The organism is Kosakonia sp. PSU_27 (assembly GCF_039409795.1).
Taxonomy (GTDB): Bacteria; Pseudomonadota; Gammaproteobacteria; order Enterobacterales; family Enterobacteriaceae; genus Kosakonia.
In genome coordinates this window covers 1-230,686 of the sequence record NZ_JBCIVK010000005.1, presented here as the reverse complement: position 1 = coordinate 230,686, position 230,686 = coordinate 1, and the positions used below count along the sequence as shown (strand labels likewise).

The window sequence follows — 230,686 nt, the reverse complement described above, 5'->3', positions numbered from 1 at the left end:
AGGTCGATCAGGAACGTTTAAAACTGGCGGCGGCGTTAAAGCTCGCTATCGCCAGTAACCTGCTGCATTTGCACTATCAACCGCAAATATGGCTGAAGAATGGCGAGCTTTATGGGGTTGAGGCGCTGGCGCGCTGGACAGATCCGGTTCTTGGCGATATTCCCCCCGGAAAATTTATCGCCCTGGCCGAGGAGACCGGTGAGATTGAAGCCATTGGTCGCTGGACACTCCATGAAGCTTGCCGCCAGATGGCGGAGTGGCGCAGCAACGGTATTCACGTGCCGGTGGTGTCGGTAAATCTTTCACCCATTAACTTCTATAACAGTAGCCTGCCGCACTATATCAACTATCTGTTGCGCCAGTACCGGATCCCGGCCAGCAGCCTGACCATTGAGATCACCGAAGGGGTGATGATGGATAAGCGCCCGGAAACGATGGAAGTGATTTGCGCGGTACGCGAGCTGGGCGTTGGCCTGTCGATGGATGATTTCGGCACCGGTTTCTCCTGTCTGTCACGCCTGGCGCACCTGCCTATGACCGAGCTGAAAATCGATCAAAGTTTTATGCGCGATCTCAGCGAAGGCAGCAAAATGAAAGCCATTGCCACCACGGTGGTGAAAATCGGCCAAAGCCTGCACCAGACGGTGGTAGCCGAAGGGGTGGAGACCGAACAGCAGCGTAATCAGCTACGGGATTTGCAGTGCGATATCGCTCAAGGATATCTCTATTCCCGGGCGTTAAATGCCTCGGCGTTGGCAGGGTGGTTACAAAGCCGACATGCAGCGCAATAATAAAAGAAGTGAGTTTGCAAGGTAGCAGCAGTGGCCCAGGCCCGCAAGGAGTGCGAGCCGGAATATATCCCCCGTTATCGGGGGATTATTTTATTGTTTTAATAGCCATCTCGCCGATTCAGCTAAAAAACTTCAATACCAGCAGAAATAAGCAAAAGAATAACATTCCCCACGACATCTGGCGGTGCGCCTGGTGCGCCGGGTTGACGCTGGTGGTTTTATTTTTGCGGTTATCACTATTCATTGTTTTTATAACCCTGAACTAATAACAAATCCGCGCCAGGCCTTGCGGCGCGGCGGGCGTGATGAGTAAAGCGTTGTGGCTGTACCGCCAAAGTAAATGCGGTAACGTTATTTTTATTTTATAGATAGCATTAATTAATTCGTCTTTATATATCGCTATTATCTTGCGTGATAAATATCGATGGCGATAATCGGTGAAGAGAAAATATATTAACCGGAAAATTTAAAAAATCCAGGAGTAATTTTCCTTAAGGTAAATTAATTGCTTTAAATAGATACGATCTATAATTTCTTATTGTAATTAAGGTGACGATAAATAAATCGCAGGTTCTGGCCACGTTGCCGAGAGATAAAAAAATAAGCCGCATGAAAAAGTCTGACGAAATCGTGTACAGTGTGGCTATTATTACTTCTGGTGATTGAAAACAGGGTAAGCAGGCGCAAAACCGACATCTCCGAAGCAGAGATGTTGCAGAAAAAAACGCCCAAAGTAAGTATGAATCTTATTCACTTTCATTGGGTTAAGGCGCAGCTTAGCAAAACAGATAGATATATTTTTGTGGTGAATATTTCTTGCCTTCACCACGCTGACCAGGCAAGTTGTTGCGCGCATAGCGGGCCATGCGGAACAGAAACCATGAATAATGACAAAAAACGGCTGGATCACCGGGAAGAAGATGCCAAACATCTCTTCGAATTGCTGCACAACAATTCTGACTGGGTGTGGGAAGTCGACGCGCAGGGACGTTATACGTGGTCTTCCGACGTCGTAACGGAATTGCTCGGCGTACCGCCTGACCAGGTGATTGGCAAAACCCCTTTTGATTTTATGCCGCCGGGCGAAGCGGAACGCGTGGCGGGCGCGTTTGGTGCCATTGTGGCGGAGAAGCGCGCGTTTTCTGGCCTGGTCAACCGCAATCAACGCGCCGATGGCAGCATTGTGGTGCTGGAAACCAGCGGCATCCCGCTGTTTGATGAGCAGGGTGAGCTGCGCGGTTATCGCGGTATCGATCGCAATATCTCCAACCTCGGTGAACGGGTGCTGCAACTGGAGACCATTTACGAAACCACGCCGGTGGCGCTGTGTATGATTGACCGCCACGGGCGTCTGGTGATGTCCAACAAGGCGATGGCGAAATTGCTGGGTGAGGCGCTGGAAACAGAGGATCACTTTCAGCGTTTGATGCCTGATTACTGGCCCTTTTTCCTGACGGATTTCGCGCTGGCGGATAAGGGCGAGGCGTTGCCGTCACGCGAGTTGGGCTGGCGCGATCGCTGTTACGATATTCAGGCGGTACCGGTACATGACGCCATGGATATGGTGGTGGGGCTGTCGGTCACGTGGGTCGATATCACCGAACGTCGCCAGGCAGAGCACAAGCTCGCCAGCGCGAATAAAGTGTTACAACAGTACGCGCAACACGATCATCTGACCGGGTTGTTTAACCGGCGCTATATGGATGAGTGTCTGCTGAGCGAGATTTCCCGCGCTTTGCAGGAGGATTTCCCGCTGTCGGTCTGTCTGGCGGATATCGACTATTTCAAAAACTATAACGATACCCAGGGGCATCAGGCCGGGGACGATTGCCTGCGCCTGGTTGCCCGCACGCTCACCTCGTCACCCTTGCGCAGCGGCGATAACGTCAGCCGTTACGGTGGCGAAGAGTTTCTGATTATCCTGCCGGGAACCAACCTGATGCAGGCGATGAATGTCGCCGAAGATGTGCGCAGCAATATCAACGCGCTTAGCGTACCGCACGCGGCCAGCCCGACCGGTTTTTTGACCATCAGTATCGGCGTGGCGACACTGCAAACGGGGCAAGTGCATTTTGAAGATAAACCGTTGCATATGATTGCCAGCGGTCTTATTCACCGGGCCGATACGGCGCTGTATGCCGCGAAAAAACAGGGCCGCAACCAGGTAGTATCGGCGTGGGACAACCCGTTAACATCGCAGGGAGCCTGATGGCTCCCCGATTTATGTGCTTACGCCAGCGCGTTTTTCCAGTCAGCAATCAGATCCTGTTCATCTTCGATGCCCACCGACAGGCGGATCAACTGCGGTGTGATGCCGTTTGCCAGGCGCTGTTCAAGCGGAATTGACGCGTGAGTCATGCTAAACGGCTGGCTGACCAGGCTCTCGACACCGCCGAGGCTTTCCGCCAGCGTAAACAGTTTTAACTTATTGATAATCTCTGTCGCCCGCGCGTCATCACCTTTGATGACCACCGAAATCATGCCGCCCGGCAGCGCCATCTGTTTGCGCGCCAGCTGATACTGCGGGTGCGATTCCAGCCACGGGAACCACACTTTCTCCACCTGCGGCTGTTGTTCCAGCCAGCGGGCGAGCGCCAGCGCGTTGCTGCTGTGGCGCTCCACGCGCAGGGAAAGCGTACGAATGCCGCGCAAGGTGAGGAAACTACTGAACGGATCGAGCACCCCGCCGACGGCATTTTGCAGATAACCGAGTTTTTCGGCCAGCGCCGGGTTATCGCCGACCACGGCCAAACCGGCCACCACATCCGAGTGCCCGTTCAGGTATTTCGTGGCCGAATGCACCACGATATCAAACCCTAACTCCAGCGGGCGATGGATAACCGGCGATGCGAAGGTGTTATCCGCCACGCTGAGAATATTGTGACGTTTGGCGATGGCGGCAATCGCCGCCAGATCCGCCAGCTTCAGTAACGGGTTGGTTGGCGTTTCCACCCAGATCATCCGTGTGTCGGGGCGAATGGCAGCTTCGAGGCCTGCGAGATCGTCCGGTTTTACCCAGCTCACCTGTAATCCGGCGCTGCGGCGGCGTACATTTTCAATCAGGCGATAGGTGCCGCCGTACACATCATCAATCGCCACCAGATGGCTGTCTTTATCCAGCAGTTCCAGCACCGTGGAGATGCTGGCGAGGCCCGAAGCAAACGCGTAACCGCGCGTGCCGCCTTCCAGTTCGGCAATCGCCGTTTCCAGCGCGTGGCGCGTCGGGTTGCCGCTGCGCGAATATTCGTAGCCGGTGTGTTGGCCCGGCGCAGGCTGTGCGAAAGTGGAGGTGGCGTAAATCGGCGGCATCACCGCGCCGTGTTGGTCGTTGAATGCGCCGCTGTGGACGCTCTGCGTTGCCAGTGTTTTCATTTTATTTCCCTTATTGTTCAAGACGGTTGCGCCAGGTGGTCAGCACATCGCTGCGGGTTATCAGGCCAACAAAGTGGCCGTTGTCGGCGATCACCGCGACCAGGCCGCGATCAAAAATGGCGTACAGCGCGCTTTCCGGCGCGTGTTTATCGAGGATTTCCACGTTGCGGGTCATCGCCGCTTTTACCGGCAACGCGAAACGCGCACTGTCACCGCGCACGTGGCTTATCAGATCCCATTCGTCAACAATCCCCACCACCTGACCGTTTTCCAGCACCGGCAGTTGCGAGATATCGTACAGACGCATGCGCGCCAGCACGGCGGCGAGGCTATCCTCTGGCGCAGCGGTGACGGTGGCCCCTTCGTCGTGGCGCAGGGCGATAAAATCCGTGAGATCGCCGTTAGAAGGGCGCGTGAGCAACCCTTGCTGGCGCATCCAGTCATCGTTAAACATCTTCGACAGATATTTGTTGCCGCTATCGCAGGCGAACGTCACCACGCGTTTCGGCGCGGTTTGCGCCTGGCAGTAACGCAGGGCGGCGCTGAGCAGCGTCCCGGTGGACGATCCCGCCAGGATGCCTTCCTGTTGCAGCAGTTCTCTGGCGGTGGCGAAGGCTTCGCGATCGGTAATACGAAAGGCTTTGCGCACACCGTCAATGTGCGCCAGCGGTGGAATAAAATCTTCGCCAATGCCTTCAACCAGCCAGGAACCTGGCGTGCTGTAACGACCATGTTCCACCTGATCGGCGAGGATCGAGCCGGCCGGATCGGCCAGCACAAATTCGGTGTGCGGCGAGTGTTTAGCAAACCAGGCTTGCAGTCCGCCAAGCGTGCCGCCGGAACCCACGCCAACGACGATGGTATCGATTTTGCCGTCCAGTTGTTCAAAGAGTTCCGGCGCGGTTGTCGACGCGTGCGCCAGCGGGTTGGCGTCGTTATTGAACTGGTCGATGTAAAACGCGCCCGGCGTCTCTTGCGCCAGGCGGCGCGCGTAATCCTGATAGTAAGCCGGATGGCCTTTGTTCACGTCTGAGCGGGTGAGCACCACTTTCGCGCCCAGTGCGCGCAGGTGGAAAATCTTCTCGCGGCTCATTTTGTCCGGCACCACCAGCACCAGTGAATAACCCTTTTGCGCAGCGATCAGCGCCAGTCCCAGTCCGGTGTTACCGGCGGTGGCTTCAATAATCGTCCCGCCGGGTGCGAGCAAACCGAGGCGTTCGGCTTCGTTAATCATCGACAGCGCGACCCGGTCTTTAATCGAACCGCCAGGGTTCTGGTTTTCCAGCTTGAGAAATAATTCGCATGGCCCGCTCGGCAGTTTATGTAACTGCAACAGCGGTGTTTGACCGATCAATTCGGTTACAGAATGGAAGACTGACATTGTAGATTCACCCGTTAACATTCGTGATGAGCGGATGATAGGTCTGTCATTTTGCCTGTTTAAATAACCTTTATTCGGCGTTTAGAGCGATTGGAAATATAAACCGCTGTTTAGCCATCAGGACGGCGAGCCATACAGTCGTCCGGATGGATTGATTGCCAGAAAAGCGGGTTTTAGCGCTGATTTCAGGCACTTTTCCTCTTCTCTCCATCGCAGTTATGCAATTTCCGGCAATGCAATGCGAAATAAAGTCTTATCGTCGAAACCCCTGTTCCATCGCTGTTAGCGTGTTTAGTTATAAGTAATGTCTATTTGGTTATTTGAATTATCACTGCGGCTGATTATTATCTTCTGGACATCCATACTGCTAAACCGCCAAACGGAAACACCAACGAATGATCGTCCTCAGGAATATCTCCAAGATTTTCGACCAGGGAAAGGCATCGATTACCGCCGTCGACAGCGTCAATCTGACGGTTGAGCAGGGGCAGATTTACGGCATTATTGGCTACAGCGGCGCCGGGAAAAGTACGCTGATTCGCTTGCTGAACGGTCTGGAAAAACCCACCTCCGGCAGCGTTGTGATTAATGGTCAGGACATTGCCGCCGCGCGCGGGGAAACGTTGCGCCAGGCGCGGCTGAAGATCAGCATGGTCTTTCAGCACTTCAATTTATTGTGGTCGCGCACGGTGAGCGAAAACATTGCGTTTTCGATGCAAATTGCCGGTGCGCCAAAAGCGCAGATTAATGCCCGCGTGGCGGAACTGATTGAGCTGGTGGGGCTGAAAGGGCGCGAAAAGGCTTACCCGTCGCAGCTTAGCGGCGGGCAGAAACAGCGTGTTGGCATTGCCCGCGCGCTGGCGAATAACCCGGATGTGCTGCTGTGCGATGAAGCCACCTCGGCGCTGGATCCGCAAACCACCGATCAGATCCTCGATTTGCTGCTCGATATTAACCGCCGTTTCAAACTGACCATTGTGTTGATCACCCATGAAATGCATGTGGTGCGCAAGATTTGCGACCGCGTGGCGGTGATGGAGAACGGCAAAGTGGTGGAAGAGGGCGATGTGCTGAGCGTCTTTACCCATCCGCAGCAGCCGATCACCAAACAGTTTGTGCGCCAGGTGAGCCAGTATAAAGAAGAAGAGGCGTTCAACCCGGAGCTGAACAGCGATCTGGACGGTACGGTGATCAAGCTGACCTTTACCGGCCACAGCACGCACCAGCCGATCGTCGGCGAACTGACGCTGCGCTATGGTCTGCCGTTTAACATTTTGCACGGCAAGATGTCGCAAACCGCGCACGGCGTATTTGGACAATTATGGGTGAACGTGAAGGCGACCCCGGAACAACTGAACAATATCCTTGCAGACCTGAGCAAGACGGATATTGAAAGCGAGGTCGTGACGCATGGCTGAATCCCTCTTTCCGCACCTGAAATGGGCGCAACTCTGGGCGGCGACGCAAGAGACACTGTATATGACAGCGCTGTCGGGCGCGGCGACTTTTGTACTGGGGATCGTGCTCGGTCTGGCGCTGTTTCTCACCGCGCGCGGCGGCCTGTTCCAGAATCGCACGTTGTACAGCGTGATTTCGATTGTGGTGAACGTCTTCCGTTCTATTCCGTTCATCATTTTGATTGTGCTGCTGATCCCGTTTACCAAAACCCTCGTTGGCACCATTCTTGGCGCGAACGCCGCGCTGCCTGCGCTAATCGTTGGTGCCGCGCCGTTTTATGCGCGCCTGGTCGAGATTGCGCTGCGCGAAGTGGATAAAGGGGTGATTGAGGCGACGCGTTCGATGGGCGCGCGGTTGAGCACACTGTTATTTCGGGTGTTACTGCCCGAGTCATCTCCAGCGCTGGTGTCCGGGATTACCGTGACGCTGATTGCGCTGGTGAGCTACAGCGCCATGGCCGGAGTTATCGGCGCTGGCGGGTTGGGCAATCTTGCTTATCTGGAAGGATTCCAGCGGAACCATAACGACGTCACGCTGGTGGCGACGGTGACCATTCTTATCATCGTCTTCATCATCCAGTTCTGCGGCGACGTGATTACTTCTCTGTTAGATAAACGATAATTATTGGAAACCAACATCATGAAAAAAACACTGACACTGATTGCCGCAGCCACCCTCAGCGTGCTGAGCTTCTCCTCCTGGGCCGATACGCTGACCGTTGGCGCGTCAAACGTGCCGCACGCCGAAATCCTTGAGCAGGCGAAACCGATTCTGGCAAAACAGGGGATTGATCTGGAAATTAAACCGTTCCAGGATTACATCCTGCCGAACACGGCGCTGGCCAGCCGTGAACTGGATGCCAACTACTTCCAGCACATTCCGTACCTGAATAGCGTTATCAAAGATCACGCGGGCGACAAAACCTATGATTTTGTCAGCGCAGGCGCTATCCATATTGAGCCGATTGGCATTTACTCCAAAAAATACAAATCGCTGAAAGATCTGCCGCAGGGCGGCAAAATCATCATGCGTGATGCGGTGTCTGAAGAGGGGCGCATTCTCTCTATTTTCGAAAAAGAGGGCGTCATCAAGCTGAAACCGGGCATCGACAAAGTGACGGCGCGTATTGATGACATCGTTGATAACCCGAAAAAACTGCAGTTCCTGCCGAACGTCGAAGCAGCGCTGCTGCCGCAGATGTACAACAATGATGAAGGCGATGCGGTGGTGATCAACGCCAACTATGCGATTGATGCCGGTCTGGATCCAGTTCACGATCCGATCGCGGTGGAAAGCGGTGAAAACAACCCGTATGCCAATATCATCACCGTACACCGTGGCGACGAGAAGAAAAAAGATATCGTGGCGCTGGTGAACGTGCTGCACTCCAAAGAGATTCAGGACTGGATCCGCACCAAATATAAAGGCGCGGTGATCCCGGTTAACAACTGATTTTCCCCTTCTGCGCGGCCTTGCTGGCCGCGCAACTTGCCGCTGCTTTCCCGCCTCTGACTTTCGCTGTGACTAATCTCACCAATTTTAAACAATTGAGTTAATACTTGTTAACAATGCACTACTATTGCCGGGTTGAACAACTGCGGGGGTAGAGATGAAAGATGTCGTGATAGTCGGCGCGGTTCGCACGCCTATCGGCTGTTTTCAGGGCGCATTGTCACGCCTCTCTGCCGTTGAGTTGGGCAGCCAGGTGGTGCGCGCATTGATTGAGCGTAGCGGCGTGCAGCCACAAGATATCGACGAAGTGATTTTAGGCCAGGTGCTGACAGCAGGCGCCGGGCAAAACCCTGCGCGGCAGTCGGCGATCAAAGGCGGCCTGCCGAATACGGTTTCGGCAATCACCATTAATGACGTCTGCGGCTCCGGGCTGAAAGCCCTGCACCTGGCCTCTCAGGCGATCCAGTGCGGTGAAGCCGATGTGGTGATCGCCGGTGGGCAGGAGAATATGAGCCGTGCGCCGCATGTACTGACCGATAGCCGCACCGGCGCGCAGCTCGGCAACAGCCAGCTTATTGATAGCCTGGTGCATGACGGGTTGTGGGACGCCTTCAACGATTATCATATGGGCGTAACGGCGGAAAACCTGGCGCGTGAATATGGCATCAGCCGTGAACGCCAGGATGAATGGGCGTTAAGCTCGCAGCATAAAGCGCGTGTCGCTATCGATTCCGGGCGTTTTCGCGATGAAATTGTGCCGGTAAGTGCGTTGGATGCAGCAGGCCAGACGCAGATTATCGATACTGATGAACAACCGCGTACCGACCCCAGCGCGGAAGCGCTGGCGAAACTCGCCCCCGCTTTTGAACAAAGCGGCTCCGTCACCGCCGGTAACGCCTCGCCGATCAATGACGGTGCGGCGGCGGTGCTGGTAATGAGCGAAGCAAAAGCGCAGGAACTGAATTTACCGGTGCTGGCGCGCATCCGCGCGTTTGCCAGTGTCGGCGTCGACCCGGCGTTAATGGGCATTGCGCCGGTTTATGCCATGCGCCGCTGCCTTGAGCGCGCGGGCTGGCAGCTCGATGATGTCGATCTGATTGAAGCGAACGAAGCCTATGCGGCGCAGGCGCTGTCGGTCGGTAAAATCCTTGAATGGGATGAGAAGCGGGTGAATGTCAATGGCGGGGCGATAGCGCTGGGCCACCCGATTGGCGCTTCCGGCTGTCGTATTCTGGTTTCGCTGGTGCATGAAATGCAAAAACGACAGGCCCGTAAAGGACTGGCAACCTTATGCATCGGCGGTGGCCAGGGCGTGGCGCTGGCAATCGAACGCGATTAATCTGACTTTAAGTTAAATAAAACCTTCCCGCTGGAAGGTTTTATTATTTTTGGCACCCATTACCGCTCGCGTTTCAATTTAATTAAAACTTCCACCTTTCCAACCAATAATTTTCCTGGCTTATTCAAAATCACTTCTTCAGCGCTGATTATTAATATCGTACCCTGCGTGACCATTATGTCTGCAAGCGATAAGCGTGCTTATTATTAATGATTTTGTTTTGTAGGTATCTGTTTTATTTTATGTTTTTAATTTGTATTTGAATTTGTAAGTTAACAGTTAATAGAAAATCGGTGTGATCTTTATCATATTAATTCGCCGTTTTCGGGAAAATATATTGATATTCATCACGCCGTTATACATAGTTCCGTTCCATACAAATATTTACGATCGCGATCACTAAAATAAAGTTACCAAAAAAATAAAATGAAATTCCATAAAAATGGAACATAATTTTAATTATTGAGGTAATCTCATGTTTAAGAAAACTCTGGCTCTTGCTTCACTCCTTGGCGCTTCCTTTGCTTCACAAGCCGTCACCGTGGATTTACGTCATGAATACATCGACAGCGGTTCCAACGCCGATCGCGTAGCGGTTTCTCACCGTTTCGATAATGGCTTAGGTTTCGGTGTTGAAGCGAAATGGAAATCTGGCGGCGATGACGCCGACAAACCGTTAACGGAAATCGTGGGTAACGGCCACGAAGAGTCCATTAACTGGCGCTGGGCTGCGACGCAGAATTTTGCGTTAACACCGGGCTTTAATATCGAAAGTAAAGATACCAACTCCATCTATAAACCGTATCTTCATGTGCAATACAGCTTTGATAACGGCGTCTATATTGCCGGTCGTTATCGCTACGAATACACACGTAACCCGGATTCCAATACCGTTGATAACAAGGTCAACAAATTTGATACCTGGGTCGGCTGGGCGATGGGCGACTACCGTATTGAGCTGAACTATGTTTACGCGAAGAGCACCGAAGATGTTATTCGTGAAAACAACAAAACCTATTCCAACGAATATAACGCCAAGGTGGCGTACAAACTGGATAAAAACTGGTCCCCGTATGTGGAAGTGGGCAACGTGGGTGTGAAAAGCACCGACGAACGCCAGACCCGTTTCCGCCTCGGTGTAGCTTACTCTTTCTGATTGTCTGAACTACCTGTGTTACCCTCACAAAAACCCCGGAGCCATTGGCCGGGGTTTTTTATATTTATGTCCGCCATATTCACCGCAATCATTTACTTCAGTTAGCTCCCGGGAACTCGCTGCGTTGCCGCCTTCCTGTGACTCAAATGATTCAGGGCAGACCTGAGCAAATGCAAAAAGCACTCTCCAAAAGTCCAAAGAAAGTAACGAACCTGTAGCGAAAAGTAAGGCAGCCAGCACACCAGTGGCTGAAAGTATGACGGGCAAGAACGGCACAAAAAAAAGCCCCCCAGGAGGAGGGCAAGGCCAGTTACAGAAACACTAACTCAAAGTTTATGCTTGCAACATTACGCGTTGCTCAGGAAGTTTCGCGATATAAAGCGCCGGTTTACCGTCTTTATCGGAACTAAACAGAATCGCACTGTCGTCCGGTGTGAACGACGGATGCGGATGCGTTACCTGGCGGCTGTTGGCAACCGTTGCCCAGGAGGTATCGTGGCGCGCCACGCGGAAATAGGCTTTTTTCGCCACGTCGAAAACATACAAATACGGATCGTTATCAATGGTGTAACCACTGGTATCTTTCACATCCACCGGCGTGCCGGAACCATCGCCGACCAGTAATGTGCCGTCGAAGTTGCTCATCAGATGTGAACACGCAGGCATCGGCATCACCGCGTCGTTCACGCCGGTATCCGGGTTGAAGCTGTAAATCATGCGCCCCTGTTTGCCTTTCAGGTAAGAGACGTACACCAGCGCGGAACCGTTCGGCACCCAGAATTCGTGGGTACAGCTTTCGCCTTCGGCGTGATCTTTGACTTTGCGCACATGGCTGCCGTCTTCATTGACCAGCCACATCCGCGCATCCACCAGATCGTGCGGGCCTTCGTGGCAAAACGCCACGGTGTTGTCGTCGAATGGGCGATAGATCGGGTGCCCCAGCCAGTTTTTCTCTTCATGGATCACGCTGCTTTCGCCGCTTTGCAGATCCACGCGCAGCAGACGGCAGTGCGGGCCTTTATGAAAGAAATCATGGAACAATTTCCAGTCATTGAGCGGCGTCCAGTCGCTGGCGGCGATCTCAATGCCAACCAGTTTGCTGCAATCGCTGTTTGCCACCCAAGTGCCGTAGCCGACCCACTCGTCCGGTACGCGATAAATTTCGCGCTCGGCGAGCGTCTGTAAATTCACTTCACGCAGCGTGCGATCGTTTTTCACATAATATAAGGCACTGTCATCCGGCGAGAGGAAACCGCCAAAGGTGTTATCGCCCGCGCCTTCCGTTAACTGCACGGCTTCGGCTTTCGCGATATCCAGCAGGTAATAATTCCAGTGGCCATCAAATTCACCGGCAAACAACAGATGGCTGCCATCATTGAAAAAACACTTCTGATAGAAGTAGTTCCGGTGACAGGTCACTTCCGGTGGTGTTAAGCGGGTGACTTCCGCGCCGGTATCCGGATCGCGGCTGATTGCGTAATTGAGTTTTACCCGCATGCCTTTCGCCATATTTCACTCCTTTAGATGGTCCGGTGGGAAAGTTGCGCCCCCAATGATGACCACAGATGATTACAAGTTTAAAAATAGAGTGTTAATTTATCAAAACAACGTTTCAATATGTGTGATTGCTGACGCACTTTATAAGAAAACAACGTCTGCGAGCCGGATAAATGCGAGGTGAAAAAGCGTTTGTGCTAGCGGGCTTTGATTTTACACACAAAAATTACTGATTAGCCGTCAAAACTCAAAGACGATCTTAACTTATTGTTTGCTATGATTTATTTAAATTTACTCTCATAGCCTAACCGGTAATGACGCACTGTCAACGCCAAACAATCGTGATCGGACTTACAGATTTAATAATAAGTCGCAGAAAAATTGAAACGTTGTTTTATTCAAGATTGAAAACATGTTTTAGCCGGGATAAGATGCGCCTAATGAAGAAACGGAACACTGTTTCTGCGTTTCGTTGAGTGACGTTTCGGTCAAAATTTACTTCGGAGGTTATTGTGGAAGTCAGACAAAGCATCCACAGTGCGCATGCGAAAACGCTGGATACCCAGGGCCTGCGCAATGAGTTTTTAGTCGAAAAAATATTCGCTGATGACGAATACACCATGGTTTACAGCCATATCGACCGCATTATTGTCGGCGGTATTAAACCGGTGAATAAAACCGTTTCTGTCGGTAGCGAAGTGGGTAAACAGCTTGGCGTGAGCTATTTCCTTGAGCGCCGCGAACTGGGCGTGATTAATATCGGCGGTCCGGGCACCATCACCGTTGATGGTCAGTGTTATGAAATTGATCATCGCGATGCGTTATATGTCGGAAAAGGCGCCAGAGAGGTGGTTTTTGCCAGCATAGATAGCGCGAAACCGGCCAAGTTTTACTACAACTGCGCACCCGCACACACCACCTTCCCAACGAAAAAAGTGACGCCAGCCGATGTCGCACCAGTGACGCTTGGCGATCCGCTGACCAGTAACCGTCGCACCATCAACAAATATTTCGTGCCTGACGTGCTGGAAACCTGCCAGTTAAGCATGGGGCTGACCGAGCTTGCGCCGGGCAACCTGTGGAACACTATGCCGTGCCATACCCATGAGCGCCGCATGGAAGTGTACTTCTATTTCAATATGGAAGAAGACGCCTGCGTATTCCATATGATGGGGCAGCCGCAGGAAACGCGTCACATTGTGATGCATAACGAGCAGGCGGTCATTTCTCCCAGCTGGTCAATCCATTCAGGCGTGGGTACGCGTGCGTATACCTTCATCTGGGGGATGGTGGGTGAGAACCAGGTCTTTGATGACATGGATCACGTCGCTGTAAAAGATCTGCGCTAATAGCGGGCAGCATAAAACCATGCCTGTCCAACACAGGCGCTGATAGATTAAGGAATAAACATGATTCTGGATGCATTTTCTCTTCAAGGTAAGGTTGCGGTAGTCAGCGGTTGCGACACCGGTCTGGGCCAGGGTATGGCGCTGGGCCTGGCGGAAGCGGGCTGCGATATCGTCGGTATCAATATTGTTGAACCAACAGAAACCATCGAGCGCGTGGCCGCGCTGGGCCGTCGTTTTCTTAGCCTGACCGCCGATCTGCGTCAGATCGACGGCATTCCGGCGCTGCTGGAGCGCGCGGTTGCCGAGTTTGGCAAAATCGACATTCTGGTAAACAACGCCGGTTTGATCCGCCGCGAAGACGCGATCAACTTCAGCGAGAAAGACTGGGACGACGTGATGAACCTGAACATCAAGAGCGTATTCTTTATGTCCCAGGCGGCGGCAAAACACTTCATCGCGCAGGGTAACGGCGGCAAGATCATCAACATCGCGTCGATGCTCTCTTTCCAGGGCGGCATCCGCGTACCGTCTTACACCGCGTCAAAAAGCGGCGTCATGGGCGTGACGCGTCTGCTGGCGAACGAGTGGGCGAAACACAACATCAACGTTAACGCTATCGCGCCGGGTTATATGGCGACCAACAACACTCAGCAACTGCGTGCCGACGAGCAGCGTAGCGCCGAGATCCTCGATCGCATCCCGGCGGGCCGCTGGGGGCTGCCGAGCGATCTGATGGGGCCAGTTGTGTTCCTGGCATCAAAAGCGTCTGACTACATCAACGGCTACACCATTGCGGTGGACGGCGGCTGGCTGGCACGTTAATTCGCCTGGCATTAGCTGCATAAAAAACCTGCCTGCGGGCAGGTTTTTTTATCTCTGCGTATTAATTGTCCATATCTGATGAATAGAAAAATCCATATCCTTTTATCTTAATTCGCAGGCTATTGATTAAAAATCGTTAAAAATAAATAATTTAAAATTAGTTTAGTGCTTAAACTATATTTTCAAAATTGTAAACTCCATCACAAAACACCATGCCACAGCGCATTTATCCATATCTTCGCGTTTTCAGCACTGACGCTTTGACCCGTCGCTGACTTACTTTCATAGGACGTCTTATTCTGTGTAGGCAGGAAAAAATGACTTCTATCAGTAATGATTCCGTAGCTTTACCGCGCGCCTTGCGTGATACCCGGCGTATGAATCTGTTTGTCTCGGTGTCGGCAGCGGTCGCCGGGCTGTTGTTTGGTCTCGATATTGGGGTGATTTCCGGCGCGCTGCCGTTTATCACCGACCATTTCACCTTATCCAGCCCTTTGCAGGAGTGGGTGGTGAGCAGCATGATGCTGGGCGCGGCGCTGGGTGCGCTGTTTAACGGCAGGCTCTCTTTCCGCCTTGGGCGCAAATACAGTTTAATGGCGGGCGCGGTGTTGTTTGTCGCCGGCTCGCTCGGTTCCGCGTTTGCCGCCAGTGTGGAAGTGCTGCTGCTTTCCCGCGTGCTGCTCGGCATTGCGGTCGGCATTGCGTCTTACACCGCGCCGCTGTACCTCTCTGAAATGGCCAGCGAAAACGTGCGTGGCAAGATGATAAGCATGTACCAGTTAATGGTCACGCTGGGCATTGTGCTGGCGTTCCTGTCGGATACCGCGTTTAGCTACAGTGGCAACTGGAGGGCAATGCTCGGCGTGCTGGCGCTGCCAGCGGTGTTGCTGATTATTCTGGTGGTGTTCCTGCCTAATAGCCCGCGCTGGCTGGCGCAAAAAGGGCGGCATATTGAAGCGGAAGAGGTGCTGCGTATGCTGCGCGATACCTCGGAAAAAGCGCGCGAAGAACTTAATGAAATCCGCGAAAGCCTGAAACTGAAACAGGGCGGTTTCCAGTTGTTTAAAGCTAACCGCAACGTGCGCCGCGCCGTTTTCCTCGGCATGTTATTGCAGGCGATGCAGCAGTTCACCGGCATGAATATCATCATGTATTACGCGCCGCGCATCTTCAAAATGGCCGGGTTTACTACTACGGAACAGCAGATGATCGCCACGCTGGTGGTGGGGCTGACCTTTATGTTTGCCACCTTTATCGCGGTGTTTACCGTAGATAAAGCCGGGCGCAAACCGGCGCTGAAAATTGGTTTCAGCGTGATGGCAATTGGCACCTTGATCCTGGGCTACTGCCTGATGCAGTTTGATAACGGCACTGCGTCGAGCGGGTTATCCTGGCTTTCCGTTGGTATGACGATGATCTGTATTGCCGGGTATGCAATGAGCGCCGCGCCGGTAGTGTGGATCTTGTGTTCTGAGATCCAGCCGCTGAAATGTCGCGATTTCGGTATCACCTGCTCGACCACCACTAACTGGGTGTCGAACATGATTATCGGCGCGACTTTCCTGACCTTATTGGACGCGATTGGCGCGGCGGGCACCTTCTGGCTCTATACCGCGCTGAATCTTGCATTTGTCGGTATCACTTTCTGGCTGATCCCGGAAACCAAAAACGTCACGCTGGAACATATCGAGCGCCGTCTGATGTCGGGTGAAAAACTGCGTAATATCGGCGTGTAACAACATCCCTCTCCCTGGCGGGAGAGGGCAAAATTACACCCGCGCCAGGTAGAGCGCGGGCATGCCTTCGGCATCGGAGGTGTAGAGTACCCACTGGTTATCTGGCGAGAAAGACGGATGCGGGTGAGTGACCTGGCGGTCGCCATCCAGCACTTTCCAGCTACTGTTATGCTGGCAAATCGCTTTCTGTTCGCCGCTTTTGATATCAAATACCCAGATAAACGGATCGTTAAGGTGGATATCCCCGGTGTGATGCGGCGCGCCGTCGCCAACCACCAGGCTGCCGTCTTGATTACTCATCAGGTGCGAACAGGGCGGGATCGCCATCAACTGCTGGTTTTCCAGCGTGTTCGGATCCGCGCTGTAGAGATACCGGCGCGGATCGTTTTCCTGGTGCGCTACGTAATAGAGCGCGGAGCCGTCCGGCACCCAGAATTCATGGGTAAAACTTTCTCCTGGCTTGTGCTGGCGCACTTTGCGCACATTGCTGCCATCTTCGTTAATCAGCCACATACGTGCATCAATCACATCGCGCGGGCCTTCGTTGCAAAACGCCACGGTGTTATCGTCAAACGGGCGATAGATCGGGTGGCCAAGCCAGCGTTTTTCCTGCAACAGGGTCTCACGTTTACCGCTTTGCAGATCAATGCGGATCAAGCGGCACTCCGGATGAGTGAAGTAAAAATCGCGGAATTTCTGCCAGTCGGTAAGCGGCCGCCAGTCACTTTTCTTGATTTCGATACCAACCAGTTTTGTGCAACCGGAGTTGGCGACCCAGGTGCCGTAAGCCACCCATTCATCGTCGACTTCGTAGACGATATGCTCTTCGAGCGTCTGCAAATCCACGCGGCGCAGTTCGCGGGTATTTTTCACATACCACAGCGCGCTGTCATCGGCGGATAAAAAGCCGCCGAAGGTATTATCGCCCGCGCCTTCGGTGAGTTGTGTCGCTTCGCGGTTAGCGAGATCCAGTAAGTAGTAATTCCAGTGGCCTTCAAACGCGCCGCCGAAAATCAGTTTCTCGCCGTCGCGGGTAAAGCATTTTTGATAGAAGTAGTTACGGTGACAAATAATATGCGGCGGCGTCAGCCGGATAACTTCATGCCCGGTTTTGTCGTCTTTCTGGCTGCGGAAGGTGAGAGAGACTATTTTCCCCTTTGCCATTACCTGCTCCTTAGATAAAAAAATACCCTGCCGCGAACGGGCAGGGTATGTCATTGCGGTAAAACCTTAGCGCATGGCGCGTTTCAGAATACGTTCAGCCTGACGCTGGAAGTCGGCTGCGGTTTCTTCAACGGATTTCTGGCCATAGTCGATGTACTGAATTGCGGTACCGAACTGGGCAACAATCTGCGGATCGTCAAAGTAAGGCGATACCGAGAGTTTGGTCGGCAGAGACTGTGCCAGACGCAGACCCGCAACCGCCGGATCGGCCTCTTTGATCGCGCCATTGGCGGTCAGCGTTTGCACCGCGGCTTTGCTCAGCGGCACACCGCGCTCCAGACCCAGCGTTTCCGCGCCTTCTTTGCTGTTCAGCAGGAAGTTAATCACCTGGGCCGCCTCTTTCGGATGCTTGGTGGATTTACCGATCGACAGCATTTGCGCCGGTTTGAAGAACAGGCCCGCGTCTTTCGCGCCCGGCAGCATCGGATAGTCACCCAGCACCAGTTTGGCTGGCGGCTTCAGGTTGTCGGAGTATTTGGTGATGGTGGAGTTCCACATGTAAGTACCGGCCCATTCACCTTCGATCCACGGCTTCATTTCATACATGTTGCTCTTACCGAATGACGCGTAGTACTTAGCGTCCGGCATCACGTGGCTATCGACCAGTTTTTTATACATCTGGAAGAATTCGACCCACTGCTCGCTGGTGTAGCTGAATTTCTTCGCTTTTTCATCCACGGCAGGAATGTTGTATTTCTGCACCATGTAGGAGTTCAGCAGCGCCAGCGTATCCTGGTGCTCCAGCACTACCGGGTAGTACTGTTTGCCGAGCTTGCTTTCAAAGGTTTTGCCCGCGGCTAACAGCTCATCCCAGGTTTTCGGGAAGGCGACGCCCGCTTTTTTCCACTGCTCGTCGTTGAAGTAGAACACGCGCGCGGTGACGGAGATTGGAATGCCGTTCAGCTTGCCGTCAACGGTGGTGGACTGCAGCTCTTTAGCGTCGAACTGGCTTAAATCAATAATGTCTTTTACCTGGTTCAGGTCGTAAAAACCGTCGCCATTTTTGGAGAAAATCGGCAGCCAGTTCCAGTTGGTCTGCATCACGTCCGGCTCGGTGCCGCCTGCGATTTGCGTGGTCAGACGGGAGAGGTGGCCGTCCCAACCGGTGTATTCGGATTTAACGGTAATGTCCGGATGCTGTTTATGAAACTCTTCCAGCGCTTTTAAGGTGACCTGATGACGACCGTTGCCCCCCCACCAGGACATACGCAGATCAACATTATCAGCGGCGGTTGCGGGTACAGCGCACATGCCCAGAGTTGCGGAGATGATGGCGCCGGTAAGCACTTTTTTCATTTTTATACTCCAACGTTTAGTTAAATTTCATTCTTCAGGCTGCCCCTTTGTGGCTGCGTTGATGTCTGCCGGCGACTTACTTGCGTAAGCGCCGGGAGACAATGACTTGCCGCGCCGGGGCATCGCGAATGATTTCGTCGTTATAAGGAAATGTTCTGTTCTGTTTTCGCGTCAAAAATATGACACTTATTCATATCAAACTTAAAGTACACCTTCCGGTGAAGCCCCTTTGCAATCATTGGCTTAGCTTCATCAGAAGGGATTCGGGCGGTCAGTTCGTAGTCGCCAACTTTCAGGTAAACAAAGAACTCGTGACCCATGTTTTCGACGCGTACCAGCTCACCGGAGCCGCAATCGTCGCTGTAAGGCTCATCTGAAACGGAGACAAACTCCGGGCGCACACCAAAGAACACCTCTTTGTCGGCGTAATCGGCGACTTTCTCCTGCTGATAAGCGTTCAGCGCCAGCGTTTCATGACCAACGGTGATGTGCAGTTGGTCGGCTTTTTTCACGATTTTCGCCGGTTTGATGTTCATTTCCGGCGCGCCGATAAAGCCCGCCACGAACATATTTTTCGGGAAGTGGTAGAGGTTATCCGGGGTATCCACCTGCATGATATGGCCGAGTTTCATCACGCAGATACGGTCGCCCATGGTCATTGCTTCAGTCTGATCGTGCGTGACGTAAACGGTGGTCGCCGGTTTACCGGATTTCTTTAACTGCTTGTGCAGGTCGGAAATACGGATACGCATTGAGGCGCGCAGCTTGGCGTCCAGGTTCGACAGCGGTTCGTCAAACAGGAACACATCCGGCTTTTTCACAATCGCGCGGCCAACCGCCACGCGCTGCGCCTGACCACCAGAAAGCTGGCGCGGCAGGCGGTCCATCAACTCTTCCAGTTCGAGGATCTTCGCCGCTTCATCAACCTGTTTGTTGATCTCCTCTTTCGGCATTTTGCTGAGCTTGAGGCCGAACGCGAGGTTTTCACGCACCGTCATGTGCGGGTAGAGCGCGTAGTTCTGGAACACCATCGCGATACCGCGTGATTTTGGCGCGAGGTTGTTGACGATCTTCTCGCCGATGCGCACTTCGCCGCCGCTGATGGTCTCCAGACCTGCCAGCATACGCAGCGTGGTGGATTTGGCGCAGCCGCTTGGGCCGACAATCACCATAAATTCGCCATCGGCAATTTTCAGGTCGATACCATGTACCGCTTTGAAGCCGTTGGAGTAAACCTTTTCCAGTTTGTTGAAAATAACTTCAGCCATGATACTTCCCTCTTAACCTTTAATTCCGCTGCTGGTCACGCCCTGTACGAAGTAGCGCTGTGCCAGGAAGAAGACAATGATGGACGGCAGAATGGAGATACTCGCCATTGCCAGAATTTCGTTCCACGGCGCACCTTCGGTGACGTCGATGGACATTTTCAGCGCCAGTGCGATCGGGTATTTATCCACGCTGTAGACATAAATCAGCGGCCCGATAAAGTCGTTCATTGACCACATGAACTGGAACAGTGCCACGGAGATAATCGCCGGTTTCAGGATTGGCACTACCACGTACCACAGCACCTGCCAGGAGTTACAGCCGTCGATTTGTGCCGCTTCTTCCATGTCGCGCGGTACGCCGCGTAAAAACTGAATCAACATAAAGACGAAGAAACCGTGTGTCGCAAACGCCGTTGGCAGATACAGCGGCATGTAGCTGTTGAGCATGCCCATTTCACGGAACATCAGGTATTGAGGGATCAGCAGCACGGTGCTTGGCAGCAGCATGGTGGCGATAAGCGTACCGAACCAGAAGTTCTTCCATGGGATCTCAAAGCGGGCAAAGCCGTAAGCCACAATGGTGGAAGAGATAATGGTCAGGATCACTTTCGGGATCACATACTTAAAGGTATTCAGCATGTAATGACCGAAGGTGTATTCGGTGCCGGTTTTCCAGCCGTTAATAAAGCCGTCCCAGGTGGCGTGGGTGGGCCACAGTCCCAGCGTGGTGAAGATCTCGTGGTTCGGTTTGAACGACGCCGAGAACATCCACGCCAGCGGGTAGAGCATTAACAGGCCGACAAAAAGCAGGATCGTATAGCGGATCCATGCGCTGATTTTCTCGCGGCGCAGCGTGCGCGCCACTTCACGTTCGGCTTCTTTCATGCCCGGCGTGAGATGTTGGATATCAGCCATTTTTGCCTCCCTTATCGGCAGAGTAGAACACCCAGTATTTCGAAGACTTAAAGGCGATGGAGGCAAAGACTGCCACCACCAGGAACAGCACCCAGGCCAGCGCCGCGCCGTAGCCCATGTCGAAATACTTGAAGGCGGTGTCGTAGATGTAGAGCGAGAACAGATAGGTGTAATAGGTCGGGCCGCCACCGGTAATGACATACGGGCCGGTAAATTCCTGGAACGCCTGGGTGGTCTGCATGATGAAGTTGAAGAAAATAACCGGCGTAATCAGCGGCACGGTGACTTTCATAAACATCTGCCATTTGCTGGCGCCATCGATCATTGCTGCTTCGTACTGGGATTGCGGTACGTTCTGCAGCGCAGCAAGGAAGATGACCATCGCGGAGCCGAACTGCCAGACGCGCAGCAAGGTGACGGACATCAGCGCCAGCGACGGTTCGCCAAGCCAGTTAATCGGATCCAGACCAAACACGCCGATAAAGCTGTTCAGCAGGCCATCGATGGCGAACAGTGCGCGCCACAGTACGGCGATCGCCACAGAGCTACCGAGAATGGACGGAATGTAGTAAGCCGTGCGGAAAAAACCGATGCCGCGAAGTTTAAAGTTGAGCACAAAGGCAATCCCCAGCGCGAAGGCGAGCTTCAGCGGGATTGTCAAAAATACATACGCAAAGGTGACGCCCATTGATTTCCAGAAGAGCGTGTCTTCGGTAAACATGTAGCGATAATTCTCAATGCCGTTAAATACCGGCGGGCTCATCAGGTCATACTCAGTAAAACTGAGAAAGAACGATGAGATGAATGGGAAAGCCGTAAAGACTATCAACCCAATAACGTAGGGCGATATCCAGGCCAATCCCAGTAGTCTGTTTTCATTCATACATACCTACCTGGCGAACAATGTGTAATACGGATTCGGAGATTAACTTTTTTCCCCCGCCGCATGGGCGTCCGGGGATTAAAACAGGCTCTGCGCGTGCGCTTGATCACAATAATCAATTGAATCAATACGTTTTGAAACTTTAACCACCGGAAATTACTCACGATATTCCGGGTTTTAAAATCCTGCGAACTTGCGTTCTTGGTTTGTGAAACGTCGTTTTAAAATATTTTATTGTGTTTTGAATTGGCGTCATTCGATTAATTCGTGAAATGTGATCGAAGTCGAAGCGATGTTTCAATAAAGTGAGGTGGGTGTCATTTTTGCCGAAAAATAGCGGGTTTAAAGCCAATAAGCGTAAAGATTTAAGTAACAGCCTAAGGTATTAAAAATTGCGAAATGAAATCATTGGAAATTAAAACGATTATCCGGCGAACTATTTTTATTGGCCGGGAAATAAAAACGCCCCCCTAATTATGGGAGGCGTTAACTATTTTAGGGCGCGATCAACGTTTTAAAAAATCTTCACGTACCGGTGTAAAGGTATCGAGCAGCGTTCCGGCTTTTAAACACACACATCCGTGCATAATGTGCGGTTCCTTATAAAGTGTATCGCCTGCGGTGACGATATGTTTCTCATCACCAATGGTAAATTCGAACTCGCCGGATAAAACGTACGTAAGTTGTTCATGAGGATGGTTGTGCATTGGGCCGATGGCGCCTTGTTCGAACATAACTTCGATCGCCATCATTTTGCCGTTATGGGCAAGAATACGGCGGCTGACGCCGTTGCCCAGGTCTTCAAGCTGAGTGTCTTTATGGAAGATAAACATCGGAGTGTCCTGTAGTAGGTATCGTTAGTGATTACGACAGAGTAAATGATGAAACGTTGTTTCAAAATAACTTATCTCAGCGTTCTATAAAAATAAACGCGAGGCCAGAGAAGTTGAAAGTCGATCACAACTTTGATTGACTGAGCGCTAAACCAGACGGAGACAAGCGATGAAAACGATAGGACTGCTGGGCGGTATGAGCTGGGAATCGACCATTCCTTATTACCGCCTGATTAATGAGGGCGTGAAAGCTCGTCTCGGCGGCTTGCACTCCGCCAGCTTGCTTCTGCACAGCCTGGATTTCCATGAAATTGAGACCTGCCAGGCGACAGCGCAGTGGCACAAAGCCGGTGAGATCTTAGCCCAGGCGGCGGCGGGTCTGGAGCAGGCGGGCGCGCAGGCGATTGTGCTGTGTACCAACACCATGCACAAAGTCGCCGGTCAAATTGAAGAGCGCTGCCATATTCCGTTCCTGCATATTGCCGACGCCACCGGACGGGCGATTCAAAACGCCGGCATGCGCAATGTCGCGCTGCTGGGTACGCGCTACACCATGGAGCAGGATTTTTACCGTGGCCGCCTGGAAAAACAGTTTGCCATCGAAACCTCTGTGCCGGGCCCGGAAGATCGCGAGCGCATCAACGACATCATCTTTAGTGAGCTCTGTCTGGGAACGTTCACCGATGAGTCTCGCTACTATTTTGTTAATCTAATCAAGAAATTGGCTGGCGAAGGCGCGGAAGGGGTGATTTTCGGTTGCACCGAGATCGGCCTGCTGCTGCCGGAAACACATTGCCCGATTAAGGTGTTTGATACGGCGGCGCTGCATGCCGCCGATGCGGTGGATTTTATGCTCTCTTAACATTCGCCCAGCATGGCAGCCAGCGGCCCGCTAACCAGCGGCATGGCTGCCTGCAAATGGGCGGTAAACGCCTCGACCAGCGCGGAAGCGGGGCGGTGCAGTGGACGGATCAGGCTCACCGTAAACGGCACATCAATACTGAAACGACGCACGGCGACACCGCTGGCCGCGTAATCCAGTGCGGTCAGCGGGTTTACCACAGAAATGCCCACCCCGGCGCGTACCATCGCGCACACTGAGGCGGCGCTGTGCGTTTCCAGTACCATCCGCCGCTTCACCTGATGTTCATTAAACAGCGCGTCCAGCAACTGTCGGTAGCTGTCGGAGCGCGACAAACTGATGTAATTCTCGCCCTGAAAGTCTGCCGGTGTTAACACGGTTTTGCGCGCCAGCGGGTGATCCTGTGGCATGACGCAGACTTCATTACAGGTGAGCAGCGGCGTGCGCTCGGTGCCCGCCGGGGTGCTGAGCGTTTCGGTTAAGCCCAGATCGTGGCGCTGCGCCGACAGCCACTCCTCCAGCAATGGCGACTCCTGCGGCACGATATTCAGGCTGACATCCGGATAGCGCGCCAGAAACGGTTGCAGCAGCAGCGGTAAAAAAGACTGCGAAAATACCGGCAGGCAGGCGATGGAAAGCTCGCCCTGGCGGAACTCACGCAGGCTTTCGGCGGCGCTGACAATCCGGTCCAGCCCGTACCAGGAGCGCTGCACCTCTTCGAATAACCGCAAGCCTTGCACCGTGGGTTGTAAACGCCCGCGCGTGCGCTCGAACAGTTTCAGCCCCAGCACTTTTTCAAAGCGCGCCAGCTCGCGGCTTACCGTCGGTTGCGAGGTATGCAGCAGTGCGGCGGCCTCCGTCAGATTGCCGGTGGTCATTACAGCGTGAAAGATTTCGATATGGCGCAGATTGACAGCAGGCATCGGCAGATCCAGTTTCAGCAGGTTATCCATATCATTTTTGCATAGAGTCGCGATAAAACGATATTTTTTATTCTCTTCGCACTGTGGCGTAATCAGTAAAAATTTTGTTGCCCGGAGTCACCATGCCACGCTCATTACACCAGACTGAAACCGACCTTAACGCCGCTAACCTGCTGCGCTTACCTGCTGAATTTGGCTGCCCGGTATGGGTTTATGACGCGCAAATCATTCGCGCGCAAATCGCCAAGCTGCGCGCCTTCGACGTGGTGCGCTTTGCGCAAAAAGCCTGCTCGAATATTCATATTCTGCGTCTGATGCGCGAGCAGGGCGTGAAAGTAGATTCCGTTTCGCTCGGTGAGATCGAACGTGCGCTGGCAGCGGGTTACGATCCGCAAACGCACCCGGACGATATCGTTTTTACCGCCGATGTGCTGGACGAGGCGACCATCGCGCGGGTAAGCGAACTGGGTATCGCAGTGAACGCCGGTTCGGTGGATATGCTGGAACAGCTTGGCGCGGTCTCGCCGGGTCATCGCGTCTGGTTACGCGTTAACCCTGGTTTTGGTCATGGCCACAGCCAGAAAACCAACACTGGCGGCGAAAACAGCAAGCATGGCATCTGGTACAGCGATCTGGCCGATGCGCTGGCGGTAATGCAGCGCTACCAGTTGAAACTGGCGGGCATTCATATGCATATCGGTTCCGGCGTGGATTATGGCCATCTTGAGCAGGTGTGCGGGGCGATGGTGCGCCAGGTGGTCGATTTCGGCCAGGATCTGCATGCTATTTCCGCGGGCGGTGGTCTTTCGATCCCCTATCACGAAGGGGAAGAGCCGGTGGATACCGCGCATTATTACGGGCTGTGGAACGCGGCGCGCGAGCAAATCGCCAAACATCTGGGGCATGCGGTGAAACTGGAGATCGAACCGGGGCGCTTCCTGGTGGCGGAATCTGGCGTGCTGGTTTCACAAGTGCGTAGCGTGAAAAACATGGGCAGTCGCCACTTTGTGCTGATCGACGCCGGTTTTAACGATCTGATGCGCCCGGCAATGTACGGCAGCTACCACCACATTACGGCGCTGGCCGCCGACGGCCGCGATCTTCGCCATACGCCATTGATTGATACCGTGGTTGCCGGCCCGCTGTGCGAATCCGGGGATGTCTTTACCCAGCAGGAGGGCGGGAAAGTGGAAACCCGCGCGCTGCCGGAAGTGAAAGCCGGGGATTATCTGGTGCTGCATGACACCGGCGCGTATGGCGCATCGATGTCATCAAACTACAATAGCCGCCCGCTGCTGCCGGAAGTGTTGTTCGATAACGGCGTCGCGCGGTTGATTCGCCGCCGCCAGACCATCGAAGAACTGATCGGTCTGGAGCAGTTCTAAGCCTTGCTGCCCGGTCCCGCCGCTACCGACTCACGCAAGACCAGTGTGCCGGTAAACGGTGGGATCGCGGCGATCTGTTCGTTGTTCACCAGTTTGATCGCCTGATCAATCGCGGTGGTGATCATGTTGTCGATCGGCAAATAGACCGTCGACAGGCCCGGCTCCAGCCAGCGGGCGCTTGGTGCGTCATCAAAGCCGAACAGCGAAATATCCTGCGGAATACGCAAACCCGCCTGCCAGATGGCCTTTGAGGCACCCAGCGCCATATCGTCGTTACAGGCGAACAGGGCGCTGAATTTCACCCCGTCCTGCAACATCTGCTGGCACAGCTCATACCCGCGCGTCATGGTCGAGTCGCCGTACTTCACTCTGTGCGGATCCCAGGGAATGCCGTGTTTTTCCAGCGCCTTGCGATAGCCCATCAGCCGCGCTTTACCGGTTGGTGTATGGATCGGCGCGGTAATACAGGCAATATCCCGGTGGTGTTGTGTGATCAGGTAATCCACCGCCTGGAACGCCGCGTCCTGCTGCTCGAAGAACACGCATTTGTCATGCGCCTGAAACAGCTCGCGGTTGATGACAATCAGCGGCATTGGCGTGGCGTCAATGAGCGTTAAGATCGCTTTTTCGCTCATAAACCGGGTGTAAAGAATAATGGCGTCGCAACGCCTGTCCGCCAGCATCTGCACCGCCAGCTCTTCCCGTTCGGGCGTATCGTGACCGTCGGTGACAATCAGCTGTTTGCCGTGTAATTCCGCCTGACGCGACGCCTGCTGCAATAAGCGGCCGAAATAGAAACCGTCAAAACTGGACACCACCAGGCCAATGCTGTTGCTGGTGCGGTTTGCCAGCGAGCGGGCAAGAAAGTTGGGGCGATAATCCAGCTCCTCCATCGCCTTAAAAACCTGATTGCGGGTGCTCTCTTTGACCTGACCCGTACCATTCAACACGCGGGAAACCGTTGCTTTCGAAACGCCCGCGCGCAGTGAGACATCCAGCATTGTGACCATGACGAGTTCTCGTTTCGCGTAATGAAACGCAGTTTACCACACTCATTTCACGGGTTAAGGCCAGCGGTAACGGTTTGCGCTAAGTGTCGGAAATCCCTGCGAAGCGCAAGGTGGTATGCCAATGTTGTCATCCGTCTCGTTTTGGAATACCAGTAAGCGGGTTGCGAGTCTCGTCACAGAACTTTCCGCCACGCATCGCTATTTTTGGTATGCCAAATGGGACTGTGCTGTATCCCTGCATCGATAAAAAAGCCCCTTTACTGAGGTGTTAACTCATGGCCCTACAAGAAAAGCTCATCGATTCTCTGGGTAGTTTTGCGACAAAGTTCAACAGCTATCGCTATATCATGGCGATCAAAGCCTCGTTCATTACCCTGATGCCGGTGATCATCGTCGGCGCATTCTCCGTCCTGATCTCCAACATGGTGCTGGATCCGAAAAACGGCCTCGCCAGCTTCCAGTCACTCTCATTCCTTGCCGCGCTAAAGCCGATCACCAGCGCGATTAACTACGCCACGCTCAACTTTCTCAACATTGGCGCGGTGTTCTTAATCGGTATTGAACTGGGGCGTATCAACGGCATTAAGACGCTGTTTCCTGGTTTGCTGGCGGTAATCTGCTTTATCTGCGTCACACCAACCACCGTGGAAATGCTGGTAGACGGGCAAATGCACGTAGTGAAAGACGTGCTGCTGCGCCAGTTCTCCGATACCCGTAGCCTGTTCCTCGGCATGTTTATCGCTATTTTGTCGGTGGAAATTTACTGCTGGCTGGAGAACCGCGACGGGCTGAAGATCAAAATGCCGGACACCGTGCCGCCTAACGTTTCCGCGTCGTTTTCCGCGCTGATCCCTGCGATCATCACCACCACCGTGATTGCCACCTTCGGTTTTGTTTTCCACCAGGTGACCGGCATGTACCTGTATGACGCCGTTTACCAGGTAGTGCAGCAGCCGCTGGAGCGCGTGGTACAAAGCCTGCCGGGCATTTTATTGCTGATGTTTGTGGCGCAACTGTTCTGGGTTATTGGTATTCACGGCAACCAGATGATTAAGCCTATCCGCGAACCGCTGCTGCTGGGCGCGATCACCGTCAATATGAGCGCCTTTGAGCAGGGCAAAGAGGTGCCGAACATCATCACCATGCCGTTCTGGGATGTTTATATGAGTATCGGCGGCTCGGGTTTAACCATCGGTCTGCTGATCGCGGTGATGATCGCTACCAAACGCAAAGAGATGAAAGAGATCGCCAAACTCTCTATCGGGCCGGGGGTATTTAATATTAACGAGCCGGTGATTTTCGGTATGCCGATCATGCTCAACCCGATCCTCGCGATCCCGTTCATCATCACTCCGCTGGTGACCGGCTCGATCGGTTATTTCGCCACGGTGACCGGTTTTGCCGGCAAAGCGGTGGTGATGGTGCCGTGGACGACGCCGCCGTTGATCAACGCCTGGCTGTCGACTGCCGGTTCAATGGGCGCGGTAGTGACGCAGCTTATCTGCATTATTACCTCCGTCATTATCTATCTGCCGTTTGTGAAAATTGCTTCTCGCCGCGCCGAACAAGCGCAACTGCAAGCCGAAGCGACGAACAACGCCTGAGGATGTAATGAGCACGAAAACAATAGCGATACCGCCGTCGTTTATTCTGGGCGCGGCGGCCTCAGCCTGGCAAACCGAAGGCTGGACAGACAAGCGGGAGGGCCAGGATTCCTGGCCCGATCTCTGGTACAAAAACGATCGTCACGTCTGGCACGACGGCTACGGTCCGGCGGTGGCGACCAACTTTTACCAGCGCTTTCGTGAAGATGTGCAACTGATGAAACAGGCGGGGCTAACCCACTATCGCACCTCGATCAACTGGTCGCGCTTTCTCACCGATTATGAAAACGGCGTGGTCGATGAACGCTATGCCGCCTATTACGACGAACTGTTTGACGAGATGCAGCGCCACGGCATTGTGCCGATGATCTGCCTGGAACATTACGAACTGCCGGGTTATTTGCTGGAAACTTACGGCGGCTGGGCGTCAAAAAAAGTGGTTGAGCTGTACCTGTTGTATGTCGAAAAAGTGTTTGAGCGCTTTCATCAAAAAGTGACCCGCTGGTTCACCTTCAACGAGCCAATTGTGGTGCAAACCCGTGTCTACCTTGACGCGCTGCGCTGGCCTTATGAGCAGAACACCGGTACCTGGATGCAGTGGAATCACCACAAAAACCTGGCCACCGCGAAAGTGGTGAAACTGTTTCGTGAGAAGGGTTATCAGGGCACTGTGGGCTGTATTCTCAACCCGGAAGTCACCTATCCGCGCTCGCGCGCGCCGCACGATGTGCTGGCCGCCGAACGCTACGATCTTTTTTATAACCGTGTTTTTCTTGATCCGATGGTGAAAGGTCACTATCCACCGGAGCTGTTCCCGTTGCTGGAAAAACACCAGGTCGCGTGGGATTACAGCGAGGAAGAGCTGGCGATCATCCGCGATAACACTGTGGATGAGCTGGGCATTAACCTTTACTACCCGCATCGGGTAAAAGCGCCTTCCCGTGCCTGGCACCCGGAGACACCTTTCCACCCGGCGTACTACTACGAGCCGTTTGAGTTGCCGGGCAGAAAAATGAACAAATCTCGCGGCTGGGAGATCCTGCCGGAGATCATTTATGACATGGCGATGCGCATCAAAAACGACTACGGCAACATTCCGTGGTTTGTTGCCGAAAGCGGCATGGGCATTGAGAACGAAGGGCAGTTTCGCAACGCGGCGGGCACCATTGAGGATGATTACCGCATTGATTTTATTGCCGCGCATTTATACCAGACGCTGCGCGCCAGAGAAGCGGGCGCGAACTGCCAGGGTTACATGTTGTGGGCGTTTACCGATAACGTCTCGCCAATGAACGCGTTTAAAAACCGCTATGGCCTGATTGAGATTGACCTGCAAAACAACCGCGACCGCAGGCCGAAAAAGTCTGCCGGCTGGTTTCGCAAGCTGCGCGACGAACGCCAGCTTACCCTGACTATTGATGACGAATGGAAATAAGGAGCCACCATGAAACGTATTGTGTTGTGCTGCTCCGCCGGGATGTCCACATCGCTGGTGGTGACCAAAATGGAAAAAGCGGCGGCCGAGCGCGGTCTTGAGCTGAAGATCTACGCCATTGCCGAGCAATCCCTGCGTGACGAGCTGCAAAGTTATGCCACCGAGATAACCGCCGTGCTGCTGGGGCCGCAGGTGCGCTTTAAACTGGCGGAAAATAAAAAGTTAACTGACGAGTACGGCATTCCGATTGATGTGATCGATTCGGTGGCTTATGGCACCTTAAACGGCGCGAAAGTTCTCGATCAGGCGCTGGCTTTGGTAAGATAGCGCTGACAGGCCGGGGCGCCCGGCCTGCGCGATAACTCAGACTTGCAGGTGATATTGTGGAGAAGGCCGTCGTCCCGCCGGAAAAAAAACAGTACCAGGAGATTGGCGAAGATTTACGCGAGCAGATAATCCAGGGGCATTACCCCGTGGGTTCCCGCCTGCCGCCGGAGCGCAATATCGCCGAAAAATATGGCGTTAGCCGCACCATCGTGCGTGAAGCGCTGTTGATGCTTGAACTGCAAGGCACGGTGGATATTCGCCAGGGCTCCGGCGTCTATGTGATGCGTATTCCGCAGGAGCACGAGAACGAAGAGGAGCGCTTTCTGAGTAGCGATGTTGGCCCCTTTGAGATCTTACAGGCGCGCCAGCTGCTGGAGAGCAATATCGCTGCCTTTGCCGCCAAAATGGCGACGCGCGCGGATATCGATAATCTTCGGCGCATCCTTGAGCAAGAACAGCGCGCCATTGCGATGAACGACACCTCGCAGGACAACAGCAAAATGTTCCACCTGGTACTGGCGGGCGCATCGCAAAACCAGATGCTGCTGGCGACGGTGGAGAGTATCTGGCACCACATGGACAGCAGCCCGCTGTGGCAACAATTCAACGTGCATATTGCCAGCCGGCCCTATCGCCTGAAATGGTTAGGCGACCGGCAGACGCTGCTGGCGGCGCTGCGTCGCCGCGATGTGATGGGTGCCTGGCAGGCGATGTGGCAGCATCTGGAAAATGTCAAAAAGAGCCTGCTGGAGCTTTCCGACGAGGATGCGCCTGATTTTGACGGCTACCTGTTTGAATCAGTGCCGATTTTTCAGGGAAAGATCGTATGAAAATTATTCCCCTTTACGACGCGCCACACTTTGCAGAGCAGGTTGTGGACTGGTTATGGCGTGAGTTTGGCGACTCGCTGCCGCGTGATTTCTTCGCCTCTATTATCACGCACAGCCAGACGCCCGGGCAGTTGCCGCTGACGTTTGTTCTGGTTGATAGGGAGCAACTGCTGGGCACCGTTGGGCTGTGGCGCTGCGATTTAATCAGCCGCCAGGATCTGTTCCCGTGGCTGGCGGCGCTGTATGTGAAAGAGAGCGCTCGTGGGCAGGGGTTGGCCGGGCAATTACAGCGCCATGTTATCGAGCAGGCGAAAGCGATGGGTTTTCAGGAGCTGCATCTTTATTCGGCGTGTCGCGATTTTTATGAGCGTTTTGGCTGGCACTACATTGGCGACGGTCTCGACTATCCGGACAAGACCGTGCACCTCTATCGCTACTCTTGCGGCGCAATCACCGAATGACGACGCACCAGCGTTGGGTTAAACAGGTGCGTGATTTCCGGCAGCGGGCGGTTTTCCGCCAGCGCCAGCGCCAGCTCGGCGGCCTGTGTTGCCATGGTGACAATCGGGTAGCGCACGGTGGTTAAGCGCGGGCGGACATAGCGCGACACCAGCACATCATCGAAACCAATCAGGGAAATCTCACGTGGCACCTCAATGCCGTTGTCATTCAGCACGCCCATAGCACCTGCGGCCATCGAATCGTTATAACAGGCGACGGCGGTAAAGTTACGCCCGCGACCGAGCAGCTCGGTCATCGCCTGTTCGCCGCCGCTCTCATCCGGCTCGGCAAACGTCACCAGCCGGTCGTTGCAGGGCAAACCGTTCTCTTTCAGCGCATCGTAATAGCCCTGCAAGCGATCTTCCGCATCAGAGATTGCGTGGTTGGAGCAGAGGTAACCAATTTTCGTGTGGCCTTGCTGGATCAAATGGCGCGTAGCCAGCCAGGCACCATAACGGTCATCCAGCGCCACACAGCGTTGTTCAAACCCCGGCAAAATGCGGTTGATTAACACCATGCCCGGCATCTGTTTCATCAGCGAGGCGAGTTCATCGTCAGGAAGGGTTTTGGCGTGAACGACCAGCGCTGCGCAACGGTGGCGAATCAGTTGCTCAATGGCTTTGCGCTCTTTTTCTTCGTTATGGTAGCCGTTGCCAATCAGCAGGAAATTCCCGGTAGCCGAGGCGACTTGCTCGACAGCCTTTACCATCGCGCCGAAGAAGGGATCGGACACGTCGCCCACCACCAGACCTACGGTTTCGGTGGACTGCTGCGCCAGCGCGCGGGCATTGGCATTCGGGTGATAATTGAGCGCATCCATTGCGCTTTGCACCGCCAGGCGCGAGGACTCGCTCGCTTTTGGCGAGTCGTTAATCACGCGGGAAACCGTTGCGACCGAAACTCCTGCCAGCCGCGCGACATCTTTGATAGTCGCCATTACGCACCTTCCTTTGGGTAAGCGTTTACACGCTGCATAGTGTTACGGAAAAGAGATGTGTAATCAAGGAAGCTACCCGGCAGGTGTCTGCAAACGTGAGCTGACGCGAAGGAAATCAGTGAAACCGTTACACGCGGGAAATTGCAAAGTAATTCAGGCACAACCTTTAGTTACACTTTGCGAAGGGCTGTTTCGATTGTCCGCTGGTGGCAGATATCCCCCCGTGACAGAGTAGAACTCCCAGAGGTATTGATAGGTGAACGCGGCCCCCAGGGTTGCACACTCGAATTACACCAACCTGCGCAGATGCGCAGGTTTTTTTTTACCTTAAGTCTGTAACAGTAATCGCTAATGGACACACCTCGTTTCACTTCGGCTCACTCTCTTGCTTTTTCCCGCTGGTGAGGCGCGGTGCCGCACGCGACAATCAAGGTCCCAGAGGTATTGATTGGTGATTTATTCGGTACGCTTTTCGTACTCATTTCTTGCACCAACCTGCGCGGACGCGCAGGTTTTTTTTCGCCCGCGTTTTAACCCGCCGCACTTCTCATGTAATCTGCCACAATTTGATAACGTCCTTAATTTACTGGCAAAAGGAGTTGAAATGCTACTGGGCTTTTTCCGCGGCCTGTTCCGTGTGTTGTTTCGCGTACAACTGACCGGCAACACGCAGGCGCTGCACGGCGAACGTGTGCTTATTACCCCTAACCATGTCTCTTTTATTGATGGCATTTTGCTGGCGTTATTTCTGCCAGTACGCCCGGTTTTCGCGGTCTACACCTCCATCAGCACCCAGTGGTACATGCGCTGGATAAGCTCGATTATTGATTTTGTCCCGCTGGACCCGACCAAGCCGATGTCGATTAAACACCTGGTTCGGCTGGTGGAACAGGGGCGTCCGGTGGTGATTTTCCCGGAAGGGCGCATTTCGGTTTCCGGATCATTGATGAAAATTTACGACGGTGCGGGGTTTGTGGCGGCAAAATCGGGCGCGACGGTGGTTCCACTGCGTATCGATGGCGCGGAGCTAACCTACTTCAGCCGCCTGAAAGGGCTGGTAAAACAGCGCCTGTTCCCGCGCATTACCTTGCATATTCTGCCGCCAACAAATCTGCCGATGCCGGATGCGCCGCGTGCGCGTGACCGTCGCAAGCTGGCGGGCGAAATGCTGCATCAAATCATGATGGAAGCGCGCATGGCCGTGCGTCCGCGCGAAACCCTGTTCGAAGCGTTGCTTTCTGCGCAGTATCGCTATGGCGCCAATAAGCACTGTGTTGAAGACATCAATTTCACCCCGGATAGCTACCGCAAGCTGCTGACTAAATCGCTGTTTGTTGCCCGTATTCTGGATAAATACAGCGCGCCGGGCGAGAAAATCGGCCTGATGCTGCCAAACGCCGGGATCAGCGCGGCGGTGATTTTCGGCGCGATTGCGCGTGCGCGCATCCCGGCGATGATGAACTACACCGCCGGTGTCAAAGGGTTGAGTAGTGCGATTACGGCGGCGCAGATCAAAACCATCTTCACATCCCGTACGTTTATTGATAAAGGCAAGCTGTGGCACCTGCCGGAGCAGCTCACCCAGGTGCGCTGGGTGTACCTGGAAGATCTGAAAGGCGATGTCACCTGGGAAGACAAACTGTGGATTTTCCGCCATCTGCTGACGCCATTAAAAGCGCAGCTGCCGCAAAAACCGGAAGACCCGGCGCTGATCCTCTTCACCTCCGGTTCTGAGGGCAATCCGAAGGGGGTGGTGCATAGCCATAAAAGCCTGCTGGCGAACGTTGAGCAGATCAAAACCATCGCGGATTTCACCGCCAACGACCGCTTTATGTCGGCGCTGCCGCTGTTCCACTCGTTTGGCTTAACGGTGGGGTTACTCACTCCGTTATTCACCGGCGCGGAGGTGTTTCTTTACCCGAGCCCGCTGCACTACCGCATTGTTCCTGAACTGGTGTATGACCGTAACTGCACCGTGCTGTTTGGCACCTCGACGTTCCTTGGTAACTATGCACGTTTCGCCAACCCGTATGATTTCTTCCGCTTGCGCTATGTGGTTGCCGGTGCTGAAAAATTGCAGGACAGTACCCGTCAGTTGTGGCAGGACAAATTCGGCCTGCGCATTCTCGAAGGTTACGGCGTGACCGAGTGCGCGCCAGTGGTTTCCATCAACGTACCGATGGCGGCAAAACCCGGCACTGTCGGGCGGATCTTACCGGGGATGGATGCGCGTTTAATGGCGGTACCGGGCATTGAAGACGGCGGTCGTCTGCAATTAAAAGGGCCCAACGTGATGACCGGCTATCTGCGGGTGGAAAACCCTGGCGTGCTGGAAGCGCCAGCCGCGGAAAATATCAATGGCGACATGGAAGCGGGCTGGTATGACACCGGCGATATCGTGCGTTTTGATGAGCAGGGCTTTGTGCAGATTCAGGGGCGGGCGAAGCGTTTTGCCAAAATCGCCGGGGAGATGATCTCGCTGGAGATCGTCGAACAACTGGCGCTGGCGGTGTCGCCGGAGAAACTGCACGCCACGGTGGTCAAGAGCGATGCCAGCAAAGGCGAGGCGCTGGTGATGTTCACCACCGACAGCGAACTGACGCGCGATAAGCTGCAACAGCAGGCGCGGGCGCAGGGCGTGCCGGAGCTTGCCGTACCGCGCGATATTCGCTTCCTGAAACAACTGCCGGTGCTGGGCAGCGGCAAACCTGATTTTGTGACCCTGAAAAGCATGATTGAAGAGGCGGAATCGACACATGCATGAGTCAGTAAGCACTAACTCCTCGCTGTGGTCGCGCGGGATGATGGCGGTGATTGCCGCGCAATTTCTCTCGGCGTTTGGCGACAACGCGCTGCTGTTCGCCACGCTGGCGCTGCTGAAAGCGGAGTTTTATCCCGACTGGAGCCAGCCGATTTTGCAGATGGTGTTTGTGGGCGCTTACATTCTTTTCGCGCCCTTTGTCGGGCAGGTCGCCGACAGCTTCGCCAAGGGGCGGGTGATGATGTTTGCCAACGGCCTGAAACTGATTGGCGCGGCGAGTATTTGCGTCGGCATCAATCCCTTTGTTGGCTATTTGCTGGTAGGTGTGGGCGCGGCAGCCTATTCCCCGGCGAAGTACGGCATCCTTGGCGAAATCACGACCGGCGATAAGCTGGTGAAAGCGAATGGTCTGATGGAGTCGTCGACCATTGCTGCCATTTTACTCGGCTCAATGGCTGGCGGTGTGCTGGCCGACTGGCATGTGCTGGCGGCGCTTGCTGTTTGTGCGCTGGTGTATGCCGGAGCGGTGATCGCCAATCTGCTGATCCCGAAGTTGCCTGCTGCGCGTTCGGGGCAATCCTGGCGCTTTACACCGATGACATCCAGCTTCTTCAACGCCTGTAAAAGCCTGTGGCGCAACGGTGAAACGCGCTTCTCACTGGTCGGCACCAGCCTGTTCTGGGGCGCAGGCGTGACGCTGCGTTTCCTGTTGGTGCTGTGGGTGCCGGTGGCGCTCGGGATCACCGATAACGCGACACCAACGTATCTTAACGCGATGGTCGCCGTGGGGATTGTTGCCGGTGCCGGGCTGGCGGCGAAGCTGGTGACGCTGGAAACCGTGGCGCGATGTATGCCTGCCGGCATTCTCATTGGCGTGGCGGTGGTGCTGTTTTCCTTGCAACACGCGTTACTGCCAGCCTACGGCGTACTGATGTTGATCGGCATGTTGGGCGGTTTCTTTGTGGTGCCGCTGAATGCGCTGTTGCAAGCCATTGGCAAAGAATCCGTTGGCGCGGGTAACGCGATTGCGGTGCAGAACCTCGGCGAAAACATGGCCATGCTGCTGATGCTCGGTCTGTACTCGCTGGCGGTGAAAGCGGGTGTGCCGGTAATTGGCACCGGCGTTGGCTTTGGCGTGATTTTCGCGCTGGCGATTGCGGCGCTGTGGATCTGGCAGCGCCGCCGTTAACCGTTAACCGTTACGGTGCCGGGTAGGTGTAAACCTGATGCACCGCTTCGATCTCAGCCAGCACCTCTGCGCTGAGATCGAGATGCAAACTTTCCACGTTGGTTTTCAGTTGCTCCATCGTCGTCGCGCCCAGCAGGGTGCTGGCGACGAAGGGCTGACGCCGCACGAAAGCCAGCGCCATTTGCGCCGGATCCAGATTGTGGCGCTTCGCAATATCCACATACGCCGCGACTGCTTTTTGCGCCTGCTCACCGCTGTAACGCGTAAAGCGGCTAAACAGTGTGTTGCGCGCGCCAGCGGGTTTCGCTCCGTTGAGATATTTGCCGGTTAGCGTCCCAAACGCCAGGCAGGAGTATGCGAGCAGCTCGACGCCTTCATACTGGCTCACTTCCGCCAGACCCACTTCAAAGCTGCGGTTTAACAGGCTGTACGGGTTCTGAATTGTCACGATGCGTGGCAATTCATGCTTCTCGGCCAGTTGCAGATAACGCATCACGCCAAACGCCGTTTCGTTGGATACGCCGATATAGCGGATTTTCCCGGCGCGCTGGCACTCGGTCAGCGCCTCCAGTGTTTCCAGTAGCGTCACGACCGGCGCGCTATCAACCCAGCTGTAACCCAGCTTGCCAAAGCAGTTGGTCGGGCGCTGCGGCCAGTGTACCTGGTAAAGATCGAGATAATCGGTTTGCAGGCGCTTTAAGCTATCGTCCAGTGCCACGCGGATGTTTTTGCGATCCAGCGCCTGGTTCGGGCGAATACCGCTGTCGTTGTTACGGCTTGGGCCGCTGACTTTGGAGGCGATAACCAGTTTTTCACGGTTGCCGCGTTTCGCCAGCCAGTTGCCGACATAGGTTTCCGTCAAACCCTGCGTTTCCGGACGTGGCGGAACAGGGTACATCTCTGCAACGTCAATCAGGTTGATGCCTTGGCTGACGGCGTAATCGAGCTGTGCATGGGCGTCGGCTTCGCTGTTTTGTTCACCAAACGTCATAGTGCCCAGCCCCAGGGTGCTTATTTCAAGCGAACTGTGGGGGATACGGTGATACTGCATAGCCGGCTTCCTTAAAAGTACAACGTCAGTTGACCTGACAAAGGAATATAAACATGGCAGAGGGGAGGAAAAAGGGAAAGAGAAAAATCAAATAAAGGCCAGCAGGTGACTGACCTTTATAGCAATTTCTTAGCGTTCAATAATCTGGGATACGTCATCGCGGTTAATCTGCATCTTATTGCCCTGCTGATCGCGGTAGCTGACCAGCCCGGTATCATCGTCAATTTCCGGTTTACCGTCCGTCAGGATCATCCTGCCGTCTTTTGTCGCCATCACGTAATCACTGCTGCATCCGGAAACGGCGAAAGCCAACCCCACTGCGGAAATAATCACTGCCCATTTCTTCATCATTCTGATCCTCTGGTGGCATGCGTCTGACAACAAGTTTAGTAATAACTTGCTGTCTGGAGACGAAAAAGCAGGATAATCTGAAAAAAGTTGTTAAAGGCAGATCAAAGATAAAAAACGCTTCCCCGGTTGAGGAAGCGTTTTGTTTACAGCGGATTCTTCTTATTTCGCATCAGGTTGAGCGTTTCAACCGCAATGGAGAAGAACATGGCGAAGTAGATGTAACCTTTCGGCACATGAATGGAGACGCTTTCCAGAATCAGCGTAAAGCCAACGAGGATCAAAAACGACAGCGCCAGCATTTTGACCGACGGGTGGCGGTCAACAAACTCGCCAATCGGACGCGCGGCAAACATCATCACGCCAACGGCGATAACCACTGCCGCCATCATAATAAACAGATGATCGGACAGCCCCACCGCGGTGATCACCGAGTCGAGACTGAAGATAATATCCAGCAGCATAATCTGCACAATCGCGCCAAAGAACGAATGCACATTGGTCTTCAATCCTTCCTCTTCGCCTTCGATCGATTCGTGGATCTCTTTACTCGCTTTCCAGATAAGGAACAGACCGCCGAGGAACAAGATCAAATCGCGGGCCGAAACGCTGTGATCAAACACGCTGAACAGCGGGTGTGTCAGTCTTGTCACCCAGGCAATGGATGCCAGCAGTAACAGCCGCATGATCATTGCCGCAGCCAGACCTAACCGACGAGCGTGATTACGCTGCGCGGTAGGCAGTTTCGCGACCACCAGCGAGAGGAAAATAATATTGTCGATCCCTAAAACGATCTCCAGCAGCGTCAGCGTACCGAGCGCGAGCCAGGCGTTGGGATCGGTTATCCATGCAAATAGCATCTCTATAAAGTCCTGCCAAAAAAAGAAGCGCTAATTATAAGCGTCGCTGTGGAGTAGGCAAAAAATTAATAGGGTGAGAGCAAAAAATGGCGCGCCAGCAGTGCGCCGGTGAAGTTCTTTTTCAGGTAAAAACCGCGCGGCAGCGTGAGAATGGTTTCGCCATGTTCGCCAATGGCTTCGGTTAGCGCTTTACTGTTGGCCGCCTTCGGGCGCAGTTGCAGCACTTCGCCGTGACGGGCGGTAATGCGGGTGACCTGGCCTAACACAATCAAATCCATCAACTCTTCCCAATCGAGCCGTAACTGCTGTTCTTCTTCTGCATTGGGACTCCAGAGCAACGGCGAACCGACGCGGCGATCCGCGACCGGGATCTCGCGTGAACCTTCAATCGGAATCCATAAGACGCGCTTGAGCTTATGCCGCACATGGCTGGTTTCCCACACGACGCCGCTGTTGCCGGTAAGAGGGGCCACGCAAACAAACGTGGTCTCCAGCGGGCGTCCCTGGTTATCCACCGGTATGGTTTTTAGCTCAACGCCCAGCGCGGCAAAATCCTGCTCGGGCTTACTGCCTGCGCTGGCGCCGAGCCACAGCTCCAGCAGAACCCCCGTCCAGCCTTTATCACGCTTTAAATCGCGCGGAACGGGCAAGCCTGCCAGCGTGGCCAGTTCGCCGAGCGTGTAGCCCGCCAGGCGCTGCGCCTGGGCCAGCAATTGCGCTTCTGATTCAGGCGGTGAAGTGAAAGGAGCCAACGCGAACATGTTAAAAACCTTTTGTCTAAAAAATAACCGCTAGTTTTGCACCGTAGCCAGGCAGTGTACCTTTTTCTGTCCTTCGTGAGCAACTGGATGATTTATAAAGGAATTTAACGAGGGTTTTGATGAGTTGCGCAACTGTGCGCCGGGTTTTCCAAATCTGGTCACTGACAATAAACAGGATCTTACACCATGTTATCCACAGAAAAGTGGGATAACTGGGGAAAAGTGCCACTACTGTTTCGATTTACAGCCTTGACGTGCGATGAAAATCGAAATTCTGCACAAAATGTGCCTAACTTATTGGCATAATCTGTGGATAAATTCGGCTCTGTTCGATCTTTCATCAGCGCCAGGATCCTTAAGGTGATGATCGTCACATTATGGGGCTGTTATCGGTTGAAAAGCTATTTAACTGCATGAATTGCTGTATGTTATTTCTTTGGTGTAAAACGGGGCTATTCAGACTGTTCCGGGTTTTCCCTGGGTAATTCCATACTTTTTCACAACTCTATCCACAGAAAAGGTGAATAAAAACCGTCGTCAGCATCGCTTTCTGTTTATAACTTTGATGATTACTGTGAGTTATTCAAATGTTATTCGTTCGTATCCCTGTCATAGAGTGGTTTACCGTTTTCCGGGAGTGTGAAACAATCGCTTTATTCAGACTTTTTTTGAGGTAGTCCGGTGATTGATGACGATGGCTACCGCCCAAATGTGGGAATCGTAATCTGTAATCGACAAGGTCAGGTCATGTGGGCCAGACGCTTTGGACAGCACTCATGGCAGTTCCCCCAAGGGGGTATTAACCCTGGCGAGTCCCCGGAACAAGCAATGTACCGGGAACTGTTCGAGGAAGTGGGCTTAAGTCGTAAAGATGTTCGTATCCTTGCTTCTACGCGTAACTGGTTGCGTTACAAGTTACCGAAACGTTTGGTGCGTTGGGACACAAAGCCGGTTTGTATCGGCCAGAAACAAAAATGGTTTCTTTTGCAGTTGATAGGTAACGACAGTGAGATCAACATGCAGACCAGTAGTACGCCCGAATTTGATGGCTGGCGTTGGGTGAGCTACTGGTATCCTGTTCGCCAGGTAGTGTCGTTTAAACGCGATGTCTACCGGCGGGTGATGAAAGAGTTTGCAAGCGCGGTGATGTCGCTTCAGGAAACGCCTCCGAAGCCGCAAAGCGCGCCTGCCTGGCGACGTAAACGAGGTTAAGCCACCCATATTATGCTCACCCGACTGCGAGAAATAGTTGAGAAAGTCGCCAGCGCGCCACGCCTTAATGAAGCGCTGGAAATATTGGTTACCGACGTTTGTCTGGCGATGGAAACCGAAGTGTGCTCGGTCTATCTCGCAGATCACGACCGGCGTTGTTATTACCTGATGGCGACGCGCGGTTTAAAAAAGCCGCGTGGTCGCACCGTCACGCTCGCATTCGATCAAGGGATTGTCGGTCTGGTAGGCAGGCTGGCGGAACCCATCAACCTGGCGGATGCACAAAAACACCCCAGTTTTAAATATATTCCCGCTGTAAAAGAAGAGCGCTTTCGCGCTTTTCTTGGCGTACCTATTATTCAGCGCCGCCAGTTGCTTGGTGTGCTGGTGGTACAACAGCGTGAGCTACGCCAGTACGATGAAAGCGAAGAGTCCTTTCTGGTTACGCTCGCCACCCAGATGGCGGCCATTCTCTCCCAGTCACAATTAAACGCGCTGTTTGGCCAGTATCGGCAGACGCGAATTCGCGCCTTACCGGCAGCACCTGGTGTTGCTATCGCTGAAGGTTGGGTTGACGAAACGCTGCCGTTAATGGAGCAGGTTTATCCGGCTTCGACGCTTGATACCTCGCTTGAGCGCGAAAGGCTCACGGCGGCTCTGGAAGAGGCCGCCAACGAATTTCGCCGTTACAGCAAACGTTTCGCCGCCGGGGCGCAAAAAGAGACGGCGGCAATTTTCGATCTCTATTCGCACCTGCTTTCCGACGCGCGCCTGCGCCGTGATCTGTTTGAGGAAGTCGACAGGGGCGTGGTGGCGGAATGGGCGGTTAAAACCGTTATTGAGCGTTTTGCCGAACAGTTCGCTGCGCTCAGCGATGGCTACCTGAAAGAGCGTTCAGGGGATTTGCGCACGCTGGGCCAGCGTTTGTTATTCCACCTCGATGACTCTATTTCGGGGCCAAACAGCTGGCCGGAGCGCTTTATCCTGGTTGCCGAGGAACTCTCCGCCACCACACTTGCAGAGCTGCCGCACGACAGGCTGGCGGGCGTGGTGGTGCGCGATGGCGCGTCAAACTCGCATGCGGCAATTATGGTGCGTGCGCTTGGCATCCCGACGGTAATGGGGGCAGATATCCAGCCCGCCGTGCTGCAACGTCGCATGTTGGTGGTGGACGGTTATCGCGGTGAGTTGTTGGTGGATCCTGAACCGGTGCTGTTGCAGGAATACCAGCGCCTTATCAGTGAAGAGAATGAACTCAGCCGCCTTGCCGAAGATGATGTGAACCTGGCCGCGCAGCTTAAAAGCGGCGAGCGGGTGAAGGTGATGCTGAACGCGGGTTTAAGCCCGGAACATGAAGAGAAACTGGGCAGCCGCATTGACGGTATTGGGCTTTATCGCACCGAAATCCCGTTTATGTTGCAAAGTGGTTTCCCGTCCGAAGAGGAACAGGTGGCGCAATACCAGGGCATGTTGCAGATGTTTAACGACAAGCCCGTGACGCTGCGTACGCTGGATGTCGGCGCGGATAAGCAACTGCCCTATATGCCCATCAGCGAAGAGAACCCCTGCCTTGGCTGGCGCGGTATTCGGATTACCCTCGACCAGCCGGAAATCTTCCTGGTGCAGGTGCGCGCCATGCTGCGCGCCAATGCGGCTACCGGGAATCTCAGCATTCTGTTGCCGATGATCACCAGCATCGACGAAATCGATGAAGCGCGCAGACTGATTGAACGCGCCGGTCGTGAAGTCGAAGAGATGATTGGTTACGCCATTCCTAAACCGCGTATCGGGGTGATGCTGGAAGTGCCGTCAATGGTGTTTATGTTGTCGCACCTGGCGAACCGCGTCGATTTTATCTCGGTTGGTACCAACGACCTGACGCAATACATCCTGGCCGTCGATCGTAACAATACCCGTGTAGCAAATATGTACGACAGCTTGCACCCGGCGGTGCTGCGGGCGCTGGCGATGATTGCCAGTGAAGCAGAACGCTTAGGCATTGATATCCGTTTGTGCGGCGAAATGGCCGGTGATCCGATGTGCGTCGCCGTGCTTATTGGTCTGGGATACCGCCATCTTTCCATGAACGGACGCTCAGTAGCGCGCATTAAATATTTGCTGCGGCGCATTGACTGTGAAGAGGCGCAAACGCTGGCGAGACGTACGCTGGATGCGCAACTGGCAACAGAAGTGCGTCATCAAATTGCCGCATTTATGGAACGCCGTGGGCTGGGCGGCCTGATTCGCGGCGGAATTTAGCTGGCTCAGGGATATACATAACTTTTACAACTTCGCCGCCACCCGCTCGCGGTGCCTTATGCTATGATTCGCAGCTTTGGAGCGGCCAGCAATTGCGGTCGCGTAGGTGAACCGCTGTCCACTTTCGGCGGAATAACAACAAGTTGTGGTGACAGATGAACAGTGGCTATCTGCATTTTCCGGACTTTGATCCGGTGATTTTTTCCATTGGACCGGTTTCTCTCCACTGGTACGGATTAATGTACCTGGTGGGCTTCGTTTTTGCGATGTGGCTGGCAACGCGCCGGGCGAATCGTCCGGGCAGTGGCTGGACAAAAAACGAAGTTGAAAACCTGCTTTACGCGGGCTTTCTCGGTGTTTTCCTCGGCGGCCGTCTCGGCTATGTGCTGTTCTACAACTTCCCGGTTTTCCTGGACGATCCGCTTTATCTGTTCCGCGTATGGGACGGGGGCATGTCTTTCCACGGCGGTTTGATTGGCGTGATTGTGGTGATGATTATCTTCGCCAGACGCACCAAACGCAGCTTCTTCCAGGTTTCTGATTTTATTGCGCCGCTGATCCCGTTTGGCCTTGGCGCAGGGCGCCTGGGTAACTTTATCAACGGTGAGCTGTGGGGACGTGTTGATCCGTCATTCCCCTATACCATGCTGTTCCCTGGCTCACGCGCGGAAGATATGGCGTTGCTGCCTTCACATCCGGAGTGGCAATCGCTTTTTGATACTTACGGCATGTTGCCGCGCCATATGTCTCAGCTTTACGAGCTGGCGCTGGAAGGCATTGTGCTGTTTATCATCCTTAACTTGTTTATTCGCAAACCTCGCCCGACGGGCGCGGTCTCCGGCTTGTTCCTGATTGGCTACGGCGCGTTCCGTATCATCGTTGAGTTCTTCCGCCAGCCCGACGCGCAGTTTACCGGCGAGTGGGTGCAATACATCAGCATGGGGCAGATCCTCTCCATTCCGATGATCGTTGCAGGCGCAATCATGATGATTTGGGCGTACCGCCATCGTTCGCCGCAACACGTTTCCTGAGGAACCATGAAACAGTATTTAGAATTGATGCAAAAGGTGCTGAATGAAGGCACCCCGAAAAACGACCGCACCGGGACAGGCACGCTGTCTATTTTTGGCCATCAGATGCGTTTTAATCTGCAGGACGGCTTTCCGCTGGTGACCACCAAGCGCTGCCATTTGCGTTCAATTATTCATGAGCTGCTGTGGTTCCTGCAGGGCGACACCAATATTGTCTATCTGCGCGAAAACAAAGTCACCATCTGGGACGAATGGGCCGACGAAGAGGGCAATCTTGGCCCGGTTTACGGCAAACAGTGGCGCGCGTGGCCTACGCCTGACGGCCGCCATATCGACCAGATCACAACAGTGATTAACCAGCTGAAAAACGACCCGGATTCACGCCGCATTATTGTCTCCGCGTGGAACGTGGGTGAGCTGGACAAAATGGCGCTGGCCCCTTGCCACGCGTTCTTCCAGTTCTACGTGGCGGACGGCAAGCTCTCCTGCCAGCTCTACCAACGCTCCTGCGACGTGTTCCTTGGTCTGCCATTCAACATCGCCAGCTATGCGCTGCTGGTGCATATGATGGCTCAGCAGTGCGATCTGCAACCGGGCGATTTTGTCTGGACCGGTGGCGACACCCACCTTTACATCAATCACCTGGAACAAACGCGTCTGCAATTAAGCCGTGAACCGCGCGCGCTGCCGAAACTGGTTATCAAACGTAAGCCTGAGTCGCTTTTTGACTACCGTTTCGAAGACTTCGAAATCGAAGGTTACGATCCGCATCCGGCCATCAAAGCGCCTGTCGCTATCTGACTTCTACCAACATGTCATAACCGGTGCGGCAACGTACCGGTTTTTTTTACCCGATAATCGTTTCTTCGGCCCTGCTTCCACCCCGCCTGCAACTCACTGCAACATAGTGCATTTCTTTCGTGCTGCCTCGTAACCTCTCTGTTTGTACCTCGACCTAAATGCGTAGTGAGGACACACTGCCGCCATGAAAAAAGAAGATGGCTTCACCCTGATTGAAACCCTCGTTGCAATGGTGCTGATAGTTATCCTGAGCGGAGCGGGAATCTCTGGCTGGCAGAGTTGGCAGGCGCAGCAGCGGTTGTGGCAAACCGCGTTGCAGGTGCGGCATTTGCTTGAGCGTCTGCGCGATGATGCCAACTGGCACAACCGTTCACAGCTGGTATATGGCATTCGTGACGGCGAACACTGGTGCCTGGTGAATTCGCCGTCGCAAAACTGCGCTGCACAGAATGCTTTCTCACTGCAGCCTCGCTGGCCTGACGTCACGCTGGTTGATGTGACACCTTCGCTGGGGTTCTTTGGGCTGCGCAACACTGCCTGGCCCGGCAGTATTCGGCTACGTAGCAGTGCAGGGGAGTGGCGGGTAGTGGTATCAGCATGGGGGCGGATCAGAATGTGTCAGCCATCAGCGGAGAATCTATGTTAGACAGGCAAAAAGGGTTTTCACTGTTGGAAACCGTGCTGGCGATGGCAATTGGCAGCGTGCTGTTACTGGAGTCTGCCCGTTTTTTACCGGCGCTACAGCTGGCGGTAACGCAGCACACCCGTATCCAGACGGTGGAAGACGATCTCTGGCTGCAACTGCGCGGCATCGCAAAACATCTCCAGCGAGCGGGATATTGCAATGGTAGCTGTAGCGGCCAGCCGCTGGTTATCAATAGCACTGGCGACTGTGTTATTGCTCAGTGGGACGCCAACAGCAATGGACGCTGGGAGTCATCGGGAAGCAGCGAACCGGAACAAACCGGCTTTCGGCTGCAAAGTGGTGCGCTGGAAATCATGCGCGGAGCCACATCCTGCAGTGGCCGGGGCTGGGAAAAAATCACCGATCCTGCCCAAATGAGTATTGAGCGTTTTCATGTCGCTCAGCATCAGAGACCGGGGTTTGCACCACAGCTTGCGATCACGCTCTCGGCTCGTGTTCCGGGCAATGCCGGGCAACCCTTTACCGCTGATTTAAGCGTGATCGGGTACAACTTATGAACCGGCAACGAGGGATGTCGTCACTGGCGCTGGTTTTGCTGTTATTGCTGTTGGGGAGCCTGATGTTGCACGGCTTAAACCTGCAATTGAGCAGCCATATCTGGCGCGTGAACAATGAAAATCAGGGGATACGTAATGCTGCGGAAATTGCTTCAGCCATGGAGTGGGCGCGTCATCAAACCTGGCCTGCCCAGCCCGCGCTACAGTGCCAGCAAAGCGCCGGGCAAAATGTTCGAAGCTGCTTACGCATTTTCACCGATGGGGCCGCGCTGCTGATTGTCGCAAATGCTGAAGCTGCGCTGTGGCATCTGGGGCGCGTGGAGGGGGCGCAGGTACGTTTTTTGCCCCATGGCTGGAGTGATTTTTGTCCACTAAAAGAGGAAGCGCTATGCCGGTCGCCGTAAACAAACAACGGGGTTTTAGCCTTACCGAAGTTCTGCTGGCTATGGTGTTAATGGTGATGGTTGTTACCGCGCTTGGCGGTTATCATCGTGCGCTGGCCTCGGGGTTTGTATCCACCAGCCAGTGGCGACAGCTATGGCGCTACGCCTGGGAACAGGCGCAACCAGAAGTATCATCGTTACCGCCAGGCTGGCAGGTTCAGCGGGGGCAGACAACCACCGGGGGATGTGTCAGCATCAACGTTACCGTTAGTTCGCCAGCGGGCAGGCAGGGGCAAATGACGCGATTATTTTGCCCGAACAGTCAGTAGTCAGGAGCGCTTATGTTAAGGGTCTACCACTCCAATCGTCTGGATGTGCTGGAAGCATTGATGGAGTTTATTGTTGAGCATAACAGGCTCGACGATCCCTTTGAGCCAGAAGTGGTGCTGGTGCAGAGCACCGGCATGGCGCAATGGCTGCAAATGACGCTCGCGCAGAAGTTTAGTATTGCCGCCAATATTACCTTCCCGCTACCTGCGAGTTTTATCTGGGAAATGTTCGTCACCGTACTGGACGGCATTCCGAAAGAGAGCGCATTTAACAAACAGAGTATGAGCTGGAAGCTGATGTCGCTATTGCCCGACATGCTGGAGCAAGATGCGTTCACCATGCTGCGCCATTATCTGAATGACGACGATGACAAGCGTAAACTCTTCCAGCTCTCTTCACGCGTGGCGGATCTCTACGATCAATATCTGGTTTACCGCCCGGAATGGCTAACACGATGGGAAGCGGGTGAACAGATCGACGGGCTGGATGAAGCGCAGCGCTGGCAAGCACCGCTATGGCGTGCATTGGTGGAACATACCGCGGCGCTGGGGCAGCCACACTGGCATCGTGCCAACCTCTACCAGCGTTTTATCGATAAGCTTGAATCGGCTGAGCAGCGGCCCGCCGGTTTGCCTTCGCGCGTCTTTATTTGTGGGATTTCCGCGCTGCCGCCCATTTATTTGCAAGCGCTTCAGGCGCTGGGTAAGCATATTGATGTCCATCTTTTGTTTACGAATCCCTGCCGTTACTACTGGGGCGACATTAAAGATCCGGCGTTTCTGGCGAAACTGATCACCCGTAATCGTCGGCATCACCGGGAAAACCGACAGTTTCCGCTGTTCCGTGATACGCAAAATGCCGAAGGTCTGTTCAATGCCGATGGCGAGCAGGATGTTGGTAACCCTTTGCTGGCTTCATGGGGCAAGCTGGGACGGGACAACATTTTCCTGCTGGCGGGCATGGAGCGCTATGAAGAGCTGGATGCTTTCGTCGACATTACGCCCGGCTCGCTGCTGCAAAATCTGAAGTACGACATCCTGGAACTGCAAAATGGTGCGGTGGCGGGCGTAACGGCAGAAGAGTTTTCCCGCAGTGATAAAAAACGTCTGCTTGATCCCAACGATCGCAGCGTAACGGTGCATATCTGCCACAGCCCGCAGCGAGAAGTAGAGATCCTGCATGACCGGCTGCTTACGATGCTGGAAGAGGATCCTGAACTGACGCCTCGCGATATCGTGGTCATGGTCGCCGATATCGACAGCTACAGCCCGTATATTCAGGCGGTTTTCGGGAGCGCCACTGGTGAGCGTTATCTTCCCTATGCTATTTCCGACCGCCGCGCGCGGCAGGCTCATCCGGCGCTGCAGGCCTTTCTCAGTTTGCTCTCCCTGCCGGACAGCCGCTTTGTGAGTGAAGATGTGCTGGCGCTGCTGGATGTTCCGGTGCTGGCGGCGCGTTTCAACATCAATGAAGAGGGGCTGCGTTACCTGCGTTTATGGGTCAATGAGTCCGGCATTCGCTGGGGAATGGACGACGACAACGTTCGCGAGCTTGAATTACCCCCGACCGGGCAGCACACCTGGCAATTTGGCCTGACGCGAATGCTGCTCGGTTATGCGATGGAAAGCCGCCAGGGTGAGTGGCAGTCGATTTTACCGTATGACGAATCCAGCGGGCTTATCGCCGAGTTAGTTGGCCACCTGGCGGAGCTGTTGATGCAGCTTAATATCTGGCGTCGCGGCTTGTCTGAGGCGCGACCGCTGGAAGAGTGGCTCCCGGTTTGCCGCGACATGCTTAATGACTTTTTCATGCCAGACCAGGATACAGAAGCCGCGCTGGCGCTGATTGAACAGCAGTGGCAGGACATTATCGCGCAGGGTATTGGTGCAAATTACCACGACGCGATCCCGCTTTCGCTACTGCGTGACGAGCTGGCTCAGCGCCTCGATCAGGAACGTATCAGTCAGCGTTTCCTCGCAGGGCCTGTGAATATCTGCACCCTGATGCCGATGCGCTCTATTCCGTTTAAAGTGGTCTGCTTGCTGGGCATGAACGATGGTGTCTACCCGCGCGCACTGCCTCCGCTGGGGTTTGACCTGATGAGCCAGAAACCGCAGCGAGGCGACCGCAGCCGTCGGGATGATGACCGCTACTTGTTCCTCGAAGCGCTTAACTCAGCGCAACAGCAGCTCTATATCAGCTATATCGGCCGGTCTATCCAGGATAACAAAGAGCGTTTTCCCTCGGTGTTGGTACAGGAACTGGTGGATTACATTGGGCAGAGCCACTACTTGCCAGGCGATGCCTTGCTTAATTGCGATGAAAGCGAGCAGCGGGTAAAGGCACATATTACGCATCTGCATACGCGTATGCCGTTTGATCCGGCAAACTATACGGCTGATGAGTGGCAAAGTTATGTCCGCGACTGGCTACCTGCCGCGAGTTCGCAGGGGCAGGCGCATGCCGAGTTTATTCAATCGCTGGATGACGTGCCGCTTGAAACGCTCACATTTGATCAGCTCCAGCGTTTTTGGGCGCATCCGGTGCGCGCTTTTTTCCAGATGCGCCTGCGCGTTAATTTCCGCCCGGAAGAGAGTGAAATCCCGGATGCAGAGCCGTTTATCCTTGATGGCCTCAGCCGTTACCAACTCAATCAGGAGATATTAAATACGCTGGTTGAAGAGCAAGACGCAGAGAAGCTGTTTCGCCGCTACCGCGCGGCTGGCGTACTGCCTTATGGGGCGTTTGGCGAAATCATCTGGGAAACCCAATGTCAGGAGATGCAGGAGCTGGCTGACCGCGTTATTGAATATCGCCAGCCTTCTGACAGCCTTGAAATTGACTTACATTGTGCAGGCGTTCATCTCACCGGATGGCTGCCGCGTGTGCAGCCAGACGGGCTATTGCGCTGGCGTCCGGCCTTGTTGAGCGTTTCGCAAGGCCTGCAACTTTGGCTGGAACATCTTGTCTATTGTGCCAGCGGTGGCACCGGCACCAGCCGCTTGTTCGTGCGCAAAGAGGGTAAATGGTGTTTTCCCCCGCTACCCGCTGATAAGGCGCGGGAATATCTGGCAACGCTGATTGAAGGTTATCGGGAAGGCATGGTTAAACCGCTCCTGCTATTGCCGGAAAGCGGCGGCGCATGGATAAAAGTCTGTTATGACGCGGCAAATGATGCCATGTTAAAGGACGAAGAGACGTTACAAAAAGCGCAGAGTAAATTCCTGCAGGCGTACGAAGGCAACATGGTGGTGCGCGGTGAAGGCGATGATGTCTGGTATCAGCGCCTGTGGCGAACCCTTGAACCTGAGTACTACGCTGAAATTACCAAACAAGCGCAGCGTTTTCTGTTACCGCTTTATCGACACAACCAGTCCGATTGATTGTATAAAAATTGCGCGAAATGGTTGCATCCATTATCATGCGCGACGGTCACGGACTGATATAACAAGAGTGCTGGCTCAGCCAGCACAGGTTTACCCGGCTTTCTCCATTCTCCCTGGGCGAGCCGGAAAAGTTAATGATGAGGTTCGTGAATGCCCCGCAGCACCTGGTTCAAAGCTTTCGTCCTGTTTTTTGCCCTCTGGGCTTCATTCAGTCAGGCAGACAACGGTTGGCAACCTGTTCAGGAAACTATCCGTAAGAGCGACAAAGATACCCGGCAATATCAGGCGATACGCCTTGATAACGGCATGGTTGTGTTGCTGGTGTCCGACGCGCAGGCGGTAAAATCGCTCTCCGCGCTGGTGGTGCCGGTCGGCTCGCTTGAAGATCCGGATGCGCATCCCGGCCTTGCTCACTATCTTGAGCACATGACACTGATGGGTTCCAAAAAATACCCTCAGCCCGATAGCCTGGCCGAATTCCTGAAACTGCATGGCGGCAGCCACAATGCCAGCACCGCGCCTTATCGCACCGCTTATTATCTGGAAGTGGAGAACAATGCGCTGGAAGGGGCTGTTGATCGCTTAGCCGATGCCATTGCCGCCCCCATGCTGGATAAAAAATATGGTGAACGTGAGCGCAACGCGGTCAACGCCGAGCTGACAATGGCCCGCACGCGTGACGGTATGCGTATGGCGCAGGTCAGCGCGGAAACCATCAATCCGGCGCACCCCGGCGCGCGCTTCTCCGGCGGTAATCTCGAAACCCTCAGCGATAAGCCGGGCAGCCCTGTTCATGCCGCGCTGCTGGCATTTCGCGATAAATACTATTCGGCCAACCTGATGAAAGCGGTGATCTACAGTAACCGCCCATTAGCGGATCTGGCGAAAATTGCTGTCGAAACGTATGGCCGTGTGCCGAATAAGAATATCGACAAGCCGGACATCACGGTTCCCGTGGTGACCGATGCGCAGAAAGGCATCATTATCCATTATGTCCCGGCGGTGCCGCGTAAAGTGCTGCGTGTGGAATTTCGTATCGATAACAATACCGCCGCTTTTCGCAGTAAAACGGACGAGCTTATAACCTACTTAATTGGTAACCGCAGCCCGGGCACGCTCTCGGACTGGCTGCAAAGTCAGGGGTTGGTAGAAGGTATTCGCGGTGATTCCGATCCGGTAGTGAACGGCAACAGTGGCGTGCTCGCCATCTCTGCAACGTTGACCGATAAAGGCCAGGCCAATCGTGATGAAGTCGTGGCTGCTATTTTCAGCTATCTGCAACTGCTGCGCGAAAAAGGCGTTGATAAACGCTATTTCGACGAGCTGGCACATATTCTCGATCTCGATTTCCGCTATCCCTCTATTACCCGCGATATGGATTACGTCGAGTGGCTGGCGGATACCATGATCCGCGTACCTGTCGCCCATACGCTGGATTCGGTGAACATTGCCGATCGGTTCGATGCCAAAGCGGTACAGGCGCGTCTTGATGAGATGACGCCGCAAAATGCGCGTATCTGGTACATCAGCCCGGATGAACCACACAATAAAACGGCCTATTTTGTTGAAGCGCCTTACCAGGTGAATAAAATCACGCCGGAAACCTATGCCGACTGGCAGACGCGCCGGAGCCGTATTGCGCTGAAATTCCCGGAGTTAAATCCCTATATTCCCGATGACTTCTCGCTGATAAAACCGGCGAAGCAGTACGAACACCCTGAATTGATTGTCGATGAGCCGACGCTGCGCGTGGTGTATATGCCAAGCCAGTATTTCGCCAATGAGCCCAAAGCGGATGTCAGCGTGGTGCTGCGTAACCCGCAGGCGATGGATAGCGCAAAAAACCAGGTGATATTTGCCCTTAATGATTATCTGGCGGGGCTGGCACTCGATCAGCTCAGCAATCAGGCGGCGGTCGGTGGCATCAGTTTTTCCACCAACGCCAATAACGGGTTGATGCTCAACGCCAACGGTTATACCCAGCGTTTGCCGCAGCTTTTCCAGGCACTGCTGGCGGGTTATTTCAGCTATACGCCGACGGAAGAACAGCTTGCCCAGGCCAAATCCTGGTATGCGCAGATGATGGATTCTGCCGAAAAAGGTAAAGCGTTCGATCAGGCAATTATGCCGATCCAGATGTTGTCACAGGTGCCTTATTTCCAGCGTGAAGAGCGTCGCGCACTGCTGCCGTCTATTACCTTGCAGGATATTTTGCACTACCGCGATGCGCTGAAAGATAATGCGCGTCCGGAATTCCTGGTGGTGGGTAACCTGAGCGAACAGCAGACGAAAGACCTCGCTCATGACGTGCAAAAACAGCTTGGCGCTAACGGTACGGTGTGGTGCCGAAACCAGAACGTCGTGGTGGACAAGCAGCAGAATGTGAGCTTTGAAAAAGCGGGCAACAGTACGGACTCCGCACTCGCGGCGGTGTTCGTACCTACCGGTTTTGATGAGTTCAGCAGTTCGGCATACAGCGCGATGTTAGGGCAAATCGTGCAGCCGTGGTTCTATAACCAACTGCGTACAGAAGAACAACTGGGTTATGCCGTGTTCGCCTTCCCTATGAGCGTAGGTCGCCAGTGGGGTATGGGGTTCTTGTTGCAAAGCAATGATAAGCAGCCAGCCTATCTCTGGGAGCGCTACAAGGCTTTCTTCCCCACCGCAGAAGCGAAATTACGGGCAATGAAGCCGGAAGAGTTTGCGCAGCTTCAGCAGGGCGTCATCGCGCAACTTACGCAAGCGCCGCAAACGTTAGGTGAAGAAGCTTCCAAACTCAGCAAAGATTTTGATCGTGGCAATATGCGCTTCGATTCGCGTGATAAAGTAGTCGCTCAGATAAAACTGCTGACGCCGCAAAAACTTGCCGATTTCTTCCATCAGGCGGTGGTAGAGCCGCAAGGTATGGCGATCCTGTCGCAGATCTCCGGTAGCCAGAGCGGTAAAGCAGATTATGCCCGCCCGCAAGGCTGGAAGGTCTGGGATAGCACCAGCGCGTTGCAGCAAACCTTACCGAAGATGACCGAGAAAGATGAGAGAAACGACCGCTGAGACCCTTGATCCCCTGCGCTTGCCGCTCACCGGCGAGCGCCTGATTGAAGCCTCGGCGGGTACCGGTAAAACCTTTACCATTGCCGCGCTCTATTTGCGGCTGCTATTAGGGTTAGGCAGCAGCGCCGCCTACCCGCGCCCACTCAGCGTTGAAGAACTACTGGTGGTGACTTTCACCGAGGCCGCGACAGAAGAGCTGCGCGGCCGCATTCGCAGTAACATCCATGAGTTGCGCATTGCTTGCCTGCGCGAAACGAGCGATAACCCGCTGTACGCACGCCTGCTGGACGAGATTGCCGATAAGCAACAGGCGGCGCAGTGGCTGCTGCTGGCAGAGCGGCAAATGGACGAAGCGGCAATCTTTACGATCCACGGTTTTTGCCAGCGCATGCTGAGCCTCAATGCCTTCGAATCCGGCATGCTGTTTGAACTGCAACTGCTGGAAGATGAGTCGCTGCTGCGTTACCAGGCCTGTGCGGATTTCTGGCGTCGTCACTGCTACCCGCTAGCGCGTGAAATTGCTGAAGTTATCCATGCTTCGTGGAAAGGACCGCAGGATCTGCTGAAAGCGATCGATCGTTATCTGCAAGGGGAAGCGCCGCAAATTAAAACGCCGCCCGCAGCAGACGAAACGCTGGCCTCGCGCCATCAGCAAATTATTGCGCAGATTGGTGAGGTGAAGCGTCAGTGGAGCGCTTGCGTCAATGAAATCGAGCCACTGCTCGAAAACTCCGGTATTGACCGACGTAAATTTAACCGTGGCAACCAGGCGAAATGGATCGAGAAAATCTCCACCTGGGCGCAGGAAGAGACCCGCAGTTACCTGTTGCCGGACGCGCTGGAAAAATTCACTCAGTCCTTTCTTACTGAACGCACAAAACCTGACGGCGTTGTGCCAGAACACCCGCTTTTCGTCGCCATTGAAAACTTGCTGGCGCAGTCATTGACGCTTAACGATCTGGTGCTGACCAGCGCGATGCGTGAGATTCGTGAAACGGTGGCAAAAGAGAAACGTCGGCGCGGCGAACTGGGCTTTGATGACATGCTCAGCCGCCTTGATGATGCCCTGCGAAGCCCGAGCGGCGAAGCGTTGGCCGCGGCAATCCGCACCCGTTTCCCGGTTGCGATGATCGATGAGTTTCAGGATACCGACCCGCAGCAGTACCGTATTTTTAGCCGCATCTGGTTGAAACAGCCGGATTGCGGTTTATTGCTGATTGGCGATCCAAAGCAGGCCATTTACGCATTTCGCGGCGCGGATATTTTCACGTATATGAAAGCGCGCGATGAAGTGAGTGCCCGCTATACGCTGGATACCAACTGGCGCTCGTCGCCTGGCATGATTGCCAGCGTCAACCAGCTCTTCAGCCGGATGGACGACGCTTTCATGTTCCGTCAGATCCCGTTCCAGCCGGTAAAACCCGCCGCCAAAAACGCAGGTTTACGTTTTGCGTATCAGGGGGAAACACAGCCAGCGATGAAGCTGTGGCTGATGGAGGGCGACGGCGTAAGCGTCGGGGATTATCAGGGATTTATGGCGCAGTTATGCGCAGCGCAAATCCGCGACTGGCTGAGCGCCGGGCTGCGGGGCGAAGCGCTGCTGTATGAAGGGGAAAACGCGCGGCCGGTAAAAGCCTCGGATATTACCGTGCTGGTGCGCAGCCGCCATGAAGCCTCACTTATTCGCGATGCGCTGACGTTACTGAATATTCCGTCTGTGTATCTTTCCAACCGCGACAGCGTTTTTGAAACACCTGAAGCGCAGGAGTTGCTGTGGCTATTGCAGGCGGTGCTGGCGCCGGAGCGCGAAAGTACGCTGCGCAGTGCGCTGGCGACCTCCTTGCTGGGGCTTACTGCGCTGGATATTGATGCGCTCAACCAGAATGAGCTGGCGTGGGATGAGATTGTTGAAGAGTTTTCTGGCTATCGCGAGCTGTGGCAAAAACGCGGTGTGATGGCGATGTTGCGCAGACTGATGAGTGCGCGACAAGTGGCGGAAAACTTGCTGGCGACCCCCGGCGGTGAACGACGGCTGACGGATATCCTGCACATCAGCGAGTTGTTGCAGGAGGCGGGGACGCAACTGGAAAGTGAACACGCACTTACCCGCTGGCTGGCGCAGCGTATTGCCGAGCCGAACGCTAATGCATCAAGCGAGCAATTGCGGCTGGAGAGCGATAAACACCTCGTGCAGATTGTCACCATCCACAAATCGAAAGGGCTGGAGTATCCGCTGGTCTGGCTGCCGTTTATCGCCAATTTCCGCATTCAGGATCAGGGCTTTTACCACGATCGTGACTCCTTTGCCGCCGTGCTCGATCTCAGCCATGCCGAAGAGAGTGTCGCGCTGGCGGAAGCAGAGCGTCTGGCCGAAGACCTGCGTTTGCTGTACGTGGCGTTGACGCGTTCTGTCTGGCATTGCAGCCTGGGGGTTGCCCCGCTGTTTCGTCGCCGTGGCGAAAAAGCCGGAGCCAGTGATTTTCACCAGAGCGCGCTGGGGCGGCTTTTGCAGAAAGGCGAAGCGCTGGATGCCGCCGCGTTGCGTAACGTTTTGCAGCAACTGTGCAATGACGATATTGCCCTTTGCATTCCTTCTCTGCCGGACGCCGGGCGCTGGCAGCTACCGCAAACGGAACCACCGACGCTGAGCGTGCGTGAAATCACGCGGCGCATCAGCGATGACTGGCGTGTCACCAGCTATTCCGGATTGCAGCAGCGTGCTCATGGCATCGCTCAGGATCTGCTGCCGCGTCTGGATATTGACGCAGCCGGAGAGCGAGAAGCGTTGCAGGAGCCGGTATTAACGCCGCATCAGTTTCCGCGCGGCGCGGCACCGGGGACATTTTTGCACAGCTTGTTTGAGGATCTGGATTTTACGCAGCCGATAGCTGACACCTGGGTTGCAGAGAAACTACTGGCGGGCGGTTACGAAGCACACTGGCAGCCGGTGCTAAGCCGCTGGCTGGAAACCGTGCTGCATGTGCCGCTGGCGCAAACAGGCATCTCGCTGAGCCAGCTGACGAACAAAGAAAAACAGGTGGAGATGGAGTTTTACCTGCCGATTAGCGCCACGCTGAGCGCGGAGGCGCTGGATGAACTTATCCGGCGTTATGATCCGCTCTCGGCTGGCTGCCCGCCGCTCGATTTCCGCGATGTGCGCGGCATGTTGAAAGGCTTTATCGACCTGGTGTTTCGCCACAACGGGCGCTATTACCTGCTGGATTACAAATCCAACTGGCTGGGCGAGAGCGCAGAAGCCTATACGCAAGCAGCCATGGCGGCGGCGATGCAGTCGCACCGTTATGACTTGCAGTACCAGCTTTACAGCCTGGCATTGCACCGCTTTTTGCGTCATCGCATTACAGGGTATGACTACGAACGCCATTTCGGCGGCGTGATTTATCTGTTCCTGCGTGGCGTGGATGCGCAAAACCCACAACAGGGGATTTTCACTATCCGGCCTGATGTTGAATTAATTACACAAATGGACGACCTGTTCGCAGGCGTTGCGCCGGAGGTTGCGCCATGAGTATGCAAAGTTTGCTACAGGAAGCGGTGGAGCAGAAGTTGCTGCGTGCGCTGGATGTGCAGTTTGCGCTGACGGTCGCCACGGAACAGGAACCCGCCGTGATGCTGGCTGCAGCGCTGCTCAGCCATGATACTGGTGAAGGGCACGTATGCCTGCCGCTCGCGCGTCTTACGCCTGAGACATACGGTAACGACTCACCGCTGTTTAGCGAGTTATTCGCCCTCGCGGGCAACCCGGATGACTGGCGTAACGTCTTGCTGCGTTCGCCCGCAGTGAGCGAATGTGAAGCCGCGACGCCGATGATCCTCACCGATTCTCGCCTCTACCTGAACCGCATGTGGTGTCATGAGCGGCGGGTTGCCGCGTTTTTTGCCGCACAAGCGCCACTGCAGGATGTTGATGAAACGCGAATGGAGCAGACGCTGGAGACGCTATTTCCCTCCTCGTCGGAAACTGAAATCAACTGGCAAAAAGTGGCCGCTGCCGTGGCGCTTACGCGGCGGATTTCGGTGATTTCCGGTGGTCCAGGAACCGGCAAAACCACAACCGTGGCGAAACTGCTTGCCGCGCTGGTGCAGATGGTGGACGGCGACAAGTGCCGAATTTGCCTTGCCGCGCCAACCGGTAAAGCTGCCGCGCGCCTGACCGAATCGCTGGGCAGTGCGCTACGCCAGTTGCAACTGGATGCCCGACAAAAAGCGATGTTGCCGGATGAAGCCAGCACGCTGCACCGGTTGCTTGGCGCGCAGCCCGGCAGCCAGCGCATGCGTCACCATGCGGGTAACCCGTTGCATCTGGATGTGCTGGTCGTCGATGAAGCATCAATGATCGACTTACCCATGATGTCCCGCTTGATTGATGCGCTGCCTTCACGCGCCCGGGTCATTTTCCTCGGCGATCGCGATCAACTGGCCTCGGTGGAGGCCGGCGCGGTGCTGGGCGATATCTGCGCGTGGGTCAATGCCGGGTATAGCGCTGAACGCGCAGCGCAATTGTCGCGTCTGACGGGCGCTCAGGTTCCCGAAGGTATCGCCGAGGCAGGCAGCTTGCGCGATAGTCTCTGTTTGCTGCAAAAAAGCTACCGCTTTGGCAGTGATTCCGGGATTGGCCAGCTCGCCGCCGCCGTCAACCGGGGCGATAAACGCGCGATGCAAGCGGTATTCAGCCAGGGCTTTGCGGACATTGAGCGTAAACCCCTGAACAGCGCGGAAGAGTATCAGGGCATGATTGACGATGCGCTGGCGGGTTACGCGCGCTTTCTCTCATTGGTGCGAAGCCACGCCGGGCCGAAAGAGGTGATTGCCGCCTTTGGCGAATATCAGCTGCTCTGCGCCTTGCGTGAAGGGCCGTTTGGCGTCAGCGGGCTGAATGAGCGGCTTGAACTGGCGCTGGTTCGTCAGCACCAGATTACCCGGCTGGCGCATTCGCGCTGGTATCACGGGCGACCGGTAATGATTTCGCGTAACGATTCGGCGCTGGGGTTGTTTAACGGCGATATCGGCATCGCGCTGGATCAAGGGCAGGGGATCCGCGTCTGGTTCCCGATGCCGGACGGTGAAATCAAACCGGTATTGCCAAGCCGTTTGCCGGAGCATGACACCGCGTGGGCGATGACGGTGCATAAATCGCAGGGGTCGGAGTTTGATCATGCCGCGCTGATCCTTCCGGGGCAGATTGCACCGGTGGTGACGCGTGAACTGGTTTATACCGCGATTACTCGCGCCCGTAATCGCTTGTCGGTGTATGCCGACGAACGCGTGCTGGGGCAGGCGATCGCGACGCGCACTGAACGGCGCAGCGGGCTGGATTCACTCTTTCGTTCCTGGATGTAAAAAGCCCCCGCAGAAGGCGGGGGCGAAAGCTCAGGTGAGATCGGCCATCAGCACTTTTGACCGGCGCTGGTAGTTGTACATCTCTTTTTTGGTTTCCGGCAGGGAATCAATATCCACTGGCGTGAAACCGCGCTCCTGGAACCAGTGAATGCTGCGGGTGGTCAGCACAAACAGTTTGCTCAACCCCATTTGCTTCGCCTGAGCGGCAATGCGCTCCAGCAGCACTTCGCCGCGCGATGAGCTGCGGTAATCGGGATGAACCGCGACACAGGCCATCTCCCCAATTTTCTCTTCCGGGAAAGGGTAAAGCGCCGCACAGGCGATGGTCAGGTTATCGCGCTCGATGATCGTGAACTTGTCGATCTCCATCTCCAGTTGTTCGCGCGAGCGGCGTACCAGGATCCCTTGCTGTTCCAGCGGGCGGATAAGTTCCAGGATCCCGCCGATATCGTTGATAGTGGCGCGGCGGATCTGCTCGGCGCTTTCCATCACAATTTGCGTACCGATACCGTCGCGTGAGAAGAGTTCCTGCAACAGCGCGCCGTCTTCCTGGTAGCTGATTAAATGGCTGCGGCGCACACCGCTGCGGCAGGCTTTGACCGCGCCACGCAGGAAACGTACGGTGCCGGAGTGGTAATCGCCACGTGCTTCCAGCGTCTCGACGCGCGCCTGCGCTTCATTTGGGAACAGCTCAGAAACAATTTCGCCTTCATCATTCATCACACCTTGCGACGAACAAAATCCGATCATCTTTTCCGCTTTCAGTTTGATCGCAAGCTGAGTGGCAATCTCTTCCGAGGTCAGATTAAAACTTTCGCCAGTGACCGAAACTGCCACCGGCCCCATCAGCACAATCGCGCCGCTGGCAAGCTGGCGGTTAATCGCCTCTTCATCAATACGACGAATACGGCCGCTGTGGCAGTAGTCGACACCATCATCCACGCCCAGAGGCTGAGAGATAATAAAATTGCCGCTAACGACATTAATATGCGCGCCTTGGAGCGGCGTATTGTTGAGGCTCATCGACAAACGTGCGGTGATATCCAGTTGCAACAACCCGGCGGCTTGCTTAACCAGCTCAAGGGTTTTCGCGTCGGTAACGCGGGTATGTTTGTGGTAAATCGGCTCATGGTTGTGTTCGGCGAGATTCGCGTCGATCTGCGGACGCGCGCCGTAGACCACCACCAGCCGGATACCCAGGCTATGAAGCAGGCCGATGTCATTGACAATACTGGAAAAGTTTTCATGCTCAATGGCTTCACCGCCGAGCATAATGACAAATGTCTTGCCACGGTGGGCATTAATATAGGGAACGGAGTGGCGAAATCCCTGCACCAGTTCGGTTCTACGCTCTTTTACCACGGCCTGTCCTCAATGCATGATTATTCGTAAATTGTGTATTTTTATTCTTTTCTGCCGCCGCGTGCAAGTGCAAATTTTGCTGTCGTATAACAAATGTTCCTCGCCGCAGCCCGCGGGCAGACATATGTTTACCCTTTAATAGATGACAGTTTATGCATCATTCGTTAAAGTTTTCCGTCAATTTTGACGAATATTATTACGTAGATAAAAATTGCTCGGGAGAAGCATGTCGGGAAGTCAATCAGCGCTGAGCCGCCGCAGATTTTTAAAAGGCGCGGGGGCCATGTGGTTATTAAGCGTGAGCCAAATTGGTTTGGCCGCAGTCAGCCAGGTGGTGGCGGTTCGCGTCTGGCCAGCGTCAAGCTATACGCGCGTGACGGTGGAATCGAACCATGTCGTCAAATATAAGCAGTTCGCGTTGAGTAATCCCGACCGGCTGGTGGTGGATCTTGAAGGTGTGCATCTGAACTCCGTGTTAAAAGGCATGGGCGCGCAGATCCGTGGCGACGATCCTTATATCAAATCCGCGCGGGTAGGGCAGTTCGATCCGCAGACCGTGCGCATGGTGTTTGAGCTGAAACAGGACGTGAAGCCGCAGCTGTTCGCGCTGGCGCCGGTGGCCGGTTTTAAAGAACGTCTGGTGATGGATCTCTACCCGGCCAATGCGAAAGATGTGCAGGACCCGCTGCTGGCGCTGCTTGAAGAGTACAACAAAGGCGATCTTGAGCAGCAGGTGCCGCCCGCAGAGAGCGGCCCGAAGCCGGGGAAAGCCGGGCGTGACAGGCCAATTGTGATCATGCTCGATCCTGGTCACGGCGGTGAAGATCCGGGGGCGATGGGGAAATATCGCACCCGGGAAAAAGATGTGGTGCTGCAAATCGCGCGTCGGCTGCATGCGCTGATCGAGAAAGAGAGCAATATGAAAGCCTATATGACGCGCAACGAGGATGTGTTTATTCCGTTGAAAGTGCGCGTAGCCAAGGCGCAGAAACAGCGCGCTGACCTGTTTGTGTCGATTCACGCTGATGCTTTCAGCAGCCGCCAGCCGAGCGGTTCTTCTGTCTTTGCGCTGTCGACCAAAGGGGCGACCAGTACCGCCGCGAAATATCTGGCGGAAACGCAGAACGCGTCCGACTTAATCGGTGGGGTGAGCAAGAGCGGCGATCGCTATCTGGATCACACCATGTTCGATATGGTGCAGTCGTTAACCATTAACGACAGCCTGAAGTTTGGCAAAGCGGTGCTCAATAAACTTGGCAATATTAATAACCTGCATAAAAACCAGGTTGAACAGGCCGGCTTCGCGGTGCTGAAAGCGCCGGACATTCCGTCAATTCTGGTGGAGACCGCGTTTATCAGTAACGTGGAAGAGGAGCGTAAGCTGAAGACGGCGAAATTCCAGCAGGAAGTGGCAGAGTCGATTCTGGCAGGGATTAAAGCCTACTTCGCGGATGGCGCGACGCTGGCGAGAAGGGGATAACAGAGTGGCGCTGAACAGCGCCATTTTTTTTGCGAACCACAGAAACAAAAAAACACCCGTTAAGGTGTTTATTGTGTTGGTTGCGGGGGCCGGATTTGAACCGACGACCTTCGGGTTATGAGCCCGACGAGCTACCAGGCTGCTCCACCCCGCGTCCGTCTTGTTTACACTTCCGTCATGTAAACTTTTTTCTTCACATTTTAATTGGTTGCGGGGGCCGGATTTGAACCGACGACCTTCGGGTTATGAGCCCGACGAGCTACCAGGCTGCTCCACCCCGCGTCCGTGGATGCGCACTATACTCTGCAAACGTTTTGATGCAACCTTTTTTTTGCCTGGATCGCATAATTGGCGGGATTATGTGTAAAAACAACACAATCCGTTTATTTTTTGCACTAAATTAGCGTCGGGTAGTGATAGCGCATTTCATTAGCGGGTGGGGTTTGTTATCTTCACCCCGCTCCGGGTTAATCAGAAGATGAGAGATAATGAAAGGACGTTGGGTTAAGTTCGCACTCACAGGCGCAATGGTGGCAATTCTCGCGGCCTGCTCTTCAAAACCGACCGATCGCGGTCAACAGTATAAAGACGGAAAATTTTCCCAGCCTTTTTCCCTGGTCAATCAACCTGACGCCGTAGGGGCGCCAATCAACGCCGGAGATTTCTCCGAACAGGTTAATCAAATTCGCAGCGCCTCGCCGCGCCTCTACGGCAGCCAGAGCGGCGTCTATAACGCTATTCAGTCGTGGCTGATGTCCGGCGGCGATACGCGTAATTTGCGCCAGTTTGGCCTCGACGCCTGGCAAATGGAAGGCACGGATAACTATGGCAACGTGCAATTCACCGGTTACTACACGCCAGTTGTGCAGGCGCGCCATACCCGCCAGGGCGAGTTCCAGTACCCCATCTACCGTATGCCGCCTAAACGCGGTCGCTTGCCATCCCGCGCGGAAATCTACGCCGGTGCGCTCAGTGACAGTTATGTGCTGGCCTACAGCAACTCGCTGATGGACAACTTCATTATGGATGTGCAGGGCAGCGGCTATATCGATTTTGGCGACGGCAGCCCGCTTAACTTCTTCAGCTATGCCGGGAAAAACGGCCACGCTTACCGCAGCATCGGCAAAGTGCTGATCGATCGTGGTGAAGTGAAGCGCGAAGATATGTCGATGCAGGCGATTCGCGAATGGGGCGAAAAACACAGTGAAGCGGAAGTTCGCGCGTTGCTGGAAGAGAACGCCTCGTTCGTCTTCTTTAAACCGCAATCCTGGGCACCGGTAAAAGGTGCCAGCGCGGTGCCGTTGATTGGCCGTGCGTCTGTCGCTTCCGACCGGTCGATTATTCCGCCGGGCACGACGCTGCTGGCGGAAGTGCCGCAGCTTGATAACAACGGCAAGTTCAACGGTAAATATGAGCTGCGCCTGATGGTGGCGCTTGATGTTGGTGGCGCAATCAAAGGCCAGCACTTCGATATTTATCAGGGCATTGGCCCGGATGCGGGTCATCGCGCCGGATGGTACAACCATTATGGCCGCGTCTGGGTGTTGAAAACCGCCCCGGAACCGGCGCTGGCGGCGGCGTGTTCAGCGGCTGAGTGTGCTACACTCGCACCCTCTTCCGGCTCCGGAAGAGGGTCTTTCGTTTCATCTTGAGGTTTGTTTATGTCAGCAGTAATCAGTGACGCCTGGCGCCAGCGCTTTGGCGGCACCGCGCGGTTGTATGGTGAAAAAGCGCTGCAGTGGTTTGCCGACGCGCATATCTGCGTGGTGGGCATTGGCGGTGTCGGCTCGTGGGCGGCAGAAGCGCTGGCGCGCACCGGTATTGGTGCGATCACGCTGATTGATATGGATGATGTCTGCGTGACGAACACCAACCGGCAAATCCACGCGCTGCGTGAAAATGTGGGGCTGGCGAAAGCCGAGGTGATGGCGGAGCGTATTCGCCAGATAAACCCGGAGTGCCTGGTGACGGTGGTTGATGATTTTGTCACTGCCGATAACGTCGCACAGTTAATGAACCGTGATTACAGCTATGTGATTGATGCGATTGATAGCGTGCGCCCAAAAGCGGCGCTCATTGCTTACTGCCGACGCAATAAGATCCCGCTGGTAACGACCGGTGGCGCAGGTGGGCAGATCGATCCGACCCAGATCCAGGTGAGCGATCTGGCGAAAACCATTCAGGATCCGCTGGCGGCGAAACTGCGCGAGCGCTTAAAAAGCGATTTTGGCGTAGTCAAGAACAGCAAAGGCAAGCTGGGCGTGGATTGCGTGTTTTCCACCGAAGCGCTGGTTTACCCGCAGGCGGATGGCTCGGTGTGTGCGATGAAAAGCACGGCGGAAGGGCCAAAACGCATGGATTGCGCCGCCGGTTTCGGTGCGGCGACCATGGTGACCGCGACGTTTGGCTTTATCGCGGTCTCCCATGCTCTGAAAAAACTGATGGCGAAGGCGGAACGTCAGGCCAGCGCCTGACGGGCTGCTTCCTGCACGGCGGCGGCCAGCGCCGCCAGCCCCTGGCTACGTGACGCGCTAAGCTGGGCGCGTAAGCCCAGCTCATCAAACAGCGCCAGCGGATCGTTTTCCACCAGCGTTTGCGGGGTTTTGCCTTCTACGGCGGTAAGCAGGACTGCCAGCAACCCGCGTACGATGCGGCCTTCACTGTCGCCAAAAAAGTGCATTTTTCCGTCCACGCCGAGCGTGGAACCCAGCCAGACACGATTTTCACAGCCGGGAATTTCCCGCGCCTGCGCTTTTAATTCGTCCGTCGCCGCAGGCAGTTGTTTGCCGAGCAGGATCAACTGGCGGTACTTCTCTTCCCACTGGTTAAGTGCGCTAAATGTCTGGCACAGCGTCTCTTCGGTTATCACCGTGCCGAACGGATGTCCGGCAAAAGCTGGGCTGGTCATGCATCCCCCAGAATGTCGAGTGCGCGATCAACAGCGACTATCAGCGCATCAACATCGTGTTGCGTATTGTATGGGGCAAATGAAGCGCGCAGCGTACCACTGACCCCCAGTGCCGCTAGCAATGGTTGCGCGCAGTGTTGCCCGGCGCGCAGCGCGATACCGTAACCGGCAAGGAGCGTCACCATATCGCTGTGGTGAATGCCGTCGAAATCGAAAGCCAACAGGCTGGAATCCTGGCAGCGGAAAGAACGGAAACCCGGACGCTGCGCCAGTTGCTCCTCCGCAAGCGTGGCTAACCCACGGCTGTAGCTCTCCGCCTGGACAATATCCATCGTGTCCAGCCACTCAAGCGCGGCGCTTAAACCAATCACCCCTGCGACGTTAGGCGTCCCGGCTTCCAGCTTGTACGGCACCGGTTGCGTGGTGAAGCCATCAAACGTCACTTCGGTAATCATCTTGCCGCCGCCGAGCCACGGTGTCATTTCATTGAGCAGTTCCGCTTTGCCGTACAGCGCACCGATGCCATTTGGTCCATACAGCTTGTGGCCAGAGAAGGCGTAAAAATCGATATCCAGACGCTGAACGTTCGCCGGGAAATGCACCACGCCTTGTGCGCCGTCAACCACCACGATCATGCCTGCCGCATGCGCCAGGGTAATGGCGCGTTCCAGATCCGGGCAGCCACCGGTGACGTTGGACATCTGTCCGAGCGCCAGAATCCGGCTACGTGGAGTAATTAATTGTGGTAACTGCGCGATATCCGGTAAGTGGTCGGCCCCCAGCGGTAATTTCACCACTTTTGCGCCGGTCTGCTGCGCGACCATCAGCCACGGCACCAGGTTCGCGTGGTGTTCCGCTTCACTGACGAGGATTTCATCCCCGGCTTGCAGACGCGGGCGGGCGTAGCATTGCGCGACCATATTAATGGCTTCTGTGGTGCCGCGCGTCCAGACGATATTTTTCCCGGAGGGCGCGTTAAGGAGGGCGGCAACCTGTTCGCGCGCCGCTTCATAACGGGCGGTGAGCTGTTGCGCCTGCGCGAACTGGCTGCGATGCACGTTGCCAGCGCTCAGGCTGTAGAACTGTTGCGTGGCGTCAATCACGGCTTGCGGCTTCAGGGCGGTAGCGGCGCTGTCGAGATAGACGCCCGCATCGGCAAGCGCCGGAAACTGCGCGCGAAAGTGCGCTGGGTTAAATGCGTTCATGCGATTCCTCATCTAATTACTCAGATCGTCGCGCAATTTTTCGGTCGTAGCAAGGCAGTTGATAACCATCGGAATTGTCTGTTTGTCCTGGCAGAGTCCGGTAAGCAGGTTATGCTGAATAGTGTTAGTTAATCGTTCGAGACTCTTCCGTGAAGAGTATTTCACAGCATTAATTGCCAGAAGGAGAAGAAGATGAAAAAGGCTGCCGCAATTATTTCTGCATGTGCTTTTGCTTTTGCCCTGAGCGCTTGTTCCAGCCCGAACTATGCATTACACACCAACGATGGTCGTACGATTATTTCGGAAGGTAAACCGAAAACCGACGATCAGACCGGCATGATCTCTTATAAAGACGCCAACGGTAATGAGCAACAGATCAACCGTACCGACGTTAAAGAGATGGTCGCGCTGGATAAATAACCCTGATTTCAGGTAAAAAAAAGCACCGCAATCTTGCGGTGCTACATTAATCACTATGGACAGACAGGGTAAATGTACAGGAAGTGAAAAAGGGGTAGCGTCGCTACCGGGGTCTGAATAGCAGACCAAATTGCAAACACAACAACACAACATCACAACCGTAAGCCAAAAGCCCTTCAGAACACACATTCCAAAAAAAGCTTCTCGTTCCGGCTCAGGAAGTGCCGCCACTATAGGTATTTGCTGGTAGAAGCTCAACGGACAATTTATAATGGCTCAGATAAAAAAAACTAATAGGTTAAACACTGTTTCCTGTTTGTTAAATTGCCTTTACATCTAAGCCTGATAACCATGTCCAAGCGATTACCACCACTAAATGCATTACGTGTTTTTGATGCCGCTGCCCGCCATCTGAGTTTTACGCGCGCCGCCGATGAGCTTTTTGTGACGCAGGCCGCAGTAAGCCACCAAATCAAGTCTCTCGAGGATTTTCTCGGGCTGAAACTGTTCCGTCGACGCAACCGTTCGCTGCTGCTTACCGAGGAAGGCCAGAGTTATTTTCAGGATATCAAAGAGATATTTTCCCAGCTCAATGAGGCCACGCGAAAACTACAAGCACGCAGTGCAAAAGGCGCGCTCACTGTTAGTTTATTGCCCAGTTTTGCCATTCAATGGTTGGTGCCGAGGCTCTCTAGCTTTAACTCAGCTTATCCGGGAATCGACGTGCGCATCCAGGCGGTTGACCGCGAAGAGGACAAACTGGCGGACGATGTCGACGTGGCGATTTTTTACGGTCGCGGCAACTGGCCTGGGCTGCGTGTTGAAAAATTGTACGCAGAATACTTGCTACCCGTCTGCTCGCCATTATTACTCACTGGCGATAAAGCATTGAAAAAGCCTGAAGATCTGGCGCATCACACCTTGCTGCATGACGCTTCCCGGCGCGACTGGCAAACTTATACGCGCCAGTTAGGTCTTAATCTTAATGTTCAGCAGGGACCTATTTTCAGCCACAGCTCTATGGTGCTGCAGGCCGCTATCCACGGACAGGGGATCGCACTGGCCAACAATGTAATGGCGCAGTCCGAAATTGAGGCAGGTCGTCTGGTCTGCCCGTTTAATGATGTTCTGGTCAGTAAGAACGCGTTTTATCTGGTTTGTCATGACAGCCAGGCAGAACTGGGTAAAATAGCCGCCTTTCGTCAGTGGATCCTGGCAAAAGCGGCCAGCGAACAGGAAAAGTTCCGTTTCCGTTACGAACAATAATTCGCGCGCGTATGGCGCGTATGACTTTTAGGGTACTCACATGACCAGCCGTTTTATGCTGATTTTTGCCGCGGTAAGCGGTTTTGTGTTTGTCGCGCTGGGCGCTTTCGGCGCGCACGTGTTACGTAAATCTTTGGGCGTGGTGGAGATGAGTTGGATCCAGACCGGGCTCGAATATCAGGCGTTCCACACGCTCGCGGTGCTTGGGCTGGCGGTGGCGATGCAGCGCCGCATCAGCATCTGGTTTTACTGGAGCAGCGTTTTTTTGGCGTTCGGCACCGTGTTGTTTAGCGGCAGCCTTTATTGCCTGGCGCTCTCACATTTACGCCTGTGGGCGTTTGTTACGCCGGTCGGTGGCGTCTGTTTTCTCATCGGCTGGGCATTAATGTTAGTTGGCGCAATTCGTCTGAAACGTAGGGGCGTTGTTCATGAATAAAGTGGTATTGCTGTGCCGCCCGGGTTTTGAGAAAGAGTGCGCAGCAGAAATTACCGATAAAGCCGGTCGCCTTGAGGTGTTCGGTTTCGCGCGTGTGAAAGAGAACGCGGGTTACGTTGTGTTTGAATGCTACCAGCAAGACGACGCCGACAAACTGGCGCGCGAGCTGCCGTTCAGTTCGCTGATTTTTGCCCGCCAGATGTTTGTCGTCGGCGAGCTGCTGCGCGACTTACCGCAGGAAGATCGCATTACGCCGATCGTCGGCATGCTGCAGGGCGTCGTGGATAAAGGCGGCGATTTGCGTGTGGAAGTGGCCGATACCAACGAAAGCAAAGAGCTGATGAAGTTCTGCCGCAAGTTTACCGTTCCGCTGCGCAGCGCGCTGCGTGAAGCGGGCATCCTGGCGCGTAGTGATTCAGCGAAGCGTCCGGTCGTTCACGTGTTTTTTATTGCGCCGGGTTGTTGCTACACCGGTTATTCGTACTCCTTTAACAACTCGCCGTTCTATATGGGCATCCCGCGCCTGAAGTTTCCGTCCGATGCGCCAAGCCGTTCAACGTTGAAACTGGAAGAGGCGTTTCACGTTTTTATTCCGGCAGATGAGTGGGACGAGCGCCTGGCAAATGGAATGTACGCGGTGGATCTCGGTGCATGCCCTGGCGGTTGGACCTATCAGCTGGTGAAACGCAACATGTGGGTAGCGTCGGTGGATAACGGCCCGATGGCGCAAAGCCTGATGGATACCGGCCAGGTGACCTGGCTGCGTGAAGATGGTTTCCGCTATCGACCGAACCGCAACAACATCTCATGGATGGTGTGCGACATGGTGGAGAAACCGGCGAAAGTCGCCGCGCTGATGGCGCAGTGGCTGACTAATGGCTGGTGCCGGGAAACCATTTTCAACCTCAAGCTGCCGATGAAAAAGCGTTACGAAGAGGTGTCGAACAACCTGGCGTATATTCAGGCGCAACTGGATGAGCATAACGTTGCCGCGCAGATTCAGGCGCGGCAGCTCTATCATGACCGTGAAGAAGTGACGGTACATGTGCGCAGAATGTGGGCTGCGGTAGGCGGGCGACGCGACGAACGCTAGCCGCCGGTTGATCACTTCTGCTGAACCCGGAAGTGTGCAAAAATCTTTTCGTTTCGGTTTTTGCACACCGGTCGGGTTCGGGGGAGTTGCAAGATAACACCAGCCATGCTGGCGTTAATTTTTGGTGGTTTTCGCCAGTTCGCTCACCAGCGGCAGCATGATGCGCACCACGTCGCGGCTGCGGCGCTCAATGCGTCCCGGCAATGCCTGATCGATATACTGCTGGTTATCCAGCCGGGCATTATGGAGGCTTACGCCTTCCGGGAAGGTTTTGGATTTGGCGCGCTGCTGGTTGCCGTCTTTCAGACCCAGAGACCAGTTTGTCGCTTCCACCGACAGCACCGGAATAGAGGCCTGATCAAACACCTGCGCATCATTAGCGCTGTGGTTGCTTTTGGTGGCTGTGACCGGGGCGCTCAGCGCCTGAATGCCGTGCGAACGGGCAATGGCCAGTGCCCGATCCCGCGTCAGTTTGCGCACTGAAGCCGGGGTGTTTTTCCCGCTGCTAAAGTAGAGCTTGTCGCCGACGATCAGGTTATTCATATTGATCACCAGCAGCGTATTTTTGCGCTCTTTTTCGCTCATTCGCGCAAGATAACTCTCTGCGCCAAGCTGGCCTTCCTCTTCGCCGCTGGTGGCGACAAAACGAATACCGTATTGCGTTGGCGTCTGCTTCAGCGCTTGCGCCAGTTCCAGCATCACGCCTACAGCCGCCGCGTTATCATCTATACCCTGCAGCGTTAAACCGCCGAGGTTATTGTCGACATCCGCATCGCTGCGCGGTGCGTAGGTATCGAGGTGCGCCATAATAATGATCTGCTGCGGCAGTTTGCCTTCATGCGCGGCAATCACCGTGCTGCCGGTAACGTTTTGCCAGTTCTGCTGGTTATCTTTCGCCGTATAGCGGTAACGGGTTTTGAATTTACGGATATCGCTCTGGTAGCCCATTTGTTCAAATTGTTGCTGAACGTAATCCGCAGAGAGCATTTCAGCGGGGGTGCCGGTCATTCGTCCCGGGAACAGGGTGGCAATGTGACGAGCCTGCTCAGTTGCAAAGTCGCCGGGTTGAGAGGTCCGGGCAGAAACCGGGAGGATAAAGCATACGCCGAGCGCCAGGGCAGCGGTACGGAGGCGCAATGCGGAAAACATAGGGAGTCCTTTAAGCAGCAGAATTTTTACCGCGCTTAGTATGAAACTGTGACCCGCTTTACACAATTTCATTTCTTCTTAACCTTCCGAAAATGTTGATGTTAAGCACTTTTTGATATTTGCTTTGCACAAGCGTTATTCCTTTGAGGAACTACTCATTCCAATTCGTAATTTCATTCGTTCTAAACCGCCCCCTATAGTCCCTCTATTGCTGGCCTTGAGTGAGTTACCGCGTTGTGGATTACCTGCCGTTATTTGCTGCTGTAAAAGACCGCCCCGTTTTAGTGATTGGCGGCGGCGAAATCGCCGCGCGCAAGATTGCTTTTTTGCGTCGCGCTGGCGCACATGTGCAGGTAGTGGCGCAACGGCTGGAGCCGCAGTTGCAGCAACTTGCCGATGCGCAATCTCTTCACTGGCTGGCTACCGAGTTTGACGAATCACAGCTGGACGCGGTTTTCCTGGTAATTGCCGCGACCAACGATTCGGCGCTGAACCGCCGGGTGTTTGACGCCGCCAATGCGCGTCATCGGCTGGTGAATGTTGTCGATGACCAACCGCTGTGCTCCTTTATTTTCCCGTCGATTGTGGATCGTTCACCGTTACTGGTTGCCATCTCTTCTGGCGGTAACGCGCCGGTGCTGGCGCGGTTACTGCGTGAAAAGATTGAAGCGCTGCTGCCGGGTAATCTCGGGCGCATGGCGGAAGTTGCCGGGCGCTGGCGGACACGCATCAAGGCGTTTCGTCGTACTACCGATGAGCGGCGTCGTTTTTGGGAAACGGCTTTTCGCGGGCGTTTTGCCAGCCTGATGGCGGCGGGCGACGAACCGGCAGCGGAAAAAGCGCTGGAAGCAGAGTTAGCGCAACCGGGTTCCGGGGGCGGTGAAATCATTCTTGTTGGTGCCGGGCCAGGCGATGCCGGATTGCTGACGTTGCGGGGTTTGCAGGTTATCCAGCAGGCAGACGTCGTGTTTTATGACCACCTCGTGAGTGATGCGGTGCTGGAACTGGTGCGGCGGGACGCAGAGAAAATCTGCGTTGGCAAACGCGCTGGTTCGCACGCGGTGGCGCAGCATGATACCAACCGCATGTTGGTGGACGCGGCGCGCGAGGGGAGAACGGTGGTGCGCCTGAAAGGTGGCGATCCGTTTATCTTTGGACGCGGCGGCGAAGAGCTGCAGGCGGCGGCTGTAGCGGGCATTCCCTTCCAGGTGGTGCCGGGCGTTACGGCAGCATCGGGTGCGACAGCCTATGCCGGCATCCCGCTGACGCACCGGGATTTTGCCCAGAGCGTTACTTTTGTTACCGGCCATTATAAAGCCGACAGCGCGCCGTTTGACTGGTCGCAACTGGCGCAGAGCCGCCAGACGCTGGCGATTTATATGGGCACGATGAAGGCAGCCGAAATCAGCGAACAGTTGATTACCCACGGGCGGGACAAAACCACGCCGGTAGCGGTGATTTCCCGCGGTACGCGCGTGGATCAACACGTTGCTACCGGCACATTAGAACAACTTGAGGAACTGGCGAAAGCCGCACCGATGCCTGCCCTGCTGGTGGTGGGCGAGGTGGTCGGGCTGCATCGCGAACTCGCCTGGTTCCGGCATACGACAGCGACGGAGGCGTTCGGCGCCGCCGTGATTAATCTGGCTTAAGGAATGGTTATGGATCAAAAACGACTCACTCACCTGCGACAACTGGAGGCGGAAAGCATCCATATTATCCGCGAAGTGGCCGCCGAATTTTCCAACCCGGTGATGATGTACTCCATCGGCAAAGATTCCAGCGTGATGCTGCATCTGGCACGCAAAGCCTTCTACCCAGGTACGCTGCCGTTTCCGCTGCTGCACGTGGATACCGGCTGGAAATTCCGTGAGATGTACGAATTCCGTGACCGTACCGCAAAGGCCTATGGCTGTGAGTTGCTGGTGCATAAAAACCCGGAAGGGGTGGCGATGGGCATTAACCCGTTCGTACACGGCAGCGCCAAACACACTGATATCATGAAAACCGAAGGGTTGAAGCAGGCGCTGAACAAGTACGGTTTTGATGCGGCATTTGGCGGCGCGCGGCGTGACGAAGAGAAATCGCGTGCCAAAGAGCGCATTTACTCCTTCCGCGATCGCTTCCACCGCTGGGATCCGAAAAACCAGCGCCCGGAGCTGTGGCACAACTACAACGGCCAGATCAACAAAGGCGAAAGTATTCGCGTGTTCCCGCTCTCTAACTGGACCGAGCTGGATATCTGGCAGTATATCTTCCTGGAAAATATCGACATCGTTCCGTTGTACCTGGCGGCGGAACGCCCGGTGCTTGAGCGCGACGGCATGCTGATGATGATCGACGATGACCGTATCGATCTGCAGCCGGGTGAAGTGATCGAAAAACGGATGGTGCGTTTCCGTACGCTTGGCTGCTGGCCGCTGACCGGCGCGGTGGAATCAAACGCGCAAACGCTGCCGGAGATTATCGAAGAGATGCTGGTTTCAACGACCAGTGAACGTCAGGGGCGCGTAATTGACCGCGACCAGGCCGGCTCCATGGAGCTGAAAAAACGTCAGGGATACTTCTAAGGAGCCGCCATGAACACCACGATTGCACAACAGATTGCCAATGAAGGCGGCGTCGAAGCGTATCTGCATGCCCAGCAGCACAAAAGCCTGCTGCGCTTTTTAACCTGCGGCAGCGTTGATGACGGCAAAAGTACGCTGATTGGCCGACTGCTGCATGATACCCGCCAGATCTACGAAGATCAGCTCTCCACGCTGCACAACGACAGCAAACGGCACGGCACCCAGGGCGAAAAGCTCGACCTTGCGCTGCTGGTTGATGGCCTGCAAGCGGAGCGCGAACAGGGCATTACCATTGATGTGGCGTATCGCTATTTCTCTACCGAAAAACGCAAATTTATCATTGCCGACACGCCAGGGCATGAGCAGTACACCCGAAATATGGCGACCGGCGCGTCGACCTGCGATCTGGCGATTTTGCTGATCGATGCGCGCAAAGGCGTGCTGGATCAAACCCGCCGCCACAGCTTCATCTCCACGCTGCTTGGCATTAAACACCTGGTCGTGGCCGTCAATAAAATGGACCTGGTAGACTTCAGCGAAGAGACGTTCGACAACATTCGTCAGGATTACCTGACTTTTGCCGGGCAACTGCCGGGCAACCTCGATATCCGCTTTGTGCCGCTGTCGGCGCTCGAAGGAGATAACGTTGCCAGCCAGAGCGGGAAAATGCCGTGGTACAGCGGCCCGACGCTGCTGGAAATGCTGGAAACTGTTGAAATCCAGCGCGTGGTGGATACGCAACCGATGCGCTTCCCGGTGCAGTACGTTAACCGCCCGAACCTCGATTTCCGTGGTTTCTCCGGCACGCTCGCCTCTGGTGTGGTGAAAGTTGGTCAGCGCATCAAAGTGCTGCCGTCTGGCGTCGAATCGACTATCGCCCGCATCGTGACGTTTGACGGTGATTTACAGGAAGCCGCAGCGGGTGAAGCGATCACGCTGGTGCTGAAAGATGAGATCGATATCAGCCGTGGCGACTTGATTCTGGATGCACAGGAAACGCTGCCTGCCGTGCAGGGCGCATCGCTGGATGTGGTGTGGATGGCGGAACAGCCGTTGCAGCCAGGCCAGAGCTATGACATCAAAGTGGCAGGCAAAAAAACGCGCGCCCGTGTGGATGGCATCCACTACCAGGTGGACATCAATAACCTGACGCAGCGCCAGGTGGATACGCTGCCGCTTAACGGTATTGGGCTGGTGGATCTGACGTTTGACGAGCCGCTGACGCTGGATGCATATCAGCAGAACCCGGTGACCGGCGGCATTATCTTTATCGATCGCCTGAGTAACGTGACCGTTGGCGCAGGAATGGTGCGTGACGTTCATATTCAGCAGCAGGCCACTACATCCGGGTTCAGCGCATTCGAACTGGAACTGAATCAGCTTATTCGTAAGCACTTCCCGCACTGGGGCGCACGCGATCTGCTGGGGGGCAAGTAATGGCGCAGCATGACGAAAACGTCGTCTGGCACGCGCATCCGGTGACGCCTGATGCGCGTGAGCAACTTCACGGTCACCGTGGGGTTGTGCTGTGGTTTACCGGCCTTTCCGGTTCGGGGAAATCGACCGTCGCGGGGGCGCTGGAAGAGGCGCTGCACCGCGCGGGTGTCAGCACCTATTTGCTGGATGGCGACAATGTGCGCCACGGGCTGTGCAGCGATTTAGGCTTTAGCGACGCCGATCGTAAAGAGAATATCCGCCGCGTGGGCGAAGTGGCTAAATTGATGGTTGAAGCCGGTCTGGTCGTGCTCACCGCCTTTATTTCGCCGCACCGCGCCGAGCGGCAAATGGTGCGCGAGCGCCTGGGAGCAGGGCGCTTTATCGAGGTGTTTGTTGATACGCCGCTGGAGATCTGCGAAGCGCGCGATCCTAAGGGATTGTATAAGAAAGCGCGTGCGGGTGAACTTCGCAACTTCACCGGCATTGATTCGGTATACGAAGCGCCGCAATCGCCGGAAGTGCATCTGGACGGCGAACAATTGGTAACAAATTTGGTCAGCCAATTATTAGACCTCCTCCGGCAGGGCGATATTATCAGATCCTGAGACGGTACTGGCGATACACGCCATCTTCAGGTTTCCCGGCGTTAATGTTGGCGCCGCCTGAACGAGGGTGTGTATTTCCGTTACCGGTCGTACAGGCAACAGGATCAGATATGCGCAACAGTCAGAACATCACCATTCCACGGTCGCAGTCGATGACGACCACCACCGATGAAGCCACAACATGGTCGTTCCCTGGAGCGGTTGTGGGCTTTGTCGCATGGCTGCTGGCGCTCGGCATCCCGTTCATGATTTACGGCTCCAATACGCTGTTTTTCTTTCTCTACACCTGGCCTTTTTTTCTCGCCCTGATGCCCGTATCCGTTGTGGTCGGCATTGCGCTGCATTCGCTCCTCGATGGCAAGCTGGTTTACAGCAGCGTGGCGACACTGTTGACGGTAATCGCCATGTTCGGCGTGCTGTTTATGTGGCTGATGGGGTAACGCAATCCCTACGTCAAACCGTAACGCTCATTAAGGCAATGTGTCCGGCTACGGATCGACAGACATTTATGGTAAAGTCTGGCGCTTGTGCGGCATCACCCGGCTGGAGTGGAGTCTGACGAAAAGTTATGGGATGATGATGCCGTTTTTCAGGGGGCAGGATGGGTAAACTAACGCTGCTATTGCTGGCTTTGCTGGTCTGGCTACAGTATTCGCTGTGGTTCGGCAAGAATGGTCTGCATGATTACGGCCGCGTCAGCGAAGATGTGGCGGCACAGCAGGCGACAAACGCCAAATTAAAATCGCGTAACGATCAGCTTTTCGCCGAAATTGACGATCTCAATGGTGGCCAGGAAGCGATTGAGGAACGCGCTCGCAACGAATTAACCATGACGAAGCCGGGCGAAACATTTTATCGTCTGGTGCCGGACGCCTCCAGGCGCGCGTCGGGCTCAGCGCAAAACACGCAAAATACACAAAATACGCAGAACAGACCTTAAATAATCCCGGACTCACGACATGTCAGCAATGATCCCGGACGTCTGTGCCGTGGTGCCGGCCGCCGGATTTGGCCGCCGCATGCAAACGGAATGTCCTAAGCAGTATCTCTCCATCGGTGATAAAACCATTCTTGAGCACGCGGTCGCCGCGTTGCTCGCCCATCCGCGCGTTAGTCGCGTGATTATCGCGGTCAGCCCTGGCGATGAACGTTTCGCGCAATTACCCCTTGCCAGCCATCCGCAAATCACCGTGGTAAACGGTGGCGCAGAGCGTGCGGATTCTGTGCTGGCGGGCCTGAAGGCCGCCTCGGGCGCGCAGTGGGTGCTGGTGCACGATGCCGCACGGCCTTGCCTGCATCAGGATGATTTAAACCGCCTGCTGGCGCTGAGTGAAACCAGCCGCGTGGGCGGAATTCTTGCCGCCCCGGTGCGTGACACCATGAAGCGCGCCGAACCCGGTAAAACCGCGATTGCTCACACTGTTGAGCGCAACGATTTATGGCATGCGCTAACGCCGCAGTTTTTCCCGCTGCCGCTGCTGCACGACTGCCTGACCCGCGCGCTGAACGAAGGCGCTGTCATTACTGATGAAGCCTCAGCACTGGAGTATTGTGGTTTTCACCCGGAGCTGGTCGCCGGACGCGCGGATAATATTAAAGTCACCCGACCCGAAGATTTACGACTTGCAGAATTTTACTTGACCCATGCAGACCTCCAGGAGAAAGCATAATGCGCATTGGACACGGTTTTGACGTACACGCCTTTGGAGGCGTTGGCCCGATTATCATTGGCGGTGTGCGCATTCCCTTCGAAAAAGGCCTGCTGGCTCACTCTGATGGCGATGTGGCGCTGCATGCGTTGACCGACGCGCTGCTGGGCGCGGCGGCGCTTGGCGATATCGGCAAATTGTTCCCGGACACCGATCCGGCGTTCAAAGGAGCAGACAGCCGCGAGCTGCTGCGTGAAGCCTGGCGGCGCATTCAGGCGAAAGGCTATACGCTTGGCAATGTCGATGTCACCATCATCGCTCAGGCACCGAAAATGCTGCCGCATATTCCGCAGATGCGCGTGTTTATCGCTGAAGATCTCGGTTGCCATATGGATGATGTCAACGTCAAAGCCACCACTACCGAGAAACTGGGCTTTACCGGCCGCGGCGAAGGTATCGCTTGTGAAGCGGTGGCGTTGCTGGTGAAGGCGGCAAAATGACAGATTTTGAGAACCTGACATTTTTGCACGGCAAACCGGTGGCAAGCGGCGTTCTGAAAGCCAATCCGGAAGATTTCGTGGTGGTGGAAGATCTTGGCTTTGAGCCTGATGGCGAAGGCGAGCATATTCTGGTGCGCATCCTGAAAAATGGCTGCAACACGCGTTTTGTCGCTGATGCGCTGGCCAAATTCCTTAAAATCCATGCGCGTGAAGTGAGCTTTGCCGGGCAAAAAGATAAACACGCTGTCACTGAGCAGTGGCTGTGTGCCCGCGTACCGGGTAACGCGATGCCCGATCTCAGCGCCTTTCAGCTTGAAGGCTGCAAAGTGCTGGAGTATGCACGTCACAAGCGCAAACTGCGCCTCGGTGCGCTGCAGGGCAATGCGTTTACGCTGGTACTGCGCGAAATCAGCGACCGTGCGGACGTTGACGCGCGTTTGCAGGCCATCGTGGAGAAAGGTGTTCCGAATTATTTCGGCGCTCAGCGCTTTGGCATCGGCGGCAGCAACCTGCAAGGCGCGCTTCGCTGGGCGCAGAGCGATGCGCCGGTGCGCGACCGTAACAAGCGCAGTTTTTGGTTGTCGGCGGCGCGCAGCGCGTTGTTTAATCAAATCGTCAGCGAGCGGTTGAAAAAAACAGACTTTAATCAAGTTGTTGACGGCGATGCGCTACAATTAGCGGGGCGCGGCAGCTGGTTTGTTGCAACCCGTGAAGAGCAGGCGGAACTGCAAACGCGCGTTGAGGCGAAAACGCTGATGATTACCGCGTCGCTGCCAGGCAGCGGTGAGTGGGGCACACAGCGTGACGCGCTGGCGTTTGAACAACAGGCGGTTGCGGATGCGCCGCAGCTACAGGCGCTGCTGGTGCGGGAGAAAGTCGAAGCAGCGCGCCGCGCGATGCTGCTCTACCCGCAAAAATTGAGCTGGAACTGGTGGGATGACGTCACCGTCGAATTACGGTTCTGGCTTCCGGCGGGCAGCTTTGCCACCAGTGTCGTCAGGGAACTTATCAACACATCGGGTGATTATGCGAATATTGCTGAGTAACGATGACGGGATCCACGCGCCGGGTATCCAGACGCTGGCAAAGGCTCTTAGAGAGTTTGCCGACGTTCAGGTCGTCGCTCCCGATCGTAACCGCAGCGGCGCGTCTAATTCACTGACGCTTGAATCCTCGCTTCGTACTTTTACGTTTGAAAACGGCGATATCGCCGTCCAGATGGGCACACCGACCGATTGCGTTTACCTGGGCGTAAATGCGCTGATGCGCCCGCGCCCGGATGTGGTGGTGTCTGGTATTAATGCCGGGCCGAACCTTGGCGATGATGTTATCTACTCCGGTACGGTTGCCGCTGCGATGGAGGGGAGACACCTGGGATTCCCGGCGCTGGCGGTGTCGCTTAACGGCCATACGCATTATGATACTGCCGCAGCGGTCACCTGTTCCCTCTTACGCGCGTTAAGCCGCGAACCGCTGCGAACGGGCCGTATTTTGAATATTAACGTCCCGGATCTGCCGCTGGATGAGATCAAAGGCATTCGCGTTACGCGTTGTGGTAGCCGCCATCCGGCGGATCAGGTGATTCCACAGCAAGATCCGCGCGGTAACACGCTGTACTGGATTGGCCCGCCCGGTGAGAAATGCGATGCCGGGCCGGATACTGATTTCGCCGCCGTTGATGAAGGCTATGTTTCCGTGACGCCGCTACATGTAGATTTAACCGCTTACAGCGCGCATGATGTGGTGTCGGGTTGGTTGGATCGTGCCGGGGTGAACAGGCAATGGTAAGCAAACGCGTACAAGATCTTCTCAATCAATTACGCGCGCAGGGCATCAAAAACGAGCAGGTGCTTGAGGCGTTGTCACAAGTGCCGCGCGAGAAATTTATTGACGAGGCGTTTGAACACAAAGCGTGGGATAACGTCGCGTTGCCTATTGGCCAAGGGCAAACCATTTCGCAGCCTTACATGGTGGCGCGAATGACCGAGCTGCTGGAGCTGACGCCAGCCTCGCGGGTGCTGGAAATTGGCACCGGTTCGGGGTATCAGACCGCGATTCTGGCGCGCCTGGTGCATCATGTTTGCTCGGTTGAACGCATCAAAGGGTTGCAATGGCAGGCGCGTCGTCGCCTGAAGCAGCTTGATTTACATAATGTTTCTACGCGTCATGGTGATGGCTGGCTGGGGTGGCAGGCTCGTGCGCCGTTTGACGCCATTATCGTGACCGCTGCACCGCCGGAAATCCCGGCTGCGCTGATGTCGCAGCTTGATGACGGCGGTATTCTCGTTTTGCCCGTGGGCGATGAACTCCAGCATTTAAAGCGGGTTCGTCGACGGGGAAGCGAATTCATTATCGATACCGTTGAAGCCGTACGCTTTGTGCCGCTGGTGAAAGGCGAACTGGCCTGAGAAACAGAGTTTTCCTAGGTTTTTCAGGCAATAACAGCGTATGGTGAGCACATTTGCCGTAAACGTTCACGGTTATCTTTAAGTCATTGGTAATTTACATATTGTTGGGGGATAAATGAGCGCGGGAAGCCCAAAATTAACCGTAAGCCGTGTTGCGGCATTATCACTGGTTTCACTTTGGCTGGCAGGGTGTTCAAATTCCACTAATGCTCCGGCCCCGGTTAGTTCCGTTGGCGGCATGAAGAGCGCCAGCAGTAATAATTCCAGTTCCGGTATGTTAATCACGCCGCCGCCAAAACTTGGCACGTCCGCGCAGCAACCGCAGATTCAGCCGGTACAGCGTCCTGCCGTTCAGCCGACGCAGATCCAGCCCGTCGCACAGCAGCCCGTTCAGACGGTGAACGGCCATATCGTCTATAACCGCCAGTATGGCAATATTCCTAAAGGCAGCTACACCGGTGGCAGCACCTACACCGTTAAACGTGGTGATACGCTGTTTTATATCGCGTGGATCACCGGGAACGATTTCCGTGACCTCGCGCAGCGTAATCACGTTGCCGCGCCGTATAGTCTGGAAGTCGGACAAACATTGCAGGTTGGCAATGCATCCGGTACGCCAATCACTGGTGGTAACGCCATAACTCAGGCTGATGCTTCTGCGCAAGGAATCGTCTCAAAACCTGCACAAAATTCAACCGTAGTGGTTGCTTCGAAACCGACAATTACGTATTCTGAAGATTCAGGTGAACAAAGTGCTAACAAAATGTTGCCGAACAATAAGCCTGCGACTATCGTCACAGCGCCTGTTACGGCTCCTTCTGTAAGCTCAACCGAACCGACTGCCAGCAGTACCTCAACCAGCTCGCCAATTGCTTCATGGCGCTGGCCGACTGATGGCAACGTTATCGACAACTTCTCTGCGACCGAAGGTGGCAACAAAGGCGTCGATATTGCGGGCAGTAAAGGGCAGGCTATCGTCGCGACCGCAGATGGGCGCGTTGTATATGCCGGTAACGCACTGCGCGGTTACGGTAATTTGATCATCATAAAACATAACGATGATTACCTGAGTGCCTACGCCCATAACGACACAATGCTGGTCCGGGAACAACAAGAAGTTAAGGCGGGGCAGAAAATCGCTACCATGGGTAGCACCGGAACCAGTTCTACACGCTTGCATTTTGAAATTCGTTACAAGGGGAAATCCGTAAACCCGCTGCGTTATTTGCCGCAGCGATAAATCGGTGCAAAGTGAATGAAGTGCTCCCCATTTGAGTCGTTGCAGCGTGCGCAGATGCCGCTGCAGCCGGCAAAATGAGTAGTCTTCAGGTGCTTTGCCCAGGGATCACGGGTAGGAGCCACCTTATGAGTCAGAATACGCTGAAAGTTCATGATTTAAATGAAGACGCGGAATTTGATGAGAACGGAGTAGAGGCTTTTGATGAGAAAGCCTTAGTAGAAGAGGAACCCAGTGATAACGACCTGGCTGAAGAGGAGCTGTTGTCGCAGGGTGCAACCCAGCGTGTTTTGGACGCGACTCAGCTGTACCTTGGGGAAATTGGGTACTCCCCGCTCTTAACGGCCGAAGAAGAAGTTTATTTCGCACGCCGTGCGCTACGTGGTGATGTAGCCTCTCGCCGTCGCATGATCGAAAGTAACCTGCGTCTGGTGGTGAAAATTGCCCGTCGTTATAGCAATCGTGGTCTGGCGCTGTTGGATCTGATTGAAGAGGGTAACCTGGGGCTGATCCGCGCCGTTGAGAAATTTGACCCTGAACGTGGGTTCCGTTTCTCAACGTATGCCACCTGGTGGATCCGTCAGACCATTGAACGGGCAATCATGAATCAAACCCGTACGATTCGTCTGCCAATCCACATTGTTAAAGAGCTGAACGTCTATCTGCGTACTGCTCGCGAGTTGTCCCATAAACTGGACCACGAGCCGAGCGCGGAAGAGATTGCCGAACAGCTGGATAAACCTGTTGATGATGTCAGCCGTATGCTGCGTCTCAACGAGCGCATTACCTCAGTTGATACGCCGCTGGGCGGTGATTCTGAAAAAGCGCTGCTGGATATCCTGGCCGATGAGAAAGACAACGGTCCGGAAGACACCACGCAAGACGATGATATGAAACAAAGCATCGTTAAATGGCTGTTCGAACTGAACGCCAAACAGCGTGAAGTGCTGGCGCGTCGTTTCGGTCTGCTTGGTTATGAAGCTGCAACACTGGAAGATGTGGGCCGCGAAATTGGTCTCACTCGTGAACGTGTTCGCCAGATTCAGGTTGAAGGTCTGCGTCGTCTGCGTGAAATCCTGCAAACGCAAGGGCTGAATATCGAAGCGCTGTTCCGCGAATAAGCACCATTTCACGACAAAAAGGCCGCTCGCAGATGACGCGGCCTTTTTTCTTTGATCTCAATTCACCGTCACGCTGCCTGTGCCGTTTCATGCAAATGACGCCACAATACGCGCCCTTGCTGAAATTGAAACACCACTGTCGACCAGCGCACATGCTCGCCCTGCGTTTCCCGGTAGCCTATTACCGCGCCATCCTCCCACTCCGCCAGCGGTTCGATGTTATCGACCACGATCTTCAGCCCTGCTCGACTACCGCGCTGCGCCTGGAAAAAACCGGCAAGGGCCGCGTAGTCCAGAGATGCACCGGAAAGTGTCACCATGGAAAAGTTTTCGGCAAAGCGCGCCATCAATGCCTCCAGCTCACCTTCACCCCGGCTGAGCCAGTTTTCGATGGCGATATGCGCGTCAATAATTTCAGTAATATAGGCTTTCATGGTTTCTCCTGATGCAGATAGTGCAGAGTTTGTTGGTTATTCAGTCGCAGGGCGGCCACCAGCGGTAACAAGGAAAAGGCGGCAGCGGTAATAAACGTGCCGCGCCAGGCCAGTAAAGGGGAAAACAGGTGCTGCAATGCGCTCAACACGCACGCCAGCAAGGTTGTCCCGAGGAAGAAGCTCAGTTGCCGGTTAAGATTCCACAGCGCGCTGGCATCGGGCATCTCATGATAGGGAATCGTCAAAAAGGCACTGCTCTGCGCGGTGCTGCTGCACAAACTCCCACCCGCGCCCATCAACGTAAATGCTGCGGTAACGACGCTGACAGGCGTCTCTGGCGTAACGCCCGTCAACATCAGCATCCCGACAGCCTGCAATAAACAGCCGGTGATGATTAATGGTCGCGGGCCAAGGCGGTTGAAATAACGGCCGCTAAAACAGATCGCGGCGAAAGACGCCAGCGACCACGGGATCATTAATGCGCCGGTCACAGCGGGCGACATCCCGGCGATGCGCTGCAAATAAAACATGCCCACCACACTCACACCGATGAACATCCCCGGCACACAGCGATAAATCAGCATGGCGAAGCGCAGCAATGAATTGCGCAGTAAGGGTAAATGCAGCAGGCGCGACGACCCGCCTGCCACAGGCTCGTCTTTTAGCCACAGGCTCGCGAGCAGCAGCGTTAGCAGCGCAACAGGTAGCGTGGCGAAGAATATCCAGCGCCAGCTAAAAGACTGTACCAGCACGCCACCGATCGCGGGCGAACAGGCGGGAGCCAGTAGTGCGACCAGCATCACGGCGGATGAGACTTTGGCGCGTTCATGAGGCTCAAATTGTTGCCAGGTTAACGCTTGCCCCACCGGGATCAGCAGCCCGCCGCCTGTGCCTTGCAGCACGCGCCAGAAAATCAGGCTACCAGCGGAGTTAGCGCAACCTGCCGCCATCGCCGCTGCGCTAAATACAACCAGTGAAAAGATAAAGACGCGTCGAGCTCCAAAACGTCTGGTTAGCCGGGCGCTAAACGGGATTGCCAGCGTTAAACCGGCGATATAGCCGTTGCTGACCCATGCCAGCGCAGAAACCGACGCCTGCAGGCTAACCGCCATCGCCGGAAACGCTACGCTGGCAATAAACATGTTGATTAAGTCGAGAAAAAAGCCCAGCAGATAAACCACCGCGACCCTGTTGCGATACACCATTTTCTGCCCTCCTGTGTGGAGGCGTAATGTAGCGGGGCCATAGGGCGGGATAAACGGCGCGCCGGGCGATATACTGTCAAAATTATTTTTACAATGACGGAACCCCGATGCTCAATTTATCGCGTATGGCTATCTTTGTTGCCGTGGTCGATACTGGCAGTTTCACCGCGGCTGCCGTTGCACTTGGGCAAACCAAAGCGGTGGTCAGCTTTAATATCCACCAGCTTGAAAATGAGCTCGGCGTAACCTTGCTGCTGCGCTCAACGCGACGGCTAACACTAACCGATGCGGGGCGTGTGTTTTATCAGCGCGGCGTTGAATTGCTCAATGCCGCAGAGTCCTTGCAAGATGACGTCCGGGCAAGCCACGTAGGTTTATGCGGTGAGCTGCGGATCACCAGCACGCCGGAGTATGGCGCACAGGTTGTGGTTCCGGCACTGGCGGCGTTCGGTCAGGATCATCCCGGTTTACGCATCCGCCATGTGGCCTCGTCTCAGCACAATGATTTGATTTCAGAACGTTTTGATGTGGCGATCCGCTTAGGATCGCTGGCGGATTCGCGCTATCACGCCGCGCTGATTTCACGCTTCGCGATTGTGCCAGTGGCGACGCCCGAATGGCTGCGCGCCCATCCTGTGACCTCGCTGCAATCGCTGGCGCAGGCGGAGTGGATCATTCATGAGCGCTTAAACGCACCGCTGCGCTGGCAGGTTACCGATGCCAGCGGGCGCAGCGAAACGCTGGAAATCACCACGCCAGCGCGGTTATCCGCCGATAGCGCGCAGGCGTTAATGGCATTCGCGCTGGCCGGTTGCGGTGTGGCGTTGTTACCGCTATGGCTGGTGCAAACGGCGCTGGACAGTCACCGGCTTGTTCATCTGTTGCCGGAATACCGCTTCGCGCAGCAGGGGGTTTATGCCGTGTACGCGGATGCGCAGCATCAGCCGGCCAAAGTCCGCGCGTTTGTGGATTTTTTGCGTGCTCGTCTCGCTTAGTGCTGCCCCGGCTTTTTAGCTCATCAGGCACACTTAAACGACCTGAAAAAGTGGCATCCAGAGGCTGGGCGGAAAACGGACCGGCACCGTTAATAAAGTGCGAGACATCCTATGGCCATCCAGGCGAGTGATTACCGACAAAAGGCGGCTGAATGCATGGTCATCGCGAACCGCTGCGCCGTTGCACAAGCGTGTTTTGCATGACACAGCTAAGGTTTGATACTGAACCGGAGATGTCGGCGTGGCTGGCGAATAAGGGAAAATCCCTCTCCGGGCGGGAGAGGGAAGAGGGGTTACAGCAGGTTTTTCAGACGGTAGATCCATTCCAGCGCCTGGCGCGGCGTTAAGCTGTCCGGATCGAGGTTTTCCAGCGCTTCAACCGCCGGATTTGTCTCTTCCGGTGCCGCCAGCAGCGACATTTGCGTGCCGTCGATCTGCGTGGCTGCCGCGCTCGGCGACAGGCTTTCCAGCTCGCGCAATTTACCGCGCGCGCGCTTGATCACCTCTTTGGGCACCCCCGCCAGCGCGGCGACCGCCAGGCCGTAGCTCTTACTGGCAGCGCCATCCTGCACGCTGTGCATAAAGGCGATGGTATCGCCGTGCTCCAGCGCATCGAGATGCACATTCGCCACGCCTTCCATTTTTTCCGGCAGTTGCGTCAGCTCGAAATAGTGGGTGGCAAACAGCGTCAGCGCTTTGATCTTATTCGCCAGATTTTCCGCACACGCCCACGCCAGCGACAGGCCATCGTACGTTGATGTCCCGCGGCCAATTTCGTCCATCAGCACCAGGCTGTTTTCCGTGGCGTTATGCAGGATGTTAGCGGTTTCGGTCATCTCCACCATAAACGTGGAACGCCCGCTGGCCAGATCATCCGCCGCGCCGACGCGGGTAAAGATGCGATCGATTGGCCCGATCTCCACCTTTTGTGCCGGAACAAAGCTGCCGATATAGGCCAGCAAAACAATCAGCGCGGTCTGGCGCATATAAGTACTTTTACCGCCCATATTCGGGCCGGTAATGATCAACATCCGGCGCTGCGGTGACAGGTTCAGAGGGTTGGCGATAAACGGCTCTTTCAGTACTTGCTCCACCACCGGATGGCGGCCTTCGCTAATGCGAATGCCCGGTTTTTCGCTGAAGGTCGGGCAGCAGTAATTGAGGGTATAAGCACGCTCCGCCAGGTTGACCAGCACATCCAGCTCGGCCAGCGCGGCGGCGCTCTGCTGCAAATCCGCCAGATGCGGCATCAGCAGATCAAACAGCTCTTCATAGAGCTGTTTTTCCAGCGCCAGCGCTTTGCCTTTGGAGGTCAGAACTTTGTCTTCGTACTCTTTCAGTTCCGGAATAATGTAGCGCTCAGCGTTTTTCAGGGTCTGACGGCGCACATAGTGAATCGGTGCCAGGTGACTCTGCCCACGGCTGATCTGAATGAAATAGCCGTGCACCGCGTTATACCCCACTTTCAGCGTATCCAGCCCCAGCCGCTCACGTTCGCGGATCTCGAGGCGGTCGAGATAATCGGTCGCGCCATCTGCCAGCCCGCGCCACTCATCCAGCTCGGCGTTATAGCCCGGCGCAATCACGCCGCCATCGCGCACCAGCACCGGTGGCGCTTCAATGATGGCGCGCTCCAGCAGTTCGCGTAACTCGACAAATTCGCCCATTTTTTCACGCAGCGCCTGTACCGGTGCGCTGTCGATATCCGCCAGTTGGCTGCGCAGTTCCGGTAATTGCTGAAAAGCGTAACGCATGCGCGCCAGATCGCGTGGACGGGCAGTGCGCAGCGCCAGACGCGCCAGAATACGTTCCAGATCGCCCACCTGACGCAGCACCGGTTGCAGCTCACTGGTGTGTTCCTGCAACGCGCTGATGGTTTGCTGGCGCTCGGTCAGCACTTTCGTATCGCGCACCGGCATATGTAGCCAGCGTTTGAGCATACGGCTGCCCATCGGCGTAACGGTGCAGTCGAGCACCGAGGCCAGCGTGTTCTCGACACCGCCCGCCAGGTTCTGGGTTATCTCCAGATTTCGGCGCGTCGCGGCATCCATAATGATGGTGTCCTGCTGGCGCTCCATGGTGATGGAGCGAATATGCGGCAGGGCGGTACGCTGCGTGTCTTTCACATATTGCAGCAGGCAACCGGCGGCGCACAGACCGCGCGGTGCGTTCTCGACGCCAAAACCGACCAGGTCCCGCGTGCCGAACTGCATATTTAATTGCTGGCGCGCGGTGTCGATTTCGAACTCCCACAGCGGGCGGCGGCGCAAACCACGACGTCCTTCAATCAACGCGGTTTCCGCGAAATCTTCCGCATAGAGCAATTCCGCCGGATTGGTGCGTTGCAGTTCGGCGGCCATGGTGTCGCGATCCGCTGGTTCGCTAACGCGAAAACGTCCGGAACTGATATCCAGCGTCGCATAGCCAAAGCCTTTGCTGTCCTGCCAGACGGCGGCGAGCAGGTTGTCCTGGCGCTCCTGCAACAGCGCTTCATCGCTGATGGTGCCAGGTGTGACAATGCGCACCACTTTGCGTTCCACCGGCCCTTTGCTGGTGGCGGGATCACCGATCTGCTCGCAAATCGCCACCGATTCACCCAAGCTCACCAGCTTCGCCAGATAGTTTTCCACCGCATGATGCGGCACACCCGCCATCGGAATCGGCTCACCGGCAGACGCACCGCGTTTGGTCAGTGAAATGTCCATCAGTTGCGAGGCGCGTTTGGCGTCGTCGTAAAACAGCTCGTAGAAGTCGCCCATACGGTAGAACAGCAGAATATCCGGGTGCTGTGCTTTCAGTTTCAGATACTGCTGCATCATTGGCGTGTGGGCGTCGAAATTCTCTAGTGTACTCATCAGTTTATGATGTCCATTTTCTTAAATTTTAATGAGTTAGTGATATTTGTTGTTCTCATTGAGTTTCACTTTGTCTCATTGGATCTCATGAAATCCTACATTTAAATGTAGGTTAAAGTGTAGCTTGCCAACCTATAGCCTGGTAAAATATGGCTACATACAGCACAACCTACATTTCGTTTCATAAATGCGTAGGGAGCATGATAACGGAGTCTTTATGGCAGGAAAACAAGAGGCAAAGCCACTGTCGTTTAAAGCGATAGAAATGATGAAGCCAGGTGACAAAGATAAAGCTGATATAGGCGAAAATCGTGGTTTACGTGTCTCCTGTGGAACGACCGGTGTTAAGTCTTTTTTCTACCGTTACACAAGTCCTCTGACTGGCAAGCTTGCTCAGGTCAAAATTGGCAACTTTCCGCAGACTTCTCTCGCCGCTGCACGACTTAAACTCAACGAGTTAAAACTTCTCCGTCAGGAAGGCCGATGTCCTGCATCAGAACTCAAGCAGGAAAAGCAACTCCGTGCAATCGAAGCTGAACAGGCCAAAGTACCTGAATTAACTGTGCAGGGATTAGTTGAGCTCTACCTGACTGAGCGCATTGAGGACCGCAAAACTAAGGATGGCAAAATCATTCCGGGAGCCCGGAAGAAGAAAGGCCAGGATGAAGTGCGCAGAACACTGTATGCCGATGCGGTAGATAAATTGGGTGATCGAAATGCCGCTGAAATAACACGCAACGACGTGATTACGCTAATCAATGGCATTGTCGCCAGAGGAGCAAAAGTGCAAGCCGGTAACGTTCTACGGGAGCTCTCATTGGCCTATGAGTTCGCTATTGGTCTGGGGCGTTTTGATGCCAGCTTTGCTAATCCCGCGCTGTTGGCAAAATCCAGCCTGCGTCAAACTCGAATCAAGCTTACTAATAATCGCGGGACTCGAGTTCTTAGTGAAGCTGAGCTGAAAAAGTTTCTCCAGTGGCTGCCGGGTTCTGCTTTTTCAACGACCATCAAAAACGTGCTTCGTCTGACCTTGTGGACAGGTTGCCGCACCGGTGAGGTCTGTAACATGGCGTGGAAGGATGTTGATCTGGAGAAGGGTACGATACACCTGCGCGAGACTAAAACGGGTGTTGAGCGTTATGTCCAGTTATCCACTCAGGCCGTAGACTTTCTTAAAGTGCTCCGCCTCAACTCGGATACCTACCTATTTCCGTCTACACGAACAAGACGACCAATCCAGCAAAAGTATCTGACAGAGAATGCGTGGCGCTTACGTGAATCTGGCCAGATGTTAGATATACCGAGCTGGACACCGCATGATTTACGGCGGACTGTCCGTACAGGGTTGTCACGGCTTCAATGTCCTAACGAAGTGGCTGAGGCTATTCTGGGGCATACAAAAGGCGGTGTGGAAGGAATTTATAACCTCTACAAGTATGATGCAGAGTGTAAAAAGTGGCTGCAGATTTGGGCAGATTATATTGATAGTTTTTAAATGGGTTGAATCGCTACAGTGATCTGCTCCTCATTGATTAACACACCGCGATGTTAGTAATGTCTTCATGATGACCCTGACCAGAAATTCTGCACCATTCAGAAACAGAATGTCGGCATGATCTACACTCCCTGAACGGAGGTGGTGCCGATGAAAAAGTCACGATTCATCGAAGAGTAGATTGTCTTTGCCCTGAGGCAGGCTGAGTTGGGTACGCCCGTGCCGGAAGTCTGCCGCAAGCTGGGCATTTCCGACGCCACGTTCTACACCTGGCGCAAAAAGTACGGCGGGATTTCTCCTTCAGAACTGAAACATATGCGGCAGCTCGAAGAGGAAAACCTTCGCCTGAAGAAGCTGGTTGCCGATCTGAGCCTCGACAAGGCCATGCTGCAGAACGTGCTGGCAAAAAAGAGCTGACGCTGGCACGCCTGCGCGAGTGGGTCAGGAACTTACAGACCCGCTACGGTGCCAGTGAGAGGCAGGTCTGTTTTGCGCTATGGATCAGCCGCAGTTCGTTCCGCTACCGTTCTGTGGCAGCAGACGGCAGTGCGCTGCGCCTCCGTATCCGCGAGATCACCGAAACCCGGCCCACTATGGCTACCGCAGGGTTCACGTCATGCTCAGGCGGGAGGGCTAGCGGGATAACCATAAACGCATTCACCGACTCTACAGCGAGCAGGGCCTCAAACGTCCCCATCGCAATAAATCGGCACAGCGGCGACAGCCCCAGCCACAGGGGCTGTATCCGAACCATGTCTGGGGCATGGGTTTTGTCTCTGACGCCTTATTTGCCGGGCGTCGGTTACGTCTGCTGACAGTCATTGATCTCTACACACGCGGAATGTCTGGGGATCTGCGTGGGCCAGTATCTGCGCTCAACGGAGGTCGCAGAGATGCTGAACACCATTGCGCTCAGACGCCCCTTACCACAGTTGCTGAAAACCGATAACGGCTCTGAATTTGCAGGGAAAATGCTGGACAAGTGGGTGTATAAACGGGGGATCCGTATAGACTTTTCCCGGCCAGGAACACCGACGGACAATGCCACAGTGGAGTCGTTCAATGGCCGGCTGCGCCAGGAATGTTTGAACGAGTACTGGTTCATGTCTCTGGAGGATGCACGGTGCAAAATCGAGGCCTGGCGCATACACTATAATCAGAGGCGTCCCCATCCTGCACTGGGCTGGATGACGCCATCCGAATTCGCTGAGAAGTCTGCAGGTTGGCAGAATATGCAGCCAACATGAAGCCGGTTATTCCTGATTACGACTGGATCATATTCGGGGTCAGGGTCACAGGGTAAAGTTAAACTTACTGCACTGACATCCCATTTTGTAATAGCTAGTGTTATTTTTTTGATGTCAAGTTAATTTTATGTGTTACTGCTATGCCATTTGAAAACAGACGGTTAGCATTTTTTACTAAACAATAGCTCTATCTTGAATAGAGTTTGTTACGTGATATCACACGGGTTACCTTTCTTTTTGATATAAGGCAACTTTTGACTTAAATCAATGCAGGACTAAATTGTATCGAAATACATCGTTGGTTTGTTGACACCCTTAAAATGCTAATATAATTTTGAAATCGCATAATTCTTTTCTATATTTTGGATTATGTTTCACGTGAAACTCTATATTATCGTATTGGATGATTTAATGAAGCTGAAAAGCAAAGTTAAAAAAGTAGTAGTAAAGACTCGTACAGGCGCAATGTATTGTTTTAAAAACTGCCAAGCGAATCAAAATTAATTAAAAGCGGGAGTAATCCCGCTTTTTTTATAGAGAATGAATGATGAACTATCAGACAATAGAGTATGTGGATAATGAGATTGAATTAGAAAATGATTATATCATTAGCATCCCTAATACCATTGATAAAAAAATAATAGGCGAACGATGTGTAATTGTAGAGCCTAATAGTGGGATGTTTATGGTTCTTTTCAATAACAATCAAAAGGAAATTTTCGAATTCATTCATAATAAAACAATTGAGGATGTTAAATTAAAATATGGTGAAGAAAATGAAGATCTTAATTATATACTAATGGCCTATTTCGATTCTGGATTACACAATTACAAAGATTATCTTGTCAAAGATGAGCGCAAATCTCTTTTTATATATTTGACCGACAAATGTAATTTTACTTGCAAGCATTGCTATCGTAATAATGACTATCTACATTCATCCGTATTGAAGCTAAGTGATTGGTATGGCATTGTTAACGAGTTTCATAAAAATGGCGGCGAGGAAATAACAATATCAGGTGGAGAACCTCTTCTCTATAAAGATATTATCGCCCTAATAAATTTTATTAAAAACCTCGGTGTTAAATTAACTATTTTGTCAAATGGAACTTTATGGGAAAATGTTTTCAGAAAAAATACTGATACTCTTAAAATTATTGATGAAATACAAATTAGTTTGGATGGGTATGATGAGGTATCATTTTCATTAATGCGCGGCAAAGGTAATTTTAATAAGGTATTATCAAATATACAATGGCTCAAAGCTAACGAAGCCAATGTAAGCCTCGCTGTAACTGCTAGTCCAAATATAGTTAATGATCTCATAAGTTTTTTTAATCTAAAAAATTTTTTATTATCACTTAAAGATGATTTCATACTCAGATTGACTCAAAAGATACTTCCGAATGAAGGTATTAAAGAATTCGATGAAGAACAATACTATAAACGCATACAGGAGTTGAGTGAGTGTATATACCCTAACAACAATAAAGCAAAATGGATATCTGTATATTGGTCTAAAGATTCAAGAGAAGATAACTGTGGTTGGGGTAATCTAACAATTAATGCAATTGGCGATGTATATACTTGTAATAGAACTGATGAAGCAACTAAAATTGGCAATGCGTTGTCAGATGTATTTTCAAATATTTTAATTAGTGCCAATTATGAAAAGGAAAAAACTTCTGTAAATAATATATACCCATGCAAGTATTGTGCTCTTCGATTGTTATGTAACGGAGGTTGTCGTATAGATGACTTTACTAGCTATCAAGGAAGTTTAAAAAGGGCATGTGACCAAGATAGGAAAGATAAAAAGTATATGAACATGATCGATGCAGTATTTGAAATATACTACGGAGATGATTAGAATGTCGCTTGAACTCGTGATTATATATGATGAATGGAGTAAGGATAGAAGTATTAGAGTAGAACTGCAGTCTAGAAGGCTCAGTAATCGGGTCGGTCCATTTTTACGCAATATAAAAGATGACATAACCTTAGAAAAAAATGTTTTACCAGAGCATCGTAATATTCTATATGTTTTGAGATATTTCTCTCATCCATTGCAGTTTCCAATAAGGATTAATGAATCGGATTCCGGGTTTTTAATATATAATGCAGTACAGGCGGGCGTTCAATTTTATTCGAAAAAGAGCTTTTCTTCCAGCGTTAAAAAAAAGATAAATAACGATTCCCCGTTACACATACTTACCTTCTCAACCTTGGTAAAGTTTAACATATTCATATATTTCTTCGATGATACATTCTATATTACGCCTTTTTTTCAAGATTCTAATGTTGGAAATATTATACCATTGCATACGTCTTTATTTTTAGATGACGTGCTGTTTGAAAAATATGTACCTAGTGAATGCTTGAAGAGGCTTGCTAGAGATAATATAGATTCCGCTTTTTGGATGATAGGTGTTAATGATCTAATAAATTTACAGAATGAAGCCCAAAGATCTTCTATAGAATACGTTTTTTATACAAAAAAAGAAAATACTAAAAAAGTAAAATCAAAAAAAAATAGCTATGAAATAGAGTGGTTTGACTCTAATAGTCAAACTATTTTAGTAGACTTAAAAAGTAGCATTATCGAAACATACCTTCTGGAAAAGAAATTTGAAGAATTAACTCAAGTTATGGATGTGTTAGGTTTAGATAAAAAACAAAACTCTATATCTCTTGAAGATAAACTATTATCAAATTTAAAAAATAAAAAACTGCCAGAATATATACCTTTGGATATTACGGATATCAAGTCAAGATTAAGAGCATTTGGATTTACGGGTGTACTCAAGGAGTATCAAGAAAAAGGGATTGTTTGGCTTTTAAATCATCTATCCAATGGAGATGATGGCGTACTTTTATCTGATGATATGGGGTTAGGAAAAACTATACAAACTCTTTCATTCTTAGCTTCCATATATGGTCCAGAAGGCGAATATCTAATTATTTGCCCTGCTTCACTAAAGTATAATTGGTTATCTGAAATAAATAAGTTTTACCCATTTTTAGGGGGGCGTGTTTCATTTGATCTTGTTGGAAGTGAGGGGAATATACATGTAGTTTCATATGAACAAGCCAAGAAAATAAAATCAGAAGAGTTCTATTTTGATGTTTTAGTTTTGGATGAGTCGCAAAAAATAAAGAATAAAAATACGAAAGCATGGACCAAAATTAATGAAATCAATAGTGGCTATAGGGTTTTATTAACTGGGACACCTGTGGAAAACTCCGAAAATGATTTGATAAATACGATGTGTTTTATATATAGAGGCCAGCTTCCATCCTCTTGGTCTTTGCTTGAGAAAAATAAATATTATTTATCTCTTCCACACGACGAGAAAGTCACTCTAATAAAAAGTTTTTTTAATGATGTCATTTTATCTCGCAAAAAAGAAGATTATTTAGATTTACCGCCTTATTCAAGAGATGTTTTTTACATAGACATGGAACCTAAAATGAAAGATTCTTATGACTATATATATTCTCTTTTTAGAACCTCATTATCTGCAAGTTCAGAGCAGTATGGTATTATTTTTCTTGATGCATTGTTGAAACTTAGGCAGGTATGCTCATTGCCATCGATACTAAGTAAGATGTTACCTCGTGAACTGTCGATGTTTGAATGTGATAAGTTTAAAATAACAAAGGAAAGATTGCAGTACAATGTTGAGCGAAAAATAAAAACAATATTGTTTTGTACTTTTGTACATGTTCTTGATGCTTTTGAGAAATCCTTATCTGATACTTCGGTCGGTTATGTTCGAATCAGTGGCGATGTGAATAATAGAGATAGAAATATGAGAGTCAGAAGATTTCAAGAAGATGAATCCTGTATGGTCTTTTTAAGTACAATGCACGTTGGAGGAGTTGGTCTGAATCTGACAGAAGCAAGTGAAGTAATAATCTATAATAATTGGTGGAATCCTGCAGTAGAGTTACAGGCGATATCTAGAGCTCATAGGTTAGGTCAAAAAAATAAAGTCACTGTCTTTCTTCCCATATATAGAAACTCAGTTGAAGAAAAAATTGAACTTCTACTCGAAAAGAAAAGGAAATTACATGAAGCATTCACTGAGCAGTTGACTCTTCATGATTATAAATTTTTATTAAGTGGTGATTCTGATGTTTAATATATTGCGTGAGTTAACAAATATCCAATCTGTTTCAAAGCATGAATGTAACACCATGGATTATATTCGAGAGGTAATCTCTACAAATAGAACACTGAATTTTGAACAAGAACCAGATTATCTATATGTAAGAAATGAAGCATGTGTACAAGAGAAAATGTGCTATATAATTCATGTCGATGAGGTTGGTTTTGAAGTGGGCGATGCCATTGCAGACAATATCCTTGAACTGAAATTAATTGGCTTTATTCCAAAGTCTTCTTACTGGTTTACGGATGTACATGATGTAAATAATAACTACATTGGTTATATTGCTCCCAAAATTGAAGCCTCTTTATATAATGGTAATGATGATGATCTTGTTATTGTCTTGCCAAACTCTGAGTGTGCAAATAATTTAAGTAAAAATACGCCTTTAAGTTTGCCTGGAACTCTAAGTATTTTAAATGATATGATTATTGGAAAAGGGTTGGATAACAAGATAGGAGTCGCTGTTATTATTTTCTTGATAGATGAGATAATTGATTCTGGTGCCAGTATCTTATTTACAACAAAAGAAGAAATAGGAATGACAAGATATCCAGATTCTATTTTCGATATTTCTTGTCTTGTTGTGATCGATGCATATACTACAACGGAAGAGGATTGCTTTTTATATGAAGGCCCTGTTGTTGATGGTGATAATATCACTCTTAATAATTTTACTCCATTTTTTGAAAAGAATGGGTTGAGGTTTCAAAAAACAACTCATGATACCAAAACTGGAACTGAAATTGACTTTATCATCCGTGATGAAAGATATAAGAATAATTCTTTTTTGATGCTGCTTTACCCTCTTTCTAACATGCACACCCCTAAAGAAAAAGTATCGCAATCAGATTGTAATGAGTTAATAAAAGCAGTGAGACTGTCAGTAAATCATTTAATGAATTTATTCTGATTTTTTATCAATTAGCTTTTATAGCATGAGCAATAATCTATTGATGAAATAAAAACAATATTAGACGTGGGATTATTCCGGAATGTAGATTTTTTAATTATATAGTGGGTTGCCACGAAATGTTAGTGTCTCCCATGAGCATCACAATTAAAGTTATAATGACTGATGTCAATGAATTAAGCTTTGCATTTTCTCTCTAATTATTGCATTTATTCGTACGATATTTTAATGTCAAGAAGGCTTATGCGTTATCAGTCCCTTTTTATGAGGGTTTTATATATTGACTATTTTGTTAATTGTGAAAACGTTGTATTATAAAAGGAGTTAAGTTTTATTTATGGTTTGTTATATGCATAAAGTACTTTTTTGCTCTAATTAATAATGTGACAATTATTTAATTGTTGCCAGTCATTCGATACGAAACCATTAGATGGTGTGAGGTTTAGAGTGTTTTTTTGACTATCAATCTTAGAACTATCCTTTGAGTTAAGGAACTAATGAGAGAGATTGTTATGCTTATTTACTTATACTATTTACTATAAGGTAACGGATAGCATAAATTAAATCCTATCCGTTTATGTCCTCATTGTTATTAACAATTATAAACCCGATACATTAATATAAAACTGCCCTTTACCATCGTCAGTTCTCTGTACCCGATACGTAATGGGTAATGAGTCTTTCATATTTGGTTTGGCGAAAGTTAGATCGGCAGCACACTGATAAACATCAAGACCTGACTCATGACTTACCGTCCTGACGTTCTCGACAGAAATACGTACATCCTTATCCAGCGTCATTCCTTTCTCTATCGTTTTCCGTGCTATATCAATGACCAGATTCTTGGCGTTATCGCTATTGCATTTTGGCGTCTTATCGCCGCAGCCGACTATTGAACCCGCTGCAATCAGTACCAGAAGCATATTTATTTTCATTTGTTGTTTCCCTTCAAATCAAAGTGCCGTTTTATTATTTTTTGCTGTATTGACCATCTATTGCGCCTGCTGCCGAAGCCCCGCAGTATCCTTCGCAACCACGACTCATTACGCTGGTTTTTCCATTATTCATTTCACTCAGCACAGCAACACATTGGCTGGAACTATCATTCCAGACCCAACGGCGTTTCTGATTCTCACCAGCAGCTATTTGTTGTGCTGTACCTTCCATGTTGCAGGTCCCTGAGCCATCTTTGGTTGTTGCGTTGATGCTGAACTCCGCATTACCGCTCCCTGGCTTTAGCGTTAAAACTGCACCAGGCTTAGCGTATTGAGCTGCCATTGTCGGGAAGGCTAAAGCTGTCAGTACTAATGCAGTAACTATTCTCTTCATCATTAAATATCCTGTTAGCTGATACGGATGTTTTTGGTGATTTTCCCCAGTGCCAGCGGCCTGCGTTTTTCCACAAAGAAATACACAATGTTGAAAGCTGATTTACGGTGATTTCCCCGACCCAGGGAGGGCCAGTTACGAAAAGATTCGATCTGTTCTTCTGAATAGGGCGTGTCAGAGAAGTCAAACAGTACAAGCAGGGCTTTGCCGTCGTGCTTCATCAGCTTCTTCACTTCCGTGCTGTTTACGGTTGCGGAGACATTGGAACGAGCTGCTGTTGGCTTACGGACTGCAAACTCAACAGCCACATCGTCAATCACAAAGTCAATGAAACCATGTCCGGATACCGTTCCTGGTAACCTGCTTTTGACTTCTGGCGAGACGTTATCCGCAAACCAACCCAGCAAATAGCAACGTACTAATGGCAGTAATTCCCGCTCGCTGCATTCGTTCAGACGCAGGGTTTTGACAAATTCACGCCGGTAAAGAGAACTGAAAAAATACTCAAAACATTCCGTTATTTCTGTAATGGTCGTTGCCATTCTTGTCTTCCTTACTTGCTTTGCCGCGCTGATTTAAGGGCATATCGTTCCGGCCATAGTCTCTCCGGCGTAGTTTCCAGAGCATCTGCAATAATACGTTCCGCACGAGGGTAATGGCGCTCCAGAGCATTGTTCAGTGTGCGGGGAGCGAGTCCATGGCTGCGCGAAAGGGCTGCAAGAGTAAGCCCGCGTTTATGCAGCGCCGCCACAATATCGGCACGATGCCAATTCCCGGAACTTCCGTTGCCCCGGTTTTTCTGCGATGCTGTTGAGTTACGCACTGTATTAACTCCATGGAATCAGTACATGGATATTAAATGCAAACAAAAGATACCTTTCAAGTATTTTTATTATCTTTTTGGTGGTTTGTGAATTAACGCATTGATATCTGTATTAATTTAGATGAGTAACGCAAAGGCTAATATGGACAAAAAAACCTTACCTTCCACGGTTGCTGATGAACCCAGAGACTGGCTGACGGCTGACGAATTTACGCGGATTGAAGGGATGCCGGGCACTGCAAGGGGAGCAAGAATGCGCCTTGAAAAGCTGGCAGAGATCCACCCGGAAATCCGGCGTAAGCGAAGTGTCGGTAAAGGTGTGGTTTACCATATCAGTGCTGCTGCGATGTCGCTTGAAAACGAACGAAGCAGGGCCAAAGATGAAGCATTCAGCGTTGCGGGAGCTGATAAACAGCTGAGTCTGTGGGTTCAGCTTTTCCGTAACATGTCGCCAGCCTCACGTGCATTGCTGATGGAGCAGGCTTTAAAGCAGGTGACAAAAGATTTGGCCAGCCAGCATCAGGATGTTTCCCTCCTGGCTGAACAAATAATGAAACTTCCCCCGGAAGAGCGGGAGCGCTTGCTTGAGCAATTCAAAGACCAGTAATGAGCTTATTTACTGTGCCGGGATAGCCGCCCGATAATAAATAACTTTAACTGGTTACTTTTATTTCCAGCCACGGCAGGCAGGTGGAACCACCCCGGAACCCTGACCACCTGCCATGGAGGTAAATCAGTATGCCATTCTTCTTTAGAAATAAACATTTCGGTTAACGTATTAATAATAGAAAATTGGTTTCCTAGTGAAACTATTTGCTTTATAAGTATATTCCTGGTAAAATTTCATTACTGGATAGTGTCATATTATTCAGTAACTGATGCATAAACTAATAACCAACTTAACGTTTCATTTTATATCCCTTCTGGCGGGAGGACGTCTATCGTCTGAAAACTCAGTAAGGGTTATGAATAATTAGTTGCTTGAATCATCAATACAAACGTATATCTATCGGAATGAACATAATGAATATTATCCGTCAGGAAGGGCTGTCCATGCCCGTAAGTCAGGAACTCATTAATATTATACTGGCTGAACTCAGTAAAAAGCCGCCAGTTAAACCGAATATTCGTGCTGTCACTTTGCTGTTCAAAGATATCAATTACAGCGCTGAAAATGGTGGGTTTCATCCGGTCGAAATAAGGCTTATCTCCCGCAACGATGAATGGTATTTCGATTACATCACTGACTTCAAATATATGGGAACAGACCCGGAGCTCGAAAAGGAAATAGATATCAGCTGGAGCCAGCGCTATGTCTTCCTGTCCTATGCCGGTGATTTACCCCCGGGGGAAGGGCGCGACATTTTTGCACTCTGGCAGAGAAATTTCGTTCATTACCACTTCCTGAATATCTACACCCTCACCGTTATGTGGGAAAGCTAATCCCGCCACACTGACAGCTAATTATTGATGGAGACATTATCTGTGACTGCTAACAGAGGGATACACGCGTCTGTACAGGGAGAGCTTGACTCTCTTTGTGGCGCGTACTGTGTGGTGAATATGCTGAGCTGGCTGTATGACGGTCGGGTGAAGCGAAAACCACTCATGAACCGACTTCTTCAGGCCTATCAGCAACGCTGGCCTTTGCATGAGTGGCTGAGCGAAGGGATAGATGAAAACCGGCTCGACTGGCTGATTGCACAGGTACTCCGGAAAGGTCACTACCACCGCCAGTTTCCGGTCCAAATCAGCAAACCTTTCGAAGGAAGTCGCGGTCTTGTGGAAGGGCGGGTTTTCAGTGAAATGAGGCGGTTCCTGGCGGTAACAGACCACTCCCGGCTGATTATGCTCAGCGACCAGTTTCACTGGTCCCTTGTCACCAGAATGGACGAAGAAACGCTCTGGTTCTTCGACAGCAACGGGCGAACCTCCATGCCCCGCAAAGCTTTCTCCTTTCGTGCTGGCGCAACCCGACGCCAGTTGTTTCCCGAAGCCATTTACTTCATCGAAAGGGAGTTCTGAACATGACGACGTTTACCCTCCGTGAAACCCGCATCCTGGACCAGGCCCGCGACATTATCAGCCGGTGCTACCAGCGTGGCGTTCAGCTTTGCTCCTCTGATGATGTACGGCGGTGCGTGATGTATGAAATGGCCCTGCTGGAGCATGAGGAGTTTGGCATCATCCTGCTCGATAACCAGCACCAGTTTCTGCATCGGGAAATGCTGTTCAGGGGTTCGTTAAATACGGTCAGCGTTCATCCCCGTGAGGTAATCAAGCGGGTACTCAGGCATAACGCCGCCGCGGTCATCCTTGTGCATAACCATCCCAGCGGCGAGGCTGAACCCAGCAAGTGCGATATCGAGATAACTAAGCGGCTGCAGGAGCTGCTGCAAATGCTGGATGTACGGCTGCTGGACCACTTTATTGTGGCCGGGACGGAGACGGTGTCACTGGCTGAACGAGGGCTGGTGTGATGCAGACAGTTACCTGGTTTAATACATGTTATAACAGGTTAAACGCATGAGCAGGGCTGCGCTGCGCCAGGTCGCGCCCGTGGTAGAAACCACCGTGCTGGACGCCTATATCAGCGGTCTTGCCCCGTCGGGACGGCGGGGTATCACCAGCCTGTTAAACCGCAGCGCCGGCATACTCAAACGCGGTGCGGATGCGGCCAGTTATCCCTGGGAGCAACTTAGCTTCGCTGCCGTCGCTAAAGTACGTGCGGCACTGCTGGATGACGGTTACGCTGTGTCGTCGGTTAACATGGCGTTGTCAGCACTCCGGGGCATAGCGCAGACGGCCTTTAACCTCAATTGCCTGGAGGCGGACACCCTTGCCCGTATCCGGGCAGTTAAGCGCGTTAATGGCGATAACCAGCGCAAGGGAAGGGCACTCAGCCGGGAGGAGGTTCGAGCACTCGTTCAGGCCGCTAAACGGCATCCGCAACGTATCCGCTGCTGTCGTGATGTCGCCATTGTAATGACCCTTTGCGGCGCGGGTTTGCGGGCCGGGGAACTGGTCAACCTTGAGCGCCGGGACTATGACAATGGCATTCTTACAGTAAGGCAGGGGAAGGGGCGTAAATACCGGGAGATACACGTTGCGGCAGCGGTAGATAAAGCCATCCGCGCATGGATTAAAGACAGTGGCGCGAAAGAGGCCGGGGATGCATTGTTTAATCGCATTCAGCGCAACGGCAGGGTTGCCTGCCAGCCGCTGACAACGACCGGTTTAACCGGCATCCTGGAACAGTTACAGCATGACGCAGGCATTACGCGTTTTACTCCTCACGATATGCGCAGGACTTTCATTACGCGCTTGTTAGAGCAGGATGTGGATATTAATACCGTACGCCAGCTGGCAGGGCACAGCGACATATCCACGACTACCCGCTATGACTGCCGTGGGGATAAGGTAAAAGTCAGAGCCAGCCGACGGATTCAGTGCTACTAGAACACTTCCTTCTCTTACTCAATAATTAGCGGCTCCCGTCGAAGCGTGCAGGTGCGGGACTGGCGGTGATTTTGATGTAATGCTTCAATGCCGGTGGACGCGAAACGCCCCGTGGATCGCCGATGAACGGGAGTTGCATGAAGGGCGTCGCTGGTATTTCAACCCGCCATGTTGTATCGCCAATAAAGCTGAATTCAACTGCATTAGGTTGTATGTTCAGGTCCGTAAACGATCCTGTCAGATATGCGCCACCCAACGTCAGCATCTCTTTCACACCCTCTTTCAGGTCGAGCAGTGCGATTTTAAGCGCTTCTTCATAGGGAACGTCATCGGTAAGAAATAACAGCAGGCGTTTATCATCAACCTGAACAGCAGCTTCTATCACCTGTACTGGAACCATAATGCCCGTACCTTTTCCAGCAATCAGGACTTCATATTTTCCCATTGATGTCGGTGTAGGTTCTTCCCTGAGCATAAGTGTTACGTTGTCGAGCTGCTTAAACATAGTTAGTCCCAGAATCCGCTGATTTCCCATGCGGCAATCGCACCGCCAACAAAAGCACCAATAACAACGCAAACAGGTGCGCCAGGACCACACATCAGTCCCGCCAGCGCTCCTCCGCCCCACGCACCTGCAATCCCGGCGCTACTGATGGCAAGCTGCCGTTGAGTCTCAAGCACTCTGTCCTCAGCTTCATAGATTTGGTAGACAGCTACTGCAAGAGAAAGGAATATCAATCCACGTCCGGCACCTGACAAACGCTGCATTTTGATATTTACTTCGAGGTTGGATTTGCCAGCCGATTGCACCACGGCGCTGTAAACCGCGTTTTTCTGTGAAACAGAAAGATTATTAAAGTTAACTTTGTCGCCGTACAACGCCTTTGTTTTATAGGCTATCAGCTCATTGAGCGTCTTGCCCTGCGCCTTCATTTTTTGCGCCAGTGCTTTGCCAACAGGTGTGCTTCGGTAGCGGATGAGCTCCATCAGAAGGTTGCGCGTCTGGTTCGCTTCCTCTGCGGCTTTTTCCCAGCTAATGATCCCGCGTGAAGCTTTGGCGTAGAGATCGTCAGACATGGCTTTGATGCGACGTGAGTACTCAAGTCTGAGCTTTGGATCAACATACAATACGCCCGAAGCAGCATTCACATCACCCTGTAGCGTTGCGATTGCCCGCTCCAGCTTTTTCTTTCCTTCACCATCAAGAGACGCAAGTAAAGCAGTATCCATAGCGCTTCCAACATGTATTCATAGATCTAAAAATAGTAGCAACGAAGCGATGGATATGAAATGGCGTATGGGAGACTATCAAATGCCAAGAAAACTCAAACTACAGTCATTCCTTGTCCCCCAAGGGATTCGCACGTGTTCTTCGCTTTTTGAGCTAGTTGTCCTGGCCGTTCTAACGACTGCTACGGACTCCTGGCGCTCTTTTTCTCTGGGATCGTTTGTTCAACTTATCTAAATATTGTCTTAGAAGTTCGCCAGGCTGTGACCCATCCGCAAATAGCATGCGGACATCTCTTTTTTCCCAACGCGATATTTTGAAATTAATAGCGGTCAACGGTTTTGTTGAATACAGATCATCAGGAGTGGGATAACCAGCTTGATTTAAATAAGCAACGATCTCTGTAAGAGATTTGCCTTTGTCCTTCATTGTCGTAATCCGTTGAAATATATCATATAGTGATTGTGCTTTAACCGTTTTCGGTGGCGGCAAAGCATCATAGATAGGGGGCATCGCACGCGATTTCTCCAGAATATTGTAAGTGGCTTCAATGCAATAACTTAATGTCTGGTTTAATGGGTCTCCGCTCTTTTTCCCTTCTCTGGCCCATTCCGGATAAAGCACAGAAGCGATAAATTGCAGCTTTCGTAGCGAATCTGCTCCAATCTTAGGGTAAATTGGGATTAAATCTTGTTCCTGCATGTAACCTATCCTTTCTGTAGATGATCGTATCCGTTTTTTCGTTAATGAATACTCTGCATCGCCCACCAAGAAGTTGGAAGAAAAAAATACTCGATATTATGTGATGTAAATCACAAAACATTGATGCTTTTTAGGGCCGATAATTCGCGCATTAAAGAGGCAAACGATTGCTAATGGAAAGGTTTGAAATTCTTTTCTTTTTAATTCCATGAGAGCCTCAAAACCATGCCGTAGGATCTTCCTATCAGATTTCAGGAGGAAGCATGGCAATAAAACGCTTGTTGAAAATTCACGATGTCTTGCACCGTTGCAGCATATCAAGATCGTCACTTTATCGCTTGATGGCTAAAGGATACTTCCCATCCCAGGTTCTATTATCACCCGAAGGACGCGGAGTCGGTTGGCTTGAAGAAGAGATTGAAGACTGGATCGCCAGTCGTAAACCTGTCAATGAGGTGAAGTTTAAATGAAAACATACAGGAATTATCCACGTAATGTTACAACCCAAATGGCCTTCCGCCCAGAACTGGAAAAGCTGGCAAAGAAGATCCGTGAGGTAATGCCGAACTTCGAAACGAAAGAAGATGCTCTAAAAGAAAATGCAATACGCGTGGGTACGTTACGTTCAGCTGGCCGGAAACTTGACAAGAAAGTTTGCCAACAACTGGCTGACAAACTGGAAAGTTGTTCTCCGGAAGAGCCATGCGGAAGTATGGCATGCAGTATTTGCCAGCATATTCGTCGATTAATTCATATTCCTGGATGGCAATCTTATATCGAAGAGCATCAGGATGAGTATGTTGCTGTAACGCTTATTTCTTACGTAGATATGGTACCAAATAAAAAATTATTAGGCTGGGATTTCGATGCGATGAAAGAGCGTTATCGTAAGGCTATTTCTCGTATCGGATTTAGCTTGCCAGTTATTGGTGGTTTCGAAATGGACTACCACAACTACAGCCACGCTCCAGAAACGAGTCACTGGATGCCACATTTCCATCTATTGGTTCCCAATGAACCAGAAAAAATTGAGAGGCTGCATCACTACATGCTGAGGGGTAAAAATCTGCATGCTCGTAATGGACGCAAGAATCGACCTTTCAGGAAAGATCGTATTGATAACCCAGTTCGAGCATTGAGTTACTGCATATCAGGAATATGGATGGAGCACGTATGGTTTCGTAACGAAGAAAAGGAGGTGAAGAAACGCCGTAACCCAATACGTATAAGCGATGAGCGTATTTTTGCCAAATCACTTGTGAAGCTTGATCGCATGAGCGATGGACAACTCACATTTGGGGTAAATGTCCAGGCTATGCGGAAGAAGATATCAAGTTGATGCCACTAACTCGCTGGTTAGACGCATCGGGAGCATGAGCTGAGCCTATTATACGCATAACACTGTTTAGTTTTTATCTAACCTGGCAATGTAATTAGAAATAGCAATCATCAAAAGTGATTTGGTGATTGGCGTGTTTTCCCCAAAAATAATTAGGATATGATAATGACGGTAAGAAAGAATTTACCTGTGCGGTTGATTGCGCTTTCTGAAATGAAATCTAATATACATTCCTATCGTATAGTGAAGGTTAAAAATTGTTATAGTAATAAATTTCGGACAATTTTAATTCCTTCGCGGTTGGTTTATGATAAGCGAAAACTTATAGAGGTATTACTCAATAACGGGCTTGCTGCGGATCTCGACGTGAAAGAAATGAACGAAGTATTTGATGAGATAAAGCGTACCCCAAATATCTCTGTTCCGCTGCTAATTCGTCCTGGTTTTTTCGAGCAAAAAGGCGAATTATGTTATGCAACAGGAAATGGAAAAATTATAGGTGATTATGAGGGGTTATCACCGAGACCTTACCCCGAAACCAAATCATTTAAAAATGACTGGCATCGTAAAGGTCGTCTGGTGGAATGGCAAGATAATGTTGCAACCGCTGCTATTCATAGCCCCCAGATTATGTTGTCATTATGTAGCTCCATTGCCGGTTTTTGTACCTTTTATATAAATATAGAATCAGGAGGTTTCCACATATATGGTGATAGTTCTAAAGGAAAAAGCACAGCTGTAATGGTTGCAGCTTCTGTTTATGGTGGAAGCGAATATGTTAGTGACTGGAATACAACAGAAGCTGCATTTGAAGAGTTAGCTGAATCCCGCAATCATTCCTTAGTTCTGCTGGACGAACTTGTTATGATTGATACAAGTGCTAAGGATTCTGCGCAAAAAAGGCAAAAGCTTGTTTATGCATTGGCATCCGGCCACGGAAAAGCGCGTTCAGGTAGCTATCAATCAAACAAAGCAGAATGGCGGCTTACTGTAGTCAGTAATGGCGAAAGTGCAATGGAACAGCACGCACTTGAGGGTGGTCAGAACAGGAAAAATGGAGAAAAGGCACGTCTGGTGGATGTTCCGGCAGACAGCGGCTACGGGATGGGGCTTTTCAGAACTATACCTGATGATCTATCTCCAAGCACGTATGCTGAAAGTATCATTGAGGCATGCGGACTTTATCATGGAATTGCTGGACCACTGTTTGTCAAAAAACTTCTTAGGAAAGATAAGTCTGTAGTTACTGCACTGCTTGAGGAACGAATGCAGCGTTTTTTAAATGCTATGAAAGTTGACGGTAATAATGGTCTGGAAAAGCGAATAGCTAAGCGTTTTGCATTTTCTTTCGCCGCTGGAAGTCTTGCTGCAAAATTTAAAATATTTCCATTTGGTGATGATGTAATCATGGAGGCAATCGCTTTTTGCTATATGAAAGCAGTTAGCGATGGCTCTGTTTTAAATGATTTTTTTAGCGAGAGATTGGAGTTTGAATTAAAAAATGCAACTTTCCAACCTTGTTACGAAAACTTGGATTCCAACGATTTAAACGATAAAAATGTTATTGAATATGAATTCAAAAATAAGAAGGATGATAGTAAAATAAAAGTACTGGCGGTAAAGGCGTCTTTCTTTAAAGAAAACCTCTTAGTTTCTTATGACTTGGCGATCTCTATGCTGAAAAAGCAAGGAAAGTTGCTACCAGATGCCTCTGGAAAGGCTACGCGACAAATAAATTACAAAGGTAGGGGCTTAAAAAGGCGTTATTGTCTCATTATGTAAAATGCCCGAAGAATTTTTATATTTTGATATGCCATCCGGGATTTTAGATTGGATGGCATATCATTTTAACGGTTTTAATTAACACCCAAAGCTTTATATACTGCGTCAACAGGATCTGAGTAAAAGCTGACCTGGAACTTCGTAAAGAGCTCTGTCGGCACTGTGGGGATATCCATAGCAGAAGCCATAGGTAACAATACGCGCTTGGCACCGCTATCAAATGCCACCTGCAGGCATGCAGCCAGATCCTGCACCGGGTTAATCACACCGCCAAGCGTCATGTTACCCAGTACTACCATTTGCTCCTGAACAGGTTTAGCCAGCAACACCGAGCAGAAGGCAATCAACGCAGCAAGGCTGGTTGATATGCTGGGACCGGTACTATGGAGCTCTACAGCATGCAGATGATATTCATGGTCTGAGAACTTTGCAGTGGCACTGATACGGCTTAGATTGCCTTTGAAATAATCAAAGCCCACGCGGATAGCTTCTTTAGCGGCTGTGTTTGAACCAATCCCGGAAACCGAATGCTTACCATTTCCGGCGGTCATCTGTGTTTCGAATCGATACAGCCCGGTCATGTTACTTTCGGCCTGGGTAACCAAGTGGACAACGCCGGGTTTTGGCATACCCGCAGGGATGAGCTCACTGCCACCTTGTTCCGGCACGCTAACAAAAAACTCTTCCAGCGTTTCGTTATCGATATAGCTAAAGTTCACATCAAAAAATTCCAGCCCACCCAGTTTTTTAAGCTGTTCTTTGACGCGACGGCGGACTTCCAGCGCGTATGTAAGGCAAACACGCACGTCCTCTTTGCTATAACTGCCGTGAGGATGGAGTAGCTTGAGTAATCCCGAAACGGTACGGCGGACGGCGATCACATCACGTTGATTAAGGTTGTTACCCAGTTTAAAGAATTTATCAATTGCATCGGAAAAGCTGCGCTTACGCATCTCCCGCATATATTCAGCAAGGTAATCAGTGATCAGTCCGTAGCGATTGGTAAAGAATTCCGGGCGCATTTTCGGGATCTCCCACCCAGGAATATAGGCATGGAAGCGATCGAAAAATGCGGTATCGATCATTGCTGCCGGGAACGGAGCCAGCAGGTGACTGGTTTTAACCAGCGTATCCACGCTCTGGTTGATATTACCGACAAATACCATAGAAGCTTTGCCTTCGATGGAGTCTCTGCCACGGGAAAAAGAACCGGATGCCATGTAATCTTTCATGATTTGCACGCCGTCTCGGTCTTTAAAAGTGATCCCGGCGACTTCATCGAATGCGACGACATCCCACATGCCCACTAAACCTACCTGCCGACTGGCCATGTTATAGAACAGATTGGCCACGGTCGTTTGCCCACCGGAAACCAGCAATGAGTTTGGTGAGCACTCTTTATAAACATGGCTTTTACCTGTGCCGCGAGGCCCAAGCTCACAAACGTTGTAGTTATTTTCTACGAAAGGGATCATGCGGGTGATAAGGTGCCACTTGGTACGCTGCTCAATATTGGCAGGTTCCATACCGACTGAACGCAGCAGCACGTCGATCCACTGATCGCAACTAAAGTGAGTCCGCGCGTTGAATACTTCATCCATATCCATATTGGGCATCTGGATCGGTTTCAGCGTCATCAACGAGAAAGGCGAAGTTTTTTGCCCTTCCTCGAAGTAATAGTTAACGGTGATCATGCACCAGATACCGCCGGTCAGCAGTTTCTCGTTGTCCTTGACCATCTGGGAAGGAACCAGTGCATCTTTAATGCCGAGGTTGGAAAGCTGGGCTTCGTAAACATCTTTTTTCTGGTTCAGCCTTACTGAAACTTTGTCGATGATTTTGTAAGAGCCACGCTCGCGGATGAGAGATTTCACCTTCTCCGCTTCATCCGGGCGGACATAGTTATCAGAAAGGATACGCTTAACGTTCTGCAAACCTTGCTCAACAATGCTGTCATCATCGGATGCACAATACATACCGAGCAGGTACTCCAGTACGTAGACGGGAACGTTCGCACCTTCTTTGAGTTGCTTTGTCAGATCTTTGCGTACCACACGCCCCCGGAAATGCTGGTTCAGCAATGCATCCAAATCTTGCCCTTCGGTTGAGACGAGTTCCCCTTCGGATATGGCTGGAATGGGTAAATCATTATGGTTTTGCATATCGCCTCACTTAAAAGAAATCATCCTGAAACGCCAGATCGATAATGACAGGGTACTTCTGATAGCCAGTTTCGGTTTGCGCATCTTCCAGCATCAGCCAGTACTGATTCCGCCGGTTAAAGTTCGCGCCGATTAACTTTAACGTGACATCACGTACCCGTTTGTCCATGGCATCGTTATCACTGTCGAAGCTCACTTTCTCTTTACCCGACACGACATTATTTTCTTCATCAACGATAAAGATATTTAACGTTCGGGGTTCGTAAAGTTCACCAACAGGATGTGTCTGTAGCAAGCTCACCTTATCAATATTGTTCACCAGCTTGATCACGGGATGGTAAGCAACAATATCGACCGGACGACGCTGCGGTTGTTTTTCTGCGGCTGTTTTTTGCAACGCTTTTACCTGAAGTACCGGGACACAGACTTCCTGCAGCATTGCACCACCGTGTACAAATCGCGCGCCGCCGGAAAAATGGAAACGCTGTACGCCTTTTGGCAACAGGAATTCACTGTCATCCGCGACGCTAGCGGTATCAGCCAGTTTGCCTTTCCAGCAAAAATCATCGGCAGGGAGCTGATGGCCGATAATAAAGCGCTTATGGTTTTTAATCGTATTTTCCGGCTTGATTGCCAGGGTCGTTTTATCCTGCGTGGAAAGCTGTTGTTGCTGGAACAGGAAGCCATGATCGGCGGTGACAATAATACGCGTGGCATGGAGACGGTTAATGACGCGGGTCACCAGATCTTTTAATTCGTCAACTGCGCTACGGCACGCTTCGAAGGTTTTCTCTTCCGTGGATGCACTGTCTCCCATCGCATCGATGGTGTTATGCCAGATGTAGACGACTTCAGCATCACGAATAATATCCCGGCCTTCCTGATTCTTCCATTTCAGCAGGTCGTCGGATTTTACCCCCATCCCCTTAAATTTCTTGAGGATAATATCTCTGTTAGGGATACCTGAAGTAGACAAGCCATCGGCATAGACAATATCGTTGTTACCTTGCTGGTAACTTAATTGCTCATGCGGTAGTAATGCCGCCATCCCCAACTGGGTATAGCTTGGCAGAACGCCGGTCTGTGAACGCAACTCTGCGCTAAAGCGCTTCTCTTTATTGATCTGGGTGCTTAACTCTTCTGCGACCTCATAACGCAGCGCATCTGAAATGATCACGAAGACACGCTTGATCTGCGGATTGTTAAATTGCGGCCTGACAACCTCTTTGTAAAAGTCCTGCTGCCGGGGAATGCCGGGAATGCGCCATTCCTGCATACGCTTTTCGGCTTCCAGCACTTTATTCCAGCTGCGGCTTAGCTCCGCCAGATACCAGTTGGAATAGAGCGCTTCAATATAATCATCCAGGCTTTTTAGGATCATCGCGCCTTTACTGTGGACTAACAGCGCTGATTCGTTAAACAGGCGATAGGCCTGATCGAAGCGGAACAGCTCTTCACAATAGGCTTTCCAGAAGGTTGCGCTATCCGGGTAGTGGAAACCATCAATATAGCGATTACGTAAATGCAGCAGGCGCTCTGCCTGGCGCAGCGCATCGTAGATGGCGTAATACTCCTGCCGCGTCTGGCACCAGTATTTACTCTGGCGCTCGGAAAGTAATTTCTTAAAGGCTTCGCGATCCAGCGTGGTGCTCTCTTCCTGTAGCTGAGTCACCAGCGCACGGATAATCGTCTGCTCAATGCTTTCTGTGGTTTCGCATTCGTGCAGAACGTAGGGAGAGCTCTGGCGATAGTGATCTTCAGGATGTAGTGCTTCTTGTATCCACCGGGCGCAGTAATCGTAGGCTGATTTATAGCGACGATCGGCACGCCAGCTAACCATAAACGCTAATGCTGAGGCCCGGCCGGATGGTGTGAGCAGGACATTTTTCTCCAGCCATTCGCGCTGTTGCGGATCGGCCTGCGCAGACAGGTCAGTACAAAATAACTTCAGGATCAGGTTTTCCAGCGATGGTTGTTCATTCGGATAACCCAATTCATTGTGCGCTATTTTCCACAATACGTTGTCGAGCTCGTGGCGCTTGAGCATCGCCTGGGTATTTTCCAGCTCGCTGTCGTCATCTTGTTGCTGGTTCACATACTGATTAATCAGGCTGAACAGGATATCCTCTGTTTTAAAGGATTTAGCTCCCGTAATGACGGCCAGCATTTTTTTATCCAGTGAATCTTCTGTTTCCTCTTCGGTGATCCACTGCTTCAGCGCCTGCGGGCGTTTGCCTTTAAAAAATGATTTACGACGCTGAATATGATCCCGCAGACCAAGCTGCGGAATACCTAATGCGTTAAGCGTGATCGCCGCAAAGTCAGCATGGAATTCCGTGCTGTACAGGCGAATATCACGCAGCCAGTCAAGCTCCGGAGATGGCACATCATGTGGGAACCACAGCAGGAATTGCTGCTCTGGTTCGTCAATTTCAATACGTTTTTTAGTTGCCAGCTGCGAGGCGTTGCTCATATTGAGCAGCGTGACGTTTTCAAGCGCCAGTTGATCGAGATCTTCAGCAAAACGTTGGTCGGGATCGTGCCAGAAAACGATGCGATAGTCGGTAAATTTTGCTTTTAGTCCGGCAATAAGTTCCTGATTTTGCAAGGTCACAATCCCATGTTGTTACAGTGAATCCAGTGTAGAAAAACAGAACTACGATGTGTACGAGTTCTGACTTTATATGTGAGCGTAGGGTTTATCTTTGATGACATCACACAGCAGCATTTTATCATGATCTGCTGCCAGGGTTGAGATGTATAAGTAAAGCACCACCGGTGGCAAACCGATGGTGCCAGAAAGATTAGATTATTTCGGGGGCGTTACCGGTGATAGCTTTGACATCGGCTAACAGATCGCCAAATTTGCCGTAGTTAACCTTTACGCCATCATCGAGATCGAGGGTGATGCGCATATCAGCGTAGTGGCGTAAGCGATCATCGAAGCTGCGCAGTTCGTTAAACTTTTTGCTTAAACTATCGCGTTCACGCTTCAGACGCATCGCTTCGCCACCGGAAGATGTATCGATCTGCTCATTCAGACGATCGATATTCGCCTGATAACGCGCCAGAAGTGGCACTACGTACTCGGTACGCATTCTTGCAAGCGTCGCGTCGTTATAGCGATGCAGATAGACCAGGCACTCAAACGCTTTCTCTTTACCAGAGCTGAACAACCAATAGATTGGGCGCTTTTTATACATCTTCAGATGATCTTTCCAGAACTGCGTCGAAAGATAACGGCGAATGGTATCCAGCGCAGATTCACCTTTTTTAGGTTTGATGGCATATAAACAGAGACTTTCAGCGATAAATTCGAGGTTTTCCTGCAGGTATTCTTCGCCCCAGACGGTAAGGACAAACTCTTTAACGCGGGAGGTCACATCATCGTCAAACCATGCATCATCCATCAGCGGCAGGATACCATCGTTATCGGCTGGGAAGGTTTTGTAAGCGCCTTCGGCAACAAGATCGGCAAAGCCTTGGTTGCCTTCATGAGCATAGACAAGGCCTTCGCGATCAAGGGAGTAGCGTCCCATCTGGCAACCGATGGTATAGGAGATCAGCTCTACAATGGTGTCTGATTGTAAACGCTTTTCACACTCATCATCGCTTAGACTGCCACCATAGCGATAATGCGGATTACAGGTGAGGGTAATTTCACTGAAAGTTACCTCAGCTGTAAGCTCATTCTCTAGACCATACGCATTGATAAAGATTTTATTATTCTCTTCTTCGAGACATTGCATTTCTCTAATGGTTTCAAACCAGTGAGCGCGGGTTTTTTGATAGTTATCTTTAAGTCGTAATAAATTCTTATCTGCGGTCATTAACGGAGGACGACTGAAATCCCAAGCAATTTCATAAGAATTCCAATCTGTTCTTGATATCGAGATTAATTTTGATACTACTTGGCGAACACCAATAACTTCTTGAGGAGGTAAAGGAATGATACGAAGATTGGCAGGTTGGATATTAAGTGTAGGATTTATTATTGTTTGTATATAAAGATTAACCTTGCTGCAAAAAAGTCCAAGCAGTAATTCGCCCTGTTCATTTTTAAAAGAACAAACACCGGAAGCATCATCATATAAAAAACCATCATCTGAGTATCGGAAACAGGGTCTTCCTGATGTCACTTTGCTCCAAACTAAAGCTTTCTTGAAAATACTATCCAATACAAAATTATGTGCCCACACTCTATTTCCAGATGGATGTAATGTTGTTTGAAGCTTGTATCCATCATTTTCCCAGTCAACAATGTGTTCGAGATTACCAAACCAATTACGGAAATCACCACCTTTATTGTAAGGAAACCATTTTAACCCAGACAGTTTAGCTTCATTTCGACTACATCCAAAGCCGATAGTTTTAAATGAGGGTTCGTACCATTTTTTAATATATTGTTCTGTATTTCCTGTAACCAGTGCTTGATTAGGCTCGGCAATACTATCGACTAAATGATTTTTATCTGAAAATAAGTTTCTTATAGAATCACTCACCCAATAACCAATCGGATTTCCGGGTATTTTTTTTAATTCATTAGTAGTGGCAGTTTTTAAACGTTCATTTTGCACCGGGAATTCTTTCGGGAAACCCTTATCATTTATGTCACTATTTTCGGCATAAGAGAATGAGCCTTGATAAGTAGGGATATGGTTGTTTCTAAATACAGTTGCATTGGTGCCAAAAGCAATTTTCATAACGCCGTTGCCCATATGCACCATCGTTTCGATAGTGTAATCATCAAGGATTTTTTCACGCATGCTTTCATAGCTGGAAAGGAACATCCATGATTGCATTGTTACCATTGAGTTGAATCCAGCATTTTTCAACCAAAGGAACCCACGTTCGATAAACATTGCGAACAAATCCGACTTACTATTGGGGAAGTTATTTTTAGCAAACTCTTTTAGTTCGACATTCATTCCCTTGCTGCCCATATAAGGCGGGTTCGCTACCACAGCATCATACCGCTGTGCCAGTATCCAGGCCTGCTGAATTAATGGTATAAACGCCTTCGCTGCGGCCTTCTGCTGAATATCCCCTTCCTGCTCCAGTCGATAGAGCGCATCCAATAATATTTTCAGCTCCGCTTCTTCTTCATGCGGTACCTGAATCAACGAGCCCAGCGTTTTGGCATTGACAAATAGTTTCAGCGTGCGCATCAGCAGCTGATATTCCGGACTCTCTGTATGTGCCAGTTCGGTGTTTTCCGCAAACATATCACCGATGCTGCCGGTCTGGCTCTGATGGTGGAAGTTCAGCTGCTGCCACAGTTTAGCGATATCCAGATGCAGGCTCTCCTGCAGGGAGAGAATATTCAGTCTTACCTCGCGAGAGAATATCCGGCGGTCATCCTGACGCGCCATCATCATTAAGGCAAAGCCGGAAAGCTGGGCGGCGCGATCGTCGATATCAAGGCCGAAGATATTATTTTCCAGGATCAGCTGCGGAATATCACGCCCACGGTAACCGCGCTCTTCATAAATATTTTTCAGCACATTGTAGGCTTCAATAAGAATATGTCCGGAGCCGCAGGCCGGGTCGATTACTTTGATGCTTTCCGGTTCAATACTAGACGGGGTAATAGCTGCCAGCTGCGCCAGAACTTCCGGCGTCTGTTTCGCAGGCTCAATATAGTAAGCCATTTTGCTTTTCAGCGGCGAATCGGGGTAGGTCTGTAACCACTGGCGACCCACAGAGTTCTGCACCAGATACTGCACAATCCAGTTCGGGGTAAACAGCTGGGTGGCGGCAGGGATATCTTCGCTTTTTACTACATTGCCGATAACCGCATCTTTTTTCTCGGAGATATAGAACTGATACAGCCAGCCGATTACTTCTACCTGATCCCAGTCTTCTGGCGGGATATCGTCCACCAGATTACGTAAAATGGAGTCAGTACGGGTCAGGTTATCCGGCAACAAAAGTTCAGCTTCGTCGTCCACTGCCTCAAACAGAAACGGCATGGCACGATGCAGCGCATGGCACTGACCCAGCAGTAATTCGCGGTAAAGCTCTTCGTCCTGATTACCGGAAAGCTTCATCTCAACCAAACGTGATTTATCGATCCCCAAGCTTTCGGCGACTTCCGGCACATGATCCAGCACCTCAAAACCCGTTGGGTTATCAGGGTGGGATAATACGTGGAAACCGTGATCGAGATAGCCGTGCCGTTCCATGTAACGGATTGCGCACAGGCGGTTAAACCAAGTATAGGCGCTGCGCTCGACCAGCACATCAAAACCCTGTTCGCGCGCGCATTTCGCCAGTTTTTCACGGCGGGGGAGGGATGATTTGTGATAGTCAAACTGCCCGTAACGCACCGTCTCGCCAATGATTTCAGCATCAGCAACCTGTAAGTGACCTTTTTTATCTATGGTGATACCCAGCGTCATGAGCTTATCGATCACCGCATCACGGAATTGATTACGTGCCTTCGGGGCATATTTTTTGATGTTATTGGTGTTCATAGAAAATCCTGCAAAGGGCAGCAGGACGCTGCCCTGAAATGGGTTTACTGAAGGCGAATACGATCGCCAGCTTCAATGGTGGCCAGCAGCGTTTTACGCAGAGTTTCCAGCGCTTTTTCGACCTGTTCGGCCGTTTCCAGCACCTCGCTACCCGTCGCTTTGCGCATTTCAGCCGATACATTTACCAGGTGAGTTTTCTTCGGTACCGGCTGGATAGCGGCTGGTTTCTCAGCGGTGTAGGGTTGCTGCGGCTCGGCTGCATGTTTCGTCTCATTTGACGCGCGCAGCTGTGCCTGCTGTTTTTTACGCAGCTCATCAATCCACTGGTTGACCTGTTTGTCCGCTTCCGTTTGTAACGCAATGGTTTCATGCTGTTCGGCAAGGATTTCAGGAATGGAATGATTCTCTTCTGCACGATTACGCGCTTTTTGCATCGGCAGCAGAACGCGGTTTTGCAGCTCCGCAGTGGCATGCGCTTCGAGTAACCGTTGGCGGGTTTCTTCAATACGCGCATCGATACGCTCTAATGCATGTTTACGATGCTGCTCAACAAGCCGCTGGTTAACACTCTGCACCTGCTCAATAAGCGGTGTAATACGGTTAAGATGTTTATACGGCTCTGGCATCAGCCAGATGCTTTCCAGCTCAGTGAGCGCTTTTAACGCATCAGCATCTTTTTCCAGCGCGCTACGGTTGGATTTAAAGCTGCCCTGCAATGCGGCTCCCAGCTTCTGCCAGGTGTTGAACTGCTTGCGGTAGAAGTCGACCAGGTCTTCACGATCTTCACTGAAATCCAGCAGTGCATCAGCCTGGATCGTGACCTTTTCAACCAACGCGAAGTCTTCTTTCTCATTAAGGATTGAGTTGAGCAGGCGGAGCCCTTCTTCAATCTCCTGTTTGCCCGGGTTATTGCCACCTTCGGCTTTGGCTTTGAAAACATCCAGCTCTTGTTTCCATGCATCCAGCACAGTGCGGATATGTTCCACCAGCGCCGGTTCTTCACGTTCATTAAACGGCTGTTGGGCCACGTCCGCCATGATTTTGGCGGCTTTGAGGATCTGCGCTTCATCGTGGCGGCGAATTTTATGCAGACGTAGCTCGCTATGGCGGCGGCTGTTATTAAAGAGGTCCCACGCCTGTTTTAATTCGAGATTATTATTCTGCTGACTGAAGCTGATTTTGCGTTTTTGCGCCAGCCGCGCCACCAGCAGTTTGACTTCGTCCTCGGGCCAGCCATAAGGGCGGCGAGCGAAATGGTTGAGCACATCACGCAGGTACACTGGTTTGTGGTAATCAATACCCATGCTGATCCAGTTTTCCACTTCGCGCAGGGCGTCGCGATTGGATTCTTCCATCTCGCCCAGATTCAGCTCAGTATCATTTTCTACTGTCAGAAAGGCATGGATCTCACGGTTAATATCGCCGTTAAAGGATGTTAGAAGTTTCAGTTTGCCGAATGTGTTTTCAATCACATAACGGTAAGCTTCATCTACAATGCTGTTTGGCGTGGAGGATTTTTTCGGTAAGCGTTCACCTATCGCCCACAGTTCCGCCTCAGCCAGCAGGGACTCGATCTGGACACGTAACATTTTTTCACGCGCGTTATTTTCACGTGCTTTCTCAGACAGCAGGCTGGCTTGCTCAGGGCGCTGCCCCGCATTGTCTCTGAGGAACTTCTCTGTCTGTACAACAAGATCGATATCAGTCCAGACACGCGAGTCCGCAGGCAGACGAATCAATACACAACCATTTCCTTCTGCGGTATACGGGCGGCAGGCTGCATCACTGCTGTAAAAATCATACGTAGGATCTTTAGGTGTAATAATCTTCACCACCAGATCGTTGAGCATTGCGCCATCCAGCGGGTGACCGTTAAGGAAACGGCTGATATCAAAGTCCTGCTTGTTTTCAGGGTAGCGATAGCGCTTATTTTTCAGAATGTCATCAAAGATGATTGATGCGAGCTTTTTATTGATCGCTGAAAAATCGACTTCCACGTTACGAATTTCGTTTTCAATCTCTTTCTCTTCGTTGGTCAGGAATACATATTTATCTTCCACACGGGCAATCAGCATCTCCCGTTCCAGCTTATTCAGGCTGTTCTCAACGCGACGGCGCAACTCTACTTTGTCGGTGTCGATCTTATCAATCGAGAGCGTAACCAGGTTATCGAGAGTACTTTTCAGCACATCGACATAACGAATAAGGAACAACGTTTTCAGCAGGTTGCCATCGAACTCGTCAAGCACGCCATTTTGACAAGCTTGTGTAATGGTCCTGCTTACCGCTGGTTCCAGGAAACTTTCAATGGCTGCGTAGAAACGCCAGAAGGGCACCAGGGAGTCGAGACCTTGTGTGGAAATCTGCTGGGCCGCTGTCTGGAAAGCTTCCAGTTGCGAACGCTCACCCATCGCCAGCTGTTTACCGGCAGCGCCTTTGGTACGAATAGACTCAAAGACTTTTTGCAGGATCTGATAATGCCACGGCACAAACGGGTAGTTATCAATAAACTCTTCTTCGCTGGTGTATGGGCGCAGCGAAGCCGTTGTCGTTGGATCAAACGCCAGCTGATTACGCAGAATATCGCCTTTCTCCTGCCACACTTTCGCCAGCGCGGTTTTTGCAGCATCGGTTTTTACCAGCAAGCGTTTCTGGATAACTTCCGAGGTGTTGGAGCTCGAAAGCTGCAAACGTGTGGAGAAACGACCCTGGATTTTAGAGAAATCCTGCCCGTCGCGGCTGCTCATACCGCCAATGGCAGCATTGATATCAGCCTGAGAGGTGACAATCACCCAGGCGCGTCCGCCACAGATAACACCAAGGTTTTCGGTGATGGTCTGCAGCTTGAGCATCATCTGAGTATTTTTACCAATGAACTGGCCGACTTCATCCACCATAAAGAGCAGATTTTTACCATTCTCATCCAGCCACTCTTTTACCCACTGGCAAAAATTATTGATATCCAAAGGGAAATTTTTATCCAGCTGTTCAACCCACTGGCGTGAGGCATCAATACTTTGTCCGGTTGCCTGACTTAAGGCATCAGCCATCTCATCACTAATGAAGTAGTAAGAGTCGCGCTCTTCTTCCCAGCTTGAGCCGTTGATCTTTAGAAAAGCTTCTTTAAACGTTTCGTATTGACCGCGCTTATCCAGCTCGCGCTCAAGATGAGCAATATGCGGAAAGTCCGCGCAATAACCGACGCGCTCGTTAAATACTTTCAGGAAGACTTTAAGGATGGCGTCTTCTTTGTCATCGACGTTGGCGCGGGAATCGATATTGAACAGGATGACTTCGGTAGGATGATGTACCGCTTTGTTGATATCAGCCAGAAACAGCGCATCTTTGATTTTGTCTGCGAAGAAAGAGTAGGCGTCACGTTCTACATTGTTGTGGCTAACTTTACGGTTAGACAGCAAGTACGACAAAATCTTAATAAAATGCGATTTACCTGAACCAAAGAAGCCTGAAACCCATACGCCAATTTTGTTCTCCATTCGGATGCGCTCCGGGCCTGTTGCCGGAACATATGATTCGAAGAAGTGGCGCAGGTGGCCTTCTAACTCGCGGGTAATAACGTATTCATCCAGCTCAATCCACGCGCTGGCATCATCTGTCTGTTCGGCTTTTACGACGCCATTAATGTTACGTTTTAATGGTTTTTCAAAAATCTGTTCAATATCCATGCTGTGCTCTTCAATGAGGATTCAATGTTGCCGCTGGTCCATGCTCGGGCACCAGTCTGAAGGCGCGATAATAATTACGTGAATCAATACCTGCTAAAGGAGAAAGGTCATAGCCGCTGTAAGTGCCAGGGTAGAACATCAATAAAGGAGTGAAACCCATAACATCCTGCAATGCGCTCATCAGTTCATGCCCACGAACTAACGGCCAGGCATTCCCCATACCGGTAAGAATGACGAATTCCTGTGCAGGAAGATCGACTTTCTGGGCAATATAATCGGCAATTTTTTTCTGATTAAGTGGGCCGGCAAGCTGCTTTTTCAGAGCCTCCGGGCCGACTTTCACTTCTTGCTGACAAACGCGTTCAAACAATCCGCGCTCGGTCAACATATCGATAATGACCTGAAAAACATTAAGGTGCGTAAAGTGGTGATCCTTTTCCAGGTTACGCAGCAGGTATTTCAGATGCTCACGAACCTGCAGTTCATACTGCGCAGGGTAATCAAAGATCCAGAAACCAATCTCATTACCTGAGCCATTATTTTTAAGAAAACGATCTTCCTCAATGCGGCTCTGAATCTGTGAAAGGCGGTAGTCAAGAACGGGATCGATCACCGTTTACCCTCCAGAATAGAAATCAAATCCTGTTGCCCAAGGCGTTGCAGCACTTCTTTAGTTTCCGGCAATAAAAAAAGTGGCTGCAGATTGCGACGGCGCGGTGTATCGAGATAACCCACCTCAGCAAGCGCTTTCACAAGATTGTTACCCATTTTAGTAATGGATGAGTCTGAGTAACTGGTAAGCACTGGGTACTGGCGTATGTGGTTAGTAACAAATTCACTCCAACTATCGTTTGGTAGTTTTTCTTTAAACTGCCTGCGCAGGTCATTCACCGTTTCGTCCAGAAAATCTTTCACTATTGGAGAGTGCAATATCAGGGCTATAAACAGTAGTTGAACACGTTCCCGCTCACTCCCTTCCGCAATCAACCTCCATGCGCCTATATCCAGCATCATCAAGCGCAACCGGATCGTGGTTGCATAACGTTTTGCAGTATTAGAGGAGGAAGCCTGAAGGATGTTCTGCTCAACGATCTGTTGTTGCCAGCTGTTTTCATCCGGGTCGGACAACATCAGTTCCGCAATGACACGACTCTCCTTGCTCATCAGCGGCCCGCCCAGCAGGTCCCCAATCCATTTTTTATCGTTATTCATCATTATCATTACCCCCCAGAAAACTGCAAACTAGCCCGCAAAAAACAAAGAGAGATTGTAATGGCTAGGCGGGGGGATGTCATGGTGTGAATAGCAAGGAAACGACAGAGATTGACTGGCATTTTTATCCATCAGGCATAGGAAAAGTCAAAAGATGTGCTGCTCATTGTACGAAATTTTTATCGTCAAAAAGGTCTGAACCAGTGCGGAGCACCCTGGTGGTTTTGCTCATACTCTGTTGTCAGAGAAGCAGCATTTATCGAAGTTGTTACCAGGGGCATGCAGTTCTCTGTCATCGTTGATATAATGTAATCAGTGAATTTGTTAATCAGGAGTCGCTATGAGCAACAACAAAAAAACGCAGGTAGGTTATGTAAAACCGTCTCGTACAGACATTGTGCGTTCTGTGGCGACGTCAACGGCTGTTGAAACAGGGCAGGCTTCCGCTAGGGTCGAAGCTTCGCTGGAAGCCGCACGCAAGAAGTTCGCTCATTTACGTCTTGCGGTTTAGCCCCTTCTTAATACTTCTCTGACCCAGTGTCTCATCGGCTCATAGTCCATTGATACGCCTGCATGGATAGCCGATATATACTGGGTTTTGTTTTGCTCCCAGCTTTGATAATCCAGCGGTTTGTACCCTCCCTGAACGGCCATCACGTCGGCTAGCAGCCGCGACAGGCGTCCATTTCCCTCTCTGAATGGGTGGATGAGTATCAACTCGACATGAGTTATGGCGATAGTGGTGATGAGTTGTTCTTCATCCATGACGCTACACGGTGTGTATTGAGCCAGATACCTAGTGTCGAATTCATTCAGCAGTTTTGCAACTGCGCTGAGGGGGCAAACATAAAGCCGCCCTTACTGATATTGACCGTTCTTTCGTGTCCAGCCCACTCGTAGATGTTGCCTAATCAGCGGCGATGCCAGCTTTTTAGCAGGGTTATGCTGAGTTGCTCTTCCGGGAACTGTTCTTCAAATACAGACTGGTAGAGTTGTTCTAACAGGACAAGTTCAGCTTCATCCATCTCATCAGAAGTAGCGATCCCCAGCTTGTTAGCCAAAACTTGCTCGCCAGAGTCTTTCTCATACTGGCCTTCACTGCTGGATACATGGTATCGGCTCATGGAGATGCCCTGTGTTATTAGAGGGATGGAAAAACAGAGGGATTATAACGCTGGATGAGGACAGCAAACAATAATCGTAAAATCAGACACTTAAGTAAGTGTAGGTTAAAATGTGGCTTTTATAATTTAGTGGAAAATAATTGTTATTAATCAGTGTTGTCACACCAATGCATCATTGGCGTATGCGCGTCGAAATTCTCTAGTGTACTCATCGGTTTATGATGTCCATTTTCTTAAATTTTAATGAGTTAGTGATGTTTGTTGTTCTCATTGAGTTTCACTTTGTCTCATTGGATCTCATGAAATCCTGCATTTCGCTTCATAAAGGCGTGGGGAGCATGATAACGGAGTCTTTATGGCAGGAAAACAAGAGGCAAAGCCACTGTCGTTTAAAGCGATAGAAATGATGAAGCCAGGTGACAAAGATAACGTAGATATTGGCGAAAATCGTGATTACGTGTCGCCAGACGTACGGTATGTATCCCGCCCAGGCAGATCATGCGCTTTTAGCTCTCTGTCCGGTTCATGCCATAACTTTTTCGCTATCCGCGGCACATAGCGTTCGACTGGAAAGCATCATGCATGCTATGAGCGGGAAGCGACTATTCGCGCATATTTTCATAAGACTGAACTGAACCTCAGCAGCGAAACCCGCTATCAGCAATTAACAAAGCTGAGTAACCTGTTTTTATGCCAGTGGGTGGGGCTTATGGCGTTTGCGGTGTTTACGGGCTCTGGAGGATGGTTTTTCAGATAGCGTGACGCTTGACAACCAGGCATCCGCAAACGTCACCGCAAGAGAACCAATAATCGATTCAGGCATTAAAAAATGCTGATGACAGACAGGAGAAACGATAGATCCCACCCGGAGTGGAATCTATCCCCGTGAGATTAAATCGACTGCCCGCCGGAAACTTCAATGCGCTGTCCAGTGACCCATCGGTTGTCCTCACCCAACAGGCTGGCAATCATTGGACCGATATCATCAGGTAGTCCCACGCGACCCAGCGCAGTCATGCCTGCAAAGGCTTTGTTGTAATCGGGAATGTCACGTACAGCGCCTCCCAGGAAGTCCGTTTCGATAGCACCTGGCGCAATGGCATTGACGGTAATGCCGCGGCTGCCCAACTCTTTAGCCATATAAACGGTGAGCACTTCCACCGCGCCTTTAGCCGCCGAGTAGGCCGAGAACCCAGGGAATGACACCCGCGTCAGACCCGATGAGAAATTAATGATCCGTCCGCCATCGGCCAGGATCGGCAGAAGTGACTGCGTCAGGAAAAATACGCCTTTCACGTGGACGTCAAAGAGCGCGTCAAACTGCTCTTCTGTGGTATTCACGAAGTCGGCCATTTCACCATGCCCGGCGTTATTGATCAGATGGTCGAACGTATCGCGCCCCCAAGTGTCTTTCAATGCTGCGCTGACGGCGGCCACGAAATCGCGAAAGGAGGACACGTCGCGCATGTCCAGTTGAAGGGTAATTGCCTTACGACCAAGGGACTGGATATCAGCCGCCACGGCATCCGCAGCTTCTTTACCATTACGATAGGTGATGATCACATCGCCGCCATGGCGGGCAATGTTCAGTGCAGTATTACGACCAAGGCCCCGACTGGCACCGGTCACAAGAGAAATGGTTGTCATAAAATATCTCCTGATATGTGGAGATAAAATACTATCCATCACAGCGCATTTTAGGTTGCCCGATAATCGCGAAAATTTGCCTGATAATTTTGAATTTTCTCTTCAGTCAGAACTGCACTAAGATTAGCGCACGCTCAAATTACATTTATTAGCCTAAAAATATGACGGCGATGACCCGATTACCTGAAGAATGCGTCTCTGGCACTGACGAGTCTGACGGTGCAAAGACGATGGCGGCGCTCCTGCGGGTGGCGCGGAAATATGCCGACGCGCACCTCAATAAAGACGGTGTGGCAACAACCCCCATTCCGGGGGTGTTTATCTTAAGCGAAGCCGCACCTTCCTTGTTGCAGTTCGCCATTACTAAGCCGCTGGTGGCACTTGTGCTGCAAGGGCGCAAGCGCGTGACGATGGGCAGTCATACGTTCGATTTCGGCGCGGGGGAGTCTTTGCTGGTTACTATGGATGTGCCGACAGTCAGCCAGGTTATCACCGCCAGCGCTGCCGCCCCATATTATTCACTGGTCGTGGAACTTGACGCCGCTGTGATTACCGAACTGGTTGGCGATATGGAAAAACTGGAGGTAATGCCGGATGTGCCTGTAAGGGTTGACCAGATCGAAGAGGACGTTGCAGACGCTGCGTTGCACCTGCTGAAATTGCTCGACAGACCGCACGCGTTGAAAATGCTGGGTCGCCAGTTAGTGCGCGAGTTGCATTACTGGCTGCTGTCCGGCCGCTATGGCAAATCTATGCGCGCCCTGGGAAATATTGATAGCCATGCCCGCCGGATCGCCCGGGCTATCGAGATTATCCGGACTAAATATGATCAGCCGTTGCGAATCAAAACACTGGCCGATGCTGCGGGGATGAGTATCTCGGTATTTCACACGCATTTTCGCAACGTCACTACGCTCACTCCACTGCAATTTCAAAAACAGTTGCGTCTGGTTGAAGCTCGCCGACGTATGCTTGCGCAAGGCGCTGCGATCAGCACCGCTGCCCACGGCGTGGGCTATGAGAGCGTGACGCAGTTTACACGTGAATATTCGCGCATGTTCGGTCAGCCACCGGCTCGCAGTATCCGTGAAGCGCGCAAAAGTGAGTAGTTGGTGAAGCCCGTGGAACCTACGGGTGACAGTAGCCCGGCTTTAACAGGCGGCATCGTTTTCACGGCACGCCTCTGCACCCGCAGCTTATTCAGGCATCATCAGGAATAACCGCTTTCGCCTGCCATTTCCGGCAGGCTTAAAATAAGTGCTGGTGTTTAATGAAATATCCCAACCCTTGCCCTACTGCCTGACAGCATCATCCTTCCCCGGCAGCCATTTACAACGCACCCAGTTGTTTCATCAGGGTCAGATTATCTTCAAGATGCCAGTTCGCGATAATTTTATTGTTCCTGACCTGGTAGATATCCGTCGCGATAAAATCCACCTGCTGGCCTTTACCTTTCAGTTTGCCGAAGGTTCCCGTGAAATGTCCGCGGAAATGAAGGTGCGATACGACTCGATCGCCTGCAACGATCATCTGCTCAACCTCGCAACGCAGATCCGGGACGGCGGTGCGGAAGGCGCGGGAAGCCAGAAGCGCGCCTTCCGGTCCCTGTTTGCGGCCTTCAGGCGGTGTCTTATCGACAAAATTATCGGCCAGCGCCTCACGGGCCAGGGCTTCATCGCCGGTATCCCAGAATGTTGCGTAACGCCTTGCGACGGTTTCAAGTGCAGCTACGTGGGCGGATGATAAGTGGCTTTCCGCAATCAATTCATGGGGTTTCACCAGCTCAAGCGGTGCAGAAAACACAGCGCTGGTCACAGGAAGCAGCATAAGCGTCGCCAGTCGGGAAGAGTAAAACCTTAACTTATTCATAAAAAGATCCTTTATTTAGCCTCAGAGAAACAGGTGATCCGGGCGCATTTCAGCCGCCCGCAGATAAACGTGAGGTTTAGTTAATTAGCGCGCCGCCTTCGATATCCAGCAGGGTTCCGGTGACAAAGGGATTGTCCATCACGAACAGATAGCCTTTTGCGATGTCCTCTGCCCGCCCGAAGGCTTTTGCCGGCAGATTTTCAGCGGCAGACAGCAACATTTTTTCGCGGGCAGCAGGCTCCATGCCTGCATGCGCCTCGGTATCTGTCAGCCCCGGGCTCACCGCATTTACGCGCAGCGGAGAAAGCTCTTTCGCCAGCACCTTAACGGCTGACTCCAGAGCCGCGTTCATGGTGGTTTTGACGATAGCGCCCGCAACAGTGCGGCGGGAAACAAAGCCGCTGGTCAGCGTCAGGGTGCCCCGGGCGTGGATATTTTTACTCAGATGCCTGGCAACATGGATGCTGCCCCAGAATTTGGTGTCGAAAGCCAGCCGGGCCTCGTTCAGATTCAGTGACGTGAGCACCCCGCCTGGTGCATGCGATCCCGCCGTCACAATAATGTTATCTACCTCTCCGAGCGTCTGGCTAAGCTGGATCACCTCCTCCTCTTTGCTGATATCAAGGACGACAGTATCCACAGATGCGCTTTTCTGGCTCAGCAACTCTCTGGCTCGCGCCAGCTTTTCACTGTTCCTGCCGGCAAGGATCAGGCTTCCTCCCTGTTCAGCCAGCGCACGGGCCACAGCAAAGCCAATACCGGAAGCCCCACCGATGATTAATGTTTTTTTCGCCATCACTTTACGCCTCGTCGGTTTTGTAGAACGGATAATCGGTATAGCCTGCGCTGCTGCCGCCAAAGAGCGTGGCGGGATTGTTAACGACCGCTAAGGGAAGGTGATTCCTGAGCCGGTACGGCAGGTCAGGGTTGGCAATGAACGGGCGGCCAAAGGCAATCAGGTCGGCCAGACCCGCCTTAAGGAGTTTGTCCGCTTTGTCCTGGGTATAATTTCCGGCGACGATAAGCGTGCCGCTGAAGGTGGCGCGTAATGTTTGACGAAAATCATCAGGCACCTGCGGGGCATCGTCCCAGTCCGCCTCTGCCAGGTGGATATAGGCGATACCTCTCTTTTCACACCATGCCGCCAGCGCGAGGATCGCGTCAATCACCTGCGGATCGTTCATTCCGCGCTGGGTGATGAACGGGGAAAGGCGTATGCCCGTGCGCGTATTGCCGATAGCGTCGCTGATGGCTTCCAGCACCTCCTGCGCGAAACGGATCCGGTTAGCCAGGCTGCCGCCATACTCATCGGTACGTTTGTTTGATGTCCGGCGAAGAAACTGATCGATCAGATAACCATTACCGCCGTGCACCTCAACACCATCAAAACCGGCGTTAATGGCGTTTACTGCGGCCTGCCGGTAATCAGCAATGATCTGCTGAATATCGGCCTGCTCAAGTGCCCGCGGCACCGGACAGTCGACCATATGTCCTTCACCCTGCTCATCCACCACCCATACCTGGGCATCGGGCGCGAGCGCAGACGGCGCGACCGGTTTGCCGTCTTTATGGAAACCCGCATATGACATGCGCCCAACGTGCCAGAGCTGGGAGAAGATAATCCCGCCTGCACGGTGAACGGCTTCGGTGGTGAGCCGCCATCCTTCAACCTGCTCAGCGGAGTGCAGGCCAGGTGTCCAGGAGTACCCCTGCCCCTGAGGTGAAATCTGCGTGGCTTCGGTAATAATCAATCCCGCGCTGGCACGCTGCTGGTAGTAAGCCGCCATTAATGCGGAAGGAACGTTTCCCGGCTGTAACGCCCGCGCCCGCGTCATCGGCGCCATCACGATCCGGTTTTTCAGGCTGAGCGCCTTCAGGTGGTAGCTCTCAAAAAGTGTACGATTTCCCATTTTCTGTCCCCCGTAATGAATCTTTAAAAGCACTTTACGCGGCGTCAGATATTTTGATAATGGCATTAAAATATGATTCTCTTTTCAGGATTACTGAATAATGGGAAAGCTTGAAGATATGGCACTGCTGGTTGCCGTGGTGGAGGCGGGCGGGCTTTCAGCCGCCGGTCGCCGGATGGGGCTTTCGCCGGCAACCATGACCGCAAGGCTGAAGGCGATTGAAGAGCGTTATCAGACCCGGCTATTCCACCGCTCCACCCGCGCTATTACCATGACGCGTGCGGGTGAAGAGTTCTATCACGCTGCACTGCGCGTACTGGATGAAATGAACCATGCTGAGTCGCTGCTTACGCAAAAAGAAGGGGTGCTCAGCGGTAATATCCGCATTTCGGCCCCCTCCGATTTTGGCCGACAGTATCTCAGCCCGGCCCTGCTTGATTTTTCCCGACTGCATCCGGCAGTGAAAAGCTCGGTATACCTGGGCGAAAATGTCGCCGATCTGGTCGCCAATCGTCTGGACATGAGCATTCGCTTCGGAAACCTGCCAGACAGCAGCCTGGTCGTCAGAAATATCCGCCCGAATCACAGGGTACTGGTCGCTTCCACTAACTATCTCCGGACGGCAGGCACACCAGCGGCCATTGAGGATTTGCACAGCCACCGATGCCTTGCGCTGGAACTGCGCGGAATGGTCATGAACGAATGGCGTTTTGAGCATGACGGTAAACAGAGCGCAGTACGCTTTACCCCAGCCATGGTATGCGACGATGGCGCGCTACTCCGCCAGTGGGTGCTGGCGGATGCGGGGATTGCCAGCAAGTCATGGTGGGATGTAAAACGCGATGTGGAACAGGGGAGGGTGCACCTGCTGTTTGCTGAAAGTTTTATTGGGTTCAGCCGCTTTGATAAAAAAAATGTCGGGCTGCAATTTGTCTATCCGCAGCGACGGTTGCAGCCGCTGCCGGTTACCGCCTTTACCCAGTTCTTCATTGACTGGCTGGAAAATGAGTAAAACTCGCTGACCAGCGCCCGGTTTTTTAACTCGCCGTTGCGTTAGTCATGGGCGTTTTTGCACTCAGCAGATGATCGCATAACGTACATCGTGCTCATTGGTCAGGGATGTTCATTATCGCGAAAGGTATGAGTGAGTCTTTTGTGGTTGTGGTTCGCGATCGCTCTGCCAGGGCGGCATGATAACGACGTATGGGGCCGGGAAACGGGAAGTAAAAACCAGGCTTCCCGCATAATGGGGAAGCCTGGCGGAGCGTTACAGTGCGGCGGCTTGCGGGAAATCCACAACCGTGTCGTTGACGCGGTTAATCATATTGGTAAACAGAATGGCGCTGATAGCGCTGATTATCTCGACAATCTGACGATCCGCGAAACCGGCGCTGCGCAGCGATTCAACCTTTTCTGCCGGCAGCGTACCGTGCGTGGTGACCACGGTTTTTACGAATTTCAGCAGCGCGTCAATGTGCGCATCTTCAGGGAATTCGCCACGGCGCAGCTGTTGCGTTTGTTCCACGCTATAACCCGCCATTTTTCCTGTTAACGTATGCGCGGCCAGGCAGTAGTCACAGCCGGAAATTTCACTGACCAGTAAGTTGATTGCTTCCAGCTCTTTTTTATTCAGCGAACTTTTTGCCAGTGCGGCATTATGTTGTAACGCCTGAGCAAGCATATCCGGGGCAATGCCAATGGTCTGGTAGGCATTAGGTACTTTACCCATCGCTTTCTTAATGGCACCGAAAAGATCGGCGGTTTTATCGGTAGCGTTTTCGGGTTGAATGGATGTTAAACGGCTCATGATTATCTCCTGTCAGTGTATGGGTTCCGCCGTATCGGCGATGTGCTCATCATAGGGAGATAGCTTGCGGGTAACTGTTATACATCGTCTCTATTTTTTGTCTTATCGTCTCAGAGGGAAGTGTGGATAGCCTCAGCCAACTGCTTGCGATGCTGGCGCCACTATGCGCTGTAAACCTCCACTGCCGCTTTGCCGGGCGGTGGGAAGCCGACCATCAACAACTCGCGCCTGGCGTGGTGCCCTGGCATGTGGTTTTGCACGGCGAAGCGAGGCTGGTGGTAGAAGGCAGAAATGTGGATGTGTGCGCAGGCGATGTGCTCCTGCTTCCCCACGGTTCGCCGCATCTGCTTCAGAGCCTGGTTGAGTGGGGGCAGATTGTTCCGGCGCTAAAGCATGACAACGGCATCCTGACAGAAGTCCGAAGCCCGGCGAAGGGCGCGGCGGTGGAAGTGCTGTGCGGTGAATTTGATTTTGGCCCGCACAGCGGCTGGTTGTTTGCCCATGAAAGCCGCCTTATTCATCTGCAAACAAACCACTGGCAGGCGTGTCCTGAACTGGAAATGTTGCTGATGATGCTGGTGCGGGAAAGTCTCGGTTCGTTGCCGGGGAATGCGACGATTGCCAAAGGGCTGGCCGATACGCTGCTGGCGCTGATCTTGCGTCTGTTGCTCGCACTACATGAGCCGCCCGCCGGTCTGCTCAGGCTGATGAGCAATAAACGGCTTGCTCCCGCGTTGCTGGCCGTCATCGCCGATCCTGCGCACCCGTGGACTCTGGAAACCATGGCCGAACGATGCTTTTTATCCCGCGCGACATTTGCCCGCTATTTTGCCCGCAGCTATCCGCTTACGCCGCAGGCGTGGCTTTCCCAGCTGCGTATGGCGATGGCCTCGCAGTTACTCATTACGCACGCGGGGTTAACTATCGACGCCATCGCCGAACGATGCGGGTTTCTTTCGCTGTCCTCGTTTTCGAAAGGGTTTAAGCGGCTGTATGGTGTGAGCCCCGCGCAATACCGAAAACGCCGAACCCATCTGCAAACGCCTCAGCCATAGCGGCTGTGCATGCAAAAACGGGCTGGCAAAAATCGCCAACCCGTTTAAAGATTTTGCTCACTGAAAACCATCAATGATTAAGCACCGCTGCTCAGGGTCATGACGTTAAGATCGGCGAGCCCGTCAATGGCGCTGACTAACGCCCTGAATGGCGCGGCCTGGCTGTGTTGCTCCAGCATTTTTGCCGATGCCCAGCGCTCAATCATCACGAACTGGTGGTCGTTTTCACGGTTGACATGTAGCTGATAAGAGAGACAACCCGGTTCGCCCTGCACATCGCGTTCAACGGTTTTAAGCGCCCCGGCCACCTTTTCACGGCTACCGGCATGGGCGGTAATGGTTGCAACAACCGTTACGGTATCGTTCATTTTATGCTCCTGATTTCATGAGAAAGTTCAGGTTAGTCTACGCCGCCTGCCAGCATAAAAAACCCATTTCTGGCATTAGCTCTTTCACCGCAGGAATGAAAATCGGTATGAAACCTCAGCGACCGGTGCGCAGCGACTGCGGCGGGATACCGTAACCACGCACGAAAACTTCCCGCATATGGCGACGATCGCGAAAACCGGCTTCACGGGCAATTGTATCCAGCGAAAGCCGGCTTTGCTCAATCATCAGCCTCGCCGCTTCCAGCCGTAATCCTTCAATCGCTTTCGCTGGCGATTTGCCCGTCTCCTGGCGAAACAGGCGGCTGAGCTGGCGGGCGCTCACGTGAACCGCATCGGCCAGCAGTTCCACCGTCAGCGCTTTTTTCAGATTATTGCGGGCGTACTCCAGCGCGCTTTGCAGCCGATCCGAGCGCGGTGCCAGCGCCAGCATTTCAGAGTGCTGCGTCTGCCCGCCGGAGCGGCGTTGATTCATCACCAGCCGGTGCGCGACGACACGGGCTGCCTCGGCACCCAGATCTTTTTCCACCATGCCGAGCGCCATATCCAGCCCGGCCGTCATTCCGGCGGACGTCCAGATACGATCATCAATAATAAAAATACGATCGTCTTCAAGCTGAACGTCAGGATGTTGCAGCACCAGGCTTCGGGCATGCGCCCAGTGCGTGGTGGCGCGCTTTTTCTCCAGCAAACCTGCCTGCGCCAGCACAAATGCGCCGGTGCAGATCCCCGCGATGCGGCGCGCCTGTAGCGCGGTGGTTTGCAGAAAGTGAACAATGCCAGCGCTGGCCGGTTCATCCACGGGCGACAGCACACCCGCGACCAGCCAGGTGTCGATTTGCGTGACGCTTTCCAGCGCTCGGGACTCGACGCCAATACCGGATGAGGAATAAACAGTGCCGCCGAATTCTGAGTAGACCGTTGGCTGATAAAATGCTTCACCGGCAACCATGTTGGCGAACTCAAACACCGTCAAGGTGGACAGCGCCAGCATCTGAAAATGGTCGGAAATAAGTAATCCAATTTTGTGCATCGCGACACCCTTTAACATGCGCTGGCGGCCTGCAAAGCCTGGCTCCGAACACGTAATCGTTCAGAGATCCATAAGCTGATAAGCGCCAACAGTAAAAACAGGACTGCGCTTAGCATCACACCATAAAAGCCGAACAGCGGATAGAGCCATGAAGCGACCGCCGAGCCAAAACCAATGCCGCAAAACATAAATGCGCTGGTCAGGGCGAGCGAGATCCCGCGTGTCGCCGCCGACGCGATCTCGACAATCCGCCGCTGCTGGGTTGGCCACAGAAGATCGGTAGAAAACGCCCACAGCACCAGTAACAAATAGAGCAGCGCCAGCTTACCGGGCAGGATCATAAGCAGCAGCATATCCAGCACCAGCATAGTGATGCCAGTGACCAGTAACCGTTCGGCGCTATAACGGCGTGCGGCGCGGCCAACAAACAAGTTCCCCAAAATCCCGGCAACACCAATCACCGTCAGCGCAACCGAAACACTGGCGGTATCGCCCTGCCAGCGATCACGGATCATCGGCGAAATAAAGGCATACATGTCATACACGCCGGAGGTAATGAAAAAGACCACCAAAAATGCCGCCAGCGATTTGCCATCCATTAACACCTGTCCTACCTGGCGTAAACGGATGTCCACCCCTTTAACGATGTTCGGCACCGAGAACCAGACGGCCAGCGAGGTCAGCACACTCACCAGCGCGACAAGGGCAAATAACGTTCTTGCCCCCAAACCATTTGCGATCCACGCCGCCAGCGGAATGCCAACCATACTCGCCATGGAGACGCCGAGCAGGATCGTGGCAATAGCGCTGCCGCGTTCATGTTGCGTGACGAGTTCCGCGCCGAGCGCCACCAGCACCGGGCCAATCAGCGATGCGCCCAGCCCCATCACCACACGGGAGATAACCAGCGCGGTGTAATCGGGGGCGATGGCGAAAATAAACGCCCCGAGGCCGAACACCAGCATCCCGGCCAGCACCTGGTATTTGCGCATCATATGACCCAGAAACACCTGCGCCAGCGGTGCGCTGATGGCAAAGGTCAGGCCGAAAATAGCGAGTAAACGCGCGCTTTGACCATCGCTTAACCCCCATTCATGGGAGATGGCGCTCAGGCTGCCCGCTACCGATAGCGCCCCCGTGGCCTGAATAAAATACGCCAGGCTCAGCGCCCACAGCGCGCGTCGTTGCGCCAGAGATAACCGATTATTCATCATTCACTCCCGCTGCGGGGCCCAGGCCCCGCAATTCGATTACGCCACAGGGATCGGGTTGTCCACCATCGCCTGGTTAAAGGCGTTGACCATCTCATGTTCGTTCGCACCAGGGTTGGCGCGCGCGGGCAGCACACTATCGACAATGGCTTCAATGGTATCGGTGCCCAGCTTGTCGAAGGTCTGCTGGATAAAGTCCGGCAGCGGCATCGCACGGGTGTCGCCACTTTTATAGATCAGGTCGGTATCCACCCACGGCGGCGAAATTTCGATAACCTTGATGCCAAAATCCTTCAACAGGAAGCGCTGGGACAAGGTGTAGGAGTGGATCGCGGCTTTGGTCGCCGAATAGAGCGCGTTACTGACGAGAGGTAAGAACGCCAGAATCGAACTGTTATTGATAAGTACCGCGTCCGGCTGCTTTTTCAGATGCTCAATAAACGCCGCGCTTACCCGCACTGGGCCTAACAAGTTGGTGTCTAATAGCGTGGTGGCCATCGCGTCATCAAGTTCCCCGGCGGGGTTGTCGAACGGCATAATGCCCGCATTGTTGATAACCACGTTCAGCGCCGGGTAGCGCGACAGCACCTCATGCGCCGCCGCTTTGATGCTTGCGGCCTGCGTGACGTCCAGCACCACGGAATCCATGCCTGGGTTGGCTTCTGTTACGCTATCCAGCAGCGCTTTTCGCCGTCCGGAGATGATCACTTTATTGCCCAACTGGTGAAATTTTTCCGCCATCGCGCGGCCAATGCCTGAAGTGCCGCCGGTAATAAAAATCGTATTGCCTGTCAGTTTCATAAAGAAAGCCCTCGGTTTGAAATGGATGTTCAGTGCGTGGTAGCCGGGCGGTAGCGCTCAGCCGGTACGTTGCTGGAGAGGTTGGGCAGCATGGCCTGTCGGCGCTGTTCCATTGCCTGCCAGTCCGCGTCGTTGTGCAGTGAGGGGATGGTGACAAGCTCACCCTGCGCGAAGCCAACCAGTGCGGCGTCGACCAGGTCGTAAGCACTCATCACAATGGATTTATCCAGCTGTTCCAGCGGCAAACCGCCGTTGTCCCAGAAAGGCGTTGCTGTTGCGCCGGGTAACACGGCCTGGATCTGAATGCCTTTCTCCGCCAGCTCATGATGCAGCGACTGGCTAAACGCCAGCACAAAGGCTTTCGTCCCGCCGTAGACCCCGTTCAGCAGTTCCGGTGCGATGCCGACAATCGAGGAGATATTGATAATGGCGCCCGCGCCGCGTGCCACAAAACCGGGAACGACCGCGTATGTGAGGCGGGTCAGGGCAGTAACGTTGAGGTTAATCATCGCCTCCATCTGATCAACATCGCTGGATAACAGCGGCGTGTGTGTCCCGACGCCGGCGTTGTTCACCAGCAGCGTGATGCTGGCATCCTCACGCAGCTTCGCTTCCAGCGCCCGCAGTTGTTGGGCATCGTTTAAATCGGCGGCGACGGCTTCCACATTGCGGGCGGTATCTGCCGTGATGTGGCTGGCCATCTGGTTCAGGCGGTTTTGGTTACGGGCGACGATAATCAGGTCATAGCCCATTCTGGCCAGGCGGTTGGCGTAAATCGCGCCAATACCGGTTGATGCGCCGGTGATAACAGCCGTGCCTTTGTGTGGTTGTGTAGCGATGGTCATGCGAGACTCCTTGGGTTCAGCAATGAATGCGATGGAAGCATCATAAGCAAACCCTGCATGTCTTAAATGACGTTTATAGGCGTGATTTGGGACATCTGGTGACGTCTGTCGCCGTGTTGTTTTCACTGCAAGCCTCAGGCTTGTCGCGTGCGCTTTTCAAAGGGCGGGCGGAGAGTTGTCTACGCTTAAAAGAAACAGCATGGTGAGGAGCGCGGATGAGCAAGAAGATTATGCAGGAGTACCTGGTGCTGGGTGGAAAGCATCATGGCGAGGTGTGGCGCGGTGTTTACCCGGCCATGGGGCTGAACTTATCAAAGCATGATGAGCGTTACGGGCAATTTTTCGACCGGGAAGGGCAGCAGAAAATCGAGCTGTCACGCAAGGAGCAATATTTCATTTCTGAATGGATCTCCCCGCAAGGCCAGACTTTTTTGTTAGCCACGGCGGAGGATCTCACAGAATTTGATATTGAAGAGGAGATTGAACGGATTACGCCACCGCTGCGTCCGCTCGATGGCGCGGTAGAGGACTGGATTTAAGCGTTGGCGAAAAATCCACGGTGGCACGTGGATTTTTTCAGGATGGTTATATTGGCGACAACGCAGTTATCCTTTTTTTTATTCCAGTACGCTGCTTATATTTCCTGATATTTCATAAAGCCTCTATAAATCCTTCGCGTTACGTAATCCATTTATCACTATTATTAGCTGAGCCTTTTAAATGACAGGTTAATAATAAAATAAAACTTTAGGATTATATTATTTCCTGTTAGGAATGCCGTTTACAGAACAATGTAATATCTTTTTGTTTTCGCATTAATTTTGCGAGATAGATCAAATAGAGTGGAATTCACAGTGGACACCAATATTCGCTCTGCATGACTATTGTTATCGATGTAGCACCTCTGCGTCATCTCCAGGGAATATTTGAGATAATAATTAGAATTTTGCTTATTAAGCGTTCTCCCGCTTCTTCATGGTTTTTATTTATGAAGAAGCGGATTTATTCACGTAACGCATGCCACTCACTTATTTGCTTGCTATTTACAAAGGGAATTTTCAATGAAGAAAACATTGCTTGTGCTGTTTATCCCGGCCATCTGCGGTAATGCCTGGTCGCAAAGCCTCACGTTTGAACAGCGCCTGGCACAGCTGGAAAAACAGTTACAGGAAAATGCCGTTGAATTATCACAGACCAAAGCGGCATTAAAACAGTATCAGGAAAGTGAATCCGAAAATAAAAGTAATAAACCTGTAACGACGGTCGTTAATAAACAAATCACAAACAATACAGCAGCGGAAAAAACAGCGCCAACGCTGAAAGAAATTAGCAACTTTGTCAAAGAAGATATCGGTTTTACCTATTCCGGCTATCTTCGTTCCGGTTGGGGCGCTGCCAGTCATGGATCGCCACAACCTTATGCCGTTGGATCCGTCGGACGATTCGGGAATGAATATTCCTCGTGGTTCGATCTGCAATTCAAACAACGCGTCTACGACCAGAATGGAAAAACAGCCCATGCGGTGGTGCTGTTCGACGGCAATGTGGGTGAGCAATATGGCGACGCCTGGTTTGATAAAGATGCAGAAAGCCGACTGCAATTTTCTGATATTTACCTGACCACAAAAGGGTTTCTCCCCTTTGCGCCGGAAGCGGACTTTTGGGTCGGTAAACACAACTTACCGAAATATGAAATCCAGATGCTGGACTGGAAAAGCCACCTCACCGAGAGCGGCGCGGGTGTGGGCATTGAAAACTGGCAACTTGGCGTAGGGCAGATCAATGCCGCGCTGGTGCGTCAGGATTTGAATGCCCATGCGGTGAACTATCCTGCCGCCAGCGAGGCGCTGCAGGTGAATACCAATACGCTCGATGTGCGCTACAACAATATCCCGCTGTGGGATAACGCGACGCTGGCTCTGCTTGCCCGTTATTCGGTGGCAAACAAATCCGACACTTATAAAAACCGTGAGGATAACGGCAGTTACTACAGCATTAAAGACGCGTGGCTGGCCGGTGTGGTTGTTCGCCAGGCGCTTAGCGCGGGCGGTTTTGAGGAGTTTACCGTACAGGCGGCGGATAACTCGCTCGCCAGCGGCTTTGCTCAGCCATTTGGCCCCAGCCCAACGTATGGTTATGGCGACAACTACTATGGCGAGCACAGCTACGGTAAAGCGTTTCGCCTGATCTCGCAGGGCGAAGCGTACCCGTTCTCCCACGTGGTAATGGCGCATGCGCTGATCTACTCGGCGGGTAACGATATTTACAGTTACGATACCGGCGCGCATACGGATTATCACAGCTTCCGTGCGGTGGTGCGCCCGGCGTGGATTTGGGACAGCTATAACCAGACCGGGGTGGAGCTGGGATGGTTTACGCAGACCAACAAGCAGCAGGGTGTGAGCTACCATGAGCAGGGTTATAAAACTACGCTCTACCACGCGCTGAAAGTCGACACCAGCCTGCTGGCTTCGCGACCGGAGATCCGTTTTTATACGACGTATCTTCGCGCGCAGGATAACGGCATCAGCCATTTCCAGTTTGGCGATCAGAAAAAGGATCAGCTAGCGGTGGGCGTTCAGGCCGAAGTGTGGTGGTAACAGCTCAAGGTTGCGGCGCAAAGGCGCGCCGCAACGCGTGGGTTAAATATCGAGAAAGCTCCCCAGCCGGTAGCCGCGCTCGGCAATTGCATATTTCAACGACACCGAGGTTAGCACGTCCAGTTCCGTTAAGCGCGGGTAACAGTAGCTACTCTGGCGCACGGTGTTATCGATAAACGCCGGGTGGCACATGATCTCCAGCGAGCTTTCTTCTCGTGCGTTAGAAGCATCCAGAGCCTGTAAAAAGAGCGCTTCGGAAATCGCTTCGCCGTAAAACGCACTGCTAAAACCCTGGGTCGTGCGCAGTGAGGCGGGTAGCCCGAAATCTGGCGGCAACGCGGGGCGATCGATGCGCAGTGGCACGCCGCGCTGTGTGGCGAACGCTGCGACGATGGGCAGGATCTGCGGGATCATATGCACATGGTGATGGCTGTCCAGATGCGTCGGTTCCCGGCCAAACAGGGCGATAAACCGTTGATACTGTGCTTCCAGTTCACCGGCTATCTCTTCCAGCGGTAGCGCATCCTCCTGCGCCAGCTGCCAGATCCATTTCCCCAGTTGCCCGTCACGCGTAAGTCCGGGCATGGGCGTCAGCGGTTTACCTAACGTCAGCGCAAAGTGCATGCCGACGCCGAGCAAGGGCTCGCGCTGACTCAGCCCGGCGGCATGTTCCACCGCATCGCCGTTGACCAGCGCGGTCGTTGAGGTGACAACACCATGGCGAAAGCTGTCGATAATGCCGTAGTTCTGCCCTTTGCTGAGACCGAAATCATCCGCGTTAACAATCAGTAAGCATTCCATAGCCCGTCCCGGTTAATGATGTTCAGCTTTCAGTTGCGCAAGGGTACTGGCAAAGTTTGGCAGCCATTTTTCGTGGGCGAGCAGCATTTCGCGCGCCAGGATTTCCGCGTCGCGATCGGAGTGGATCAGCGGGCTAAGGCTCAGCGCCAGCAAGACATCGTTCAGCTCGCCGCTGAGTGCCGCTTTGCTGGCCGCCACTTCAAAACCTTTAATGGTGTAGATAAGCCCCAACACTTTCTCATCAAAGTGGGTGACGCGCGGGTGCGGTGTTGCGCCGTTGCGCCCCAGCGTACAGGTCATCTCTACCGCCCAGTCCGCCGGGATATTGTCGATATGCCCGTGATGCGGAATATTCACATAGTGCTCGGTTTGCTTATCGTTATAGATAGCGTTGATCACTTCACAGGCCGCATCGGAATAGTACGCGCCGCCGCGCTGTTCAAGCTCTTTCGGTTTCACCTTCAGCTCAGGATCTTTGTACAGCTCAAATAGCTGTTTTTCGACTTTCTGTACCACCTGCGCCCGCGCGCCACCTTTGTAGTACTCGCCCATCTCAATCGCCAGCATCTCTTTTTGCTTAAAGTAATAGAGCAGATAAGAGCAGGGCAGCAGGTTGAGTGAGCGGATCAACCCTTCGCTAAACGGCAGGTCAAAAATGTTCTTCACCGAGGAGGCTTTCAGCCTGCCGGAGGCCACACCGTCGAGCAGCTCCGCAAAACGCGATTCACCATTAACCAGCACATCTTTAATAAACACCATGTGGTTAAGGCCAAACAGATCCATGGCAACATCATCGCTACTGCTAAGACCCAGCACGTCATGAATAAACATCTTCATGCCGACCGGAATATTGCACACGCCGATAAACTTTTTAAAACCGGTGTGGCGATACACCGCTTCTGTGACCATTCCCGCCGGGTTGGTGAAATTAATCACCCACGCATCCGGGCAGATCTCCTCGACATCTTTGATGATGTCGAAGATAACCGGAATGGTGCGCAAACCTTTAAACAGCCCGCCCGCACCGTTGGTTTCCTGACCCAGATAACCGTGACTTAGCGGAATACGCTCATCCAGCTCGCGGGCTTTAAGCTGGCCGACGCGCAGTTGCGTGGTGACAAAATTTGCCTCGCGCAGCGCTTCACGACGGTCCAGCGTTTTAAACAGTGTTAGCGGGATGCCGGCTTTATCAATCATGCGCTGGCAAAGATCGAAAATAATATCCAGCTTCTCTTTTCCGTCCTCAACATCGACCAGCCATAATTCGGTGACCGGCAGTTCGTGGTAGCGCTTAATAAACCCTTCCAGTAATTCCGGGGTGTAGCTGCTACCGCCGCCGATGGTGACGACTTTTAATTTCTGCTTCATGATTTCTCCCTTCGTGTCAGACACGGTGGTGTAAAACGTTCAGCCCGCACGCCGTTACTGGTTGATTTCCGTTAACCTTTTTCGGTAGCTATTGGGGGTGAATGAGGTCATTTTCTTGAATGTTTTAATAAACAGGCTTGGGCTGCTGTAACCCGACTCATAAGCAATATCGGTGACGGAATAGTTGGTCATTTCCAGCTGCTTCTTGGCGAAATCAATGCGGATTTCATTGATGATCTGCATCGGCGTTTTGCGGTAATAACGCCGGGTGGCGCGGGTCAGATACTCCTGCGATTTCGCCGCCAGCTGCACCATATTTTCCATCGCGTTTTCGCCAAACTGCGTTTTATCGTGCATTGACTCAATGGTGGTTTTTAACCACTGCGGCGTGTCATCCACCACCTGCTCTTCACGGTAGTGGCGCAGGCGGTTAATGACATAAAAGGTCACCGCCTCGATAAATTCGTCCAGCCCGGTTTCGCGGAAATTGAGTGAGGCGATAACGGTTTCCACATAGCTCAGAAAAGCGCTGCTGGCGCGGTAGGCCTGCGAGGCGACAAAACAAAATGGCAGCAGGGCAAGATAATGCTGTTCAAAAAAGCGTTTGCTGATCCCCACATTGAGTATCCGCGTCGCGCCAAATTCATAGAAACTTTGGTGGTGCGAACCCAGCGGGATAAAAACGAAGTCACCGCGTTCAAGCAGCACGCGCTTACCATTAATCTCCTGGTAATAGCGGCCGGTTAATACCAGCGTGAATTCGTAGTAGTCGTGCTGATGCAGCCCGCTGGCGCTCTCCGTCTTGTTGTAGATAAACACATGGAAATTTTTACCGTTAAACAACTGCTGTTCATGAACGGTTTTGATCCCCAGCGTGTTGATCGAAGGCTGCATTATTCACTCCTTGTTATTTCAGTATTTCGTGAAGCTCAATCAGTTCCGTTATCAGCTCGCGCGCCAGCATTGATGTCATCAGATGATCCTGCGCATGCACCAGCACCAGGCTCACTTTCATCCGGCCTTCGCCCTGATCGCCCTCAATCAGTTTAGTCTGCACCAGGTGTGCTTCGTTGAGCGCCAGCCTTGATTGCTCCATCAGCGCTTTTGCGCCGTCAAAATCACCCTGTTTAGCCTGTTTCAGCGCGGTGTAGGCCAGGCTGCGCGCGTGCCCTGAGTTAATGATTAAGCCCATCACCACTTCTTCCAGCGCATCGGCCGGGGTGGTGCTCTCCAGGACGGTATCGAATTCGAACATCGTTGCTCCTCGCGTGGTTTCCGGCGGGGGACCCGCCGGGTTCGGTCAGAATTTCAGTGCATTAGCGATATCTTCTTCGCTCTCTTCCTGCTCAATGGCGTTCTGCGCTTTGTTGGCGACCATCACGAACGGCAGGTAAACCAGCGTCGCAATGCCTAAGTTGAACAGCGCGAGCAGCAGCGCGGCGATACTGCCGTTGGTGTTAAAGAATGCGCCCAGCCCGGTTGGCATTGTCCACGGTGCAATGTTGGTGATCGGTGGAATAAAGCCGGTGTAGTAGGCCAGCAGCGTAATGGCGGCAAGTATCGGCTGCACCAGAATGAAGGGGATAAACATCACCGGGTTCATGATGATCGGCAGGCCGAACAAAATCGGTTCGTTAATCTGGAACAGGCCGGAAGGCAGACCCAGCTTCGCCACCTGGCGGTAATCTGCGCGACGTGAAGCGAGGAAGATGGCGATAATCAGCCCCAGCGTTGCGCCGCTGCCGCCCAGGAAGATATAGGAGTCGAGCATCGGTTTCGCCCAGACATGGAACGTTTTACCCGCTGCCAGCGCCGCTTCAACCGAGCCATATTGTTGATAGACAGAAATATTTTCCAGCGCCCATGGTGTCATGATGCCGCTGTCCAGCGCGGTCAGCGCCAGCGAACCATGGATGCCGAAAAACCACAGCAGCGGCACAAACAGTACATATGCCCAGCCGACCACACTGCCCAGCGAAGCCAGCGGCGTGGAGATGGTGTCCATGATAATTTGATGGAAATTGGTGCCGTAGTGATTCAGCGCCCAGGCGATAATCCCCATAATCGACAGAATAATAAAACCGGGGATCAGCGCGGAGAACGAGCGCGCCACCGAAGCCGGCACACTGTCTGGCAAGGTGATCACCCAGTTGCGTCGCACAATAAAGGTGAACATTTCCGCCACGGCCAGGCCAATGATAATCCCGGAAATAATATTCGCCCCGCCTAACCAGTTGGCGCCAACGGCGTAAGATTCACCGACGCTATACGGCGTGACGGTCATAAACGCGGCAATCGATAACAACCCGGCGGCCAGCGCATCCACTTTGCGCTCTTCCGCCAGCGCCATGCCGATAAAGAAGGGGGCCATCAGCGACATAATGCCCAGCGTGCCGTTATAGACGTTGCCGCCGATGCCTTTAAAACTGTTCAGCGTTTCAATGGTCGAGGCATCCAGCCGAATGCCCAACGAATAAAAGAACGATCCTTCGCCAAAACTCAGGAACACGTTATTAATTAAGACAAACATCGCCCCGGCGAGGGTCAACGGCATTAAGCGGATAAAGCCGTTTTTAATGGCGTTAACATGTGGCTGTTTGCCGATTTTTACCGCAAAAGGCACCAGTATCTTTTCAAGTGAAGCAATGGCATTACTCATAGAAAAATACCCTTAAATACCGCAATGCAACATTGCGGTGAATGTGTGGGATCACTGTGTGATAAGCGAACGCAAAACGTTTAGTTGGCGGCGGCTTTTTTTATTGCCGCCACGGCGGCCTTCAGAACACCTAAACCATCGACTTTGCCGTACAGCGAGGCGTCGATCACTTCGACAGGCTTATTGGGAAGCAGACGCTGGATATCCGGTAACATCCAGGCGATTTGTGGACCTAATAAAACAACATCGGCCTGCGGGCCTTTTTCACTGGCGAGTGTCTCAGGAAATGCTTCAATAATGACCGGGACTTCATATTTTTCCGCCTGGGTGCGCATCTTCGACACCAGCAATGATGTCGACATGCCCGCAGAACAAAACAGGTAAATATGTTTCTTTTCCATAAAAACGACCCTCATTGTCCGATGATCCGCCAGCCGGACTCGTTTCTCTCTCTTCGTACTGGCGGTGCGCCTAACCAAAATGACTTTTTTCTTTGGTTGAAACAAGTATACGGGAGGGTTATCGGTGCGGGTATTTCATAAGGCTCCAAAATTGTCTCTGGTTGACCTGGTGCTTTGCGGGCCTTCACATTTTGGGCAATTTATCGTTAAAGAGGTGGGGCAGGCGGGGATAAGTACGGTTCAACTATTTCTGGATGGCACTGCGTAGCTGCGCAAAAAGGGGCTGCGAGGCGCCGCCATTACGCTGCGGGTAATGGCGGCAACACGCATTATCTCAGCATGGCGACTAACGCTTTCGCCACGGCTTCGGAACTGGCCGGGTTTTGCCCGGTGATAAGTTTCCCGTCTTCGACGACGAACGGTGCCCAGTTCGGCCCTTTGTCATACTTCGCGCCGAGCGATATCAATTCGTCCTCCACCAGAAACGGCACTACGTTGGTCAGCTCAACATCCGCTTCTTCGCCGTTAGTAAAGCCGGTCACTTTACGGCCTTTCACCAGCGGATCGCCGGCTGCGGTTTTCACATGGCGCAACACGCCCGGCGCGTGGCAGACAAAACTCACCGGTTTACCGGCACGTTCAAATACTTCAATCAGCGCAATCGAGGTGTCGGATTCCGCCAGATCCCACAGCGGCCCGTGGCCGCCGGGGTAAAAGAGAGCGTCAAAATCCCCGGCGCGTATGCTATCGAGTTTAACGGTGTTAGCCAGCGCCTGCTGGGCCGCCGGGTCGGCTTTAAAACGGTGGGTCAGCTCGGTCTGAAAATCCGGCAGATCGCTTTTCGGATCGAGCGGTGGCTGACCACCGGCGGGCGAGGCGAGCACAACCTCGGCGCCTGCGTCTTTGAATACGTAATAAGGGGCGGCGAACTCTTCAAGCCAGAAACCGGTTTTTTTACCGGTATTACCCAGTTCGCTGTGGGATGTCAGCACCATTACTATTTTCATGTTACCTCCGTCGTGATGCGTTATCAGCGGCATTACCATTGCCATACTGAATGAAATGTCGTTCAGTAAGCATAGCGATGAATATCGGCTTTACCGGGATTGTCGGAAAACTCCAGGCCTAAGCGTTACAGCATTCACACTTTATTACACGTCGCTACACCACAAATTATTTTCTTTAATTCGTTTCGCTGTGGGTGAATGTTTTATTATGCATTGCGGTCCATTTTTTCTTTTATTCAAAGAAATGTCTAATCCTGTAAATAACGCCAGTCTGACAAAGTTGTTATAAAACTGTCAGCCGCTGGTCAGCATGCGCTGCGTAATATCGCTTACGTTGAAACATGATTATTACCCCCTCTTTTATGCGGAGCTTTATTATGAAAACCATTATTAACACCGTGCTTGCTGCAACACTGTTTAGTGCTATCTCTTTCGGCGCGTTTGCCGCGCAACCAGTCACCGACGATAGTGGCCTGGTGCCGATGGGCACCATTTCAATTGCCAAAGCCGATACGGTTGCGGATCTCGAAGCGCAAGTTCAGCAAGCCGCTGAAAAAGATAATGCGAAATACTATAAAATCATCTCCGCCGGTGGCGATGAGTATATTTATGGTAATGCGATTCTGTATAAATAATCGCGTGCAATTACCCCCGATCTTTCATTCGCTAAAGACCGGGGGTAATTATTCAGACACTGAACAGGGCGCCATGCAAGGCGCCTTTTTGCTGGCTATGATTTTTGTGGTTCGCGCGCCAGCAGGTAGAAACAGAGCAGACCGGCGCAAATACTCATGTTTTTGGTGAATTGAATCACTTGTCCGGCTTGCTGGGGGCCACTTGCCGCCCAGAATTGATGGAACATAATACTGGTGAGAAAAATATAGAAGATCCACAACAGCGATATTTCTTTTACCCGATAACCAACAATAAATGCAATGCTGCCACCCAGCTCAATGGCAATGGCAAAAATAATCATCAGTCTGCCAATAAGCATATCGCCAAACGGCGTTTTTAACACGTTATCGGTGAAGTTGATTATTTTCCCGCTGCCGCTATATAAAAACAGCGGGGTGATTAAGATACGGGCAATGATAATAATCGTGTGGTTGTTCATGCGCGGTTCCTTGAAGAAGAAAAAACCAATGAGTGGGCATGAGCAGTATATTGGCGGAACCCTGACGGCCGAATGACACCACTCTGTCAAAGCTGTCAGGGAATAGCTGGCGCTATTTATTTAGCGCCAGCGTAAAGCCAAAGGTATTTTCGCCGTTCTGGCTGGTGGCAAAGACATCACCGCCATGCATTTGCGCCACCGCTTTGACAATCGACAGCCCAAGCCCGTGGTTGGTATCGCTTTGCGTTCTGGCGTGATCGGCGCGGTAAAAGCGCTCAAACAATCTTTCCAGATGGTGGCTTTCAATGGCATCGCCGTAATTTTTAACGCTCACCGTCGCATGCTGATCATTACGGCTCAACGTGACCGTGACCTGGCTATTTTCGTAGGCGTAGCGGGCGCTGTTTTCCAGCAAATTGGCGAGCGAGCGGGTAAATAAGCGCCTGTCGACGCAGATCGTCACATCACCTTCGATCAGTAATTGCAAATGGCGATCGGTGAATGAAGGTTCGGTATATTCGGCCGTTTTTAACGCCTCCTCGCGCAGCGACACTTCCGCAAGCTGCGCCGGATGTTTGCCGGTTTGCGCATGGGACAAGAACAGCATGTCGTTGACGATCGACGTCATGCGGTTTACCTCCTCAAGGTTTGATTCGAGGCAGGCTTCGAGTTCCTCATGGCTGCGTTTGCGCGAGAGGGCTAGCTGTGTCTGGCCGAGAATGCTCGAGAGCGGCGTTCTCAACTCGTGCGCCACATCGGCGTTAAAACTTTCCAGTTGTCGCCATGCAATTTGCTGGCGGGCGAGCACGCCGTTAAAGGCTTCCGCCAGACCCTGCAATTCCTGCGGGAGCGCAGTGGCGTCCAGCCGCTGGCCGTCAATCCCTGGCGCAAGTTCACGCGCCTGCTGGCTGAGGAGTTCCACCGGTTGCATTCCCTGGCGGGAGATAACAAAGCCTAAAAAAGTCACGAACAGCACGCCCATGGTGGTGATAAAAATCAGCACCTGGGTAAATTCATTCAGCGTGCCCATATACGGCGTAGAGTCGATAGAAACCACAAAATGCAGCGGCGTCACGCCATCGCGGTAGCGAATGGTTTTCGTCAGAATAAACAGCGGACACTGGTCGGTTTTTTCCCGGTTAATGCGGCTGAAGCCATCGGTAAGGGCGTTGAGATCGATCTCTTTTGGCGGCTCGCCACCCACTTGTAGCGCCGGATCGCTGCTTAAAATCCAGTAGTGAACGCGCCCGCCTTCCGAGTTACTCAGGCTCATCAGCTTGGTTTTGAGTTCATCGAGTTCATGGTGATTAAACTTGGAAACGATCAACGGCTCCACCAGCGAGTAACGGAACATCAACTCGTTATGCATCTGTTTATTCAGCGATTCGCGCAGCGATTCCCGCAGGCAAAGCGCATAGGCGAGGGCAATACATAAGGTGACCACCGCAAACGTCAGCGCCAGCTTGCGGGAAATAGAACGTTTAAACATACGCACTCATCTTGCCGGGATCTTCGTCGCGATACTCAAGGATGTAACCCATGCCGCGCACGGTGTGCAGCAGCTTCTCTTCAAACGGGGAGTCGATTTTGGCGCGTAAACGTTTGATCGCGACTTCGACAATATTGGCGTCGCTTTCAAAGTTCATATCCCAGACCTGCTCGGCAATCATCATTTTCGACAGCACTTCCCCCTGGTGCCTGGCGAGCAGACTTAGCAGGGCAAACTCCTTTTGCGTCAGGTCGATGCGCATACCGTTGCGGTACACTTTGCGCGCGAGCAGATCGAGCTGCAGGTTGTGGACCTGCAACTGTGAAATATCAAGCCCATCGGTCGGTCGGCGGCGCAGCAGCGCCTGAATGCGCGCCACCAGCTCAATCAGCGAAAACGGTTTGGTCAGGTAATCATCCGCGCCCAGTCGCAGCCCTTTAACCCGCTCATCAAGTGAACCGCGCGCGGAAAGCATCAGCACCGGCGTCTGTTTCAGTTTGCGCAGGCTGGTGATGACGGCATACCCGTCCATCGACGGCAGCATGACATCCAGGATAATGGCGTCGTAGTCCATCTCCGTTGCCAGGAATAATCCTTCGCGCCCGTCGGCGCAGACATCGACGTTGTAACCTTGCTCGCGAAGCGCGGTGTTGATGTAAGACGAAATTTTCTCTTCATCTTCGATTAAAAGGAGTTTCATGACCCAGGCCCTGATGATTACCTATAACTGACGTCAATAATATAAAGCGTTGCCGCTAACAATTGCCTGACCGTTAACTGACAATTTTGTAAGCAAAAGACGTTATAACGAATAAAATTCCCGCCTGGTGCGTTTACGGGATATCTGCAATCCGGAGAATCCATTTATGAAACGCATCATTCCAGCCATGATGATTGGCCTTTTAAGCGCGCCGGGAGCACAGGCGATGCCGCTCAGCTACCGTATCGCCACGCCGGCAACCACGGTTGCGCTCTCCTGGCACGCCTTTGGCGGCGTGTCACAGGCGCATCTTGACGGCGTAAGTGGCGACGTAACGCTGAATCCGGCGCAGGAGAGGGAGGATCGCATCAACGTGACGATCCCCGTTGCGACACTTATCGCCTCTAACAGCTTGCTGACTTACCAGTTGAAAAGCAGCCTGTTTTTTGATGCGGAGCACTACCCGACAATCGCCTTTAGCAGTAGCCGGGTGGTGGATTTAGGCGACGGGCATTTCCGGGTTTTTGGCTCCCTGGCGGTAAAAAATATCCGCCGCCCGGTGATCCTCGACGCCACGCTGCAAAAACAGCGCAGGGCGGATTCGGGACAACTATCACTCCATGCCACCACCGCGATCTCCCGTTCGGCATTTAACATGGATAAGTTCGCCATGCTGGTGGACGACACGGTAACGATAAATATTGAAATCCATGCGCAGGCCCAGGCCCAGGCCCAGGCCCAGGCTCAAGTCCAAGCTCAAGCTCGCCAGCCAGCGTAAACCGTAGCGGGCGCGATTTATGACAGCGCGGCGTGCAGCGCCTGCGCGTGTAGGGATAATTGCGGCGGTGGGTTTCGGCCTATCAGCACAAATTGATAGCCGCGTTGTTGCCACCAGACGAGGTGCATATCGTGGCGATTTTCAGGCGTTAAGGCGCGCGTTTGGGCATGTCGTTCAGGCGAAATACACAGCGCCATCGGGCCATATTCCGCATCCATCCACGCGATTTGCGCAATCGAGGTGCTGTCATAACGCAGCATGCGCACCATCTTCAGTTCTGCGCCGGTCAGGGCAAGTTGCGCCACCTTCATGTTTAAGCCAATATCCTGCGCTGTGCGCGCCAGCCCGCGTTGCAATGCCGTGGGCGAGCTGTCTGCATCCAGCAGCGTTTCCGTGCTATACAGCGACATATATTGCGCCTCAAGATCGCGGATTTTCTCGCTCTCATTACGCGCCAGCGCCAGTGGCCTTGCGAAATAGCCAAGCCCGCCGCCAATGACCAGAAAACTGAGCGACGCGGCAATCAGCGAACGGCGGCTGACGCCTGCGGATGAGCGGGGCGAATAAGCCAGCAGCTCGTTCAACCGCGCCTGCATGCGCGCTTCGGGAGCCTCATGAAGCAGCGGTGCGAAGGCCTCGGTGAAATCCGCACGATCCTGTTTTAGCGCCTCGGTACGGCTGGCGAGCTGTTCGTCTTGTGCAAGCTGGCTCTCAAATTGTTGCGCATCCGCTTCACTCATCTCGCCATCGAGCCAGGCGACAATCGCGTCATCCTTGTAGGGCGGTGTAAACATGCTGGGTTTCACGAGCGTTTCTCCTGGGGTTTTGGCGGCGTAGTGGCTTTTTTCGCCAGCGTCGCGCGTGCGCTCGCCAGCCGGCTCATGATCGTGCCGATAGGCACTGCGAGCGTGTCTGCCGCTTCCTGATAGGTAAACCCTTCGACATAAACCAGAAATACGGTATTGCGCTGCGCCTCCGGCAGCGCGCTGACGTGCTGCATAACTTTCGCGTAATGCCGCCGCGCGTCATCCTGAGCGTGGGTATCCGCCGCCAGCAGTTCATCACTCTCCACAAAACCTTGCCCCATCCGCACACGACGCGCGCGCAGATCGGAGATCCAGATCGAGTGCAGAATGGCGAACAGCCAGCTGTCTATGCGCGTGCCGGGGGTAAATTGCGCACTCTTTTCGAGTGCGCGAACGCAGGTCGACTGCACCAATTCTTCGGCAACCTCGCGGTTGCGCGACAGAACCAGCCCATAGCGCCACAGGCGTGTCAGATGTGCAGCAAGTTGCTGGCGAACGTCACTGGTGGTGATTTTGCGCTCCTCGCACCGGTCGTCAGGACTCAGGGTGACCATTAATCGCCGCCTGCAAATCGCGATACTCTTCGCATTGCACACCGCAAAGCGTGGCGATGGTTTTCAGTTGCTCTTTTGCCAGATCCGGGCGGCCTTTCACCAGCCACGCTTCACCGAGATATTCCCGCACTTTCGCATACTGCGGGTTGAGCGCCAGCGAACGCTGATAATAGCCAATGCCTTCATCGGTGCGACCCAGTTTGCGCGTGGCGTAACCCCGGTAGTTCCAGGCTTCGGCGGTATTGGCGTTTTTCAGCGTATCCAGCAGATTCAGCGCCGCCTGATACTCCCCTTTTTTCGCCAGATGATAAGCGTAATGGGTTTTATCGTCGTCGCTGAGGCGGCTGCTTTTTTCCGCCACACACTCTTTGAGCGTGCTGTCATAAACCTGCCCGCTCGGGCAGTCTGGCGTTTTACTGTTGGTATTATCGTCTCCGGCGGCGAAAACCTGCGCGGCAGGCAACAAAAATAGCGACAGCAACAGCGGGGCGAGCGTTTTCATTTTGAGTTCCTTCGGTAGCGTGAGTAGTGAGTTAACGCCGCAATGGCGATTTCTATTCGAAAAAAATCACGTTTCCCGCCAGGCGCTGCTGATGCTGGCGACATCACCGTTACGTCATACATCCGGTTTATAATTTGATACGGCATGTCGCGGGAGTGTGAGTCTCTGATTCGGCGGAGGGTAAACCATGCGTGTTAGCGGGCAGCAAGGTGAGTTAACGGCGTTAGCGGTGGCGGGCAGCTATGTGGTGTTGCTGGGCTGGGATATGCCCGAGCAGCATATCCTCGCCGGTAATATTCTCGGTTTCGCCATTCAGCGCACGCGAAAAAGCGACGGGGAGGTTATCTGGCTAAACGGTATGAAAACCTTCGCCAGCGTCGAGCCGACGCCCGCGCCGGGCGTGCCGGTCTCCTCGTTCAGACACCCTTTCCAGACCTTTCAATGGTCTGATTACAGCGTTGCGCCCAACGCGGAATATCGCTACGAAATTGTCGCCATGCGCGGGCCTGCCGGGGCGTTAACGCCGGGCGATGCGGTGCAACTGACGGTACTAACCGAGCCGGTGGATAACGGCGAGCACGCGATTTTCTTCAACCGTGGAGCGATTGCCTCACAGGAGTATGCCCGGCGCTTTCATAATGCCAGCCCGGCGGAGATTGGCGATGCGGCCTGGAAGTGGTTGTCGCGCGGCCTGCTGGAAGGGCTGGAGCGGTTTATCGGCCAGGCTGATAAAGGTGATGAGCTGCACGGTGCCATTTTTGAATTCAAAAACAGCCGCATCTATGACGCGTTAAAAAGCGCTGCCGCGCGCGGCGTGACCGTGAGCGTGATTTACGACGGCGACTCGCAGCGTGAGTCCAATGAAAAACATCTGGCGCACAGCGGCATCGAGGCGCTGACGCACCCGCGCATCCACTCCGGTCGCTATATGCATAACAAGTTCTTTGTCTTGCGGCGCCAGGGTGTGTCGCAGCAGGTCTGGACCGGCTCCACTAATCTCAGCGAAAACGGCATTTTCGGTCACTCGAATAATGCGCACATCGTTCGCGATCCTCGCGTGGCGGAGCAGTACGAAACCTACTGGCAACTGCTGTTGCAGGATTTAACCCGCGCGCCAACGGCGAAAAAAGTCGAAACGATCACCGCCGCGCCGCCGGTTCCGTGGCGCGATGAAGTGAGTACCGTCTTTTCGCCGCGCACCTCACTCACCGCACTGGAGTGGTACGCTCAACTGGCTGCGGGCGCGCAACGCGCGTTGTTCGGCACTTTCGCTTTCGGCATGAACAAACTGTTTGTCCCCGCCTGGGATCGCACCGACGAGGTGTTACGCTTCGCCTTGCTGGAGAAAAAAGGTTCCGGCAGTCAGTACAAGCAACAAGCGGCGGAAATCGACCGTATCCGCAAACATCCAAATGTTACCATCGCCGTTGGGCAGAACCTGGTGCTGAACGCCTTTGACCGTTGGCTGAAAGAGATCGAAAGCCCGGTAGAAGAGACGCACGTCACGTACATTCACACCAAATATTTGTTGATCGACCCGCTTGGCCCGGAGCCGATTGTGATTGTCGGTTCGGCGAATTTTTCCGCCGCATCCACCGACACCAATGATGAAAACATGCTGGTGATCAAGGGCAACGCTGCCGTGGCCGATGTTTATCTTGGTGAGTTTATGCGTCTGTTCACCCACTATGCGTTTCGTGAATCGGTGGCGCGCTCGCAACAACGCATCGTTGCAGGCGCGGTGTCGCCAAAATACCTGTACGAAACCACGCAGTGGATTGATGCCGCTTCCGGGTATTTTGTCGCCGGTAGCGACCGCGCCCTGCGTCGCCGCTACTTTTCCGGTCAGTAAGCGGCGGCAAAATGGCGGTGGCAGCAAATAATTGCCGGTGGCGATAGTTTCGCCACAGGCTCTTTTTTCCGCCTTTGTTCGGCACGATAAAAAGAGAAATAACCGCTAATAACGCGTACCGGCATGGCTATTTTGCTTAAGGTCGATAAAAAGCAATGTAACGCAGTGCTGGTTCTTTGGTGCGTGGATAACGGTGCCCTTTTAAACCCGCCTGGATGGCGGGTTTAAAAGGGTAAAGTGTAAGTTTTACTGCTGGTGAGTAAATATCCGCTCGCCAATTTTTTGCGCCTCGCGTAATAACGCTTCCGGTGTGCCGAAATCAGGCAGCATCAGCGTGGCATTGGTGAGCACAGGCGCGCCGCAATAATCAAAAATGCCGTGGGCGATCTGCGTCTTCCAGGATTGTGCATAGCCATGCTTTTCAAAGGTTTTCATGTCTGCGCCGCCCAAGGCGATAAGGTGGACAGGTAAATGCCCAAGTTTGCCGGAGACCTTGCCGTTTGCGCCCTCTTCATAGGCCCAGCCGTTGGAAAACACCCGGTCAATCCAGCCTTTTAACTGGCCGGGCATGGTCCACCAGTAAATGGGGAACACCAGCACCAGCGCATCGGCTTTCCCAATGCGCGCCTGCTCGGCAAGCACATCGGCGGGCAGCGGCGCGCCTTCGGCAAAGGCGGTGTAATCTGCCGCATTAAACACCGGGTTAAAGCCTTCTTGCGTCAGATCGGCAAATTCTGCGCTATTTTCCCCGTTTTTATCCGTTATCCCCTGTGCAACAGCTTTTGCCACGCTGTGGGTTAACGAGCTTGCTAAAGGGTGCGAAACCACGATTAACGCATGCATCTGAACCTCCTGGATTGCCATCCGCTGTTAACGGACGTAGTCTTATATACGAACAGTAACCTACCATTAGTAAGTTACTTTTAGTATATAAGCCTGTCAAGGGAGAAACATCATGGCGGAAACGCGTGTGCGTCAGCGCTTGTCGCGGGAAGATCGCTATTCGCAGCTTGTGGAGGTCGCGTGGCACATTATTCGCCAAGAGGGCACCGAAGCGCTGACGCTCGGCCATCTGGCGGAGCTAGCCGGTGTCACAAAGCCCGTGGTGTACGATCATTTCACCAGCCGTTCCGGGCTGCTGGCGGCGCTCTATCGCGAATATGATCAACGCCAGAACCGCAAAATGGATGATGCGCTGGCAAAGACCGCGCCGGAACTTGCCGCGCGCGCGTCGGTTATCGCCACCGCTTATATTGAGTGCGTGCTGTTTCAGGGCCGCGAAATGCCAAGTTTACTGGCGGCGCTCGCCGGTACGCCGGAGCTGGAAACTATCCGCCGCGAATACGCCGTCGATTTCATCGGCAAGTGCCGCACCCTGTTTGCGCCATTTTGCGGTGAACCGCTGCGCGATGCGCCGCTGTGGGCCATGCTGGGTGCCGCCGAAGGGCTCGCCTGGGCGGCGGTGCAGGGGGCGATTAGCGAGTCGCAGGCGAAAGAGGAACTTTGTGCGGTCATCATCGCCATGGTTCGGGCGACGCTGCCGCGCGGCTAAAGCCGTTCTACCTGGCGCGCGCCTTGCATCAGGGAAGCAGGACTTCCCTGGAGCATACGCATGATAGCCAATTCATCGACCACCATCCGTTTCCTGCTCGCCTCGCGCCAGTGTGAGCTCAACAGCCTGCGTTATCTGCTGCAAAGCGGCGAGCTGGTGGGCAAGATCAGCCAGCTTGTGCACATGCTGCAACGCGAGCGCGGAACCTCCAATATGTTCCTCTGCGCAAGCAAGGGGCAATTTGCTGATGAGTTGATCCTGCGCGAACAAGAGGTGGCGCAGGCACAAGCACCGCTGATGGCGCAACTCGACACGCTGGAGCAGCAGATTGCCGCGTTGCCGCAGGCCAGCCGTCTGTTCAGCCACGTCGCCAGCGTCGTGTACGCCCTGAGTTTGCTGCCTGCGTTACGCCAGCAAATCCGCCAGCGCACGCTGCGTTTACCGCAGGCGATGAGCTTCTTTAACGACATCATTCGCCATCTGTTGTCGCTGGTGTTTGAGCTGTCTGACACCGCCGCCGAACCGGCCATCTCCAGGCATTTAATCGCCATGTTCAGCTTTATGCAGGGTAAAGAGTACGCAGGCCAGGAGCGGGCGACCGGCGCGGCGGCCTTTGCCGCTGGTACATTCAGTGAAGAGACGCAGCAGAAATTGCTCAGCCTGATTGAACGCCAGGAGCGCTGTTTCACCACCTTCGCCGATTTCGCCGACGATGAACACCGCCTGCGCTGGCAGCAGATGGCGACCGACAGCCAGTTTGAACGGCTGCGGCGCATTGCCTGCACCGGGCGTGAGCTTTACGAAGCCGACAGTTGCCTGCGCTGGTTTGCCCTTGCCACCCAGCGCATTGACGAGATGAAAACGCTGGAAGATGCGCTGGCGCAAACGCTGATGGCGCACTGCCGGGCACGCATTGCCGCCACCGAGCAGGCCAATAATGAGCAACTCGCCGATATCGAAAGCCTGATGCCCGCATACGAGAACGAAGAGAGCAGTTACTCAGTCTTTAGCGACGCCCACGGCTGGCTGGAGAGCGGCGGCGTTCGCCCGCAGCTTGGCCGTTCACTGCTGATGCTGGTGCAGCAACAATCGCGGCGCTTGCAGGCGCTGGACACAGAACTGGCGGCACTGCGCGAAACGCTCAACGAGCGCAAGCAGATTGAGCGCGCGAAGAGCATGTTGATGCAGCACCGGCAAATCAGCGAAGAAGAGGCCTACAAAACCCTGCGGCGTATGGCGATGAACCAGAACAAAAAGCTGATTGAAATCGCCAGCGCCATGCTGGCGGTGGCCGATGTTTTTCAGGATAACCCTTAAGGAGTAGCTGCACATTGCCAGTGCGAAAAGTGCCCTTCCGCAGTGCGCCGCGCTGGGTTGTTAGCGGCAATGTGCCGCGAAATCCGCCGCTTTCAATTCTGGCACAGCCTTTGCTTTAACCTTCCAGGACAGAAAAAATCACAACGCGCACCCGGCCAACGGCGGTCGGTTTAGCGTTAAGCGGACAACGGCGTCCATAAGCGTGCAGCTTTGCACAGGCTTATGGACGCCGTTTTTTTTGCATCCCACAACGGTGAGCAGCGCGAGGGTGGCATGAGTGATAACAACACGAAAGGTATGACGGTTTCCCGCCGTCAGTTTTTACTGGGCAGTGCGGCGCTCGGCGGCAGTCTGCTGGTGCCGGGCGTCATCAACCGCGCCTGGGCCGCCGGTTCTGACGCACCGGAGCTTAAAGAGATCCGCGTGGGCTTTATTCCGCTCACCGACTGCGCCTCGGTGGTGATGGCGGCGGTGAAAGGCTTCGACAAAAAATATGGCATCACCATTTTGCCGAGCAAAGAAGCCAACTGGGCGTCGGTGCGCGACAAACTTCTTTCTGGTGAATTGAACGCCTCGCACATTCTCTACGGCCAGCTTTACGGTCTGCAAATGGGGCTTTCCGCGCCGCAAACCAACATGGCGGCGCTGATGACCCTCAACCAGAACGGGCAGGGGATCACGCTCGCTAATGCGCTGCACGAGGCGGGTGTCACCGATTTGCCCGCGCTGGCAAAGCATCTCGCCGCCAGTCCCGCAGGCACGTACACCTTTGCCCAGACCTTTCCGACCGGCACCCACGCCATGTGGCTCAACTACTGGCTGGCGAGCGCGGGTATTAACCCGCTCAACGACATCCGCAGCGTGGTGGTGCCACCGCCGCAAATGGTGATGAACATGAAAATTGGCAACATGGTCGGCTACTGCGTTGGCGAACCCTGGAACCAGCGCGCGATCGGCGATGGCATCGGTTTTACCGCCGCGACCAGCCAGGATATCTGGCCGGATCACCCGGAAAAAGTGCTCGGTACGCGCGCCGATTGGGTTGAGAAGAACCCCAACAGCGCCCGCGCGCTGACCGCCGCGATCCTGGAAGCCTCACGCTGGATTGACGCCTCGGACGATAACCGCCGCGAAACGGCGAAGGTGATTGCCGGGCGCGCTTATCTCAACACGAAAGAAGAGACCATCGTTGGCCGCATGCTCGGCCAGTACGACAACGGCATTGGCAAAAGCTGGAAAGATCAGCACGCGATGCGCTTCTTCCACGATGGCTCGGTCAACTACCCGTGGCTCTCCGATGGCATGTGGTTCCTCACCCAGCACAAGCGCTGGGGGCTGCTCACAGACGATCCGGACTACCTCGCCATCGCCCGCCAGGTGAACCGCATTGATATCTACAAACAGGCCGCCGCCAGCGTGGGCAATGTTTCGCTGCCGGACAGCGATATGCGCAGCAGCGTGTTGATGGATGGCGTTCGCTGGGACGGCAGTAACCCTGCCGCCTACGCCAACGGCTTTAGCGTAAAAAAATGAGAGGTCGCTGATGAAAAACCAGGCGCAAGTTATCCCGATCCCGCTGGACGAAGCGGCGAAAATTCCCCAGCAGGCAGAGATCGTTACGCTGCCCGCCAAAGTGCGCGTACGTCGCCGCCCGTCATTGTTTCGCCCGCTGATGCAGCGCGTGGTGCCTGCGCTGCTCGGCATCGGCCTACTGCTCTGCCTGTGGCAGGTGGCGGCGCTGAACAGCAAAAACTTCCCCACGCCGTGGCAAACGTGGCTGGCGGCGCTGGAGATTTTCGCCGATCCGTTTTATGTCGCCGGACCGAACGATCAGGGCATTGGCTGGAATGTGCTGGCCTCATTAGAGCGCGTGGCGACCGGTTTTGGCCTTGCCGCACTGGTCGGTATTCCCACCGGTTTTTTGATTGGCCGCTTTCGTTTTGTCGCCAGCATGCTCAACCCGCTCATCTCCCTGTTGCGCCCGGTCAGCCCACTGGCCTGGCTGCCAATAGGTTTGCTGCTGTTCCAGCGTGCGGAACCGGCCTCAAGCTGGACGATTTTCATCTGCTCCATCTGGCCGATGATCCTCAACACCGCCGAAGGCGTGCGGCAGATCCCGCAGGATTACCTGAATGTCGCGCGGGTTCTGAAACTTTCTGAGTTCGCCATCATGCGCAAAATCCTGCTGCCCGCCGCGCTGCCGGGCATCCTCACCGGCATGCGGTTATCGATTGGCATCGCCTGGCTGGTGATTGTGGCGGCAGAAATGCTGACCGGCGGTATCGGCATCGGTTTCTGGATCTGGAACGAGTGGAACAACCTGAATGTGGAACACATCATCATCGCCATTGTGGTGATTGGCGTGGTCGGCCTGCTGCTCGAACAGGCGCTGATGTGGATTGCTAACCGTTTTAACTACACCAACCGCTAGGGGGCTCTGATGCGTACCAATCCGATTATCCAGGTTCAGCAGGTGAGCCAGCGTTTTAATACCAGCAGCGGCGAGTTTCTGGCGCTTGATAACGTTAGCTTTGACATTCACCCCGGCGAAACCCTCAGCCTGATTGGTCACTCCGGCTGCGGCAAATCCACACTGCTGAATTTGATTGCCGGGCTGACGCTGCCCACCAGCGGCGGCCTGCTGTGCAACAACCGCGAAATCGACGGCCCGGGGCCGGAGCGCGGCGTGGTGTTTCAGAACCATTCGCTACTGCCGTGGCTGACGGCGTACGACAACGTCGGGCTGGCGGTGCGCCAGGTGTTTCGCGGCGAAATGAGCAAAGTGGAGATGCATGAATGGATCATGCACAACCTGGATCTGGTGCATATGTCCCACGCGTGGAATAAGCGCCCGCACGAGATCTCCGGCGGCATGAAGCAGCGTGTCGGCATTGCCCGCGCGCTGGCGATGAAACCGAGCGTCCTGCTGATGGATGAGCCTTTCGGCGCGCTCGACGCCTTAACCCGCGCCCATTTACAGGATGCGGTGATGGAGATCCAACAGCGACTGCACACCACCATTGTGCTGATCACCCACGACGTGGATGAAGCGGTGCTGCTCTCTGACCGCGTGTTGATGATGACCAACGGCCCGGCGGCGAGCATTGGCGAAATCATGGCGGTGGAGCTGGAGCGCCCGCGCTCGCGCGTTTCGCTGGCCGAGGACGCGCAGTATCAGCGCTATCGCCAGCAAGTGCTGCATTTCCTGTATGAGAAACAGCCCAAAGCGGCCTGACCTCTCTTTCTCTTGCGCATTAAGGATCCAGGTTATGAAAAAGCCCGTTTTAGCGGTGATCGGCCACGGCATGGTGAGCCACTACTTTCTGCAACAGCTCGTGGAGCGCGGACTGCACCTGCATTACGACATCGTGGTGTTTGGCGAAGAGCGGTTGCCCGCTTATGACCGCGTGCATCTTTCGGAATATTTTGCCGGGCGCAGCGCGCAGTCGTTGTCGCTGGTAAGCGAGGGGTTCTTTGCCGACAACGGCATCACGCTGCACTGTGCGAGCAAAATTGTCGCTATCGACAGCCAGCAACGCTGCGTGCGCGATGCGCAGGGTGTGGAAACCCATTACGACACGCTGGTGCTCGCCACCGGTTCGTATGCTTTTGTGCCGCCGATCAGCGGCAATACGCGCCCTGGCTGCCTGGTATACCGCACGCTCGACGATCTGGACGCCATCGCCGCGCAGGCGAAGAACGCGAAACGCGGCGTGGTGATTGGCGGCGGTTTGCTGGGGCTTGAGGCCGCCAACGCCCTGCGTCAGTTAGGGCTGGAAACCCACGTTGTTGAATTTGCGCCACGCCTGATGGCGGTACAGCTCGACGAGGGCGGCGCCATGATGCTGCAACGCAAAATCGAAGCGCTTGGCGTGCAGGTTCACACCCGCAAAGAGACGCGGGAAATCATCGACGGCGAGCAGGCGCGCCACCGCCTCTGCTTTGCCGACGGCAGTTTTCTGGAAACCGATCTGCTGCTGTTCTCGGCGGGCATCCGCCCGCGCGATGAGCTGGCGGAAAGCGCAGGGCTGCAAAAAGGGCCGCGCGGCGGCATTGTTATCAACGATCACTGCCTGACTTCCGATGAAGCGATTTACGCTATCGGCGAGTGCGCGTTGTGGAACGGGCAGATTTTTGGTCTTGTCGCACCGGGCTACCAGATGGCGCGCAGCGTGGCGGACAAGCTTGCCGCGCGCGACACACCGTTTACCGGCGCGGATATGAGCACCAAACTGAAATTGCTGGGCGTCGAGGTGGCCTCTATTGGCGATGCGCACGGCAAAACCGCCGGCAGCCAGAGTTACCAGTGGACCGATGGCCCGCGCGAAATCTACAAGAAAATTGTTGTCTCCGCCGATGGCAAACGGCTGCTCGGCGCGGTGCTGATTGGCGATAGCGCCGATTACAGCCTGCTGCTGCAAATGCTGCTTAACGACATGCCTCTGCCCGCGCAGCCGCAAACGCTGATCCTGCCTGCGCTTTCCGGCGATGCGCCAAAAGGACTGGGCGTGGCGGCGCTCGCCGCCAGCGCGCAAATCTGCTCCTGCCATAACGTCAGCAAAGGCGATATCGCCGCCGCCGTGGCGGGCGGTTGCAGCGAACTGGGAGCACTGAAAAGCTGCACCAAAGCGGGCACCGGCTGCGGCGGCTGCGTGCCGCTGCTGAAACAGGTGATGGAGCACGAGCTGCAACAGCTCGGCGTGGAGGTGAAAAAAGATATCTGCGAGCACTTTGCCTGGTCGCGTCAGGAGCTGTATCACCTGATCCGCCTGCACGATATCCGCACTTTCGACGCGCTGATTGCGCAGTTCGGCCAGGGGCACGGCTGCGAAGTGTGCAAACCGCTGGTCGGCTCCATGCTCGCTTCGTGCTGGAACGACTACCTGCTTAAACCGCAGCATCTGCCATTGCAGGATACCAACGACCGTTTTTTTGCCAACATTCAAAAAGATGGCACCTACTCGGTGGTGCCGCGCATCCCGGCGGGCGAAATCACTCCACAGGGGCTTATCGCCATCGGCGAAGTGGCGCAGCGCTACAATCTCTACACCAAAATCACCGGCGGGCAGCGGGTGGATCTCTTTGGCGCGCGGCTTGAGCAGTTGCCCGCGATTTGGGAGGAACTTATCGCCGCCGGGTTTGAAACCGGCCACGCTTACGGCAAATCCCTGCGCACGGTGAAATCCTGCGTCGGTTCCACCTGGTGCCGCTACGGCGTGCAGGATTCCACCGGCATGGCGATCGCGCTGGAGAACCGTTACAAGGGGCTGCGCTCGCCGCACAAAATCAAAATGGCGGTCTCCGGCTGTACCCGTGAATGCGCGGAAGCGCAGGGCAAAGACATTGGCGTAATTGCCACCGACAAAGGCTGGAACCTGTATGTTTGCGGCAACGGGGGTATGAAGCCGCGCCACGCCGATCTGTTTGCCAGCGATCTCGACAGCGAAGCGCTGATCCGCACCATCGACCGGGTGTTGATGTTCTACATCCGCACCGCCGACCGGCTACAGCGCACCAGCACCTGGCTGGACAACATGGAAGGCGGTCTGGACTACCTCAAACAGGTGGTACTGGAAGACAGTCTCAATATTGGCGCTGAACTGGAGCGCGAAATGCAGCAGGTGGTCGACAGCTACCAGTGCGAGTGGAAAACCACCCTCGATAACCCGCAAAACCGTCTGCTGTTCCGGGGCTTCCTCAATAGCGATCAACCGGATGAAGCGGTGGTGATGGTGCCGGAGCGCGGGCAGATCCGCCCGGCAACGGCACAGGAAAAACCGCCTATGCAGAACCAGCCGCACACGGGGGATGGCGAGTGGCAGCAGATTGCCGCGCTGGCTGATATTCCGGCGAACGCCGGCATGGCCGCGCGTCTTGGCCAGCAGCAGATTGCCCTGTTTCACCTGCCTGATTGCGAGGAGCAAGTATTCGCGCTCGAAAACCATGAACCTGGCAGCCAGGCGAATGTGCTGGCGCGCGGGCTGGTGGGCGACGCAAGCGGTGAGCCGATGGTTATCTCCCCGCTGTATAAAAAGCGTTTTCGCCTGCGCGACGGGCAGAGCCTGGACGATGCCGGGCTGCGTCTGCGCGTCTGGCCGGTGAAAATCCTGCACGGGCAAATCTGGGTGCAGCACGCGCCCGCCGCGCAGAACACCTTGTCGGCAGTTGCCGAAGCGTCTTAAACAGATCCGGGGGCGAAATGGAGCAGATCAAAAGCGTATGCCCCTACTGCGGGGTGGGCTGCGGGCTGGTGATGCAGGTGGAAAACCAGCGCATCATCAGTGTGGTGGGCGATAAATCCCACCCGACCAACCAGGGGCGGTTGTGCACCAAAGGTAAAAGCTGTGCCGGGGCGATAACGGCGACTGGCCGGCTGGATAGCGCGTATCTCCGCACATCGCGTCAGCATGAGCCGGTGCGAACGGCAATCGATGACGCCATCCGTGAAACCGCCCGGCGGCTGCGTGGCATTATCGATAAGCACGGCCCGGATGCGCTGGCGCTGTATGTTTCCGGCCAGATGTCTTTAGAAGCGCAATACCTGGCGAACAAGCTGGCGAAAGGGTTTATTGGCACCAACAACATCGAGTCCAACTCGCGCTTGTGCATGGCCAGCGCCGCCAGCGGTTATAAGCTCTCGCTCGGTGCGGATGGGCCACCTGGCTCTTATGATGATTTCGAGCGCGCCGATCTGTTCCTGGTGATTGGCGCCAATATGGCCGACTGCCACCCAATCCTGTTTCTGCGCATGATGGAGCGCGTCAATGCCGGGGCGAAACTGATTGTCGTTGATCCTCGCCGCACTGCCACGGCAGAGAAAGCCTCGCTCTTTTTGCAGATCAAACCCGGCACCGATCTCGCGTTGCTGAACGGTTTGCTGGCACTGTTGGTGCAAAACGACCAACTGGATAACGATTTTATCGCCCGGCACACCGAAGGCTGGCAGGCGATGCCGGATTTTCTGCTGGACTATACGCCGCAGCAGGTGGCCGAGCGCACCGGGTTGCGTGAAGCCGACATTCGCCAGGCGGCGCAGTGGATTGGCGAGGCGGGGGAATGGATGAGCTGCTGGACGATGGGGCTAAACCAGAGCACACACGGCACCTGGAGCACCAACGCGCTGTGTAATTTACACCTGGCGACCGGCGCGATTTGCCGTCCTGGCAGCGGGCCGTTTTCGCTTACCGGCCAGCCGAACGCGATGGGCGGGCGGGAAATGGGCTATATGGGCGGCGGCTTGCCGGGTCAGCGATCGGTGCTGGTGGATGAAGATCGCGCGTTCGTCGAACAGCTATGGCAACGTCCTGCCGGCACGCTGCGTGGCGAGGTGGGCGGCGGTACGGTCGCGCTGTTTGACGCGATGAGCGCAGGCGAGATCAAAGCCTGCTGGATAATTTGCACCAACCCGGTCGCCACTGTGCCAAACCGCGAAAAAGTGATCGCCGGGCTGGAACGCGCCGAGCTGGTGATTGCGCAGGATGCGTTTCTGGATACCGAAACCAACCGCTACGCCGATATCCTGTTGCCGGGTGCATTGTGGGCGGAGGCCGAAGGAGTGATGGTCAACTCCGAACGCACCATGACGCTGATGCAGCAGGCGGTATCTCCGCCGGGCGATGCGCTTGCCGACTGGCAAATTATCGCCAGTGTGGCGTGTGAAATGGGTTACGCGGAGGGCTTTCGTTACGCCAGCGCCGCCGCGGTGTTTGATGAAATCCGCGCCGCTCACAACCCGGCAACCGGCTACGACATTCGCGGCGCGAGCTATGCGCGGCTGCGCCAGACGCCGTTGCAATGGCCCTGCGCGCCGGATGATGATCAAACGCGCCACCCCATTCGCTATTTGCAGGATAACGGGCGCGTGCGTTTTGCTACCGCCAGCGGCAAGGGGCAATTTTTTGCCCGCCCGGATCTCGCGCCTGCTGAAATGCCGGATGACGACTACCCGCTGGTGCTCAACACCGGGCGCGTGCAGCACCAGTGGCACACGCTGACCAAGACCGGCAAAATCCCGCTGCTTAATACGCTCAACCCCGGACCGTTTATTGAAATCTCCCCCACAGACGCACAACGGCTGGCGATAAACGAGGGGGACTGGGTGGATATCCGCTCGCGGCGCGGTATGGCGCGGCTGCCTGCGGTGGTGACTGACCGTGTGCGACCCGGCAACAGCTTTGCGCCCTTTCACTGGAACGATCTGTTTGGCGACAAGCTGGCAATTAACGCCCTGACCAGCGATGCGCTGGATCCGGTTTCGCTGCAACCCGAGCTGAAACACTGCGCCATCGCGCTGGTGCGCAGCCAACAGCAACCCGCGCCCGCCGCTGCACCCGCAACGGATGAAGACAGCGGGTTAGTGCTGGTGCTGTGGGCTTCCACCACCGGCAATGCGCAGGTGTTTGCCCGCCGCTGCGCCGAACAACTGCTGCATGCCGGGCTGGCGGTAAAACTGCGCGCCATGGATAGCGTCAGTGTGAACGATATGGCCGCCGCGCCGCGCGTGTTACTGCTCGCCAGCACCTTTGGCGATGGCGATCCGCCCGCTAATGGCGCGGCGTTATGGGCGGCGTTGAGCGCCGAAAACGCGCCTGTGCTGAGCAGGACGGCGTTTTCGGTGCTGGCGTTTGGCGATGCCAGTTACGCGCAGTTTTGCGGTTTTGGCCGCAAGCTCGATGCCCGGCTGGCCGCCCTTGGCGCACAGCGGCTGCTGGCGTGCCAGGCGTGCGATGCGGGCGATATTGACGCGGCGCAGCAGTGGCTGGCGGCGATCCACACTGACATTCTGCGGCTCGGCGCGCCGCCGCAAAGCACGGCGCAACCCACGGCAAAACCTGGGTTCAGCCGCCACGATCCCGTTAGCGTGCCACTGGTCACGAATCAACTGCTGAGCGCGCCGGGGGCGGAAAAAGAGATCCGCCAGTTCGCGTTTGATCTGCAGGGTAGCAGTTTGCACTACGAAGCGGGCGACGCGCTCGGTGTCTGGCCGCGCAACTGCCCGCAGCGGGTCGCCGACATCCTCGACCTGCTGGCGCTGGATGGGCAAAGCAGGGTGCAGGTTAGCGGCGTGGGCGAGATGACGCTGCAGGCGGCGCTCTGTGACTGTTTTGACATCACGCGCATCACCCCGGAGGTGCTGCGCCTGGTGGCTGACCATGCGCAAAACGAAACGCTGCATAGCCTGCTCTCCAGTGAAAACAGTACCGAACTTACGCAGTGGCTGTGGGGGCGGCAGATTATCGACCTGTTGCAGTGTTTCCCGGTACATCTGGCGGCTGAACAGTGGCTTTCGGCGCTGCGTCGCTTGCAACCACGGCTCTATTCCATCTCCTCCAGCCCGAAAGTTTCCCCGCAGCGCGTTGAACTGACTGTCTCCACCGTGCGTTATGGCGACAGCAAGCAACGCGGCGGCGTCTGTTCGACCTTTCTGGCGGATCGCGCAGAGCGCGTGGCGATCTTTATTCAGCCCTCGCCGCATTTTCGCCTGCCAGCCGATCCAAACACGGCGGTGATTATGGTCGGCGCAGGCACCGGCATTGCGCCGTTTCGCGGTTTCCTGCAGGAACGCCAGGCTACGGGAGCGAGAGGCGATAACTGGCTGTTCTTTGGCGAGCAGCATGCGGCCACGGATTTTTATTACCGTGAGGAGCTGGAGGCCTGGCAGCGCGACGGCGTGTTGTCGCGCTTCACCACCGCGTTTTCCCGCGATCAGGCGCAGAAAATCTACGTTCAGCACCGCATGCTGGAGCAGGGCGAAGCGCTGTGGTGCTGGTTAGCCGCCGGGGCGTACTTTTATGTTTGCGGCGATGCGAGCCAGATGGCGAAAGATGTCGAAAACACTTTAAAGCAGGTGGCACAAACCTTTGGCGGCATGAGCGCTGACGCGGCGGACGCCTGGCTGGAGACCCTGGCGCGGGAAAATCGCTATCAGCGCGATGTCTATTAAGCGTTGTACAGTGTGATACAAAGCCAACGCCCGGGTCGCGCGTAACCAGGATACACTCATTTTACCGTTACCCGCCGCCAGGGCTTTTTGGATGGAACATATTGACCACATTTTGGTTGTTGATGATGACCGGGAAATTCGCACGCTGCTTGCTGATTACCTGACCCGCTCCGGCCTGCGCGCAAGCGTTGCCGCAAATGGCAAACAGATGCGGCAGTTACTCGAAACCACGCCGGTGGATTTGATTGTGCTGGATATCATGATGCCAGGTACGGACGGGCTGACGCTGTGCCGTGAGTTGCGCAGCAGCGCGCATAAAAACGTGCCGGTGCTGATGCTCACCGCGCGCAGCGAAGAGACCGATCGCATTGTCGGTCTGGAGATGGGCGCGGATGACTACCTGGTAAAACCCTTTGTTGCCCGCGAACTGCTGGCGCGTATCAAAGCCATTTTGCGCCGCACGCGCATGTTGCCGCCGAACCTGCAAATCACCGAAGCGGGACGTTGCCTGGCGTTTGGCGACTGGCAGCTTGACACCTCGGCGCGTCATCTGATGGATGCGCAGGGGACCGTGGTGGCGCTGAGCGGCGCGGAGTATCGCCTGATGCGCGTGTTTCTCGATCACCCACAGCGCGTACTCAACCGCGACCAGCTTCTGAACCTTACGCAGGGGCGCGACGCGGAGCTTTTCGAACGCTCCATTGATCTGCTGGTAAGCCGCCTGCGCCAGCGCCTGAACGACGACGCGCGTGAACCGGCTTACATCAAAACCGTGCGCAGCGAGGGCTACGTTTTCTCAATGCCGGTGGTTATCACAGAGGCGCGGGAATGAGGCTGTGGCCGCGCTCGCTGCTGTCACGTTTAGTGGTGATTGTGCTGGTGGGATTGCTGCTGGCGAACGCGTTAACCCTTAGCCTGCTGCTGTATGAACGCATCACCACCGCGCGTTCGGTAATGCTGGGCAATCTTGAATACGATGTGGCGACCAGCGTGGCGATCCTCGACCGTTTACCCGCCAGCGAGCGCCCTGCATGGCTGGCGCGTATCGATCGCGGTAACTATCGCTACTTGCTGAGCGCAGGTGAAGGCGGGCGCTACCCCACCAGCTGGCGTTCGAAAGATACCGCACGCTCGCTTGAACAGGCGCTGGGCAGCCAATATGCCCTGAAAATCAATGCCGTCCCAGGCCCGCAGGAACATTTGCAGGCGCATTTGCGCCTGCATGATGGCGCGCCGCTGACCATTGATATCACCCCGCGTCCAACGCCTATCGCCCGTTGGCTGCCTGCGGTGCTGGCCGCACAACTGCTGCTGTTGCTTATCTGCTGCTGGCTGGCAGTACGCCTGGCGGTGAAGCCGCTGACCCGCTTTACCCGTGCGCTTGATGCGCTCACCCCATCGCCCGAACCCCCGCCGGTGATGATCGAAAACGGCCCAACGGAGGTGCAGCACGCGGTGCGCGCTTTTAACGCCATGCAGGCGCGTATTGCTCATCACCTGAGTTCGCGCGCGCAGATCCTCGCCGCGATTTCGCACGACCTGCAAACGCCGATCACCCGGATGCGGTTGCGCAGCGAAATGGCGGCCGACGAAGCGCTGCGCGACAAACTGCTGGCGGATCTGGATGAGATGTCCCGGCTGGTTCGTGAAGGGATCGCTTATGCCCGCACGCAGGATGCGCCGCCGCTCGCACCGCAGCGGCTGGCGCTGCACCCGTTTATCGACAGCCTGGTGTGTGACTATGTCGACGTTGGCAAGCGGGTAACGCTGTTGCGCTGCCCGCCGGATCTCACGCTGCACATTGATGTGCAGGCGCTGCGGCGCATATTAACCAATCTGCTGGATAACGCGCTGAAATTCGCCGGCAAAGCAGACATCGATATTGTACTTACGCCAGATGCGCCGCTCGCGATCCATGTGCTTGATAACGGCCCCGGCATTCCTGAAGAGGCGCTGGCAGCGGTGCTGGAGCCTTTCTACCGGCTGGAAACCTCGCGTAATCGCGGCACCGGTGGCACCGGTCTGGGGCTGGCGATTGCCCGGCAACTGGTGTCGCAACTCGGTGGGCAACTGCACCTGAGCAACCGCCCGCAGGGCGGGCTGGATGCCTGCGTGCTATTGCCGCACTAAGTTTGTATCTCTGCGTATCTGCTCTCCGGCCTGCGACACCGGCTGACAAAACCCGCCATCACCGACACTGCCGCGATACACCGCGGCGGTGTAATGCGCCTGTTTCCTCAACGAATCAAGGAGCTTGTTATGGTGATCATTGCTTTTTTAGGCGGCTGCTTGACGCTGCTCAGCCCCTGTACGCTGCCGGTTATTCCGCTACTGTTCGCAAGTTTTGGCCGCGATAAACGTCATCTTGCCGCACTGCTGGCGGGAATGGTGGCGATGTTTACGCTGGTGGCACTGCTGGCAGGCGCCACGCAGCAGTGGATAATCCAGGCCAACGCCTGGGGGCGCTGGCTGGCACTCGGTCTGCTGGCGGTGATGGCGCTGGCGCTGATTTCGCCGCGCATTGCCAGCACGGTGATGCATTTTGCTGTGCGCGCCGGTGAACGGCTCGATAATCGCAGCCGCCGTACGGGCGGTGTTCTTTCGGCGCTGCTGGCGGGGTTATCCGTCGGGCTACTGTGGGCGCCGTGCGCCGGGCCGATCCTGGGCGCGGTTCTGAGTACCGCCATGCTTAACGGCGCAAGCGGGCAGACGGCGCTGGTGCTGGCGGCTTACGGCAGCGGCGCGGCGGCGATGCTGGCGCTGCTCTGGCTGTGTGGCGATCGGCTTTTTTCCCGCCTGCGCGCCAGTCTGCCCTTCAGCGAGCGGCTGCGTCAGGGGGCGGGCGTCGCCATGCTGGGCGCGGTAGTGCTGATTGGCAGCGGGGCGACGTCTGCGTTGCAGGGGGCGGGTACGTGGACAACGCGGCTGGAACAACAACTCCTGAGCTGGCGGACATCGCCGCAACCTGCCGTCACGCTGCAGCCGGTCAGCGAGCCGCTGGTGCGCAATAGCATGCCGTCACTGGAAGGGGCAGTGAACTGGCTTAACTCCGCGCCGCTCACTGCGCAGGCGCTGAAGGGCAAAGTGGTGCTGGTGGATTTCTGGACGTTCGACTGTATTAACTGCCAGCACACGCTACCGTATGTCAACGCGTGGGCGGAAAAATACCGTGACCAGGGGCTGGTGGTGATTGGTGTTCACACCCCGGAATACCCGTTCGAGAAGAACATTCAGTCGCTGCAAAACGTGGTACGCAAAGAGAATATCCGCTTCCCGGTGGCGGTGGACAATAACTACGCCATCTGGAATGCGTTTGGGAACCAGTACTGGCCTGCGCATTACTACTTTGATGCCAAAGGGCAACTGCGGCAGATGTACTTTGGGGAAGGGGAGTATCAACAGCAGGAGCAACTTATTCAGAAACTGCTGGCCGAAGCCCATTCATGAGGGAAAAGCGCCTTCGCTGAATCAGCCGAAGGCGCGTGCTGTTTAATGCCGTGCAATATCGATAAGCGCCTGCGCAAAAAACGCGGGCGCTTCTTGCGGCAGGTTATGACCAATGCCGCCGGTGGCGGTACGGTGCTGGTAGCGGCCGCTGAATTTGGCGGCGTAGCTGGCAGGGTCCGGATGCGGCGCGCCGTTTGCGTCGCCCTCAAGCGTAATGGTCGGCACCGTAATTACCGGTGCCTTTGCCAGTTGCTGCTCCAGCGCGTCGAAACGGCGCTCGCCGCTGACAATTCCCAACCGCCAGCGATAGTTATGCAGCGTAATGGCGACATGATCGGCGTTGTGCAATGCCTGCGCCGAGCGGGCAAACTCCGCTTCGCTAAAGCGCCATTGTGGCGAGGCGGTTCGCCAGATAAGTTTCGCAAACTCATCAGTGTGCTCGCGATAGCCTGCTTCGCCGCGCTCGGTCGCAAAGTAAAATTGATACCACCAGGCGAGTTCCGCCGCGGGCGGCAGCGGTTTTTTGTTCGCCTGCTGGCTGCCAATCAGATATCCGCTTACCGAGACCAGCCCTTTGCAGCGCTGCGGCCACAGTGCGGCAAGGATATTGGCGGTACGCGCGCCCCAGTCAAAACCGCCGATCACCGCCTGTTTAATGTCGAGCGCGTCGAGAAAGGCAATCGCATCGACGGCGAGCGCCGCCTGCTGGCCGTTGCGCGGCGTGTCGGCAGATAAAAATGTGGTGCTGCCATAGCCACGCAGCCACGGCACCAGCACGCGAAACCCGGCACGGGTAAGGCGCGGGATCACATCGGCAAAGCTGTAGATGTCATACGGCCAGCCGTGCAGTAGCAGCATCGGTTCGCCGTTTTCCGGCCCGGTGTCGATATACCCGATATTCAGCACGCCTGCGTCAATCTGCTTAATGGGCGGTAGCGGCGTCAGGTTGCGCGGTGTGGTGGTGAGGGCGGCGGGCGGTGCGCTGGCCTGGGCGGGAAGGGCGCTGAGCCCCAGTTCCAGTGCGGCCAGGCTTGCGGCGGTGGCCTGTAGCAGCAGGCGGCGTTGCGGATTTTCAATCGATGACATAAGTCACTCCTGCAAAAAAGTGGGCGATGGCGTCCTGCGCCATCCACCCGCTATTGCAAGGGATCACTGTATCCCGATTGTGTGCGGCTACGCGCCGTTCTGTATCAGCGTGTATAACAGCGGTGTTTGCGTATCGCGTGCAGGCTCTGCGGCCAGGCGATCTTCCGGGAGCTTACACAGCAAGCCTGCCGTCAGGCCGATCAAGGATGTTGGCGGGTAATCCTGCCACTGTCCTGGCGTGTTCATGCGGGCGATTTTGTCGCCAGTGGCAAAATGTTCTGAAAAGTAGATCTTATGCACATGGGTGAACTGGTGCGTATCACAGTTCACGACCAGGCTTTGGCGTTCGCTGCGGATCATCATCAGCGGATTCTTTTTCACCGGCATGCCTTTGGTGTAGTTATGAATCACGTCAATACGACGCAAATAGGGATTGCCGTCGTAAAGGGAAATGGTACGAAAATCCAGATAGCTGACGCCGCTACTGAGTGTCACGAACTTAACGACCCGCTTGGGCGGGGTTTCCTCTTGCGTAACGCTGGCACCCGGATGGCTGGTGCAGCCGGACATCAGCAGTAGTGCTGAGCCAAGAAACAGGGATTTTTTCATTTTTGCTCTCCTTGCAGATCCGGGCGCACCGCCAGTAACTCGTCCTTGCTGACCTTGCCCTGAATCGAGCAGCGCAAAAAGGTTTTGCCTTCACTCACTTCCAGCATTGCGAGTTTTTCCACGCTATCCGCGGCCGGAGCAATACCGCTGACGGCGGTTTTGTTGACCCGCCATGTGGTCTCACCGGCGCGTTTGATCAGCGGATTGGCGTAATACCCGTCCGTGACTTTCTGCCAGTGAATGTCAGGCAACGCAGCTATCACCGCAGACATGGGCTCTTCGATCACCCATCCCCAGAAGTAATAATCACCCAATTTGCCCAGTGACTCCTGCGACCTGTCAAAGCCAGAAATAGTGAGCTGATTGATGCGCAGAGGCTTGCTAAACCAGACGGTATCGGAGCCGTCTTTCGGCGCGGCAAACCAGGCGTGATGCTGCTTATCTGTGACCACTGGCGCGGTGTGCGCCAGTGTGGCTCGCTGTTTGTAGAGTTCACTGAAAAAGCTGCTGTCGCAACGCAGTAAACTTTCGGTCAGCGTTTGCGCCTTTGCGCTGCCGGTTATTGCCAGCGTGAGTAGCGCCAGCGGCATAATTAACTGTTTCATCGGTGTCCTTACGTTTTAATTTCGTGTTTTTTACGGCTTTATTTCTTCGTATTCCGCAGAGGCCGGGTTGTATTTCAGCCGGGCGACATAAATGACGCAGGTATCAGTGCCATAGTCATAATGCACTTCATACAACGCCCCTTTTTTCGGCGTGAAGTGAATATCTACGCTGCACCCTTTGTAAGCCTCATGGTGAATGGTTGTCGGCAAATCGGGCAGCAGCGTGGTTTCAAAAAAAGCGTCACTGTATTTTTTGTTCTTCAACTTTGGAAAACCCATATCCTGGGTTGGACCATAAGCCTTATTAATAAAGCGATCGTGTTTTTGTACCCAGCCGCCAAATTTCTGCCCGCTGGTATCCGTTTGATAAATGGCGTAGGTCATCGTTGCGCCGATTAAGCGAATTTTCGCGACATCATCCGTCATTAATGGCGGGTAATAAAAAGGCTGTTCCGGGAAAAACGGGTTATTTTTACTGATACATCCCGCCAATAAAAATAACGAAACAATAACAATTAATTTACGCACCATTCCCCCGGCGATGATCATTTCCACGTTGATAAACGGGTATCGGCACCTGAGGTCTGACCTTTACATAAAAACGCGGCGGGCGTGGTTTTTTGCGATTCTATTAAGTTGTATTATTTATGCATCTTAATTATTGGTGACGTGTATGGCTGGCCCCCGGATCCTGCGAGAAAAACTGACTATCCGCAAAATGATTGCCCTTTATCAGCGCGCCTGCCCGGATGCGGTAAGCAGCGCGGCGCACTACGCGGATTTGTACGCTTATGCGGAAAAGCGGCTGGATAAATGCGTGTTCGGCGAAGAGAAACCGGCCTGCAAGCAGTGCCCGGTGCACTGTTACCAGCCTGCGAAACGCGAAGAGATGAAACAGATTATGCGCTGGGCGGGGCCGCGTATGCTGTGGCGTCACCCGGTGCTGACGGTGCGCCATTTGCTTGATGATAAACGCCCGGTGCCGGAGCTGCCGGAGAAGTACCGGCGCAAATAGCGGGTAAAGGTAAAAAAGCAGGATGCGTATTCGGTGAAGGTGGGTTACGCGTTTGCCGGATTAGCGGTTTTACGGCGCTGTTGACGCGCAATGAAACGCCCGACGCGCGAAAACGCCCGTCGGGTCTGCGGCTATAACGCCTCTTTATCAATACCTAATCGTTTCATTCTGGAGAGCAGCGTCGTGCGTTTGAGTCCCAGACGCTGCGCCGCGCCTTTTGGCCCGGCCACCACGCCGTTGGTTTCCCGCAGTACGCGCACGATCAGCTGATACTCATCTTCCCCTTCGCGCGCCACTTCGGCGGGCGTTTCAGGCGCGACGGACGGCACGGCGATTTCCGCCATCGACAGTTGCAGCACGTTGCCGCGCGTGAGCAGCACTGCACGCTCGATCACGTTCTCCAGTTCACGCACATTCCCCGGCCACTCCATCGCACTCAGCACGCGCAAGGTTTCCGCCGGGATGCTGTCGATATTGCGCCCCATTTTGCGCGCGATTTTAAAGGTGAAAGCTTTTACCAGCAGCGGAATGTCTTCCGGGCGCTCGCGCAGCGGCGGCAGGTGGATCGGGAAGACATTCAGGCGGTAATAGAGATCGCTGCGAAATTCCCGGTCGGCGACCATCTGTTTAAGATCGCGGTTGGTGGCGGCGATCAGCCGCACATCGGTCTGGATCAGCTTGTTGCTGCCGAGGCGCTCAAACTCCTGCTCCTGCAACACGCGCAGCAGCTTGGGTTGTAGCTCAAGCGGCATATCACCCACTTCGTCAAGAAACAGCGAGCTTTTATCCGCCAGCTCAAAACGCCCGATGCGCTGGGCGCTGGCGCCGGTAAACGCGCCGCGCTCGTGGCCAAACAGATCGCTTTCCAGCAGCCCGGCCGGCATGGCCGCGCAGTTCATCTTCACCATCCGGCGGCTGTTGCGATCGCTCAGGTTATGGATGGCGCGCGCGATAAGCTCTTTCCCGGTGCCGGTTTCGCCAAGGATCAGCACCGTGCTGTTGCTCTGCGCCACCATCTCAACCTGCTTGAGCACGCGGAACATGGCATCGCTACGCCCGATGATCTCGCCAAATTCGCTGTCGACATTATTGAGTTGTTCGGTCAAGGCGAGGTTTTCATCCACCAGCCGCTCTTTCAGACGGTGGATCTCCTGGTAGGCCAGCGCGTTATCCACGGCAATGGCGATACGCTCGGCAATCTGGCGCAGCAGCTTCAGGTTCGCCGGGGTAAACACCTCTTTCTGGCACTGCGCCAGTTTCAGCACGCCCAGCAGATTTTTGCCGGACATCAGCGGCAGCAGGCACAGGGTCTGAATTTTATTGCCCCAGGTTTCAAACAGCATCCGCTCGTAAGGGGCGAGTTTGTCACGCTCATGCAGATTAATCAGCAGCATCTCTTTGCTGCTAAATACCCGCTCGGTCAGTGTTCCCTGTTCGTCGACTTCCTGCGTTTCATGGGCGGGGTCGGCTTCATCCAGATAATGCGTCGAGTAGATGGTCAGTTTGCCCTTGCGGCTGCCGCGCAGCACCAGGCTAATGGCGTCAATGCCGAAGTAGTAGTGGATCTCTTTTGCCACTTCACTGACCAACTCATCCATATGCAGCCGGGAGAGCACCGCGTTGGTGATGGCCACCAGAATGCGAAAATCGTCGCGCTCCTGGCACAGAAGCTCGTAGTCCGGCGTGGGGTGCTCGCGGCTTTGCAACTGCTCGGCAACGACAGCAACGATCTGCGTCAGCGTATGCAGGCGCTCGGTCTCTTTGTCGCTCCATGGCCTGTCGCTGGTACGAAAAAATTCGCAGCCGCCAAAAATCTGCCCTTCGGCGGCGAGTGGCAGCAAGCTGTAATGCGCGAATGCCGGATAGATCCGGCTTTCGGCAACGGCGGGCCAGGTCTCGCTAAAGAGTTGCGCGGTGCAGCGCAGCGCCTGCGGGTGAGAGAGAATATGCCGCACCGGGCCGCCCGCCAGCAGCGCCTGGTCGTTATATCTGGCGCAGTTGTCGGGTGTTTGCACGGCGTAACGGCTGGCGAGATGGCTGTCGGCATGCCACAGCACAATCGCGGCGTTGTCGGCGAGACCCGCCTGGCGGGTTAACCGGGTTAACGTTTCACAAAGCGCGGCCATATCGGGCTGCTGTAATAACATCCGCGTTATATCAAACAATCCTTGTTGCCCGAGATCACTCATCGGTGTATACGACATTTTGCTTTTCCAGGAACACACGCAGAAGGTGTGAAAAAATTAATAAAAATAAAAGGTTAACAAATCCGTGGCAAGGGTTCGGCATGGGGCAAATCCAGCAGGCGCTTCACTCCATAAAGGCCTGTCAGACGTACACCTTTGCGTTCGACCACTTCACCAATTATTGCGGCGTCGCGCCCTAAAGGGTGAGCGCGTAATTGTGCCAGCGCCTGCTCTGCGGCTTCGCGCTGTACGGCAATCACCAGTTTGCCTTCGTTGGCAAAATTTAATGCATCCAGCCCCAGCAGTTCGCAAACCCCGCGCACCGCCGGTTTTACCGGTAAGTCTCGTTCCTTTAACTCAATGCCGTAACCGCAGGCGGCAGCAAACTCATGTACCACGGCGTTAACGCCGCCGCGCGTGGCGTCGCGCAGCGCTTTTACGCCGGGAAGCTCGCGCAGTTGGCTAATCAACGGCGTCAGCACCGCGCAATCGCTGGTCAGCTCGCCATCCAGCCCTAAGCCTTCGCGCAGGTTAAGGATGGTTGCGCCGTGATCGCCCAGTGTGCCGCTTGCCAGCAGCACATCGCCGGGTTGCAGGGAGTTTGCCGCCCAGTGAACCGACGCCGGGATAGCGCCAATGCCGGCGGTATTGATAAATACCTTATCGGCTGCGCCGCGCTGCACCACTTTGGTATCGCCGGTAACAATGGCGATACCGGCGTTGCGGGCGGTGTCGGCCATGCTCTCTACAAGGGTTTTCAGCGTTGCTATTGGCAACCCCTCTTCAAGGATAAAACCGCAGGAGAGGAAGCGCGGTGTTGCGCCGCTAACGGCAATGTCATTTGCCGTGCCGCATACCGCCAGCTTGCCGATATTGCCGCCGGGAAAGAACAGCGGATCGATAACGTAGCTGTCGGTGGAAAACGCCAGCCGATCGCCGCCTGCTGTAAGCTCTGCCAGATTGATACGCGCCTGATCTTCCTGCTCTGCAAGCCAGGGGTTATCGAACGCCTCCATAAAAAGCTGGCTGATAAGCTGTTGCATCGCCTGGCCGCCGCTGCCGTGCGCCATCTGCACTTCATTCATGCTTCACACTCCTGAGCACGATATTGATACCAGGCCGCGCAGGCACCTTCCGATGAAACCATCAGCGCGCCGAACGCGCTTTGCGGGTTACAGGTGTTACCGAACAACGGGCACTGGTGCGGTTTGCAGCGGCCGGTCAGCACGTCACCGCAGCGGGCGCGCGGATCGTCATACACTTGCTGTACCGCCGGGCGAAAATGCGCTTCGGCGTCAAAGCGCTGATATGCAGGCGTCAGATGCACGCCGGATTCGCCAATCATGCCCAGGCCACGCCATTCACTGTTGCCGCGTACGGTAAACACCTCGGCGATGGCGGCCTGCGCCAGCCGGTTACCTTCGTCCGGCACCACGCGGCGATACTGGTTTTCCACCTTACTGTGGGCGGCAATTTTTTGCTCAACCAGCATCACCACGCCCTGCAACAGATCGAGCGGTTCAAAACCGGCGACCACCAGCGGGCGCTGATAAGTATCGGCGATGAAAGTATAGGCGTCGGTGCCAATCACCATACTGACATGACCCGGCGCGAGAAACGCGTCGATGCCATTGTCCGGCTGCTCCAGCAGGCTGCGCAACGTTGGAATCAGCGTGATGTGCTGGCAGAAAAACCAGAAGTTATCGAGGTTACGGGCTTTTGCCTGCTGCAACGTGATGGCGGTGGCAGGCATGGTGGTTTCAAACCCGAGGCCGAAAAACACCACCTTGTGCTGTGGATTTTTTTCCGCCAGCGCCAGCGCATCCATTGGTGAATAGACAATCCGCACATCCGCGCCGCGCGCTTTTGCCTGCAGCAGCGAGCCGTTTTTCCCCGGCACGCGAATGGCGTCGCCAAAGGTGCAGAAAATCACCTCCGGGTGTTGAGCGATCTCCACGCAGGTATCAATTCGCCCCATCGGCAACACGCAGACCGGGCAGCCGGGACCGTGAATAAACTCAATGTTTTCCGGCAGTAACTGGTCGAGACCGAACTTGAAAATAGCGTGTGTGTGCCCGCCGCACACTTCCATAATGCGCAGCGGACGCGCGGCGGTGTAAGAGAGGTGCGCTGCCCGTTCACGCAGGTGATCAATCAGTTGCATCACCTGTTCCGGGGCGCGATATTCATCGACAAAACGCATTATTTCTCCTCGCCGTAAAGCAGCGCGCCGACATCGGGTTCGACATCGAACATATTTTGCAGCGCCGCCAGCGTATCCAGCGCCTCTTCTTCGTTAATCACGCTCATCGCGAAGCCGACATGCACCAGTACCCACTGGCCGAGGCGTGACTGACCGTTTTCGTCGATGCTGCCGACCAGCGTTAAATCGACATCGCGCTGAATGCCGCTGACATCCACTTTGGCTTGCAGGCCATCAATGGCGCAAATTTGCCCCGGTACGCCTATACACATCGTTGCGTCTCCAGCCAGTCAAGCCAGGCGTCCATCCCGTCGCCTTTGGTGGCAGAAATCAGCATGATTTCAATGGTCGGGTTCACTTCACGGGCATAATCGATGCACTGCTCGACGTTAAAATCGAGGTAGGGCAGCAAATCCACTTTATTGAGCAGCATCAGTGAGGCGGCGGCGAACATATGCGGGTATTTCAGCGGCTTGTCTTCGCCTTCTGTCACCGACAGCACCGCCACTTTATGACGCTCGCCAAGATCGAAACCCGCCGGGCATACCAGGTTGCCGACGTTTTCGATAAACAGAATGCCGCGATTTTCCAGCGCCAGTCGCGGTGCGGCGTCGGCAATCATCTGCGCATCAAGATGGCAGCCCTTGCCGGTGTTAACCTGAATCGCCGGCGTGCCGGTCGCGCGAATGCGTGCGGCATCGTTAACGGTTTGCTGATCGCCTTCAATCACCGCGCAAGGGACGCGCGCTTTCAGGCGTTTAAGGGTTTCGGTAAGGAGGGTGGTTTTGCCGGAGCCGGGGCTGGAGACCAGGTTGAGCACCAGGTGTTGCGAAGCGGCGAAACGGGCGCGGTTGCGGGCGGCGATTTGGTTGTTTTTCTCCAGCACGTCGATTTCCACCTCCACCATCCGGCGCTGGCTCATGCCTGGCGCGTGGGTACCGGCTTCACCGTGACCATAATGCAAGTCCCCGTGTTCCAGTTGCGTGGGACGAAAATCGTCGGTTTTGATACCGGTGATTTTCAGCGCCGGGCGAGCGGCTGGGGAGAACGGTGCACCGCGAAACGCTGAGTGCGGGTTATGTTCGTCACCCTCGATATAAAGGTTACCGTCCTGACAACCACATGTTGTACACATTGTTTACTCCTCAATTTCCAGTCGCTGAATTTGCATGCCGTCATCGGCGACAATCTGCAACTGGTCGCTGTGGCACTGCGGGCAGCGGCGCACTCGCTGGGTAAGTAACGTCACATACTGTTGGCAGGACTCGCACCAGCATTCCGCCTGTTGTTGTTCGATGTGCAGTGTACAGCCTTCCGCCAGGCTGCCGCGGCAAACCAGATCAAAACAAAACGTTAAAGCTTCCGTTTCTACACAAGAAAATGCGCCGACTTTCAGCCACACGCCGGTGACCCGACGCGCGCCGTTTGCTGACGCCTGTTGTTCGATAATTTCCAGCGCACGCTGGCAGAGGGTGATTTCGTGCATAACGCCTCCTGATGACTTTGCGCCCTTAATGCAATAAGAGTGCCATTCCGCCTTTTGACACGGTGACGATGTCGACAATGTCGAGATGACACGTCGAAAGGGTGAACGTTTTGTTTTTATTTCTTTTTAAATCAATGAATTAAATTTTGGCATGGATGATGCTTTACCGCCGTTGTTTTTCATTAACCGGGTAAGCAGACATGACGATTTGGGAAATTAGCGAAAAGGCAGATTATATTGCCGGGCGGCATCACCGCCTGCAGGAAGAGTGGCGTAGCTACTGTAACGCGTTAGTTCAGGGCGTTACGCTCTCCAGAGCGCGGTTGCATCACGCTATCGGCTGTGCGCCGGAACAGCAACTCTGCTTTGTGCTGTTCGAACACTTCACGGTTTATATCACCCTGACCGGCGGCTTTAACGGTCACACCATTGAATATGCGATTGCCAATAAAGAGAGCGACGAGCGACGCGTGATTGCCAAAGCGCAGCTCTCCAGCGATGGCAAGGTCGATGGCGCGTTCAGCGTGCGCGATCGTGAAAAAGTGCTGGAGCATTATCTCGGCAAAATCGCCGCCGTTTACGACAACCTGTATGCCGCAATGGAAGCGGATACGCCGGTCAATCTCACCACGCTTGTCAGCCACGCGCACGCGCCTGCGCTGGCCTGAGTTTGGGTGTCGACATGTGTCGAAGTGACACATAGCGCGACACGTTTCGTCATAAATGACCGCCCGTAACCAGGGTGAATCACCTGAGGATTTGCTGGTGAACCGTTTTGTAATTGCCGATTCGGCGTTATGTATTGGATGCCATACCTGCGAGGCTGCCTGCGCCGAAACGCACCGTGCGCATGGCCTGCAGGCGATGCCGCGGCTGCGTGTGATGCGCAGCGAAAAAGAGTCCGCGCCGCAGCAGTGCCACCACTGTGAAGACGCGCCCTGTGCGGGCGTTTGTCCGGTGAACGCGATCAACCGCGTTGATGGCGCGGTGCAGTTAAATGAAAGCCTGTGCGTCAGCTGCAAGCTGTGCGCGATTGCGTGTCCTTTCGGCGCGATTGAGTTTTCCGGTAGCCGCCCGCTGGATATTCCCGCCAATGTTAACTCGCCCAAAGCGCCCTCTGCGCCGCCTGCGCCGGCGCGTGTCAGCACGTTGCTGGATTGGGTGCCCGGCGTGCGGGCAATTGCGGTGAAGTGCGATCTCTGCCACTTCGATGCCGAAGGCCCGGCCTGTGTGCGGATGTGCCCGACCAAAGCGCTGCATCTGGTCAATAACCGGGATATCGCCCGAGCCAGCCGTCGCAAACGCGAGCAAACCCTCAACACGGATTACGGCGATTTATCGCTGTATACGCAGCTAAACCGGAGCGCAAAATGACTATCCTCTCTTTGTTAAGCGCTGCTGTCGCAGTACTTACCTGCGCAGCCATGCTGGCCTATCTGTTTATGCCGTTCAAAGCGTTAAGCGGACTCTTTTCCGGGCTTGGCGGCGCTATCGGTTGTGCAATGGCGGCGGCCTGCGGCGTGATGGCATTAACAGACGCTGTCACCGTGAGCGGCACTCTGCCGTTGATTGAATATCACGTCCTGGTCACGCCGCTCAGCGCCGTATGGCTGATCACGCTCGGCGTTTGCGGCGGTTTTGTTAGCCTGTTTTCCATTGACTGGCATCGCCATGAAGCGGTGAAAGCCAACGGTCTGCTGATGAACTTACTGCTGGTCGCCGCGCTGTGCGCGGTGAGCGCGGCAAACTTCGGCGCGCTGGTGATCATGGCGGAAATTATGGCGTTGAGCGCGGTATTTCTGACCGGCTGTAGCAAATCCGGCAAGCTGTGGTTTGTCATGGGCCGCTGCGGTACGGTCCTGCTGGCGGTGGCCTGCTGGCTGCTGTGGCAGCGTTACCAGACGCTGGATTTTGCACTGCTCGGTACGCATGCGCTCGGCAGTGACATCTGGCTGCTCGGCGTGATCGGTTTTGGCCTGCTGGCCGGGATCATTCCGCTGCATGCCTGGGTGCCGCAGGCGCACGCCACCGCACCCGCACCGGCGGCGGCGCTGTTTTCCGCGGTGGTGATGAAAATCGGCTTGTTCGGCATTTTGAGCCTTTCGCTGCTCGGCGGCCAACCGCCGCTGTGGTGGGGCATTGCGCTGCTGGTATTTGGCATTATTACCGCCTTTATTGGCGGGCTGTATGCGCTGATGGAACACAATATCCAGCGCCTGCTGGCGTACCACACGCTGGAGAACATCGGCATTATTCTGCTCGGCCTGGGCGCTGGCGTGACCGGCCTTGCGCTGCAACAACCTGTGCTGCTGGCGCTGGGGCTGACCGGCGGCCTGTATCACCTTTTTAACCATAGCCTGTTTAAAAGCACGCTGTTCCTCGGCGCGGGCACGCTGTGGTTTGGCACCGGTTATCGCGATATCGAAAAACTCGGCGGTATCGGTAAAAAGATGCCGGTTATCTCGCTGGCAATGCTGGTCGGGCTGATGGCGATGGCGGCGCTGCCGCCGCTCAACGGTTTTGCCGGTGAGTGGGTGATTTATCAATCCTTCTTTGGTTTAAGCGCCAGTGGTCATTTCCTGCTGCAACTGCTGGGGCCGCTGCTGGCGGTTGGTCTGGCGATTACCGGCGCGCTGGCGGTGATGTGCATGGCGAAAGTCTATGGCGTCACTTTTCTTGGCGCGCCGCGTAGCGCTCAGGCGGAAAACCCGCGCTCCATTCCCTGGTTAATGACTGTTGTGGTCGCCGCGCTGGCCATTTGCTGCGTTATCGGCGGTGTTGCCGCGCCGTGGCTGATGCCGCGCCTGTTTGCCGCTGTACCGTTGCCGCTGCAAACGGCAAACACCGTGGTGTCGCAGCCGATGATCGCGCTGTTGCTGATTGCCACGCCGCTACTGCCGTTACTGCTGATGATGCTGTTTAAAAGCGATCGCCTGCCCGCCCGCCGCCGCGGTAGCGCCTGGGTGTGCGGTTACGATCATGAAGGATCAATGGTGATTACCGCGCATGGTTTCGCCATGCCGGTGAAAGCGGCTTTTGCCCCGGTGCTGAAACTGCGGAAATGGCTGGAGCCCCGGCTTCCTGTTCCCGGCTGGCACGGTGATAGCGCGCCGGTGCTGTTTCGTCGGCTGGCGCTGATTGAGCTGGCGGTGCTGGTGGTAGTGGTGATTTCACGAGGAGCCTGATAATGAGTTTTCTGTTTGCTTTACTACAGGCGCTGGTGTTGTTTGCCGCAGCGCCGCTGCTTTCCGGCATCAGCCGCGTGGCGCGTGCGCGTTTGCACAACCGGCGCGGGCCGGGCGTGCTGCAGGAATACCGCGATCTGCTGAAACTGCTGGGGCGGCAAAGTATTGCTCCGGCGGCGTCGGGCTGGGTATTTCGCCTGACGCCGTTTGTGATGGTGGGCGTCATGCTGACCGTCGCGACCGCGTTACCGGTGGTGACGGTTGCCTCACCGCTGCCGGAACTTGGCGATCTGATCACCCTGATTTACCTGTTCGCTATTGCCCGCTTTTTCTTTGCCATCGCCGGGCTTGATACCGGCAGCCCGTTTACCGGCCTTGGTGCGAGCCGCGAAGCGATGCTCGGCGTGCTGGTCGAGCCGATTTTGCTGCTTGGTCTGTGGGTGGCGGCGCTGGTCGCCGGTTCCACGCACATCAGCCACATCACCAATACCGTGTATCACTGGCCGCTCTCTCGCAGCATTCCTCTGTTCCTGGCGCTCTGCGCCTGCGCGTTCGCCACCTTTATCGAAATGGGCAAACTGCCGTTTGATCTCGCGGAAGCGGAGCAGGAGTTGCAGGAAGGGCCGCTGTCTGAGTACAGCGGCAGCGGTTTCGCGGTGCTGAAGTGGGGCATCAGCCTGAAACAACTGGTGGTGCTGCAACTATTTGTTGGCGTGTTTCTGCCCTGGGGGCAAATGACCACTTTTAGCGCCGCCGGTTTGCTGCTGGCGCTGGCGATCGCCGTGGTGAAACTGGTCGCTGGCGTGCTGATTATCGCCCTGTTTGAGAACAGCATGGCGCGTCTGCGTTTTGTTGCCACATCGCGCGTAACCTGGGCCGGTTTCGGCGTCGCCTTTTTAGCCTTCGTCTCCTTGCTGGCGACGTATTAAGAGAGTTTGAGCATGTCTGAAGAAAAAATCGGTCAACACTATCTTGCTGCCCTGCACGAGAAATTTCCCGGAGTGGTGCTGGATGAAGCGTGGCAGACCAAAGACCAGATAACGGTCACCGTCAAAGTGAACTACCTGCCGGAAGTCGTGGAGTACCTTTACTATCAGCAGGGCGGCTGGCTTTCGGTGTTGTTTGGCAATGACGAACGCAAGCTGAACGGCCATTTTGCCGTCTATTACGTGCTGTCGATGGAGCAGGGCGTGAAGTGCTGGATCACGGTGCGTGTGGAAGTGGACGCGCTGAAAGCGGAATACCCGTCGGTAACGCCGCGCGTGCCGGCAGCGGTGTGGGGCGAGCGCGAAGTGCGCGATATGTACGGCCTGATCCCGGTGGGTCTGCCGGATGAGCGCCGCCTGGTGCTGCCGGATGACTGGCCGGATGAACTCTACCCGCTGCGTAAAGACAGCATGGACTATCGTCAGCGTCCCGCGCCGACCACTGATGCGGAAACCTACGAGTTCATTAACGAGCTGGGCGATAAGAAAAACAATGTGGTGCCGATTGGCCCGCTGCATGTGACTTCCGACGAACCGGGCCATTTCCGCCTGTTTGTTGACGGCGAGAATATTGTCGATGCCGACTACCGCATGTTTTACGTCCATCGTGGCATGGAGAAGCTGGCGGAAACCCGCATGGGTTACAACGAAGTCACTTTTCTTTCCGATCGCGTCTGCGGTATCTGCGGCTTTGCCCACAGCACGGCCTATACCACTTCGGTTGAAAACGCGATGGGCATTGTCGTGCCGGAACGCGCGCAGATGATCCGCGCCATTTTGCTCGAAGTGGAACGCCTGCACTCGCACTTGCTCAACCTCGGGCTGGCCTGTCACTTTGTCGGCTTTGATTCCGGGTTTATGCAGTTTTTCCGCGTGCGCGAAGCCTCCATGAAAATGGCGGAAATCCTCACCGGGGCGCGTAAAACCTACGGTCTGAACCTGATTGGCGGTATCCGTCGCGACATGTTGAAAGAGGACATGATCCAGACTCGCCAGTTAGCGCAGCAGATGCGTCGCGATGTGACTGAACTGGTCGATGTGCTGATGAGTACGCCGAACATTGAACAGCGCACCGTCGGCATTGGCCGCCTTGACCCGCAAATCGCCCGCGATTTCAGTAACGTCGGCCCGATGGTGCGCGCCAGCGGACACGCCCGCGATACCCGCGCCGATCACCCGTTTGTCGGTTACGGCCTGCTGCCGATGACTGTGCACACCGAACAGGGCTGCGATGTAATTTCACGCCTGAAAGTACGCATCAATGAAGTGCTGACCGCGCTCAATATGATTGATTACGGTCTCGACAACCTGCCTGGCGGTCCGCTGATGGTGGAAGGCTTTACCTACATTCCGCACCGCTTCGCGCTCGGTTTCTCTGAAGCGCCGCGCGGGGATGACATCCACTGGAGCATGACCGGTGATAATCAGAAACTTTACCGCTGGCGCTGCCGTGCGGCGACATACGCCAACTGGCCGACGCTGCGCTATATGCTGCGCGGCAACACGGTTTCCGACGCCCCGCTGATCATTGGCAGCCTCGACCCCTGCTATTCATGCACCGACCGCATGACGGTGGTGGATGTGCGTAAGAAGAAAAGCAAGGTCGTGGCTTACAAAGAGCTGGAGCGTTACGGGGTTGAGCGTAAGAACTCGCCGTTGAAATCGTGAGGGGAGAACGGTAGCGATGTTTACCTTTATCAAAAAAGTGATCAAAACCGGCACGGCAACCAGCGATTACCCGCTGTCGCCAGTGCCGGTCGACAAAAACTTTCGCGGCAAACCGCAGCACAACCCGCAGCAGTGCATTGGTTGTGCGGCGTGCGTCAATGCCTGCCCGTCGAATGCGCTGTCGGTGGAGACCGATCTGGCCACCGGTGAGCTGGCGTGGCAGTTCAACCTGGGGCGCTGCATTTTCTGCGCCCGTTGCGAAGAAGTGTGCCCGACGGCGGCTATCACGCTTTCGCAGGAGTATGAGCTGGCGGTGTGGAACAAAGCGGATTTCCTGCAACAGTCGCGCTTTGAACTGTGCCAGTGCCGCGAATGCGCCCGACCATTCGCGGTGCAAAAAGAGATCGACTACGCCATCGCGCTGCTGGCGCATAACGGCGATAGCCGGGCAGAGCTGCACCGTGAAAGTTTTGAAACCTGCCCGGAGTGTAAGCGCCAGAAGTGTCTGGTGCCGTCCGACCGGATTGAATTGACCCGCCATATGAGAGAGGCCAGCTAATGAGCCAGCTGTTAGGTCCGCGCGATGCGGACGGTATTCCGGTACCGATGACGGTGGAGGAGTCCATCGCCAGCATGAAAGCCTCGCTGCTGAATAAGATCAAACGATCCGCCTATGTCTACCGCGTGGATTGCGGCGGTTGCAACGGCTGCGAAATCGAGATTTTTGCCACGCTTTCACCGCTGTTTGACGCAGAACGCTTCGGTATCAAAGTGGTTCCGTCACCGCGCCATGCCGACATTCTGCTGTTCACCGGCGCGGTAACCCGCGCCATGCGCTCACCTGCGCTGCGTGCCTGGCAATCTGCGCCGGATCCCAAAATCTGTATCTCCTACGGCGCGTGCGGCAACAGCGGTGGTATCTTCCACGACCTGTACTGCGTGTGGGGCGGCACCGACAAGATTGTGCCGGTGGATGTCTATATACCCGGCTGCCCGCCAACGCCCGCGGCCACATTGTATGGTTTCGCCATGGCGCTGGGCTTGCTGGAGCAGAAAATCCATGCTCGTCTGCCTGGTGAGCAGGACGACCAGCCGGCCGAGATTTTGCACCCGGCGATGGTGCAGCCCCTGCGCGTGAAAGTGGATCGCACCGCGCGTCGGCTGGCGGGTTACCGCTACGGCCGCCAGATTGCCGATGACTTTATGCGTTTGCGAAGCGTCGGCGAACATGAAGTGGTGAACTGGCTGGCGCAGGAAAACGATCCGCGCCTGACTGAGATAGTCAGCCATCTGAACCAGGTGGTGCAGGAGGCGAAAATCTGATGGGCGAATCGGTGGTCTTTAGCCAGTTGCGGCGTAAGTTTATCGACGAGAACGACGCTACACCCGCACAGGCGCAGCAAGTGGTTTATTACAGCCTGGCTATCGGCCACCATTTGGGGGTGATCGACTGCCTGGAAACGGCGCTCTCCTGCCCGTGGGAGGATTACCTGGCGTGGATCGCCACGCTGGAGGCAGGCAGCGAAGCGCGGCGCAAAATGGAAGGCGTGCCGCGCTACGGCGAAATTGTTATTGACAGCACGCACGTGATGCTGCTGGCAAACGCCTTTGATCGGGCACAGACCCGGCAAAATGCGCAGCAGCTCGCCTGGAGTAAAGCGCTGCTGTCGATGCTGCATGATATCCATCAGGAAAGCGCCATCTATTTAATGGTGAGGAGATTACGTGACTGACGTATTGCTGTGTGTCGGCAACAGTATGATGGGCGACGATGGCGCAGGCCCGTTGCTGGCGCAAATGTGCGCCGAAAACCCGCAAGGTAACTGGCAGGTGATTGATGGTGGCAGCGCGCCGGAAAACGATGTGGTGGCGATTCGCGAACTGAAACCCTCGCGGCTGCTGATTGTCGATGCGACCGATATGGGGCTCAACCCCGGCGATATCCGCGTGGTGGACCCGGATGACATTGCCGAAATGTTCCTGATGACCACCCACAATATGCCGCTCAACTATCTGATTGATCAGTTGAAAGAGGATATCGGCGAGGTGATTTTTCTTGGCATTCAGCCGGATATTGTCGGGTTTTACTACCCGATGACGCCGCCGGTAAAAGCGGCGGTGGAATGTATCTACCAGCGGCTGGCGGGCTGGGAAGGTAACGGCGGGTTCGACAATTTGTAAACGGTGCGCCGGTTGTCCGGCGCAGTTATTTAACGACTAACGACGACGCTTTTCCGCGTACATCACTTTGTCGCAGTCTTCCAGCATATCGCGCAGCGTGGCGTATCGACTGCCGCCGTTTTCGATAATGCCGTGCGAATAGTTGATGTGGTAATTCTTACCGGACAGATGATCGATGGCGTCCATCCGCGATTGCAGATCGAACAAAAACGCATCCACGTCATTCACGGCGAGATTTCCCAGCAGCACCGCAAACTCCCCGCCGCCCAGACGCGCGGCGATATCCTGCTCTTTAATACATTTTGTCAGGTTGCTGGCGAAGATTTTTACCACCTCATCGCCCTCTTTGCTGCCCAGCAACTCATTGATGGCTTTCAGATTATCAATGCTGAAATAGAGCAGGCTGAAGGGTTTTTTATGCTCTTTTAGCCAGGCAAAGCGCTTCTCGCCGGTGCGGTAAAAACCACGGCTGTTTGGCATCCCGGTCAGGCTGTCGGTCATCGCCATACTGAGGATCAAAAACTCATCTTCCACGATGGCGGCGAAGTCGAGCAGGGTGTTGATTTCCGCACTGGAGAACGGGCGCGGGTAAGTGTCGATAATACAAATCGTCCCGGCAATAGCCCCGTCCGGCAGGCGCACCGGGCAGCCAGCGTAAAAGCGCACCCAGGGCTCACCAATGACAAACGGGTTATCGGCAAAACGCGGATCGGCGAGGGTATCTTTCACAATGAAAGTCCCCTCTTCGAGGATGGCGTGTGCGCAAAAGGAGAGATTGCGCGGCGTTTCGTGAGTATCGACACCGCTGCGCGACAGCAACCACTGACGATCGCGATCGAGCAGGCTGATGACCGCGATCGGTACGTCAAAGGTGGTCTTCGCCGTACGGGTTAACCGGTCAAAGCGCTCATCATCCTTTTTATCAAGCAAATCCATCATATATAGCGACTTCAGCCGCTCGATTTCATTGACTGGCATGGCCGGAAAGATCATAGCTCATCCTCGCTCTGTTCTGTTTCCTAAAGTGTAGACAGTTCTTCTGATCATCGCGTTATATATCCGTAACTTGCCTGTGCGCGCACAAAATCGATAAACGCCTGTAAAGGCGCAGGAATTAGCCGCCGGGAGTTGTAATAGAGGTACGGGCCGTTAAACGACAACCACCAGGGTTCCAGCACCGGTATCAGTTCGCCGCGCTCAATCGGCAAGCGCAGCCACTCTTCAAACAGATAAATAATGCCGCTTCCGGCAATCGCGGCTTGCACGGCCAGATCCATTGCCGCGCCGACGCTGACCACTAAGGTGCCATTGACCTGTACACGCAATGTTTCGCCATCGCGCTCGAACTCCCACTCCGGCATCACGCCGCTGGCATAGCGGCCGCGAATGCAGTTATGCGCAATCAGATCGCGTGGATGTTGCGGTATGCCATGTTGTTGCAGGTAATGGGGCGAGGCGGCGGCGACAAAACGCTGGCGACGCGGGCCGATGGGCAGCGCGACCATATCCTGCTCCAGACATTCGTCATAGCGGATGCCTGCGTCACAGCTATCGCGAAAGACATCCTGCACGTTACTTTCGGCCACGATTTCCAGTTGAATGTCCGGATAGTGCGCCAGAAAGGCGGGTACGATGGCGGGCAACACCAGCCGGGCAGCGCTGACCGGCACGTTCAGGCGCAGCGTACCGCTGGGTGTTGATCGGTAACGGTTAATGGCGTCGAGCGCCGCGTCCACTTCGCTCATCGCCGGTTGCAGTCGCTCCATCAGCGCTTTACCCGCATCGGTTAGCGCCACGGTGCGGGTGGTGCGGTTAAACAGGCGCACGCCGAGCTGCTGTTCAGCGCGGCGCACCGCATCACTCAGGCGGGAAGGGTTGGTGCCGGTCACGCGTGCGGCTTCGCGAAAGCCTCCGGCGTTAGCGACCGCCACAATGGCGTTCAGCAGGGCGAAGTCCAGCTTCATTGTTCGGTTAACCGTACAGTGTGTATTAATTTCAGCGGATTGTTGCACAGCAACGATACTCCTACAATCTGTTTACTTAATGCACAGGAGGTACTCCATGTCTCAACCTTCACTTACCTTTCGTCTGGGCGATCGCCAGGTTGGTCGCCTGGGTTACGGTGCCATGCAACTGGCGGGGCCCGGCGTGTTTGGGCCGCCCGCTGATGAAGCGAAAGCGTTGCAGGTGCTACGCGATGTGATTGCCGCAGGCGTGAACCATATCGACACCAGCGATTTTTACGGCCCGCATGTCACCAATAAATTGATTAAGCAGGCACTGCATCCGTACCCGGATGATCTGTGCATTGTCACCAAAGTCGGCGCGCGCCGTGATGATAAAGCCAACTGGTTGCCCGCATTCAGCGCTGAAGAGTTAACGCAAGCCGTTGAAGATAATCTGCGAAATCTCGGCCTTGAAGTGATGGAAGTGGTGAACCTGCGCGCCATGTTCGGCGTGCATGGGCCGGAAGAGGGGCCGCTTGAAGCGCCGCTGGAGGCTTTGATTAAGCTGAAAGAGCGCGGGCTGATTCGCCATATTGGTCTGAGCAACGTGACGGCGAAACAGGTGGCGGATGCGCAGAAAATGACGCCGATTGTCTGCGTGCAGAACCTCTATAACGTGGCGAACCGCCATGACGACGCGCTGATTGATTCGTTGAATGCGCAGGGGATCGCTTATGTGCCGTTCTTCCCGCTCGGCGGCTTTACGCCGTTGCAGTCAGGCGAGTTGAATGAAGTCGCGACTACGCTTGGTGCCACGCCAATGCAAGTGGCGCTGGCCTGGTTGTTGCAGCGCTCGCCGAATATCCTGCTGATCCCTGGTACGTCGTCACCGCAGCATTTGCAGGAAAACCTCGCCAGCGCGCAACTCACTTTGCCGCCGGATGCGCTGGCGAAACTCGACGCTATCGCGCAGGCGTAATCAGAAACTGCCCGGTTTACCGGGCAGTTTTAGGCGCAATCACCGACTCACGGCACACCAGCTCGCCCCGATGAGCGCTAATGGCAGTCGCCTCTGGCATCAGAACCATTTCGATGGCGTTACGGATCATCTCCTCCATCGGAACATGAATGGTAGTCAGTGACGGGTTGTAATATTTGCCGATAACCGAATCATCAAACCCGGCCAGCGACACATCCTGTGGCAGCCGCAAACCCGCTTCATAACAGGCTTTCGCCACGCCAATCGCCATATCGTCGTTCCCGGCCAGCACGCAGGTAAACGGCACATTGCGCGCCAGCAGTTCACGCCCCGCCTCGTAACCGCTGTCGGTACTCCAGCTACCGCGCACCAGCAGTTGTGGGTCGGGTTCGATCCCGGCGTTGCGCAGTGCTTTACGATAACCGGCTAAACGGCTCTCGCCGGTAGGGGAAGCATCGGAACCGGCAACAAACGCAATGCGCCTATGCCCCTGTGCTAACAGGTATTCCATCATTGTTTCACAGCTTTGCTGGTGATCGACAAACACGCACTGGTTGCGGTGGCGGGTAAGTTCCCGGTTGATCACCACGATTGGCGTCGGGTTGCGTTCGATGATCTCATCGAGTTCGGCGACCGACAGGTATTTGGGGTAGATCATGATCGCTTCACAGCGCAGCGACAGCAGCAGGTCGATGGCGTCGCGCTCTTCCTGCGCGCTGTGTTTTCCGTCCGCCAGCACCAGTTGGCGGCCGTGCTGCTCGCTGTTGGTCGCCGCGTGGTAAATCATGCTGGAGAAAAACGGGCCGTTATACAGCCCGTTGGTGATGACCAGCCCGACAGAGTTGGTTTTATTGTTGGCAAGATTGCGCGCCAGCTGATTGGGGCGATAACCCGTTTCGGCAATCGCCTGCATAATGCGGGCTTTCACTTCCTCACGGACAAAAACTTTTCCGTTTAGCGCGCGCGATACTGTCGCTTTGGAGACGCCGGCCAGCCTGGCGACATCCAGTATCGTTACCATCGTTAAACCTCACTGTTGTTATTATTGCGGCGGCCAGTTTCAGGCCAGCGACATCAGCGGAACTCCCGCGCTGACCGCGCCCTGCGACTGATGGCGAGTGAGCGTAAACTCCTCGCTGTTGACCACCAGCACCGGCGTGGTCAGGTCGTAACCTGCCCGCTCAATGTATTCTTTATCAAAGGCCAGCAGCGGCGTTCCGGCGCTAACCCGGTCACCCTCTTTGACCAGCGGCGTAAAATATTGCCCCTGAAGATTGACGGTGTTAAGCCCAACATGAATCAGTAATTCCGCGCCATTATCACATATCAGGCCAATGGCGTGATGAGAGTCGATCAATGTTGCGACCTGTGCATCACAAGGGGCGACAACTTTACCTTCGTGCGGAATGATGGCGACGCCATCGCCCAGCACTTTTCCGGCAAAGGCTTCATCCGCGACGCTTTCCAGGGCAATCACTTCGCCTTTGATGGGGCTCAGCATTTGCAGGGAGCCGACAGTCAGCGCCGCGTTTTTCTCATCAGAAACCACAGCTTCGACCGGATCGTCAAACCCGACAAACTGCACCATCACGATGGTTAGCACAATCGCGGTGCCCGCGCCCACCAGTTCGCCAATAAACGACATTGGCGCATCCGGGCTGATTGCGTTGACCAGCGTGAACAGGCCCGGCAGTGCGGCATAAGCATAGTAGAGGCTGCCAAACAGGCTGGCGACGACTGCGCCAATCGCGCCGCCAATACAGCCGCAGATAAACGGTTTTTTAAAGCGCAGCGTCACGCCATAAATCGCCGGTTCGGTAATACCAAAAATCGCCGTCACGCCTGCCGACAGCGAGGTTGCCTTCAACTGCTTGTTGCGGCTTTTGATAAACACGCCGAATACCGCCGCCATCTGGCCAATTACTGCAATGGTTTGATAGGCCTGGAAAGAGTCATAGCCCTGAGTATCGAAGTTGGCCATGATCACCGGCGTAATGCCCCAGTGGACGCCAAAAATCACAATCACCTGCCAGACACCGCCGATAATCGCTGCCGCCAGTGCCGGTGCGGCGTGGAACAGCGTGTTATACCCGTGCGCGACGCCAAGCGCAGCCCAACTGGTGATCGGGCCAATCACAATTAACGTCAGCGGCACAATGACTACGAAGCAGAGCAGCGGTGTAAACAACGGGCTCACCACTTCAGGCAGCCATTTTTCAACGCGGCGTTCAAACCACGACAGCGCCCAGACGAGGAACAACGGCGGCAGCACTGACGAGGTATAAACCGTTTCCGCCAGCGGGAAAAAGAGGAATTTCACTTCACTGCCGCTGGCGATTTTCCCGGCCATCGCTGTCCACTCAGGGTTGATTAACGCGCAGCAACAGAGCACGGCAATAAAAGGGTTACATTTAAAATGACGCGCGGCGGTAATGGCGATAAACACCGGCAGGAATGCGAAGGGTGTCCAGGACATAAAGTTCAGCACCGCAAACGTGCCGGAGGATTTGATCTGCGCATCGGCAAGCCCGAGCAGAATCAGTAAACCCTGCAAAATCCCGGCGGCGGCAAGAATATAGACAATCGGCGCAAACACCGCCGACATGGTGGCGATCACCGCATCCAGCCAGCGAGTTTTCGGCTGCGCTCCGTTGCCGTCTTTCTCTTTCACCATACCGCTCAACGCATTAAACACATCGGCGACGTGGGTGCCAATCACCACCTGAAATTGCCCGCCGCTTTCCACAACCGCAATCACGCCTGGCAGGCTCTGGATGTTGGCTTTCGCCGTGTCAGGCGTTTGATTCAATACCAGGCGCAGACGCGTAGCGCAGCGGGAGAAATTACTGATGTTCTCTTCACCGCCGACCTCGCGGAGGATATCACTTGCTAACTTGTTGTAATCCCTGATAACGGCCATTTTTATTTCCCTTTTATTATCGGAAACTGAGTTGGTGTAACTGGGTGAAACCGGTTTCATGCTAACCTGGTAAACCACGCCTGCAACCGGTTTCATGGAGATCTGCGAGCTAAATCACTTCTCGGTTTGTATTAGGGAGAGGAAATCGTCAGCCATATTTCGTCAGGGGACGAAGCGTGGGCCCGGCATCTGCACAACACTGGCGGCTCATTATTGATGAGGAGCCACGTTATGATCGCCGTACTTTTTGAAGCTGATATCGCCGCAGGTAAGCAGGCGCGTTACCTGCAATTAGCCGCTTAACTCAAGCCGATACTGGCAGACATCGACGGGTTTATCGCGATCGAACGTTTTCAGAGCCTGAGCCACGAGGGGAAGATATTGTCACTGTCATGGTGGCGCGATGAAGCATCAGTGCACGCCTGGAAGAGCAATGTGCTGCACCAGGCGGCTCAGCGCGAAGGGCGGGAAGCCATTTTTTCGTCCTACCGCATCCGTGTTGCCACGGTTTTTCGCGATTACGCATCAACCACGGAGCAGCCATAATATGTACGATATTCACGTTATCCTGAATAATACGCCGGGCGAACTGGCACGGCTTGGTGAAACGCTCGGTAAACATGGCGTCGGGCTGGAAGGGGGCGGTGTGTTTACCGCAGGCGATCAATGCCATGCGCACTTTCTGGTGACCGACGGCGAGCGCGCCCGGGAAGTGTTAACCGCTGTGGGTTTAACGGTACATGCCGTGACCCTGCCGGTTATCCGCAAACTGAAGCAGGAGCGTCCCGGCGAGTTAGGCGAAATTGCCCGCACGATCGCACAATATAATATCAATATCCTTGTGCAATACAGCGATCATGACAACCGGTTGATCCTGCTCACCGATAACGATCCGCTGGCGCGCGAAGTAACACAACGATGGGACGTACAACCGCTATGACCGGCAATGAACTACGCAAAACGCAGGAACAACCGCATCTGCTGGAGGAGACGCTCTCCGGCCTTGCCAGCGCGATGGCGGAGCCTTCCCGGGCGAAAATGCTCTGTGCGTTAATGGACGGGCGGGCGTGGACCGCGACCGAGTTGAGCGCGGTGGTGGATATTGCCGCGTCAACGGCCAGCGCGCATCTGGCAAAACTGCTCGCCAGCGGGCTGCTGGTCTGCGTGTCGCAGGGACGGCACCGCTATTACCGGCTGGCAGGCAGCGATGTCGCCGCGCTGCTGGAAACGATGATGAGCGTATCCATGCGCGGTGTGCAGGCACCTGTCACCCGCACGCCGCTGGCGCTGCGTCAGGCACGTACTTGTTATGATCATCTTGCCGGTGAGATAGCCGTTGGCGTGTATGCGTTTATGCAGCGCGAAGGCTGGATCACTGACGATGGCAGCGCGGTGACGGATTCAGGCAAACGCAGCCTTGAGAAGATTGGCGTCACCCTCGATCCGCGCACCCGGCGCAAACCCTGTTGCGCCTGTCTGGACTGGAGCGAGCGGCGTTTTCACCTCGGCGGCGATGCAGGCGCGGCGCTACTGATTGCTTTTGAACAGCAGGGCTGGCTGACGCGTACGCCAGGCTATCGCGAAATCACCCTGACAGATGCAGGAAAAACCGCGATTTCTAAGGTGTTTGGTGTGACGTTTAAGGGGTAGAGCGTTGGGTGGAATAGGCATGAACGTTATGCAGGTAAATACGTCATTTTTTATTGCCCCCGCATCAAGCAGAAATGCCGCTTTAGAAATTGAAGCCGGCTACTTCTATGATTCTGGATATACAGGAACCGTCCCGCCCATTCCTGCTAGCGTCAAGAGAGTCATCAATTTAACGCCTTTTCAGGGATAGAATCATGAATGTAAAAAAAACGCTTTTCATCGCTCTTTTTTTTATTTTTAGCGTCAGCGTCGTCGCTGTGAGTCGCTATAAAGATGAGCCAACTCAGCAGGCGTCAGACCTGGTAAAACAGTATGCGCTGGCAGATGATGCGGCAAAATCCAAAGTGTTACAGGACTTCGACAAGCTGGCACGCGAAAATCCTGAGAACGCCAATGTCATCAGAAGTTACACCAGCTTGCTCTCTTCAAAGGGCGAATATGCAAAAGCCCTCGCTTATCTCGAGCCTGTGAACAGAGCTAACACCGATCCCTCTCTGCTGCTGCAAGAGTGTATGCTCAAGGATCGGATCGGCAAAAAAGATAAGGCGTGCTATCAACGCGTGATTGTTGATTCTGAAAGCAAGCACCTTGAAAACATGGATTACCTGATGGCGCTCTATTTTTCCGACGACCCAAAATTCCCGGCACAAAAGCAGCGTCTCCAGCAGGAAAACCCCACGCTGAGCCGCGATTTCGCGCTGTTCGATCAGGATAAGCACTCGCTTTTGATGTCCCTCTATCCGTGACAAACTACGTGGCCGGATGGCGATTGGCGCCTTATCCGGCTCCTACAAGCAGACTGGATGATGTGAGGAAAATGCGCGTTCTTTCATGAGATTGGGTATGGATACCTTTTTCAGCGATGATCGAGGCAGTCGTTTAATGCTTTACCCGGGATTGTTTCCTCAGCCGAAAAATCAACAACGATCCGCTGCAGGTTGAAGCGCAGATCGTCACTGTCTTTCCCGGAACGCCGAACGATTTGGGCAAGGTCGATATTGTGATGGCAATGCGTTCGCGACAAACGGCCAGAGCTACAGCAAAAAGAATCAAACGTGCCCACCCATACCCTGGATCTCGGTCGCGATCACCCCGGAAAGTCGATTCCGGTGATCTATTACCGCAACAACCCGAGCCACAGCAACATCGATGATTACCACCACTGCCTGAGGCAATGATCTTCGCGCCGTGCCCGGTAACGTGATTGCCAGCACTAAAACGGCCTCTGCCCGACATATAAAAAATGGTCGTCCGATTTTCGGTTGTGAGGAGTAGACGGCAAACGCCACACTGACTCCACTTAACGCCCCAGGAGACGACCATGGATTTCACTGCTTTTCACCATCAAATTACACCATTAGTGCTCGACAATGTCTGGGACGCAGCCAGCGCGCAGGCGGCAGAGCAGGCCGGATATCAGGTGATGGGAACGTCCAGCGCCGCCATTGCTGCAATGCTCGGTTATGACGATGGTGAACAAATGCCGTTTGCCGAACTGCTGTTTATGGTGAAACGCATTCGCGCCGCCTGCGATCTGCCACTCAGCGTGGATATGGAAGCCGGTTACGGCGAAACCGCGCAAGCCATTGCCGATAACCTGCAACAATTAATAAAGCTCGGTGTGGTGGGCATTAATCTGGAAGATAGCCGCGTGGTCAATGGCGAACGGCAACTGGTTGACGCCGCGCAATTCGCCCGGCAGTTACGGGAAATCCGCGCGCAATTGCCATGCGCGCTGTTTTTGAATATCCGTACCGATACGTTCTTGCTGAACGTGGAAAATGCGCTGGCAGAGACGCTGTATCGCGGGCAGTTATATGCTCAACACGGCGCGGACGGTCTGTTTGTGCCCGGCGTGATGCAAAACGCGGATATAGCCGCTATCGCCCAGCAGATCCCTTTGCCACTCAATGTGATGTGCGTACCGGGGCTGGCAGGATTCACCGAACTGGCCACGCTTGGCGTGTGCCGTATTTCGATGGGCAATGCTGTTCATGCCGCGTTACAAACGCAGTTGAAAAACATACTGTTGAGCGTGCAGACACAGCAATCGTTTGAGGGCGTTTTCCACTATGCAAATCACGGATAAAGTGCAGTGTGATACCTGGTATCAGGCGCTACTCGATCGCGCTTCTGAATACACCGGCCTCTTTTTTGTCGGCGTCAAAACCACCGGAGTTTTTTGTATTTCCGTCTGTCGCGCGCGTAAGCCGAAGCGGGAAAATGTGGTGTTTTTCCGCGAGATGAAATCAGCGCTCGATGCCGGTTTCCGCCCGTGCAAAGTGTGTCGACCAACGGAAAATGCCTGTTCGGCACCGGGCTTTATCGAGCAAGCGTTAGCGCTCGTTCGCGCCAATCCTAAAATGCGTATCAGCGACACGCTGCTGCGCGAACAAGGCATCAGCCCGGAGCGTGTGCGCCGCTGGTTTTTGCAGCAACATGGCATCACATTTCAGGCTTTTCAGCGCATGTCGCGGGTAAATGTCGCGCTTCAGGAGCTGAAAGGCGGGCGCAGCGCCACCGATGTTGCCTTTGACAACGGTTATGAATCGCTCAGCGGCTTTGGTTATACCTGTAAAAAACTCACTGGCGCGGCACCGAGCCTCGGGCAGCAGGTGATCATGATCCACCGTTTCACCACACCGATTGGCCCGATGTTTGTCTGCGCCACGGAACAGGGCATTTGCCTGCTGGAGTTTGTGGATAGACGCATGCTGGAGACCGAATTCAGCGACTTACAGCGCTTGTTGAAAGCGCGCATTATCGCCGGGGAAAACCGGCATACCCGGCAGGCGGAAAAAGAGATCGGCGAGTATTTCGCGGGCGACAGACAGCAGTTTTCGCTGACGCTGGATCTGCCCGGCAGCGCGTTTCAGCGCCGCGTCTGGCAAGGCTTGCAAACGGTGCCGTACGGCCAGACCACGCATTATCAGGCGCTGGCGGAATGCCTTGCACAACCCACCGCGGTACGTGCCGTCGCGGCGGCCAATGGCGCGAACCGGGTGGCGATTGTCATTCCTTGCCACCGCATCATTGGTAAAGACGGCACCATGACCGGCTACGGTGGCGGTATCGCGCGTAAAGCATGGTTGATCGCGCATGAGAAAAACCATCTTATGCGGTAGCGCTGTTAACCCCTTTGGCAGAAATTCCTCCGGTTGCGGGCTGTGACTGCGAGCGCGTTGGCAACATACCGGTTTATGGAGGGGATGTGCCGTGATCGGTAATCGCCTGCGCGGCGCAAATCAGCGCCAGGTGGCTTAAACCCTGCGGCAGGTTGCCGCTCCACTTGCCGGTGCGAACATCGAACATCTCATTAAAAGTTTCGACATTGCCTTTATCGCAAAGGGCGCTGAGGATCGCATCCATTGCCGCTTCGGCTTTGGTTGTCTCGCCCATTGCCGCCCAGGCTGCCGCCAGCCAGAACGAACAGGCGACAAAGGTGTTCTCTTCCTGTTCGACGCCGCTGTAGCGGTAGACCAGTGCGCCGCCGTGGCCCAGCTCCTCTTCAATGGCCCGGTAAGTGGCAAGCATGCGCTGAGGATTAACATGTTGACCATAGCGATAAACCAGCGCCAGCGAAGCATCAAGCCGATCGTCGCTATCGGGGTAAAAGAGGTAAGCCTGTTTGCTCTGTGACCAGCAATGGGTTTCGATCCAGTCGCGGATGCGATCCCGCTCGCGCTGCCAGCGCCCGACCCACGTTGGCTCAATGTATTTCTCTTTCGCCATCAACACGGCCATATCCAGCGCCAGCCAGCACGCCATCTTGGAGTGGGTATAATGTTGCAGCTCGGGCAGTTCCCAAATCCCGCAATCTTTTTGCCGCCAGTGATCGGCACAGCAATTTGCCAGCTCGCCCAGCAGCCGCGAGGTGGTGAGATCCAGCACGTGGCCCGCCTTTACGAACAGCTCCGCCGTTGCCAGCATATCGCCGTACATGCTGAGTTGTAGCTGGTCACGCGCGTTGTTACCCACTCGCACCGGCTGTGAATTTTTGTAGCCGCGCAGCGCCGGGTACGTTTCACAGGGCACTTCCTCCCCTTCGAGGGTGTAACACGCCTGCAGCCTGACACCGTGGCGGATAATGGTTTTTGAAAGCCAGGAGAAAGCGGCTTTGCACTCTTCCAGCGTGCCCAAAAAGGCAAAGGCTTTAATGATCAGGCAGGCATCGCGGATCCACGCGTAGCGATAGTCGTAGTTTTTCTCACCGCCAATACCTTCAGGAATGGAGGTGGTCGCTGCCGCGGCAAGCGCACCGGTGGGGGAATACCAGAGGAATTTCAATGCCAGCGCGGAACGCCCGACATGTTCTGCGTAACGCCCTGCATAGCTCAGGCTTTTACTCCAGTCGCACCAGGCGGCATGGCTGGTTTCAATGCGCGCGTCAATTGCCTCAAGGCTCGGGACTGCCAGCGGCTCTTTTTCAGTCACCAGCAGTGCAACCAGCCGCCGCTGGCCCGCCGAAACCGTCATGTGACCATTAACCTGCTCATCGTCGGCGTCGGTGATGTTGACCTCTTCGCTGGTGCGCAGCATCGCCAGTAAATCGGCGATATGGTAGACGTTGCCGTGCGCTGTTTTGTTCATCCACGGCGAACAGGTTTCTGCCCGCGTCCCGAAACGCACTTTCAGCGTTAAAGCCACTTCGCCTTCCAGACCTTCAATCCGGCGCGCCAGCTCGCTCCACGGCAAACGTCCAGCGAGCGTACTGTTAATGGATTCGGTAAGTAACACTTTGCCGCTGGCGGTGGTGAAGGTGGTTTCCAGCACATTGCTGTCCTGCCTGTAGCAGCGCGTCACGGTGTAAGGTTGTTGCGGCGCTAACTGAAAAAAACCGCCAATCTCCGGGTCGAGCAGGCGATCAAACAGCGGCTGGGAATCCAGGTTCGGTGCGCACCACCAGTCAATTGACCCGTCGGGGGCAATAAGTGCGACCGAGCGTCCTTCGCCAATCGCGGCGTAATCGCCGGGTTCGGCAAAGCCATCCTCCCGGACAGGAGAGTGCGAGACTGTGTTCTTCACGGTGTTGCGATCCTTACCAGCGATGGCCGCCAGACGGCGGCCATACAGAGTGGAAGCGGGGGGAGTTACAGCGTGCCGGTACCGCCGTCAGAACACCAGACCTGCCCGGAGGTATAGCTGCTTTCCGCCGAGGCCATGGTGACATACAGCGGGGCAATTTCTACGGGCTGACCCGGGCGGCCCAGCGGTGCGCTGGCCCCGAACTGCTGCACTTTTTCCTGTGGCTGACCGCCGCTCGACTGCAGCGGTGTCCAGTATGGGCCTGGAGCCACTGCATTGACGCGGATGCCTTTTTCACCAAGTTGCTGCGCCAGCGATTTGGTGAACGCCACAATCGCCGCTTTGGTCTGCGCGTAATCCAGCAGAATGGGGCTTGGCTGATACGCCTGCACCGAAGAGGTGTTGATAATGCTGGCACCGCGCGGCAGATGTTCCACGGCGGCTTTGGTTATCCAGAACATCGCATAGACGTTGGTTTTAAAGGTGGCGTCAAAATCTTCGGTCGACAGGGTCAGAATCGACTCATTGAACTGCTGACGACCGGCGTTATTAACCAGAATATCCAGCCCGCCAAGTTTGGCGACTGCCTCTTTAACCAGCGTCTGGCAAAACTGCTCTGAACGGATATCCCCCGGAATGGCGATGGCCTTTCGCCCTTCGGCTTCGATCAATTTGATCACTTCGGCGGCGTCGGATTCCTCTTCCGGCAGGTAGTTGATCGCCACATCCGCGCCTTCGCGGGCATAGGCAATGGCAACCGCCCGGCCAATGCCGGAGTCGCCGCCGGTAATCAGCGCCTTACGGCCCGCTAAGCGCCCGGAACCCCGGTAGCTGGTTTCACCGTGATCCGGCACAGGTTTCATTTTGCTGGCAAGACCCGGTGCGGGCTGCGGTTGTTCGACAAACGGAGGAGTAGGATAGTGCGGTGCTAGCGTGGTTTTTGGGCTTTGCTCTGCCATGCTTTCTCCTTCAGACGTTGTTGTACACGTCATTAAGCCTGGCATAGATGTGAGCGTTGTCACGCTATCATGCGGCAAACCGGCATTGAGAAAAGTCTGTAAACAGCGGGGGAAAAGAGGGGCAACGATGACATGCGTCGGTATTGCCCCTCTCGTGTGGCGAGGTGTTTAGTCGAGATCGGCCCCGTTACTGGCGATCACTTTCTTGTACCACCAGAACGATTTTTTACGGCTGCGTGCCAGCGTGCCGTTACCGGCATCATCGCGGTCAACATAGACAAAACCGTAGCGTTTGCTCATTTCACCGGTTGATGCCGCCACCAGATCAATACAGCCCCAACTGGTGTAACCGATAACCGGAATGCCATCTTCGATAGCGTCGCCCATCGCGCGGATATGCTCGCGCAGGTAGCTGATGCGGTAATCATCTTCCACTTCGCCATTGGCGTTGAGTTCATCTTTCGCGCCCAGGCCGTTTTCCACCAGGAACAGTGGTTTCTGGTAGCGGTCGTACATCATGTTCATGGTGATGCGCAGACCCAGCGGATCGATGCCCCAGCCCCATTCGCTGACCTCAATGTACGGGTTGCGCAGTGATTTCACGATGTTGGCGGCGCTGGTGTTGTTGGCGTTCATATCCGCCGACGCACAGCGCGAAGCGTAATAACTGAAGGAGACAAAATCGACGGTGTTCTTCAGGATTTCGTCGTCACCGGCTTCTTTGACAATGGTGACGCCTTTTTCGCGGAACACGCGCGCGGAGTACGCCGGATAGCTGCCGCGCGCCTGCACATCAATAAAGAACAGGTTTTCGCGATCTTTTTCCAGTGCGGTCCACACATCGGCCGGTTTGCAGGAGTAGGGGTAGAAATTCCCGCCTGCCAGCATGCAGCCTACCTGGTTTTGCGGGTTCACTTCATGGGCGATTTTCGTTGCCAGCGCGCTGGCAATCAGCTCATGGTGCGCCGCCTGGTATTTCACCTGATCCTGATTTTCCCCCTCTTCGAACACCAGCCCCGCACCGGAGAACGGGCTGTGCAACATGATGTTGATCTCGTTGAAGGTCAGCCAGTATTTCACCAGCCCGTTAAATTCTTCAAAACAGGTGCGCGCATAACGGGTGAAAAACTCCACCATTTTGCGGTTACGCCATGAGCCATATTCGATGACCAGATGCATCGGCACATCGAAATGGCACAGCGTGACCAGCGGTTCGATATTGTACTTTTTGCACTCTTCAAACACCGCCCGGTAAAACGCAATCCCTTCCGGGTTTGGCGTCAGTTCATCGCCTTTCGGATACAGGCGGCTCCAGGCAATCGAGGTACGAAACACCGAAAAACCCATCTCCGCCATCAGCGCGATATCTTCTTTGTAGCGATGATAAAAATCGATCGCCTCGTGGCTTGGGTAGAATTCGTCATCGCGCAGCGTAAAGCGTTTTTCCTGTCCCAGTTTCACCGGCAGACGGTTTGCGCCGTGCGGGATCATATCCACGGTGGTCAGCCCTTTGCCGCCCTCCAGATACCCCCCTTCCGACTGGTTGGCGGCAAGCGCGCCGCCCCATAAAAATCCTTGCGGAAATACTGACATGCGTTACCTCGCTTTCTTAAATCAGGCTCGTGCTTCTTTTACAGTGGCCGGCTCGGCCGCTTGCGGTTTGTCACTGGTTTCTACGGGAATATCTTCAAACCCGAGCAGCAGCGTCAACACAAATGACAACACTACCGCCAGCGCCATTACGCCGAATACCCACACAATGGACATCGGGTTAGCCGGATCGAAGAACTGCACGCTGGTAAATAACCCCGGTGCCGCCATCGAGTGGCTGGCAAGCCCGGCGATACCGGCGACCGCGCCGCAGACAAAACCACTAATTAAACTCGCAATCAGCGGGCGTTTCAGGCGCACCGCCACACCGTAGAGCGCCGGTTCTGAGATACCGGCCAGGATCGCGGAAGCCGCTGCCGCCATGGCGGTCTGACGCAGTTCCGGGTTTTTGGTTTTCCATGCCACCGCCAGCGAAGAGCCGCCGAGCGACAGGTTCGCGCCGATTTCCGACGGCATTACCATGCCCTCTTTGCCGGTTTCCGCGATGGTTTGAATAATGGTTGGGGTGAACACACGGTGCATACCGGTCATTACCAGCAGTGGCCACAGAGCGCCCATAATGGCGACGGAAAGCCAGCCGAGATAGCCGTGAATGGTGTAGACCAGCGCGGAAATCGCGCTACCGATCCAGATACCGAGCGGGCCAATCAGCACAATCGCCAGCGGCGCGGCAATCAGCACGATCAACATTGGTTTTAAGAAGTTTTTCGTCACCGCCGGTGTAATACGATCCACCCAGCGTTCGATATACGACAGGCACCAGGTCATCACCAGCGCCGGGATCACCGTATAGGTGTATTTCACTGCCGTCACCGGGATCAGCGCGAACTCAACGTGCTCGCCCTGTGCGGCTTTCGCCATCAGATCGACAAAGCTCGGATGCACCAGCACCCCGGCGATGGCAATCGCCAGCGACATATTGGTTTTGAATTTCACCGCCGCAGAGGCCGCCACCATTAATGGCAGGAAGAAGAAAGCGCCATCGCCAATCACCGTCAAAATCGTCAGTGTGGAGGAGCCTTTTGGCAGCGCGCCGGACATCTCCAGCACCATCGCCAGCAGTTTAACCATCGACCCGCCGATGATCGCCGGGATTAGCGGCGACATGGTGCCGATTAAGGCATCCAGAATGCCCGCGCCGATGCGGCGCAACGTCAGTTTTTGCTTCGTCTGTACTTCAACCGGCTGCATATCTTGTGGCAGCAGGTTGACCACTTCACGAAACGCCTGGGAAACCGTGTTGCCGATGATCACCTGGCACTGGTTGTCGTTGCGTACCACACCCATAACGCCGCTGACGCTTTTGAGCGTAGGCGCGTCGATACGGGTTTCGTCTTTCACTACAAAACGCAGACGCGTCATGCAGTGCGTTACGGCGGCGATATTATCGGCTCCGCCCAGCGCGTTCACCACCGAGTGGGCCAGCGCGGCATAATTCTTTGCCATGGAGATTTGTCCTGTTCTATCAATAAGGTACGGCTTCATCACTGCAGTTTTGCGGCCATGAAACATGAAATAGGTAACCGGTTCCACAAAATCATGATGAGTTTTATTGTGTGAAACAATACGTAAAAAGGGGTTATTTTTATAATCGTGATGATGATCACTTAATAAGGTGGGTGCGAAATGTTCATCTGTCGGGGTTAGGTGTTCCCATCATCGCAACGCCTGAAGTACACTTCGGGTCACGATTTTTGCAGGGGTAGGATCGATGGCGACAATGCAGGAAGTAGCAAAGCGGGCCGGAGTGTCGAAAGCCACCGTTTCCCGCGTGCTGACGGGCAAAGGGTATGTCGGCGAAGAGACAAAAGCGCGCGTCTTTCAGGCCATTACCGAAAGCGGTTATCGTCCGAATTTGCTGGCGCGCAGCCTGGCTTCCAGCAAAACCCAGACCTTAGGGCTGGTGGTCACCAACACCCTCTATCACGGGGTTTACTTTAGCGAGCTGCTTTCCCACGCCGCGCGCATGACCGAAGATAAAGGCCGCCGATTACTGCTGGCAGATGGCAAACACAGCGCCGAAGAGGAGCGCCAGGCGATCCAGTACCTGCTCGATTTGCGCTGCGACGCGATCATTATTTATCCGCGCTTTCTTAGCGTGGATGAACTCGATGAGATTATCGACAACCATTCGCAGCCCATCGTGGTACTCAACCGCCGGTTGCGTAAACACGCCAGCCACTGCGTTTACTCTGATCAGAAAGCCTCCAGCCTGAGCGTGGTGTCGCGGCTTATCTCCCGCGGTCACCGCGATATTGCGTTTATTACCGGTTCGCTGGATTCGCCCACCGGTATTGAGCGTTTATCGGGCTATAAAGACGCGCTGGCGCAGCACGGGATCGATGTGCGTAATGAGTTGATAGCCGAAGGGAAATGGACGCCAGCCAGCGGTGCGCAGGGCGTGGCGGAGCTGCTTTCCCGCAAGGCCACGTTCACCGCGCTGGTGGCGAGCAATGACGATATGGCTATCGGCGCGATAAAGCAGCTGCATCAAAGCCAGCTCGCGGTACCCCAGCAGGTGTCGGTGGTGGGGTTTGATGATATCGCTATTGCGCCATTTACCGTGCCGGCGCTCTCCAGCGTGAAAATTCCGGTCACGGAGATGATCAAAGAGACAATTAACCGCTTGATCTTTATGCTCGATGGCGGCGATTTTCACTACCAGCAAACCTTTCCCGGCGAGCTCATCACTCGCGATTCCATTATTAATGGCCCGCACGCCTAATCTCGTCAGCTGTCATCGTCACTTCTGTCGATGACAGCCCACTGATTTTATAAATCTCCTTTAATTTCAATTAATTATAATTCTGGCACGCTTTATGAATACTCCGGCGGGATATCGCCTTTTACCGGAGGAATTCATGAACCGATTTATTATGGCTGACGCAGCAAAATGCATCGGCTGTCGCACCTGTGAGGTCGCCTGCGTGGTATCTCATCAGGAAAACCAGGATTGCGCGGCGCTCACCCCGGAGACGTTTTTGCCGCGTATTCATGTCATCAAGGGTGTCAATGTGTCGACGGCGACATTATGCCGTCAGTGCGAAGATGCGCCCTGCGCGAATGTTTGCCCGAACGGTGCTATCAGCCGCGACGAAGGGTTTGTGCATGTGATGCAGGAGCGCTGCATTGGCTGCAAAACCTGCGTAGTGGCGTGCCCGTACGGTGCGATGGAAGTGGTAGTGCGCCCGGTTATTCGTCACAGCGGCGCAGGCCTGAATGTGCGTGCCGAGAAAGCCGAAGCCAACAAATGTGATTTGTGCCACCACCGCGAAAGCGGCCCCGCTTGTATGCAGGCCTGCCCGACCAACGCGCTGGTGTGTGTCGATCGCAACTTACTGGAACAGATGAGCGCGGAAAAACGTCGTCGCGCCGCGCTGGATGGCGCCGTTTCCCTGGTGTTCTAAACAATCTGAATTTCACTTTTAACAGGTCTGTTACTGATGAAAAAAATTACGAGCGTATGCCCTTACTGCGGCGCTGGCTGCAAACTGAAACTGGTCGTGGATAACGGAAAAATCATCCGTGCGGAAGCGGCCAACGGCCACACGAACCAGAACGAACTGTGCCTGAAAGGTTATTACGGCTGGGATTTCCTCAACGACACCAAACTGCTGACGCCGCGTCTGACCCAGCCGATGATCCGCTACGAAAAAGGCGGCAAACTGACGCCGGTTAGCTGGGATGAAGCGATCCGCTACACCGCCAAACGCCTTAGCGACATCAAAGCGAAATACGGCCCACGCGCCATTATGACCACCGGCTCGTCACGCGGCACCGGCAATGAAACCAACTATGTTATGCAAAAATTTGCCCGCGGCGTGCTCAACACCAACAATGTCGACTGCTGCGCGCGTGTCTGCCACGGCCCGTCTGTGGCGGGTTTACAGGAAACGCTCGGCAACGGTGCGATGAGTAACTCCATCAGCGATATCGAAAACTCCAGTTGTTTGCTGGTATTTGGCTATAACTGCGCCGACTCACATCCGATCGTCGCGCGCCGGGTGATCAAAGCTAAACAGAAAGGGGCGAAAATCATTGTTTGCGATCCGCGCCGCATCGAAACCGCGCGTATTGCCGACCAGCATCTGCAACTGAATAACGGCTGCAATATGGCGCTGGTCAACGCCTTTGGTTATGTGCTGCTCGAAGAAGAACTTTACGACAAAGATTACGTTGCCAGCTTTACCACCGGGCTTGAGGCGTACCGCGAAACGGTAAAAGATTACGCGCCGGAAGCGGTGGAACACATTACCGGCGTGCCGGCAAAACAGGTACGTCAGGCGATGCGCACCTATGCCGCCGCGCCGTCTGCCACCATTATGTGGGGCATGGGCGTAACGCAGTTCGGCCAGGCGGTGGACGTGGTGAAAGGGCTCTCCAGCCTGGCGCTGCTCACCGGTAATCTTGGTCGTGAACATGTTGGCGTTGGCCCGGTGCGCGGGCAAAACAACGTGCAGGGCGCGTGCGATATGGGCGTGATCCCCAACCAGTTCCCTGGTTATCAGGATGTGGTCAACCCGGAAGTACGCGCTAAATTCGCCAAAGCCTGGGGTATCGACCCGGCGGTGATGGACGATAAAGTAGGCGTGCGCATTACCGAAGTGCCGCACCTGGCGCTGGAAGGCAAAGTGAAAGCCTACTACATCATGGGCGAAGATCCGTTGCAGACCGAAGCGGATTTAGGCCTGGTGCGTAAAGGCTTTGAAGCGCTCGATTTCGTGGTGGTGCAGGACATCTTTATGACCAAAACCGCCGAGCAGGCCGATGTGCTGCTGCCCGCCACCTCCTGGGGCGAGCATGGCGGCGTGTTTACCTGCGCCGATCGCGGTTTCCAGCGTTTTGAAAAAGCTATTGAGCCGAAGTACAACGTCAAGCGCGACTGGGAAATCATCAGCCTGATTGCCACGGAAATGGGCTACCCGATGCACTACGACAACAACCAGCAAATCTGGGATGAGCTGCGCGAGTTGTGCCCGCTGTTCTACGGTGTAACCTACGAAAAAATGGGCGATATGGGACACGTCCAGTGGCCTTGCCCGACACTGGATCACCCCGGCACGCCATATCTGTATCAGAACAACAAATTCGATACGCCAGACGGCAAAGGCCATCTTTTTGCTGCCCAGTGGCGTGCGCCAGCGGAACGCCCGGACGATGAGTTCCCACTGGTGCTCTGTACGGTGCGCGAAGTGGGTCACTACTCTTGTCGTTCAATGACCGGCAACTGTGCGGCGCTGCAAACCCTCGCCGATGAACCCGGATTTGTGCAGATTAACCCGGACGATGCGGCGGCGCTGGGCGTACAGGATCGTCAACTGGTGTGGGTTGAGTCGCGCCGTGGCAAGGTGATCACCCGCGCGGATGTCAGCGAGCGCGTCAATCACGGCAGCGTGTATATGACTTATCAGTGGTGGATTGGTGCGTGTAATGAACTGACGCAGGATAATCTGGATCCGATTTCAAAAACGCCGGAGACCAAATATTGCGCAGTTCGGGTGAGTGCGATCAACGATCAGCGCTGGGCCGAAGAGTACACTCAGAGCACTTATCAACATATGAAGAGTCGATTGCTCAATGCAGCAATGCAATGATGACACGGCCAACAGCAACGGTGTCTGTTTGCGCGTGTACGGTAAAGTACAGGGGGTGGGCTTCCGCCCCTTTGTCTGGCAACTGGCGCAACAGCTCGGGCTGAAAGGTGATGTCTGTAATGATGCGCAGGGCGTGGAGATTCGCCTGCTCGGTAATGAGCGCGACTTTCTCGTCCTGTTGCAGCAGCAGTGCCCGCCGCTGGCGCGCATTGATATGGTGACCAGCGCGCCGTTTTGCTGGTCCGTTTTACCGCTTGATTTCGCCATTCGCCACAGTGCGGGTGGCGCAATGAATACCCAAATTGTCCCCGACGCGGCAACCTGTCCGGCTTGTCTGGCGGAGATGAACGACCCTTCTGAACGCCGCTACCGCTACCCATTTATTAACTGCACCCATTGCGGGCCGCGCTTTACCATTATTCACGCCATGCCCTATGACCGGCCTAACACCGCGATGGCCGGTTTTCCGTTGTGCCCGGTTTGCGAAGCCGAATACCGCGATCCGCTGGACCGGCGTTTTCACGCTCAGCCCGTCGCATGCCATGAATGCGGCCCGGCGCTTGAATGGCGCAGCGGCGAACAGCATGCACATGGGGAAGCGGCGCTACAGGCGGCCGTCGCGCTGCTAAAAAGCGGCGGCGTTGTGGCGGTAAAAGGCATTGGTGGTTTTCATCTCGCCTGCGATGCAACGAACCAGGCGGCGGTGATGCATCTGCGTGCGCGAAAACATCGTCCGGCAAAACCGCTGGCGGTGATGGTACCCGGCGCGGAAGGCGTGACGACGCAGGCGCAGCGTTTACTTGCGACACCCGCCGCACCGATTGTGCTGGTGGACAAAAACAGTGTTTGCGGGCTGTGCGAGGCCATTGCGCCTGGCCTTGATGAAGTGGGCGTCATGCTGCCTGCCAGTCCGTTGCAACACCTGCTGGCGCAGGAATTACAGCGCCCGCTGGTGATGACGTCCGGCAACCTCAGCGGCAAACCGCCCGCAATCAGCAATGACGAGGCGTTAAGCGATCTGGCGGAGATCGCCGACGGCTTTTTGCTGCACAACCGCGATATTGTTCAGCGCATGGATGACTCCGTGGTACGCGCGAGCGGGGAGATGCTGCGCCGCTCGCGCGGCTATGTGCCGGATGTGATATCGCTGCCGCCGGGGTTTAACGATCTTCCGCCGCTGCTGTGCCTGGGCGCGGATCTGAAAAACACCTTTTGTCTGCTGCGCGGTAACAGCGCGGTGCCGGGTCAGCATTTTGGCGATCTCACCGATGAAGGCGTCGAAGCGCAGTGGCGCAGTGCGCTGCGTTTGATGCTGGATATTTACGATTTTTCCCCGGAACAGGTGGTGGTTGACGCCCATCCGGGTTATCGCACGCATCACTGGGCCAGCAGCTATGGCCTGCCGGTGCAGACGGTGCTGCATCACCACGCTCACGCCGCTGCCTGCCTTGGTGAACACGGCTGGCCGCTGGAGGGGGGCGATGTCATTGCAATAACGCTTGATGGCATCGGTATGGGCGAAGGCGGCGAGCTGTGGGGCGGCGAATGTCTGCGGGTCAATTACCGCGAGTGTGAGCACTTAGGCGGGTTACCGGCGGTGGCGCTCCCCGGCGGGGATTTAGCCGCGCAGCAGCCGTGGCGCAACTTGCTGGCGCAGATGCTGGATTTTGTTCCTGACTGGCAGCGCTACCCGGAAACCGCCGATATCCAGCGGCAGAACTGGCCGATGCTGGCGCGCGCAATTGAACGCGGGGTTAATGCGCCGAAAGCCTCATCCTGCGGTCGCTTATTTGATGCCATTGCCTGTGCACTCGGTTGTGCGCCGCTGCACCTGAGCTATGAAGGTGAAGCGGCTTGCCAGCTGGAAGCGCTGGCGGCGAGCGTTGCGTCCGTTGAACATCCGGTTCAGATGCCGCTGCGTGGCACCATGCTGGATTTGGCGGCGTTCTGGCAAAGCTGGCTGAACTGGCAGGCCACACCTGCCGAACGTGCATGGGCATTCCATGACGCGCTGGCGCAGGGCCTGTCAGCACTGGCGCGGCAGGAAGCGGCACGGCGTGGCATCCATGTGCTGGCGTTCAGCGGCGGCGTAATGCATAACCGCCTGCTGAAAAAACGCTTACAGCACTATCTTGCGGAGTTTACTTTGCTGTTTGCGCACCAGCTCCCGGCCGGTGATGGCGGCATTGCTTTCGGCCAGGGGCTGGTAGCGGCAGCGCGGGCTATATCGCCAGTGCTTTAAGCAGGGCAAACGCCTCTTTCATTCTGTCTTCGCTGACCACAAACGCGCGCAGTTTATCCTCGGCGTCCAGCCCTTTTGCCACCATGCCGTCGGCCCCGGTGGCAATGTGCCAGCGCAGATCGGTGCGGTGCGTTTCCCCGGCCAGATGCAGCGGCATCAGCGGCGTTTTCACCTTCACCAGCATCGCGGGCAGCGCCAGTTGCGTGCTGTTACCGGTGAGGTTTTTCGCCAGGGTCATCGCGCTCAGTTGGATCGGTTGCAGGAACGGCAGCACCTGGCCGTTGATCTGCGCGCAATCACCGAGTGCGAAGATGTGCGGATTGCTGGTTTGCAACGTACCGTCCACCACGATGCCGCGCCCAACCTCCAGCCCGGCGTTCTGCGCCAGCGACACCTGTGGTGACAGCCCGGTGGCGGCGACGACCACATCCGCATCGATGTAGCGATCGTCATCCAGCTGCGCACGCACCCCCTGTTCGTGTTCGTCGAGTTGCGCTAAACGCGATTGCAGCAACAGGCGTACGCCCAGCGCCGTCAGGCAGTGTTGCAGGCGGCCACTCACTTCCGGCGGCATTAACGACGGCAGAATACTGGCGGCGTTATCAAGAACGGTCACGGTTTTGCCCGCGCGGCGAAAGTCCATCGCCAGCTCGCAGCCAATCAGCCCGGCACCCACAATCAGCACGCGGCTGGCATCGCGCAGGGTGGTTTCACAGGCGTGATACTCCTGCAAACTATTGAGCGTGAGCATTTTTTCGCGCCCAGGAAGCGGCGGAACGAAGGCCTTGGCCCCGGTCGCCAGCACCAGTTTGTCGTATTGCCACTGTTTGTCGGCACTTTTCACCACCCGCGCTTGCGTATCGATGGCGCTGACAAACGTGTACGGGAACAGCCGCAGATTATATTGCTCGGCGAACTCACCCGCCGACTGGCGAATCAGATCCTCGGCGCGCTGCGCCTGGCTAATCACATGGCTGAGATCCGGCTTGTTGTACTCTTCCATGCCGTCGGCGGCAATCAACGTCAACGGTATGGCGCTGTCCAGTTTGCGGATGTTTTTCACCAGCGTCCGGGCGGCGAAGCCCGAACCGATAATCACAATGCCTGCGCTCATTTTGCCTCCGTTGCCAGTTCGTCAAACACCTCTTTGCCAAGGGAACATTCCGGGCAGAGGAAATTGTCCGGCACTTCGCGCCACGGCGTACCCGGTGCGACATCCTGCATCGGCTCACCTTTTGCCGGATCATAAATCCACTGGCACACACTGCACTGCATGGATGGGCCGAGATCGGCCGCTGCCGCCGCTGCGCAGGCGCAGGTTTCTTGTGCGCTGGCGGCTGGGCTGTTTACCGGCTCCGGCAGCGGCGACAGCGCCCACTGGCGGGCAATATCGCGCCCGTGCTGGCGGCAAACTTCCAGCGCGTCGATATCCGGTCGCCACTTCGCTTTCAGGCTGACCGACATTTCAAATCCGGCATCCTGTAAACGGGTCGACAGACGATCAACCGCGCCGCCGCTCCAGCCGTGGGAACCAAAAGCGCAGGCGCGTTTATTGCGAAAACGCAGGCCGGTTATCTCTTCGACCAGCCCGGCGATTTTCGGCATCATCACGTTGTTCATGGTCGAGGTGCCGACCAGCACGCCTTTGGAGCGGAACACATTGGTCAGAATGTCGTTTTTATCGCTGCGGGCGACGTTGAAGATTTTTACCGCCACGCGCGGGTCGACTTCGTTAATGCCTTGCGCAATAGCGTCAGCCATCATGCGGGTGTTGTTGGACATGGTGTCGTAGAAAATGGTGATGCGATCTTCCTGGTAATCCGCCGCCCATTTCAGATACAACTCAACGATTTGCGTCGGGTTATCGCGCCATACCACACCGTGTGAAGTGGCAATCATATCGACCGGCAGGTTAAAACCGAGGATCTCGGTGATTTTCGGCGTTACCAGGCGGCTGAACGGCGTGAGGATGTTGGCGTAGTAGCGCTGGCACTGCTCGAACAGTTCCGTTTGATCCACTTCATCATTGAACAGGCGTTCGTCGCAGTAGTGCTGACCAAAAGCGTCGTTGCTGAATAGCACGGCATCGCCGGTCATGTAGGTCATCATGCTGTCCGGCCAGTGCAGCATCGGCGTTTCGACAAAAATAAGCTGTTTACCGTTGCCGATATCCAGCGTGTCGCCGGTTTTCACCACGTTGAAGTTCCACTCCGGGTGGTGGTGATGGCCATTAATCGAATCAATGGCGTTATTGGTACAGTAAATCGGGGTGTTCGGGATATGCGACATCAGCTCGGTCAGCGCACCGGCGTGATCTTCTTCCGCATGGTTGATAACGATGTAGTCGATCATCTGCAGATCGATTTCGCTGCGCAGGTTCTGCACAAACTCGCGGCTAAATTTATGATCGACGGTATCGATCAGCACGTTTTTGCCTTCGCGGATCAGATAGCTGTTGTAGCTGCTGCCGCGCAGGGTTTTATATTCGGTGCCGTGAAAGTCGCGAACTTCCCAGTCACGCTGTCCAACCCAGTGAATGTTGTTTTTTACATGAATAGCCATATCAGTTGTCCTGTGCAGTTTTCTCAATTCGATGTATGGCTAATATCAAGTTGCGTGCCAGGTTTTTATTTTATTGATATAAAAGAGTTTTAATGATTTTTCGAAAAAATAAATTGTCATTATGACTATGAATAATACAGTCAATATGACACTATGCATTGTCAAAATGACAGTGAGGTAGGTATGAGTTTTTCGCTAAATGTCCTGGCGGGGATCGCCATAGAACTGCAAAGCGGCATCGGCCATGCGGATCGTTTCCAGCGGCTAATCACCACCCTGCGCCAGGTGCTGGAGTGCGACGCCTCGGCGCTGCTGCGCTACGACGCGCGGCAGTTTATTCCACTGGCCATCGACGGGCTGGCGCAGGATGTGCTCGGCAGGCGCTTTACGCTGGAAGGCCACCCACGGCTGGAGGCGATCGCTCGCGCGGGCGATGTTGTGCGTTTTCCCGCCGACAGCGATTTGCCCGATCCCTACGATGGGCTGATCCCCGGTCAGGAGAGCCTGAAAGTGCACGCCTGCGTTGGGCTGCCGCTGTTCGCCGGGCAAAACCTGATTGGCGCGCTGACGCTCGATGGCATGTCGCCGGATCAGTTCGATACCTTTAGCGATGAAGAGCTGCGGTTGATTGCTGCGCTGGCGGCAGGTGCGCTGAACAATGCGCTGCTGATAGAGCAACTGGAGAGCCAGAATATGCTGCCCGGCGCACCGGCGGCGTTCGAACAGGTGACGCGCAGCGAAATGATTGGTCTGTCGGCGGGCATGGAGCAGCTAAAAAAAGAGATCGATATCGTTGCCGCTTCCGATCTGAACGTGTTGATCAGCGGTGAAACCGGCACCGGCAAAGAGCTGGTGGCGAAAGCGATTCATGAAGGTTCGCCGCGCGCCATCAATCCGCTGGTCTATCTCAATTGTGCCGCGCTGCCGGAAAGCGTGGCGGAGAGCGAGCTGTTCGGCCATGTCAAAGGTGCCTTTACCGGCGCTATCAGCAACCGCAGTGGCAAGTTCGAGATGGCGGATAACGGCACGCTGTTTCTCGATGAGATTGGCGAGCTGTCACTGTCGTTGCAGGCGAAGCTGCTGCGCGTCCTGCAATATGGCGATATTCAGCGTGTCGGTGATGACCGCAGCCTGCGTGTCAACGTGCGCGTGTTGGCCGCCACCAACCGCGACCTGCGCGAAGAGGTGCTGGCCGGGCGTTTTCGCGCCGATCTCTACCATCGGTTGAGTGTGTTTCCGCTTTCTGTGCCGCCGCTGCGTGAGCGCGGGGAAGATGTTGTTTTACTGGCGGGCTACTTCTGCGAGCAGTGCCGTTTGCGGCTGGGGCTGGGGAGAGTGGCACTAAGCCCCGGCGCGCGGGCGCATTTGCTGAGTTATGGCTGGCCAGGTAACGTGCGCGAACTGGAGCACGCCATCCACCGCGCGGTGGTGCTGGCGCGCGGTACGCGTAACCGTGATGACGTGGTGCTGGAAGCGCGCCATTTTGCGCTTAGCGATGAACCGACGGCCCCTTCCGCTGCGGTGACGCCGCTGCCCGTGGAGCAAAATCTGCGCGATGCGACGGAGGATTTTCAGCGCGCATTTATTACCCGCACGCTGGAAGAGCAGGGCGGTAACTGGGCGGCCTGCGCGCGCTGTCTGGAGATGGATGTCGCCAACCTGCACCGGCTGGCGAAACGCCTGGGGCTGAAGCGTTAAAAGATGACTGCCTGCCAGCGATGGTGCCGCGTGGCGTCGCCAGCCTGCACCGGCTGGCGAAACGTCTGAGGCTGAAGTATTAAAGAATGCCGGCCTGGTAGAAGTCTTGCAGGTTGATGGCGCCGACCAGTAAACCGGCGTCATCCACCACCGGGGCGGCGGCAATTTTGCGCTGCATTAAGCGCTCTTTGGCGTCCACGGCGCGGCTGCCTGCCTCCAGCGTGATGCCGCCGGGTGTCATCGCGTTATCGACCTGCGCGGTTAGCGCCCCGCCTGAGACCAGCCAGCGACGAAGATCGCCATCGGTAAATACCCCTTTTACATGGCGCTGGTTGTCGCAGACCGCTACCAGACCCAAACCGGTGCGGCTCAGTTCCAGCATCGCGTCCATCACGCTGGTGGTAAGTTGCACCTGCGGGATTTGCTCCTCTTTGCGCATCAGATGGTGCACTTTATTGAGCAACCGCGCGCCAAGTGCGCCTGCCGGGTGAGAGCGGGCAAAATCCTCTTCATCAAACCCGCGCGCCTGCATCACCGCCATCGCCAGCGCATCGCCCATCATCAGTGTGTTCACCGTGCTGGAGGTGGGAGCCAGGTGCATCGGGCAGGCTTCGCGCTCCACCGAAATATCCAGCACCGCCCGCGCGGCGAGCGCCAGTGGGGAGCGTGGTTTGCCAGTCATCGCCAGCAGCGCGACGGATTTCTCTTCAAGGCGCGGCAGGATCAGATCCAGCTCTTTTGCCGAACCGGAGTAGGAGATAAACAGCATCACGTCGCGGCTTTCAATCATGCCGAGATCGCCATGCAGCGCTTCCGCCGGATGGACGAAAAACGCTGGTGTGCCGGTGCTGGCAAGCGTCGCGGCAATCTTTTTGCCAATATGACCGGATTTACCGATGCCGGAGACGATGATTTTCCCCTCGCAATTCAGCACGGTTTCAGCGGCGCGGACAAACGCCTCGTCAAGACGATCCGGCAGGCGGCTGGCTTCCTGAAGCTCCAGCAGCAGGGTTTGCCGTCCGGCGTTAATTAATGACTCACTCATGTTTTTCTCCGGCAATGATCACTTCGACACCTTTGGCTTCCAGCGCGGCGCGCACGTCAGCGGCGATCCCGGAATCGGTGATCAGTTTATCCACGCTTTCCAGGCTACAAACCACGTTCGGGCTTTTACGGCCAAATTTGGAGGAGTCCGCCATCAGGATCACTTCCCGCGCGGCGTTGCACATCGCTTTACTGACGGTGAACACCTCGTTAAAGGTGGTGACCCCCGCCTCTAAATCGATGCCATCGGTGCCCATAAACAGCTTGTCGAAGCTGAAATGCTCAAAGGCGTTTTCCGCCAGTTGGCCGTGAAACGAGGCCGATTTCTTACGGAAAGTGCCGCCCGGCATCAGGATCGTTTGCTCGTTATCCAGCTCAGAAAGGGCGTTAACGATATGCAAACTGTTGGTCATTACCGTGATGTTATTGAAGTGGCTGAGCAGCGGCACCATTTGCAGCACGGTACTGCCCGCATCAAGGATGATCGAATCGCCGTCGTGGATGTAGGTCACTGCCGTTTCGGCAATCAGCCCTTTTTGCACGGTATTGATAAGCGTCTTGTGATCAATCGGGGGATCGGCTTCATCTTTGTTGAGCACCACACCGCCATAAGTGCGGATCACCGCGCCGGAATGCTCCAGCGCGACGAGATCTTTACGTATGGTTGTCCCTGTGGTGTCAAAGTAAGCTGACAGCTCTTCAACAGAACACTTTCCCTGCTTTTGCAGATGCTCAAGAATAGCCGCCTGACGCTGACGTGGTTTCATAGGCGCTGATATCCTGCGTTACGTTGCGAAATGATAATTTCGCAAGCTATTAGCGTTCACAACGAAATTATCAATGTTTCATTTTAAGCGCTAATGATAGTGCATTCTGACAGCTCGGATCATGGGGAAAGATCACATCAGGCTCTAATTCCTCTCTTTTAATCCCTTTCAGATAGTCAATTTTTGTGGGGCGGGCAAAAACGGTGAGACCGCGCATAAGCAAGGTGTCCGTTACGCGGTCTTGCTGATCAAAGGCCACGGCCAGCACCACGCGCGGTTTGAAACGCCCGCCGGAGCGCCCGACGCCGACGCGCCCGCGCTGGCACAGCGTATCAAACGCTTTATTAAACTGGCGGATTTGCCAGCCGCCCAGCGCCATCTGGCAGAGCCAGGCAATGGCGGCGACGGTGATCAGGGCTGAAACCATAGCACTCTCCTTTTAAATCAGGCCCCCGCGCGGAGGGCCACGCAGATCAGAACATTACCTGGCCGCCGGTGACATTAATCGACTGGCCAGTGCAGTAAGAGGCTTTAGGGCTGGCATAAAACATCAGCACGTTCAGCACATCCTGGTAGTCGCAGCCGCGCTTGAGCGGCACTTTGTCGATGTAATATTGCTCCACTTCATCCGCCGCAATGCCCAGTTTGCTGGCATATTGCGGGATAAGTGACTGGAACATCGGCGATTTCAGCAGGTTACCCAGCATCAACGAATGCACGGTAATGCCGTACTCCGCCAGATCCAGCGCCAGTGATTGGGTCAGCCCCACGCCGCCGAACTTCGCTGCGCTGTAGCCGGAGTTGTGTTTGCTGCCCACTTTGCCGGATTTGGAGTTGATCTGGATGATGCGCCCCTGAATGCCGTCGCGAATCATCAACTTCGCGAACTCGCGTGCGCAGAGGAAATAGCCCACCAGGTTCACCTGCAAGGAACGGTCGAAATCACCGAGCGCAAAGTCGCTGATAAACGCCGCTTTGGCAATGCCTGCGCTGTAGACCAGCAAATCCGCGCGGCCAAAAATCTCATCCACGCCGCGCGCCAGTGCCAGCACGCTGTGCTCGCTGGTGGCGTCCGCGCCAAAGCCGTAGGCCATCCCTTCGCCAAACTCGCTGTTGATCTCCTGGGCGACATTTGCCGCTTTATCACTTTGAATATCCACTACCGCCACGCGGTAACCTTCTGCGGCAAGCCCACGGCTAAGGAACGCCCCAAGGGTTTGTCCTCCACCAATGACAACGGCAACCTGTTTCATACTCTTCTCCTTACGACTTAAGCGACAAATTTCAAAATGCAGCCGGGGGCGATACCGTCCGGCACCGGGCCTGCGACGTGTACCGTTCCGGGGTATTCGGCCTGCGTTTGCCCATCGAAACGCAGGGTGATATGACCCAGTTCACGCAGATTCTGCTCGGCGACATCACCGACGGCGGTGACCGGGTAGCGACGATCGCCAAGTTCAAACTGTGCGCCGGGTAACAGCGCGCCCGAAAGCGCACCGTGGTTATGGATAAAACAGAACTCGGCGACATCCGCAGGCGCGCCTTCGCGGAAGGTGATCAGCATGTTGTCGCTCAGCGCTTCCGGGGCGCTCTCACCGATATGGGTAATGGTGGTTTGATAAATCACACTCATAAAACACCCCTTATTGATAAATGAAACCGGAGACAAACCAGGCGACCAGCACCGTTGGCGCACCGGTTAAAAAACGGCTGACCAGTACGGAGGGGACACCGACGCGCACGGTATCCTGACGCGCTTCCGCCAGCGACAAGCCCACCGGGATGAAGTCGCACGCCGCCTGGGCGTTGATGGCGAACAGCGCGGGCAGGGCGAGATGCGGCGGGATATTGCCGAGGCCGATCTGTACGCCAATCAGCACGCCAATGACCTGGGCAATCACCGCGCCTGGACCGAGGAAGGGCGACAGCAACGGGAAGGAGCAGATAAGCGCCAGCGTCACCAGCCCGAGTGGATGGCTGGCAAGCGGCGCGAGGCCGTGGGCAATCCAGTCGCCAAGCCCGGAGGCCATGATGATGCCGATGAGCGCCGAGACGAAGGCCATAAACGGCAGAATAGTTTTCAGCACTGTGTCGATGGTGTCGCGCCCGGCCTGAAACAGCACCGCGACCGCCGAACCCATGCCCATGCCGACTTTTGCCAGCAGGCCATCGCTCTGCTCGGTGATTTTTTTGCTGGTGTCGTAATCCTTCGCGACCGGGCGTTTTGGTGCGGCGGTTGGCGCGTCACCGTGCAGATGGATATTGTCCTCTTTCACTCCGGAAACATAGATATCTTCCAGGATGTACTGCGCCAGCGGGCCGGATTTCCCTGTCGCGTGGATATTCACCGTCGGGATGCGGCGTTTCGGATAGATACCACAGCGCAGCGTACCGCCGCAGTCGATCACCGCGACGCCAATCTCCTCTGCTGGCGGCTCGCCCTCTTTAAAGCCGTCAACCGCCTGCCAGCCGGTGAGTTGCGCCAGTTTATCGACGATCGCCGGGCGGGTGCCCGCGGTGATATAGACGATTTTTTTCTCAGTGCTGGCGTCGATTTCCAGCGGGCCGCCCCAGCCGCCGGTGCCTTTTTCAATCACTATGCGCGTCATGATGTTGCTCCAGCGAGTTGGACTTTTTGTTCAAGTTGAATGCCCATTTTCTTCTCGAAAATGGAAGTAGTGAGGTCGGTAACCCAGCCGCGGAAGAAGTTGGTCACCAGGCCGACCAGCAGGTAGCTCACCGCCAGCGGGCCGAGCGGCAAGCCCAGCGTTGTCAGACCGTTGGCGATCCCCAGATAGACAAACAGCTCGCCGGGGTTGATATGCGGAAACAGGCCATTCATTGAGTGGCAACTGTAGGACGCGGCAGCGTAATAACTGGGTTTGTACTTTTCTGGCATAAAGCGCCCGAGGCTTAGTGTCATGGGGTTGCAGAAGACAAACGTGCCGATGCAGGGCAGCAGCAAATAGCGGGCAAGGGGATTGCCCGCGCAGCGCTGGGCAAATTTTTCGATCCGGTGTTGGCCAATAAAGTTAATCAGTGCGTTCATGATAACCAGCAGGCTTATCAGCAGGGGCAAAATACCGGTCACCATGCCGGTGAACACTTCGCCGCCTTTCTGAAACAGCCCGATGAACCATTCGGCACTATGCGTAATGGTTTCCATTGTTCTCTCCTGTAGGGTTGTCGTTTTGTTGTTTAACCGTGCACTATCATAATCATTATGAAAGGTTGAAATGTGTTATTTAGATCTCGTTATGAAAGAAAAAATGATCATTGTGAAAGTTTTTTGCGAGAGTGAGCGGAATTAAATGAACGCGTAATGGAAGGTGAAAAAGTGAAGTGAGATCGCGTGCGCAGGCGTTACGGCGCTTCCTTGTCGGTAGCCAGATGCTTTACCATACTTGCTCCTGGCTGATTCGTTTAAAATGGAAGTCCCATGTTGAAGCGTTGTTACGCAGCATTACTGCCTGCGTTTGTTGTGCTCTGTGCCTGTAGCAGTAAACCCCCGCTTGCTGAAACCCCGCAAACCGCGTCGCCCGCGCCTTCCGGCGGTTTTCTGCTTGAGCCGCAGCACAATATTCTGATGACCGGCGGTGACTTTGCCAATAACCCGGCGGCGGAGCAGTTCATCAATATGATGGTCAGCAAGCACGGTTTTGACCGCCAGCAACTGCATGAAATTCTCTCGCAGGCCAAACGCCTGGACTACGTGTTGCGCCTGATGGATAAGCAAGCGCCGACGACAGCGGGACCCACCGGGCCGAACGGCGCCTGGCTGCGCTATCGCAAGCAGTTCATCACCCCGGACAACGTGCAAAATGGCGTGGCGTTCTGGAATCAGTATGAAGACGCGCTTAACCGCGCGTGGATGGTTTACGGTGTGCCGCCGGAAATTATCGTTGGCATCATCGGCGTGGAAACCCGCTGGGGCCGCGTGATGGGCAAAACGCGTATTCTCGACGGGTTAGCGACGCTGGCCTTCGCTTACCCGCGCCGCGCGGAGTATTTCGCCAGTGAACTCGAAACTTTCCTGCTGATGGCGCGCGATGAAAGTGATGATCCGCTCGAACTGAAAGGTTCTTTCGCTGGCGCAATGGGCTATGGACAGTTTATGCCCTCTTCGTACAAGCAGTACGCCGTCGATTTCAACGGCGACGGGCATATCAACCTGTGGGATCCGGTGGATGCCATTGGCAGCGTGGCGAACTACTTCAAACAGCACGGCTGGGTGAAGGGCGATATCGTGGCGGTTCCGGCCAACGGCCAGGCACCGGGGCTGGAAAATGGCTTTAAAACCAATTACAGCGTCGGGCAACTGGCGGCGGCGGGTTTAACGCCGCAACAACCGCTGGGCGCGCACCAACAGGCGAGCCTGCTGCGCCTTGATGTGGGCACCGGCTATGAGTACTGGTACGGTCTGCCGAACTTCTTCACCATTACCCGCTATAACCACAGTACGCATTACGCGATGGCGGTCTGGCAGCTCGGCCAGGCGGTTTCACTGGCGCGCGTTCGCTGATCCCTCTCCCCTCCTGCGGGAGGGGAATCTGAAACATTTCGATGCACTCCCGTTACGCATAGCGATTTACTTAATTATTCATACTGATTATTGTTACGTTATAACATATGAGGTGTGTAAATGATTCCCGTAACGCTGTTTTCCCTTTCCGGCACGATCCGTTTCGTGCTGGCAGCCGCACTATTAGCGGTGCTTTGGCTCCTGACTGGCTGGGCGGTTGCGCTGCCATGATTGAACTTGACCACCTGGTCGCAGGCTACGATCGCCTCGCGATCACGCCGGCGCTGTGCGGCACGTTGGCGCGCAGCAGTATGACGGCGATTGTTGGCGCGAACGGCTGCGGTAAATCGACCCTGTTAAAAACGCTGGCCGGATTTTTACCGCCGGTGAGCGGCGTTCTGCGCTGGCAACCGGCGCGGCCCGTCATCGGCTGGCTGGCGCAGCGCCACGCGCTGGAATCTCAATTTCCGCTCACCGTGCAGGACGTGGTGAGTATGGGCTGCTGGCCGCGCGTTTCGTTGTTTCGCGGGTTGAACCGCGATGCCCGTAGCCGCATCGCTCAGGGGCTGGAGCGCGTTGGGCTGACAGCAATGGCGCGCGAAACGATTGATACGCTCTCCGGCGGGCAGTTTCAGCGCATGTTGTTTGCCCGCGTCTGGGTGCAGAACGCGCCGCTGGTGATGCTCGACGAGCCGTTCACCGGTATTGATGAAGCCACATCGCAACTGTTGATGGAGCAGATTGTGGACATGCATCGCGGCGGGCAAACCATTATTGCCGTGCTGCACGATAGCGAGCGCGTGTCTCGCTATTTCCCGCAAACGTTACGCCTCGACGAACGCGTGGCACAGTGGGGCGCGACAGCGCATTTCGCGACAAAAGATGAGGCGTGCAGCGCATGATCTGGCATCTCTTTTTCCAGCCGTTTATCGAGTTTGGCTTTATGCGCCGCGCACTGGTGGTGTGTCTGGCGCTCTCCATCAGTACCACGGCGCTGGGCGTTTTTTTGCTGCTGCGGCGCATGAGCCTGATGGGCGATGCGCTGTCGCACGCCATTCTGCCTGGCGTGGCGGTGGGTTATTTGCTGAGCGGCATGTCGCTGCTGGCGATGAGTATCGGCGGTTTTATCGCCGGGATCGTGGTTGCGCTGGTTGCCGGGTGGGTAAGCCGCCGCACGCCGCTGAAAGAGGATGCCAGTTTTGCCGGTTTCTACCTCGGTTCGCTGGCGCTCGGCGTCACGCTGGTTTCGCTGCGCGGCTCCAGTGTCGATCTGCTGCATCTGCTGTTTGGCTCGATTCTGGCGGTCGATCGCGACTCGGCGCAGTTTGTCGCGGGTGTGGCCAGCCTGACGCTGATGATGTTGGCGTTTTGCTATCGCGGCATGGTCAGTGAAGCGTTCGACAGCGCGTTTTTGCAGGTTAACTCGCCGCGCGCGCCGGGCCTGCTGCACGGGCTGTTTCTGGCGTTACTGGTGCTTAACCTGGTGGCCGGGTTTCAGGTGCTCGGCACATTAATGGCCGTAGGCGTGATGATGCTCCCCGCCGTGGCGGCGCGCTGCTGGGCGCGGACATTACCGGGATTATTATGGCTTGCGGCCAGCATTGGCGCGCTGTGCGCGTGGCTTGGGTTAAGCCTGTCGTGGATGGCGGGATTACCCGCCGGACCGGCGATTGTGCTGACCGCCAGTATTGTCTTCTTTTTTTCCATTTTATTCGGCACGCGCAGTGGGCTGGCTCGCAGCCTGCGCGCACTTTTAACGTAGCAAGGGGAAATGATGAAACGGACAGGGCTTATTCTGGCGCTGGCGCTCGGCCTGGTGGCGCAGGGCGCAATGGCAAAAACAGTAAATGTGGTCGCCAGCTTCTCGATTCTGGGCGATATCACCCGGCAAGTCGGCGGCGATCACGTCAAGGTGACGACGCTGGTGGGGCCGGATGGTGATCCGCATACCTTTGAACCATCGGCGAAAGACAGCGCACTGCTTAACAGCGCCGACGTGGTGGTGGTGAACGGCCTGGGACTGGAAGGCTGGTTAGATCGTCTGGTGAAAGCCTCTGGCTTTAAAGGTCAGCTTGTCGTCGCATCAACCGGCGTTGCAACGCATACGCTGGAAGAAGATGGCGCAACGGTGACCGATCCCCACGCCTGGAACAGTGCGGCGAATGGTGCGCTGTATGCGAAAAATATTCTTGCCGCGCTGGTAAAAGCCGATCCGGCTGACGAAGCCGCGTTGAATGCCTCCGGCCAGCGTTATATCGACCAGTTAACTAAGCTGGATAGCTGGGCGAAAGAGCGCTTCAGCGCGGTGCCGCAGGCGAAACGCAAAGTGCTGACCAGCCACGACGCGTTTGGTTACTTTGCTCGCGCTTACAGCGTTGATTTCATGGCACCGCAAGGCATCTCTTCTGAAAGTGAAGCCAGCGCCGCGCAGGTCGCTTCGCTGATCAAACAGATCAAAGCCGATGGTGTGAAAGTATGGTTTATGGAAAACCAGTTGGATCCACGGCTGGTGAAACAGATCGCCAGCGCAACCGGCGCGCAACCGGGTGGCGAGCTTTATCCGGAAGCGTTAAGCGCCAAAGGCGGGGTGGCAGATACCTATCAGAAAGCCTTTCGTCATAACGTCGACACTATCTATAACAGCATGAAGTAACAGGCAATAAGCCATGCAGGCCGGCGCTCGCTGGCCTTTTTTCGGAAGCCTCCTCGTAAATTCGCCATCCCGTCTCCATCTTTTCACGGAAAGTGGTATCTTTTCCGCCACAGTTTTTAGACGCACGGGAGCCATCATGACGGACAATGAATTAATGCAGCTCAGCGAACGCATCGGGCTGGCGCTCAGGGCGCGCGGCGCGACGCTGACAACGGCAGAGTCCTGTACCGGCGGTTGGGTGGCGAAGGTGATCACCGATATCGCTGGCAGTTCCGCCTGGTTTGAACGCGGGTTTGTTACCTACAGTAATGAAGCGAAAGCCCAAATGATTGGCGTACAGCCCGCCACGCTGGATGCGCACGGCGCGGTCAGCGAGCCGGTGGTGGTCGAGATGGCAATTGGCGCGCTAAAGGCAGCGCGTGCCGATTATGCGATTTCCATTAGCGGCATCGCCGGGCCGGATGGCGGCAGCGACGAGAAGCCGGTTGGCACGGTTTGGTTTGGCATTGCCAGCGTCAGCGGGGAAGGGATCACGCGCCGTGAATGCTTCTCCGGCGATCGTGAAGCGGTGCGCAGACAGGCCACCGCCTATGCCCTGCAAACCCTTTGGCAACATTTTCTACAAAATGCTTGATACTGTATGACTATACAGTATAATTGCGACAACAGAACAGTAATTCACCGCGGAGCGTAACGCGCTTCACTCTGCATGAAGGAGTAATCATGGCTATCGACGAAAACAAACAAAAGGCGCTTGCAGCCGCACTGGGTCAGATCGAAAAGCAATTCGGTAAAGGCTCCATCATGCGTCTGGGTGAAGACCGTTCCATGGATGTGGAAACCATCTCTACCGGTTCGCTCTCGCTGGATATCGCGCTGGGCGCTGGCGGTTTGCCGATGGGGCGTATCGTCGAAATTTACGGGCCTGAATCTTCAGGTAAAACGACGCTGACCTTGCAGGTCATTGCCGCAGCACAGCGCGAAGGTAAAACCTGTGCGTTTATCGATGCTGAACACGCGCTGGATCCGGTTTACGCTCGCAAACTGGGCGTTGATATCGACAATCTGCTCTGCTCTCAGCCGGATACCGGTGAGCAGGCGCTGGAAATCTGTGACGCGCTGGCGCGCTCCGGTGCGGTTGACGTGCTGGTGGTCGACTCCGTTGCAGCGTTGACGCCGAAAGCGGAAATTGAAGGCGAAATCGGTGACTCTCACATGGGCCTTGCGGCACGTATGATGAGCCAGGCGATGCGTAAACTGGCTGGTAACCTGAAACAGTCCAATACGCTGCTGATCTTCATCAACCAGATCCGTATGAAAATTGGCGTAATGTTCGGTAACCCGGAAACCACCACCGGCGGTAACGCGCTGAAATTCTACGCCTCTGTGCGTCTGGACATTCGCCGTATCGGTGCGGTGAAAGAGGGGGATAACGTGGTCGGCAGCGAAACCCGCGTTAAAGTGGTGAAAAACAAAATCGCTGCGCCGTTTAAGCAGGCTGAATTCCAGATCCTCTATGGCGAAGGCATCAACTTCTACGGCGAGCTGGTCGATCTTGGCGTGAAAGAGAAGCTGATTGAGAAAGCCGGCGCCTGGTATAGCTACAACGGCGACAAAATTGGTCAGGGTAAAGCGAATGCAACAACCTGGCTGAAAGAAAACCCGGCGGCAGCAAAAGAGATCGAGAAAAAGCTGCGCGAAATTCTGCTCAGCAATCAGAGTTCTTCCGCTGAATTCACTGCCGATGGCAATGACGAAGACGTTGAAGAAACCAACGAAGATTTCTGATAATTTGAATGGTAATCAAGGGCTGCTGATGCAGCCCTTTTGCTTTTCTACGAACACAGGATCAAGCCATGCCCGAAAACCCTTCCCGACGCTCCGCCGTTGCCCGCCTGCGTGACCGGGCGATGCGGATTCTGGCGATGCGCGATCACAGCGAAAAAGAGTTTCGCCGCAAATTAACCGCGCCAGTAATGAGTAAAAACGGCCTGGAAGAACTGGATATCACGCCGGAAGAGGTCGAAGAGGTCGTGGCATGGTGTCTGGAGCATAACTTTCTTGATGATATGCGCTTTGTGAGCCAGTTTATCGCCAGTCGTGCGCGCAAAGGGTATGGTCCGGCGCGCATTCGGCAGGAGTTAAATCAAAAAGGAATTTCGCGAGAAGACAGCGAAAGCGCGCTACGCGAATGCGATATCGACTGGGTGGAGAGTGCCCGGGCGCAGGCGCAGCGCAAATATGGTGAACCGCTACCGACTGAATATGCGGCGAAAGTAAAAGTGCAGCGTTTTTTGCTCTATCGCGGCTTTATGCAGGAAGATATTCAGGAAATATGGCGAAATTTTGCCGACTGAGCGCATACGGGATTTTACTTCGCAGTAAAGAAAACTTATCTTATTCCCACTTTTTCCAGTAGCTGGCGCGTTTTCCATGTATGGCAACGGCCGGTTACCACATTTCGTTAGCTTGATTTCAGGATAATTATGAGCAAGAGCACCGCTGAGATCCGTCAGGCGTTTCTCGATTTTTTCCATAGTAAGGGACATCAGGTAGTTGCCAGCAGCTCCCTGGTACCGAATAACGACCCGACTCTGCTGTTTACTAACGCCGGGATGAACCAGTTCAAGGATGTATTCCTTGGGCTCGACAAACGTAATTATTCCCGCGCTACCACAGCACAGCGTTGCGTTCGTGCTGGTGGTAAACACAACGACCTGGAAAACGTCGGTTACACCGCACGCCATCACACATTCTTTGAAATGCTGGGCAACTTTAGCTTCGGCGACTACTTCAAACATGATGCTATTCAGTACGCATGGGAACTGCTGACCGGTGAGAACTGGTTCAACCTGCCGAAAGAGCGTCTGTGGGTGACGGTATACGAAACGGACGACGAAGCGTACGAAATCTGGGAAAAAGAAGTGGGCGTGCCGCGCGAGCGCATTATCCGCATCGGCGATAACAAAGGCGCCGCTTACGCCTCTGACAACTTCTGGCAGATGGGCGATACCGGTCCATGCGGCCCGTGCACCGAGATTTTCTACGATCACGGCGACCACATTTGGGGTGGCCCTCCGGGCAGCCCGGAAGAAGACGGCGACCGCTATATCGAAATCTGGAACATCGTCTTTATGCAGTTCAACCGCCAGGCCGATGGCACTATGGAACCGCTGCCGAAGCCGTCCGTGGATACCGGTATGGGCCTGGAGCGTGTTGCCGCGGTGCTGCAACATGTGAATTCCAACTACGAAATCGACCTGTTCACCAGGCTGATTCAGGCGGTGGCAAATGTGACCGGCGCGACAGATTTGAGCAACAAGTCGCTGCGTGTTATTGCCGACCACATTCGTTCTTGTGCCTTCCTGATCGCCGATGGCGTCATTCCGTCGAACGAAAACCGTGGCTATGTGCTGCGTCGTATCATTCGTCGTGCGATTCGTCATGGCAACATGCTGGGCGCGAAGGACACCTTCTTCTATAAACTGGTAGGCCCGTTGATTGAGGTGATGGGTTCCGCCGGTGAAGATCTGCAACGCCAGCAGGCGCAGGTTGAGCAGGTTCTTAAAACCGAAGAAGAACAATTTGCGCGTACGCTGGAGCGTGGCCTGGCGCTGCTGGACGAAGAGCTGGCAAAACTGAAAGGTGACACGCTGGACGGCGAGACCGCTTTCCGCTTGTACGATACGTATGGCTTCCCGGTGGATTTAACCGCCGATGTCTGCCGTGAACGTAATCTGAAAGTTGACGAAGCAGGTTTTGAAGCCGCGATGGAAGAGCAACGCCGCCGCGCGCGCGAATCCAGCGGTTTCGGCGCAGATTACAACGCGATGATCCGCGTTGATGGCGCGTCAGAATTTAAAGGCTATGACCATCTGGAACTGAACGGCAAAGTGACTGCGCTGTTTGTCGATGGTAAGCCGGTTAATGCGATTGCCGCAGGTCAGGAAGCGGTTGTTGTTCTTGATGAAACGCCGTTCTACGCCGAGTCTGGCGGCCAGGTGGGCGATAAAGGCGAACTGAAAGGTAATGGCTTTGCCTTTGCCGTACAGGATACGCAGAAGTACGGCCAGGCGATTGGTCATCTCGGCAAGTTGAGTAGCGGTTCGCTGAAAGTGGGCGACGGTGTGAAAGCGGAAGTCGATGAAGCGCGCCGTGCGCGTATTCGTCTGAACCACTCTGCCACACACCTGATGCATGCCGCGCTGCGCGATGTGCTCGGTACGCACGTTGCGCAGAAAGGCTCTCTGGTCAATGACAAAGCGTTGCGCTTTGACTTCTCACATTTTGAAGCCATGAAGCCATCGGAAATCCGTGCGGTAGAAGATCTGGTGAATGCGCAAATTCGCCGTAACCTGCCAATCGAAACCAACATCATGGATCTGGAAACGGCAAAAGCGAATGGCGCAATGGCGTTGTTTGGTGAGAAATACGAAGACCGCGTGCGCGTGCTGCGCATGGGTGATTTCTCGACTGAACTCTGCGGCGGCACACATGCTTCCCGCACCGGTGATATTGGTCTGTTCCGCATTGTGTCTGAATCCGGCACAGCGGCAGGCGTGCGTCGTATCGAGGCCGTTACCGGTGAAGGCGCGATTGCCAGCCTGCATGCGCAGAGTGACCAACTGCATGATGTTGCGCAGTTGCTGAAGGGCGACAGCCAGAACCTTGGCGATAAAGTGCGTACCGTTATCGAACGTACTCGCCAGCTGGAAAAAGAGTTGCAGCAGCTTAAAGAGCAGGCGGCAGCGCAGGAGAGCGCTAACCTGTCCGGTAAAGCTATCGATCTTAACGGCGTAAAACTGCTGGTTAGCGAACTGGCTGGCGTCGAGCCGAAGATGCTGCGTACCATGGTGGACGATCTGAAAAACCAACTGGGTGCTTCAGTGATTGTGCTTGCCACCGTGGCGGAAGGAAAAGTTTCCCTGATTGCGGGTGTGTCGAAGGATGTGACCGACCGTGTGAAAGCAGGGGAATTGATTGGTATGGTTGCCCAGCAGGTCGGGGGTAAAGGTGGCGGACGTCCGGATATGGCGCAAGCCGGCGGTACAGACGCAGCCGCACTGCCTGCCGCTCTCGCCAGTGTAAAAGACTGGGTAAGCGCTAAACTGTCATAATTACAAAGCGAAAGCAGACGCCATAACCTTGCGGTTATGGCGTTGTTGCCACTACGCTATTGATAACGATAAAGTCAGGTTGAAGTCTTGTATATCGGCTAAACTTAGGTTTAACAGAATGTAATGCCGTGACTGCTTACACTTAGGTGTTTGTCATCGCTTACTTTTTGGCGTTATATGATGGATAATGCCGGGATACAGAGAGACCCGACTCTTTTAATCTTTCAAGGAGCAAAGAATGCTGATTCTGACTCGTCGAGTTGGTGAAACCCTCATGATTGGGGATGAGGTCACTGTGACTGTATTAGGGGTTAAGGGTAACCAGGTTCGTATCGGCGTTAACGCCCCTAAAGAAGTTTCCGTTCACCGTGAAGAGATCTACCAGCGTATCCAGGCTGAAAAGTCACAGCAGTCGAACTACTGATGCCATTATCGCGTCTCGCTGTTTTCCGGCGAGACGCAACTCCTCCTCTGATTTTCCCCTCAATACGTTTCCTTTTTATTTCATACTCGTTGTTTTTCCCTGTTACCCGCCTGTTGAGATGGAATGTCTTTGCCATTTTTCTACAGCGAAACGGCAGAATTTCTGCTGATAAAACATCCTTTTTGGCCTTTTTGCAGGCTAATTGCCTGCGAAGTGTGCAAACGATTCAGGGGCTGGAAAAAGTGTTTGACTTATAAGTCCCAGAAAGTAATATGTGCGCCACGCAGCGACGATGAGCCCTTAACAAGTTCTTCGAAGCACTCGAAAGAGGCGCGTGTGGTGAGGTGGCCGAGAGGCTGAAGGCGCTCCCCTGCTAAGGGAGTATGCGGTCAAAAGCTGCATCCGGGGTTCGAATCCCCGCCTCACCGCCATTTTGCATCCGTAGCTCAGCTGGATAGAGTACTCGGCTACGAACCGAGCGGTCGGAGGTTCGAATCCTCCCGGATGCACCATTCTTGCTCAGTGTGGCGAGGTAACGCAGCACTGAATCAGCGTTGTAAAGTAAGTTTCCCGATGCATCCGTAGCTCAGCTGGATAGAGTACTCGGCTACGAACCGAGCGGTCGGAGGTTCGAATCCTCCCGGATGCACCATTCTTGCTCAGTACGCCGATGTTATGCAGATATGAATCTGTGTTGTAAATAGCATTTCCCGATGCATCCGTAGCTCAGCTGGATAGAGTACTCGGCTACGAACCGAGCGGTCGGAGGTTCGAATCCTCCCGGATGCACCATCTTCTTGATACACAAACCTGTTTATTCTTTCAGTCTGGCGAAATTACTGCCGGAATCAGAAAGAATTGCGCTGTTTCAGAAACGGTCTGAAGTCGAGGCAACGCCGGGTCATTTTTCCGGATTTGTTTGGTCATGAAGGTCTGAATCTGTAGCGTAAAAACATTTCCCGATGCATCCGTAGCTCAGCTGGATAGAGTACTCGGCTACGAACCGAGCGGTCGGAGGTTCGAATCCTCCCGGATGCACCATCTTCTGTAATACCCCGTCGATTTATTCTCTCAGGTTTAGAGCATCTTTTGCTGATACCAGCAAGAATAACGCTGTTCTGGCAATACCCTGCAAGCTAAGCAACGCCATTCTCCAGACTGCATCACTTCAGTAAATCACAAAACTTTGTCTCACCGTTATCCCGCCAAAATCATGCGTAACACTATGCTTCTCACTCGCTGGCAGCGACAAAAATCACTGTTTACGTTAAAGTAACTGTTTGTTATCCGCTTTGTGAGAACATGATGTACGAACGTTACGCTGGTCTGATTTTCGATATGGATGGCACTATTCTTGATACAGAGCCAACTCACCGTAAAGCCTGGCATGAAGTGCTCGGGCGTTATGGGATGCGTTTTGACGAACAGGCAATGATTGGGCTTAACGGCGCTCCAACCTGGCGTATCGCGCAATCCATTATTGAAGCCAACCAGGGTGATCTCGATCCGCATCTGTTGGCTCAGGAAAAAACGGCGATGGTAAAAGCGATGTTGCTGGACTCTGTTCGCCCATTACCGCTTATCGAGGTCGTGAAAGCGTGGCATGGTCGCCGTCCGATGTCTGTAGGAACGGGCAGCGAAAGCGCGATTGCGGAGGCGCTACTGGCACATCTTGGGCTGCGGGGTTACTTTGACGCCGTTATCGCAGCCGATCATGTTAAACATCACAAACCCGCGCCCGATACTTTTCTGCTTTGTGCACAAAGCATGGGGGTGGAACCGACGCAATGCATCGTTTTCGAAGATGCGGATTTCGGGCTTCAGGCGGCGCGTGCAGCCGGTATGGACGTCGTGGACGTTCGCTTATTGTGAGTGACACACTGTCGCTGTTGTCACTGTTTTCCAGCAGTTTTCTCAGCGCCACGCTGTTGCCTGGCAATTCTGAGGTTGTGCTGGTTGCCATGCTCATTTCTCACGTTAGCCAGCCCTGGCTTCTTGTTGTAATAGCAACAATGGGTAATAGCCTTGGAGGGCTGACTAACGTTATTCTTGGGCGTTTCTTCCCGCAGCGTAAAACATCGCGCTGGCAGGAAAAAGCGACTGACTGGCTTAAACGATACGGCGCGGCAGCGCTGTTGTTAAGCTGGGTGCCTGTTATCGGCGACTTGCTGTGCCTGCTGGCAGGATGGATGCGCTTGTCGTGGGGGCCAGTAGTAATTTTTTTATGCCTTGGCAAAGCGTTGCGCTATCTGGCGATTGCCTTTGTAACGCTGCAGGGTATGACGTGGTGGCACTAATTGGACTGAGTGAGTGACCTTTAATCGTCAACCATTACAATTATGCTTAATAAAATGATTATGACAGGCGGGAGGTCAATTTGATCCCGGACGTATCACAGGCGCTGTCCTGGCTGGAAAAACATCCTCAAGCTCTGAAGGGGATACAACGCGGGCTTGAGCGTGAAACGCTGCGCGTAAATGCGGATGGCTCTCTGGCAACTACGGGTCATGCGGCTGCGCTTGGCTCAGCACTGACCCATAAATGGATCACCACCGATTTTGCTGAAGCACTGCTGGAATTTATCACTCCGGTAGATGGCGATATCGATCATATGCTGACTATCATGCGCGACATTCATCGCTACACTGCGCGCCAGATTGGCGATGAACGCATGTGGCCGTTGAGCATGCCGTGTTATATCAAAGATGGTCAGGATATTGAGCTGGCGCAGTACGGCACGTCCAATATTGGTCGCCTGAAAACGCTCTACCGCGAAGGGCTGAAAAATCGCTATGGCGCGCTCATGCAAACCATTTCCGGCGTACATTACAATTTCTCGCTGCCAATGGCTTTCTGGGAAGCGAAAAGTGGCAGTACGGATAAAGAATCGGTATCGGAAGGGTATTTCCGCCTCATCCGCAATTACTATCGGTTCGGCTGGGTGATCCCGTATCTGTTTGGCGCTTCGCCAGCAATTTGCTCGTCGTTCCTGCAAGGGAAACCGACAACGCTGCCGTTTGAGAAAACGTCTAACGGTATGTACTACTTGCCGTATGCGACCTCATTACGCCTGAGCGACCTCGGGTACACCAATAAATCGCAAAGTAATCTTGGTATTACCTTCAATAACCTGCACGACTATGTGGTGGCGTTGAAGCGCGCAATTAAAACGCCTTCTGAGGAATACGCCAAAATTGGTCTGAAAAAAGATGGCAAATACTTACAGATCAACACCAATATTCTGCAGATTGAAAACGAGCTGTATGCGCCCATTCGCCCGAAACGTGTGACCCGAAGTGGCGAAACACCATCGGATGCGTTGCTGCGCGGCGGCATTGAGTACATCGAAGTTCGTTCTCTGGATATCAATCCATTCACCGCCATTGGCGTTGATGAGCAGCAGGTGCGCTTCCTCGATCTGTTTATGGTCTGGTGCGCGCTGGCTGATGCGCCGGAAATGAGCAGCGATGAATTACTGTGCACCCGTACTAACTGGAATCGCGTGATTCTTGAGGGGCGTAAACCCGGTCTGACGCTCGGAATGGGCTGCGAAACCGCACAGTTCCCGCTCGCTCAGGTCGGTAAGGATCTGTTTAGCGATCTGAAACGAGTAGCGCAGACGCTGGATGGCGTGTACGGTGGCGAAGAGTACGAAAAAGTGTGCGACCAGTTGGTTGCCAGCTTCGACGATCCAGAATTGACATTCTCTGCGCGCATTCTGCGCTCGATGATTGATAATGGTATCGGCGGCACGGGGAAAGCCCTGGGCGATCAGTACCGTTCGCAGCTGCGTGAAGAGCCACTGGAAATTTTGCTTGAGGAAGATTTTATCGCCGAGTGCAAAGCGTCGCTGGTGCGTCAGGCAGAGGTTGAAGCCGGAGATTCGGAGTCATTCGAGGCGTTACTCGCGCGCCACGCTTGATGCAAAAGAAAAAGGCCACATCTCTGTGGCCAAAATTTCATCTCTGAAGATCAGGGATGATGATAACAAATGCGCGTCTTTCATATACTCAGACTCGCACGGGAAAAAAGAGTTCATTTTATTTTTAAAAAATCACTGTCGGAGGTGACTAAATGCCATTATTGGATAGCTTCACTGTCGATCATACCCGTATGGAAGCGCCAGCAGTCCGTGTTGCCAAGACTATGGACACGCCGCACGGCGACACCATTACCGTATTCGACCTGCGTTTCTGCGTACCGAACAAAGAAGTAATGCCGGAAAAAGGTATCCATACGCTGGAGCATCTGTTCGCCGGTTTTATGCGTAACCACCTCAACGGCAACGGCGTTGAGATCATCGACATCTCTCCGATGGGTTGCCGCACCGGTTTTTACATGAGCCTGATCGGTACGCCGGACGAGCAGCGCGTCGCCGATGCCTGGAAAGCGGCGATGGCAGATGTCCTGAAAGTAAAAGATCAAAGTCAGATCCCGGAACTGAATATCTATCAGTGCGGGACATACCAGATGCACTCTCTGGAAGAAGCGCAAGAAATCGCGCGTCACATTCTCGATCGCGATGTTCGCGTTAACAGCAACGAAGAACTCGCCCTGCCGAAAGAAAAATTGCAGGAACTGCATATCTAGTTTCCCATGCCGCCTTTCTGCCCGGAAGGCGGCATTATTATTTTCACTCAAACGCCTTTCAATATTATTTATTCATTAAAAATATTATTTATCTATATATATAAAGATAAATGATGCCTGAATAATATCCTTTGTGGGTATGGGTCTTCTTATTGTTATTTAAATGCTGCCGTGATAGTTTTCATCCTCGTTGTTATTTGGCCGATATTCCATGTTTAATTTATCTATTAACTGAATGAATTTCAGTGAAAGAATATGTCTGAGTGATGAGGATATTATGCGACGCTCACAACTTTACCTTTTATGTGTCTCCCTTTTGTTACCTTTTGCATTAACGGGATGTGTTAAATCAACAGTGCCTTCGGTGGTGAAAGACTCCCCGCAGAAGCAGCAGGCGCAGCAGTGCTACGAATGGCTTACCGCATTAAAAGGTTTGGATAAATCGGCGTTTCAAACCTACACCCAGCAATTTAAGACGATTAATAATAGCTACGAAGTCTATAAGAGAAATCAGCCAATAATTGATAAGAACGCCGCTGAAATAATGAAAACGGAAATTGATAACAAGGTAGAAGTTGTTTGTTCTCGCGTGCGCAGCGCGGTATTCGCGAATATGTCCAGCCGAGCAAATACGCTGAAACAGTTATGATAAAACTACGCCACTCCTCTGCTGTACTGTTATCGGTTTTCTCTCTTTCCGTCTATGCTGAGCCCGATTTATTACTCGAACGCCTGAACAAAGAACATATCATATCGGCCGAACCGAACTCACCGTTTACGGTGGATCGGGGCACCGCAGGGGAGGTTGTTGTCCCGTCACCTCTGGCCCCTGTGAAACTGCCAGCGCCAACATCCGATTTGAGTGAACAACACATCAAGCAGCTTAAGGACCAGCTTGCCGCGCTACAGCATGAAATCAAAACGCTACGGAAAAAGCAGGCCGCCGCGATCGTAAAACCCGGGGAGGCGTCTGGTGAAGGTGATAATCAGCGCCAGCAGTTACAGGCACTTAGCCAACAATTGGCGCAGGCAAATAAATCCGGTGACGCATTAAACAGCCAGCTTGATGCCGCCATGAAAAAGATGAGTATGCAGGCATCCCGTATTGAGAAGCTGGAGGAGGCGCTAAAACAAAGTAGTGAAGAGAAAGCGCAAGCGAAACAGCAGTTAAATACGGTTCAGGCAACGCCGCGTCCCCAGGACGCCGAACAACTCCAGTCGATGAGCAACGATAACAAAGTGCTACAGCAGCAGCTGGCGGAGGCGAAAGAGCAGGCCGCGGCATCTGAGGAGAAACGCCAGCTGGCGATGGCGAAAACGGCGGAGCTGGAAAAACAGCTCGCTGAGGCGAATAAAACGCGCGAAACGGCAGATGCGCAGCTGGCTGACGTGACAAAGCAAACTACCGGGCAGAGTGCGCAGCTCGCCGAGCTGGAAGCGAAGCTGAAGCAGAGCAGTGAAGAGAATGCGCTGGCGCAGCAACAGCTGGCGGAGGCGAAAGAGCAGAGCGCGGCATCTGAGGAGAAACGCCAGCTGGCCATGGCGAAAACGGCAGAGCTGGAAAAACAGCTCGCTGAGGCGAATAAAACGCGCGAAGCAGCAGATGCGCAACTGGCTGAGGCGACAAAGCAAACTAGCGGGCAGAGCGCACAGCTCGCCGAG

General features: G+C 54.2%; 207 protein-coding genes, 7 tRNA genes and 4 pseudogenes (1 of these 218 cut by a window edge). 127 read left to right on the top strand and 91 right to left on the bottom strand.

The genetic code is table 11. The features are described from left to right. A protein-coding gene (locus AAIG26_RS14040; RefSeq protein WP_020455085.1) for an EAL domain-containing protein crosses the window boundary here: on the top strand, positions 1–791 show its final stretch. It extends 853 nt beyond the left edge of the window; only the last 791 of its 1,644 coding nucleotides appear in the window; its start codon lies off the left edge, out of view; its stop codon occupies positions 789–791. A gap of 118 nt (positions 792–909) precedes the next feature. Here AAIG26_RS14040 and AAIG26_RS14035 read toward each other — a convergent pair whose 3' ends face one another. After that, entirely contained in the window at positions 910–1,035 is a 126-nt protein-coding gene (locus AAIG26_RS14035; RefSeq protein WP_343180779.1) for a hypothetical protein, read from the bottom strand. A gap of 636 nt (positions 1,036–1,671) precedes the next feature. Here AAIG26_RS14035 and AAIG26_RS14030 point away from each other — a divergent pair. Continuing rightward, the gene (locus tag AAIG26_RS14030; RefSeq protein ID WP_020455083.1) at positions 1,672–3,000 is read left to right on the top strand and encodes a diguanylate cyclase; all 1,329 of its coding nucleotides are present in this window, start codon (positions 1,672–1,674) and stop codon (positions 2,998–3,000) included. A 20-nt stretch (positions 3,001–3,020) separates the two neighbouring features. Here AAIG26_RS14030 and AAIG26_RS14025 read toward each other — a convergent pair whose 3' ends face one another. Continuing rightward, positions 3,021–4,163, bottom strand: coding sequence for a PLP-dependent aspartate aminotransferase family protein (locus tag AAIG26_RS14025; RefSeq protein ID WP_269231818.1), 1,143 nt, complete (start codon positions 4,161–4,163; stop codon positions 3,021–3,023). A gap of 10 nt (positions 4,164–4,173) precedes the next feature. Next, the gene (locus AAIG26_RS14020) at positions 4,174–5,544 is read right to left on the bottom strand and encodes a cystathionine beta-synthase (RefSeq protein ID WP_343180775.1); all 1,371 of its coding nucleotides are present in this window, start codon (positions 5,542–5,544) and stop codon (positions 4,174–4,176) included. 395 nt (positions 5,545–5,939) lie between these two features. Between AAIG26_RS14020 and AAIG26_RS14015 the strand changes: the two genes are divergently transcribed. The 5 genes from AAIG26_RS14015 to AAIG26_RS13995 all read left to right on the top strand — a co-directional run bounded on the left by AAIG26_RS14015 (position 5,940) and on the right by AAIG26_RS13995 (position 10,949). Further along, positions 5,940–6,962: an ATP-binding cassette domain-containing protein gene (locus AAIG26_RS14015; protein ID WP_045512519.1), complete on the top strand. Its 1,023-nt coding sequence runs from the start codon at positions 5,940–5,942 to the stop codon at positions 6,960–6,962. Continuing rightward, positions 6,955–7,623, top strand: a complete 669-nt coding sequence (locus tag AAIG26_RS14010) for a methionine ABC transporter permease (RefSeq protein ID WP_343180773.1) — start codon at positions 6,955–6,957, stop codon at positions 7,621–7,623. The genes AAIG26_RS14015 and AAIG26_RS14010 overlap by 8 nt, the downstream gene beginning before the upstream one ends. Before the next feature lie 18 nt (positions 7,624–7,641). Beyond that, complete coding sequence (locus AAIG26_RS14005; protein WP_025263848.1) at positions 7,642–8,454, top strand: MetQ/NlpA family ABC transporter substrate-binding protein; 813 nt, start codon at positions 7,642–7,644, stop codon at positions 8,452–8,454. A 157-nt stretch (positions 8,455–8,611) separates the two neighbouring features. Then, positions 8,612–9,793, top strand: a complete 1,182-nt coding sequence (locus AAIG26_RS14000) for an acetyl-CoA C-acetyltransferase (RefSeq protein ID WP_343180772.1) — start codon at positions 8,612–8,614, stop codon at positions 9,791–9,793. A 475-nt stretch (positions 9,794–10,268) separates the two neighbouring features. Beyond that, the gene (locus AAIG26_RS13995) at positions 10,269–10,949 is read left to right on the top strand and encodes an oligogalacturonate-specific porin KdgM family protein (protein ID WP_020455077.1); all 681 of its coding nucleotides are present in this window, start codon (positions 10,269–10,271) and stop codon (positions 10,947–10,949) included. Positions 10,950–11,282: 333 nt separating this feature from the next. Here the strand turns inward: AAIG26_RS13995 and AAIG26_RS13990 are convergent, their stop codons facing one another. Then, a complete protein-coding gene (locus AAIG26_RS13990; protein ID WP_020455076.1) occupies positions 11,283–12,458 on the bottom strand; it encodes an oligogalacturonate lyase family protein in 1,176 nt (391 codons plus the stop codon). 500 nt (positions 12,459–12,958) lie between these two features. On the opposite strand from AAIG26_RS13990, the gene kduI reads away from it, so the two are divergent. The 3 genes from kduI (at position 12,959) to AAIG26_RS13975 (ending at position 16,353) form a co-directional block, all read left to right on the top strand. Next, on the top strand, positions 12,959–13,795 hold the full coding sequence (gene kduI / locus AAIG26_RS13985; RefSeq protein ID WP_343180771.1) for a 5-dehydro-4-deoxy-D-glucuronate isomerase: 837 nt from the start codon (positions 12,959–12,961) through the stop codon (positions 13,793–13,795). Positions 13,796–13,855: 60 nt separating this feature from the next. Continuing rightward, positions 13,856–14,617 carry a 2-dehydro-3-deoxy-D-gluconate 5-dehydrogenase KduD gene (kduD, locus tag AAIG26_RS13980; RefSeq protein WP_343180770.1) on the top strand — a complete coding sequence of 254 codons (762 nt, stop codon included), beginning with the start codon at positions 13,856–13,858 and terminating at the stop codon, positions 14,615–14,617. A gap of 317 nt (positions 14,618–14,934) precedes the next feature. Continuing rightward, positions 14,935–16,353, top strand: coding sequence for a sugar porter family MFS transporter (locus tag AAIG26_RS13975; RefSeq protein WP_343180769.1), 1,419 nt, complete (start codon positions 14,935–14,937; stop codon positions 16,351–16,353). Positions 16,354–16,386: 33 nt separating this feature from the next. On the opposite strand, the gene AAIG26_RS13970 is transcribed toward AAIG26_RS13975, so the two are convergent. The 6 genes from AAIG26_RS13970 to AAIG26_RS13945 form a co-directional block, all read right to left on the bottom strand. Next, entirely contained in the window at positions 16,387–17,517 is a 1,131-nt protein-coding gene (locus tag AAIG26_RS13970) for an oligogalacturonate lyase family protein (RefSeq protein ID WP_343180768.1), read from the bottom strand. A 66-nt stretch (positions 17,518–17,583) separates the two neighbouring features. Then, positions 17,584–18,873 (bottom strand): ABC transporter substrate-binding protein, encoded by a 1,290-nt coding sequence (locus tag AAIG26_RS13965; protein WP_020455072.1) that lies wholly within the window; start codon positions 18,871–18,873, stop codon positions 17,584–17,586. Between the two features lie 140 nt (positions 18,874–19,013). Then, positions 19,014–20,141, bottom strand: a complete 1,128-nt coding sequence (locus AAIG26_RS13960; protein ID WP_020455071.1) for an ABC transporter ATP-binding protein — start codon at positions 20,139–20,141, stop codon at positions 19,014–19,016. A 12-nt stretch (positions 20,142–20,153) separates the two neighbouring features. Beyond that, the gene (locus tag AAIG26_RS13955) at positions 20,154–21,056 is read right to left on the bottom strand and encodes a carbohydrate ABC transporter permease (protein ID WP_017457666.1); all 903 of its coding nucleotides are present in this window, start codon (positions 21,054–21,056) and stop codon (positions 20,154–20,156) included. After that, the gene (locus AAIG26_RS13950; RefSeq protein ID WP_025263850.1) at positions 21,049–21,939 is read right to left on the bottom strand and encodes a sugar ABC transporter permease; all 891 of its coding nucleotides are present in this window, start codon (positions 21,937–21,939) and stop codon (positions 21,049–21,051) included. The genes AAIG26_RS13955 and AAIG26_RS13950 overlap by 8 nt, the downstream gene beginning before the upstream one ends. Before the next feature lie 506 nt (positions 21,940–22,445). Beyond that, entirely contained in the window at positions 22,446–22,772 is a 327-nt protein-coding gene (locus AAIG26_RS13945) for a cupin domain-containing protein (protein WP_343180766.1), read from the bottom strand. A 169-nt stretch (positions 22,773–22,941) separates the two neighbouring features. Here AAIG26_RS13945 and AAIG26_RS13940 point away from each other — a divergent pair, with 169 nt between their 5' ends. Continuing rightward, complete coding sequence (locus tag AAIG26_RS13940) at positions 22,942–23,634, top strand: aspartate/glutamate racemase (protein ID WP_097406165.1); 693 nt, start codon at positions 22,942–22,944, stop codon at positions 23,632–23,634. Here the strand turns inward: AAIG26_RS13940 and AAIG26_RS13935 are convergent. Then, positions 23,631–24,557: a LysR family transcriptional regulator gene (locus AAIG26_RS13935; RefSeq protein WP_313626153.1), complete on the bottom strand. Its 927-nt coding sequence runs from the start codon at positions 24,555–24,557 to the stop codon at positions 23,631–23,633. The two genes, AAIG26_RS13940 and AAIG26_RS13935, sit on opposite strands and share 4 nt — an antisense overlap. A gap of 122 nt (positions 24,558–24,679) precedes the next feature. Between AAIG26_RS13935 and lysA the strand changes: the two genes are divergently transcribed. After that, on the top strand, positions 24,680–25,942 hold the full coding sequence (gene lysA, locus AAIG26_RS13930; protein ID WP_343180765.1) for a diaminopimelate decarboxylase: 1,263 nt from the start codon (positions 24,680–24,682) through the stop codon (positions 25,940–25,942). Here the strand turns inward: lysA and AAIG26_RS13925 are convergent. Next, positions 25,939–26,943, bottom strand: a complete 1,005-nt coding sequence (locus AAIG26_RS13925; protein ID WP_343180934.1) for a LacI family DNA-binding transcriptional regulator — start codon at positions 26,941–26,943, stop codon at positions 25,939–25,941. The genes lysA and AAIG26_RS13925 overlap by 4 nt on opposite strands. A 284-nt stretch (positions 26,944–27,227) precedes the next feature. Here AAIG26_RS13925 and AAIG26_RS13920 point away from each other — a divergent pair, with 284 nt between their 5' ends. The 5 genes from AAIG26_RS13920 to AAIG26_RS13900 are packed head-to-tail and all read left to right on the top strand — an operon-like array spanning position 27,228 to position 31,609. Continuing rightward, entirely contained in the window at positions 27,228–28,556 is a 1,329-nt protein-coding gene (locus tag AAIG26_RS13920) for a PTS transporter subunit EIIC (protein WP_017457673.1), read from the top strand. Between the two features lie 7 nt (positions 28,557–28,563). Continuing rightward, entirely contained in the window at positions 28,564–29,991 is a 1,428-nt protein-coding gene (locus tag AAIG26_RS13915) for a glycoside hydrolase family 1 protein (RefSeq protein ID WP_343180764.1), read from the top strand. A 9-nt stretch (positions 29,992–30,000) separates the two neighbouring features. Continuing rightward, on the top strand, positions 30,001–30,318 hold the full coding sequence (locus AAIG26_RS13910; protein WP_020455064.1) for a PTS sugar transporter subunit IIB: 318 nt from the start codon (positions 30,001–30,003) through the stop codon (positions 30,316–30,318). Between the two features lie 56 nt (positions 30,319–30,374). Further along, a complete protein-coding gene (locus AAIG26_RS13905) occupies positions 30,375–31,148 on the top strand; it encodes a GntR family transcriptional regulator (RefSeq protein ID WP_065370137.1) in 774 nt (257 codons plus the stop codon). Continuing rightward, positions 31,145–31,609: a GNAT family N-acetyltransferase gene (locus AAIG26_RS13900; RefSeq protein WP_343180762.1), complete on the top strand. Its 465-nt coding sequence runs from the start codon at positions 31,145–31,147 to the stop codon at positions 31,607–31,609. The genes AAIG26_RS13905 and AAIG26_RS13900 overlap by 4 nt, the downstream gene beginning before the upstream one ends. Here AAIG26_RS13900 and galR read toward each other — a convergent pair. Then, entirely contained in the window at positions 31,582–32,586 is a 1,005-nt protein-coding gene (galR, locus tag AAIG26_RS13895) for an HTH-type transcriptional regulator GalR (RefSeq protein ID WP_020455061.1), read from the bottom strand. The two genes, AAIG26_RS13900 and galR, sit on opposite strands and share 28 nt — an antisense overlap. Positions 32,587–33,190: 604 nt before the next feature. On the opposite strand from galR, the gene aas reads away from it, so the two are divergent. After that, positions 33,191–35,350 (top strand): bifunctional acyl-ACP--phospholipid O-acyltransferase/long-chain-fatty-acid--ACP ligase, encoded by a 2,160-nt coding sequence (gene aas / locus AAIG26_RS13890; RefSeq protein WP_343180761.1) that lies wholly within the window; start codon positions 33,191–33,193, stop codon positions 35,348–35,350. Further along, on the top strand, positions 35,343–36,536 hold the full coding sequence (lplT, locus tag AAIG26_RS13885; protein WP_343180760.1) for a lysophospholipid transporter LplT: 1,194 nt from the start codon (positions 35,343–35,345) through the stop codon (positions 36,534–36,536). Before aas ends, lplT begins: the two co-directional genes overlap by 8 nt. Positions 36,537–36,546: 10 nt before the next feature. On the opposite strand, the gene AAIG26_RS13880 is transcribed toward lplT, so the two are convergent. The 4 genes from AAIG26_RS13880 to mutH all read right to left on the bottom strand — a co-directional run bounded on the left by AAIG26_RS13880 (position 36,547) and on the right by mutH (position 39,556). Beyond that, positions 36,547–37,587 carry an NADP(H)-dependent aldo-keto reductase gene (locus AAIG26_RS13880; RefSeq protein ID WP_020455058.1) on the bottom strand — a complete coding sequence of 347 codons (1,041 nt, stop codon included), beginning with the start codon at positions 37,585–37,587 and terminating at the stop codon, positions 36,547–36,549. Positions 37,588–37,716: 129 nt separating this feature from the next. Beyond that, positions 37,717–37,935: a lipoprotein YgdR gene (gene ygdR, locus AAIG26_RS13875; RefSeq protein WP_007370351.1), complete on the bottom strand. Its 219-nt coding sequence runs from the start codon at positions 37,933–37,935 to the stop codon at positions 37,717–37,719. 146 nt (positions 37,936–38,081) lie between these two features. Beyond that, positions 38,082–38,795, bottom strand: a complete 714-nt coding sequence (locus AAIG26_RS13870; RefSeq protein WP_020455057.1) for a TerC family protein — start codon at positions 38,793–38,795, stop codon at positions 38,082–38,084. A 65-nt stretch (positions 38,796–38,860) separates the two neighbouring features. Further along, positions 38,861–39,556 (bottom strand): DNA mismatch repair endonuclease MutH, encoded by a 696-nt coding sequence (gene mutH, locus AAIG26_RS13865; protein ID WP_020455056.1) that lies wholly within the window; start codon positions 39,554–39,556, stop codon positions 38,861–38,863. A gap of 681 nt (positions 39,557–40,237) precedes the next feature. Between mutH and rppH the strand changes: the two genes are divergently transcribed. The 12 genes from rppH (at position 40,238) to recD (ending at position 58,573) form a co-directional block, all read left to right on the top strand. Continuing rightward, positions 40,238–40,768, top strand: a complete 531-nt coding sequence (rppH, locus tag AAIG26_RS13860; protein ID WP_017457684.1) for an RNA pyrophosphohydrolase — start codon at positions 40,238–40,240, stop codon at positions 40,766–40,768. A gap of 12 nt (positions 40,769–40,780) precedes the next feature. Further along, positions 40,781–43,027: a phosphoenolpyruvate--protein phosphotransferase gene (gene ptsP, locus AAIG26_RS13855; RefSeq protein ID WP_020455054.1), complete on the top strand. Its 2,247-nt coding sequence runs from the start codon at positions 40,781–40,783 to the stop codon at positions 43,025–43,027. Positions 43,028–43,182: 155 nt separating this feature from the next. Then, positions 43,183–44,058 (top strand): prolipoprotein diacylglyceryl transferase, encoded by an 876-nt coding sequence (gene lgt / locus AAIG26_RS13850; protein ID WP_045512476.1) that lies wholly within the window; start codon positions 43,183–43,185, stop codon positions 44,056–44,058. Between the two features lie 6 nt (positions 44,059–44,064). After that, positions 44,065–44,859 carry a thymidylate synthase gene (gene thyA / locus AAIG26_RS13845; protein WP_343180759.1) on the top strand — a complete coding sequence of 265 codons (795 nt, stop codon included), beginning with the start codon at positions 44,065–44,067 and terminating at the stop codon, positions 44,857–44,859. A 184-nt stretch (positions 44,860–45,043) separates the two neighbouring features. After that, positions 45,044–45,505, top strand: a complete 462-nt coding sequence (locus AAIG26_RS13840; protein ID WP_020455051.1) for a prepilin peptidase-dependent protein — start codon at positions 45,044–45,046, stop codon at positions 45,503–45,505. Beyond that, positions 45,499–46,062 carry a prepilin peptidase-dependent protein gene (locus AAIG26_RS13835; RefSeq protein ID WP_343180757.1) on the top strand — a complete coding sequence of 188 codons (564 nt, stop codon included), beginning with the start codon at positions 45,499–45,501 and terminating at the stop codon, positions 46,060–46,062. Before AAIG26_RS13840 ends, AAIG26_RS13835 begins: the two co-directional genes overlap by 7 nt. Further along, entirely contained in the window at positions 46,059–46,466 is a 408-nt protein-coding gene (locus AAIG26_RS13830) for a DUF2509 family protein (RefSeq protein WP_269231826.1), read from the top strand. Before AAIG26_RS13835 ends, AAIG26_RS13830 begins: the two co-directional genes overlap by 4 nt. Further along, entirely contained in the window at positions 46,451–46,774 is a 324-nt protein-coding gene (locus tag AAIG26_RS13825; protein ID WP_045512468.1) for a prepilin-type N-terminal cleavage/methylation domain-containing protein, read from the top strand. Before AAIG26_RS13830 ends, AAIG26_RS13825 begins: the two co-directional genes overlap by 16 nt. A 12-nt stretch (positions 46,775–46,786) precedes the next feature. Further along, a complete protein-coding gene (gene recC, locus AAIG26_RS13820) occupies positions 46,787–50,158 on the top strand; it encodes an exodeoxyribonuclease V subunit gamma (protein ID WP_343180755.1) in 3,372 nt (1,123 codons plus the stop codon). A gap of 153 nt (positions 50,159–50,311) precedes the next feature. Beyond that, entirely contained in the window at positions 50,312–53,212 is a 2,901-nt protein-coding gene (ptrA, locus tag AAIG26_RS13815; RefSeq protein ID WP_343180754.1) for a pitrilysin, read from the top strand. Then, positions 53,193–56,741 (top strand): exodeoxyribonuclease V subunit beta, encoded by a 3,549-nt coding sequence (recB, locus tag AAIG26_RS13810; protein WP_343180753.1) that lies wholly within the window; start codon positions 53,193–53,195, stop codon positions 56,739–56,741. The genes ptrA and recB overlap by 20 nt, the downstream gene beginning before the upstream one ends. Then, a complete protein-coding gene (recD, locus tag AAIG26_RS13805; protein ID WP_343180752.1) occupies positions 56,738–58,573 on the top strand; it encodes an exodeoxyribonuclease V subunit alpha in 1,836 nt (611 codons plus the stop codon). The genes recB and recD overlap by 4 nt, the downstream gene beginning before the upstream one ends. A 30-nt stretch (positions 58,574–58,603) precedes the next feature. Here recD and argA read toward each other — a convergent pair whose 3' ends face one another. Continuing rightward, positions 58,604–59,935 (bottom strand): amino-acid N-acetyltransferase, encoded by a 1,332-nt coding sequence (argA, locus tag AAIG26_RS13800; protein WP_020455043.1) that lies wholly within the window; start codon positions 59,933–59,935, stop codon positions 58,604–58,606. A 226-nt stretch (positions 59,936–60,161) separates the two neighbouring features. Between argA and amiC the strand changes: the two genes are divergently transcribed. After that, positions 60,162–61,415 carry an N-acetylmuramoyl-L-alanine amidase AmiC gene (gene amiC / locus AAIG26_RS13795; protein WP_017457697.1) on the top strand — a complete coding sequence of 418 codons (1,254 nt, stop codon included), beginning with the start codon at positions 60,162–60,164 and terminating at the stop codon, positions 61,413–61,415. 77 nt (positions 61,416–61,492) lie between these two features. Here amiC and AAIG26_RS13790 read toward each other — a convergent pair. Further along, a tRNA-Met gene (locus tag AAIG26_RS13790) sits at positions 61,493–61,569 on the bottom strand. 51 nt (positions 61,570–61,620) lie between these two features. Continuing rightward, positions 61,621–61,697, bottom strand: a tRNA-Met gene (locus AAIG26_RS13785). Between the two features lie 206 nt (positions 61,698–61,903). On the opposite strand from AAIG26_RS13785, the gene mltA reads away from it, so the two are divergent. Then, positions 61,904–63,067 carry a murein transglycosylase A gene (gene mltA / locus AAIG26_RS13780; RefSeq protein WP_343180750.1) on the top strand — a complete coding sequence of 388 codons (1,164 nt, stop codon included), beginning with the start codon at positions 61,904–61,906 and terminating at the stop codon, positions 63,065–63,067. A 9-nt stretch (positions 63,068–63,076) separates the two neighbouring features. After that, positions 63,077–63,889, top strand: coding sequence for a tRNA cyclic N6-threonylcarbamoyladenosine(37) synthase TcdA (gene tcdA / locus AAIG26_RS13775; protein ID WP_020455040.1), 813 nt, complete (start codon positions 63,077–63,079; stop codon positions 63,887–63,889). Here the strand turns inward: tcdA and csdE are convergent. Further along, on the bottom strand, positions 63,874–64,323 hold the full coding sequence (gene csdE / locus AAIG26_RS13770; protein ID WP_343180749.1) for a cysteine desulfurase sulfur acceptor subunit CsdE: 450 nt from the start codon (positions 64,321–64,323) through the stop codon (positions 63,874–63,876). The genes tcdA and csdE overlap by 16 nt on opposite strands. Then, a complete protein-coding gene (csdA, locus tag AAIG26_RS13765; RefSeq protein ID WP_020455038.1) occupies positions 64,320–65,528 on the bottom strand; it encodes a cysteine desulfurase CsdA in 1,209 nt (402 codons plus the stop codon). Before csdA ends, csdE begins: the two co-directional genes overlap by 4 nt. Before the next feature lie 192 nt (positions 65,529–65,720). On the opposite strand from csdA, the gene AAIG26_RS13760 reads away from it, so the two are divergent. The 4 genes from AAIG26_RS13760 (at position 65,721) to rlmM (ending at position 68,743) form a co-directional block, all read left to right on the top strand. Then, the gene (locus AAIG26_RS13760; RefSeq protein ID WP_020455037.1) at positions 65,721–65,948 is read left to right on the top strand and encodes a YgdI/YgdR family lipoprotein; all 228 of its coding nucleotides are present in this window, start codon (positions 65,721–65,723) and stop codon (positions 65,946–65,948) included. Positions 65,949–66,299: 351 nt separating this feature from the next. Then, positions 66,300–67,214, top strand: coding sequence for a glycine cleavage system transcriptional regulator GcvA (gene gcvA / locus AAIG26_RS13755; RefSeq protein ID WP_017457703.1), 915 nt, complete (start codon positions 66,300–66,302; stop codon positions 67,212–67,214). Positions 67,215–67,254: 40 nt separating this feature from the next. Then, entirely contained in the window at positions 67,255–67,650 is a 396-nt protein-coding gene (locus AAIG26_RS13750; protein WP_020455036.1) for a DUF423 domain-containing protein, read from the top strand. After that, positions 67,643–68,743, top strand: coding sequence for a 23S rRNA (cytidine(2498)-2'-O)-methyltransferase RlmM (gene rlmM, locus AAIG26_RS13745; RefSeq protein ID WP_045514427.1), 1,101 nt, complete (start codon positions 67,643–67,645; stop codon positions 68,741–68,743). Before AAIG26_RS13750 ends, rlmM begins: the two co-directional genes overlap by 8 nt. Before the next feature lie 114 nt (positions 68,744–68,857). Here the strand turns inward: rlmM and AAIG26_RS13740 are convergent, their stop codons facing one another. Further along, entirely contained in the window at positions 68,858–69,892 is a 1,035-nt protein-coding gene (locus tag AAIG26_RS13740) for an aminopeptidase (RefSeq protein WP_343180747.1), read from the bottom strand. 236 nt (positions 69,893–70,128) lie between these two features. Here AAIG26_RS13740 and cysG point away from each other — a divergent pair, with 236 nt between their 5' ends. From cysG to rpoS, 13 genes are all read left to right on the top strand, one after another. Then, the gene (gene cysG / locus AAIG26_RS13735) at positions 70,129–71,544 is read left to right on the top strand and encodes a siroheme synthase CysG (protein ID WP_343180933.1); all 1,416 of its coding nucleotides are present in this window, start codon (positions 70,129–70,131) and stop codon (positions 71,542–71,544) included. Between the two features lie 9 nt (positions 71,545–71,553). Continuing rightward, the gene (gene cysD / locus AAIG26_RS13730) at positions 71,554–72,462 is read left to right on the top strand and encodes a sulfate adenylyltransferase subunit CysD (protein WP_017457708.1); all 909 of its coding nucleotides are present in this window, start codon (positions 71,554–71,556) and stop codon (positions 72,460–72,462) included. Between the two features lie 9 nt (positions 72,463–72,471). After that, positions 72,472–73,899 (top strand): sulfate adenylyltransferase subunit CysN, encoded by a 1,428-nt coding sequence (cysN, locus tag AAIG26_RS13725; RefSeq protein ID WP_343180745.1) that lies wholly within the window; start codon positions 72,472–72,474, stop codon positions 73,897–73,899. Beyond that, positions 73,899–74,504 carry an adenylyl-sulfate kinase gene (gene cysC / locus AAIG26_RS13720; protein WP_020455031.1) on the top strand — a complete coding sequence of 202 codons (606 nt, stop codon included), beginning with the start codon at positions 73,899–73,901 and terminating at the stop codon, positions 74,502–74,504. Before cysN ends, cysC begins: the two co-directional genes overlap by 1 nt. A gap of 110 nt (positions 74,505–74,614) precedes the next feature. Continuing rightward, positions 74,615–74,944: a DUF3561 family protein gene (locus tag AAIG26_RS13715; protein ID WP_020455030.1), complete on the top strand. Its 330-nt coding sequence runs from the start codon at positions 74,615–74,617 to the stop codon at positions 74,942–74,944. A 161-nt stretch (positions 74,945–75,105) separates the two neighbouring features. Then, entirely contained in the window at positions 75,106–75,444 is a 339-nt protein-coding gene (gene ftsB / locus AAIG26_RS13710; protein WP_313626096.1) for a cell division protein FtsB, read from the top strand. A 19-nt stretch (positions 75,445–75,463) separates the two neighbouring features. Beyond that, entirely contained in the window at positions 75,464–76,174 is a 711-nt protein-coding gene (gene ispD / locus AAIG26_RS13705; protein ID WP_193821089.1) for a 2-C-methyl-D-erythritol 4-phosphate cytidylyltransferase, read from the top strand. Further along, positions 76,174–76,653, top strand: a complete 480-nt coding sequence (gene ispF, locus AAIG26_RS13700) for a 2-C-methyl-D-erythritol 2,4-cyclodiphosphate synthase (protein ID WP_017457714.1) — start codon at positions 76,174–76,176, stop codon at positions 76,651–76,653. Before ispD ends, ispF begins: the two co-directional genes overlap by 1 nt. Then, the gene (gene truD, locus AAIG26_RS13695) at positions 76,650–77,699 is read left to right on the top strand and encodes a tRNA pseudouridine(13) synthase TruD (RefSeq protein WP_343180744.1); all 1,050 of its coding nucleotides are present in this window, start codon (positions 76,650–76,652) and stop codon (positions 77,697–77,699) included. Before ispF ends, truD begins: the two co-directional genes overlap by 4 nt. Beyond that, complete coding sequence (gene surE / locus AAIG26_RS13690; RefSeq protein ID WP_044489474.1) at positions 77,680–78,441, top strand: 5'/3'-nucleotidase SurE; 762 nt, start codon at positions 77,680–77,682, stop codon at positions 78,439–78,441. Before truD ends, surE begins: the two co-directional genes overlap by 20 nt. Continuing rightward, complete coding sequence (locus AAIG26_RS13685; protein WP_020455026.1) at positions 78,435–79,061, top strand: protein-L-isoaspartate(D-aspartate) O-methyltransferase; 627 nt, start codon at positions 78,435–78,437, stop codon at positions 79,059–79,061. The genes surE and AAIG26_RS13685 overlap by 7 nt, the downstream gene beginning before the upstream one ends. 166 nt (positions 79,062–79,227) lie before the next feature. Continuing rightward, positions 79,228–80,301 (top strand): murein hydrolase activator NlpD, encoded by a 1,074-nt coding sequence (gene nlpD / locus AAIG26_RS13680; protein ID WP_233500430.1) that lies wholly within the window; start codon positions 79,228–79,230, stop codon positions 80,299–80,301. Between the two features lie 125 nt (positions 80,302–80,426). Next, positions 80,427–81,419: an RNA polymerase sigma factor RpoS gene (gene rpoS / locus AAIG26_RS13675; protein WP_002442472.1), complete on the top strand. Its 993-nt coding sequence runs from the start codon at positions 80,427–80,429 to the stop codon at positions 81,417–81,419. A 68-nt stretch (positions 81,420–81,487) separates the two neighbouring features. Here rpoS and AAIG26_RS13670 read toward each other — a convergent pair whose 3' ends face one another. Next, the gene (locus tag AAIG26_RS13670; RefSeq protein ID WP_097406187.1) at positions 81,488–81,853 is read right to left on the bottom strand and encodes a DUF4440 domain-containing protein; all 366 of its coding nucleotides are present in this window, start codon (positions 81,851–81,853) and stop codon (positions 81,488–81,490) included. Further along, a complete protein-coding gene (locus AAIG26_RS13665) occupies positions 81,850–83,058 on the bottom strand; it encodes an MFS transporter (RefSeq protein ID WP_343180743.1) in 1,209 nt (402 codons plus the stop codon). The genes AAIG26_RS13670 and AAIG26_RS13665 overlap by 4 nt, the downstream gene beginning before the upstream one ends. A gap of 107 nt (positions 83,059–83,165) precedes the next feature. On the opposite strand from AAIG26_RS13665, the gene AAIG26_RS13660 reads away from it, so the two are divergent. Further along, positions 83,166–84,053: a LysR family transcriptional regulator gene (locus AAIG26_RS13660; protein WP_343180742.1), complete on the top strand. Its 888-nt coding sequence runs from the start codon at positions 83,166–83,168 to the stop codon at positions 84,051–84,053. Positions 84,054–84,346: 293 nt separating this feature from the next. Here the strand turns inward: AAIG26_RS13660 and mutS are convergent, their stop codons facing one another. Beyond that, positions 84,347–86,908 carry a DNA mismatch repair protein MutS gene (gene mutS / locus AAIG26_RS13655; RefSeq protein WP_343180741.1) on the bottom strand — a complete coding sequence of 854 codons (2,562 nt, stop codon included), beginning with the start codon at positions 86,906–86,908 and terminating at the stop codon, positions 84,347–84,349. A gap of 217 nt (positions 86,909–87,125) precedes the next feature. Here mutS and AAIG26_RS13650 point away from each other — a divergent pair, with 217 nt between their 5' ends. The 5 genes and pseudogenes from AAIG26_RS13650 (at position 87,126) to AAIG26_RS13630 (ending at position 94,735) form a co-directional block, all read left to right on the top strand. After that, positions 87,126–88,403, top strand: a complete 1,278-nt coding sequence (locus tag AAIG26_RS13650) for a tyrosine-type recombinase/integrase (RefSeq protein WP_343180739.1) — start codon at positions 87,126–87,128, stop codon at positions 88,401–88,403. 180 nt (positions 88,404–88,583) lie between these two features. Further along, positions 88,584–89,650, top strand: a pseudogene (locus AAIG26_RS13645) (IS3 family transposase). 544 nt (positions 89,651–90,194) lie between these two features. Then, a complete protein-coding gene (locus AAIG26_RS13640) occupies positions 90,195–91,520 on the top strand; it encodes a radical SAM protein (protein ID WP_343180738.1) in 1,326 nt (441 codons plus the stop codon). 1 nt (position 91,521) lies between these two features. Continuing rightward, positions 91,522–93,795, top strand: coding sequence for a DEAD/DEAH box helicase (locus AAIG26_RS13635; RefSeq protein ID WP_343180737.1), 2,274 nt, complete (start codon positions 91,522–91,524; stop codon positions 93,793–93,795). Next, complete coding sequence (locus AAIG26_RS13630) at positions 93,788–94,735, top strand: hypothetical protein (protein WP_343180736.1); 948 nt, start codon at positions 93,788–93,790, stop codon at positions 94,733–94,735. Before AAIG26_RS13635 ends, AAIG26_RS13630 begins: the two co-directional genes overlap by 8 nt. A gap of 599 nt (positions 94,736–95,334) precedes the next feature. Here AAIG26_RS13630 and AAIG26_RS13625 read toward each other — a convergent pair. The 4 genes from AAIG26_RS13625 to AAIG26_RS13610 are packed head-to-tail and all read right to left on the bottom strand — an operon-like array spanning position 95,335 to position 96,887. Further along, positions 95,335–95,670 carry a hypothetical protein gene (locus tag AAIG26_RS13625; RefSeq protein ID WP_343180734.1) on the bottom strand — a complete coding sequence of 112 codons (336 nt, stop codon included), beginning with the start codon at positions 95,668–95,670 and terminating at the stop codon, positions 95,335–95,337. A gap of 34 nt (positions 95,671–95,704) precedes the next feature. Continuing rightward, positions 95,705–96,064 carry an acyl-CoA dehydrogenase gene (locus tag AAIG26_RS13620; protein WP_343180932.1) on the bottom strand — a complete coding sequence of 120 codons (360 nt, stop codon included), beginning with the start codon at positions 96,062–96,064 and terminating at the stop codon, positions 95,705–95,707. A gap of 14 nt (positions 96,065–96,078) precedes the next feature. Then, a complete protein-coding gene (locus tag AAIG26_RS13615; RefSeq protein WP_343180733.1) occupies positions 96,079–96,606 on the bottom strand; it encodes a hypothetical protein in 528 nt (175 codons plus the stop codon). An 11-nt stretch (positions 96,607–96,617) separates the two neighbouring features. Beyond that, on the bottom strand, positions 96,618–96,887 hold the full coding sequence (locus AAIG26_RS13610; RefSeq protein ID WP_343180731.1) for a helix-turn-helix domain-containing protein: 270 nt from the start codon (positions 96,885–96,887) through the stop codon (positions 96,618–96,620). A 142-nt stretch (positions 96,888–97,029) separates the two neighbouring features. Between AAIG26_RS13610 and AAIG26_RS13605 the strand changes: the two genes are divergently transcribed. The 5 genes from AAIG26_RS13605 to AAIG26_RS13585 all read left to right on the top strand — a co-directional run bounded on the left by AAIG26_RS13605 (position 97,030) and on the right by AAIG26_RS13585 (position 100,346). Then, a complete protein-coding gene (locus AAIG26_RS13605; RefSeq protein ID WP_343180730.1) occupies positions 97,030–97,494 on the top strand; it encodes a hypothetical protein in 465 nt (154 codons plus the stop codon). A 416-nt stretch (positions 97,495–97,910) separates the two neighbouring features. Continuing rightward, positions 97,911–98,330 (top strand): DUF2787 family protein, encoded by a 420-nt coding sequence (locus AAIG26_RS13600; protein ID WP_039079231.1) that lies wholly within the window; start codon positions 97,911–97,913, stop codon positions 98,328–98,330. A gap of 120 nt (positions 98,331–98,450) precedes the next feature. Next, positions 98,451–98,912: a hypothetical protein gene (locus tag AAIG26_RS13595; RefSeq protein ID WP_193796247.1), complete on the top strand. Its 462-nt coding sequence runs from the start codon at positions 98,451–98,453 to the stop codon at positions 98,910–98,912. Between the two features lie 2 nt (positions 98,913–98,914). Continuing rightward, positions 98,915–99,367 carry a DNA repair protein RadC gene (gene radC, locus AAIG26_RS13590; RefSeq protein ID WP_343180728.1) on the top strand — a complete coding sequence of 151 codons (453 nt, stop codon included), beginning with the start codon at positions 98,915–98,917 and terminating at the stop codon, positions 99,365–99,367. Positions 99,368–99,413: 46 nt separating this feature from the next. Continuing rightward, the gene (locus tag AAIG26_RS13585) at positions 99,414–100,346 is read left to right on the top strand and encodes a site-specific integrase (RefSeq protein WP_343180727.1); all 933 of its coding nucleotides are present in this window, start codon (positions 99,414–99,416) and stop codon (positions 100,344–100,346) included. Between the two features lie 25 nt (positions 100,347–100,371). Here AAIG26_RS13585 and AAIG26_RS13580 read toward each other — a convergent pair whose 3' ends face one another. From AAIG26_RS13580 to AAIG26_RS13570, 3 genes are all read right to left on the bottom strand, one after another. Continuing rightward, positions 100,372–100,851: a hypothetical protein gene (locus tag AAIG26_RS13580; protein WP_343180726.1), complete on the bottom strand. Its 480-nt coding sequence runs from the start codon at positions 100,849–100,851 to the stop codon at positions 100,372–100,374. Positions 100,852–100,853: 2 nt separating this feature from the next. Then, on the bottom strand, positions 100,854–101,576 hold the full coding sequence (locus AAIG26_RS13575) for a hypothetical protein (RefSeq protein WP_045509885.1): 723 nt from the start codon (positions 101,574–101,576) through the stop codon (positions 100,854–100,856). Between the two features lie 172 nt (positions 101,577–101,748). Beyond that, positions 101,749–102,276, bottom strand: coding sequence for a hypothetical protein (locus tag AAIG26_RS13570; RefSeq protein ID WP_343180725.1), 528 nt, complete (start codon positions 102,274–102,276; stop codon positions 101,749–101,751). A 263-nt stretch (positions 102,277–102,539) separates the two neighbouring features. Here AAIG26_RS13570 and AAIG26_RS13565 point away from each other — a divergent pair, with 263 nt between their 5' ends. The 3 genes from AAIG26_RS13565 to AAIG26_RS13555 all read left to right on the top strand — a co-directional run bounded on the left by AAIG26_RS13565 (position 102,540) and on the right by AAIG26_RS13555 (position 105,397). Then, entirely contained in the window at positions 102,540–102,746 is a 207-nt protein-coding gene (locus AAIG26_RS13565) for an AlpA family phage regulatory protein (protein ID WP_075184072.1), read from the top strand. Next, entirely contained in the window at positions 102,743–103,615 is an 873-nt protein-coding gene (locus AAIG26_RS13560; RefSeq protein ID WP_145889324.1) for a hypothetical protein, read from the top strand. Before AAIG26_RS13565 ends, AAIG26_RS13560 begins: the two co-directional genes overlap by 4 nt. 165 nt (positions 103,616–103,780) lie before the next feature. Beyond that, positions 103,781–105,397: a DUF927 domain-containing protein gene (locus tag AAIG26_RS13555; protein WP_343180724.1), complete on the top strand. Its 1,617-nt coding sequence runs from the start codon at positions 103,781–103,783 to the stop codon at positions 105,395–105,397. Positions 105,398–105,471: 74 nt separating this feature from the next. Here the strand turns inward: AAIG26_RS13555 and brxL are convergent, their stop codons facing one another. From brxL to AAIG26_RS13525, 6 genes are all read right to left on the bottom strand, one after another. Next, positions 105,472–107,559, bottom strand: coding sequence for a protease Lon-related BREX system protein BrxL (brxL, locus tag AAIG26_RS13550; RefSeq protein WP_343180723.1), 2,088 nt, complete (start codon positions 107,557–107,559; stop codon positions 105,472–105,474). A 10-nt stretch (positions 107,560–107,569) separates the two neighbouring features. Next, the gene (gene pglZ / locus AAIG26_RS13545; RefSeq protein ID WP_343180931.1) at positions 107,570–110,167 is read right to left on the bottom strand and encodes a BREX-1 system phosphatase PglZ type A; all 2,598 of its coding nucleotides are present in this window, start codon (positions 110,165–110,167) and stop codon (positions 107,570–107,572) included. A 196-nt stretch (positions 110,168–110,363) separates the two neighbouring features. After that, positions 110,364–114,035 (bottom strand): BREX-1 system adenine-specific DNA-methyltransferase PglX, encoded by a 3,672-nt coding sequence (pglX, locus tag AAIG26_RS13540; protein ID WP_343180722.1) that lies wholly within the window; start codon positions 114,033–114,035, stop codon positions 110,364–110,366. A 44-nt stretch (positions 114,036–114,079) separates the two neighbouring features. After that, positions 114,080–117,721: a BREX system P-loop protein BrxC gene (gene brxC, locus AAIG26_RS13535; RefSeq protein WP_343180721.1), complete on the bottom strand. Its 3,642-nt coding sequence runs from the start codon at positions 117,719–117,721 to the stop codon at positions 114,080–114,082. A 10-nt stretch (positions 117,722–117,731) separates the two neighbouring features. Beyond that, complete coding sequence (locus AAIG26_RS13530; RefSeq protein WP_110812234.1) at positions 117,732–118,334, bottom strand: DUF1788 domain-containing protein; 603 nt, start codon at positions 118,332–118,334, stop codon at positions 117,732–117,734. After that, on the bottom strand, positions 118,331–118,933 hold the full coding sequence (locus tag AAIG26_RS13525; RefSeq protein WP_343180930.1) for a DUF1819 family protein: 603 nt from the start codon (positions 118,931–118,933) through the stop codon (positions 118,331–118,333). Before AAIG26_RS13525 ends, AAIG26_RS13530 begins: the two co-directional genes overlap by 4 nt. Before the next feature lie 340 nt (positions 118,934–119,273). Between AAIG26_RS13525 and AAIG26_RS13520 the strand changes: the two genes are divergently transcribed. After that, positions 119,274–119,444, top strand: a complete 171-nt coding sequence (locus AAIG26_RS13520; protein WP_343180720.1) for a hypothetical protein — start codon at positions 119,274–119,276, stop codon at positions 119,442–119,444. On the opposite strand, the pseudogene AAIG26_RS13515 reads toward AAIG26_RS13520, so the two are convergent. Both AAIG26_RS13515 and AAIG26_RS13510 read right to left on the bottom strand, forming a co-directional pair. After that, positions 119,441–120,057 (bottom strand): annotated as a pseudogene (locus tag AAIG26_RS13515) (Fic family protein). The gene AAIG26_RS13520 and the pseudogene AAIG26_RS13515 sit on opposite strands and share 4 nt — an antisense overlap. Positions 120,058–120,948: 891 nt before the next feature. Next, positions 120,949–121,704 carry an SDR family oxidoreductase gene (locus AAIG26_RS13510; RefSeq protein ID WP_313626102.1) on the bottom strand — a complete coding sequence of 252 codons (756 nt, stop codon included), beginning with the start codon at positions 121,702–121,704 and terminating at the stop codon, positions 120,949–120,951. A gap of 230 nt (positions 121,705–121,934) precedes the next feature. On the opposite strand from AAIG26_RS13510, the gene AAIG26_RS13505 reads away from it, so the two are divergent. Beyond that, positions 121,935–122,813: an AraC family transcriptional regulator gene (locus tag AAIG26_RS13505; RefSeq protein WP_174240565.1), complete on the top strand. Its 879-nt coding sequence runs from the start codon at positions 121,935–121,937 to the stop codon at positions 122,811–122,813. A 220-nt stretch (positions 122,814–123,033) separates the two neighbouring features. On the opposite strand, the gene AAIG26_RS13500 is transcribed toward AAIG26_RS13505, so the two are convergent. The 3 genes from AAIG26_RS13500 to AAIG26_RS13490 all read right to left on the bottom strand — a co-directional run bounded on the left by AAIG26_RS13500 (position 123,034) and on the right by AAIG26_RS13490 (position 125,483). Next, positions 123,034–123,573 (bottom strand): ester cyclase, encoded by a 540-nt coding sequence (locus tag AAIG26_RS13500; protein ID WP_097407301.1) that lies wholly within the window; start codon positions 123,571–123,573, stop codon positions 123,034–123,036. 76 nt (positions 123,574–123,649) lie between these two features. Then, positions 123,650–124,369, bottom strand: coding sequence for an SDR family oxidoreductase (locus AAIG26_RS13495; RefSeq protein ID WP_020455015.1), 720 nt, complete (start codon positions 124,367–124,369; stop codon positions 123,650–123,652). A gap of 4 nt (positions 124,370–124,373) precedes the next feature. After that, positions 124,374–125,483, bottom strand: coding sequence for an alkene reductase (locus AAIG26_RS13490; protein ID WP_343180717.1), 1,110 nt, complete (start codon positions 125,481–125,483; stop codon positions 124,374–124,376). Between the two features lie 100 nt (positions 125,484–125,583). Here AAIG26_RS13490 and AAIG26_RS13485 point away from each other — a divergent pair, with 100 nt between their 5' ends. Next, a complete protein-coding gene (locus tag AAIG26_RS13485) occupies positions 125,584–126,495 on the top strand; it encodes a LysR family transcriptional regulator (RefSeq protein WP_343180716.1) in 912 nt (303 codons plus the stop codon). A 255-nt stretch (positions 126,496–126,750) separates the two neighbouring features. On the opposite strand, the gene AAIG26_RS13480 is transcribed toward AAIG26_RS13485, so the two are convergent. After that, positions 126,751–127,290, bottom strand: a complete 540-nt coding sequence (locus tag AAIG26_RS13480) for a carboxymuconolactone decarboxylase family protein (protein WP_020455012.1) — start codon at positions 127,288–127,290, stop codon at positions 126,751–126,753. Positions 127,291–127,412: 122 nt separating this feature from the next. On the opposite strand from AAIG26_RS13480, the gene AAIG26_RS13475 reads away from it, so the two are divergent. Next, entirely contained in the window at positions 127,413–128,345 is a 933-nt protein-coding gene (locus AAIG26_RS13475) for an AraC family transcriptional regulator (protein WP_343180715.1), read from the top strand. A gap of 77 nt (positions 128,346–128,422) precedes the next feature. On the opposite strand, the gene AAIG26_RS13470 is transcribed toward AAIG26_RS13475, so the two are convergent. The 5 genes from AAIG26_RS13470 to AAIG26_RS13450 form a co-directional block, all read right to left on the bottom strand. Continuing rightward, positions 128,423–128,713 (bottom strand): antibiotic biosynthesis monooxygenase family protein, encoded by a 291-nt coding sequence (locus tag AAIG26_RS13470; RefSeq protein WP_017459230.1) that lies wholly within the window; start codon positions 128,711–128,713, stop codon positions 128,423–128,425. Between the two features lie 115 nt (positions 128,714–128,828). After that, positions 128,829–129,764, bottom strand: a complete 936-nt coding sequence (locus AAIG26_RS13465) for a GlxA family transcriptional regulator (protein ID WP_020455009.1) — start codon at positions 129,762–129,764, stop codon at positions 128,829–128,831. A gap of 11 nt (positions 129,765–129,775) precedes the next feature. Further along, on the bottom strand, positions 129,776–130,975 hold the full coding sequence (locus AAIG26_RS13460) for an MFS transporter (protein WP_343180929.1): 1,200 nt from the start codon (positions 130,973–130,975) through the stop codon (positions 129,776–129,778). 39 nt (positions 130,976–131,014) lie between these two features. After that, positions 131,015–131,776: an SDR family NAD(P)-dependent oxidoreductase gene (locus AAIG26_RS13455; protein WP_020455007.1), complete on the bottom strand. Its 762-nt coding sequence runs from the start codon at positions 131,774–131,776 to the stop codon at positions 131,015–131,017. Positions 131,777–131,805: 29 nt separating this feature from the next. Then, entirely contained in the window at positions 131,806–132,621 is an 816-nt protein-coding gene (locus AAIG26_RS13450; protein ID WP_160268840.1) for an SDR family oxidoreductase, read from the bottom strand. Between the two features lie 215 nt (positions 132,622–132,836). Here AAIG26_RS13450 and AAIG26_RS13445 point away from each other — a divergent pair, with 215 nt between their 5' ends. Together AAIG26_RS13445 and AAIG26_RS13440 are read left to right on the top strand one after the other, a co-directional pair. Continuing rightward, complete coding sequence (locus tag AAIG26_RS13445; RefSeq protein WP_017459235.1) at positions 132,837–133,160, top strand: hypothetical protein; 324 nt, start codon at positions 132,837–132,839, stop codon at positions 133,158–133,160. Between the two features lie 522 nt (positions 133,161–133,682). Beyond that, positions 133,683–135,221 (top strand): carbohydrate porin, encoded by a 1,539-nt coding sequence (locus AAIG26_RS13440; RefSeq protein ID WP_343180712.1) that lies wholly within the window; start codon positions 133,683–133,685, stop codon positions 135,219–135,221. Positions 135,222–135,263: 42 nt separating this feature from the next. On the opposite strand, the gene chbG is transcribed toward AAIG26_RS13440, so the two are convergent. The 7 genes from chbG to AAIG26_RS13405 all read right to left on the bottom strand — a co-directional run bounded on the left by chbG (position 135,264) and on the right by AAIG26_RS13405 (position 141,457). Then, positions 135,264–136,022, bottom strand: a complete 759-nt coding sequence (gene chbG / locus AAIG26_RS13435) for a chitin disaccharide deacetylase (RefSeq protein WP_343180711.1) — start codon at positions 136,020–136,022, stop codon at positions 135,264–135,266. A 12-nt stretch (positions 136,023–136,034) separates the two neighbouring features. After that, a complete protein-coding gene (locus AAIG26_RS13430) occupies positions 136,035–137,390 on the bottom strand; it encodes a 6-phospho-beta-glucosidase (protein WP_020455003.1) in 1,356 nt (451 codons plus the stop codon). 54 nt (positions 137,391–137,444) lie between these two features. After that, entirely contained in the window at positions 137,445–138,284 is an 840-nt protein-coding gene (chbR, locus tag AAIG26_RS13425) for a transcriptional regulator ChbR (protein ID WP_017459239.1), read from the bottom strand. Positions 138,285–138,297: 13 nt separating this feature from the next. Next, on the bottom strand, positions 138,298–138,645 hold the full coding sequence (chbA, locus tag AAIG26_RS13420; RefSeq protein WP_343180710.1) for a PTS N,N'-diacetylchitobiose transporter subunit IIA: 348 nt from the start codon (positions 138,643–138,645) through the stop codon (positions 138,298–138,300). Positions 138,646–138,690: 45 nt separating this feature from the next. After that, entirely contained in the window at positions 138,691–140,049 is a 1,359-nt protein-coding gene (chbC, locus tag AAIG26_RS13415) for a PTS N,N'-diacetylchitobiose transporter subunit IIC (protein ID WP_020455001.1), read from the bottom strand. An 80-nt stretch (positions 140,050–140,129) separates the two neighbouring features. Then, positions 140,130–140,465: a PTS sugar transporter subunit IIB gene (locus AAIG26_RS13410; protein WP_071925221.1), complete on the bottom strand. Its 336-nt coding sequence runs from the start codon at positions 140,463–140,465 to the stop codon at positions 140,130–140,132. Between the two features lie 314 nt (positions 140,466–140,779). Further along, positions 140,780–141,457 carry a type 1 glutamine amidotransferase domain-containing protein gene (locus AAIG26_RS13405; RefSeq protein ID WP_343180708.1) on the bottom strand — a complete coding sequence of 226 codons (678 nt, stop codon included), beginning with the start codon at positions 141,455–141,457 and terminating at the stop codon, positions 140,780–140,782. Between the two features lie 377 nt (positions 141,458–141,834). Between AAIG26_RS13405 and AAIG26_RS13400 the strand changes: the two genes are divergently transcribed. Next, a complete protein-coding gene (locus AAIG26_RS13400) occupies positions 141,835–142,092 on the top strand; it encodes a YdgH/BhsA/McbA-like domain containing protein (RefSeq protein WP_020454999.1) in 258 nt (85 codons plus the stop codon). A 95-nt stretch (positions 142,093–142,187) separates the two neighbouring features. Here the strand turns inward: AAIG26_RS13400 and AAIG26_RS13395 are convergent, their stop codons facing one another. From AAIG26_RS13395 to AAIG26_RS13385, 3 genes are all read right to left on the bottom strand, one after another. After that, complete coding sequence (locus AAIG26_RS13395; protein WP_045511094.1) at positions 142,188–142,571, bottom strand: DoxX family protein; 384 nt, start codon at positions 142,569–142,571, stop codon at positions 142,188–142,190. A 112-nt stretch (positions 142,572–142,683) separates the two neighbouring features. Further along, on the bottom strand, positions 142,684–144,060 hold the full coding sequence (locus AAIG26_RS13390) for a heavy metal sensor histidine kinase (protein ID WP_020454997.1): 1,377 nt from the start codon (positions 144,058–144,060) through the stop codon (positions 142,684–142,686). Then, the gene (locus tag AAIG26_RS13385) at positions 144,053–144,760 is read right to left on the bottom strand and encodes a heavy metal response regulator transcription factor (protein WP_343180707.1); all 708 of its coding nucleotides are present in this window, start codon (positions 144,758–144,760) and stop codon (positions 144,053–144,055) included. The genes AAIG26_RS13390 and AAIG26_RS13385 overlap by 8 nt, the downstream gene beginning before the upstream one ends. Positions 144,761–144,926: 166 nt before the next feature. Here AAIG26_RS13385 and AAIG26_RS13380 point away from each other — a divergent pair, with 166 nt between their 5' ends. Then, the gene (locus AAIG26_RS13380) at positions 144,927–145,538 is read left to right on the top strand and encodes a YceI family protein (RefSeq protein WP_343180706.1); all 612 of its coding nucleotides are present in this window, start codon (positions 144,927–144,929) and stop codon (positions 145,536–145,538) included. Between the two features lie 17 nt (positions 145,539–145,555). Here the strand turns inward: AAIG26_RS13380 and AAIG26_RS13375 are convergent, their stop codons facing one another. From AAIG26_RS13375 to AAIG26_RS13365, 3 genes are read right to left on the bottom strand one after another with little or no spacing between them, the layout of a single operon-like run. Next, entirely contained in the window at positions 145,556–146,344 is a 789-nt protein-coding gene (locus AAIG26_RS13375; protein WP_343180704.1) for a hypothetical protein, read from the bottom strand. Continuing rightward, positions 146,341–146,898, bottom strand: a complete 558-nt coding sequence (locus AAIG26_RS13370) for a sigma-70 family RNA polymerase sigma factor (protein WP_343180703.1) — start codon at positions 146,896–146,898, stop codon at positions 146,341–146,343. The genes AAIG26_RS13375 and AAIG26_RS13370 overlap by 4 nt, the downstream gene beginning before the upstream one ends. Continuing rightward, entirely contained in the window at positions 146,879–147,400 is a 522-nt protein-coding gene (locus tag AAIG26_RS13365; RefSeq protein ID WP_343180702.1) for a tetratricopeptide repeat protein, read from the bottom strand. Before AAIG26_RS13365 ends, AAIG26_RS13370 begins: the two co-directional genes overlap by 20 nt. A 187-nt stretch (positions 147,401–147,587) precedes the next feature. Between AAIG26_RS13365 and AAIG26_RS13360 the strand changes: the two genes are divergently transcribed. Beyond that, positions 147,588–149,252, top strand: a complete 1,665-nt coding sequence (locus AAIG26_RS13360) for a phospholipase D-like domain-containing protein (RefSeq protein ID WP_097407317.1) — start codon at positions 147,588–147,590, stop codon at positions 149,250–149,252. A gap of 246 nt (positions 149,253–149,498) precedes the next feature. On the opposite strand, the gene AAIG26_RS13355 is transcribed toward AAIG26_RS13360, so the two are convergent. Next, a complete protein-coding gene (locus AAIG26_RS13355) occupies positions 149,499–150,095 on the bottom strand; it encodes an NAD(P)H-dependent oxidoreductase (RefSeq protein WP_343180700.1) in 597 nt (198 codons plus the stop codon). Between the two features lie 112 nt (positions 150,096–150,207). On the opposite strand from AAIG26_RS13355, the gene AAIG26_RS13350 reads away from it, so the two are divergent. From AAIG26_RS13350 to AAIG26_RS13305, 10 genes are all read left to right on the top strand, one after another. Further along, the gene (locus AAIG26_RS13350) at positions 150,208–150,804 is read left to right on the top strand and encodes a TetR/AcrR family transcriptional regulator (RefSeq protein ID WP_343180699.1); all 597 of its coding nucleotides are present in this window, start codon (positions 150,208–150,210) and stop codon (positions 150,802–150,804) included. 60 nt (positions 150,805–150,864) lie between these two features. Beyond that, positions 150,865–152,121, top strand: coding sequence for a nitrate- and nitrite sensing domain-containing protein (locus AAIG26_RS13345; protein ID WP_343180698.1), 1,257 nt, complete (start codon positions 150,865–150,867; stop codon positions 152,119–152,121). A 273-nt stretch (positions 152,122–152,394) separates the two neighbouring features. Then, positions 152,395–153,654 (top strand): CmpA/NrtA family ABC transporter substrate-binding protein, encoded by a 1,260-nt coding sequence (locus AAIG26_RS13340; RefSeq protein WP_343180697.1) that lies wholly within the window; start codon positions 152,395–152,397, stop codon positions 153,652–153,654. Between the two features lie 10 nt (positions 153,655–153,664). Beyond that, on the top strand, positions 153,665–154,552 hold the full coding sequence (ntrB, locus tag AAIG26_RS13335) for a nitrate ABC transporter permease (RefSeq protein WP_020454986.1): 888 nt from the start codon (positions 153,665–153,667) through the stop codon (positions 154,550–154,552). 9 nt (positions 154,553–154,561) lie between these two features. After that, positions 154,562–155,356, top strand: coding sequence for an ABC transporter ATP-binding protein (locus AAIG26_RS13330; RefSeq protein WP_343180696.1), 795 nt, complete (start codon positions 154,562–154,564; stop codon positions 155,354–155,356). Between the two features lie 34 nt (positions 155,357–155,390). Then, positions 155,391–158,303 carry a nitrite reductase large subunit NirB gene (gene nirB / locus AAIG26_RS13325; RefSeq protein ID WP_343180694.1) on the top strand — a complete coding sequence of 971 codons (2,913 nt, stop codon included), beginning with the start codon at positions 155,391–155,393 and terminating at the stop codon, positions 158,301–158,303. 17 nt (positions 158,304–158,320) lie between these two features. After that, on the top strand, positions 158,321–162,064 hold the full coding sequence (locus AAIG26_RS13320) for a bifunctional nitrate reductase/sulfite reductase flavoprotein subunit alpha (RefSeq protein ID WP_343180691.1): 3,744 nt from the start codon (positions 158,321–158,323) through the stop codon (positions 162,062–162,064). 91 nt (positions 162,065–162,155) lie between these two features. Next, positions 162,156–162,896 carry a response regulator gene (locus AAIG26_RS13315; RefSeq protein WP_343180689.1) on the top strand — a complete coding sequence of 247 codons (741 nt, stop codon included), beginning with the start codon at positions 162,156–162,158 and terminating at the stop codon, positions 162,894–162,896. Then, positions 162,893–164,194 carry an ATP-binding protein gene (locus AAIG26_RS13310; RefSeq protein ID WP_343180687.1) on the top strand — a complete coding sequence of 434 codons (1,302 nt, stop codon included), beginning with the start codon at positions 162,893–162,895 and terminating at the stop codon, positions 164,192–164,194. Before AAIG26_RS13315 ends, AAIG26_RS13310 begins: the two co-directional genes overlap by 4 nt. Before the next feature lie 129 nt (positions 164,195–164,323). Further along, positions 164,324–165,511, top strand: coding sequence for a cytochrome c biogenesis protein DipZ (locus AAIG26_RS13305; RefSeq protein WP_343180686.1), 1,188 nt, complete (start codon positions 164,324–164,326; stop codon positions 165,509–165,511). A gap of 42 nt (positions 165,512–165,553) precedes the next feature. On the opposite strand, the gene AAIG26_RS13300 is transcribed toward AAIG26_RS13305, so the two are convergent. From AAIG26_RS13300 to AAIG26_RS13285, 4 genes are all read right to left on the bottom strand, one after another. Then, positions 165,554–166,597, bottom strand: coding sequence for an alpha/beta hydrolase (locus AAIG26_RS13300; protein WP_045511055.1), 1,044 nt, complete (start codon positions 166,595–166,597; stop codon positions 165,554–165,556). Between the two features lie 87 nt (positions 166,598–166,684). Then, the gene (locus AAIG26_RS13295; RefSeq protein WP_020454978.1) at positions 166,685–167,206 is read right to left on the bottom strand and encodes a surface-adhesin E family protein; all 522 of its coding nucleotides are present in this window, start codon (positions 167,204–167,206) and stop codon (positions 166,685–166,687) included. Then, on the bottom strand, positions 167,203–167,811 hold the full coding sequence (locus AAIG26_RS13290; protein ID WP_045511052.1) for a hypothetical protein: 609 nt from the start codon (positions 167,809–167,811) through the stop codon (positions 167,203–167,205). The genes AAIG26_RS13295 and AAIG26_RS13290 overlap by 4 nt, the downstream gene beginning before the upstream one ends. Positions 167,812–167,841: 30 nt before the next feature. After that, a complete protein-coding gene (locus AAIG26_RS13285; RefSeq protein WP_343182136.1) occupies positions 167,842–168,342 on the bottom strand; it encodes a hypothetical protein in 501 nt (166 codons plus the stop codon). A 142-nt stretch (positions 168,343–168,484) separates the two neighbouring features. On the opposite strand from AAIG26_RS13285, the gene AAIG26_RS13280 reads away from it, so the two are divergent. Further along, positions 168,485–168,826 (top strand): nitrous oxide-stimulated promoter family protein, encoded by a 342-nt coding sequence (locus AAIG26_RS13280; RefSeq protein WP_044489469.1) that lies wholly within the window; start codon positions 168,485–168,487, stop codon positions 168,824–168,826. A gap of 131 nt (positions 168,827–168,957) precedes the next feature. Here the strand turns inward: AAIG26_RS13280 and flhA are convergent, their stop codons facing one another. From flhA to hypA, 6 genes are read right to left on the bottom strand one after another with little or no spacing between them, the layout of a single operon-like run. After that, positions 168,958–171,030, bottom strand: a complete 2,073-nt coding sequence (flhA, locus tag AAIG26_RS13275) for a formate hydrogenlyase transcriptional activator FlhA (RefSeq protein WP_044489467.1) — start codon at positions 171,028–171,030, stop codon at positions 168,958–168,960. Positions 171,031–171,086: 56 nt separating this feature from the next. Next, a complete protein-coding gene (gene hypE, locus AAIG26_RS13270) occupies positions 171,087–172,097 on the bottom strand; it encodes a hydrogenase expression/formation protein HypE (protein WP_160268883.1) in 1,011 nt (336 codons plus the stop codon). Continuing rightward, positions 172,094–173,215 (bottom strand): hydrogenase formation protein HypD, encoded by a 1,122-nt coding sequence (gene hypD, locus AAIG26_RS13265; protein ID WP_343180678.1) that lies wholly within the window; start codon positions 173,213–173,215, stop codon positions 172,094–172,096. The genes hypE and hypD overlap by 4 nt, the downstream gene beginning before the upstream one ends. Further along, the gene (locus AAIG26_RS13260) at positions 173,215–173,487 is read right to left on the bottom strand and encodes a HypC/HybG/HupF family hydrogenase formation chaperone (RefSeq protein ID WP_020454971.1); all 273 of its coding nucleotides are present in this window, start codon (positions 173,485–173,487) and stop codon (positions 173,215–173,217) included. Before AAIG26_RS13260 ends, hypD begins: the two co-directional genes overlap by 1 nt. Beyond that, positions 173,478–174,350 (bottom strand): hydrogenase nickel incorporation protein HypB, encoded by an 873-nt coding sequence (gene hypB, locus AAIG26_RS13255; RefSeq protein ID WP_343180676.1) that lies wholly within the window; start codon positions 174,348–174,350, stop codon positions 173,478–173,480. The genes AAIG26_RS13260 and hypB overlap by 10 nt, the downstream gene beginning before the upstream one ends. Positions 174,351–174,353: 3 nt before the next feature. Then, the gene (gene hypA / locus AAIG26_RS13250; RefSeq protein ID WP_045511032.1) at positions 174,354–174,701 is read right to left on the bottom strand and encodes a hydrogenase maturation nickel metallochaperone HypA; all 348 of its coding nucleotides are present in this window, start codon (positions 174,699–174,701) and stop codon (positions 174,354–174,356) included. 200 nt (positions 174,702–174,901) lie between these two features. Between hypA and hycA the strand changes: the two genes are divergently transcribed. The 9 genes from hycA to hycI all read left to right on the top strand — a co-directional run bounded on the left by hycA (position 174,902) and on the right by hycI (position 182,721). Then, the gene (gene hycA, locus AAIG26_RS13245) at positions 174,902–175,369 is read left to right on the top strand and encodes a formate hydrogenlyase regulator HycA (RefSeq protein ID WP_020454968.1); all 468 of its coding nucleotides are present in this window, start codon (positions 174,902–174,904) and stop codon (positions 175,367–175,369) included. Positions 175,370–175,466: 97 nt separating this feature from the next. Continuing rightward, entirely contained in the window at positions 175,467–176,075 is a 609-nt protein-coding gene (locus tag AAIG26_RS13240) for a 4Fe-4S dicluster domain-containing protein (RefSeq protein WP_343180674.1), read from the top strand. Continuing rightward, positions 176,072–177,886 (top strand): formate hydrogenlyase subunit 3, encoded by a 1,815-nt coding sequence (gene hycC / locus AAIG26_RS13235; protein ID WP_343180673.1) that lies wholly within the window; start codon positions 176,072–176,074, stop codon positions 177,884–177,886. The genes AAIG26_RS13240 and hycC overlap by 4 nt, the downstream gene beginning before the upstream one ends. Before the next feature lie 2 nt (positions 177,887–177,888). Further along, positions 177,889–178,815 carry a respiratory chain complex I subunit 1 family protein gene (locus tag AAIG26_RS13230; protein WP_045511026.1) on the top strand — a complete coding sequence of 309 codons (927 nt, stop codon included), beginning with the start codon at positions 177,889–177,891 and terminating at the stop codon, positions 178,813–178,815. A 12-nt stretch (positions 178,816–178,827) separates the two neighbouring features. Then, positions 178,828–180,540, top strand: a complete 1,713-nt coding sequence (hycE, locus tag AAIG26_RS13225) for a formate hydrogenlyase subunit HycE (protein ID WP_020454964.1) — start codon at positions 178,828–178,830, stop codon at positions 180,538–180,540. Between the two features lie 16 nt (positions 180,541–180,556). Next, complete coding sequence (locus tag AAIG26_RS13220; RefSeq protein ID WP_020454963.1) at positions 180,557–181,099, top strand: formate hydrogenlyase complex iron-sulfur subunit; 543 nt, start codon at positions 180,557–180,559, stop codon at positions 181,097–181,099. Further along, positions 181,099–181,863 (top strand): NADH-quinone oxidoreductase subunit B family protein, encoded by a 765-nt coding sequence (locus AAIG26_RS13215; RefSeq protein WP_020454962.1) that lies wholly within the window; start codon positions 181,099–181,101, stop codon positions 181,861–181,863. Before AAIG26_RS13220 ends, AAIG26_RS13215 begins: the two co-directional genes overlap by 1 nt. Further along, positions 181,863–182,273: a formate hydrogenlyase maturation HycH family protein gene (locus tag AAIG26_RS13210; RefSeq protein WP_020454961.1), complete on the top strand. Its 411-nt coding sequence runs from the start codon at positions 181,863–181,865 to the stop codon at positions 182,271–182,273. The genes AAIG26_RS13215 and AAIG26_RS13210 overlap by 1 nt, the downstream gene beginning before the upstream one ends. Beyond that, on the top strand, positions 182,266–182,721 hold the full coding sequence (gene hycI / locus AAIG26_RS13205) for a hydrogenase maturation peptidase HycI (RefSeq protein ID WP_017459277.1): 456 nt from the start codon (positions 182,266–182,268) through the stop codon (positions 182,719–182,721). Before AAIG26_RS13210 ends, hycI begins: the two co-directional genes overlap by 8 nt. Positions 182,722–182,757: 36 nt before the next feature. Here the strand turns inward: hycI and AAIG26_RS13200 are convergent, their stop codons facing one another. Further along, the gene (locus AAIG26_RS13200) at positions 182,758–183,714 is read right to left on the bottom strand and encodes a sensor domain-containing diguanylate cyclase (protein ID WP_020454959.1); all 957 of its coding nucleotides are present in this window, start codon (positions 183,712–183,714) and stop codon (positions 182,758–182,760) included. Positions 183,715–183,764: 50 nt separating this feature from the next. After that, entirely contained in the window at positions 183,765–184,685 is a 921-nt protein-coding gene (locus AAIG26_RS13195) for a LysR family transcriptional regulator (protein WP_343180928.1), read from the bottom strand. A 97-nt stretch (positions 184,686–184,782) separates the two neighbouring features. On the opposite strand from AAIG26_RS13195, the gene AAIG26_RS13190 reads away from it, so the two are divergent. After that, positions 184,783–185,646, top strand: a complete 864-nt coding sequence (locus tag AAIG26_RS13190; RefSeq protein WP_020454957.1) for an aldo/keto reductase family oxidoreductase — start codon at positions 184,783–184,785, stop codon at positions 185,644–185,646. 16 nt (positions 185,647–185,662) lie between these two features. On the opposite strand, the gene AAIG26_RS13185 is transcribed toward AAIG26_RS13190, so the two are convergent. Beyond that, on the bottom strand, positions 185,663–186,667 hold the full coding sequence (locus tag AAIG26_RS13185; RefSeq protein WP_343180672.1) for a LacI family DNA-binding transcriptional regulator: 1,005 nt from the start codon (positions 186,665–186,667) through the stop codon (positions 185,663–185,665). Between the two features lie 39 nt (positions 186,668–186,706). After that, positions 186,707–188,566, bottom strand: a complete 1,860-nt coding sequence (locus tag AAIG26_RS13180) for a beta-glucoside-specific PTS transporter subunit IIABC (protein WP_343180671.1) — start codon at positions 188,564–188,566, stop codon at positions 186,707–186,709. A gap of 231 nt (positions 188,567–188,797) precedes the next feature. Here AAIG26_RS13180 and AAIG26_RS13175 point away from each other — a divergent pair. From AAIG26_RS13175 to AAIG26_RS13145, 7 genes and pseudogenes are all read left to right on the top strand, one after another. Further along, positions 188,798–189,112, top strand: a pseudogene (locus tag AAIG26_RS13175) (antibiotic biosynthesis monooxygenase). A gap of 1 nt (position 189,113) precedes the next feature. After that, positions 189,114–189,506, top strand: coding sequence for an amino acid-binding protein (locus tag AAIG26_RS13170; RefSeq protein WP_343180670.1), 393 nt, complete (start codon positions 189,114–189,116; stop codon positions 189,504–189,506). Continuing rightward, entirely contained in the window at positions 189,503–190,216 is a 714-nt protein-coding gene (locus tag AAIG26_RS13165; protein WP_343180927.1) for a winged helix-turn-helix domain-containing protein, read from the top strand. Before AAIG26_RS13170 ends, AAIG26_RS13165 begins: the two co-directional genes overlap by 4 nt. 194 nt (positions 190,217–190,410) lie before the next feature. Next, on the top strand, positions 190,411–190,962 hold the full coding sequence (locus AAIG26_RS13160; protein ID WP_343180669.1) for a hypothetical protein: 552 nt from the start codon (positions 190,411–190,413) through the stop codon (positions 190,960–190,962). Positions 190,963–191,271: 309 nt separating this feature from the next. Then, entirely contained in the window at positions 191,272–191,394 is a 123-nt protein-coding gene (locus AAIG26_RS13155) for a hypothetical protein (protein WP_313626138.1), read from the top strand. 143 nt (positions 191,395–191,537) lie between these two features. Continuing rightward, the gene (locus AAIG26_RS13150) at positions 191,538–192,305 is read left to right on the top strand and encodes an isocitrate lyase/phosphoenolpyruvate mutase family protein (protein ID WP_343180668.1); all 768 of its coding nucleotides are present in this window, start codon (positions 191,538–191,540) and stop codon (positions 192,303–192,305) included. Beyond that, complete coding sequence (locus AAIG26_RS13145) at positions 192,289–193,341, top strand: methylated-DNA--[protein]-cysteine S-methyltransferase (RefSeq protein ID WP_343180667.1); 1,053 nt, start codon at positions 192,289–192,291, stop codon at positions 193,339–193,341. The genes AAIG26_RS13150 and AAIG26_RS13145 overlap by 17 nt, the downstream gene beginning before the upstream one ends. 73 nt (positions 193,342–193,414) lie before the next feature. On the opposite strand, the gene AAIG26_RS13140 is transcribed toward AAIG26_RS13145, so the two are convergent. The 4 genes from AAIG26_RS13140 to ascF form a co-directional block, all read right to left on the bottom strand. Next, a complete protein-coding gene (locus AAIG26_RS13140; RefSeq protein ID WP_343180666.1) occupies positions 193,415–195,241 on the bottom strand; it encodes a glycoside hydrolase family 15 protein in 1,827 nt (608 codons plus the stop codon). Between the two features lie 65 nt (positions 195,242–195,306). After that, a complete protein-coding gene (locus AAIG26_RS13135) occupies positions 195,307–196,200 on the bottom strand; it encodes an SDR family oxidoreductase (protein ID WP_020454945.1) in 894 nt (297 codons plus the stop codon). Between the two features lie 168 nt (positions 196,201–196,368). Then, complete coding sequence (locus tag AAIG26_RS13130; protein ID WP_097407340.1) at positions 196,369–197,793, bottom strand: 6-phospho-beta-glucosidase; 1,425 nt, start codon at positions 197,791–197,793, stop codon at positions 196,369–196,371. A gap of 21 nt (positions 197,794–197,814) precedes the next feature. Continuing rightward, the gene (gene ascF / locus AAIG26_RS13125; protein WP_343180664.1) at positions 197,815–199,257 is read right to left on the bottom strand and encodes a PTS cellobiose/arbutin/salicin transporter subunit IIBC; all 1,443 of its coding nucleotides are present in this window, start codon (positions 199,255–199,257) and stop codon (positions 197,815–197,817) included. 265 nt (positions 199,258–199,522) lie between these two features. Between ascF and AAIG26_RS13120 the strand changes: the two genes are divergently transcribed. The 4 genes from AAIG26_RS13120 (at position 199,523) to hypF (ending at position 205,647) form a co-directional block, all read left to right on the top strand. Then, the gene (locus AAIG26_RS13120; RefSeq protein ID WP_020454942.1) at positions 199,523–200,536 is read left to right on the top strand and encodes a LacI family DNA-binding transcriptional regulator; all 1,014 of its coding nucleotides are present in this window, start codon (positions 199,523–199,525) and stop codon (positions 200,534–200,536) included. A gap of 136 nt (positions 200,537–200,672) precedes the next feature. Next, on the top strand, positions 200,673–201,218 hold the full coding sequence (hydN, locus tag AAIG26_RS13115) for an electron transport protein HydN (RefSeq protein WP_020454941.1): 546 nt from the start codon (positions 200,673–200,675) through the stop codon (positions 201,216–201,218). A gap of 36 nt (positions 201,219–201,254) precedes the next feature. Beyond that, entirely contained in the window at positions 201,255–203,405 is a 2,151-nt protein-coding gene (fdhF, locus tag AAIG26_RS13110) for a formate dehydrogenase subunit alpha (RefSeq protein WP_343180662.1), read from the top strand. Next, positions 203,389–205,647, top strand: coding sequence for a carbamoyltransferase HypF (gene hypF, locus AAIG26_RS13105; RefSeq protein WP_343180660.1), 2,259 nt, complete (start codon positions 203,389–203,391; stop codon positions 205,645–205,647). Before fdhF ends, hypF begins: the two co-directional genes overlap by 17 nt. On the opposite strand, the gene norW is transcribed toward hypF, so the two are convergent. Continuing rightward, complete coding sequence (gene norW / locus AAIG26_RS13100; RefSeq protein WP_343180659.1) at positions 205,628–206,761, bottom strand: NADH:flavorubredoxin reductase NorW; 1,134 nt, start codon at positions 206,759–206,761, stop codon at positions 205,628–205,630. The two genes, hypF and norW, sit on opposite strands and share 20 nt — an antisense overlap. Then, a complete protein-coding gene (gene norV, locus AAIG26_RS13095; protein WP_343180658.1) occupies positions 206,758–208,209 on the bottom strand; it encodes an anaerobic nitric oxide reductase flavorubredoxin in 1,452 nt (483 codons plus the stop codon). The genes norW and norV overlap by 4 nt, the downstream gene beginning before the upstream one ends. Before the next feature lie 183 nt (positions 208,210–208,392). Between norV and norR the strand changes: the two genes are divergently transcribed. Then, a complete protein-coding gene (gene norR / locus AAIG26_RS13090; RefSeq protein WP_160268935.1) occupies positions 208,393–209,907 on the top strand; it encodes a nitric oxide reductase transcriptional regulator NorR in 1,515 nt (504 codons plus the stop codon). 79 nt (positions 209,908–209,986) lie between these two features. On the opposite strand, the gene gutQ is transcribed toward norR, so the two are convergent. The 7 genes from gutQ to srlA form a co-directional block, all read right to left on the bottom strand. Then, the gene (gutQ, locus tag AAIG26_RS13085) at positions 209,987–210,952 is read right to left on the bottom strand and encodes an arabinose-5-phosphate isomerase GutQ (RefSeq protein WP_343180656.1); all 966 of its coding nucleotides are present in this window, start codon (positions 210,950–210,952) and stop codon (positions 209,987–209,989) included. Further along, complete coding sequence (locus tag AAIG26_RS13080; RefSeq protein WP_020454933.1) at positions 210,945–211,718, bottom strand: DNA-binding transcriptional repressor; 774 nt, start codon at positions 211,716–211,718, stop codon at positions 210,945–210,947. Before AAIG26_RS13080 ends, gutQ begins: the two co-directional genes overlap by 8 nt. Positions 211,719–211,788: 70 nt before the next feature. After that, entirely contained in the window at positions 211,789–212,145 is a 357-nt protein-coding gene (gene gutM, locus AAIG26_RS13075) for a transcriptional regulator GutM (RefSeq protein WP_020454932.1), read from the bottom strand. A gap of 46 nt (positions 212,146–212,191) precedes the next feature. Further along, positions 212,192–212,971, bottom strand: coding sequence for a sorbitol-6-phosphate dehydrogenase (gene srlD, locus AAIG26_RS13070; RefSeq protein ID WP_017459304.1), 780 nt, complete (start codon positions 212,969–212,971; stop codon positions 212,192–212,194). A gap of 17 nt (positions 212,972–212,988) precedes the next feature. Next, positions 212,989–213,351 (bottom strand): PTS glucitol/sorbitol transporter subunit IIA, encoded by a 363-nt coding sequence (gene srlB / locus AAIG26_RS13065; RefSeq protein WP_343180655.1) that lies wholly within the window; start codon positions 213,349–213,351, stop codon positions 212,989–212,991. A 10-nt stretch (positions 213,352–213,361) separates the two neighbouring features. Then, positions 213,362–214,327: a PTS glucitol/sorbitol transporter subunit IIB gene (locus AAIG26_RS13060; protein WP_020454930.1), complete on the bottom strand. Its 966-nt coding sequence runs from the start codon at positions 214,325–214,327 to the stop codon at positions 213,362–213,364. Next, on the bottom strand, positions 214,324–214,884 hold the full coding sequence (gene srlA / locus AAIG26_RS13055) for a PTS glucitol/sorbitol transporter subunit IIC (RefSeq protein ID WP_020454929.1): 561 nt from the start codon (positions 214,882–214,884) through the stop codon (positions 214,324–214,326). The genes AAIG26_RS13060 and srlA overlap by 4 nt, the downstream gene beginning before the upstream one ends. A gap of 273 nt (positions 214,885–215,157) precedes the next feature. Between srlA and mltB the strand changes: the two genes are divergently transcribed. From mltB to AAIG26_RS12955, 20 genes and pseudogenes are all read left to right on the top strand, one after another. After that, positions 215,158–216,240, top strand: coding sequence for a lytic murein transglycosylase B (gene mltB, locus AAIG26_RS13050; protein ID WP_343180654.1), 1,083 nt, complete (start codon positions 215,158–215,160; stop codon positions 216,238–216,240). 227 nt (positions 216,241–216,467) lie between these two features. Next, positions 216,468–217,142 carry an ATP-binding cassette domain-containing protein gene (locus tag AAIG26_RS13045; RefSeq protein WP_343180653.1) on the top strand — a complete coding sequence of 225 codons (675 nt, stop codon included), beginning with the start codon at positions 216,468–216,470 and terminating at the stop codon, positions 217,140–217,142. Then, positions 217,139–218,002, top strand: coding sequence for a metal ABC transporter permease (locus AAIG26_RS13040; RefSeq protein ID WP_343180651.1), 864 nt, complete (start codon positions 217,139–217,141; stop codon positions 218,000–218,002). The genes AAIG26_RS13045 and AAIG26_RS13040 overlap by 4 nt, the downstream gene beginning before the upstream one ends. Before the next feature lie 12 nt (positions 218,003–218,014). Then, on the top strand, positions 218,015–218,893 hold the full coding sequence (locus AAIG26_RS13035) for a metal ABC transporter substrate-binding protein (protein ID WP_313626158.1): 879 nt from the start codon (positions 218,015–218,017) through the stop codon (positions 218,891–218,893). A 136-nt stretch (positions 218,894–219,029) separates the two neighbouring features. After that, positions 219,030–219,527 (top strand): nicotinamide-nucleotide amidase, encoded by a 498-nt coding sequence (gene pncC, locus AAIG26_RS13030; protein ID WP_020454924.1) that lies wholly within the window; start codon positions 219,030–219,032, stop codon positions 219,525–219,527. 89 nt (positions 219,528–219,616) lie between these two features. Then, entirely contained in the window at positions 219,617–220,681 is a 1,065-nt protein-coding gene (gene recA, locus AAIG26_RS13025) for a recombinase RecA (RefSeq protein WP_020454923.1), read from the top strand. A gap of 68 nt (positions 220,682–220,749) precedes the next feature. Further along, on the top strand, positions 220,750–221,250 hold the full coding sequence (gene recX / locus AAIG26_RS13020; protein ID WP_343180649.1) for a recombination regulator RecX: 501 nt from the start codon (positions 220,750–220,752) through the stop codon (positions 221,248–221,250). Positions 221,251–221,379: 129 nt separating this feature from the next. After that, on the top strand, positions 221,380–224,010 hold the full coding sequence (alaS, locus tag AAIG26_RS13015; RefSeq protein ID WP_020454921.1) for an alanine--tRNA ligase: 2,631 nt from the start codon (positions 221,380–221,382) through the stop codon (positions 224,008–224,010). A 238-nt stretch (positions 224,011–224,248) separates the two neighbouring features. Then, a complete protein-coding gene (gene csrA / locus AAIG26_RS13010) occupies positions 224,249–224,434 on the top strand; it encodes a carbon storage regulator CsrA (RefSeq protein WP_007370562.1) in 186 nt (61 codons plus the stop codon). Positions 224,435–224,772: 338 nt separating this feature from the next. Further along, a tRNA-Ser gene (locus tag AAIG26_RS13005) sits at positions 224,773–224,865 on the top strand. A 4-nt stretch (positions 224,866–224,869) separates the two neighbouring features. Beyond that, positions 224,870–224,946: transfer RNA gene (locus AAIG26_RS13000), tRNA-Arg, on the top strand. A 63-nt stretch (positions 224,947–225,009) separates the two neighbouring features. After that, a tRNA-Arg gene (locus AAIG26_RS12995) sits at positions 225,010–225,086 on the top strand. 63 nt (positions 225,087–225,149) lie between these two features. Continuing rightward, positions 225,150–225,226, top strand: a tRNA-Arg gene (locus AAIG26_RS12990). A gap of 172 nt (positions 225,227–225,398) precedes the next feature. Further along, positions 225,399–225,475, top strand: a tRNA-Arg gene (locus AAIG26_RS12985). 264 nt (positions 225,476–225,739) lie between these two features. Continuing rightward, entirely contained in the window at positions 225,740–226,306 is a 567-nt protein-coding gene (gene yqaB, locus AAIG26_RS12980) for a fructose-1-phosphate/6-phosphogluconate phosphatase (protein ID WP_020454919.1), read from the top strand. Then, positions 226,303–226,731, top strand: a complete 429-nt coding sequence (locus AAIG26_RS12975) for a YqaA family protein (RefSeq protein ID WP_017459318.1) — start codon at positions 226,303–226,305, stop codon at positions 226,729–226,731. The genes yqaB and AAIG26_RS12975 overlap by 4 nt, the downstream gene beginning before the upstream one ends. 80 nt (positions 226,732–226,811) lie before the next feature. Continuing rightward, positions 226,812–228,356 (top strand): glutamate--cysteine ligase, encoded by a 1,545-nt coding sequence (gene gshA, locus AAIG26_RS12970; RefSeq protein ID WP_020454918.1) that lies wholly within the window; start codon positions 226,812–226,814, stop codon positions 228,354–228,356. A gap of 152 nt (positions 228,357–228,508) precedes the next feature. After that, on the top strand, positions 228,509–229,024 hold the full coding sequence (gene luxS / locus AAIG26_RS12965; RefSeq protein ID WP_071925219.1) for an S-ribosylhomocysteine lyase: 516 nt from the start codon (positions 228,509–228,511) through the stop codon (positions 229,022–229,024). Positions 229,025–229,301: 277 nt separating this feature from the next. Beyond that, positions 229,302–229,673: a hypothetical protein gene (locus AAIG26_RS12960; protein WP_343180648.1), complete on the top strand. Its 372-nt coding sequence runs from the start codon at positions 229,302–229,304 to the stop codon at positions 229,671–229,673. Continuing rightward, a pseudogene (locus AAIG26_RS12955) lies at positions 229,670–230,686 on the top strand (hypothetical protein); the annotation flags it as partial. The gene AAIG26_RS12960 and the pseudogene AAIG26_RS12955, both read left to right, overlap by 4 nt.

Coding starts and splice junctions, on each gene's coding strand:
- AAIG26_RS14035 (WP_343180779.1), bottom strand. CDS start 1,035: ATGAATAGTGATAACCGCAAAAATAAAACCACCAGCGTCAACCCGGCG.
- AAIG26_RS14030 (WP_020455083.1), top strand. CDS start 1,672: ATGAATAATGACAAAAAACGGCTGGATCACCGGGAAGAAGATGCCAAA.
- AAIG26_RS14025 (WP_269231818.1), bottom strand. CDS start 4,163: ATGAAAACACTGGCAACGCAGAGCGTCCACAGCGGCGCATTCAACGAC.
- AAIG26_RS14020 (WP_343180775.1), bottom strand. CDS start 5,544: ATGTCAGTCTTCCATTCTGTAACCGAATTGATCGGTCAAACACCGCTG.
- AAIG26_RS14015 (WP_045512519.1), top strand. CDS start 5,940: ATGATCGTCCTCAGGAATATCTCCAAGATTTTCGACCAGGGAAAGGCA.
- AAIG26_RS14010 (WP_343180773.1), top strand. CDS start 6,955: ATGGCTGAATCCCTCTTTCCGCACCTGAAATGGGCGCAACTCTGGGCG.
- AAIG26_RS14005 (WP_025263848.1), top strand. CDS start 7,642: ATGAAAAAAACACTGACACTGATTGCCGCAGCCACCCTCAGCGTGCTG.
- AAIG26_RS14000 (WP_343180772.1), top strand. CDS start 8,612: ATGAAAGATGTCGTGATAGTCGGCGCGGTTCGCACGCCTATCGGCTGT.
- AAIG26_RS13995 (WP_020455077.1), top strand. CDS start 10,269: ATGTTTAAGAAAACTCTGGCTCTTGCTTCACTCCTTGGCGCTTCCTTT.
- AAIG26_RS13990 (WP_020455076.1), bottom strand. CDS start 12,458: ATGGCGAAAGGCATGCGGGTAAAACTCAATTACGCAATCAGCCGCGAT.
- kduD (WP_343180770.1), top strand. CDS start 13,856: ATGATTCTGGATGCATTTTCTCTTCAAGGTAAGGTTGCGGTAGTCAGC.
- AAIG26_RS13975 (WP_343180769.1), top strand. CDS start 14,935: ATGACTTCTATCAGTAATGATTCCGTAGCTTTACCGCGCGCCTTGCGT.
- AAIG26_RS13970 (WP_343180768.1), bottom strand. CDS start 17,517: ATGGCAAAGGGGAAAATAGTCTCTCTCACCTTCCGCAGCCAGAAAGAC.
- AAIG26_RS13965 (WP_020455072.1), bottom strand. CDS start 18,873: ATGAAAAAAGTGCTTACCGGCGCCATCATCTCCGCAACTCTGGGCATG.
- AAIG26_RS13960 (WP_020455071.1), bottom strand. CDS start 20,141: ATGGCTGAAGTTATTTTCAACAAACTGGAAAAGGTTTACTCCAACGGC.
- AAIG26_RS13955 (WP_017457666.1), bottom strand. CDS start 21,056: ATGGCTGATATCCAACATCTCACGCCGGGCATGAAAGAAGCCGAACGT.
- AAIG26_RS13950 (WP_025263850.1), bottom strand. CDS start 21,939: ATGAATGAAAACAGACTACTGGGATTGGCCTGGATATCGCCCTACGTT.
- AAIG26_RS13945 (WP_343180766.1), bottom strand. CDS start 22,772: ATGTTTATCTTCCATAAAGACACTCAGCTTGAAGACCTGGGCAACGGC.
- AAIG26_RS13940 (WP_097406165.1), top strand. CDS start 22,942: ATGAAAACGATAGGACTGCTGGGCGGTATGAGCTGGGAATCGACCATT.
- AAIG26_RS13935 (WP_313626153.1), bottom strand. CDS start 24,557: ATGCCTGCTGTCAATCTGCGCCATATCGAAATCTTTCACGCTGTAATG.
- lysA (WP_343180765.1), top strand. CDS start 24,680: ATGCCACGCTCATTACACCAGACTGAAACCGACCTTAACGCCGCTAAC.
- AAIG26_RS13925 (WP_343180934.1), bottom strand. CDS start 26,943: ATGCTGGATGTCTCACTGCGCGCGGGCGTTTCGAAAGCAACGGTTTCC.
- AAIG26_RS13920 (WP_017457673.1), top strand. CDS start 27,228: ATGGCCCTACAAGAAAAGCTCATCGATTCTCTGGGTAGTTTTGCGACA.
- AAIG26_RS13915 (WP_343180764.1), top strand. CDS start 28,564: ATGAGCACGAAAACAATAGCGATACCGCCGTCGTTTATTCTGGGCGCG.
- AAIG26_RS13910 (WP_020455064.1), top strand. CDS start 30,001: ATGAAACGTATTGTGTTGTGCTGCTCCGCCGGGATGTCCACATCGCTG.
- AAIG26_RS13900 (WP_343180762.1), top strand. CDS start 31,145: ATGAAAATTATTCCCCTTTACGACGCGCCACACTTTGCAGAGCAGGTT.
- galR (WP_020455061.1), bottom strand. CDS start 32,586: ATGGCGACTATCAAAGATGTCGCGCGGCTGGCAGGAGTTTCGGTCGCA.
- aas (WP_343180761.1), top strand. CDS start 33,191: ATGCTACTGGGCTTTTTCCGCGGCCTGTTCCGTGTGTTGTTTCGCGTA.
- lplT (WP_343180760.1), top strand. CDS start 35,343: ATGCATGAGTCAGTAAGCACTAACTCCTCGCTGTGGTCGCGCGGGATG.
- AAIG26_RS13880 (WP_020455058.1), bottom strand. CDS start 37,587: ATGCAGTATCACCGTATCCCCCACAGTTCGCTTGAAATAAGCACCCTG.
- ygdR (WP_007370351.1), bottom strand. CDS start 37,935: ATGAAGAAATGGGCAGTGATTATTTCCGCAGTGGGGTTGGCTTTCGCC.
- AAIG26_RS13870 (WP_020455057.1), bottom strand. CDS start 38,795: ATGCTATTTGCATGGATAACCGATCCCAACGCCTGGCTCGCGCTCGGT.
- mutH (WP_020455056.1), bottom strand. CDS start 39,556: ATGTTCGCGTTGGCTCCTTTCACTTCACCGCCTGAATCAGAAGCGCAA.
- ptsP (WP_020455054.1), top strand. CDS start 40,781: ATGCTCACCCGACTGCGAGAAATAGTTGAGAAAGTCGCCAGCGCGCCA.
- lgt (WP_045512476.1), top strand. CDS start 43,183: ATGAACAGTGGCTATCTGCATTTTCCGGACTTTGATCCGGTGATTTTT.
- thyA (WP_343180759.1), top strand. CDS start 44,065: ATGAAACAGTATTTAGAATTGATGCAAAAGGTGCTGAATGAAGGCACC.
- AAIG26_RS13840 (WP_020455051.1), top strand. CDS start 45,044: ATGAAAAAAGAAGATGGCTTCACCCTGATTGAAACCCTCGTTGCAATG.
- AAIG26_RS13835 (WP_343180757.1), top strand. CDS start 45,499: ATGTTAGACAGGCAAAAAGGGTTTTCACTGTTGGAAACCGTGCTGGCG.
- AAIG26_RS13830 (WP_269231826.1), top strand. CDS start 46,059: ATGAACCGGCAACGAGGGATGTCGTCACTGGCGCTGGTTTTGCTGTTA.
- AAIG26_RS13825 (WP_045512468.1), top strand. CDS start 46,451: ATGCCGGTCGCCGTAAACAAACAACGGGGTTTTAGCCTTACCGAAGTT.
- recC (WP_343180755.1), top strand. CDS start 46,787: ATGTTAAGGGTCTACCACTCCAATCGTCTGGATGTGCTGGAAGCATTG.
- ptrA (WP_343180754.1), top strand. CDS start 50,312: ATGCCCCGCAGCACCTGGTTCAAAGCTTTCGTCCTGTTTTTTGCCCTC.
- recB (WP_343180753.1), top strand. CDS start 53,193: ATGAGAGAAACGACCGCTGAGACCCTTGATCCCCTGCGCTTGCCGCTC.
- recD (WP_343180752.1), top strand. CDS start 56,738: ATGAGTATGCAAAGTTTGCTACAGGAAGCGGTGGAGCAGAAGTTGCTG.
- amiC (WP_017457697.1), top strand. CDS start 60,162: ATGTCGGGAAGTCAATCAGCGCTGAGCCGCCGCAGATTTTTAAAAGGC.
- mltA (WP_343180750.1), top strand. CDS start 61,904: ATGAAAGGACGTTGGGTTAAGTTCGCACTCACAGGCGCAATGGTGGCA.
- tcdA (WP_020455040.1), top strand. CDS start 63,077: ATGTCAGCAGTAATCAGTGACGCCTGGCGCCAGCGCTTTGGCGGCACC.
- csdE (WP_343180749.1), bottom strand. CDS start 64,323: ATGACCAGCCCAGCTTTTGCCGGACATCCGTTCGGCACGGTGATAACC.
- csdA (WP_020455038.1), bottom strand. CDS start 65,528: ATGAACGCATTTAACCCAGCGCACTTTCGCGCGCAGTTTCCGGCGCTT.
- AAIG26_RS13760 (WP_020455037.1), top strand. CDS start 65,721: ATGAAAAAGGCTGCCGCAATTATTTCTGCATGTGCTTTTGCTTTTGCC.
- gcvA (WP_017457703.1), top strand. CDS start 66,300: ATGTCCAAGCGATTACCACCACTAAATGCATTACGTGTTTTTGATGCC.
- AAIG26_RS13750 (WP_020455036.1), top strand. CDS start 67,255: ATGACCAGCCGTTTTATGCTGATTTTTGCCGCGGTAAGCGGTTTTGTG.
- rlmM (WP_045514427.1), top strand. CDS start 67,643: ATGAATAAAGTGGTATTGCTGTGCCGCCCGGGTTTTGAGAAAGAGTGC.
- AAIG26_RS13740 (WP_343180747.1), bottom strand. CDS start 69,892: ATGTTTTCCGCATTGCGCCTCCGTACCGCTGCCCTGGCGCTCGGCGTA.
- cysD (WP_017457708.1), top strand. CDS start 71,554: ATGGATCAAAAACGACTCACTCACCTGCGACAACTGGAGGCGGAAAGC.
- cysN (WP_343180745.1), top strand. CDS start 72,472: ATGAACACCACGATTGCACAACAGATTGCCAATGAAGGCGGCGTCGAA.
- cysC (WP_020455031.1), top strand. CDS start 73,899: ATGGCGCAGCATGACGAAAACGTCGTCTGGCACGCGCATCCGGTGACG.
- AAIG26_RS13715 (WP_020455030.1), top strand. CDS start 74,615: ATGCGCAACAGTCAGAACATCACCATTCCACGGTCGCAGTCGATGACG.
- ftsB (WP_313626096.1), top strand. CDS start 75,106: ATGGGTAAACTAACGCTGCTATTGCTGGCTTTGCTGGTCTGGCTACAG.
- ispD (WP_193821089.1), top strand. CDS start 75,464: ATGTCAGCAATGATCCCGGACGTCTGTGCCGTGGTGCCGGCCGCCGGA.
- ispF (WP_017457714.1), top strand. CDS start 76,174: ATGCGCATTGGACACGGTTTTGACGTACACGCCTTTGGAGGCGTTGGC.
- truD (WP_343180744.1), top strand. CDS start 76,650: ATGACAGATTTTGAGAACCTGACATTTTTGCACGGCAAACCGGTGGCA.
- surE (WP_044489474.1), top strand. CDS start 77,680: ATGCGAATATTGCTGAGTAACGATGACGGGATCCACGCGCCGGGTATC.
- AAIG26_RS13685 (WP_020455026.1), top strand. CDS start 78,435: ATGGTAAGCAAACGCGTACAAGATCTTCTCAATCAATTACGCGCGCAG.
- rpoS (WP_002442472.1), top strand. CDS start 80,427: ATGAGTCAGAATACGCTGAAAGTTCATGATTTAAATGAAGACGCGGAA.
- AAIG26_RS13670 (WP_097406187.1), bottom strand. CDS start 81,853: ATGAAAGCCTATATTACTGAAATTATTGACGCGCATATCGCCATCGAA.
- AAIG26_RS13665 (WP_343180743.1), bottom strand. CDS start 83,058: ATGGTGTATCGCAACAGGGTCGCGGTGGTTTATCTGCTGGGCTTTTTT.
- AAIG26_RS13660 (WP_343180742.1), top strand. CDS start 83,166: ATGCTCAATTTATCGCGTATGGCTATCTTTGTTGCCGTGGTCGATACT.
- mutS (WP_343180741.1), bottom strand. CDS start 86,908: ATGAGTACACTAGAGAATTTCGACGCCCACACGCCAATGATGCAGCAG.
- AAIG26_RS13650 (WP_343180739.1), top strand. CDS start 87,126: ATGGCAGGAAAACAAGAGGCAAAGCCACTGTCGTTTAAAGCGATAGAA.
- AAIG26_RS13640 (WP_343180738.1), top strand. CDS start 90,195: ATGATGAACTATCAGACAATAGAGTATGTGGATAATGAGATTGAATTA.
- AAIG26_RS13635 (WP_343180737.1), top strand. CDS start 91,522: ATGTCGCTTGAACTCGTGATTATATATGATGAATGGAGTAAGGATAGA.
- AAIG26_RS13630 (WP_343180736.1), top strand. CDS start 93,788: ATGTTTAATATATTGCGTGAGTTAACAAATATCCAATCTGTTTCAAAG.
- AAIG26_RS13625 (WP_343180734.1), bottom strand. CDS start 95,670: ATGAAAATAAATATGCTTCTGGTACTGATTGCAGCGGGTTCAATAGTC.
- AAIG26_RS13620 (WP_343180932.1), bottom strand. CDS start 96,064: ATGAAGAGAATAGTTACTGCATTAGTACTGACAGCTTTAGCCTTCCCG.
- AAIG26_RS13615 (WP_343180733.1), bottom strand. CDS start 96,606: ATGGCAACGACCATTACAGAAATAACGGAATGTTTTGAGTATTTTTTC.
- AAIG26_RS13605 (WP_343180730.1), top strand. CDS start 97,030: ATGGACAAAAAAACCTTACCTTCCACGGTTGCTGATGAACCCAGAGAC.
- AAIG26_RS13600 (WP_039079231.1), top strand. CDS start 97,911: ATGAATATTATCCGTCAGGAAGGGCTGTCCATGCCCGTAAGTCAGGAA.
- AAIG26_RS13595 (WP_193796247.1), top strand. CDS start 98,451: ATGCTGAGCTGGCTGTATGACGGTCGGGTGAAGCGAAAACCACTCATG.
- radC (WP_343180728.1), top strand. CDS start 98,915: ATGACGACGTTTACCCTCCGTGAAACCCGCATCCTGGACCAGGCCCGC.
- AAIG26_RS13585 (WP_343180727.1), top strand. CDS start 99,414: ATGAGCAGGGCTGCGCTGCGCCAGGTCGCGCCCGTGGTAGAAACCACC.
- AAIG26_RS13580 (WP_343180726.1), bottom strand. CDS start 100,851: ATGTTTAAGCAGCTCGACAACGTAACACTTATGCTCAGGGAAGAACCT.
- AAIG26_RS13575 (WP_045509885.1), bottom strand. CDS start 101,576: ATGGATACTGCTTTACTTGCGTCTCTTGATGGTGAAGGAAAGAAAAAG.
- AAIG26_RS13570 (WP_343180725.1), bottom strand. CDS start 102,276: ATGCAGGAACAAGATTTAATCCCAATTTACCCTAAGATTGGAGCAGAT.
- AAIG26_RS13565 (WP_075184072.1), top strand. CDS start 102,540: ATGGCAATAAAACGCTTGTTGAAAATTCACGATGTCTTGCACCGTTGC.
- AAIG26_RS13560 (WP_145889324.1), top strand. CDS start 102,743: ATGAAAACATACAGGAATTATCCACGTAATGTTACAACCCAAATGGCC.
- AAIG26_RS13555 (WP_343180724.1), top strand. CDS start 103,781: ATGACGGTAAGAAAGAATTTACCTGTGCGGTTGATTGCGCTTTCTGAA.
- brxL (WP_343180723.1), bottom strand. CDS start 107,559: ATGCAAAACCATAATGATTTACCCATTCCAGCCATATCCGAAGGGGAA.
- pglX (WP_343180722.1), bottom strand. CDS start 114,035: ATGAACACCAATAACATCAAAAAATATGCCCCGAAGGCACGTAATCAA.
- brxC (WP_343180721.1), bottom strand. CDS start 117,721: ATGGATATTGAACAGATTTTTGAAAAACCATTAAAACGTAACATTAAT.
- AAIG26_RS13525 (WP_343180930.1), bottom strand. CDS start 118,933: ATGAATAACGATAAAAAATGGATTGGGGACCTGCTGGGCGGGCCGCTG.
- AAIG26_RS13520 (WP_343180720.1), top strand. CDS start 119,274: ATGAGCAACAACAAAAAAACGCAGGTAGGTTATGTAAAACCGTCTCGT.
- AAIG26_RS13510 (WP_313626102.1), bottom strand. CDS start 121,704: ATGACAACCATTTCTCTTGTGACCGGTGCCAGTCGGGGCCTTGGTCGT.
- AAIG26_RS13505 (WP_174240565.1), top strand. CDS start 121,935: ATGGCGGCGCTCCTGCGGGTGGCGCGGAAATATGCCGACGCGCACCTC.
- AAIG26_RS13500 (WP_097407301.1), bottom strand. CDS start 123,573: ATGAATAAGTTAAGGTTTTACTCTTCCCGACTGGCGACGCTTATGCTG.
- AAIG26_RS13495 (WP_020455015.1), bottom strand. CDS start 124,369: ATGGCGAAAAAAACATTAATCATCGGTGGGGCTTCCGGTATTGGCTTT.
- AAIG26_RS13490 (WP_343180717.1), bottom strand. CDS start 125,483: ATGGGAAATCGTACACTTTTTGAGAGCTACCACCTGAAGGCGCTCAGC.
- AAIG26_RS13485 (WP_343180716.1), top strand. CDS start 125,584: ATGGGAAAGCTTGAAGATATGGCACTGCTGGTTGCCGTGGTGGAGGCG.
- AAIG26_RS13480 (WP_020455012.1), bottom strand. CDS start 127,290: ATGAGCCGTTTAACATCCATTCAACCCGAAAACGCTACCGATAAAACC.
- AAIG26_RS13470 (WP_017459230.1), bottom strand. CDS start 128,713: ATGAACGATACCGTAACGGTTGTTGCAACCATTACCGCCCATGCCGGT.
- AAIG26_RS13465 (WP_020455009.1), bottom strand. CDS start 129,764: ATGCACAAAATTGGATTACTTATTTCCGACCATTTTCAGATGCTGGCG.
- AAIG26_RS13460 (WP_343180929.1), bottom strand. CDS start 130,975: ATGAATAATCGGTTATCTCTGGCGCAACGACGCGCGCTGTGGGCGCTG.
- AAIG26_RS13455 (WP_020455007.1), bottom strand. CDS start 131,776: ATGAAACTGACAGGCAATACGATTTTTATTACCGGCGGCACTTCAGGC.
- AAIG26_RS13450 (WP_160268840.1), bottom strand. CDS start 132,621: ATGACCATCGCTACACAACCACACAAAGGCACGGCTGTTATCACCGGC.
- AAIG26_RS13445 (WP_017459235.1), top strand. CDS start 132,837: ATGAGCAAGAAGATTATGCAGGAGTACCTGGTGCTGGGTGGAAAGCAT.
- AAIG26_RS13440 (WP_343180712.1), top strand. CDS start 133,683: ATGAAGAAAACATTGCTTGTGCTGTTTATCCCGGCCATCTGCGGTAAT.
- chbG (WP_343180711.1), bottom strand. CDS start 136,022: ATGGAATGCTTACTGATTGTTAACGCGGATGATTTCGGTCTCAGCAAA.
- AAIG26_RS13430 (WP_020455003.1), bottom strand. CDS start 137,390: ATGAAGCAGAAATTAAAAGTCGTCACCATCGGCGGCGGTAGCAGCTAC.
- chbR (WP_017459239.1), bottom strand. CDS start 138,284: ATGCAGCCTTCGATCAACACGCTGGGGATCAAAACCGTTCATGAACAG.
- chbA (WP_343180710.1), bottom strand. CDS start 138,645: ATGTTCGAATTCGATACCGTCCTGGAGAGCACCACCCCGGCCGATGCG.
- chbC (WP_020455001.1), bottom strand. CDS start 140,049: ATGAGTAATGCCATTGCTTCACTTGAAAAGATACTGGTGCCTTTTGCG.
- AAIG26_RS13410 (WP_071925221.1), bottom strand. CDS start 140,465: ATGAGGGTCGTTTTTATGGAAAAGAAACATATTTACCTGTTTTGTTCT.
- AAIG26_RS13405 (WP_343180708.1), bottom strand. CDS start 141,457: ATGAAAATAGTAATGGTGCTGACATCCCACAGCGAACTGGGTAATACC.
- AAIG26_RS13400 (WP_020454999.1), top strand. CDS start 141,835: ATGAAAACCATTATTAACACCGTGCTTGCTGCAACACTGTTTAGTGCT.
- AAIG26_RS13395 (WP_045511094.1), bottom strand. CDS start 142,571: ATGAACAACCACACGATTATTATCATTGCCCGTATCTTAATCACCCCG.
- AAIG26_RS13390 (WP_020454997.1), bottom strand. CDS start 144,060: ATGTTTAAACGTTCTATTTCCCGCAAGCTGGCGCTGACGTTTGCGGTG.
- AAIG26_RS13385 (WP_343180707.1), bottom strand. CDS start 144,760: ATGAAACTCCTTTTAATCGAAGATGAAGAGAAAATTTCGTCTTACATC.
- AAIG26_RS13380 (WP_343180706.1), top strand. CDS start 144,927: ATGAAACGCATCATTCCAGCCATGATGATTGGCCTTTTAAGCGCGCCG.
- AAIG26_RS13370 (WP_343180703.1), bottom strand. CDS start 146,898: ATGGTCACCCTGAGTCCTGACGACCGGTGCGAGGAGCGCAAAATCACC.
- AAIG26_RS13365 (WP_343180702.1), bottom strand. CDS start 147,400: ATGAAAACGCTCGCCCCGCTGTTGCTGTCGCTATTTTTGTTGCCTGCC.
- AAIG26_RS13360 (WP_097407317.1), top strand. CDS start 147,588: ATGCGTGTTAGCGGGCAGCAAGGTGAGTTAACGGCGTTAGCGGTGGCG.
- AAIG26_RS13355 (WP_343180700.1), bottom strand. CDS start 150,095: ATGCATGCGTTAATCGTGGTTTCGCACCCTTTAGCAAGCTCGTTAACC.
- AAIG26_RS13350 (WP_343180699.1), top strand. CDS start 150,208: ATGGCGGAAACGCGTGTGCGTCAGCGCTTGTCGCGGGAAGATCGCTAT.
- AAIG26_RS13345 (WP_343180698.1), top strand. CDS start 150,865: ATGATAGCCAATTCATCGACCACCATCCGTTTCCTGCTCGCCTCGCGC.
- AAIG26_RS13340 (WP_343180697.1), top strand. CDS start 152,395: ATGAGTGATAACAACACGAAAGGTATGACGGTTTCCCGCCGTCAGTTT.
- ntrB (WP_020454986.1), top strand. CDS start 153,665: ATGAAAAACCAGGCGCAAGTTATCCCGATCCCGCTGGACGAAGCGGCG.
- AAIG26_RS13330 (WP_343180696.1), top strand. CDS start 154,562: ATGCGTACCAATCCGATTATCCAGGTTCAGCAGGTGAGCCAGCGTTTT.
- nirB (WP_343180694.1), top strand. CDS start 155,391: ATGAAAAAGCCCGTTTTAGCGGTGATCGGCCACGGCATGGTGAGCCAC.
- AAIG26_RS13320 (WP_343180691.1), top strand. CDS start 158,321: ATGGAGCAGATCAAAAGCGTATGCCCCTACTGCGGGGTGGGCTGCGGG.
- AAIG26_RS13315 (WP_343180689.1), top strand. CDS start 162,156: ATGGAACATATTGACCACATTTTGGTTGTTGATGATGACCGGGAAATT.
- AAIG26_RS13310 (WP_343180687.1), top strand. CDS start 162,893: ATGAGGCTGTGGCCGCGCTCGCTGCTGTCACGTTTAGTGGTGATTGTG.
- AAIG26_RS13305 (WP_343180686.1), top strand. CDS start 164,324: ATGGTGATCATTGCTTTTTTAGGCGGCTGCTTGACGCTGCTCAGCCCC.
- AAIG26_RS13300 (WP_045511055.1), bottom strand. CDS start 166,597: ATGTCATCGATTGAAAATCCGCAACGCCGCCTGCTGCTACAGGCCACC.
- AAIG26_RS13295 (WP_020454978.1), bottom strand. CDS start 167,206: ATGAAAAAATCCCTGTTTCTTGGCTCAGCACTACTGCTGATGTCCGGC.
- AAIG26_RS13290 (WP_045511052.1), bottom strand. CDS start 167,811: ATGAAACAGTTAATTATGCCGCTGGCGCTACTCACGCTGGCAATAACC.
- AAIG26_RS13285 (WP_343182136.1), bottom strand. CDS start 168,342: ATGGTGCGTAAATTAATTGTTATTGTTTCGTTATTTTTATTGGCGGGA.
- AAIG26_RS13280 (WP_044489469.1), top strand. CDS start 168,485: ATGGCTGGCCCCCGGATCCTGCGAGAAAAACTGACTATCCGCAAAATG.
- flhA (WP_044489467.1), bottom strand. CDS start 171,030: ATGTCGTATACACCGATGAGTGATCTCGGGCAACAAGGATTGTTTGAT.
- hypE (WP_160268883.1), bottom strand. CDS start 172,097: ATGAATGAAGTGCAGATGGCGCACGGCAGCGGCGGCCAGGCGATGCAA.
- hypD (WP_343180678.1), bottom strand. CDS start 173,215: ATGCGTTTTGTCGATGAATATCGCGCCCCGGAACAGGTGATGCAACTG.
- AAIG26_RS13260 (WP_020454971.1), bottom strand. CDS start 173,487: ATGTGTATAGGCGTACCGGGGCAAATTTGCGCCATTGATGGCCTGCAA.
- hypB (WP_343180676.1), bottom strand. CDS start 174,350: ATGTGTACAACATGTGGTTGTCAGGACGGTAACCTTTATATCGAGGGT.
- hypA (WP_045511032.1), bottom strand. CDS start 174,701: ATGCACGAAATCACCCTCTGCCAGCGTGCGCTGGAAATTATCGAACAA.
- hycA (WP_020454968.1), top strand. CDS start 174,902: ATGACGATTTGGGAAATTAGCGAAAAGGCAGATTATATTGCCGGGCGG.
- hycC (WP_343180673.1), top strand. CDS start 176,072: ATGACTATCCTCTCTTTGTTAAGCGCTGCTGTCGCAGTACTTACCTGC.
- AAIG26_RS13230 (WP_045511026.1), top strand. CDS start 177,889: ATGAGTTTTCTGTTTGCTTTACTACAGGCGCTGGTGTTGTTTGCCGCA.
- hycE (WP_020454964.1), top strand. CDS start 178,828: ATGTCTGAAGAAAAAATCGGTCAACACTATCTTGCTGCCCTGCACGAG.
- AAIG26_RS13220 (WP_020454963.1), top strand. CDS start 180,557: ATGTTTACCTTTATCAAAAAAGTGATCAAAACCGGCACGGCAACCAGC.
- AAIG26_RS13215 (WP_020454962.1), top strand. CDS start 181,099: ATGAGCCAGCTGTTAGGTCCGCGCGATGCGGACGGTATTCCGGTACCG.
- AAIG26_RS13210 (WP_020454961.1), top strand. CDS start 181,863: ATGGGCGAATCGGTGGTCTTTAGCCAGTTGCGGCGTAAGTTTATCGAC.
- AAIG26_RS13200 (WP_020454959.1), bottom strand. CDS start 183,714: ATGATCTTTCCGGCCATGCCAGTCAATGAAATCGAGCGGCTGAAGTCG.
- AAIG26_RS13195 (WP_343180928.1), bottom strand. CDS start 184,685: ATGAAGCTGGACTTCGCCCTGCTGAACGCCATTGTGGCGGTCGCTAAC.
- AAIG26_RS13190 (WP_020454957.1), top strand. CDS start 184,783: ATGTCTCAACCTTCACTTACCTTTCGTCTGGGCGATCGCCAGGTTGGT.
- AAIG26_RS13185 (WP_343180672.1), bottom strand. CDS start 186,667: ATGGTAACGATACTGGATGTCGCCAGGCTGGCCGGCGTCTCCAAAGCG.
- AAIG26_RS13180 (WP_343180671.1), bottom strand. CDS start 188,566: ATGGCCGTTATCAGGGATTACAACAAGTTAGCAAGTGATATCCTCCGC.
- AAIG26_RS13170 (WP_343180670.1), top strand. CDS start 189,114: ATGTACGATATTCACGTTATCCTGAATAATACGCCGGGCGAACTGGCA.
- AAIG26_RS13165 (WP_343180927.1), top strand. CDS start 189,503: ATGACCGGCAATGAACTACGCAAAACGCAGGAACAACCGCATCTGCTG.
- AAIG26_RS13160 (WP_343180669.1), top strand. CDS start 190,411: ATGAATGTAAAAAAAACGCTTTTCATCGCTCTTTTTTTTATTTTTAGC.
- AAIG26_RS13150 (WP_343180668.1), top strand. CDS start 191,538: ATGGATTTCACTGCTTTTCACCATCAAATTACACCATTAGTGCTCGAC.
- AAIG26_RS13145 (WP_343180667.1), top strand. CDS start 192,289: ATGCAAATCACGGATAAAGTGCAGTGTGATACCTGGTATCAGGCGCTA.
- AAIG26_RS13135 (WP_020454945.1), bottom strand. CDS start 196,200: ATGGCAGAGCAAAGCCCAAAAACCACGCTAGCACCGCACTATCCTACT.
- AAIG26_RS13130 (WP_097407340.1), bottom strand. CDS start 197,793: ATGTCAGTATTTCCGCAAGGATTTTTATGGGGCGGCGCGCTTGCCGCC.
- ascF (WP_343180664.1), bottom strand. CDS start 199,257: ATGGCAAAGAATTATGCCGCGCTGGCCCACTCGGTGGTGAACGCGCTG.
- AAIG26_RS13120 (WP_020454942.1), top strand. CDS start 199,523: ATGGCGACAATGCAGGAAGTAGCAAAGCGGGCCGGAGTGTCGAAAGCC.
- hydN (WP_020454941.1), top strand. CDS start 200,673: ATGAACCGATTTATTATGGCTGACGCAGCAAAATGCATCGGCTGTCGC.
- fdhF (WP_343180662.1), top strand. CDS start 201,255: ATGAAAAAAATTACGAGCGTATGCCCTTACTGCGGCGCTGGCTGCAAA.
- hypF (WP_343180660.1), top strand. CDS start 203,389: ATGCAGCAATGCAATGATGACACGGCCAACAGCAACGGTGTCTGTTTG.
- norW (WP_343180659.1), bottom strand. CDS start 206,761: ATGAGCGCAGGCATTGTGATTATCGGTTCGGGCTTCGCCGCCCGGACG.
- norV (WP_343180658.1), bottom strand. CDS start 208,209: ATGGCTATTCATGTAAAAAACAACATTCACTGGGTTGGACAGCGTGAC.
- norR (WP_160268935.1), top strand. CDS start 208,393: ATGAGTTTTTCGCTAAATGTCCTGGCGGGGATCGCCATAGAACTGCAA.
- gutQ (WP_343180656.1), bottom strand. CDS start 210,952: ATGAGTGAGTCATTAATTAACGCCGGACGGCAAACCCTGCTGCTGGAG.
- AAIG26_RS13080 (WP_020454933.1), bottom strand. CDS start 211,718: ATGAAACCACGTCAGCGTCAGGCGGCTATTCTTGAGCATCTGCAAAAG.
- gutM (WP_020454932.1), bottom strand. CDS start 212,145: ATGGTTTCAGCCCTGATCACCGTCGCCGCCATTGCCTGGCTCTGCCAG.
- srlD (WP_017459304.1), bottom strand. CDS start 212,971: ATGAAACAGGTTGCCGTTGTCATTGGTGGAGGACAAACCCTTGGGGCG.
- srlB (WP_343180655.1), bottom strand. CDS start 213,351: ATGAGTGTGATTTATCAAACCACCATTACCCATATCGGTGAGAGCGCC.
- AAIG26_RS13060 (WP_020454930.1), bottom strand. CDS start 214,327: ATGACGCGCATAGTGATTGAAAAAGGCACCGGCGGCTGGGGCGGCCCG.
- srlA (WP_020454929.1), bottom strand. CDS start 214,884: ATGGAAACCATTACGCATAGTGCCGAATGGTTCATCGGGCTGTTTCAG.
- mltB (WP_343180654.1), top strand. CDS start 215,158: ATGTTGAAGCGTTGTTACGCAGCATTACTGCCTGCGTTTGTTGTGCTC.
- AAIG26_RS13045 (WP_343180653.1), top strand. CDS start 216,468: ATGATTGAACTTGACCACCTGGTCGCAGGCTACGATCGCCTCGCGATC.
- AAIG26_RS13040 (WP_343180651.1), top strand. CDS start 217,139: ATGATCTGGCATCTCTTTTTCCAGCCGTTTATCGAGTTTGGCTTTATG.
- AAIG26_RS13035 (WP_313626158.1), top strand. CDS start 218,015: ATGAAACGGACAGGGCTTATTCTGGCGCTGGCGCTCGGCCTGGTGGCG.
- pncC (WP_020454924.1), top strand. CDS start 219,030: ATGACGGACAATGAATTAATGCAGCTCAGCGAACGCATCGGGCTGGCG.
- recA (WP_020454923.1), top strand. CDS start 219,617: ATGGCTATCGACGAAAACAAACAAAAGGCGCTTGCAGCCGCACTGGGT.
- recX (WP_343180649.1), top strand. CDS start 220,750: ATGCCCGAAAACCCTTCCCGACGCTCCGCCGTTGCCCGCCTGCGTGAC.
- alaS (WP_020454921.1), top strand. CDS start 221,380: ATGAGCAAGAGCACCGCTGAGATCCGTCAGGCGTTTCTCGATTTTTTC.
- csrA (WP_007370562.1), top strand. CDS start 224,249: ATGCTGATTCTGACTCGTCGAGTTGGTGAAACCCTCATGATTGGGGAT.
- yqaB (WP_020454919.1), top strand. CDS start 225,740: ATGTACGAACGTTACGCTGGTCTGATTTTCGATATGGATGGCACTATT.
- luxS (WP_071925219.1), top strand. CDS start 228,509: ATGCCATTATTGGATAGCTTCACTGTCGATCATACCCGTATGGAAGCG.
- AAIG26_RS12960 (WP_343180648.1), top strand. CDS start 229,302: ATGCGACGCTCACAACTTTACCTTTTATGTGTCTCCCTTTTGTTACCT.